Source organism: Rummeliibacillus stabekisii (genome assembly GCF_007988965.1).
Classification (GTDB): Bacteria; Bacillota; Bacilli; order Bacillales_A; family Planococcaceae; genus Rummeliibacillus; species Rummeliibacillus stabekisii.
The window spans coordinates 57,672-288,357 of sequence record NZ_BJVD01000003.1 but is presented as its reverse complement, the minus strand read 5'-3'; the positions used below and the strand labels follow the sequence as shown (position 1 = coordinate 288,357).

General features: G+C 37.8%; 223 protein-coding genes, 1 tRNA gene, 1 pseudogene, 1 riboswitch and 6 other annotated features (2 of these 232 only partly in view). Of the genes and pseudogenes, 185 read left to right on the top strand and 40 right to left on the bottom strand.

What is annotated here, in order from left to right:
* Positions 1-906 carry the 3' portion of a UDP-N-acetylmuramoyl-L-alanyl-D-glutamate--2,6-diaminopimelate ligase gene (locus tag RST01_RS09020; RefSeq protein WP_184117446.1) on the top strand. It extends 519 nt beyond the left edge of the window, so 906 of the gene's 1,425 nt are visible here — the last part of the coding sequence; the start codon falls outside the window, past its left edge; its stop codon occupies positions 904-906.
* Between the two features lie 104 nt (positions 907-1,010).
* Here RST01_RS09020 and RST01_RS09015 read toward each other — a convergent pair whose 3' ends face one another.
* Positions 1,011-1,328, bottom strand: a complete 318-nt coding sequence (locus RST01_RS09015) for a hypothetical protein (protein ID WP_147196090.1) — start codon at positions 1,326-1,328, stop codon at positions 1,011-1,013.
* Between the two features lie 150 nt (positions 1,329-1,478).
* Between RST01_RS09015 and RST01_RS09010 the strand changes: the two genes are divergently transcribed.
* From RST01_RS09010 to RST01_RS08995, 4 genes are read left to right on the top strand one after another with little or no spacing between them, the layout of a single operon-like run.
* Positions 1,479-1,790, top strand: a complete 312-nt coding sequence (locus RST01_RS09010) for a transposase (protein ID WP_066789107.1) — start codon at positions 1,479-1,481, stop codon at positions 1,788-1,790.
* Between the two features lie 51 nt (positions 1,791-1,841).
* Entirely contained in the window at positions 1,842-2,309 is a 468-nt protein-coding gene (ytkD, locus tag RST01_RS09005) for an RNA deprotection pyrophosphohydrolase (protein WP_147196088.1), read from the top strand.
* Entirely contained in the window at positions 2,293-3,072 is a 780-nt protein-coding gene (locus tag RST01_RS09000; protein WP_147196086.1) for an alpha/beta hydrolase family protein, read from the top strand. Before ytkD ends, RST01_RS09000 begins: the two co-directional genes overlap by 17 nt.
* 17 nt (positions 3,073-3,089) lie before the next feature.
* Positions 3,090-3,545: a hypothetical protein gene (locus RST01_RS08995; RefSeq protein WP_147196084.1), complete on the top strand. Its 456-nt coding sequence runs from the start codon at positions 3,090-3,092 to the stop codon at positions 3,543-3,545.
* 93 nt (positions 3,546-3,638) lie between these two features.
* Here RST01_RS08995 and pckA read toward each other — a convergent pair whose 3' ends face one another.
* Positions 3,639-5,225 (bottom strand): phosphoenolpyruvate carboxykinase (ATP), encoded by a 1,587-nt coding sequence (pckA, locus tag RST01_RS08990; protein WP_066789099.1) that lies wholly within the window; start codon positions 5,223-5,225, stop codon positions 3,639-3,641.
* Between the two features lie 278 nt (positions 5,226-5,503).
* A riboswitch (SAM riboswitch) is annotated at positions 5,504-5,621 on the top strand.
* Between the two features lie 247 nt (positions 5,622-5,868).
* On the opposite strand from pckA, the gene metK reads away from it, so the two are divergent.
* Both metK and RST01_RS08980 read left to right on the top strand, forming a co-directional pair.
* Positions 5,869-7,062 (top strand): methionine adenosyltransferase, encoded by a 1,194-nt coding sequence (gene metK, locus RST01_RS08985; protein ID WP_147196082.1) that lies wholly within the window; start codon positions 5,869-5,871, stop codon positions 7,060-7,062.
* A gap of 235 nt (positions 7,063-7,297) precedes the next feature.
* The gene (locus RST01_RS08980; RefSeq protein WP_147196080.1) at positions 7,298-7,717 is read left to right on the top strand and encodes a YiaA/YiaB family inner membrane protein; all 420 of its coding nucleotides are present in this window, start codon (positions 7,298-7,300) and stop codon (positions 7,715-7,717) included.
* A 44-nt stretch (positions 7,718-7,761) separates the two neighbouring features.
* On the opposite strand, the gene RST01_RS08975 is transcribed toward RST01_RS08980, so the two are convergent.
* The gene (locus RST01_RS08975) at positions 7,762-8,286 is read right to left on the bottom strand and encodes a gamma carbonic anhydrase (protein ID WP_147196078.1); all 525 of its coding nucleotides are present in this window, start codon (positions 8,284-8,286) and stop codon (positions 7,762-7,764) included.
* Between the two features lie 239 nt (positions 8,287-8,525).
* On the opposite strand from RST01_RS08975, the gene RST01_RS08970 reads away from it, so the two are divergent.
* Positions 8,526-9,326, top strand: a complete 801-nt coding sequence (locus RST01_RS08970) for an alpha/beta hydrolase (RefSeq protein ID WP_066789083.1) — start codon at positions 8,526-8,528, stop codon at positions 9,324-9,326.
* Between the two features lie 308 nt (positions 9,327-9,634).
* Entirely contained in the window at positions 9,635-11,131 is a 1,497-nt protein-coding gene (locus tag RST01_RS08965) for an alanine/glycine:cation symporter family protein (protein WP_147196076.1), read from the top strand.
* A gap of 18 nt (positions 11,132-11,149) precedes the next feature.
* On the opposite strand, the gene RST01_RS08960 is transcribed toward RST01_RS08965, so the two are convergent.
* Positions 11,150-11,671, bottom strand: a complete 522-nt coding sequence (locus tag RST01_RS08960; RefSeq protein ID WP_147196075.1) for an isoprenylcysteine carboxyl methyltransferase family protein — start codon at positions 11,669-11,671, stop codon at positions 11,150-11,152.
* A 4-nt stretch (positions 11,672-11,675) separates the two neighbouring features.
* Positions 11,676-12,740 carry a type III polyketide synthase gene (locus tag RST01_RS08955; protein ID WP_147196073.1) on the bottom strand — a complete coding sequence of 355 codons (1,065 nt, stop codon included), beginning with the start codon at positions 12,738-12,740 and terminating at the stop codon, positions 11,676-11,678.
* Positions 12,741-12,914: 174 nt separating this feature from the next.
* On the opposite strand from RST01_RS08955, the gene RST01_RS08950 reads away from it, so the two are divergent.
* Positions 12,915-13,583, top strand: coding sequence for a MerR family transcriptional regulator (locus RST01_RS08950; RefSeq protein ID WP_147196071.1), 669 nt, complete (start codon positions 12,915-12,917; stop codon positions 13,581-13,583).
* Between the two features lie 43 nt (positions 13,584-13,626).
* Here the strand turns inward: RST01_RS08950 and mnmM are convergent, their stop codons facing one another.
* Positions 13,627-14,199, bottom strand: coding sequence for a tRNA 5-(aminomethyl)-2-thiouridylate-methyltransferase MnmM (mnmM, locus tag RST01_RS08945; RefSeq protein ID WP_147196069.1), 573 nt, complete (start codon positions 14,197-14,199; stop codon positions 13,627-13,629).
* Positions 14,196-15,167, bottom strand: coding sequence for a tRNA modification radical SAM protein MnmL/YtqA (gene mnmL, locus RST01_RS08940; protein WP_066789067.1), 972 nt, complete (start codon positions 15,165-15,167; stop codon positions 14,196-14,198). Before mnmL ends, mnmM begins: the two co-directional genes overlap by 4 nt.
* Before the next feature lie 444 nt (positions 15,168-15,611).
* Here mnmL and RST01_RS08935 point away from each other — a divergent pair, with 444 nt between their 5' ends.
* From RST01_RS08935 to RST01_RS08910, 6 genes are all read left to right on the top strand, one after another.
* Entirely contained in the window at positions 15,612-16,799 is a 1,188-nt protein-coding gene (locus tag RST01_RS08935) for an MDR family MFS transporter (RefSeq protein WP_147196067.1), read from the top strand.
* Between the two features lie 65 nt (positions 16,800-16,864).
* Positions 16,865-17,078, top strand: a binding site (T-box leader).
* 52 nt (positions 17,079-17,130) lie between these two features.
* Positions 17,131-19,548, top strand: a complete 2,418-nt coding sequence (gene leuS, locus RST01_RS08930) for a leucine--tRNA ligase (RefSeq protein ID WP_147196065.1) — start codon at positions 17,131-17,133, stop codon at positions 19,546-19,548.
* Between the two features lie 131 nt (positions 19,549-19,679).
* On the top strand, positions 19,680-20,309 hold the full coding sequence (locus RST01_RS08925) for a Bax inhibitor-1/YccA family protein (protein WP_147196064.1): 630 nt from the start codon (positions 19,680-19,682) through the stop codon (positions 20,307-20,309).
* Between the two features lie 52 nt (positions 20,310-20,361).
* Positions 20,362-21,063 carry a polysaccharide deacetylase family protein gene (locus tag RST01_RS08920; protein ID WP_147196062.1) on the top strand — a complete coding sequence of 234 codons (702 nt, stop codon included), beginning with the start codon at positions 20,362-20,364 and terminating at the stop codon, positions 21,061-21,063.
* Positions 21,064-21,069: 6 nt separating this feature from the next.
* A complete protein-coding gene (locus tag RST01_RS08915) occupies positions 21,070-21,687 on the top strand; it encodes a DedA family protein (protein WP_147196059.1) in 618 nt (205 codons plus the stop codon).
* Positions 21,688-21,792: 105 nt separating this feature from the next.
* Positions 21,793-22,959 (top strand): MGDG synthase family glycosyltransferase, encoded by a 1,167-nt coding sequence (locus RST01_RS08910; protein WP_184117447.1) that lies wholly within the window; start codon positions 21,793-21,795, stop codon positions 22,957-22,959.
* 36 nt (positions 22,960-22,995) lie between these two features.
* On the opposite strand, the gene RST01_RS08905 is transcribed toward RST01_RS08910, so the two are convergent.
* Entirely contained in the window at positions 22,996-24,249 is a 1,254-nt protein-coding gene (locus RST01_RS08905; RefSeq protein WP_147196055.1) for a GGDEF domain-containing protein, read from the bottom strand.
* A 273-nt stretch (positions 24,250-24,522) separates the two neighbouring features.
* Positions 24,523-25,782, bottom strand: coding sequence for a BaiN/RdsA family NAD(P)/FAD-dependent oxidoreductase (locus tag RST01_RS08900; protein WP_147196053.1), 1,260 nt, complete (start codon positions 25,780-25,782; stop codon positions 24,523-24,525).
* 208 nt (positions 25,783-25,990) lie between these two features.
* On the opposite strand from RST01_RS08900, the gene RST01_RS08895 reads away from it, so the two are divergent.
* On the top strand, positions 25,991-27,601 hold the full coding sequence (locus RST01_RS08895) for a putative polysaccharide biosynthesis protein (protein WP_147196149.1): 1,611 nt from the start codon (positions 25,991-25,993) through the stop codon (positions 27,599-27,601).
* An 11-nt stretch (positions 27,602-27,612) separates the two neighbouring features.
* Entirely contained in the window at positions 27,613-28,326 is a 714-nt protein-coding gene (locus RST01_RS08890; RefSeq protein ID WP_147196051.1) for a pseudouridine synthase, read from the top strand.
* Between the two features lie 184 nt (positions 28,327-28,510).
* Here the strand turns inward: RST01_RS08890 and RST01_RS08885 are convergent, their stop codons facing one another.
* Positions 28,511-28,732, bottom strand: coding sequence for a DeoR family transcriptional regulator (locus tag RST01_RS08885; RefSeq protein ID WP_066789033.1), 222 nt, complete (start codon positions 28,730-28,732; stop codon positions 28,511-28,513).
* 324 nt (positions 28,733-29,056) lie between these two features.
* Between RST01_RS08885 and pepV the strand changes: the two genes are divergently transcribed.
* The 5 genes from pepV (at position 29,057) to RST01_RS08860 (ending at position 35,996) form a co-directional block, all read left to right on the top strand.
* Positions 29,057-30,448: a dipeptidase PepV gene (pepV, locus tag RST01_RS08880; protein WP_147196049.1), complete on the top strand. Its 1,392-nt coding sequence runs from the start codon at positions 29,057-29,059 to the stop codon at positions 30,446-30,448.
* A 182-nt stretch (positions 30,449-30,630) separates the two neighbouring features.
* Positions 30,631-32,940, top strand: a complete 2,310-nt coding sequence (locus RST01_RS08875) for a right-handed parallel beta-helix repeat-containing protein (protein ID WP_147196047.1) — start codon at positions 30,631-30,633, stop codon at positions 32,938-32,940.
* Positions 32,941-33,038: 98 nt separating this feature from the next.
* Positions 33,039-34,046 carry an NERD domain-containing protein gene (locus RST01_RS08870; RefSeq protein ID WP_147196045.1) on the top strand — a complete coding sequence of 336 codons (1,008 nt, stop codon included), beginning with the start codon at positions 33,039-33,041 and terminating at the stop codon, positions 34,044-34,046.
* 133 nt (positions 34,047-34,179) lie between these two features.
* Positions 34,180-34,830 (top strand): tRNA (guanosine(46)-N7)-methyltransferase TrmB, encoded by a 651-nt coding sequence (gene trmB / locus RST01_RS08865; protein ID WP_147196044.1) that lies wholly within the window; start codon positions 34,180-34,182, stop codon positions 34,828-34,830.
* A 302-nt stretch (positions 34,831-35,132) separates the two neighbouring features.
* Positions 35,133-35,996 (top strand): YtnP family quorum-quenching lactonase, encoded by an 864-nt coding sequence (locus tag RST01_RS08860; RefSeq protein ID WP_147196043.1) that lies wholly within the window; start codon positions 35,133-35,135, stop codon positions 35,994-35,996.
* Between the two features lie 48 nt (positions 35,997-36,044).
* Here RST01_RS08860 and RST01_RS08855 read toward each other — a convergent pair whose 3' ends face one another.
* A complete protein-coding gene (locus RST01_RS08855; protein WP_066789000.1) occupies positions 36,045-36,359 on the bottom strand; it encodes a peptidase M4 in 315 nt (104 codons plus the stop codon).
* A 169-nt stretch (positions 36,360-36,528) separates the two neighbouring features.
* Between RST01_RS08855 and RST01_RS08850 the strand changes: the two genes are divergently transcribed.
* From RST01_RS08850 to RST01_RS08805, 10 genes are all read left to right on the top strand, one after another.
* Positions 36,529-37,599, top strand: a complete 1,071-nt coding sequence (locus tag RST01_RS08850; RefSeq protein WP_147196042.1) for a M42 family metallopeptidase — start codon at positions 36,529-36,531, stop codon at positions 37,597-37,599.
* 114 nt (positions 37,600-37,713) lie between these two features.
* Positions 37,714-38,244 (top strand): DUF84 family protein, encoded by a 531-nt coding sequence (locus tag RST01_RS08845; protein ID WP_307723582.1) that lies wholly within the window; start codon positions 37,714-37,716, stop codon positions 38,242-38,244.
* An 80-nt stretch (positions 38,245-38,324) separates the two neighbouring features.
* Positions 38,325-38,846 carry a hypothetical protein gene (locus tag RST01_RS08840; protein ID WP_147196041.1) on the top strand — a complete coding sequence of 174 codons (522 nt, stop codon included), beginning with the start codon at positions 38,325-38,327 and terminating at the stop codon, positions 38,844-38,846.
* A 12-nt stretch (positions 38,847-38,858) separates the two neighbouring features.
* Positions 38,859-39,170, top strand: a complete 312-nt coding sequence (locus RST01_RS08835; RefSeq protein WP_066788983.1) for a thioredoxin family protein — start codon at positions 38,859-38,861, stop codon at positions 39,168-39,170.
* Positions 39,171-39,230: 60 nt separating this feature from the next.
* Positions 39,231-40,055 (top strand): DUF1444 domain-containing protein, encoded by an 825-nt coding sequence (locus RST01_RS08830; RefSeq protein WP_244946689.1) that lies wholly within the window; start codon positions 39,231-39,233, stop codon positions 40,053-40,055.
* Positions 40,052-40,660: a YtpR family tRNA-binding protein gene (gene ytpR, locus RST01_RS08825; protein WP_147196040.1), complete on the top strand. Its 609-nt coding sequence runs from the start codon at positions 40,052-40,054 to the stop codon at positions 40,658-40,660. The genes RST01_RS08830 and ytpR overlap by 4 nt, the downstream gene beginning before the upstream one ends.
* Positions 40,661-40,994: 334 nt before the next feature.
* Complete coding sequence (locus RST01_RS08820) at positions 40,995-44,453, top strand: DNA translocase FtsK (RefSeq protein ID WP_244946684.1); 3,459 nt, start codon at positions 40,995-40,997, stop codon at positions 44,451-44,453.
* Between the two features lie 440 nt (positions 44,454-44,893).
* Positions 44,894-46,198 carry a UDP-N-acetylmuramate--L-alanine ligase gene (gene murC / locus RST01_RS08815; RefSeq protein ID WP_066788974.1) on the top strand — a complete coding sequence of 435 codons (1,305 nt, stop codon included), beginning with the start codon at positions 44,894-44,896 and terminating at the stop codon, positions 46,196-46,198.
* A 213-nt stretch (positions 46,199-46,411) separates the two neighbouring features.
* Entirely contained in the window at positions 46,412-46,873 is a 462-nt protein-coding gene (locus RST01_RS08810; RefSeq protein ID WP_147196039.1) for a DUF948 domain-containing protein, read from the top strand.
* 16 nt (positions 46,874-46,889) lie between these two features.
* Positions 46,890-47,435, top strand: coding sequence for a YtxH domain-containing protein (locus tag RST01_RS08805; RefSeq protein WP_066788967.1), 546 nt, complete (start codon positions 46,890-46,892; stop codon positions 47,433-47,435).
* A 51-nt stretch (positions 47,436-47,486) separates the two neighbouring features.
* On the opposite strand, the gene pilM (RST01_RS08800) is transcribed toward RST01_RS08805, so the two are convergent.
* On the bottom strand, positions 47,487-49,637 hold the full coding sequence (pilM, locus tag RST01_RS08800; protein ID WP_147196037.1) for a pilus assembly protein PilM: 2,151 nt from the start codon (positions 49,635-49,637) through the stop codon (positions 47,487-47,489).
* Between the two features lie 181 nt (positions 49,638-49,818).
* Here pilM (RST01_RS08800) and RST01_RS08795 point away from each other — a divergent pair, with 181 nt between their 5' ends.
* A complete protein-coding gene (locus RST01_RS08795; RefSeq protein ID WP_147196035.1) occupies positions 49,819-50,904 on the top strand; it encodes a bifunctional 3-deoxy-7-phosphoheptulonate synthase/chorismate mutase in 1,086 nt (361 codons plus the stop codon).
* 291 nt (positions 50,905-51,195) lie between these two features.
* Entirely contained in the window at positions 51,196-52,194 is a 999-nt protein-coding gene (gene ccpA / locus RST01_RS08790) for a catabolite control protein A (RefSeq protein ID WP_066788961.1), read from the top strand.
* Positions 52,195-52,246: 52 nt separating this feature from the next.
* On the opposite strand, the gene RST01_RS08785 is transcribed toward ccpA, so the two are convergent.
* The 4 genes from RST01_RS08785 to RST01_RS08770 form a co-directional block, all read right to left on the bottom strand.
* Entirely contained in the window at positions 52,247-53,410 is a 1,164-nt protein-coding gene (locus RST01_RS08785) for an acetoin utilization protein AcuC (RefSeq protein ID WP_147196141.1), read from the bottom strand.
* The gene (locus RST01_RS08780) at positions 53,407-54,057 is read right to left on the bottom strand and encodes an acetoin utilization AcuB family protein (RefSeq protein WP_147196033.1); all 651 of its coding nucleotides are present in this window, start codon (positions 54,055-54,057) and stop codon (positions 53,407-53,409) included. Before RST01_RS08780 ends, RST01_RS08785 begins: the two co-directional genes overlap by 4 nt.
* A gap of 19 nt (positions 54,058-54,076) precedes the next feature.
* Complete coding sequence (locus RST01_RS08775) at positions 54,077-54,709, bottom strand: GNAT family N-acetyltransferase (protein ID WP_147196031.1); 633 nt, start codon at positions 54,707-54,709, stop codon at positions 54,077-54,079.
* 290 nt (positions 54,710-54,999) lie between these two features.
* Positions 55,000-57,684, bottom strand: coding sequence for a transglycosylase domain-containing protein (locus RST01_RS08770; RefSeq protein WP_147196029.1), 2,685 nt, complete (start codon positions 57,682-57,684; stop codon positions 55,000-55,002).
* Between the two features lie 462 nt (positions 57,685-58,146).
* Positions 58,147-58,347: a binding site (T-box leader), on the top strand.
* 45 nt (positions 58,348-58,392) lie between these two features.
* Here RST01_RS08770 and tyrS point away from each other — a divergent pair.
* Complete coding sequence (tyrS, locus tag RST01_RS08765; RefSeq protein WP_147196027.1) at positions 58,393-59,661, top strand: tyrosine--tRNA ligase; 1,269 nt, start codon at positions 58,393-58,395, stop codon at positions 59,659-59,661.
* A gap of 121 nt (positions 59,662-59,782) precedes the next feature.
* Here the strand turns inward: tyrS and RST01_RS08760 are convergent, their stop codons facing one another.
* Positions 59,783-60,034 carry a glutaredoxin family protein gene (locus tag RST01_RS08760; RefSeq protein ID WP_147196026.1) on the bottom strand — a complete coding sequence of 84 codons (252 nt, stop codon included), beginning with the start codon at positions 60,032-60,034 and terminating at the stop codon, positions 59,783-59,785.
* A gap of 153 nt (positions 60,035-60,187) precedes the next feature.
* On the opposite strand from RST01_RS08760, the gene RST01_RS08755 reads away from it, so the two are divergent.
* From RST01_RS08755 to RST01_RS08745, 3 genes are all read left to right on the top strand, one after another.
* On the top strand, positions 60,188-60,451 hold the full coding sequence (locus RST01_RS08755) for a metal-sensitive transcriptional regulator (RefSeq protein ID WP_147196024.1): 264 nt from the start codon (positions 60,188-60,190) through the stop codon (positions 60,449-60,451).
* A gap of 16 nt (positions 60,452-60,467) precedes the next feature.
* Positions 60,468-60,764, top strand: a complete 297-nt coding sequence (locus RST01_RS08750; RefSeq protein ID WP_066788941.1) for a rhodanese-like domain-containing protein — start codon at positions 60,468-60,470, stop codon at positions 60,762-60,764.
* Between the two features lie 81 nt (positions 60,765-60,845).
* Positions 60,846-61,619, top strand: a complete 774-nt coding sequence (locus tag RST01_RS08745; RefSeq protein WP_147196022.1) for a sulfite exporter TauE/SafE family protein — start codon at positions 60,846-60,848, stop codon at positions 61,617-61,619.
* A 61-nt stretch (positions 61,620-61,680) separates the two neighbouring features.
* Here the strand turns inward: RST01_RS08745 and RST01_RS08740 are convergent, their stop codons facing one another.
* The 4 genes from RST01_RS08740 to rpsD all read right to left on the bottom strand — a co-directional run bounded on the left by RST01_RS08740 (position 61,681) and on the right by rpsD (position 63,795).
* Complete coding sequence (locus tag RST01_RS08740) at positions 61,681-61,986, bottom strand: CotD family spore coat protein (RefSeq protein ID WP_244946683.1); 306 nt, start codon at positions 61,984-61,986, stop codon at positions 61,681-61,683.
* 172 nt (positions 61,987-62,158) lie between these two features.
* Positions 62,159-62,416 carry a transporter suffix domain-containing protein gene (locus RST01_RS08735; RefSeq protein ID WP_244946682.1) on the bottom strand — a complete coding sequence of 86 codons (258 nt, stop codon included), beginning with the start codon at positions 62,414-62,416 and terminating at the stop codon, positions 62,159-62,161.
* Between the two features lie 125 nt (positions 62,417-62,541).
* The gene (locus RST01_RS08730) at positions 62,542-63,051 is read right to left on the bottom strand and encodes a DUF3231 family protein (protein ID WP_147196019.1); all 510 of its coding nucleotides are present in this window, start codon (positions 63,049-63,051) and stop codon (positions 62,542-62,544) included.
* A gap of 141 nt (positions 63,052-63,192) precedes the next feature.
* Positions 63,193-63,795 (bottom strand): 30S ribosomal protein S4, encoded by a 603-nt coding sequence (gene rpsD, locus RST01_RS08725; protein ID WP_066788927.1) that lies wholly within the window; start codon positions 63,793-63,795, stop codon positions 63,193-63,195.
* 392 nt (positions 63,796-64,187) lie between these two features.
* Between rpsD and RST01_RS08720 the strand changes: the two genes are divergently transcribed.
* Positions 64,188-66,056 carry a sensor domain-containing diguanylate cyclase gene (locus RST01_RS08720; RefSeq protein WP_184117448.1) on the top strand — a complete coding sequence of 623 codons (1,869 nt, stop codon included), beginning with the start codon at positions 64,188-64,190 and terminating at the stop codon, positions 66,054-66,056.
* 14 nt (positions 66,057-66,070) lie between these two features.
* On the opposite strand, the gene msrC is transcribed toward RST01_RS08720, so the two are convergent.
* Both msrC and hisJ read right to left on the bottom strand, forming a co-directional pair.
* Positions 66,071-66,556, bottom strand: a complete 486-nt coding sequence (gene msrC, locus RST01_RS08715; RefSeq protein ID WP_147196016.1) for a free L-methionine (R)-S-oxide reductase MsrC — start codon at positions 66,554-66,556, stop codon at positions 66,071-66,073.
* Between the two features lie 18 nt (positions 66,557-66,574).
* Positions 66,575-67,369: a histidinol-phosphatase HisJ gene (gene hisJ, locus RST01_RS08710; RefSeq protein WP_147196015.1), complete on the bottom strand. Its 795-nt coding sequence runs from the start codon at positions 67,367-67,369 to the stop codon at positions 66,575-66,577.
* 145 nt (positions 67,370-67,514) lie between these two features.
* Between hisJ and ezrA the strand changes: the two genes are divergently transcribed.
* From ezrA to RST01_RS08655, 11 genes are all read left to right on the top strand, one after another.
* Complete coding sequence (gene ezrA / locus RST01_RS08705; protein WP_147196013.1) at positions 67,515-69,200, top strand: septation ring formation regulator EzrA; 1,686 nt, start codon at positions 67,515-67,517, stop codon at positions 69,198-69,200.
* Positions 69,201-69,284: 84 nt separating this feature from the next.
* Positions 69,285-70,421 carry a cysteine desulfurase family protein gene (locus RST01_RS08700; RefSeq protein WP_147196012.1) on the top strand — a complete coding sequence of 379 codons (1,137 nt, stop codon included), beginning with the start codon at positions 69,285-69,287 and terminating at the stop codon, positions 70,419-70,421.
* Positions 70,422-70,425: 4 nt separating this feature from the next.
* On the top strand, positions 70,426-71,628 hold the full coding sequence (gene thiI / locus RST01_RS08695; protein WP_147196010.1) for a tRNA uracil 4-sulfurtransferase ThiI: 1,203 nt from the start codon (positions 70,426-70,428) through the stop codon (positions 71,626-71,628).
* Positions 71,629-71,707: 79 nt separating this feature from the next.
* On the top strand, positions 71,708-71,914 hold the full coding sequence (locus RST01_RS08690; protein WP_066788894.1) for an alpha/beta-type small acid-soluble spore protein: 207 nt from the start codon (positions 71,708-71,710) through the stop codon (positions 71,912-71,914).
* A 98-nt stretch (positions 71,915-72,012) separates the two neighbouring features.
* Positions 72,013-72,225 (top strand): alpha/beta-type small acid-soluble spore protein, encoded by a 213-nt coding sequence (locus RST01_RS08685; protein WP_066788891.1) that lies wholly within the window; start codon positions 72,013-72,015, stop codon positions 72,223-72,225.
* A 120-nt stretch (positions 72,226-72,345) separates the two neighbouring features.
* Complete coding sequence (mbcS, locus tag RST01_RS08680; protein WP_147196008.1) at positions 72,346-73,926, top strand: acyl-CoA synthetase MbcS; 1,581 nt, start codon at positions 72,346-72,348, stop codon at positions 73,924-73,926.
* A 70-nt stretch (positions 73,927-73,996) separates the two neighbouring features.
* On the top strand, positions 73,997-74,908 hold the full coding sequence (gene rarD / locus RST01_RS08675; RefSeq protein ID WP_147196006.1) for an EamA family transporter RarD: 912 nt from the start codon (positions 73,997-73,999) through the stop codon (positions 74,906-74,908).
* 66 nt (positions 74,909-74,974) lie between these two features.
* Complete coding sequence (sppA, locus tag RST01_RS08670) at positions 74,975-75,985, top strand: signal peptide peptidase SppA (RefSeq protein ID WP_147196004.1); 1,011 nt, start codon at positions 74,975-74,977, stop codon at positions 75,983-75,985.
* Positions 75,986-75,998: 13 nt separating this feature from the next.
* On the top strand, positions 75,999-76,535 hold the full coding sequence (locus tag RST01_RS08665) for an RDD family protein (RefSeq protein ID WP_147196002.1): 537 nt from the start codon (positions 75,999-76,001) through the stop codon (positions 76,533-76,535).
* Between the two features lie 221 nt (positions 76,536-76,756).
* Positions 76,757-77,263, top strand: coding sequence for a thiol peroxidase (gene tpx, locus RST01_RS08660; protein WP_147196000.1), 507 nt, complete (start codon positions 76,757-76,759; stop codon positions 77,261-77,263).
* 63 nt (positions 77,264-77,326) lie between these two features.
* Positions 77,327-78,262: a class I SAM-dependent methyltransferase gene (locus tag RST01_RS08655; RefSeq protein ID WP_147195999.1), complete on the top strand. Its 936-nt coding sequence runs from the start codon at positions 77,327-77,329 to the stop codon at positions 78,260-78,262.
* Positions 78,263-78,312: 50 nt separating this feature from the next.
* On the opposite strand, the gene RST01_RS08650 is transcribed toward RST01_RS08655, so the two are convergent.
* Complete coding sequence (locus RST01_RS08650) at positions 78,313-78,771, bottom strand: universal stress protein (RefSeq protein ID WP_066788870.1); 459 nt, start codon at positions 78,769-78,771, stop codon at positions 78,313-78,315.
* 231 nt (positions 78,772-79,002) lie between these two features.
* Between RST01_RS08650 and ald the strand changes: the two genes are divergently transcribed.
* Positions 79,003-80,115, top strand: coding sequence for an alanine dehydrogenase (gene ald, locus RST01_RS08645; RefSeq protein ID WP_147195997.1), 1,113 nt, complete (start codon positions 79,003-79,005; stop codon positions 80,113-80,115).
* A 110-nt stretch (positions 80,116-80,225) separates the two neighbouring features.
* On the opposite strand, the gene RST01_RS08640 is transcribed toward ald, so the two are convergent.
* Positions 80,226-81,323, bottom strand: coding sequence for a M24 family metallopeptidase (locus RST01_RS08640; RefSeq protein WP_147195995.1), 1,098 nt, complete (start codon positions 81,321-81,323; stop codon positions 80,226-80,228).
* Between the two features lie 148 nt (positions 81,324-81,471).
* Between RST01_RS08640 and RST01_RS08635 the strand changes: the two genes are divergently transcribed.
* Positions 81,472-82,152, top strand: coding sequence for a metal-dependent hydrolase (locus RST01_RS08635; RefSeq protein WP_147195993.1), 681 nt, complete (start codon positions 81,472-81,474; stop codon positions 82,150-82,152).
* Positions 82,153-82,217: 65 nt separating this feature from the next.
* Positions 82,218-83,528 (top strand): DRTGG domain-containing protein, encoded by a 1,311-nt coding sequence (locus tag RST01_RS08630; protein WP_147195991.1) that lies wholly within the window; start codon positions 82,218-82,220, stop codon positions 83,526-83,528.
* A gap of 88 nt (positions 83,529-83,616) precedes the next feature.
* Here RST01_RS08630 and RST01_RS08625 read toward each other — a convergent pair whose 3' ends face one another.
* Complete coding sequence (locus RST01_RS08625; RefSeq protein WP_221297910.1) at positions 83,617-83,934, bottom strand: YtpI family protein; 318 nt, start codon at positions 83,932-83,934, stop codon at positions 83,617-83,619.
* Between the two features lie 179 nt (positions 83,935-84,113).
* On the opposite strand from RST01_RS08625, the gene RST01_RS08620 reads away from it, so the two are divergent.
* The 9 genes from RST01_RS08620 to RST01_RS08580 all read left to right on the top strand — a co-directional run bounded on the left by RST01_RS08620 (position 84,114) and on the right by RST01_RS08580 (position 94,605).
* Positions 84,114-85,049, top strand: a complete 936-nt coding sequence (locus RST01_RS08620; RefSeq protein WP_147195989.1) for a DHH family phosphoesterase — start codon at positions 84,114-84,116, stop codon at positions 85,047-85,049.
* A 27-nt stretch (positions 85,050-85,076) separates the two neighbouring features.
* Complete coding sequence (gene dnaE / locus RST01_RS08615; protein WP_147195987.1) at positions 85,077-88,163, top strand: DNA polymerase III subunit alpha; 3,087 nt, start codon at positions 85,077-85,079, stop codon at positions 88,161-88,163.
* A gap of 69 nt (positions 88,164-88,232) precedes the next feature.
* The gene (locus RST01_RS08610) at positions 88,233-88,595 is read left to right on the top strand and encodes a VOC family protein (RefSeq protein WP_147195985.1); all 363 of its coding nucleotides are present in this window, start codon (positions 88,233-88,235) and stop codon (positions 88,593-88,595) included.
* Between the two features lie 210 nt (positions 88,596-88,805).
* Complete coding sequence (locus RST01_RS08605; RefSeq protein WP_147195983.1) at positions 88,806-89,453, top strand: FadR/GntR family transcriptional regulator; 648 nt, start codon at positions 88,806-88,808, stop codon at positions 89,451-89,453.
* A 1-nt stretch (position 89,454) separates the two neighbouring features.
* Complete coding sequence (gene accD, locus RST01_RS08600) at positions 89,455-90,312, top strand: acetyl-CoA carboxylase, carboxyltransferase subunit beta (RefSeq protein WP_066788844.1); 858 nt, start codon at positions 89,455-89,457, stop codon at positions 90,310-90,312.
* On the top strand, positions 90,312-91,268 hold the full coding sequence (accA, locus tag RST01_RS08595; RefSeq protein ID WP_147195981.1) for an acetyl-CoA carboxylase carboxyl transferase subunit alpha: 957 nt from the start codon (positions 90,312-90,314) through the stop codon (positions 91,266-91,268). The genes accD and accA overlap by 1 nt, the downstream gene beginning before the upstream one ends.
* A gap of 138 nt (positions 91,269-91,406) precedes the next feature.
* The gene (gene pfkA / locus RST01_RS08590) at positions 91,407-92,366 is read left to right on the top strand and encodes a 6-phosphofructokinase (protein WP_066788838.1); all 960 of its coding nucleotides are present in this window, start codon (positions 91,407-91,409) and stop codon (positions 92,364-92,366) included.
* An 18-nt stretch (positions 92,367-92,384) separates the two neighbouring features.
* The gene (pyk, locus tag RST01_RS08585) at positions 92,385-94,145 is read left to right on the top strand and encodes a pyruvate kinase (RefSeq protein WP_147195979.1); all 1,761 of its coding nucleotides are present in this window, start codon (positions 92,385-92,387) and stop codon (positions 94,143-94,145) included.
* Positions 94,146-94,215: 70 nt separating this feature from the next.
* Positions 94,216-94,605 (top strand): FxsA family protein, encoded by a 390-nt coding sequence (locus tag RST01_RS08580; RefSeq protein ID WP_147195977.1) that lies wholly within the window; start codon positions 94,216-94,218, stop codon positions 94,603-94,605.
* Here RST01_RS08580 and RST01_RS08575 read toward each other — a convergent pair.
* Positions 94,586-95,644 carry an AI-2E family transporter gene (locus RST01_RS08575; protein ID WP_184117449.1) on the bottom strand — a complete coding sequence of 353 codons (1,059 nt, stop codon included), beginning with the start codon at positions 95,642-95,644 and terminating at the stop codon, positions 94,586-94,588. The genes RST01_RS08580 and RST01_RS08575 overlap by 20 nt on opposite strands.
* A 154-nt stretch (positions 95,645-95,798) precedes the next feature.
* Here RST01_RS08575 and citZ point away from each other — a divergent pair, with 154 nt between their 5' ends.
* The 22 genes from citZ (at position 95,799) to RST01_RS08460 (ending at position 118,745) form a co-directional block, all read left to right on the top strand.
* Entirely contained in the window at positions 95,799-96,914 is a 1,116-nt protein-coding gene (gene citZ, locus RST01_RS08570; protein WP_147195974.1) for a citrate synthase, read from the top strand.
* A gap of 183 nt (positions 96,915-97,097) precedes the next feature.
* Positions 97,098-98,363: an NADP-dependent isocitrate dehydrogenase gene (gene icd, locus RST01_RS08565; RefSeq protein WP_244946681.1), complete on the top strand. Its 1,266-nt coding sequence runs from the start codon at positions 97,098-97,100 to the stop codon at positions 98,361-98,363.
* Positions 98,364-98,438: 75 nt separating this feature from the next.
* Positions 98,439-99,377 (top strand): malate dehydrogenase, encoded by a 939-nt coding sequence (gene mdh / locus RST01_RS08560; RefSeq protein ID WP_147195971.1) that lies wholly within the window; start codon positions 98,439-98,441, stop codon positions 99,375-99,377.
* A 119-nt stretch (positions 99,378-99,496) separates the two neighbouring features.
* Entirely contained in the window at positions 99,497-99,943 is a 447-nt protein-coding gene (locus tag RST01_RS08555; protein ID WP_147195970.1) for a MaoC/PaaZ C-terminal domain-containing protein, read from the top strand.
* 28 nt (positions 99,944-99,971) lie between these two features.
* Positions 99,972-100,682 carry a response regulator transcription factor gene (locus tag RST01_RS08550; protein ID WP_066788816.1) on the top strand — a complete coding sequence of 237 codons (711 nt, stop codon included), beginning with the start codon at positions 99,972-99,974 and terminating at the stop codon, positions 100,680-100,682.
* Positions 100,682-102,217, top strand: coding sequence for a two-component system histidine kinase PnpS (gene pnpS, locus RST01_RS08545; protein ID WP_147195968.1), 1,536 nt, complete (start codon positions 100,682-100,684; stop codon positions 102,215-102,217). Before RST01_RS08550 ends, pnpS begins: the two co-directional genes overlap by 1 nt.
* Before the next feature lie 314 nt (positions 102,218-102,531).
* Positions 102,532-105,156 (top strand): DNA polymerase I, encoded by a 2,625-nt coding sequence (polA, locus tag RST01_RS08540; RefSeq protein WP_147195967.1) that lies wholly within the window; start codon positions 102,532-102,534, stop codon positions 105,154-105,156.
* A gap of 12 nt (positions 105,157-105,168) precedes the next feature.
* The gene (mutM, locus tag RST01_RS08535; RefSeq protein ID WP_147195966.1) at positions 105,169-106,041 is read left to right on the top strand and encodes a bifunctional DNA-formamidopyrimidine glycosylase/DNA-(apurinic or apyrimidinic site) lyase; all 873 of its coding nucleotides are present in this window, start codon (positions 105,169-105,171) and stop codon (positions 106,039-106,041) included.
* 15 nt (positions 106,042-106,056) lie between these two features.
* Positions 106,057-106,650 carry a dephospho-CoA kinase gene (gene coaE, locus RST01_RS08530; protein ID WP_147196136.1) on the top strand — a complete coding sequence of 198 codons (594 nt, stop codon included), beginning with the start codon at positions 106,057-106,059 and terminating at the stop codon, positions 106,648-106,650.
* 148 nt (positions 106,651-106,798) lie between these two features.
* Positions 106,799-107,821, top strand: coding sequence for a glyceraldehyde-3-phosphate dehydrogenase (locus RST01_RS08525; protein WP_066788803.1), 1,023 nt, complete (start codon positions 106,799-106,801; stop codon positions 107,819-107,821).
* A 201-nt stretch (positions 107,822-108,022) separates the two neighbouring features.
* Positions 108,023-108,502 (top strand): transcriptional regulator NrdR, encoded by a 480-nt coding sequence (gene nrdR / locus RST01_RS08520; protein WP_066788799.1) that lies wholly within the window; start codon positions 108,023-108,025, stop codon positions 108,500-108,502.
* A gap of 21 nt (positions 108,503-108,523) precedes the next feature.
* On the top strand, positions 108,524-110,326 hold the full coding sequence (locus tag RST01_RS08515; RefSeq protein WP_147195964.1) for a DnaD domain protein: 1,803 nt from the start codon (positions 108,524-108,526) through the stop codon (positions 110,324-110,326).
* Between the two features lies 1 nt (position 110,327).
* Positions 110,328-111,272 (top strand): primosomal protein DnaI, encoded by a 945-nt coding sequence (gene dnaI / locus RST01_RS08510; protein ID WP_147195962.1) that lies wholly within the window; start codon positions 110,328-110,330, stop codon positions 111,270-111,272.
* A 58-nt stretch (positions 111,273-111,330) separates the two neighbouring features.
* Positions 111,331-111,565 (top strand) — a binding site (T-box leader).
* Positions 111,566-111,661: 96 nt separating this feature from the next.
* Complete coding sequence (thrS, locus tag RST01_RS08505; protein WP_147195960.1) at positions 111,662-113,584, top strand: threonine--tRNA ligase; 1,923 nt, start codon at positions 111,662-111,664, stop codon at positions 113,582-113,584.
* A 241-nt stretch (positions 113,585-113,825) separates the two neighbouring features.
* Complete coding sequence (locus tag RST01_RS08500) at positions 113,826-114,044, top strand: hypothetical protein (RefSeq protein WP_147195958.1); 219 nt, start codon at positions 113,826-113,828, stop codon at positions 114,042-114,044.
* Positions 114,045-114,141: 97 nt separating this feature from the next.
* Positions 114,142-114,393 (top strand): hypothetical protein, encoded by a 252-nt coding sequence (locus RST01_RS08495; RefSeq protein ID WP_147195956.1) that lies wholly within the window; start codon positions 114,142-114,144, stop codon positions 114,391-114,393.
* A 515-nt stretch (positions 114,394-114,908) separates the two neighbouring features.
* The gene (locus RST01_RS08485; protein WP_147195954.1) at positions 114,909-115,373 is read left to right on the top strand and encodes a hypothetical protein; all 465 of its coding nucleotides are present in this window, start codon (positions 114,909-114,911) and stop codon (positions 115,371-115,373) included.
* A 396-nt stretch (positions 115,374-115,769) separates the two neighbouring features.
* Positions 115,770-116,117 carry a hypothetical protein gene (locus RST01_RS08480; RefSeq protein ID WP_147195951.1) on the top strand — a complete coding sequence of 116 codons (348 nt, stop codon included), beginning with the start codon at positions 115,770-115,772 and terminating at the stop codon, positions 116,115-116,117.
* Positions 116,118-116,184: 67 nt separating this feature from the next.
* Positions 116,185-117,168: a 3-oxoacyl-[acyl-carrier-protein] synthase III C-terminal domain-containing protein gene (locus RST01_RS08475; protein WP_147195949.1), complete on the top strand. Its 984-nt coding sequence runs from the start codon at positions 116,185-116,187 to the stop codon at positions 117,166-117,168.
* A 188-nt stretch (positions 117,169-117,356) separates the two neighbouring features.
* Positions 117,357-117,719: a hypothetical protein gene (locus tag RST01_RS08470; RefSeq protein WP_147195947.1), complete on the top strand. Its 363-nt coding sequence runs from the start codon at positions 117,357-117,359 to the stop codon at positions 117,717-117,719.
* A gap of 120 nt (positions 117,720-117,839) precedes the next feature.
* Complete coding sequence (locus tag RST01_RS08465; protein WP_147195945.1) at positions 117,840-118,337, top strand: barstar family protein; 498 nt, start codon at positions 117,840-117,842, stop codon at positions 118,335-118,337.
* A 24-nt stretch (positions 118,338-118,361) separates the two neighbouring features.
* Positions 118,362-118,745 (top strand): hypothetical protein, encoded by a 384-nt coding sequence (locus tag RST01_RS08460; protein WP_147195943.1) that lies wholly within the window; start codon positions 118,362-118,364, stop codon positions 118,743-118,745.
* A 77-nt stretch (positions 118,746-118,822) separates the two neighbouring features.
* Here the strand turns inward: RST01_RS08460 and RST01_RS08455 are convergent, their stop codons facing one another.
* Both RST01_RS08455 and RST01_RS08450 read right to left on the bottom strand, forming a co-directional pair.
* Positions 118,823-119,545 (bottom strand): HAD-IIB family hydrolase, encoded by a 723-nt coding sequence (locus RST01_RS08455; protein WP_184117450.1) that lies wholly within the window; start codon positions 119,543-119,545, stop codon positions 118,823-118,825.
* Positions 119,526-120,734, bottom strand: a complete 1,209-nt coding sequence (locus tag RST01_RS08450; RefSeq protein WP_244946680.1) for a glycosyltransferase — start codon at positions 120,732-120,734, stop codon at positions 119,526-119,528. Before RST01_RS08450 ends, RST01_RS08455 begins: the two co-directional genes overlap by 20 nt.
* Before the next feature lie 428 nt (positions 120,735-121,162).
* On the opposite strand from RST01_RS08450, the gene infC reads away from it, so the two are divergent.
* From infC to RST01_RS08430, 4 genes are all read left to right on the top strand, one after another.
* Positions 121,163-121,669: a translation initiation factor IF-3 gene (gene infC, locus RST01_RS08445; protein ID WP_066788772.1), complete on the top strand. Its 507-nt coding sequence runs from the start codon at positions 121,163-121,165 to the stop codon at positions 121,667-121,669.
* Positions 121,670-121,701: 32 nt separating this feature from the next.
* Positions 121,702-121,902, top strand: a complete 201-nt coding sequence (rpmI, locus tag RST01_RS08440) for a 50S ribosomal protein L35 (RefSeq protein WP_066788770.1) — start codon at positions 121,702-121,704, stop codon at positions 121,900-121,902.
* A 42-nt stretch (positions 121,903-121,944) separates the two neighbouring features.
* Positions 121,945-122,304 carry a 50S ribosomal protein L20 gene (gene rplT / locus RST01_RS08435; RefSeq protein ID WP_066788767.1) on the top strand — a complete coding sequence of 120 codons (360 nt, stop codon included), beginning with the start codon at positions 121,945-121,947 and terminating at the stop codon, positions 122,302-122,304.
* A gap of 148 nt (positions 122,305-122,452) precedes the next feature.
* Positions 122,453-123,379: a hypothetical protein gene (locus RST01_RS08430; RefSeq protein WP_147195939.1), complete on the top strand. Its 927-nt coding sequence runs from the start codon at positions 122,453-122,455 to the stop codon at positions 123,377-123,379.
* A 160-nt stretch (positions 123,380-123,539) separates the two neighbouring features.
* On the opposite strand, the gene RST01_RS08425 is transcribed toward RST01_RS08430, so the two are convergent.
* Complete coding sequence (locus RST01_RS08425) at positions 123,540-123,977, bottom strand: RrF2 family transcriptional regulator (protein WP_147195937.1); 438 nt, start codon at positions 123,975-123,977, stop codon at positions 123,540-123,542.
* A 169-nt stretch (positions 123,978-124,146) separates the two neighbouring features.
* Here RST01_RS08425 and hmpA point away from each other — a divergent pair, with 169 nt between their 5' ends.
* The 7 genes from hmpA (at position 124,147) to argF (ending at position 130,902) form a co-directional block, all read left to right on the top strand.
* Positions 124,147-125,334 carry an NO-inducible flavohemoprotein gene (hmpA, locus tag RST01_RS08420; RefSeq protein ID WP_147195935.1) on the top strand — a complete coding sequence of 396 codons (1,188 nt, stop codon included), beginning with the start codon at positions 124,147-124,149 and terminating at the stop codon, positions 125,332-125,334.
* A 166-nt stretch (positions 125,335-125,500) separates the two neighbouring features.
* Positions 125,501-125,740: a hypothetical protein gene (locus RST01_RS08415; RefSeq protein WP_147195933.1), complete on the top strand. Its 240-nt coding sequence runs from the start codon at positions 125,501-125,503 to the stop codon at positions 125,738-125,740.
* 413 nt (positions 125,741-126,153) lie between these two features.
* Positions 126,154-127,794: a DUF5776 domain-containing protein gene (locus RST01_RS08410; protein ID WP_147195931.1), complete on the top strand. Its 1,641-nt coding sequence runs from the start codon at positions 126,154-126,156 to the stop codon at positions 127,792-127,794.
* Between the two features lie 80 nt (positions 127,795-127,874).
* Entirely contained in the window at positions 127,875-128,141 is a 267-nt protein-coding gene (locus tag RST01_RS08405) for a DUF1294 domain-containing protein (RefSeq protein ID WP_244946679.1), read from the top strand.
* A 54-nt stretch (positions 128,142-128,195) separates the two neighbouring features.
* On the top strand, positions 128,196-128,639 hold the full coding sequence (dut, locus tag RST01_RS08400) for a dUTP diphosphatase (protein WP_147195929.1): 444 nt from the start codon (positions 128,196-128,198) through the stop codon (positions 128,637-128,639).
* Positions 128,640-128,707: 68 nt separating this feature from the next.
* Positions 128,708-129,796, top strand: a complete 1,089-nt coding sequence (locus tag RST01_RS08395; protein WP_147195927.1) for a M42 family metallopeptidase — start codon at positions 128,708-128,710, stop codon at positions 129,794-129,796.
* A 137-nt stretch (positions 129,797-129,933) separates the two neighbouring features.
* A complete protein-coding gene (gene argF / locus RST01_RS08390; protein ID WP_147195925.1) occupies positions 129,934-130,902 on the top strand; it encodes an ornithine carbamoyltransferase in 969 nt (322 codons plus the stop codon).
* Positions 130,903-130,975: 73 nt separating this feature from the next.
* Here the strand turns inward: argF and sspI are convergent, their stop codons facing one another.
* A complete protein-coding gene (gene sspI, locus RST01_RS08385; protein WP_066788746.1) occupies positions 130,976-131,182 on the bottom strand; it encodes a small acid-soluble spore protein SspI in 207 nt (68 codons plus the stop codon).
* Positions 131,183-131,298: 116 nt separating this feature from the next.
* Between sspI and RST01_RS08380 the strand changes: the two genes are divergently transcribed.
* The 8 genes from RST01_RS08380 to RST01_RS08345 all read left to right on the top strand — a co-directional run bounded on the left by RST01_RS08380 (position 131,299) and on the right by RST01_RS08345 (position 142,103).
* The gene (locus tag RST01_RS08380) at positions 131,299-132,060 is read left to right on the top strand and encodes a TrmH family RNA methyltransferase (protein ID WP_147196129.1); all 762 of its coding nucleotides are present in this window, start codon (positions 131,299-131,301) and stop codon (positions 132,058-132,060) included.
* Between the two features lie 102 nt (positions 132,061-132,162).
* Positions 132,163-132,406, top strand: a binding site (T-box leader).
* Between the two features lie 46 nt (positions 132,407-132,452).
* Positions 132,453-133,490 (top strand): phenylalanine--tRNA ligase subunit alpha, encoded by a 1,038-nt coding sequence (gene pheS / locus RST01_RS08375; RefSeq protein ID WP_147196126.1) that lies wholly within the window; start codon positions 132,453-132,455, stop codon positions 133,488-133,490.
* A 17-nt stretch (positions 133,491-133,507) separates the two neighbouring features.
* Positions 133,508-135,913 carry a phenylalanine--tRNA ligase subunit beta gene (gene pheT, locus RST01_RS08370; protein WP_147195923.1) on the top strand — a complete coding sequence of 802 codons (2,406 nt, stop codon included), beginning with the start codon at positions 133,508-133,510 and terminating at the stop codon, positions 135,911-135,913.
* A 510-nt stretch (positions 135,914-136,423) separates the two neighbouring features.
* Positions 136,424-137,452 carry an ABC transporter ATP-binding protein gene (locus RST01_RS08365; protein WP_147195922.1) on the top strand — a complete coding sequence of 343 codons (1,029 nt, stop codon included), beginning with the start codon at positions 136,424-136,426 and terminating at the stop codon, positions 137,450-137,452.
* Complete coding sequence (locus RST01_RS08360; protein WP_147195920.1) at positions 137,433-138,380, top strand: ATP-binding cassette domain-containing protein; 948 nt, start codon at positions 137,433-137,435, stop codon at positions 138,378-138,380. Before RST01_RS08365 ends, RST01_RS08360 begins: the two co-directional genes overlap by 20 nt.
* A 1-nt stretch (position 138,381) precedes the next feature.
* The gene (gene opp4B / locus RST01_RS08355; RefSeq protein WP_066788732.1) at positions 138,382-139,344 is read left to right on the top strand and encodes an oligopeptide ABC transporter permease; all 963 of its coding nucleotides are present in this window, start codon (positions 138,382-138,384) and stop codon (positions 139,342-139,344) included.
* 28 nt (positions 139,345-139,372) lie between these two features.
* Positions 139,373-140,281: an ABC transporter permease gene (locus tag RST01_RS08350; RefSeq protein ID WP_147195919.1), complete on the top strand. Its 909-nt coding sequence runs from the start codon at positions 139,373-139,375 to the stop codon at positions 140,279-140,281.
* Between the two features lie 13 nt (positions 140,282-140,294).
* Entirely contained in the window at positions 140,295-142,103 is a 1,809-nt protein-coding gene (locus RST01_RS08345) for an oligopeptide ABC transporter substrate-binding protein (protein WP_147195917.1), read from the top strand.
* Between the two features lie 377 nt (positions 142,104-142,480).
* On the opposite strand, the gene rnhC is transcribed toward RST01_RS08345, so the two are convergent.
* Positions 142,481-143,425, bottom strand: coding sequence for a ribonuclease HIII (gene rnhC / locus RST01_RS08340; RefSeq protein ID WP_147195916.1), 945 nt, complete (start codon positions 143,423-143,425; stop codon positions 142,481-142,483).
* Between the two features lie 88 nt (positions 143,426-143,513).
* On the opposite strand from rnhC, the gene zapA reads away from it, so the two are divergent.
* The 12 genes from zapA (at position 143,514) to uvrC (ending at position 156,570) form a co-directional block, all read left to right on the top strand.
* Positions 143,514-143,786, top strand: a complete 273-nt coding sequence (gene zapA, locus RST01_RS08335; RefSeq protein WP_066788715.1) for a cell division protein ZapA — start codon at positions 143,514-143,516, stop codon at positions 143,784-143,786.
* Positions 143,779-144,318: a CvpA family protein gene (locus tag RST01_RS08330; RefSeq protein ID WP_066788709.1), complete on the top strand. Its 540-nt coding sequence runs from the start codon at positions 143,779-143,781 to the stop codon at positions 144,316-144,318. Before zapA ends, RST01_RS08330 begins: the two co-directional genes overlap by 8 nt.
* A gap of 128 nt (positions 144,319-144,446) precedes the next feature.
* The gene (gene polX / locus RST01_RS08325) at positions 144,447-146,150 is read left to right on the top strand and encodes a DNA polymerase/3'-5' exonuclease PolX (protein ID WP_147195914.1); all 1,704 of its coding nucleotides are present in this window, start codon (positions 144,447-144,449) and stop codon (positions 146,148-146,150) included.
* Between the two features lie 14 nt (positions 146,151-146,164).
* Positions 146,165-148,531 (top strand): endonuclease MutS2, encoded by a 2,367-nt coding sequence (locus RST01_RS08320; protein ID WP_147195913.1) that lies wholly within the window; start codon positions 146,165-146,167, stop codon positions 148,529-148,531.
* Positions 148,532-148,547: 16 nt separating this feature from the next.
* Positions 148,548-148,961 carry a DUF350 domain-containing protein gene (locus RST01_RS08315; RefSeq protein WP_066788703.1) on the top strand — a complete coding sequence of 138 codons (414 nt, stop codon included), beginning with the start codon at positions 148,548-148,550 and terminating at the stop codon, positions 148,959-148,961.
* A gap of 271 nt (positions 148,962-149,232) precedes the next feature.
* Complete coding sequence (locus tag RST01_RS08310; RefSeq protein WP_147195911.1) at positions 149,233-150,915, top strand: AMP-binding protein; 1,683 nt, start codon at positions 149,233-149,235, stop codon at positions 150,913-150,915.
* 91 nt (positions 150,916-151,006) lie between these two features.
* Complete coding sequence (fadR, locus tag RST01_RS08305) at positions 151,007-151,591, top strand: fatty acid metabolism transcriptional regulator FadR (RefSeq protein ID WP_066788700.1); 585 nt, start codon at positions 151,007-151,009, stop codon at positions 151,589-151,591.
* A gap of 60 nt (positions 151,592-151,651) precedes the next feature.
* Positions 151,652-152,425: an enoyl-CoA hydratase gene (locus tag RST01_RS08300; RefSeq protein WP_147195909.1), complete on the top strand. Its 774-nt coding sequence runs from the start codon at positions 151,652-151,654 to the stop codon at positions 152,423-152,425.
* A 21-nt stretch (positions 152,426-152,446) separates the two neighbouring features.
* Entirely contained in the window at positions 152,447-153,220 is a 774-nt protein-coding gene (locus RST01_RS08295) for an electron transfer flavoprotein subunit beta/FixA family protein (protein WP_147195907.1), read from the top strand.
* A 30-nt stretch (positions 153,221-153,250) separates the two neighbouring features.
* A complete protein-coding gene (locus tag RST01_RS08290; protein ID WP_147195905.1) occupies positions 153,251-154,228 on the top strand; it encodes an electron transfer flavoprotein subunit alpha/FixB family protein in 978 nt (325 codons plus the stop codon).
* A gap of 160 nt (positions 154,229-154,388) precedes the next feature.
* Positions 154,389-154,703, top strand: coding sequence for a thioredoxin (trxA, locus tag RST01_RS08285; RefSeq protein WP_066788693.1), 315 nt, complete (start codon positions 154,389-154,391; stop codon positions 154,701-154,703).
* A 67-nt stretch (positions 154,704-154,770) separates the two neighbouring features.
* Complete coding sequence (gene uvrC / locus RST01_RS08280) at positions 154,771-156,570, top strand: excinuclease ABC subunit UvrC (RefSeq protein ID WP_147195903.1); 1,800 nt, start codon at positions 154,771-154,773, stop codon at positions 156,568-156,570.
* A gap of 54 nt (positions 156,571-156,624) precedes the next feature.
* On the opposite strand, the gene RST01_RS08275 is transcribed toward uvrC, so the two are convergent.
* Complete coding sequence (locus tag RST01_RS08275; protein ID WP_066788683.1) at positions 156,625-157,047, bottom strand: DUF2507 domain-containing protein; 423 nt, start codon at positions 157,045-157,047, stop codon at positions 156,625-156,627.
* Positions 157,048-157,321: 274 nt separating this feature from the next.
* Between RST01_RS08275 and RST01_RS08270 the strand changes: the two genes are divergently transcribed.
* The 27 genes and pseudogenes from RST01_RS08270 (at position 157,322) to RST01_RS08145 (ending at position 181,415) form a co-directional block, all read left to right on the top strand.
* Positions 157,322-157,930: a succinate dehydrogenase cytochrome b558 subunit gene (locus RST01_RS08270; RefSeq protein ID WP_066788680.1), complete on the top strand. Its 609-nt coding sequence runs from the start codon at positions 157,322-157,324 to the stop codon at positions 157,928-157,930.
* Between the two features lie 61 nt (positions 157,931-157,991).
* Positions 157,992-159,743: a succinate dehydrogenase flavoprotein subunit gene (gene sdhA, locus RST01_RS08265; RefSeq protein WP_066788678.1), complete on the top strand. Its 1,752-nt coding sequence runs from the start codon at positions 157,992-157,994 to the stop codon at positions 159,741-159,743.
* A 2-nt stretch (positions 159,744-159,745) separates the two neighbouring features.
* Entirely contained in the window at positions 159,746-160,519 is a 774-nt protein-coding gene (gene sdhB, locus RST01_RS08260) for a succinate dehydrogenase iron-sulfur subunit (protein ID WP_066788675.1), read from the top strand.
* Between the two features lie 188 nt (positions 160,520-160,707).
* Complete coding sequence (locus RST01_RS08255) at positions 160,708-161,148, top strand: acyl-CoA thioesterase (RefSeq protein WP_147195901.1); 441 nt, start codon at positions 160,708-160,710, stop codon at positions 161,146-161,148.
* A gap of 84 nt (positions 161,149-161,232) precedes the next feature.
* A complete protein-coding gene (locus tag RST01_RS08250) occupies positions 161,233-161,451 on the top strand; it encodes a helix-turn-helix domain-containing protein (RefSeq protein ID WP_147195899.1) in 219 nt (72 codons plus the stop codon).
* A gap of 75 nt (positions 161,452-161,526) precedes the next feature.
* Positions 161,527-161,994 (top strand): MarR family winged helix-turn-helix transcriptional regulator, encoded by a 468-nt coding sequence (locus RST01_RS08245; RefSeq protein WP_066788665.1) that lies wholly within the window; start codon positions 161,527-161,529, stop codon positions 161,992-161,994.
* 1 nt (position 161,995) lies between these two features.
* Positions 161,996-162,790, top strand: coding sequence for a glutamate racemase (racE, locus tag RST01_RS08240; protein ID WP_066788663.1), 795 nt, complete (start codon positions 161,996-161,998; stop codon positions 162,788-162,790).
* 81 nt (positions 162,791-162,871) lie between these two features.
* Positions 162,872-163,465, top strand: coding sequence for an XTP/dITP diphosphatase (locus tag RST01_RS08235; RefSeq protein ID WP_147195897.1), 594 nt, complete (start codon positions 162,872-162,874; stop codon positions 163,463-163,465).
* 15 nt (positions 163,466-163,480) lie between these two features.
* Positions 163,481-163,981, top strand: a complete 501-nt coding sequence (locus RST01_RS08230) for a metallophosphoesterase (protein WP_147195896.1) — start codon at positions 163,481-163,483, stop codon at positions 163,979-163,981.
* Between the two features lie 77 nt (positions 163,982-164,058).
* Positions 164,059-164,132 (top strand) — tRNA-Arg (locus RST01_RS08225).
* Between the two features lie 124 nt (positions 164,133-164,256).
* Positions 164,257-164,415: a hypothetical protein gene (locus RST01_RS15985; protein ID WP_184117451.1), complete on the top strand. Its 159-nt coding sequence runs from the start codon at positions 164,257-164,259 to the stop codon at positions 164,413-164,415.
* Between the two features lie 677 nt (positions 164,416-165,092).
* Entirely contained in the window at positions 165,093-165,539 is a 447-nt protein-coding gene (locus RST01_RS08220; RefSeq protein ID WP_147195894.1) for a YhfM domain-containing protein, read from the top strand.
* Between the two features lie 293 nt (positions 165,540-165,832).
* Positions 165,833-166,336: an RNA polymerase sigma factor gene (locus tag RST01_RS08215; protein ID WP_147195892.1), complete on the top strand. Its 504-nt coding sequence runs from the start codon at positions 165,833-165,835 to the stop codon at positions 166,334-166,336.
* Positions 166,329-167,243 carry an anti sigma factor C-terminal domain-containing protein gene (locus tag RST01_RS08210; protein WP_147195890.1) on the top strand — a complete coding sequence of 305 codons (915 nt, stop codon included), beginning with the start codon at positions 166,329-166,331 and terminating at the stop codon, positions 167,241-167,243. Before RST01_RS08215 ends, RST01_RS08210 begins: the two co-directional genes overlap by 8 nt.
* 136 nt (positions 167,244-167,379) lie before the next feature.
* Positions 167,380-167,871 carry a YjdJ family protein gene (locus RST01_RS08205; protein ID WP_244946678.1) on the top strand — a complete coding sequence of 164 codons (492 nt, stop codon included), beginning with the start codon at positions 167,380-167,382 and terminating at the stop codon, positions 167,869-167,871.
* A gap of 194 nt (positions 167,872-168,065) precedes the next feature.
* Positions 168,066-169,250 (top strand): sensor histidine kinase, encoded by a 1,185-nt coding sequence (locus RST01_RS08200; protein ID WP_184117452.1) that lies wholly within the window; start codon positions 168,066-168,068, stop codon positions 169,248-169,250.
* Positions 169,247-169,921: a response regulator transcription factor gene (locus RST01_RS08195; RefSeq protein WP_221297913.1), complete on the top strand. Its 675-nt coding sequence runs from the start codon at positions 169,247-169,249 to the stop codon at positions 169,919-169,921. Before RST01_RS08200 ends, RST01_RS08195 begins: the two co-directional genes overlap by 4 nt.
* A 457-nt stretch (positions 169,922-170,378) precedes the next feature.
* Positions 170,379-171,410, top strand: a complete 1,032-nt coding sequence (locus RST01_RS08190; RefSeq protein WP_147195886.1) for an alpha/beta hydrolase — start codon at positions 170,379-170,381, stop codon at positions 171,408-171,410.
* 195 nt (positions 171,411-171,605) lie between these two features.
* A complete protein-coding gene (locus tag RST01_RS08185; protein ID WP_147195884.1) occupies positions 171,606-172,370 on the top strand; it encodes a class I SAM-dependent methyltransferase in 765 nt (254 codons plus the stop codon).
* Between the two features lie 665 nt (positions 172,371-173,035).
* Complete coding sequence (locus RST01_RS08180) at positions 173,036-173,281, top strand: hypothetical protein (protein ID WP_147195882.1); 246 nt, start codon at positions 173,036-173,038, stop codon at positions 173,279-173,281.
* Positions 173,282-173,382: 101 nt separating this feature from the next.
* Positions 173,383-174,045 carry an HAD family hydrolase gene (locus RST01_RS08175; RefSeq protein ID WP_147195880.1) on the top strand — a complete coding sequence of 221 codons (663 nt, stop codon included), beginning with the start codon at positions 173,383-173,385 and terminating at the stop codon, positions 174,043-174,045.
* A 492-nt stretch (positions 174,046-174,537) separates the two neighbouring features.
* The gene (locus RST01_RS08170; protein ID WP_244946677.1) at positions 174,538-175,524 is read left to right on the top strand and encodes a LacI family DNA-binding transcriptional regulator; all 987 of its coding nucleotides are present in this window, start codon (positions 174,538-174,540) and stop codon (positions 175,522-175,524) included.
* A gap of 241 nt (positions 175,525-175,765) precedes the next feature.
* On the top strand, positions 175,766-177,049 hold the full coding sequence (gene hisD / locus RST01_RS08165; RefSeq protein WP_147195878.1) for a histidinol dehydrogenase: 1,284 nt from the start codon (positions 175,766-175,768) through the stop codon (positions 177,047-177,049).
* Between the two features lie 62 nt (positions 177,050-177,111).
* Positions 177,112-178,434 carry a GntP family permease gene (locus tag RST01_RS08160; protein WP_147195876.1) on the top strand — a complete coding sequence of 441 codons (1,323 nt, stop codon included), beginning with the start codon at positions 177,112-177,114 and terminating at the stop codon, positions 178,432-178,434.
* A gap of 279 nt (positions 178,435-178,713) precedes the next feature.
* Positions 178,714-178,950: pseudogene (locus RST01_RS16300) on the top strand (class I SAM-dependent methyltransferase); the annotation flags it as partial.
* Between the two features lie 1,026 nt (positions 178,951-179,976).
* Positions 179,977-180,795, top strand: coding sequence for an MBL fold metallo-hydrolase (locus RST01_RS08150; protein WP_147195872.1), 819 nt, complete (start codon positions 179,977-179,979; stop codon positions 180,793-180,795).
* Positions 180,796-180,827: 32 nt separating this feature from the next.
* Entirely contained in the window at positions 180,828-181,415 is a 588-nt protein-coding gene (locus RST01_RS08145; protein ID WP_147195870.1) for a nucleotidyltransferase family protein, read from the top strand.
* Between the two features lie 84 nt (positions 181,416-181,499).
* Here the strand turns inward: RST01_RS08145 and RST01_RS08140 are convergent, their stop codons facing one another.
* On the bottom strand, positions 181,500-182,321 hold the full coding sequence (locus RST01_RS08140) for a purine-nucleoside phosphorylase (RefSeq protein WP_147195868.1): 822 nt from the start codon (positions 182,319-182,321) through the stop codon (positions 181,500-181,502).
* A 345-nt stretch (positions 182,322-182,666) separates the two neighbouring features.
* Between RST01_RS08140 and RST01_RS08135 the strand changes: the two genes are divergently transcribed.
* From RST01_RS08135 to RST01_RS08075, 13 genes are all read left to right on the top strand, one after another.
* On the top strand, positions 182,667-184,028 hold the full coding sequence (locus tag RST01_RS08135; RefSeq protein WP_370454662.1) for an amino acid permease: 1,362 nt from the start codon (positions 182,667-182,669) through the stop codon (positions 184,026-184,028).
* A 252-nt stretch (positions 184,029-184,280) separates the two neighbouring features.
* Positions 184,281-185,276, top strand: coding sequence for a tetratricopeptide repeat protein (locus RST01_RS08130; protein WP_147195864.1), 996 nt, complete (start codon positions 184,281-184,283; stop codon positions 185,274-185,276).
* 105 nt (positions 185,277-185,381) lie between these two features.
* Complete coding sequence (tig, locus tag RST01_RS08125) at positions 185,382-186,674, top strand: trigger factor (protein WP_066788625.1); 1,293 nt, start codon at positions 185,382-185,384, stop codon at positions 186,672-186,674.
* A 322-nt stretch (positions 186,675-186,996) separates the two neighbouring features.
* Positions 186,997-188,262: an ATP-dependent protease ATP-binding subunit ClpX gene (gene clpX, locus RST01_RS08120; protein ID WP_066788621.1), complete on the top strand. Its 1,266-nt coding sequence runs from the start codon at positions 186,997-186,999 to the stop codon at positions 188,260-188,262.
* A 172-nt stretch (positions 188,263-188,434) separates the two neighbouring features.
* Positions 188,435-190,762, top strand: coding sequence for an endopeptidase La (gene lon, locus RST01_RS08115; protein ID WP_147195862.1), 2,328 nt, complete (start codon positions 188,435-188,437; stop codon positions 190,760-190,762).
* Complete coding sequence (yihA, locus tag RST01_RS08110) at positions 190,759-191,340, top strand: ribosome biogenesis GTP-binding protein YihA/YsxC (protein WP_066788617.1); 582 nt, start codon at positions 190,759-190,761, stop codon at positions 191,338-191,340. The genes lon and yihA overlap by 4 nt, the downstream gene beginning before the upstream one ends.
* Before the next feature lie 353 nt (positions 191,341-191,693).
* Positions 191,694-193,058 carry a glutamyl-tRNA reductase gene (hemA, locus tag RST01_RS08105; protein WP_147195860.1) on the top strand — a complete coding sequence of 455 codons (1,365 nt, stop codon included), beginning with the start codon at positions 191,694-191,696 and terminating at the stop codon, positions 193,056-193,058.
* Between the two features lie 91 nt (positions 193,059-193,149).
* Positions 193,150-193,980 carry a cytochrome c biogenesis protein CcsA gene (gene ccsA, locus RST01_RS08100; protein WP_066788609.1) on the top strand — a complete coding sequence of 277 codons (831 nt, stop codon included), beginning with the start codon at positions 193,150-193,152 and terminating at the stop codon, positions 193,978-193,980.
* Positions 193,981-193,998: 18 nt separating this feature from the next.
* The gene (gene hemC, locus RST01_RS08095) at positions 193,999-194,931 is read left to right on the top strand and encodes a hydroxymethylbilane synthase (protein WP_147195858.1); all 933 of its coding nucleotides are present in this window, start codon (positions 193,999-194,001) and stop codon (positions 194,929-194,931) included.
* Positions 194,921-195,685 (top strand): uroporphyrinogen-III synthase, encoded by a 765-nt coding sequence (locus RST01_RS08090; protein WP_147195856.1) that lies wholly within the window; start codon positions 194,921-194,923, stop codon positions 195,683-195,685. The genes hemC and RST01_RS08090 overlap by 11 nt, the downstream gene beginning before the upstream one ends.
* Positions 195,682-196,665: a porphobilinogen synthase gene (gene hemB / locus RST01_RS08085; protein ID WP_147195854.1), complete on the top strand. Its 984-nt coding sequence runs from the start codon at positions 195,682-195,684 to the stop codon at positions 196,663-196,665. The genes RST01_RS08090 and hemB overlap by 4 nt, the downstream gene beginning before the upstream one ends.
* Complete coding sequence (gene hemL / locus RST01_RS08080) at positions 196,665-197,957, top strand: glutamate-1-semialdehyde 2,1-aminomutase (protein ID WP_147195852.1); 1,293 nt, start codon at positions 196,665-196,667, stop codon at positions 197,955-197,957. The genes hemB and hemL overlap by 1 nt, the downstream gene beginning before the upstream one ends.
* Before the next feature lie 135 nt (positions 197,958-198,092).
* On the top strand, positions 198,093-198,740 hold the full coding sequence (locus RST01_RS08075; protein ID WP_147195850.1) for a hypothetical protein: 648 nt from the start codon (positions 198,093-198,095) through the stop codon (positions 198,738-198,740).
* Here RST01_RS08075 and RST01_RS16355 read toward each other — a convergent pair.
* Positions 198,720-198,911 (bottom strand): YszA family small membrane protein, encoded by a 192-nt coding sequence (locus tag RST01_RS16355; protein ID WP_147195848.1) that lies wholly within the window; start codon positions 198,909-198,911, stop codon positions 198,720-198,722. The genes RST01_RS08075 and RST01_RS16355 overlap by 21 nt on opposite strands.
* A gap of 149 nt (positions 198,912-199,060) precedes the next feature.
* Positions 199,061-199,274, top strand: a binding site (T-box leader).
* A 48-nt stretch (positions 199,275-199,322) separates the two neighbouring features.
* Between RST01_RS16355 and RST01_RS08065 the strand changes: the two genes are divergently transcribed.
* Positions 199,323-201,971, top strand: coding sequence for a valine--tRNA ligase (locus RST01_RS08065; protein WP_147195846.1), 2,649 nt, complete (start codon positions 199,323-199,325; stop codon positions 201,969-201,971).
* 70 nt (positions 201,972-202,041) lie between these two features.
* On the opposite strand, the gene RST01_RS08060 is transcribed toward RST01_RS08065, so the two are convergent.
* The gene (locus tag RST01_RS08060; protein ID WP_147195844.1) at positions 202,042-202,836 is read right to left on the bottom strand and encodes an ATP-grasp domain-containing protein; all 795 of its coding nucleotides are present in this window, start codon (positions 202,834-202,836) and stop codon (positions 202,042-202,044) included.
* Positions 202,837-202,840: 4 nt separating this feature from the next.
* On the bottom strand, positions 202,841-203,707 hold the full coding sequence (locus tag RST01_RS08055) for an ATP-grasp domain-containing protein (protein WP_147196118.1): 867 nt from the start codon (positions 203,705-203,707) through the stop codon (positions 202,841-202,843).
* 85 nt (positions 203,708-203,792) lie between these two features.
* Here RST01_RS08055 and RST01_RS08050 point away from each other — a divergent pair, with 85 nt between their 5' ends.
* Both RST01_RS08050 and RST01_RS08045 read left to right on the top strand, forming a co-directional pair.
* Positions 203,793-205,037 (top strand): bifunctional folylpolyglutamate synthase/dihydrofolate synthase, encoded by a 1,245-nt coding sequence (locus RST01_RS08050; protein ID WP_147195842.1) that lies wholly within the window; start codon positions 203,793-203,795, stop codon positions 205,035-205,037.
* An 84-nt stretch (positions 205,038-205,121) separates the two neighbouring features.
* Entirely contained in the window at positions 205,122-206,828 is a 1,707-nt protein-coding gene (locus RST01_RS08045) for a sensor domain-containing diguanylate cyclase (RefSeq protein ID WP_147195840.1), read from the top strand.
* Between the two features lie 47 nt (positions 206,829-206,875).
* On the opposite strand, the gene RST01_RS08040 is transcribed toward RST01_RS08045, so the two are convergent.
* Genes RST01_RS08040 through RST01_RS08030 form a run of 3 tightly spaced genes read right to left on the bottom strand, consistent with a single transcriptional unit; the run spans position 206,876 to position 209,301 of the window.
* Positions 206,876-208,375 carry a DUF7305 domain-containing protein gene (locus RST01_RS08040; protein WP_147195838.1) on the bottom strand — a complete coding sequence of 500 codons (1,500 nt, stop codon included), beginning with the start codon at positions 208,373-208,375 and terminating at the stop codon, positions 206,876-206,878.
* Positions 208,372-208,833, bottom strand: a complete 462-nt coding sequence (locus RST01_RS08035) for a type II secretion system protein (protein WP_147195833.1) — start codon at positions 208,831-208,833, stop codon at positions 208,372-208,374. Before RST01_RS08035 ends, RST01_RS08040 begins: the two co-directional genes overlap by 4 nt.
* Positions 208,834-208,836: 3 nt before the next feature.
* On the bottom strand, positions 208,837-209,301 hold the full coding sequence (locus RST01_RS08030; protein ID WP_147195831.1) for a type IV pilus modification PilV family protein: 465 nt from the start codon (positions 209,299-209,301) through the stop codon (positions 208,837-208,839).
* Positions 209,302-209,725: 424 nt separating this feature from the next.
* Here RST01_RS08030 and RST01_RS08025 point away from each other — a divergent pair, with 424 nt between their 5' ends.
* The 26 genes from RST01_RS08025 to pheA form a co-directional block, all read left to right on the top strand.
* A complete protein-coding gene (locus tag RST01_RS08025) occupies positions 209,726-211,126 on the top strand; it encodes a VanW family protein (protein ID WP_147195829.1) in 1,401 nt (466 codons plus the stop codon).
* An 11-nt stretch (positions 211,127-211,137) separates the two neighbouring features.
* On the top strand, positions 211,138-212,802 hold the full coding sequence (locus RST01_RS08020) for a GspE/PulE family protein (protein ID WP_147195827.1): 1,665 nt from the start codon (positions 211,138-211,140) through the stop codon (positions 212,800-212,802).
* An 11-nt stretch (positions 212,803-212,813) separates the two neighbouring features.
* Positions 212,814-213,857 (top strand): type IV pilus twitching motility protein PilT, encoded by a 1,044-nt coding sequence (locus tag RST01_RS08015; protein ID WP_147195824.1) that lies wholly within the window; start codon positions 212,814-212,816, stop codon positions 213,855-213,857.
* A complete protein-coding gene (locus tag RST01_RS08010; RefSeq protein WP_147195822.1) occupies positions 213,854-215,062 on the top strand; it encodes a type II secretion system F family protein in 1,209 nt (402 codons plus the stop codon). The genes RST01_RS08015 and RST01_RS08010 overlap by 4 nt, the downstream gene beginning before the upstream one ends.
* Before the next feature lie 133 nt (positions 215,063-215,195).
* The gene (locus tag RST01_RS08005; RefSeq protein WP_147196116.1) at positions 215,196-215,618 is read left to right on the top strand and encodes a prepilin-type N-terminal cleavage/methylation domain-containing protein; all 423 of its coding nucleotides are present in this window, start codon (positions 215,196-215,198) and stop codon (positions 215,616-215,618) included.
* Positions 215,619-215,766: 148 nt separating this feature from the next.
* Positions 215,767-216,747, top strand: a complete 981-nt coding sequence (gene pilM / locus RST01_RS08000) for a type IV pilus biogenesis protein PilM (protein ID WP_147195821.1) — start codon at positions 215,767-215,769, stop codon at positions 216,745-216,747.
* Positions 216,744-217,331, top strand: coding sequence for a PilN family protein (locus tag RST01_RS07995; protein ID WP_147195819.1), 588 nt, complete (start codon positions 216,744-216,746; stop codon positions 217,329-217,331). Before pilM (RST01_RS08000) ends, RST01_RS07995 begins: the two co-directional genes overlap by 4 nt.
* The gene (locus RST01_RS07990) at positions 217,328-218,185 is read left to right on the top strand and encodes a hypothetical protein (protein WP_147195817.1); all 858 of its coding nucleotides are present in this window, start codon (positions 217,328-217,330) and stop codon (positions 218,183-218,185) included. The genes RST01_RS07995 and RST01_RS07990 overlap by 4 nt, the downstream gene beginning before the upstream one ends.
* 12 nt (positions 218,186-218,197) lie before the next feature.
* Entirely contained in the window at positions 218,198-218,953 is a 756-nt protein-coding gene (locus RST01_RS07985) for a prepilin peptidase (RefSeq protein WP_147195816.1), read from the top strand.
* Between the two features lie 84 nt (positions 218,954-219,037).
* Positions 219,038-219,667: a hypothetical protein gene (locus tag RST01_RS07980; protein WP_147195815.1), complete on the top strand. Its 630-nt coding sequence runs from the start codon at positions 219,038-219,040 to the stop codon at positions 219,665-219,667.
* Positions 219,668-219,761: 94 nt separating this feature from the next.
* Positions 219,762-220,373, top strand: coding sequence for a Maf family protein (locus RST01_RS07975; RefSeq protein WP_147195813.1), 612 nt, complete (start codon positions 219,762-219,764; stop codon positions 220,371-220,373).
* Positions 220,363-221,061, top strand: coding sequence for a RadC family protein (gene radC / locus RST01_RS07970; protein WP_147195811.1), 699 nt, complete (start codon positions 220,363-220,365; stop codon positions 221,059-221,061). The genes RST01_RS07975 and radC overlap by 11 nt, the downstream gene beginning before the upstream one ends.
* A gap of 95 nt (positions 221,062-221,156) precedes the next feature.
* A complete protein-coding gene (locus RST01_RS07965) occupies positions 221,157-222,173 on the top strand; it encodes a rod shape-determining protein (protein WP_147195809.1) in 1,017 nt (338 codons plus the stop codon).
* A 14-nt stretch (positions 222,174-222,187) separates the two neighbouring features.
* A complete protein-coding gene (gene mreC / locus RST01_RS07960) occupies positions 222,188-223,090 on the top strand; it encodes a rod shape-determining protein MreC (RefSeq protein ID WP_147195807.1) in 903 nt (300 codons plus the stop codon).
* Positions 223,090-223,617, top strand: a complete 528-nt coding sequence (gene mreD / locus RST01_RS07955) for a rod shape-determining protein MreD (protein WP_066788529.1) — start codon at positions 223,090-223,092, stop codon at positions 223,615-223,617. Before mreC ends, mreD begins: the two co-directional genes overlap by 1 nt.
* Positions 223,618-223,640: 23 nt before the next feature.
* Positions 223,641-224,312: a septum site-determining protein MinC gene (gene minC, locus RST01_RS07950; RefSeq protein WP_066788527.1), complete on the top strand. Its 672-nt coding sequence runs from the start codon at positions 223,641-223,643 to the stop codon at positions 224,310-224,312.
* A 1-nt stretch (position 224,313) separates the two neighbouring features.
* Positions 224,314-225,111: a septum site-determining protein MinD gene (gene minD / locus RST01_RS07945; RefSeq protein WP_066788525.1), complete on the top strand. Its 798-nt coding sequence runs from the start codon at positions 224,314-224,316 to the stop codon at positions 225,109-225,111.
* Between the two features lie 187 nt (positions 225,112-225,298).
* Entirely contained in the window at positions 225,299-225,820 is a 522-nt protein-coding gene (locus RST01_RS07940; protein WP_147195805.1) for a peptidoglycan DD-metalloendopeptidase family protein, read from the top strand.
* Entirely contained in the window at positions 225,820-226,440 is a 621-nt protein-coding gene (locus RST01_RS07935; RefSeq protein WP_184117454.1) for a M50 family metallopeptidase, read from the top strand. The genes RST01_RS07940 and RST01_RS07935 overlap by 1 nt, the downstream gene beginning before the upstream one ends.
* A 35-nt stretch (positions 226,441-226,475) precedes the next feature.
* Positions 226,476-226,550: a sequence feature (ribosomal protein L21 leader region), on the top strand.
* A 13-nt stretch (positions 226,551-226,563) separates the two neighbouring features.
* Complete coding sequence (rplU, locus tag RST01_RS07930; RefSeq protein ID WP_066788515.1) at positions 226,564-226,872, top strand: 50S ribosomal protein L21; 309 nt, start codon at positions 226,564-226,566, stop codon at positions 226,870-226,872.
* 15 nt (positions 226,873-226,887) lie between these two features.
* Complete coding sequence (locus tag RST01_RS07925; RefSeq protein WP_066788512.1) at positions 226,888-227,229, top strand: ribosomal-processing cysteine protease Prp; 342 nt, start codon at positions 226,888-226,890, stop codon at positions 227,227-227,229.
* 12 nt (positions 227,230-227,241) lie between these two features.
* Positions 227,242-227,538: a 50S ribosomal protein L27 gene (rpmA, locus tag RST01_RS07920; protein WP_066788509.1), complete on the top strand. Its 297-nt coding sequence runs from the start codon at positions 227,242-227,244 to the stop codon at positions 227,536-227,538.
* A gap of 198 nt (positions 227,539-227,736) precedes the next feature.
* Positions 227,737-228,066, top strand: coding sequence for a Spo0B domain-containing protein (locus RST01_RS07915; RefSeq protein ID WP_184117455.1), 330 nt, complete (start codon positions 227,737-227,739; stop codon positions 228,064-228,066).
* A 204-nt stretch (positions 228,067-228,270) separates the two neighbouring features.
* The gene (gene obgE, locus RST01_RS07910; protein ID WP_147195800.1) at positions 228,271-229,560 is read left to right on the top strand and encodes a GTPase ObgE; all 1,290 of its coding nucleotides are present in this window, start codon (positions 228,271-228,273) and stop codon (positions 229,558-229,560) included.
* A gap of 18 nt (positions 229,561-229,578) precedes the next feature.
* The gene (gene thrR, locus RST01_RS07905) at positions 229,579-230,034 is read left to right on the top strand and encodes a transcriptional regulator ThrR (protein ID WP_147195798.1); all 456 of its coding nucleotides are present in this window, start codon (positions 229,579-229,581) and stop codon (positions 230,032-230,034) included.
* Positions 230,035-230,045: 11 nt separating this feature from the next.
* Positions 230,046-230,686, top strand: the 5' portion of a protein-coding gene (gene pheA, locus RST01_RS07900) for a prephenate dehydratase (protein WP_184117456.1). Its footprint extends 217 nt past the window's final position; only the first 641 of its 858 coding nucleotides appear in the window; its start codon is at positions 230,046-230,048; its stop codon lies beyond the right edge, outside the window.

Genomic DNA, 230,686 nt, shown 5'->3' with positions numbered 1-230,686 from the left:
GTTTCTTCACATGGAATTGCCCAGCATCGTGTTACCGGTGTTGAATTTGATTATTGTTTATTTACAAACTTAGACCATGATCATTTAGATTTCCATAAAACCATTGATGATTATTTTTCTGTAAAAGCACGTTTATTTGACCAAATGAAACCTACTGGCAGAGCAATCATTAATCGGGGAGATCGATATGGCGAGATATTAGCAAACCGTTTATTAAAGAATAATTCCACATTCTATTCAATGGGGGATAAACCCCATCATGACCTTCACCTTACATCCATCCAAACCCGAAAAGGAACCTTCGCATTACAAAAGAATTCTATTCACACACTTCACCTTAAAATTGAGGGCAAACATAATATATTAAATGCTGCGCTAGCGTTTTTAACGGCAAGTGAGATCGGTATTCCTCCCCAAGAAATTATTCAAGCACTGGAGAGCTTTTCAGGAGTTCCAGGACGCTTTGAAAAAATCACCCACCCAAAAGGTACCACTATCGTCGTTGATTATGCACATACAGCAGATGCTTTCAATTATTGTTTAGAGACAGCGAAAGAAGAAGGGGCAAACCGTATATTCCATGTCTTTGGTTTCCGAGGAAATCGAGATACAACAAAACGTAAGGACATGATCCAAAACTCCAAAAGTAATAGCGATGTACAAATTCTTACCTTCGATGATTTAAATGATCTGAGCCAGGAAGAGATGAAAGAAGCATTAGAGCAAGTGAATGATGGATGCCTGATTATTCCTGACCGCACCCTTGCAATACAAAAAGCCATAGATGAAGCAGATGCAAATGATTGGGTATTTATTACTGGAAAGGGAGCTGAGATGTACCAGCAAGACTTTGAATTGCCGACGAGTTCAGATATTGATACTGTAAATTTTCTTGTTGAACAATAAGTGTACTCTCAAAACACATCTCCCCCAATTGTTGGAGATTTCATATAAATGCCCCACAATTGCCGGTTGTGGGGTTTTAAATATTTTTTATTTGGTACCACTTTTTATCTGAATAAAGAAAGAATAAACCAGCAGACGACGAATATGACTATCCCATAATAGGTTCTCATTCTCCATATCCTGCATATACCGAATAAGGCTAATAAAAGGGCTGTCGTATAAATACCAAGGCTTAAAAAGCCAATCATGGTTCCGAGCGTGCTGCTCATAAATAAACTTACAATAAAAAGAAAAATCGATATGATAAATAATACTGTCATTCGCACTGCATGTTTAGAACGAGGAGAGAATATAAGTGTGAGCGCATCAAGAAATAGACCAATAAGAAGACCAGCTAAGAAGACACCAGTGAATAGATGCATAGTCTCACCACTTTCTGAATTTTCCGTTTCCTTATATAATATGCAAGTTGAAAGACAAGAAACGTTTTAAATGCCTAATCCTCGTATAAAAAAATAAAACACAACCATGCTATAAAAAATGTGGCCAATCAAATAAAGGAGGATTACATCATGTCAGAACAAGTAGATGCCTATGTGTCAGTAATGCATAAATATTATAATTTTTCTCCAGACCTAGCACCTTGGGAATTCCAAATAAATACGAATGCTGAAATGTTAAAGGTACTTGATTTACTTTTTAGACAAATGCAAGGATGGGAAGCAAGTGGTATGTGGCGTGCACACCTTCCAGCTGTTCCTTATCATCTTGATGCACAAAACAATGAAGTAGATAAACGGTTGGCTAAAGTTTATGCCATCATTCATGAATACGGCGATGAAGAGACTAAGAAATTTATTGAAGGAATGCCTTATTACAGTTGATGGATTGATTTACCTTCGTTACACTTATAAAAACAAGGAGTGAGCGAAGGTATGTTTACATATACAGATTTAAATGGCTTTGGTTGTGAACTCTCTTTTAAAAAGAATACTTTTTCCATAAAACCTCAACATGTGTTGGTATTAGCGAAATATAAAGGGAAATGGTTGTTGACCGAGCACCCTCTTCGCGGTCTTGAATTTCCGGGCGGTAAGGTAGAGAAGGGGGAAATGTTAGAAGATGCGGCAAGAAGGGAAGTATATGAAGAAACAGGGGCCGTGCTCTCAGATATAGTTTGGTTTGCCACTTATATAGTTCACGCAGAAAGGCCTTTTACGAAGGCGGTATTTATAGCCTCTGTCCAAGCAATCGAACAAAATCACCAGTATAAAGAAACAGCTGGCACATGTCTGTTGGATGATGAAGAATTAGATCACTGTAACAATCTAAGTTTTTATATGAAAGATGCAGGGATGAAAAAAATGTTAGAGAAGGTGAGTGAACGTGAATATCAATGGTGATATCCATTACATGAGGGATTATCCATCGCCCAATCCAAATGTCAAACTTGCCGAGATTACATATTGGTCGGAAGGTTTAAAAGTGAAAGGGCTTCTTGCTACGCCTATACAAAATCCAAAGAGTGAAGGAATCCTATATTTGCGAGGTGGGATTCAAAATGTAGGGATGGTACGTCCTGCTCGCATTACACAGCTTGCGGCAAATGGCTTTGTCGTATTCGCGCCGTATTATAGAGGTGTACGCGGTGGTGAAGGAAAGGATATGTTTGCTGGCGAAGACCGCTTTGATGCAGTAAATGCTGTCGAAGTGCTGAAGCGTTTCTGTGACAGTGAGAGAATTCATTTGTTCGCATTTTCTAGAGGTGGGCTTATGGCTCTTTGGACTGGTATTATTCGAAATGACATCACGTCCATTGTTACATGGGGAGGCGTCTCTAACATTGAGTACACATACGAAGAACGGGTTGATATGCGTCGGATGATGAAACGCGTATTCGGAGGTTCTCCTATGACCAATCCAGCTGCATATGAAGAGCGCACGCCTTTAGACCGAATAAAAGAAATTAATGCTTCGGTCTTAATCATTCATGGGATGAAAGATGACAATGTGAGTTTTAAGCATGCTGAACTACTTGAAGAGCGCTTAAAGGAATTAAATAAAAGAGTTGAAACCTGGTATTATCCCGAATTCACTCATTACTTCCCTGGTGTAGCCAATCGCAATGTCCTCCGAGGGGCATGCCAATGGATGAAACTACAATAAAATAAGTAGGTGAAAAGATGGGTTATCTTAAAGCGACAAATGATGTAAGGCATAAAAGTGATACCTTGCCGTTTAAAAAACGCTATCCTTTCTGGCAGGAATTATGGGAGGCTTATTCTGGACCCTATAATGAGCTGCAGGTGCAAAATTGGAAGGAAGAAAGCAAGGCAATTCAAGAACTGGAACAATTCAGTTTTAGTTCACAGGATGAAGGCTTAGTAAAAATTCAGCGTGTCACCTTAAATGATAAAATAAGAGATTATTTTATTCACCACTCAGCCGATTCAAAAGAACAGTTAAAATGGTTTTCTATTCTGTTCCATGATGATCATGGAATAGAAGGCATAGAAATAAGAAATTATGCAGAAGAGATTTTCTTTAATCAACTAACGAGAGAAGATGCCGAACCTATTCTTGAGATGTTTAAGAAATACGATACAGAAGCAGAATTTTTTCCAGATGACACAGATTAAAAAACCAAAAATCCCCGGCTAGCCTTTTGGCCTGTCGGGGATTTTTTTGCGATTTGGATTTACTTATAGGTTGTAAGCGATAAGTTGTAGCAATTAAACGATTGGCGCGCCTTTTTCAGAAATATCTTTTGAAATGACGCCGAATTTTTTAAAGTTTTCATGGAACATGCCAGCAAGTTCTTTAGCTTTTTGATCATAAGCATCTTTATCCGCCCATGCATTACGCGGATTTAAAACTTCTGTTGGCACGCCTTCGATTTGTGTAGGCATAGATAGACCAAAGAATGGATCTTGCTCTGTGAATACATTGTCTAGCTTGCCGTCGATTGCAGCGCGAACCATTGTACGAGTATAAGAAAGTTTCATACGGCTGCCTTCACCATAGCTGCCGCCAGTCCAGCCTGTATTAACTAAGAATACATTAGCTTCATGAGCATCGATTTTCTCACCCAACATTTCTGCGTATACAGAAGCATGTAGTGGGAAGAATGGAGCGCCAAAGCATGTAGAGAATACTGGTTCTGGTTCTACGACACCGCGTTCTGTTCCAGGAATTTTGGAAGTGAAGCCAGATAAGAAATGATACATCGCTTGCTCTTTCGTTAATTTACTGATTGGAGGCAATACGCCAAACGCATCAGCTGTTAAGAAAATAATTGTTTTAGGGTGACCACCAACAGATGGACTTGCAATATTTTCGATATTTTGGATTGGGTATGCAGCACGTGTATTTTGAGTTAATGTAGTATCATCATAGTCAGGTATGCGTGTTTCTGGATCGATTGTTACATTCTCAAGCACTGTGCCAAATTTGATAGCATTATAGATTTCTGGTTCTTTTTCAGCAGAAAGGTTGACTGTTTTCGCGTAGCAGCCTCCTTCTATATTGAATACTCCATTGTCTGACCAGCCGTGCTCATCATCACCAATTAATTTGCGATTGCTGTCAGCAGATAAAGTCGTTTTACCTGTACCGGATAGGCCGAAGAATAATGCTACATCGCCTGATTCACCAACATTTGCAGAGCAGTGCATAGACAGAATACCTTGTTGTGGTAATAGGTAATTCATAATGCCGAAGATTGATTTTTTCATTTCGCCAGCATATTCTGTGCCGCCGATTAAAATAATGCGTTTTTCTAGAGATACGAGAATGAATGTTTCAGAAGATGTTCCGTCTACTGCTGGATCAGCTTTAAAGGTAGGAGCAGAAACAATAGTGAAATCTGCTTCATGTTCTTCTAATTCTTCAGCTGTAGGGCGGATGAATAATTGATGTGCAAATAAATTATGCCATGCGAATTCGTTCACAACACGAATGCCAAGACGGGATGAAGGGTCAGCACCCGCAAATCCTTTGAAAACAAAAATTTCTTCTTTTTCTTTTAAATAGTCTACTACTTTCGTATATAATGAATCGAAAACTTCTGAAGAAATAGGTTGATTGATTTTACCCCAATCAATTTTGTCTTTAGAGGATTCTTCTTCTACCATAAATTTATCTTTAGGAGAACGTCCTGTATATTTGCCAGTTACTGCGCGAACAGCACCATCTACCGTTAAGATTGCCTCTCCACGTGAAGTTGCTTTTTCCACTAATTGTGGAACTGAAAGCTGTTCTAAAATATTGCGCCCTTGTAATAAATCATTCAGTTCATTCGCAATTTCTACTGAATTCATCTGTGTTCGTACCATCCTTTTTATATTATTACCCTTGCTAAGTGGGTGAGTATTAATCTTTTCGAGAATTAGTATAACACATTAAGCGTATTAGTCTATACTAATAACTCGTTATTTTTTAAAAGTTTTCTATATAAATTAATTCATTAATTTACTTTACGAAAACGCTTAACTACATCACACAACAAAATTCATCAAAAATCAACTTTTTTCTTTATTTTTTATCGAAAATTTGACTTTCTTGTTCAATTCGCTTACTATATGCTATAGAACGGATACTCTTATCCCGAGCTGGTGGAGGGTCAGGCCCTAAGAAACCCGGCAACCTGCATTTTATCAAGTGTTAAATGCGCTGGTGCTAATCTGATGCAAGGAATATTCCTTGAACGATAAGAGTGAAAGGTGCTTACGAAACATATCCTTTCCTCATTGTGCGAATGAGCGAAAGGTTTTTTTGTGTAAAAATTGAGGCAAATTGATTTTGTTTCATATTAATATATAGCATGTATGTAAGGGCACTTTCTATATCCTCGTGTTTAAAAAGCAGCTAAAGCTTGGCGTTTAATCCATTTAAACGGACATGGGTAATGAGTACCGTATCACTTTCGAGAGGATCTCGTTGATTTAGGAGGAAACCAACCAAATGACTAACAGAAGATTATTTACTTCAGAAAGCGTAACAGAAGGACATCCAGATAAAATTTGTGACCAAATTTCGGATGCCATTTTAGATGCCATTATTGCAAAAGACCCGAATGCGCGAGTTGCATGTGAAACAACTGTCACAACAGGCCTTGTCCTTGTTGCAGGAGAAGTGACGACCTCAACATATGTTGACATCAAAGGAATTGTAAGAGATACAGTAGCTGAAATTGGTTACACACGCGGTAAATACGGTTTCGATGCAGAAAACCTAGCAGTACTTGTAGCAATTGGTGAACAATCACCGGATATTGCACAAGGTGTAGACCAAGCACTGGAAGCTCGTGAAGGAAACATGTCAGATGCAGATATCGAAGCAATTGGTGCAGGGGACCAAGGGTTGATGTTCGGCTATGCTTGCAATGAAACACCTGAGTTAATGCCGCTTCCAATCAGCTTAGCTCACAAATTGGCACGCCGTTTAACAGAGGTTCGCAAGACAGGTCAACTTGCATACTTGCGTCCGGATGGAAAAACACAAGTAACAATTGAGTATGATGAAAACAACCATCCAGTACGTGTGGATACAATTGTTATCTCAACTCAACATGATGAAGATGTAACATTAGAACAAATTCAACAAGATCTTAAATCAACAGTAATCAATAATGTAGTGCCAGCTGAATTACTGGATGAAAACACAAAATACTTCATTAACCCAACAGGCCGCTTTGTAATTGGTGGACCAAAAGGGGATGCAGGTCTTACAGGCCGCAAAATCATCGTTGACACATACGGTGGATATGCGCGTCATGGCGGCGGTGCATTCTCAGGGAAAGATGCAACAAAAGTAGACCGATCTGGAGCATATGCAGCTCGTTATGTAGCTAAAAATATTGTAGCTGCAGGCTTAGCAGAGCGCGCAGAAGTTCAGTTAGCTTATGCAATCGGAGTAGCTCAGCCAGTTTCTATTTCTGTAGATACTTTTGGTACAGGAAAGGTCACAGAAAGCAAATTAGTAGAAGCCGTTCGTGAGACATTTGATTTGCGTCCTGCAGGCATTATCAAAATGCTTGATCTTCGCCGTCCAATCTATAAACAAACAGCGGCTTACGGACACTTCGGTCGTGTTGATTTAAATGTACCTTGGGAAAATACAGATAAAGCTGAAGAATTGAAAGCTAAATTTAAATAAATAGAGTTTCTTGCTATGGAGGTTTTTCCTCCTAAGCGATAAGCTGATTCTTATGAGAACCCTGTCACATTTGTGATAGGGTTTTTGGTTTTTATTCTCCATTAATCTTGATAGGTTGTGAACAAACTATTCTTTAAAAATAAAATGAAGGCAAAGTAAAAGCTTGATACATTTTCGGTTCATAACCTTTTCTCTCTTTGAATAAGTTAATAAGAAGTTCAAGGAGGAGAGATGGTTGAAAACAAATGAATTCTTTTTTCTCACATGGGCTGCTTTTTTAACCGGCTTTGGTTTTGTCTTAGTTGCGATTTGGAATACAGATTGGCAACTTGTTGAGCGAGGATTCTATACTATTTTGTTGGGGTGGATTACTTTTTCTGCTTTTTCACTTGTAAAGACAATTCGCGATCGGCATGACGGAATTAAAGTAACAAAAGAATATTTGCTCCTTTGTTATTTATCAACGATTGCTTCATTTGGAATAGGGATGATAAGTGTTTGGAATACAGACTGGGACCTTGTCGAAAAGGGATATTATTGGCTAGGGATTATTTTTGTCTTATACACCTCTTTCGCGCTATCAAAGGAAATACGTGACAGACAATATGGTAAGTCACTCAAAGGCAATGGCAATGGAGAGGAACAAGAAGAATAAAAAGTAAAAAGATGGCCTCCCTTTTGAGAGAAGCCATCTTTTTATTATCTTTCTGAATTTTGTTGGACAGATTTATAGAACTGGCCCTTTTCATGATATTCGTTGATAATGCGGACCATGTCTTTTTTATCTTCATCAGTTAATTCCCGTACTACTTTAGCTGGTCGGCCGAAAGCCATTGTATTCGGAGGTATTACTTTTCCTTGTGTCACAAGGCTCCCTGCCCCGATGAATGCTCCCTCGCCAATTTCTGCGCCGTCTAAAACAATTGATGCCATACCAATAAGCGCACCTTTTTTTACATGGCAGCTATGTAGTGTCACTTGATGACCGATTGTTACCTCATCTTCTAGGACAAGCGGTCTGCCAGGACTTTGGTGTAAACAGCACAAGTCTTGTACGTTCACTTTACTTCCAATAATAGTAGGGGACACATCACCTCTAATCACTGTATTATAAAATACAGATGAGTCTGGTCCAATTGTGACATCCCCAGTGATAACGACATGATCTCCTATGAAAACAGAGGGATCGATATTTGGTTTTTTGTTGTGATAAGGGTAAATCATCGAAAATTCGCCTCATTTCAAGCTATGATGTTATTAATATCGTAACAAATGGTAGATTGGAAGGAAACTGAAATCTGTAAAATACGTTAAAATAGAGTGATACGACAATCAGTGAATTTTATCTTCTCTGATTGTTACCTAAACCTATCAGGTATTGAAGGTCAAAATATAGAAGTATATCATTCTAATTTTTGGTAGCCGTTAATACGAGAAAAGTGAGAATTGAGGAGCGGAATAGAATGTGGAAATGGGAAGCAGAGGGACAAGCGAAAGCTGTTGTTGTTTTTATACATAGTGCATATGAACATCATCGGAGATATCCTTGGCTTATTGAAAAGCTACGTGTATCTGGCATGCATGTTATCACAGGTGATTTGCCTGGTCATGGCGAAGTGAGCCGGAAAAAGAAAGCGCATGATGAAGGGTTTAAAGAGTACCTAAAGTTCATTCGACAAATGATGGAGGTTGCTATAAATTATAATTTACCAATCTTTATAATGGGGCATGGCCTTGGCGCAAGCCTTGCAATGGAATTAATACAAATACGGAAATACGAATGTGCAGGCATGATACTAACATCTCCTTGGCTGCATCTTACACATCAGCCATCAAAATTTTCTAATGCTCTTTCAGGTATTAGCAAACTAACAGGGAATTTAAAGATACAGCATGATATACCAATCAAAAATCTTTCACGCAGTTACGAATTTTATAAAGAACAAAAGGACGATCCCTACTATTTTTCAGGCATTACAGTGGGATGGTATAAAGAACTGCAGCAGTTTATGAAAGCACTGTGGACAAAGAGAGAAACAATTCCGGATATCCCAGTCTTGCTGATGAATGGGGGCAGTGACAAAATTGTATCTCCAGCCTATAGTAAAAAATGGCTTTCTCAACAAGAAACGTCTGAATTCCAATATAAAGAGTGGAAATCTTGCTATCACGATCTTTATCAAGAACCAGAACGGGAAGATATCTATCAATATATGGAATCATTTATGTTTAATGCTTTACGCAATATCGGTTATATTATCTAATTTAAATTAAATGGAAGTGTGTTTTTAAGAGGTAAAATTCTTTTGTGCCGTAGCAAAAGAAATATATATCTGGGCATATGCTTTAATTTTGCATATGTCTTTTTTTCGTCACATATTCAGATTCTAGGCGGCATATCATGAGTAAATCTTACTACTAAAGAGTTGAGGAGGAGTCGAAATGAAATAGCAAAACAAGTTATGTATTTATATGGTAAGAAAATAAAAAAGATTATTTCGAAAATTTTGTTTGCAATCTATCAATATTTAAAATATATTGAATTATAAGAAAACTATAAAGGGGTTTTTTTATGGGGGATTTTGTTGCAGCAATAAATGACATTTTGTGGGGGCCGTGGATGATTTACGGCATATTGGTTGTTGGATTAGTCTTTTCAATCATTATGAAGTTTCCACAGGTAAGATTTATTAAAGACATGGTGTTATTAATGTTTAAAGGGGAAAAATCAGAAAAGGGGATTTCTTCCTTCCAGGCATTATCTATTGCCTTATCAGGACGTGTAGGTACCGGGAATATTGCAGGTACAGCTACTGCCATTGCATTTGGTGGTCCTGGCGCTGTATTTTGGATGTGGATGATTGCTTTTATTGGAGCGGCTACTGCATATGTAGAGTCAACACTAGCACAAATTTATAAAGAAGAACATGATGATCAATATCGTGGCGGTCCTGCTTACTATATTGAAAAGGGAACAGGGAAAAAATGGGCTGGTATTATTTTTGCCATTGCAGCATTGATGGCGATGGCCGTCCTAATGCCTGGTGTTCAGACAAACGCTATTTCAGATGCTATGCATAATGCTTTTGGTGTTAGCCAGTGGATAACTGGATTGATTGTAACTGTTCTATTAGCAGTTATTGTTATCGGTGGAGTTAAAGCAATTGCGACTGTAGCACAATATGTAGTGCCATTCATGGCTATTTTGTATATGATTATGGCTGTTGTTATTATTGGTATGCATATTGGTGAAATTCCACATGTATTAAAGCTTATCTTTGAAAACGCTTTCGGATTTGATTCTGCTTTTGGTGGTATGCTTGGAGCGGCGATTGCATGGGGAGTAAAACGTGGCGTCTTCTCTAATGAGGCTGGCCAAGGTACAGGAGCTCATGCGGCAGCTGCTGCGGAAGTTTCTCATCCGGCTAAACAAGGCCTTGTTCAAGCTGCTTCTGTTTATATCGATACATTATTGGTTTGTTCTGCTACAGCATTTATGGTTCTATTTTCTGGTACCTTTAATGTATTCGATGAAGCTAAAAAGAAATTTATCTTTTTAGGAGACTTCGGCTCAGGCACTATCGCTGATCAAGTATCCGCAGGTTCTGCCTATACGCAATTTGCGGTAGACCAATCATTCCCTGGGTTCGGCTCAGGTTTTGTAGCAATAGCCTTGTTCTTCTTTGCTTTTACTACTACCATGGCCTATTACTATATTGCTGAGACAAATATTGCGTACTTATTTAAAGGGAAAACCCAAGTCATCGCAATGTGGATTACACGTATTGTGTATTTAGCAGCCAACTTCTATGGCTCATACAAAGCGTCAACACTAGCATGGGCTCTTGGAGATGTCGGTCTTGGATTGATGGTTTGGATTAATGTGATTGGTATCCTGATTGTTGCGAAGCCGGCCATTAGGGCATTGAAAGATTATGAAAGACAGAAGAAAGAAGGCAAAGATCCAGTGTTTGATCCTACTCCTTTAGGAATAAAAGATGCAGATTTCTGGGTTGAATATAATAAAGAGAAGAATGCAAAAGACAATAAAAAACGAGAAGCCATTTAGGCTTCTCGTTTTTCTCGTTTAATATTGTTCCTGATTTTTATAAATGCTATTCAGCGCACGCTCTTCTTCAGGAATCCGTATATACATCATCAACATGTTTAAAAGGGTGAAGAAAATAGCCGTTACATATGCTTGGAATATCAATGGAATGACAAGGATTTCTAGTGCAACGATGACATAGTTTGGATGTGGAATCCATTTATAGGGACCTTTTTTTACCAATTGGGCGTTAGGCAATACAATAATTTTCGTGTTCCAAAAATGGCCGAGCGATTTTATTGCCCAGATCCTGCCTAATTGAAGGACGATAAATACTGCAAGTAGCCATGGCCATATGGGACTCAATGTAGATTCCTTTACCAGGTACTCGATGAATAATGAAGCCAAAAAAGCGACATGAAGTATCACGATATACTTATAATGTGCCTGCCCAAAATCAATTGCTCCTTGGCTTTTCATATAACGTTCATTATTTCTGGCAACCCGGAGTTCTACTAGCCGTTGAATGCAAATTAGTGCAAATACGATTATAAATAGCATACATTCACTCCCATTCCAATAAAACAAGTTCACCGCTAAAACCTGGTCCAAGTGATGCCATTAAACCTTTTTCACCTTTGGATGGCTTGTTTTCCATAATATATTTCAAGACATATAAAACAGTTGGAGAAGACATATTGCCGTGATTTTTTAAAATATGAGAGCTCGGTGCTAACAAGTCATTTGGCAGATTGAGAGCTTTTTCATAGGCGGTAAGGACCTTTTTGCCACCAGGGTGCAAAATAAATTGTGTGAGATCTTGTGCCTTGGAATCATGAGTATTTAAAAAGTCATGCACAAAAGGGGCAAACCAGTTTTCAACAATTGGCGGGATACTCTTAGAGAAAATAACATGCAAGCCGCTATCCTCGATTCGCCAACCCATTACATCTTCTGAATGAGGCATAAGACGGGAAGCATTTCCTTTGATTGAAGGCAAAGTTTCTTTTGGAGAAAGTGATGCTTCATCACCTGCAACGAGAGCGCATGCTACACCGTCACCGAATAAAGATGTCCCGATAAAATTGCTCTTATCCAAATCGTCTGGCTGGAATGTAAGGCTGCATAGTTCCAGGCATACGACAAGTACTACCGCATCGGGGTGGGCAAGGCAATAATCATTTGCTCGGCTAATCCCCGCAGCGCCACCTCCGCATCCAAGTCCCCAAATAGGGATTCGGACGATATCAATGGGAAGTGAGAGCTGGTTCATAACGCGTGCTTCAATGCTTGGTGTTGAAATGCCCGTGCTTGATATGAAGATAATGGCATCGACTGCTTCTTTTTCCACTGATGCGCTTTCTAAACAGTCCTCGATTACTTTCGCTGTATACTCTGTAGCAAGTTCTACGTATAATTCATTTCTTTCTGAAAAACTGTGTTCTTCTTTATACCATTCGATTGGCATAGCCAGTTGGCGGTTATGTATTTCGCCATTTTTGAATACTTTCAAATAACGATCAAGTTTGGCTATCTTCCCAGAAAAAAGTTCTTTTATAAATTCCTCTGCCATATTTTGAGGTAATGCATGGGGAGGGCAGTGTGTACTAACTGCATGAATTTTGGCCATTTTAGGATCTCCTTTTTCTTCTCGTATCAAAATAGTGTACGATTTACTATTTGGAAAAATACGTATTCCCTAAAATTAATTCTATAAAACTATGCACACTTCCTAACAGAAACATAACAATATGCTACAATAATGTTAATTGAGAAGGTGTCACAATAGGTTAGGAGGGTTTTTGTGGCTCATACATATACAATGGCAAATTTTGCCCAAATTGTTGGCATTAATAAATCGACGATTCGGCATTACATTTCAATATTAGAAGATTACGGTTACCAAGTAGAACGTGACGGACGAAATTATCGGAAGTTTTCAGATCAAGACGTAGCAATATTGCAAGCATATAGTTCACTGCATAAAAATAAAGGATTAACCCTTAAAGAAGCGGCTGAGGTAGTAGTAGCACCGAATTTTAACATCCAAGAGGTAAGTATTACCGTAGCCAATCCTGTGGTCATTGATCGAAAAGAGGAAATCCAGCGTTATGAAGAATTGAGCCATGCGATGGAGCTATTGGCAGAGCATATCCATGGAGTAGAAGTCCAAAACGCTCAGCTAATTCAATTGATTCAAGAAGAGCGAAAACAAAATGTCTTGTTGGCAGAGCAAAATGATTCCATGAAAAGGGAATTTAGGCAAGTCGTTGAATCGCTCGCGCCATTGACTGAAAAAAGGCAAAATGATAACCGTCAAATGGACCGTATTGAACAGCAAAACAGTGCAATTATGGCTGTGCTCAATAAACTGAATGTGTGGCAGCATACACAGGAGATTGAACAAAATGAGGAAGATAAAAAACAAAGGGTACAAGAGAATGGTATTCTTTCTCGTTTTTTTGGAAAGTAAATGAAAAAAGAGTTGTCCATAGATTTACGGACAACTCTTTTTCTTATGCCATTTCCTTCACTTTTTCTAAAGCAATGATAAATGGCGGATCATTTTTTTGATTAATAAACTCATATCTCAATACATGGATATATTTTTGCGGCAATGTACTCACATATTCTATCAGCGCATCTCGTTCTTCCTTGCCACCGTGATGTCCATGATAAACAACTAGAATAATCATGCCGCCAACATTTAAAAGCTGCAGTAAGTCTTGGATGGCTTTTAAGGTTGTGGAAGGCGTTGTAATAATTTTATGATCACTACCTGGCAAATAGCCGAGATTGAAAATAGCTGCCTGTACCGGTTTTAAGACATGTTTAGCTACATGTTCATGTCCATCTAAAATAGCTGTAACTCGATTTTCAAGGCCTGCTTCCCGTACACGCTCTTCTGTCGAAGAGATAGCTTGTTGCTGGACATCAAATGCATAGACATGGCCCTCATTGCCGGCTAACTGTGCTAGGAAGGCCGTATCATAGCCATTTCCTGCAGTTGCATCCACTACTATGTCACCAGGACGAACGGTCTCTTTCAAAAGAAATTGTGCGTATTGCAGTACACGTTGAAGTTTCATCGTGTTCCCACTTCTTCTTTTTGATAATGCTTTCCTTGATAACTTCCTCTACGTTCTAGTTCAGCATCAATGCCATTTAATACTTCCCATTTGTTCACAGACCACATAGGACCAATCATTAAATCAATCGGTCCATCACCAGTAATTCGCTGTACGACCATTTCTGGCGGAATGACTTCTAATTGATCTGCGACAAGATTGATATAGGCATCCTTGTCCATCAACTCAAGCATACCTTTTTCGTATTGCTTTACAAGCGGTGTTCCCTTTAATAGGTGAAGTAAATGAATTTTGATTGCTTGTACATCTAGCTTCGCCACTGCACGGGCAGTTTCCATCATCATGTCATAATCTTCAAGAGGTAAGCCATTGATAATGTGTGTACATACACGAATGCCATGTTTGCGGAGTTTCTCCACACCTTCCACATATGTCGTATAATCATGTGCACGATTAATTAAATTGGCTGTCTTATCATGCACAGTCTGTAGTCCAAGCTCGACCCATAAGTATGTGCGTTGATTCAATTCTGCCAAGTATTCCACGACATCATCAGGTAAACAATCAGGACGTGTTGCAATACTTAATCCCATAACACCTTCACATGCTAAAGCTGCTTCAAATTTTTCTTTTAGGACAGGAAGCGGTGCGTGTGTGTTCGTATAAGCTTGGAAATAAGCCATAGTTTTGCCGTCTTTCCACTTATGCTGCATTTTCTCTTTAATTTTTTCAAATTGAACAGAGATAGGGTCCACACGATCGCCAGCAAAGTCACCAGAGCCTGCTGCACTGCAAAAAGTACATCCGCCAAATGCAACAGTGCCGTCACGGTTAGGACAATCAAAGCCAGCATCAAGCGCTACTTTGTACACCTTGCAGCCAAATTCATCACGCAAATAGCGATTCCATGTATAATAACGTTTCCCATCAGAGGGAAACGGGAAATCAGTATAATTAATATCAGTCATAGTATAATTTCACTCCTCAACTATCTATTTTAACATGACAACGTCAAAGGGGAAAAATTTCTTTTATCCTGCTTTAACTTGTAGGAAGACTTCTACTTCAAAAATTTAAGCATAGCAAAGAAATTTAAGTAGGGGTTAACTGCTCGTAAAAGACCAGGTGTGATGAGAAAATCCTTATCTCGCGTGAAGTTTCACTTTATGTGAAATGCTATTAGAATAGAAAAAATAATTTTCTTCATCTATTTAGAGGGAGGGGATGGAGTAGAGAAAAATATCGAAAAAAAGTTGTTTGGGAATATCTTGGCAACTATAATTTATTGACCTTCTAGAAGACAATGGAAACGGTCGTTTAATATTTGAGCTTAAATATGAAAAGATGGTTGTAAATAGGATCAAAGATTTGTTACTATTGCTTAGATATTCGAAATAAATGGGGGACTTGGAATGCCTAGAAGTGTTTGGTTATTAATCATCGGTATGCTGATTAATACTGTCGGCAGCTCATTTTTATGGCCGATGAATACGATTTATATGCATGATGAACTCGGACAGTCGCTTACAATAGCGGGGCTCGTACTGATGGCCAATGCTGCAGCTGGTGTAGTAGGCAATCTTTTAGGCGGGTATGTCTTTGACAAATTTGGCGGCTTTAAGTCCATCATGATAGGAACAATCATATCCATTATAGGCCTTACGTGTCTGGTGTTTTGGCATGGCTGGCCGCATTATGTCTGGTTTTTGACATTGATAGGTTTTAGTGGTGGGATTGTATTTCCGAGTATGTTTGCAATGGTCGGAACAGCATGGCCAGAAGGCGGGAGAAAAGGATTTAATGCCATTTATCTCGCTCAAAATTTAGGGGTAGCATTTGGCCCAGCTCTTGCAGGTATTGTTGCAAAGCATAGCTTTGACTATTTATTTATTGCCAATCTAGCTATGTATATCGTCTTCTTCTTTGTGGCATTCACATATAAAGGAATTTCTACAGAATACGCCATTGCGCCTGCATCTGTAATAAGTGAAGGCTCAAAAGTAAAAGATCGTTCATCATTCTACGCATTGAGTATTTTGGGAATTGGTTTCTTACTTAGTTGGCTGGTCTATACCCAATGGACAACAACAATTTCATCTTATACACAAACATTGCATATTTCTCTGAACCAATACAGCTTGCTTTGGACAGCGAATGGTTTGCTAATTGTACTGGGCCAACCATTAATCAATCCGATTATTAAAAAAATGGGCGAACGCTTCAAGGAACAAATTTTTCTTGGTTTAGCTATTTTCGTCATTTCCTTTGTAGTGGTTAGCTTCGCAGGAACATTTAAAATGTTTTTAGTGGCGATTATCATTTTAACATTTGGTGAAATGTTTATTTGGCCGATTGTACCGACAATTGCCAGTACGTTAGCACCTAAGGGTAGAGAAGGGTTTTATCAAGGTATGGTCAATAGTTTCAGTGCTATAGGCAAAATGATTGGTCCATTCTTAGGCGGTGTTCTAGCAGACCAATATGGCATGAAGATTACGTTTTATGTATTAATCGGGATTCTGCTCATTGCTTTTATCCCATACATGCTTTATGATCGACCGTTAAAAAATAAACATAAAGTGGAAAAAGAAACGATATAATTCATTGAATTTGTTAAATCTCTTGTCAATTACAGTATATTGAATTAGAATAGGATTCAATATATGTAATGACAGCGAATGGGAATAGTAGGTTGTACTTGATTTTTTTAGAGAGTTGGCGGTAGGTGAAAGCCAGCAAATCAATCAACTGAACTCGCCCAGGAGTCGCTATGGTGAACCATTGATAGCCATTGCCGTTAATCCGCGTTAAGGAATCAAGTTGAGTGTTTTACACTAATTTGGGTGGTACCGCGGGAGATATAGGCTCTCGTCCCTTTTATAGGGACGAGAGTTTTTTTATTTTCAAGAATATGAGTATGGAGGGTCAAGAATGAATTTTAATCATCAAGAAATTGAAAAGAAATGGCAGAAGTATTGGGCTGACCACAAAACTTTTAAAACAACAAATGAAGAATCGAAGCCGAAGTTTTATGCATTGGATATGTTTCCATATCCCTCAGGTGCAGGCTTGCATGTAGGGCACCCAGAAGGTTACACAGCAACAGATATCCTTTCACGCTTTAAGCGTCTGCAGGGTTATAACGTGTTGCATCCAATGGGATGGGACGCATTTGGTCTTCCAGCAGAGCAATATGCTCTTGACACTGGAAATGACCCAGCTGAGTTCACACAAAAAAATATTGATACATTTAGACGCCAAATCCAAGAATTAGGCTTTAGTTATGACTGGGATCGCGAAATCAATACGACTGATCCAAACTATTATAAATGGACACAATGGATCTTTATTCAGCTATATAAAAAAGGTCTTGCTTATATCGATGAAGTAGCAGTCAACTGGTGTCCAGCACTTGGCACAGTACTTGCGAATGAAGAAGTAATTGATGGCAAGTCTGAGCGCGGCGGACACCCTGTAGAACGACGTCCAATGAAACAATGGATGTTGAAGATCACAGCCTATGCAGATCGTTTAATTGATGATTTGGAAGATGTGGATTGGCCAGAGAATATTAAAGATATGCAACGTCACTGGATCGGTCGTTCTGAGGGTGCTGAAGTAGACTTCTCTATTAAAAATTCAGATAAGCAGTTCCGTGTATTTACTACACGACCTGATACTCTATTTGGTGCAACTTATACAGTTCTTGCACCTGAACATGCACTTGTGGATGAAATTACAACTAAAGAACAGCGCGAGGCTGTAGAAGCATATCTAGAAAAAGTCAAAGTTAAGTCTGATTTAGAACGTACAGATTTAGCGAAAGAAAAAACAGGCGTATTTACAGGTGCCTATGCAATCAACCCAATCAATGGTCGAGAAATACCGATTTGGATTGCAGATTACGTTCTAGCAAGCTATGGTACAGGTGCGATTATGGCAGTACCAGCACATGATGAACGCGACTTTGAATTTGCGAAACAATTCAACCTACCAATCATTCCTGTATTAGAAGGTGGCGATGTTTCTAAAGAAGCCTTTACAGGTGATGGCCAACATATTAACTCTGATTTCTTGAATGGATTAGACAAAGAAGAAGGCATTCAAAAGGCAATTACATGGCTTGAAGAAAATAAAGTAGGCGAGAAAAAAGTTTCGTACCGTTTACGCGACTGGTTATTCTCCCGCCAACGTTATTGGGGAGAGCCGATTCCAATCATTCATTGGGAAGATGGCACCATTACAACAGTAAAAGAAGAAGATTTACCATTGGTGTTGCCGAAAACAAAGGATATCCATCCATCAGGTACCGGTGAATCGCCATTGGCCAATATTGATGAATGGGTAAATGTCGTAGATCCTGAGACAGGTAAAAAAGGCCGACGTGAAACGAATACAATGCCTCAATGGGCAGGTTCAAGCTGGTACTTCCTGCGTTATATCGACCCGCATAATAACGAACAATTGGCAGACCCAGAGTTATTGAAACGCTGGTTGCCTGTCGATATTTATATCGGCGGCCAAGAACATGCAGTGCTACACTTGTTGTATGCACGTTTCTGGCATAAAGTGCTTTACGATTTAGGGGTAGTACCAACAAAAGAACCTTTCCAAAAATTATTCAACCAAGGGATGATTCTTGGTGAAGGTAATGAAAAAATGTCTAAATCTAAAGGTAATGTTGTCAATCCGGATGATATTATTGAAAGCCATGGAGCTGATACACTAAGACTTTATGAAATGTTCATGGGACCACTAGAAGCATCTATTCCTTGGTCTACGAATGGCTTAGATGGAGCACGCCGCTTCCTAGATCGTATATGGAGACTCTTCATCAACGAAGAAACGGGCGAGCTTTCTGAAAAAATTAAAATATCGAATGATACAACTTTAGAAAAAGTGTATCATCAAACAGTTCAAAAAGTGACGGACAATAACGAGCATATTCGTTTTAATACTTCTATTTCTCAAATGATGGTATTCATTAACGAATGTTACAAAGCTGATGTGGTGCCTCGTGAGTATGCAGAAGGATTTGTTAAGATGCTTGCACCAATTGCACCGCATATAGCGGAAGAATTATGGGCAAAATTAGGTCATAGCGAAACCATCACATATGAAGAATGGCCAACATTCGATTCATCTAAATTAGAAGATGATGAGATTGAAGTGGTTGTACAAATCAATGGCAAAGTTCGTGCTAAATTGATGGTTTCTAAAGATGCAGGACGTGAAGAATTAGAGAAAACGGCGCTTGAAAATGATCAAGTCCAAGAACAATTGGCAGGCAAAGATATTAAGAAAGTGATTGCTGTGCCAGGCAAATTAGTCAATATTGTCGCGAAGTAATTGGCGAAATAAAAACCTTCTTCCTAGTTGGAAGAAGGTTTTTTGCTAAAATAATCCAACATAAAAACGAAACCTTCTGTGACTAAATACGTATAATTAAGGACGAAAAAAATTTGAGAAGAGGTCTATAAATGGAATCACAATTTCCAAAGGTCCTTCGTTTCTTCACTCTGTTATGGTTGTTTACAGCGATAGGATTATTTGCAGGGGTTTACGTACCACAACCGATGGTTTTGCCAATCAGCATAGTAACAGTCATCTTATTGATAATTGTTATGGTTAGCCGTGCTGCTCGGAAGGCGAGTAAATTCATATCTGTGCTGTTTGCGTTTCTAACTGGCATTACGCTGTATAGTTTGCTGAATTTCTATATTGGAGCGTTAGGCGGAAAGCTTGTTTTGCTTATATTTGGCTCTACTGCACTTATTTTTATCGTAGCAGGGCTCATCGGCTATAATACAAAACGAGATTTTTCTAACTGGTGGAAATTCTTATTCATCATACTCATCGGAATATTAATTTTTTCAGTGATTAATATCTTTGTAGGATTTAGCGATATGATGATGATCGTTCTTAGTGGAATTGGAGTGTTACTCTTCATCGGCTATACGCTATATGATATGAACCAAATTGCAAAAAGTGTCATATCGGATGAGGAAGTACCGCTAGTGGCATTAAATTTGTATTTGGACTTCATTAATTTATTTACCAATCTACTGCGACTCATCTACCATCTGAAACGAATTTTTGATGATGATTAGTAGATTAGTTTTCGGGTAAGGGATTACTATTGACGGAAAAGGGCTGTGGAATATGAAATTATTGTTAATTATTATACTTTGTCTAGTCATCTTGTTTTTATGTTACGGCCCACTCCCGACCGTTTTTATTCGCATAAGCAAGCTAGGGATTTACAAGACCATTCCTGGAAAACAGATTGCGTTAACATTTGACGATGGACCACACGGAGTTTATACACCGGAATTACTGGACTTATTAAAAAAATATCACGTAAAAGCTACATTCTTTGTAGTTGGAGACCATGTTAGAAGAAACCCTCAAATTGTTAAACGGATGGCAGATGAAGGGCATACTATAGGTATTCATCATAATCAACATGTTTCCAATTGGTTAACTGGTCCATTAGAACTGAAAAAGCAATTAACGTTGGCTAATCAGGCAATCGAAGAAGCGACAGGGGAACCGGTACAATTTTACCGTCCGCCATGGGGACATTTTAATTTGTTTACATTATTCGTCGGAAAAAAATATAAAAAAATCATGTGGTCCCATATTTTTGGCGACTGGAAAGTAGAAAAAGCACGGAATGGTTTGCTAGAAGAACTGAAGCAATATGCAAGTCCTGGTTCTATCTTTGTATTACATGATAATGGCGACACACAAGGCGCTGAAAAGGAGGCACCCTCATATATGCTGCGAAATTTGGAGCTTTTTTTAGAAGATTGTCACGAAAAAAATATAGAATTCATCACACTGAAAGATGTGTGGGAATAAGTTGCTATGAATATTGATCAATTAATGCATTATTTAAGTCTTTATGGATATGTTATTCTTTTCATTTGTTTATTTTTCGGAATTGTCGGTATTCCCGCTCCTGAAGAATCATTGTTATTTTTGACAGGAGTTCTAATAAGTTATGGAAAGCTGTCAATGGCTCATTCGCTCATTTTTATAGAATTAGGTGCCTTCATTGGTATGATAGTAGCTTATCTTTTGGGCAAATACCTAGGGGCTCCTTTCATCAATCGCTTTGGCAAATATATTGGACTCAATTCGGAGCGGTGGGCGAAGATTGAAAACAAATATAATAAGAATGCATATAGAACAATTACTTTCGGCTTTTACCTGCCGGGCATGCGTCAAATCAGCCCGTACTTTGCAGGAATAACCAAGACGCCACTTAAGCCATTTATTCTTTTTTCTCTCATTGGCAGTATTATCTGGACCATGCCTTTTGTTTTGTTGGGTTATTTTACTGCGAATACGATTTATATTAATCCGGATTATGTACCATATTTAGGAATTATATTATTTATACTATTTATTGTTTATTTTATTGTGAAAAAGATAATAGGACGATCTAAGAAAAATAAGTCAAGTAATGATTCTGATCAATGACTGTTTTTTAGTTAGAGAGAGCGGGTAATGACAGATAGTAAAGAAGGACAAATTCCCTTCAACCTTATCTTAAAAATCGTGCTATTTGAAAAGGGGTTCTTCGATATGAAAAAAATATTATTCTTTCCGCTATTGCGGATGCAATCCGGCCATCATCAAGTCGCAGATGCTTTAATGGACATGGTGAGGGGCCGCAATGAAGAATATGAGATAAAGAAGATTGATTTGATTAGTTATTGGCATCCAGGATTAGAGAAAATGCTCTCTCGAAGCTATTTGAATTGGATTCGCCTATTTCCTAACTCTTATAATTTTATTTATAGTAAAAGATACTGTACAGCAAACCAGCCAAAAAAATTCTATGAAAACCATTTTTTAAAGAAGATGGAGCAACTGATTGAACTAGAAAAACCTGATGCTATCGTTTGTACACATGGCTTTCCATCATGTCTGATCAGCCGATTGAAAATGCAAGGGAAATGTGAGGTCCCTGTTATCAATGCCTATACAGATTTTTTTATTAATGGTATTTGGGCAAAAGAAGGCATCGATTTACACTTTGTACCGAGCAAGGAAGTGAAAGAGCATCTAATTCGTGAATTTGGTATCCCTAGAAAACATATTATTGTTACAGGCATACCCGTTCATGAGGAAATTAAAAAAGGGACAAGTAGAAATAAGAGAAATGATAGACCCCATATATTAGTAGCTGGCGGTAATAGCGGTCTTGGCGGGATATCAAGCCTGACTACTGAATTAAAAAAGCATCCTGAATTTCAATTTTATATTCTTTGCGGAAACAACAAAAAACTCTACGATGAAATTCATGGATGGAAAGAAGCACATATTAAGCCGCTGTCATATATTAGCTCAAGAACAGAAATGGACAAGCTATATGATAAAATGGATGCCATTATTACTAAACCTGGAGGTGTGACGATTAGCGAGGCTTTACGTAAAAAGCTACCAATCATCGTTCATTCGCATCTTCCGGGCCAAGAAAAAATTAATTTAGATTATTTAAAGAAACATAATCTTGTCGTAGAATTATCCAAAGAAATGCCTATTGAATCTCAATTAAATGCTATTTTGAATGATAGCCAAATATTGGAATCATGTGCACGTTCAATAGAATGTTATGAGGATGAAATAGAATTAGAGCTAACAAGCCAACTACATGAAGTCTTTAAATGGCTTCTTGGCAATGGCAGGACAATACAACCTGCATACGAATACAGCCCGACTCTTCAATGGGAGATGGTTAGAGGATAACCCAAATGAAAAGGCCTTAGCATGATACTCATTATGCTAGGGCCTTTTATGTTTGATGATCGGCTGAAGATGATAGAGAACTTCTTCGTCTTCCATTAATTTAAAGCCATTACGGCCAGCTTTTTTAATATCATAAAGGAGGGCGTCTGCTTTATGCATAAACTCTTCAATCTCATCGTTCGTCTTAATCTTTCCTCTATAGGCTCCTGCGCTGAATGTAAGTTGGTCTGATACCTTGGATGCTGCATTAGAAAGGTTGAATTGTTGAATATCCCTGAGCACTCGTTTATAAATAATCACGATTTCTTCCGGTCGTTGATCAGGTATCAGCATGATAAATTCCTCGCCTCCCATCCGCGCAGCAAAAGAGTTTGTAGAGAGAGCTATATGATTTAATACTGTTGCCACACGAGATAGCACCATATCCCCATAAGCATGTCCATAGTAATCGTTGTAAACCTTAAAATAATCAATATCGAGCATTAAAACGGTAAGTGTATAAGGATGAACCCGTTCCTCAAGAGCAGCTTTGTATTGATGAAAGCCTCTTCTGTTAGCGATTTTTGTCAGTTCATCAGTTGCAGATAACCGTTGCAATTCTGTATTGGCTGCAGCAAGTTCATTTGCTAATTGTCTTGAGCGAGTAGACTCCCTACATAAATATTTCTCTTGTTGAAAGGAAGTAATAAAGTTTTGATAATTAAAATGGGCAACAACAAGTAAAACAGGAGTAAGAAATATAGCCAGGTGCATCTCGAATGTATATCGAATGTATGGTTCGTCTAAAGTAAAGTAGTTTAATATATATGCGATTACTGCTACGATCAAAGGTGCTATAAAATAACGAAGACGCATGATAAAGAAACTAGCACAAATCACTAATGACATAATATAAGCAACTGTATGATGTTGATAATGAAAGTCTATTAGTGAGATACTTAAACTAAGGATCAAGAGCCAACAAATATAGTAAGCCGTAATTTCTTCGAGCTGTTTATAATAGTCAAGGCTGCCATTTTGATTGAACTTTTTTGGATTTGCTAATAGTAAGACCATGAAATTGGAAAGAAACATTAAGCCATAAGGAATTATATAAACACTATGGTAATGGGGGTAACTCTTGAAAAAGAAATGGCACCAAACTGTAGCAAGCACTAGACCTAAGCTTACCCACAGAAAGAATTTGGCCAGAGCGTACATGCGTTTGAAATTCTGCTGAGCTAATTGTTTATAGAAATTAGGATCATTTTCAAACGGAATAGAAGATGGCTCTTTTGGAGTCGTTTGCATGCAAATTATTCACCCCTTTAAAAATAATAATAATTTTGCATTCTTACTATAAGAATAGGCTTTAATATGAGAGAAATAAAGAGGTAATTAATGTATATTCATATATTTAGTCAAAAAATTGACAAACAAGTGAATTTATTCATTATCTATCGAAAAATCAATAACTAAATAAATCCGAACTAAATGTAAAATTACATTTGTTCGGTTTTATTTTAATTATTTTCTATTGCGAAAAGTATTTTGTAACATTGGTGTCCAAGCCTCATCTTTCATTTAATCGATGGATGAGGCTGCACTCATTCCAGCTATTCGGCCTGTTACAAGTGCAGATGTAATGTTATAGCCGCCTGTATAACCGTGAATATCTAAGACTTCTCCACAGAAGTAAAGCCCTGTTTTCTTTTTAGATGCCATTGTTTTTGGTTCTATCTCTTTCACAGAAACACCCCCACCAGTAACAAAGGCTTTTTCTAAAGGCTGAGTGCCGTTGACCAACATTTCAAAACCAACCAACTCATTTGCTAGATGGCGTGCTGCTTCTGAGGAAAGTTCTGCTCCTGTTAGCGAATCGTCGATATTTGCCTTCTCCATTAAGAAGATCAGCCAGCGCTCAGGCACAATCCCTTTCCATATATTTTTTAATGCCTTTTTAGGCTCTTTTTTCGCCAAGCTTAATAGATACTGAAAAGCAGATTCTGCATTATAGCCAGTTAGCCCAGCAATCCGAATTCGGACAGGCTTGCCGCCATTTTTCTTCATTTCTTTTACAACAAATTGGCTGCAACGCAAAATAGCTGGTCCACTTAAACCAAAATGGGTGAACAACATGTCCATTTTGTGCGTTATAATAGTTTTGCCTTTTTTGTTTAAGACTGAAACTTCAGCGTCGCGAAGAGCTAGTCCTTGCAACTCTTTGCTTTTAATAAACGTCTCATTGGAGATTAAAGGGACTTCCGTCGGATATAGATCTGTTACAGTATGTCCCGCCTGCTCAGCCCAAGGATAGCCGTCACCAGTGGAACCCGTTTGTGGGACGGCTTTGCCGCCGACTGCAACTACAACCGCCTTTGCTTGCAGATCTGTACCATCTTTTAAGCGGACGCCTCTTATTCTTTCGGCATCCATCAATAATTTCGCAACGGTAGTATCTTGGCGGATTTCGACTTGTAAGCGTGCTAATTCCCTAAGCATTGCCTCCACTACATCTTGGGCTCGATTGGAGACAGGGAACATGCGTCCATGGTCTTCCTCTTTCAAAGAAACACCTAGATTTTCAAAGAAAGAAATAATATTTTCATTGTTATAAACAGAGAAAGGACTATATAAAAAACGGCCATTGCCAGGAATATGTTTAATAATTTCATCAATCGGGAGTCGATTTGTGACATTACAGCGTCCACCGCCTGATATTGCAAGCTTTCTCCCTAATTTATGTCCTTTTTCTACTAAAAGAACTTTTTTATTCTCAGTGCCTGCAGCGATGGCAGCCATGAGACCTGAAGGGCCACCGCCAATTACGATTACATCATACATAAAATGGAACTCACTTTCTTTTTTTATATTTATTATACATGATAAAAGAAAACTATTTGAGTAATTGCATGGCGAGTTGTAAACTAACATTTAGGTTTATTATTTTAATGGGCAATAAAAGCCAATACGAAAAGTAGCGGCTCGAGAAATTGTCAATCAAAGCCCGGTTAAATTGGATGATTCCGAATTGGAAGGATTGTTGGGTAATATGTCTTCATTAATGAAAGGAACTGCCATTCTAACGATTGGTATGTTTTTATCGAAAGTCTTGGGCCTCGTTTATATTTTTCCGTTTTATGCGATTATTGGGCAGAAAAACGTGGCTTTATATTCGTATGCCTATGTTCCGTATACAATTATGCTATCTGTAGCCATCTCAGGCGCACCGATTGCAGTATCAAAGTTTGTAGCGAAGTATAATAGCCTTGGTGATTATGATTCAGGGCGTAAGCTTGTCCGCTCGGGCTTGCTTATTATGACCATTACAGGTTTTTTATCTTTTTTAGTTCTATATTTTATGGCTACTCCAATAGCCCATATGGTCATCAAAGATGAAGAACAAATTTTTAATGTAGCTCAAATTGCCGGCGTTATTCGTTGGGTAAGTTTTGCATTGATTGTGGTTCCTTTCATGAGCTTAGTGCGAGGTTTCTTCCAAGGTTACGACCATATGGAACCAACTGCCATATCACAATTAATTGAACAAATTGTTCGTATTATTGTTCTCTTAATCGGATCTTTCTTAGTCATGAGGGTTTTTCATGGTACAGCGCAAACAGCTATTTCATTCGCTGTATTTTCTGCTTTTATAGGAGCTTTGGGTGGTTTGCTCGCCCTTTGGTATTACTGGCGAAAGTTTAAGCCAGAGTTTAATTTGAAGCTACAGAACAGCGTTTCAACAGGTCAGCTTTCTTATAAAAGTATCTATAAAGAAGTTGTGACTTATTCCATTCCATATGTATTTGTAGGAATTGCCAATCCTTTATTCCAGCTAGTGGATATGCTGACGTTTAATACAGCGATGTCTAATATCGGACTAGCAAAGGTATCGGATGATTATCTAGGAATGCTGAATTTTACAACACAAAAGATTGTGATTATACCTGTCATGCTTGCGACAGGGTTTTCTATGGCACTTGTGCCGGCAATCACCAATTACTTTACAAAGAATCAACATAATGCCTTGATCAATACAATGGATAAAACCTATCAAATTCTTTTATTTATCACGTTGCCAGCAGTAGTGGGTATATCGATATTATCTGCAGACATTTATCATCTGCTTTATTCAGAGAGCGCTGTTGCTTCAAGTATTTTAGCTGCTTATGCGCCGGTTGCCATTCTGTTTGCATTTTTCCAAGTGACGGCTGCGCTGTTACAAGGTATCGATTATCAAAAATGGATTGTCTTTAGTTTATTGACAGGTATTCTTGTGAAGCTATCTCTGAATATACCTCTGATTGAGGCGATGGAAACGCAAGGCGCGATTCTTGCCACAGCTATTGGTTATATGGTGTCAATCGTAATTAACATCCTTGTATTGAAAAAAGCGTTACATTATAAGTCAAAAGTGGTTGTAAGAAGGTCAGTGCTTATTATTCTACTGACGCTCATTATGGCTGCCTCTGTCATCGTTACACATAAGCTACTTGTTCTGATGTTTGGTGTAGCGCATTCTAAAATTGCTGCGCTACTGTATCTCATTGTATGTATTACGGTGGGTGGTCTCGTGTATGCCTTTTTATCACTCCGCACAAAGCTTGCACAAAAGTTGTTAGGTGATAAGATTGCAAAAATTGCACGTAAATTTGGAATGTAGGAGAGAGTGTTATGCGTTTAGATAAATTATTGTCAAACATGGGTTATGGTTCACGGAAAGATATAAAGAAATTACTAAAAACAAAGGCAGTCGCTATCGACGGGGAAGAGGCAAAAGATCCTTCATTACATGTGGATCCTGAAAAACAGAGCATAACGGTGCTTGGCGAGCGTGTCATCTATCAGGAGTTCATTTACCTAATGATGAATAAACCTGCAGGCGTCGTCTCTGCGACAGAGGATTTATATGATCAAACGGTTATTGATTTGATTGATCCTTTCTATGCGCATTTCGAACCGTTTCCTGTAGGTCGTTTGGACAAAGATACGGAAGGCTTCCTTCTTTTAACGAATGATGGATCTCTTGCACATCGATTGTTGTCACCAAAAAAACACGTGCCGAAAGTATACTATGCAACAATTGATGGCTGTGTAACTGAAGAAGATGTAGTGGCATTTCGCCAAGGTGTGGTATTGGAGGATGGTTACCAAACAAAACCAGGCGAATTAAAAATTATAAAATCAGGTGCGTCATCAGAAATCGAGTTAACGATATCAGAAGGAAAGTTCCATCAGGTCAAAAGAATGTTCGAAGCGGTGAGCAAAAAAGTAACCTATTTGAAACGACTATCGATGGGGAACTTAGAACTTGATGAGAGTTTAGAAACTGGAGAGTATAGAGAGTTAACACCAGAAGAGATTGAACAGATCGATGGCTGGAACTAGTGAGTAATTTGTTTTTTATAAAAAAATAAGCACCAAAAAGAATGACCAAGCGACGCAGCATGGTCATTCTTTTTTTTACGTAAATTTAATTTCATTCATAACATAAGACGAATGGCCATCAGCATATTGGCTCGGTTCATCGTCTATTCAACGAAAAGCGTGAGATCCAACTCGTCGAATCTTTCTAAGATGTCATTTTCACTTTCTTACGCGTCGTTGTCCATCTGCCTCGACTTGGGCTTTCGACCAAATCATTAAAGGCTAACACATTCAAATCTCTCTGAATGGTGCGAGGAGTGATGCCGAATTCATCGACAAGGTCTTGTGTAGTCACAGTTCCCTTACTGTGTATATACATGTACACGTCCTTAATTCGATTGAGCATCCGATCAGTTGTGTGTTTCAATATTGAACACTCCTTCATCTTAATTCTAAAAGACTAGCGGACGACAATAATTGCGAGGTATTCAGGCTCCTAATTTAGTTTGCCTTAGACATCCCCTTTTCAAATTGGTTTGTCAAAAGTTATTTGACAATTTCATTATAACGAATCTTTTAGTTGATTTCCAACCTTTTGTTTGATTTAAGAAGTTTGGCACATACATAAATAGAGCCATAGACGAACGAAAATATTAGAAAATGGAAAAAGGTTCGATTTTTGGTTTGTCCTATGTGAATACTCTCAAAACAGTGTAAAATATAGTTGGAATGTAAAGGAGGAATAAAAACTATGGAATGGTTACAAAAAGCACAGGAAAGACAAGATGAACTAATTGCAGAGTTGCAAGAATTAGTGAGAATCGAAAGTGTCTTGGATGAGAGTATGGCTACAGAGGAGATGCCGTTCGGCGAAGGGCCGAGAAAAGCGTTGGATTGGATGCTTTCACAAGGTGAGAAGCAAGGATTAAAAACAAAAAATATTGATAATATGGTTGGCTACATAGAAATGGGAGAAGGCGATGAATTAGTCGGTATTCTCTGTCATGTTGATGTAGTGCCAGCAGGAAGTGATTGGGTGCACCCTCCATTTGGTGCTGTAGTAGAAGATGGCAAGTTATTTGGACGAGGCGCCATCGACGATAAAGGACCAACAATGGCTGCATGGCTTGCGATGAAGATGGTGAAAGATGCAGGTATAACATTAAACCGCAGAGTTCGGATGATTGTAGGATCAGACGAAGAGTCAGGCTTCCGTTGCGTTAAAAGATATGTAGAAAAAGAAGAAATGCCTACATTAGGCTTCGCGCCAGATGCAGACTTCCCGATTATTAATGCTGAAAAAGGAATCGCTGAGATTTCTTTCCGTCAACAAGCATCTTCAAAAGAAAACGAACAATTAATTTCATTCCATGCGGGGCATCGAATGAATATGGTGCCGGATTTTGCTGAAGCCATTGTACGCAATATGCCTGAAGAAGCTGAAGTTATTTTTAATGCCTATTTAGCTTCATCACAATTGGAAGGATCCATCGAAAAGACAGAAGAGGGACATAAATTAGCAGTAAAAGGTAAATCAGCACATGCAATGGAGCCGAACGCTGGGATTAACGCTGCGGTAAAACTTGCTCAATATCTAAACACAGTGTTGACAACACCTCAATCTAAAGAATTTACAGGATTCATCGTAACAGCTTTCGCAAATGAAACAAGAGGTCATGCGCTAGACCTTGCATTCACTGATGAAATGTCAGGCGATACAACGTTGAACGCAGGCATTGTGACATTTGAAGAAGGAAAAGGTGGAAGAATAGATGTCAGTATGCGCTATTCAGTAACATATCCTTATGAAGAGAAAATCGCTGCTGGTAAACAAGCGACTGCTAAACTTGGATTTGATCTAGTCGTGGATGATAATTCAGAACCACACTATGTAAAACCAGAAGAAGAATTAATTCAAAAGCTTTCTAAAGTATATGAACGAAATACGGGTGAGAAAGCGGAATTATTATCTATTGGAGGAGGCACATATGCACGTGAATTGCCAACAGGCGTAGCGTTCGGCATGTTGTTCCCAGGCGAACCAGACGTCGCTCACCAAGCAGATGAATTTGTAGTAATTGAAAATCTCGTAAAGGCTGCTGCGATCTATGCAGATGCAATCGTGGAGCTTGGAACGAAATAGTGATAGGAAACCTCCGTCTAATTTAGATGGAGGTTTTTTGGTTGTTGATGAAATAGTTGGTTTGTGAAGAGGAACCAAGACAGCGTTTAAAGGAAAGTAGTTCAGGAAGGATAATTGTATACCAGCAGTACATAATAAAGCCAAGTATGAAAATTAGTGTGTAAAGTAGGAGTGATCTTTCTATGTGTTTTGCTAAACGTTTTTTATACATAATTTTACTATCCTTTATCCTGTCATTGCTTTTCTGCAAATTTGACCTTTTTGATGCCACAGCGAAGCAAAAAGATTACACTATCTCACCAAATACGAAACCCCTCAATAAAAAAATGCAAGGCTATTCCACTTATACAAAAGAAACGAAAAACTACTACACCATTCGATCTTATTTAGAGGAGCTGGAAAAAAAGGGTGGAGGCAAGCTTGTATTGAAAAAAGGCAAATACTCTATAACCAATACATTATTCGTACCTTCAAACGTAACTATTCAACTAAATAACGGAGTGATTTTGAAAAAGAGTATGAATACGGGAAGCGGGAATACATTAAAGCCTTCGTATTCCATGTTCCAATTGGTAGCGCCTAGCATGGTAAAGAAGATAGGCATGCAATATGATTATAACGGTTCTACTAATATCAATATAATAAGTGGTGGAAAGGCCACCATTGATTTGAATCATCAAAAAAATGTAAATGGAATAATCGCAGGACATAATGAGAACCTGCTTATTAAGAATATTCAATTCCTTAACGCGAATGAAGGGTATTTTATACAATTAGCCGCTACAAAACATGCGACCATTCAGAACAACACCTTCCTTCATCAACATTCTTCTTCCAAACCAGTCATCAGTTTGGACACAGCAGAAGAAAAGAATGGTAACTATCAGGTCAGCTGGAGTATGTACGATGGAACGCCGAATGTGCATACGACAATTGAACAAAACTATTTCTACGATATTTACCAAGCGATTAGTTCAAAAAATGCTACAGATGGTAAGCCTCAAAACAAAATCGTAATTCGAAAAAACAAAATAGCTCACGCAAGCTCGAATATGATTGTGATGAACAACTGGCGTCTATCAACAGTTGAAGACAACACTCTAGAAGATGCAAAAGGCTATGGGGTTTATGTTTTGGGATCCTACAAGCCTGTCATCCGTCTGAACCAATTGAAAAAAATGAAGATTCCCGTCAAGCTAGCAGAGTATACTTCTAATGGCACAGTGAGCGAAAACACGGTCACTCTTAGCAATAAAAAAGCACTTGCTTCGAATAAGGGTGAACAGCTTAAAGAATATGCCATCCCCATCGAACACGACCAGTTTTTAGAAAAAATTGAGATTACCAATCTAAAGGATCTTAATAAGGCTGTATATACTGTCACCCCAAAGTCAGTTACCTTAAATAAGGAATACCTCTTACGTAATTCTTATACAGACCAGACAAAGCAGTACTATGCATTGCGCTCTTACATGGAGCAGCTTGAGAAGCAAGGTGGCGGAAAGCTTGTTTTTAAAAAAGGAAAATATACGATTACTAATGTTTTATATGTGCCGTCCAATGTGACACTTGAGTTTGAAGATGGCGTCGAAATAATTAAAGGTGATCATACAGGGAGTACGACCATCAACCCTTCTAATTCCATCTTCCAGCTGATCCGGCCTTCTTTATCAAAGAAAGAGCGTGTTGTAGGTGGCCATAAAGGTGAAAAAAATATTCGCTTTATTGGCAAGGGGAAAGTGATTTTTGATCTGAAGTTCAAATTATTCAGCTTTGCGATTATCATGGGGCACAATAAAAATGTAGAGATACAAAATATACAGTTCAAAAATATGAACGGCGGGCACTTTATTGAAATGGACGCCTCGGAAAATGTAATCATTCGAGATAACGAATTTTTCAATTCCATTCCATCCGCTCGACATGTGAAAGAAGCAATTAACCTAGATACACCGGATAAAACAACTCTTGGGTGGAGTTCTGAATGGAGCAATTTTGATCGAACAGCCAATAAACGGATTCTAATTCTCAACAATCGGTTTAAGAATTTAGATCGAGCTATCGGAACTCATAAATATTCAGAGGGACATCCACATAAACAAATCGTTATTTATGGAAATACAATTGATACGACGAGAAACGATGCTATACGAATAATGAACTGGATAAACCCCACCATTGCAGAAAACGTAATAAAAAATGTGGCCAAAGGCGATCGAGAAAAACGTGGTATTCTATCTAGTGGAGCAATTCACCCCAAAATCCAATACAATACTTTTGAAAAAGTGGGCCGCCCCATCCAATTTATTGCTTGGCAAAATACAGGGCCAGGGGAACAATATAAAGAAATTAAAGACAAGCTTTCAAATGCTGAAAAGGAATTACTTAAGACAAATGATTTGATAGATACAGAAGAAGTATTTGCCCGCATTAACAATGAGTATCTAGAGTACAACAATCCAGAAAAAATCTTGTTATTAAACTGGCGCTAATAATGGGTATATAAAAAACATGGTAAAATAAATTTGCGAGATACCCCCATTTTTATGGGGGGTACATAAAAAGAAAACTTCATATGGGAGGTGTTCATTTGGCACAGCTAGTAAAATTGCAAGATTATGTTTCTAGATATGAAAAAGACTTAAAGAGATACACAACCCAATTTGTCCGCCTTAAAAAGGTACAATGGATCCGTATGAAAAGCGATTGGGAGACAGGTAACATTCATGGTGAGCTTGAGGTAGAAGAAGCAGAAGAAAAACCAAAAAAGAGCTTTTTGCCACGTTTTTTCCGTAGAAAAAGTAAAAAAACACAGGATGATGAATACATCGAAGATGGTACAGAAGCTTTTTTTACAAAGAATGAAAAAGAATTAAATGGAGAGTTGGCTCCAGATATGCACGAAGAAGAAAACGCATATACATTTCAGCCGTCTTTCTATTTCGCACCGCAAACAATGGATGATTTAAAACGTATGTATATTGATCAGTTGTTTCAGTTTCAAATGAAATGGGCGAGCTCAACTTTGCGAGAGGAATCACATCTAAACCCGAGATACACACGAGATACGTTGCTGCGTGCATTTACACAACGTTTGCCAGATAGCTATTTATTATTATATCGACCTGTTTTTCAAATCAAACGGGCTCCTGTAGAAGCGGGTATTATCTTGTTAACTCCTACACAATGTCTTTGTATCGGAGTCCTGGAAGAGGAGGTCCAAGCAGCTTTTATTCCAGATGGTAGCCGCTTTTGGACGAAGAAAATTGGCAAGATTGACAAAAAGATTTTAAGTCCGCTAATTGGATTAAATCGAACAGAAAGTATTGTAAAGCAAATTTTTCGAGAAAATGGCATTGAGATGCCTATCAAAAAAATTGTGCTATCTAGAAATGGTTATATTAATGATACAAATACGAGCTTTGGTATCGAATATATCGATAAAAAAACATATCCAGATTGGTTTAGCTATTTGAAGAAAAATTCATCACCTATGAAGGCAATGCAATTAAAAGCAGCGCAATCACTTTTGCAAAACGTATTAACTACTTCGTACAATAAGATTGACCCAGGTGAAGATGCAGCTTCGCAATATTAGTAGGATTTGCAGAGATTAAAAGAAAAAAATACTGATCTTTGTCATCTTTTTGGCCGTAAAGCCCTTGACTCAACCTATAACTTCTTGAATAATTAAATGTTGATTATATGAATAAAAGAAATGAGGAAATATAATGAGAGTTCGTAATAAACCGTGGGCTGGAGATTTTATCAAAGCACACCCTGAAATCATTATACCAAATCCAGAAGAATATAAAGGAAATTGGCAAAAACTATTTGGTAATGACCATCCGCTTCATATTGAAGTAGGATCCGGCAAAGGTCAGTTTATCACCGGAATGGCACTTCAAAACCCAGACATTAATTATTTGGGAATTGAATTATTTGATAGCGTTATTGTAAAAGCTGCTGAAAAGGTGATCGCTGCGGGTACACCAGAAAATGTGCGTTTATTGCTTATTAATGGCGCTGACTTAGAGAAATACTTTACTAAAAACGATGTAGATCGCCTTTATCTAAACTTTTCGGATCCATGGCCTAAATCAAGACATGCCAAACGCCGTCTAACGCACGAAAGCTTCTTGAAAATATATGAATCCATCTTAGTTGATGAGGGAGAAATCCACTTTAAAACCGATAATAGAGGGTTGTTTGAGTATTCATTAGTCAGCGTGTCTCATTACGGCATGCTGCTAAATAAAGTCTCACTTGACTTACATGTGGAAATGCCTGAAGACAATGTGATGACTGAGTATGAAGAGAAATTTTCTTCGAAGGGACAACCGATCTATCGTCTTGAAGCTCAATATCAGCTTAAAAAATAGCTAATATATTTTAACTTTCGCGAATATGAAATAGAAAAAGCGCATGGTAGATCAAGCCATGCGCTTTTTATTAGGCAGAATTTATTGGAAACCGTTTTCTACTAAAGAATAGAATAATGGCCCCTATCATAAGCAATAGATATACTCTAAGTTTTCTAAATTATGTTACAATTATAACGGTAGCTACTATCGGTGCTGTCTTAAGTTGAGACTACTAGAAGAAAAAATAAGAGATTATTATTGATTTCTTCATGAGCATAACCGATTTTTCAGTGGTCTTATTACACAAAGGGGGATTTTCAATGGATACATTTCAATTTCATGATATGACGTTAACGTGGTTAAATGGGGGAGTAACCTATTTAGATGGCGGCGCGATGTTTGGCGTTGTGCCAAAGCCTTTATGGTCAAGAAAATATCCTAGCAATGAAAAAAATCAAATTGAACTTCGAACAGACCCGATTTTGATTCAGTATAAAGGGAAAAATTTATTGATTGATGCAGGTGTGGGCAATGGAAAATTTACAGAGAAGCAGCTGCGCAATTATGGTGTGGAAGAGCAATCGAAAATCGATGATAGTTTAAAAGAGTTAGGACTTACAACAGAAGATATTGATATTGTGCTCATGACTCATTTGCACTTTGATCATGCATGTGGATTGACCAAGTGGCAAAATGATGAATTGGTGTCTACGTTCCCTCATGCTAAAATTATGGCCTCACAAATTGAGTGGGATGAGATGAGAGAACCGAATATTCGTTCAGCCAATACGTATTGGGAAGAAAATTGGAAGCCAATTATAGGACAAGTTCAAACATTTGAGGAAGAATTGGAAGTAATGCCTGGCATTACAATGTTCCATACAGGTGGTCATAGTGAGGGACATGCTATTATCCGGCTAACACAAGCAGGAGAAACAATCATCCATATGGCGGACATAATGCCGACACATGCGCATCAAAATCCGCTATGGGTACTCGCGTATGATGATTATCCAATGACATCTGTCTTTGCAAAAGAAAAACTGGTAGACGAAATACTAAAGAACGGCTATTGGGTAAGTTTCTATCACGATGCCCATAAACGATTAATCAAATGGAATCAATCTGGAAAAGAGATTATTGCAGAATTGCCGCGTACGAGAGAGACACATACAACAGCATAACAAAAAATCCCTCATCTTATTTGTAAGATGGGGGAATAGATTAATAAATTATACTTTTACTAAATCGACTACTGAACCTGTTCTTGCATCTGCTGAGAATTCAAAGTTCACGGTTTCTCCTTCTTGCACACGAGAAATACCGCCTTTGTATACAGGAATTTCAATGTTTTCTTTGTAAACTGTTTCTGGTTGCATATAAATCCATGAACCATCAATAGGACCTTGTTCTTTAAAAGCTTCTTTTATATTGTTGAGAACATGGTCTGCATTTTCGTACGGACTTACTTTTTCGCCGACCCGTTTTACTACATAAGCAGCTGAAATACCAGTTGCAACGCCTAATAAGAAGTCTCCTAATTTCATTATAAATGCCCCCTTTTCATATATACAGTGTATCACAAATAGATTGAAATGAACATTCAGAGGGTAATAGGATAGGTGGTCATAAAACTTCGCAATTCGAAATATAGAAGTGGAATTTTCCTACTATTTTGTCTACAATAAAAGAGACTGTATAAAGGGAGGCTTCACTGTGAAACAAGATACATTAGAGATGTTTAAGACACTTACTGAATTGCCAGGAGCTCCAGGCAATGAACATGCTGTACGTGCATACATGCGAGCAGAATTATCTAAATACGCGGATGAAATTGTACAAGATAACTTAGGTGGCATATTTGGACTAAAAAAAGGTGACGAAAATGGTCCACGCATTCTTGTAGCTGGACATATGGATGAAGTAGGATTCATGGTGACAGGCATTACGGATAATGGCATGATTCGCTTCCAAACACTTGGCGGCTGGTGGAACCAAGTTATGCTCGCACAACGTGTGGAGCTTTATACGAAAGACAGCAAGATCCCAGGTGTGATTGCTTCAGTACCGCCCCACCTATTAACACCAGAAATGCGAGAGAAACCAATGGAGATTAGCAATATGCTGATAGATATCGGTGCTGACAACAAAGAAGAAGCTGAAAGGGCGGGTGTCCGTCCAGGTCAACCAATTCTTCCAATCTGCCCATTCACACCTATGGTCAATCCGAAAAAGATTATGGCCAAGGCTTGGGACAATCGCTATGGCTGCGGTCTTTCCATTGAATTATTAAAAGAATTAAAAGATGAAGTATTGCCGAATATGCTTTATTCAGGCGCAAATGTAATGGAAGAGGTCGGCCTGCGAGGTGCAAAAGTCGCGGCTAATATGATTAAACCTGATTTATTCTTTGCATTAGATGCAAGCCCTGCAAATGATGCAACAGGTGATAAAACGCAATTTGGCCAACTAGGTAAGGGAACATTGCTTCGCATATTGGACAGAACGATGGTTACGCATAAGGGCATGCGAGAGTATGTTCTTGATACAGCAGAATCCAATAACATTCCTTATCAATATTTCGTTTCACAAGGCGGCACGGATGCAGGTGTAGTCCACACTTCAAATGATGGTATACCTAGTGCAGTAATTGGCGTTTGCTCACGCTACATTCATACGCATGCTTCTATTGTGCATACAGATGATATTGATGCAGCAAAAGAATTGCTCGTTCAATTAGTAAAAAATGCGGACCGTTCTACACTAGAATCAATCCGTCAGCAGTAGTCATAGATATATACCAGTGCTTGGATTGTGGAAACTATTCATGCCTATTTGATATAGTAAGGGGAGATTTCCTAATAAGGGGATCTCCCCTTAACTTATTGCGAGGAAGTGTTTATGATGAAAGTAGGAATTGGTACAACAAATAAAGCAAAAGTATCAGCGGTAATTTCAGTGGTGACAAAGCATTTTCATGATATATTAACGTTCGAACATTTATCGGTTTCTTCTGATGTTTCTCCTCAGCCTATGTCAACTGAAGAGACAAGGAGGGGCGCTATCAACCGTGCGAAAAAAATGTTGGCAGAGTCAAATGCAGATCTAGCCTTCGGTTTAGAAGGCGGCGTTACGATAATAGAAGATATCATGTACCTATGCAATTGGGGAGCCTTAGCTTTGCCGAATGGCAAGGTGTTAACTGCTGCAGGAGCTCAAATTCCTTTACCGCAAGAAATTGCCAGCAAACTGACTGGCACACAAGAGCTTGGCCCAATAATGGACGAATACACAAAACAGCTGGATACTAGGCAAACTGCCGGTGCGATTGGCGTTTTTACAGATGGATTGATTGACCGCAAAGAGATGTTCGAACATATTCTTCAAGAGCTAGTTGGTCAATACTTTTTCTATCAAAAAAACTCGAAATAGCATGAAAAAACATGATAGTTGCATTGACCTATCGGGCATTCTACAATGAAATTAGTAAAAGTACGAATGGAGGAATGGACATGTTCCGTCAATGTACAAGACTAATGATTTGCAGTGCATTTGTATTCACTGTAGCAGCATGTAGCAATAATGTGGATACAAAAATTTCAAAAGGCTTTGAAAGTGCAGACCAAGTTTTTGAGCAAAAACCAAAGACAAGTACTGCCTCAACAGAACATCTGCAATTTTATTTGCCAAAGGACTTTACGATTAAATCATCTTCGGATGAAACAAATATACTTCTTAAAAAAGGTGATGAAACTTTTTCATTATTCATTAACCCGCATGAGCCAAAGCAAAGCAAGCAGTTTTACAAGGCTATACAACAAAAGGAAAAGGATGCCATTGTAAAGGAACAGACTTATGAGAAAGACGGTCAATTTGGCTTTGCAAGTGTATTAGTGGACGATAATCACAATTATCGGGTAGTCGCAGGTACTGGCGGAGTCAAAATTACTGGCGTATCAGGCCAACAAAATATTGACCATACGATTCCTGAGCTAATGGAAATTGCCCATTCTGTACAAATAAAAAATAAGTGAGGTAACGATTAAATGGAAACACTACAATCTGTCGAACAATTTCATGAATTAAAAGGACAAGGGAAGCATGTCTTCTTATTTACTGCTGGCTGGTGTCCGGACTGCCGCTTTATTGACCCATTTATGCCAGAGGTTGAAAAGAAATTTAGCGAATTCACATTTGTTTCAATCAACCGTGATGACTTTATTGATTTATGTGTGGAATTGAATGTATACGGCATCCCAAGTTTTATCGCTTATTCTAATGGGGAAGAAACTGGCCGTTTTGTTTCAAAGGACCGCAAAACTCAAGAGGAAATCGAAAAATTCCTGCAAGCACAATAAAATTCGCAGAGGGACAGTGAGCTATCTGGACTTTTGATAAACAGTAATTTTCCAAAAGGAGTGAGTACGATTAAAGCGAAAGAATTAGTAGCTATTTTAAAAGACCGTCTAGGGGAAACTCACTATGAATGGAAACTAGAAAATAAGAACAACAAATTGCGAATAGACCAACGTTCAACTGGCAAGGGGATGGATCTTTCTCTTGGTGATGTGCTAACTAAATACGATGAGCGCAAAGATAAAGCGATTGATGAAGTTGTCTATACCATTGAACAGACATTCGAGGCATTGAAAGCAGAAAAAGAGCAGGGATTCAAAGATCTCTCGAATGTCTATCCAGTCATTCGTTCTGGTTCTTTTCCTAAGAAGTCTAAAGAAGGACAACCGTTTCTCACCTCAGAACATACAGCTGAAACGGTTATCTACTATGCACTTGATTTAGGCACTACATATAGGCTTATAGATGAGTCAATGCTCAGTCAATTAGGTGTGCCTGCTGAAAGAGTAAAAGAATCTGCACGTTTTCAAGTTCGTAAACTTCCTACTCATGTAAAAAAAGATGAGGTAGGCGGCAATATCTTTTACTTTTTGAATGAAAATGATGGCTATGATGCAAGCCGAATTTTAAATGACGCTTTCTTAAAGGAAATGCAAAGCCAAGTAGAAGGGGATATGACGGTGTCCGTCCCTCATCAAGATGTTCTCATTATAGGAGATATAAGAAATAATACTGGATATGATGTGCTTGCACAAATGACCATGCATTTCTTTACGGTTGGGGCTGTGCCTATTACCTCATTGTCCTTCATATACGAAGATGGCAAACTAGAACCGATATTTATATTGGCTAAAAATAGAGTGAAGAAGGAGCAAGGAGAATCATGATCGTATCATACAACAAAGAATTTGTAGGGGATGTTTTACTCGTTCAGCTTTCAAGTGAACCTATTGTAAAAACAGAAATCGAAAAACATAACGACCTAGTATTTTTAAAAGAAAAGGCAACAGGTGAAGTCAAAGGCTTTAATCTATTCAATGCAAGCAACTATTTGAAAATTGAAGAAGCAGGGAATGTATCCATTACAGAGGAACTGATCTCTGAATTGAAAGATGCCGTCAATAAAAATGATGCTCATTTAGACTTTGATGTTGATCTGTCTCCTAAATTTGTTGTTGGCCATGTGAAAGAAGTATCTGAACATCCAAATGCAGACAAATTACATATTTGCAAGGTAGATGTTGGCGAAGATGAACCCCTACAAATTGTATGCGGAGCACCAAATGTTGCGGAGGGGCAGCGCGTTGTAGTAGCAAAAGTAGGAGCAGTTATGCCTTCAGGAATGCTTATCAAAGCTTCAGCGTTACGAGGAGTAGATTCATACGGCATGCTTTGCTCAGCACGTGAATTAGCTATCCCTAATGCTCCTCAAGTTAAAGGAATTATGGTACTTGAGGAAGATGCAAAAGTGGGAGCAGCATTTGAAGTATAGTTATCCCGCCATTATAGCCTTATTGGTTGTTTAAAGTAGGGTATTTAAATAGAGCTTGAATTAAAATATATACAACCGTCTCCAATTCAATTTGGAGGCGGTTTTTTTCAAAGAGATCATCGTTAAGGAAATCTACTGTCCTAGGCTCTGGGTGTTGGATTGACCTAAAAATGAACAAGTAACCCTAGTAAAATATCCCCGCGATTTTTTTCGAATCACCAAATTCTACGTGAAAAAATAGGGAGTTGTGACAGATTCGTCTCAAACGCGTTGCATGAAGCTATTTGTTACTGCTAAAATGTAGTCAATGATTTAGAAAAGAGTGGTGCATATAATGAGTTGGTTTAAAAAAATCGTAACTCGAATTCTAGGCGACGAAGCAGAAGAAACGCCAGGAAAAAATCAGACCTACAATGAATATGAAGAAGATCAACCTTATCAATCATATGATCAATTTGAAGAAAACAATTCTGAAGATTACTATAATGAAAATGAATATGACTATACTGCTTATAGAGATGAAATGATAGAAACAGAACAATCTCAGGAACCGCATCCGTCATTTAACTTTCCAATGGTTTCAGATGAATATGTGAAAGAAAGTAATGAGGAAGAAGCTGAGGACTATAATATTCCTCCAGCAGAGACGTCTGGACTCTTTGAACAGCCAAGGCAGCAGACGAAAATCCATTCAACTTGGCAAGATAGACAACAATCTACTGTAAGGCCTAAAGACTATTCTCCATTTAGTCGAGAGCCTAGAGGATTAAAAGGTGTAGTGGAAAAGCAAAGTAGGGAAACCTATAACCCTTTTCGATCAAGTAACGCTAAGCCTATAAAACCAGCTCACGAGCCATACAAGCAAGAGATGAAGTATGAAAAGAAGGCATTCAAGCAAGAGACCAAGTATGAAAAAAAGGCAATTTATCCTTCTCAAGAAAAAGAGATAAACAAAGATAGAGAGAAAGAAAAAGCGGATGCGAAGCAAGTAGACTACCCAGTGAAAAAGAAGTTCGTCCCAACAGATGTGCCTTCACCAGTCTATGGTTTTAAGAGACCAAAGCCTCCAAAAGATATTCATAAACTAATAGATGAAAAGGAAAAAAAGGCAAAAGAGCCCCTTCCAAAAACAACAGAAGCTTTGATTGATAGTCATATGAACAAGCAAAAGTCTATTGAAAATGAAACAACAAAAGCAGATTTACCTGCTAGCGGGTCCAAAATAAAGCCTGAGTTGCCAAAAAATCTAGACAAGGGAATAGAAGAACAAGTAGGACAGGTTCCAAATAATACATCTCAACATATAGTTGAAGAAAAGACTAAAATTCAGCAATCGCCCACACTAGAAAAATTGCCTGCCAAATCAGAAAGTGAACACATGGTTGTAGAAACAAATAGGAGTGGGAAAGAAGATCATAAGCATGAAGACGAATGTAATGAAATTGTGCAAGGACCTGTACATGAAGAAAAAGCGCAGGTAATTGAAACCAACGTTGAGATTGCAGCTGATGTAATAGAAGTTCAAGAACTAGAAGAACTAGAAGAACAAGAAGTAATAGAAGAACAAGAAGTAATAGAAGAACAAGAAGTAATAGAAGAACAAGAAGCAATAGAAGAACAGGAAGTAATAGAAGAACAAGAAGCAATAGAAGAACAGGAAGCAACAGCAGAACTAGAAGAACTAGAAGTAACAGAAATACCAGAAGAGATAGTACAAAACAAAAATTCAGGTAGCAAAATTCCATTTAATGTGGTCATGCTAAAAACAGATAAGAAAAAATTAGATCCATTTAGCAACATAGATATATCATGGTCAGGAAAGAAGTTGCCAATTAACCAGCCTGTTCTAGAAGAAATAACTAACCCTGTCAACGATGAGACTGTACAAGAAATAGAGACGTTGAATCGGGAAGAAGCAACAGAGGCAAATAGTGTAACTGTTGAAGAGCATGAATTACTAGAAGTACAGAAAGCTGAATTAGAAACAGTGCAAGCATTTGAAGGAGAAATACCTGAAAATGATGAAGATGAAATACCAAATGCAATAGAGCATTCAGGTAGCAGAGTTCCGTTTAATGTGGTGATGTTAAAGACAGATAAGGAAAAGCTAAACCCTTACAGCAACATTGAGACACCATTGAGGAATAAAACATCTTTCAGTACTCCTTCAAAACAAGAAGCTGTACAGCCTAAAGAAGTGCCAGCAGCTTCAATGCCAAAGCAATCAGAAATAGAGGAAGAAATCCAAGAAGAGATTATCGAAAAGTCACAAGAGGTTTTGCAGGAATCCTTTCCAGCTCAGATAGATACGGAAACAGCTTCTATCGAAGACAAAAAAGAGAAAGTCGAATACAAACCTTCTACAGTCAACGAGCATTTGGACGAAGCAATCGCTTATTTAAAGCCGCCTGAAGAGCAAACTGAGGATTTTGGTTGGATGGATGCACAAGGTGAAAAACTGATTGAAGCATTATCTTACTTCCAAATCGATGGGGAGATTGTTCAAATTGTGCAAGGGCCTGCAGTCACACAGTTTGAAATAACGGTAGGCCACGGTGTGAAGGTAAGTAAAATCCGGAATTTGGCGGATGACTTAAAGCTGGCACTTGCAGCAAGAGATATACGTATTCAAGCTCCAATACCTGGTAAAAGCTCAATAGGTATTGAAATACCAAATCGTGCATCACGTGCTGTCCGACTTACCGAAGTTGTAAAACATTCTTCTTTCATTAACTCAGATTCTCCTCTTGAAGCAGCACTCGGATTGGATTTGACAGGAGAACCGATGACGATTGATTTGCGGAAAATGCCGCACGGAATGATTGCAGGGGCAACAGGGTCTGGTAAATCCGTTTGCATTAATTCACTATTGGTTAGCTTATTATTAAAAGCAAGCCCACAGGATGTTAAATTAATGTTGATTGACCCTAAAATGGTGGAATTAGCGCCATTTAATCATATTCCGCATTTAGTAAGTCCTGTCATCACTGATGTGAAAGCAGCAACTGCTGCACTAAAGTGGGCTGTGGAAGAGATGGAGCGACGATACCAGCTATTTGCACATGCTGGAGCGAGAGATATTACCCGCTACAATAAAATGGTAGAAGCAGAACGTAAGTTTTCTCTAAAGATGCCTTATTTAGTCATTGTAATTGATGAATTGGCTGATTTAATGATGATGTCTCCTCAAGAAGTAGAAGAATCCATTTGCCGAATTGCACAGAAAGCTAGAGCTTGTGGTATTCATCTTGTACTTGCGACCCAAAGGCCGTCTGTTGATGTTATTACAGGGTTGATTAAATCTAATATTCCTACACGAATTGCATTCTCTGTATCATCACATGTGGATTCACGTACGATCTTAGATAGCCAAGGCGCTGAACGATTATTAGGTAGAGGCGATATGCTTTATTTAGGTAACGGAATGTCTGCTCCGGTTCGTGTACAGGGAACATTTGTAACGGATGATGAGATTGAAGAGGTTACATCCTATGTAAGGTCGTTAGGCGAACCAGATTACTTATTCCAACAAGAAGAGCTACTAAAAAAAGTTGACTCTATTGAAGAACAAGATGAACTATTTGAAGAAGCCTGCCGATTCATTTGTAGGGAAGGAACTGTTTCTGTATCCTCATTGCAAAGAAAATATCGCATAGGTTATAACCGTGCAGCAAGATTAGTAGATATGATGGAAGCGCAAGGTTTTATTTCAGAATCCAAAGGCACTAAACCAAGAGATGTCTTTTTGACTGAACAAGATCTTGAAAACATATTCAACGGCTCCCATGTATAATATCACGCGTAATTCCCATACTTTATTTACTTTATAAGCATAATGTATACCGCGATAACAGGCGCTTGGCCCCACAATAGCACTGAGAGTGATATAAAGAGGTATAGAAGTGGGGACAACGACCTGTTAATTTTTAATTTAAATACTTTCCTCAGTTAGAGGATCAAGATTACACCGTTAAGTGAAAGTTTCATTTTATTGAAATATACGGATAGTTTAGAACCGCATAGTTTCATGTTATAATGGTAGTTGTTTTAATAAGGCATCGACATAAAAAGAGTTATATATAGAAGATGGCTGGTTGCTTATTTTAGACTAATCTGCCATCTCTTCATCCTTTATGCTTTTGAAAGGATTGTTGAATGACATGAAATTTATAGCGAGCCGTTACAGAGATTTGATTATTCAAGGGTAAGGAGACTTTCCCGGGAGGTTTCAACATGACAGTTTATCATTTTACAGGTATTAAAGGTTCAGGAATGAGTTCACTTGCACAAATATTATTCGATTCAGGTGAATCTGTGCAAGGGTCTGATATTGAAAAACATTTCTTTACTGAAGAACCGCTAAGAAAACGAAATATTACAATTTTGCCGTTTGACCCTGATAATATTAAGGAAGGGATGACTATTATTGCGGGAAATGCTTTTCCAGATAGCCATCCAGAAATTATACGGGCAAAGGAAATGAACTTGGAAGTAATACGCTACCACACATTTTTGGGCGAATATTTGGAAAAATTTACTTCCATTGCTATTACGGGAGCTCATGGTAAAACATCTACAACCGGTTTAATGGCTCATGTACTTGAAGGAGCTACTCCTACATCTTATCTTATAGGAGACGGTACTGGTGGAGGAATGAAAGATGCTAAGAACTTTGTTATGGAAGCCTGTGAATATAGGCGCCATTTCCTAGCTTATCATCCAGATTATGCAGTAATGACAAATATAGATTTCGATCATCCAGATTATTATAAGGATATTGATGATGTATTTAGTGCGTTCCAATCAATGGCATTGCAAGTGAAAAAGGCGATTGTCGCTTGTGGTGACGATGAGTACTTACAAAAAATTCAAGCCAATGTTCCAGTTGTATATTATGGTTTTGGCTCACAAAATGACTTTGAAGCACGCAATGTAGAAAAAACAACAGAAGGTACATCTTTTGAGGTGTATGTTCGCAATGAATACTATAGTAAATTCTTTATTCCAATGTACGGAGATCATACAATCTTAAATACATTGGCTGTTATTTCGCTTTGCCATTATGAAGGTATTCCAGCAGCCCTTATTCAAGAGAGACTGCATACGTATCATGGAGTAAAACGCCGCTTTACTGAAACAGAACGAGGAAGCCGCATATTAATCGATGACTATGCGCATCATCCAACTGAGATTAGTGCGACCATAGAATCAGCCCGCCAGAAGTACCCTAATAAAGAGCTGATTGCAATTTTCCAACCTCATACGTTTACACGTACGCAAGCTTTCTTAAAGAATTTTGCTGACAGCTTAAGCGGGGCAGATTGTGTTTATTTGTGTGATATTTTTGGCTCAGCTCGTGAAAAGGGAGGCGCCTTATCAATCGAGGATTTGGCGAACTTAATTGAGGAAAGCCATTTGTTAAACAAAGAAAACATCAACGAATTGTTAAGCCATGAAAATGCGGTATTTTTATTTATGGGAGCTGGAGATATACATAAATTCCAGACCGCATTCGAAGAACTTTTACAAGAAGCATAGTAAAGAAAACTGCAGTACAGACTTTTCTGTTTCTGCGGTTTTTTTATGGTTAAAAGCGGTTATATATAAGGCAATTGGCTCTTTTATCAGCTTAGATAGAGTTTTAACTGGCAGGAGTTCAAGAAAGTTTGTAGAATGTAATTAGGTAAGTGATGTTTAAATACACTTATTTTGTGGAAAAATCCAATATATACAGAAATGGAGGGTTTAAAAATGATTGTCATTTTATACATCGCTGCGTTGCTAGTGGGAATAGGAATTCTTATTTTGTGCATTAGTTTAGCTAAGACACTAGGCGCCTTGAAGAAAACAATGGATCATGTTGCTGGTACAATGGCTGGCATCGAAGGACAAATGCAAGGCATTACACGAGAAACTACAAACCTACTAGAAAAAACAAATCTACTTGCTGCTGATATTCAAGTGAAATCACAAGAATTGAATTCTGTTGTAACAGCAGTTAAAGGATTTGGAGATTCAGTGAAAGGATTAAGTGATTCAGTTAAACATGTCACTTCTTCTGTTAACACGAATGTCTCAAGAAATAGTGAGCAAATCGCACAAGTTATTCAATGGGGAAATGCTGTTTTAGGCATTCGTGCACAAATGAAAAAGCAAAAAGCTGCGAATACCATCTATGATGATGCAGCAACAAGTAATAATCGTAATATCTAAAAGGGGGCTACTTTTGATGGAACAAAAACCAAATTATGGCGACGTAAGAAAAATAGGTTATGAGAATCAGGATCAAACATATTTGCCAAAACCCTATGAATCACGTTCGGACGCTTTATACGCGGTAGATGAAGACAGCGTCAATATGAAAGACTTTGTCATCGGTGCTTTTGTCGGCGGTATTGTAGGGGCTGCAGCAGCTTTATTCTTAGCTCCAAAAGCAGGTAAAGAGCTTCGCAACGATGTAGTAGTACAAGCAGGCCAATTAAAAGAAAAAAGTGCTGGCATTACAAACTCTGCAAAAGAAAAAACAGCAGAGATTTCTAAAAAAGTCCAAGTGCAATCTGGCCAATTGGTTGATAAGGTGAAATCATTGAAACCAGCTGCTACTCCGCCGCTTGATGATGGAACTGTTTCTTCAGAAGGTGAAGAGCCGCTTGATATTATGGAAACAATGGAGAAAACAATTGCTGAGTATGAATCAGAAAACAATGAACCTACGGCAGTAAGCAATGCTGTAGAAGAAGCAATGTCAGCAATAGAAGAATCTCAGAAAAAATAAAAAATACGCCAGAGTTAATTACTCTGGCGTATTTTTTATGCTTAAGGTTTTTTAATTCACAGCAGGAACTAACTGAATTGATAATTGATCTCCCCCAAATATCTCTGCTTCTACAGTAGAAGGTTGGTTATTTCGAAGAAGTGTAAATGTGCCCTTGAATTGTTCGGGCATTTTCCAATCAGCATATCGAAACACATCACGGAATTTAAAGGAGTCAAGTTGGATTGCTTTTAACTCTACATGATCGTTTCTATTTAATTGTGTTGTAAAGGGAACGGGTTCACCATTAACGATAGCTTGATAGCATTCTTTTTCTAATCGTACCTCTCTCTGTTGAAAGGATACAGTTATCTGTTTAGCAGACAAAAGATTCATCTGCGCCATTACAGTTTGTACCGAGGGACACTCTCCCTTCTTAATATGAATCACATCGCCGTCTTTCACTTTAGACTGGATGGATGCAGGAAGATTGTTGACTAAAATTGAACCTTCAGCATTTTGGATAGTATAGGATTGTCCATCCAATGAAATAGGGAATGGCTCTAGCCACTGGACGAGATGACTTTGTCCCGTTAGTCGTAAACACTCTTCTATTGTATGGGAATGGTCAAATACCAAAACATCTCCATCTGATAGGCTTGTAGCGACATCTGCGTTTTGTGTATTTAATCTAATGCTTGGCTCGATTTCATGCAAACTATCATTTATAGTTATTTTCGCTGGACCGTTATACTCAATAATATCTGCAATGGTAGCAGTACCGGCTTCTCCATCTTTACCTTCGATTAAATAAATGCTATCACCATTTTTAATTGGTTTTTTGATACTCACTTTTTCGTTATTTACAATGATCTCAGTCGGTTTGCCGTGACCGCCGGGTACAAATATATCCTGCCCATTTACATTGACGCACATGGCTAGTCCAGGCTTTCCGTATAGTCGATTAATATTGATATTGGCAGATAGCAAGGCATCTGCAACGGTCATTTCTTTTAGCTCGAATAAGCGGACTGTTTGCTGATTCACTTCGACAGACATGTACCTGATCGGTGTATTTTTTGCAGCCATCGCAATACCAATAGGTGTCACTAGCTCAGGTGAAGCCGACACATGTTCTTCAAATGTCAATTTTTGAATCGCATCAATTCCACGAACAGCAGCACGATTAGAAGGAATCTGAAGGAATTTGCAGATTTCGGTCGTGATCTCGGGTGTCAGGCTTCCACCCCCTACCAGAATTATTGCTTTTGGGGCAGTATGATTATTTAAATGAAAAATCTCTTGGCCAATAGCTTCCGCAAGCGATGTGACAGTAGGGCGCAAGATATCAACGATTTCTTCTTTCGGATAGCTTTGCTCAAAACCAAGAATATCAGCAATCAGCACTTCTTCCTGTGTTGATAAGGATCTTTTTACTTCTTCTGCAACAGGGAAATCCAGTATATAATGATCGCTTAAGGCTTCTGTAATCTCATCTCCGGCAGTTGGTACCATGCCATATGCTACAACAGTCCCTTTATTTGTGATAGCGATATCAGAAGTGCCTGCTCCTATATCAACCAATGCAATATTTAATCGACGCATTGTAGAGGGGATTAGCGCATTGATTGCTGCAATCGGTTCTAACGTAAGGCCTTCCATTTCTAAATCTGCGCGCTTTAAAGCAGCAATTAACGATTCGACTACGACTCTAGGAAGGAAAGTCGCAATGACTTCTACCTCTGCCTCTTCTCCTTGCTGATCTAGCAGGCTACCAATTTCTTGGCCATCTAACCGATAGTATAAAACAGAGTAACCTACGCAATAATAATGACTGCCTTTCTTTTGTTCTTTATGCTCTAGTAACTGCTGGCTTGCTAATTGTACAGCTGCTAATTCAAGACGATGAATATCATCTTCTGTAAGAGGCTGACGGTTGATTAAATTAAGCTTTGTTGAGGCCTGCTCTGTTTTTAAGGCTCTTCCTGCTGCAGCTACACTTACTTTAAGAAGAGGACCATGTATTTCCTCTAATTCTTCTTTAATTTCTTTTATAACTGATGAGACATGAATCACATTATGTATTTGGCCATCTACCATGGCACGTTCCTTATGCTCCTTTGAAATTAAATCAACAACATGGAACTGTTCTCCCTGTTGTTCAAGAATAATGCCGACAACGGAGCGGGTACCGATATCTAACGCAAAAAATTTACTAAACACATACACACAACCTTTCCAAAAAATGAATATAAGTAAGAATAACTTTATCGCGTTGAAGCGTTAAAGAAAATATGCGTGACATTCATATTAAAAACGATTATAATAATCCTATTATCATAAAATGTATCATAGTTTTCAGACTTCTGAAAGGTCTGGATACACGGGAGAGAGGAGAAACGGCATGAGTCATCAAAATTTAGATCACCTGCGTGACCGCGTTGATGAATTAAACCTTGAGATATTACGTTTAATCAATGAACGTGCTGAAGTAGTTCAAGAGATTGGAAAAATTAAAGAGAAACAAGGTGTCAACCGTTATGATCCCCTTCGTGAACGGCATATGTTAAATCTATTAAAAGAACATCACGATGGTCCGCTGAGCCAAGGGACTGTTGAACATATCTTTAAGGAAATCTTCAAATCTGCATTGAAGCTTCAAGAGACTGATCATAAGAAAGAGCTGTTAGTTTCACGGAAGCAGAAGAAAGAGGATACGATTGTAACGATTAATGGCGAAACGGTCGGCCAGGGCTCACCAACATTCGTATTTGGCCCTTGCGCAGTAGAGTCATATGAACAAACGGCCCTTGTGGCAGAGGCTATCAATCATAAAGGATTAAAATTAATGCGAGGCGGGGCATATAAACCACGTACTTCTCCTTATGATTTCCAGGGGTTAGGCTTAGAAGGGCTAAAAATCCTAAAAGAAGTAGGGACTAAATATGGTCTAGGTGTAGTTTCTGAAATTGTTACGCCAGCACATTTGGATGAGGCGCTTGATTATATAGATGTTATTCAAATTGGTGCGCGTAATATGCAAAACTTTGAATTGTTAAAAGCCGCTGGTGAAACGAAGAAACCTGTGCTATTAAAACGTGGTCTTGCAGCTACGATCGATGAATTTATCAATGCAGCTGAATATATTATTTCTAAAGGGAATGACCAAATCATTCTTTGTGAACGCGGTATCCGCACATATGAAAAAGCAACTCGCAACACATTGGATATCTCAGCTGTTCCTATTCTGAAACAGGAAACACATTTGCCAGTATTAGTAGATGTTACGCATTCCACTGGACGTCGTGATTTGCTATTGCCTTGTGCAAAAGCTGCCATTGCGATTGGAGCAGACGGTGTTATGGCAGAAGTTCATCCAGATCCAGCTGTTGCTTTGTCAGATTCACAGCAGCAAATGAGTATTCCGCAATTTGATGAATTCTACAATGAAATGCAACAGTTCATGAAAAATTATCAAATCGAAAAGTAATAAATAATGGAATGGCAAGCAGTGCCACTACTTAGATTGGATACAATCTTACCTATTTTTAAAGACAAACGGCGATTCGTTAGTTGAGTCGTCGTTTTTAATTTCTTGAAAAACGTTTTCATTCTATCGTATTATAGAGGGTATAACAAAGTGTAGCATTACATAGCGGAAGAATATTCTGCTTTCACTGTGTATTGGAGGACCCAAACGGACAGTGATGTGCAGTTGACTTTTTATCAAAACGAAAGGTTATACTGTCTGTTAACACGATATAAAGAAGGAGGCAAAAAATTGACCGTTACAATATATGATGTAGCACGCGAAGCAAATGTTTCGATGGCTACGGTTTCACGCGTGGTCAATGGCAATCCAAATGTGAAACCCACAACAAGAAAAAAAGTCCTCGATGTAATCGAACGCTTAGAATATAGACCAAACGCAGTAGCGCGTGGATTAGCAAGCAAAAAGACGACAACTGTAGGAGTTATTATCCCTGATATTTCAAATGTTTTCTATGCTGAATTAGCGAGAGGAATAGAAGATATCGCGACTATGTATCGTTATAATATTATCTTATCTAACTCTGACCAAAGGGAAGAGAAGGAGTTGCAGCTGCTAGATAATATGTATGGCAAACAAGTTGATGGGATCGTGATGATGAGCGACCAAGTAAGCGAAGAGCTGCAAAATAAAATGAGCCATTCACCTGTCCCTATCGTACTTGCAGGTACATTAGACGAGATGAAGGAAATAGCATCTGTCAATATTGATTATTTGCAAGCGGCCTATGAAGCGGTGAAACATCTAATTGCCAATGGCCACCGCCGCATCGCCTATATATCTGGTCCTTTCTCTTCAACCATTAATAAAAAATTTAAGTTTGAAGGTTATAAGAAGGCCTTAGAAGAAGAGGGCATTGCGTTAGATGAAGATCTTGTTATTGCAACTGAGGATTCATATGATAGCGGTTTGGAGGATTTTGAAACACTTAGCCAACTAGCCGATCCACCAACTGCCTTTTTCGCTGGAAGCGATGAATTGGCCATTGGCATCATCCATGGAGCACAGGATCTTGGTAAGAGTGTGCCAGAGGATTATGAAGTCATCAGCTTTGAGAATTCAAAGCTTGCACGTATGGTAAGACCACAATTAACTAGCGTTGTTCTTCCTTTGTATGACATCGGAGCTGTATCGATGCGTTTATTAACAAAATACATGAACAAAGAAAATGTAGAAGATGGCCAAGTTATATTGCCATATCGCATGATTGAAAGAAATTCTACTAAATAGTGTGTAAAGAAAAAGACGTCATTCTCTAAATAACGAATGCGTCTTTTTTATATTAATGAGAGTTTTGTTTTGTGCGTATTTGATATAGTGCTTTATCTAATATTTGTTGGTTCTTTTCACTAATCTCAGCTTTGCGTGGAATCGGATCATACATATTTTCCGGATCATCCCAAGTTGGAATAAGGCGTACAGGGGATTCTTTTTGCCACTGGTCGAGCCAAGATTGAGGGATGTTGCCTATTGGTGTACCCTTGTCCGTCATTTCTGTCCAAACCATGGACCAAGCTCTTGGTACTACGCGCCAGATATCATATCCTCCACCGCCAACTGCAATCCATTTACCATCGCAGAATTCATGTGCCAGTTCATGGGCTAGCTTAGGTATTTCTCTATAGATATTCATTGTACCGCATAGATGTGTTAATGGGTCAAAATAATGAGCATCGGCTCCATTTTGAGAAAGAATGACATCAGGTTTAAAATACGCCGTAATTTCCTTTAATGCTGTTTGATAAACATCTAAGAAAGATTCATCCTCAGTGAAGGCGTCTATCGGAAAATTAAAGGATGTCCCATATCCAGATCCATTGCCACGTTCAGTAACAGCCCCGGTACCAGGGAACAGGTAGCGCCCCGTTTCATGGATAGAAACTGTACAAACGTTGGGGTCGTCATAAAAGCTCCATTGCACGCCATCTCCATGGTGGGCATCGGTATCTATATATAAAACACGTGCGTTATACTTTTGCTGCATATATTTAATAGCTACTGTACTATCATTATAAATGCAAAATCCAGAAGCCCGCGCTTTAAAACCATGATGTAGTCCGCCACCGAGATTAAGGGCGTGCTGTGATTTGCCTTGCATGACAAAGTCGCAGGCTGTCAATGTAGCGCCGACAATTTTAGAACTGGCTTCATGCATATTTTGAAAAATCGGCGTATCTTCTGTTCCGATACCAAAAGGCTCTCCAAGCTTTGCTGTTAGATGACCATGCCCTGCCATTTTTACGGCATCAATATAGCGCGAATCATGTCCAAGCAAAAGCTCCTCATCTGTTGCATCGCGAGGAGTTATGATATCCTCATCATCTAACGCATGAAAGCTTTTCAAAAGGTCTACTGTAAGTTCAAGCCTCTTCTGATTGAAAGGATGTGTTTCAGAGAATTTATAATCCAACTGTTCAGGTGAGTATACGAATACCGCTTTTTTCATTGGCGAGATTTGGTTGGAATATTGGGCCATAGCACATCAAATCCTTCCTTGCGTAGCTCATCAATAATTGGAAGCGGATTCATTATTTTTAGCCGAATAGACAATATTTTATTTTCATCGTCTTTCGAATCCGGATAGATTAAAACACTTAATATACTTGCATGATGATTAGCAAAAATTTTGGTAACTTCGTGTAGCGCGCCAATTCTGTCCTGGACTCGTATCTCCATTTGTGAGCTTGGCTTAGTCGCACCCGTAATTTCAATATAAGTGTAAAGTAAATCTGTTCCTGTAATGATGCCAACCAGTTCTCCTTTGCTGACGATTGGCAAGCAGCCGATGCGATGCTCATAAAGAATAAGGGCTACCTCTTCAACAAAGTCTAGAGGATGCCCAATGATAGGGTTTGTTATCATTATTTGATCCAATGTTCGGTGATAAAGTGATGTGTCACCATCTTTTAATAGGGAAGAAGGTAATGCATTTTTTAAGTCTCTTTCTGTTAATAAGCCTAAGAGTTTCCCATTCTCATCTACAACTGGCACATGGCGAATCTTTCTTTCTTTCATAAGCTTTGCAGCATCTGCCATCGTGTGAGTAGGCTGTAATGTCAGTACTTGTTTATTCATAATCTCTTCAATTAACATATGGTCACCCCTTTAGGTATCACTTGTTATAGCGATTGACTATGCGTAAGGAATTAAATCTATCAATCGATGTTTGGTCTACACGTTTGCCGATTCGAACCATCAAACAATTGGCAGGATGTGAGGCAATCTCAGGCTCATCCGTTGCAGCAACCTCTAGCCCACCTGCCTGCATCATCTTAATCATCATGTCTCGGTATTGCCAGATTGTAAGCCCTGTACGCTTTAAATCCCAATGCCAATAATATTCCGTCGTAATGACTATATAATCTTCCATCATATCATCAAGCATCGACACCTGAAGCAGGCTTTTGCCGATCCGATTTCCTCGATATTCTGAGGCGACCTCTATGGCGCCTAATTCTATTAAGTTTTCTAAATTGCCTTCCGACCATCTTTCTAATGGATCTGGATGAAGGAATGTGGCGTATGCGATAATTGTATTATCCAACCGAGCAATCATCATTCGGCCCTCTGGTCGTTTCGCTATTTCTATAATAGCAGCAAATTGTTTTTCAGGTGTCCGAAAAGCCGTCAAATCTTGATGGAATAACAGTTTTTGTAATTCCTCTGGCGGGACAGGGCCTTCAATTATAATCTTGCCATGCGCTGTGTCTAGTTCTCTCGCATGATAACGCCGGATGTGTTCCATTCATTCACCACCTTCAGTGAGTTATTATAAGTATTATACATGACTAAAGCAGAAAAAAACGGAGGAATTAAGAATATTGTATGGATGATTTCAGAAAGGGGAATTTGTGCAATCTACAAAAAAGAATTAATATTCTTGTAAAAATGTACTATAATAAAAGATGGTTGGAGGGAGAAAGTTCAACTAAAGGGGTATTTATAGAGCTGGTCTGCATCCGCTTTCTATGGATTCATGAACAGCAAAAAAGCATTTCACCGTATGGGAGCGGTTGAAATGCTTTTTTTTGCTTTTTAATCATCATCTGGCTCAGTTTTGTGGCCGTCATCTTTTTTGTCGTCTGATGCATTGTTTGAGTTATTTTGACTGTTATTTGACGCATTTTCGTCTTTATCTTTGTCTTTATCTTTATTTGGATTTGTTTGACCCGTTTGATTTGATTGGCTGCTACCTTGGCCTATAGACTTATCCTCTGAATTGCTAGTAGAGGAGTTGTTATTCTGTTGAGTATTTTGTTTGTTTCGTGTCGTAGACTGTGTTGATTGAGAATTGCTATTTGGCTTGTTTGCTGAGCGATTTTGCGTTTGTGATTTCTTTTCTTTCAATGGTTTAGGTCCATAGATTTTTGAAGGATCCCCGCCAAACGGAGCCAACATATTTTGGATAAATGTATCCGATAAGCGACCACCAGAAAAACCAGTTTCAGGTCCGGGTACCATCACATTTGCATTGAATAAATCGGTTCTTGAGTGTCCAGCACATGCAGATGTAAGAGCATTACCTGTATAGCCACAGAATGTTCGGCTGACTACTCCAGTAGGTTGCTTAAATGTTTTTCCTCCTGCAGTTGCAAGACCTGGGTTTGTATCATACAAGGCATTCATTAGGCGAGCCCATAATAAGTTTACACGTGTACTTGGAATGCCATAAACAGCATTGCCTTGATTTAATGTTTGTGGTTGATCATACCCCATCCAAACACCTAAGGAAATGTCAGGATTATAACCTACAAACCAAACATCGTTATAGTTTGTTGAAGTACCTGTTTTTGCTGCAAAGTCTGCTCTGAATTTCAAATTGCTATTGGCGGTTGTTCCGGTGCCTGATTTTAATACATCGCGAAGCATATCAGTTGTAATATAGGATGTTTGATCACTATAAACTCGTTTAGATTTTACTTTGTGTTTATACACTACTTTGCCTTCATTATTAACTATCTTGCTGACCATATATGCGTCAACAAACTTTCCTCCATTAGCAAAAGTAGCATATGCATTTGTGTCTTCCTCGACAGATATACCATTAGCTATACCACCGAGTGCAGCTGCATAAGCCGTATAATCAGATGGTGCTATACTTGTAATCCCGTTTTTCTTTAATAGCTCCATAGGTTTCCGATTCATAATTTTTGCGTACAAACGGACAGCAGGCAAGTTTTGAGAGTCTTTTAATGCTTCCCGGGCAGATATCAAACCGCGTTCATCTGTCTCTGTATAGTTTGTAGGCTTATATGCATTTTCCCCAACACCAATTTGGAATTTCACGTCAGGAACCGGACTTCCAGCTCCAATCAAGCCATATTGAATGGCAGGTGCATAGACAAGCAAAGGTTTCATTGTCGAACCATTTGAACGAGTAGTTCGAGATGCATGGTTGACCTCTTTAATATTATGATCCCGACCACCAACGAAGCTGAGAATCTTACCTGTTTTATTCTCTATCACAATACTACCTACTTGAACAGGATCTGGGGTAGTGCTAACCTTACCTGTTTCTTGGTCAGTTTTTTGGGTGCTAAGTGTTGGACCATAATACGGGAAATTATTTTTAACTTCTTGCATATGATCATACATTTTTTGGTCGATAGTTGAATAAATTTTATAGCCTTTTGACCTCAGTTCACGGTCAGCTAAAATGGTGTATTTCTCTTTTAGTTTGTCTTCATTCTTTAGTCGATTTGTATCGATACCATCTTTTTTAGCTAAAATGCGTGCCATAATTTCTTTGGCTCTATATTCAATTTCATACGTAACATAAGGATACTTTTCTTCAGCTTGTACTTCAGGCTTCCTAAAGTCTTTCACAATATTATATTTTAATGCTTTTTTGTACTGCTTATCAGTTATATAGCCTGTATCGTTCATTCTGTACAATACAGTTTTCATCCGATTAATACCTAGGCGTAGGTTTTCTTTATCTTTTAACACACCTTTTTGTGTGAATGGGGTATACGCGTAAGGTGATTGTGGAATCCCTGCGATATAAGCTGATTGAGCTAGGTTTAGTTTTTTAGCACTTTTATTAAAAATACCTTGTGCTGCTGTTTCAATGCCGGCAATATTCCGTCCACTGGCATTCCGACCATAAGGAATAACATTCAAATAGGCCTGTAATATTTCATCTTTTGACATAAAGTGTTCTAAACGCATAGCTAATAGTAATTCTTTCGCCTTCCGTTCATAGGACACTTCATTTGTAAGTATTTGGTTTTTGATTAATTGCTGTGTTAGAGTTGAACCGCCTGTTTGGGTAGACGAGTTGCTGACATCTTGAAAAACACCTCGTAATACTGCTTTCGGTACAATTCCATTGTGCTGATAGAAGTATTCATCTTCTGTTGCAAGCACTGCATCAATAACATAAGGAGATATTTTGTCTAGTGTTGTTCTTTGACGCTCAAGGTCAGTCCTCATTTTTCCTAAATATTTATTACCAGCAAAATAGAGGGTACTCGTCTCCTCATAATTAAAGATTGCTTGTCGCATTTCGCTTTTTGGCATATTCGGCTCATGCTTTACAAGCGAAGCGAAGTAGCCAGCGCCAATCGAGCCGACAAATACCAGCCCCATCACAACAAACAGAATGAAGATCAAAAATAAATTCCAAATGACACTAGAAGTAATACGGAAATACTTCATCCCTGTTTTCTCGGCTAATTGATCGAGCTTTTGATTTATAGTGGCTATCCATTCTTTCATTTTTTCAATCACACGCGACCAATGCTAAAAAGTCATATCAATTGTTAGATGATTCACTTTTAGCAAGAGGCCTACCTCCTTTTATAGTATGAATTCCAAAAGAAATGCGCACTACTGCTATAATAGTGCCCATCCAAAGGCTACCTCGGTAGCATCTGTTGTACTAAGAAGTCCAGGTTATAGGCACAATTACTTGCTATGATTCTAATGTTTTTGTATAAAAAAGAACATAATAAAGAATACTATTCTTTGTACGTCTGCCTAATGCAGACTGGTGAAGTATCATTTTATATAGTCTATCTCTTTCTTTATGTATTTATACAAATATTTTAGTATACAAGCAATAATCCAAAGTGCTATTTTATAACCTTTTAAAATATTGTCTATTATACCATAAGTCGAATCAACGACAAGATTACTTATTGACAACAACTTAAAATGCAGTAAAATAGTCATTAATATATTCTTGCGATGAAGCATGCTTGAGTAATGGCCATATTTCCTGTTTAGAGAGCTAGCGGTTGGTGCAAGCTAGTCATAGTATGGACGTGAATTACACATGGGGAGCAAGAACGCAGCCGCTGCGATAAAGCGATTTAAGCGGAAGATGAGAATCTTCAAGCTGGGTGGTACCGCGTTAAATTAGTAATTAACGTCCCTGCATTTTTAAATGCAGGGGCGTTTTTATTTTTATTAGGAGGGAAAAAGATGACAAATGCACTACTAGAAGACTTACAATGGCGAGGATTGCTATATCAGCAAACAGATGAGGAAGGCATGGAAAAGTTATTGACTGAAGAGAGTGTTTCTCTATATGTAGGCGTTGATCCGACTGCTGACTCGATGCATATCGGCCATATTGTACCTATGTTAACTCTTCGTCGCTTCCAACAAGCAGGACATAGACCAATATTGGTAGTTGGTGGCGCAACTGGTATGATTGGCGACCCATCCGGAAGACAATCAGAACGTAGTCTTTTGACAGCTGAACAAATTGATAACAACGTAGCAGGGATTAAAAAACAATTAGAACAAATTTTTGACTTCTCTGAGGGTGAAAATGGCGCAAAACTTGTTAATAACTACGATTGGGTTGGAAAATTAAGTACAATTGAATTCTTACGCGACTACGGCAAGTTAATCAACATTAATTACATGCTAAGCAAAGATACTATTGCTTCTCGTTTAGAATCTGGATTGTCATTTACTGAATTTACGTATACCTTGATTCAAGGGTTGGATTTTAACCATTTGTATGATCATTACAATGTTAAAATCCAAGTTGGTGGTTCTGATCAATGGGGCAATATTACAACAGGCCTTGAAGTAATTCGTAAAACGCATGACGAAGAAGCAAAAGCGTTCGGTTTTACAATTCCATTAGTAACCAAATCAGATGGGACGAAATTCGGTAAAACAGCAGGGGGAGCGATATGGCTTGATCCTGAAAAAACGTCTCCTTATGAATTTTATCAATTCTGGTTGAATACTGCGGATGCTGATGTGATTAAGTATTTAAAAATCTTTACGTTCCTAAGCAGGGAAGATATTGAATCGTTGGCTGAGAAAGTGGAATCAGAGCCGCATCTTCGCGAGGCTCAAAAAACATTGGCTGCGGAAATGACAAAGCTTATCCATGGAGAAGCAGGGTTAGACCAAGCACTTCGCATTACTGCTGCATTGTTCTCTGGTGATTTGAAATCACTTTCAGCAGACGAAATGAAAGTTGCTTTTTCAGGCGTACCATCAGTTGAATTGCAAAAAGAAGAAAAAAATATTGTCGATCTATTAGTTGAAGCAAACATTTCTTCTTCTAAACGCCAAGCACGTGAAGATGTTACAAATGGCGCTATTTCAATTAACGGGGAAAAAGTGAAGGATCTTGACTATGTAGTCGATGCAAAAGATCGTATGGAAGATGCGTTTGCTATCATTCGTAGAGGTAAAAAGAAATATCATATGGTAAAATTTAATTAACAAAAAGAAACCGCAATGGGGAAAAGTTCAGTAATTCCCAACATTGCGGTTTTATAATTTTAGAAGTAATGCGTGTAGCTTGATACAATACATTGTTTAAACCTATTTTTTACAAATCTATTTAAGAAAATCTTTTAAATCTGTTAATAATGCGGCTTGCTGTATTCGGATCATATCCTAGCACCCATTCACCATTTATAGAAGTCTGTGGTGCTCCTAGTCGACCGGTTTTTTGCATTAAAAATTGTGCCACGTCTGGATTGTTGCCAATGTGGACTTCTTTATAGGGTAAATTTTGATCCTGCAAAAAACTTTTCATCAATTCGCAATAACCACAATTCGATGTAGAGTATATCGTTATATCAAGTTTCATTATATCTTCCTCCCTGATTATACCCTAATAGGTATATAAACTATACAACATAGGGTATTATAATGCAAGAGGAATAAATCTGTTCTTCTTGATTTGATACCTCTCTGGGTATATTATAAAGCATATGAATAGAAGTTCCTGTGAGGTGAGTATATGGAATATAATGATCAAATTCGCAACCGTTTAAAAAGGATTGAAGGGCAGCTACGAGGTGTTCTGCGAATGATTGAGGAAGATAAGGATTGTAAGGATGTCATTACGCAACTCTCAGCCTCTCGTTCAGCTATAGACCGTACTATTGGTCTGATTGTGAGCACCAACTTAGTACATTGTATGAAAGAAGAAAAAAATTCAAACGGCAAGGATTCAGAAGCGTTGATTAAAGAAGCGGTTGAATTATTAGTAAAAAGTAGATAATAAAGGGGAGATAGTCATGAAAACAATTACACCAAGCGAAGTAGCAAAAAAATTAGCTGAAGGACAAGCACTTTCTCTTATTGATGTACGTGAACCTGAGGAAATAGCTTCTGGGAAAATTAGTACAGCAAAAGAGATTCCGCTAGGCACATTACCAGAAAATCTAAATGAATTAGACAAAAATAAGGAATATATTATGGTTTGCCGTTCAGGCAATCGAAGTGGACAAGCAACTCAATATTTGGAGGAACAGGGATTCCAAGCGGTCAATATGGAAGGTGGAATGTTGGCTTGGGACGGTCCTATTGAATAGCTAGCTATATAGATGGAAATAGGGTATGCAATCCGCGTGCCCTTTTTGGCTTGTAGTTAATATGAAAATAGGAGGGAAAGAATGGGGCTAATCGTTGTATTAATGATACTTGGGATTATCGGTTCCTTTTTTTCAGGGTTAGTAGGTGTCGGTGGGGCCATTGTGATGTACCCTTTATTATTTTTCGTACCACCCTTGCTTGGTTTCGAAAAATTTACTTCGTTAGAGGTATCCGGCTTAACGGCATTTCAAGTATTTTTCTCAACATTGAGCGGTATATTGACACATAAAAATGATGGTTCTCTGCGAGGTAATCTTATATGGCTAATAGGGCTTCCTGCGTTAGTCAGTGGTTTTATGGGCGGATTAGTCTCCAAGGAAGTACCTGATACATATTTAAATATGTTATATGGCATTCTAGCTATTGTTGCAGTATTGATGATGTTTCTTCCTAAGAAGGATGCAGGGGAAAATGGATGGGCGAAAAATGTGACAGGTGTATTAGCTGTTGCTACAGGAAGTATCGTCGGCTTTGTTGCAGGTATGATAGGAGCAGGAGGAGCATTTCTCTTTGTCCCTCTAATGATTCAAGTCATCCGAATTCCAACACGTACAGCTATGGCGACATCTCTTGCCATAACCTTTTTATCTTCTATAGGCACCATCATTGGAAAAATATTATCACATAGCATTGATTATCGATTGGCAATTTGGCTGGCGATTGCTGGTTTAATTGGTGCGCCTATTGGTGTTCGAATTAGTAAAAAATTGTCTGTTCAAAAATTACAGTGGACGTTTGCTGGCCTTCTAATCATAACAGCAGCCAAAATATGGTGGGATGTATTTTGGGGTTAATAGAATAATAAAAGCTAAGACGTTATAAGCAAACGCCTTAGCTTTTTTCATTATTCAGTGACTAACAGCGACCTCTGTGATGCATTTGGTGTCTTGGATGAGGCATTGGCATTGGGCAAACTGTGTTATTTTCAACGCATTCTTCCACAACAGAATGTGTTTCTGGGAAGTAGTGTTGATTGTTGATTACATGCCGATTAACTGTTGTTACATGTGTTGGATGGATATGTGGTACGACAGTAGGAATAATATTAGTTCTTACAATTTGCCGTGTAGGAGATACCCGCGGCGGATCATACTGTGCTGGTAACATGTTTGGTGGGCAGCATATTGGCATATTGCAATGGTGAGGATGTCTTCTATTCATTCAAATGACCTCCTTTGTGTGTTAAGGTGTGTGTCCTTAATAAGATATGACACTTGTAAATAAACACAGCGGTCATTTGCCTATTGATGCTATGGGTTTTTCCGAACTGAAAACTAAATGGATAACTTTACATTGCAAAAAACAACAATATATTTTTTTTGTATGTGATGGATCATTTATTTCTCTTTGCTTTTTTCCACGTGTTAGGATTTAAATAACTTTTGAACTTTGCGGCTGCTTCTTTCCCAACGAGCAAAGCACCAATCCAAAAGATAATTTCCGCAATTATGAGAACGCTAGTTATAATTCCTGCCTTTAACTTTGTTGAGATAGGGAAAAATGGAGTCATAACAGGTATTAGCCATAGAATCATAGAGAAGATTAATAGTCCAATTCCTAGTTTATAAACGAATTTTTTTTCTTTAGGCAATACGAAAATCCTCCTGTTGTTATAGTTTATGTATAAAACTATAGAGGAGTACCGGCGAAATCACAAGGTTTAATAGTGAAGCTATAAATGAAAGAAGGCTACCCAAATGGTAGCCTCAACTCTTTTTATTCATCTGGGTAGTTTAAATGCAATGGCGGCATAATAAGCCATCCTTTTTCTTTTTCCAATTTGAGCACTTTCCCTGCAAATTGTCCTTTTTTCATATGGAACTGAGCGTACATCATGGCGATGTCTTCTCTGATGGACATGCCGAGGGCTTGACTACAAGCCATTAATCCAGTAGCTGTGTCTGCAGCAAGCATTGCACAGATTTCCGGATCGTTAAATTTAGCACCGGCTGGAATATCCTCTAAATTAGCATTTGGTCGTTCAGGAGGTGCTGGTGGAAGGGCAATCCCATTTACTTTCAACAAAGTTTCTAATTGCTCATTTTCTTCTTTGCAGCATTGAATAGCTTCCTCAAGGAGTTTGCCTAATTCTTTATCACCTGTATGATTGTATAATGTTTGGTAAGCCGCAATTAAACCATTATTAGTCGCGAAATTCGTCCAAATAGTGATTGCTTCTCCATAATTTAATGGCTGATCTTTCGGATTTCCGCTTAACATACCCATTCTTAACACTCCACTCGTATTTTAATAATATGACTTAAATAGAATGTGCAAACAAATGGTATTTATACATTGATACTATTTTGGGAACAAAAAAAGCTTGCATCCGCCAATGGGGATACAAGCTTTGATTACAACGAAAGACTATCTTGAGTAGTACTCAACGATAAACGCTTCATTGATTTCAGCAGATAATTCGCTGCGTTCTGGAAGACGTACAAATGTACCTTCTTTTTTGTCAGCATCGAATGAAAGATATTCTGGAACGAAGTTGTTTACTTCGATTGATTCGCTAACGATTGCTAGGTTTTGAGATTTTTCACGAAGAGAAATCACTTGACCTGGTTTAACGCTGTATGAAGGAATATCAACGCGTTTGCCATCAACTAATACGTGACCATGGTTTACTAATTGGCGAGCAGCACGACGAGTGCGAGCTAAACCAAGACGGTAAACAAGGTTGTCTAAGCGAGTTTCAAGAAGGATCATGAAGTTTTCACCATGAACACCATTCATTTTACCAGCTTTAACAAATAGGTTGTGGAATTGACGTTCGTTCATACCGAACATATGACGAAGTTTTTGTTTTTCTTGTAATTGTAAGCCGTACTCAGACAATTTTTTGCGTTGAGTTGGGCCGTGTTGACCTGGAGCGTATGGACGCTTTTCGATTTCTTTACCTGTACCGCTTAAAGAAATACCTAAGCGACGTGATAGTTTCCAAGATGGACCTGTATAACGAGACATTAATAGTCTCCTCCTTTGGTTTTTTATTTAGCATAAAATAAAAACCAATTGTATTTAGCTCCATTGCCATTTTATTTTCATGTATCTTCGCTCATGCAGCCGAAGAGTTACCAATACACCGTCTATTAAATAGAGGAATAAAATGAACAACCAAACCATACAACCGCTGCGTTTATTTTACACAAAGAATATTGTAGTATTTGGACTGTTTTCTGTCAAGCAAATCATTTAAATATAGTTGAGGAATCCAGTGGCAAAAAATTACACAGTGATTTATAATTGAGATTATCGGAATAAATTATTAATTATTAATAGTTTAATATACTTATTTATTTTATTCGGAAATAGTCATAACTACTTAGATAATGGTCAAAGAAAAAGGTGATATAATATTGAGAAATCTCCAAATAATACAAAACATTAAAAGCTACCTATTGGATTTTTGGATTGCTCATGTAGATCAGTCGTTGACAGATACTGAATATTTGCATGAATTTCAAATGATCGCCAAACAAGAATTTAAAATGAAAAAAGTAGAATATTTAAAGCTAGAACACGGCTTATTATGTCCTTTGCCAAATTCAACCTTACAAGCACTTCCGTTTAATTCGATTGCATCTTATGTGGAAGAAACACATCCTTTATCTGAAACAAGTGCAAAGCTGATAAATAAAGTACTTAAAATAGATAGCGACGTCATCATCCTAAATGATGAAAAAGACCATATTTTTGCCTTAATTATTGTTGAAAACACACCTGAGTGGCAATGTTTTGCCTCGACGCCTTACGTAAAAGAATTAGAAACGTTGTTATCTAGTCTAATATTGTCTCTTATAAGTAAAGAGAAAAACTTTTATGAAGCAAAATTAAATGGGGAATTATATGAAATGACGGCTATTTTTCATTCCACTATGAATATTAATACAATTTTAGAGGCGATGATTCAAAGCATTAAAAGGACATTTCCACAATTTAAATCAAAATTGATCTTATCGAATGACCAAGACCGTCTACAAATTGAAGATGTAGAGGTATTTGATTATTTATTAGAAAGACCTTCTACGATTGAAGCTTATGTATCAGGAGAGATTACATCGGAGGAAGCCAAGGATATCAACAATTACTTGCTGAATGTGCCTATTATTGGAAAGCAAGGCATATATGGTGTGCTTCAGATTTTTGCTTCACCTAATTATCATTTTAGCTCAAAAGAAAAGAAATTCTTGTCTCATTTAGCACAGACATCTGGCAATGCTCTAGAAAATGCAAAGCTTTATCACCAGTCGCATCGCCTAGTAGCAGATCTGCAGCTAATCAATGAAACATCGCAAAGGTTAAATATGAAGCTTAATAAGGAAGAAATCATTACTTTTTTGACAATGCAACTAAAGAAATCTTTTTTGCCATCAGAAATTTGCTTTGTCTTTAAATCTCATGATGGTTATCAATATATGGGAGATACGGCTGCTTTCTTTTGCGAGGAAAACGCTTCTGTGTACAAAGAATTTATAGCAACACACTTTGAGAAAAGTATGGAGCCTCTCTTTATAGCTGAGTTTAGCCAAGTGGTGGCAGAAAAGACAAAGTATAATTCAATGATCGTTGTCCCTATTATTATAAATGAGAAGGTACAAGGATATTGTGCAATATTCCATGTGGACTCTTACTATTTCTCATTTGATAGTTATAAACTAATGCAGTCTTTAATTCGACATTCCTCATTAGCAATTTCTAATATTCTACTTAGAGAGCAACTCCAGGAAATGATTGATAGAGACCACTTAACAACACTGTATGCTCGTAAATATTTAGAAAGATATATCGAACGTTCTATGGAAGTAGATGATTTCGGCGCATTTATTTTATGTGATATTGACGATTTTAAGAAGATAAATGATACGTACGGTCACCAGACAGGTGATGTTACTTTGCTTATGATAGCAAAACATCTACAGGGTTTGGTAGAGAACCAAGGTATTTGTGCACGTTGGGGAGGAGAAGAAATGGCCATTTATTTGCCAAACAAAGGACTTGATGAAACAATGGCTTTAGTTGGCAAGATTATTAATAGCATACCACAAGTGACTAGCCCTCCAGTTACTATTTCATCAGGTATCGCATTATGGAGAAGCGATGCACGGTTTACGTACCAACGTGTTTTTAAAAATGCTGATGTGGCTCTTTATGAAGCTAAAAATACAGGGAAAAATAAATATTGCATCTTTCAAGGACCGCCTATAAATGAAAAAGCTGATGCTTAAGCATCAGCTTTTTATTATAGGTGAATATGACGGACTAATACATTAACGAACTGTTCAAGACCAGCTTGATCGTCGTTACTGAATCTATTTTTTATAGGGCTATCAATATCTAACACCCCATAGAGCTCTCCATTAACGATTAGAGGGACAACAATCTCTGATTGTGAAGCACTGTCACAAGCAATATGACCAGGGAAAGCATTGACATCCTCTACAACTAACGTCTCTCGCGACGAGGCTGATGTACCACAAACGCCTTTCCCAAGCGGGATATGCACACATGCAGGGAGTCCTTGGAAAGGTCCTAGCAGCAATTCATTATTTTTCATAAGATAAAATCCGCACCAATTAATATTATCTAAAAATTGGTTAAGTAAAGCTGAAGCATTGCTTAAATTCGAGATGGAATCCATTTCTCCATCTAATAATGCATCCAATTGCTTAGCTAGTAATTGATATTGAGCTGTAATATCGCCGCTGTAATTTACTTTTTGAAACATTCCTATACCTCCCGTTGTTTAGCGATCAAATGGAAAAAGACCTTCCTCATAAGGATGCAAATCATCTGGGTGATGGGCATCTGAACCATGAATAATAGGAATTCCTAATGATTTTGCGTATGATATATATGATACGGTTGGATGTGATCCATTGCAATAAAGTTTTGATAGAGTAGCATAATTTACACCCAATTCATAGTTGTGTTTTGCTATGAGTTTTAAAATATCTATTAATTGTTGTTTAGATAGTAGATTTTCTTGTAGCTCATCAGTAGGGAAAAGCAAAGGATTGCTGATTCTCTTTGGCTTATAATTCCCTAAGTTTGATTGGATAGATTTTGTTATGGTTTTATAATATAGGTTGTAAACGTATTGTAGCGTATCCTTTTTTCTTGCGAGACTTGTCAATTGATCAAAAGGATGGTCGACACATGTATAAGATTGACCACACTTGAGGAATCGGACAGTTAACATTGCATCATCGATATGTGGGCCTATAAGGTTTAGAAAACTTGTCGTTTCTCTTTCATAGTCTTCAAGATAATCTACCTCAAAGCCAATGCGAATATGAATGAGTTCTTTATATTTTTCTTTAAGTCTTTGCATTTCATCCATGTAAACAAGTAAACGTCCAGGGCTCATTGTTCGGCCGTCTTTCGGGCAAAAGTCGACAAAATTTGAAGGCAATGGGGCATGTTCTGTAAAGGTTATATCCTCATAGCCTAATTTAATTGCTTTTTTGATATAATCTTCACAAGGAATTGTAGTGCCATTAGGACAAAAAGGGGTATGAATATGGGCGTCACGTTTCATAAAATCCCTTCATTTTTAAAAAATTAATCGAATTATAGATAAATTAATAAGAAATCATTCATATAGATAAACAAAAAAACAAAAAACATGGTAATATTAAGCTTAATTAGATGCTGAAAAACTGATTAGGGACAGGGGGCTTACGATGAGTTTTTTCATTGCCGCAATCATCGTATTATGTATAATTATAGCAATTGTCTTTATATTTCGTCGAAAACATCGAACTGAAATTCAAAGACTAGAACAAAATAAGCAACAAATTCAAAATAAGCCAGTGCTAGAAGAGTTGATGAAAGTAAAGGCACTCAACATGAATGGTCAAACAGAAGAAATGTTTGAACGTTGGCGAAATAAATGGACAGAGCTCATGGATGTTGAGATGCCGAAAATTGACGAACTGCTCTTTGATGCAGAAGAGCAAGTAGATAAGTTTCGTTTTGGCAAGGCGACAGAAATAGAAAAAGATATCGATTCGCGCATAACTGAGTATGACAATGAAATGGCCATCATTTTGAAAGAGTTGGATGAATTAGTTGGAAGCGAAGAGAAAAATAGAGTTGAGATTGAACAGTTGAAGGAACAATATCGTTCGGCTCGTAAGACTCTCCTTGCCCATCAATATTCATATGGTCCTGCTGCTGTTCCGCTTGAGAAAAGACTAGAAACATTTACTCCACAATTCGAAGAATACGAGGAATTAACGAGCTCAGGAAATTACCTGAAGGCAAGGGAATTAGTTGTGAATTTAAGTAATGAAGGACAAAAAACCTTTAAATTGATTAATGAAATCCCAACGCTCCTTACAGAAATTCAACACAAAATTCCATCAGATATTCATGAAATTAGAAATGGGCATCGAGAGATGGAAGACCAATCCTACTTCCTTGTACATTTGGAGATTTTAGACAAGCTAGAGGAAATGGAAAAAAGTTTAGCTGAATTCAAACAAAAAGTAGCTGATTTGGATATTGATAATGTTCAACAGCAAGTGGAAGTAATAAAAGATGAAATTGAATCCTTTTACGATGCATTAGAAAAAGAAGTCATTGGGAAGAAATATGTTGATCTTCATTTTGTCTCTATCGGCGAGCAACTGGAATCAACTTTAAAAGCGACAGAAGAAATGGCTATAGAAGCGGAAGCAGTCCAAAAAAGCTATCGATTGCCTTCACGGGAAGCAGAAATTCCTAAAAACTGTAAACAACAGCTGCTGGCTCTTCAACAACGCTATGACTTTTTAGCTGTAGAGGTACGAGAAGAACAATCTGCTTATTCAAGCATGGAAGAGGTTCTAAAAGAGCTGAAGGACTCAATAGAAAATCTATTCCAAGAACAAAAACAATTTGCTGAACGCATGAACAACCTTCGCATAGATGAAAATAAAGCAAGAGCTACATTGAACAACTTAAGAAAAATGCTGTCTGATACTGAACGAATGATACATAAAGCAAATCTTCCAGGTATTCCGGAGGAAATGGATGCCAGATTAGAAGAAGCTACTGAAAGAATCTTTATTGTGGTCAACAATCTGCAAGAGATCCCTCTTAATATGGAAACGGTTTATAAGAACTTGGAAATTGCAGAAAAATGTATAGAAGAAGTTCGGCAAACAGCAGTTGAAATGCTTGAGAATGTTCAATTAATTGAATCAATTATTCAGTATGGAAACCGTTACCGCAAGACAAATCCAGCCATGCATCAACAATTATTAGAAGCTGAAGCAGCATTTCGTGATATGAGGTATGCCAAAGCTCTGGAGACGGCTGCAACTGCCGTAGAAGCGGCTGAGCCAGGGGCTATGAAAAAAATTCAAGTACTTGCCAAGGATTAGGTTTGGCGTTCATAATAGAAATGCATTAAGCCACCGCACAGGTTTTTGTGCAGGTGGTTTTCTTTTGGAAGGAAGGTACCAACAATGATTTATTTAGACCATAGTGCAACAACAAAACCGAATAAATCCGTTTTAGAAACATTTGTCCAAGCGAACGAACGTTATTATGCAAATCCAGCTTCTCTACACCAAATGGGTGTTGAAACAAACACGCTTTTGTCGAGAGCAAGAGAACAAATAGCGGCTATTATAAAAACAGAACCTGAACAAATTATTTTTACCTCAGGTGGAACTGAATCGAACAATTTTGCCATCAAAGGATTAGCAAGAGCTAATAAACACCGTGGAACAAAGATACTAATTTCTGCTATCGAACACGCGTCTGTTGAAGAAAGTGCCAAAGCGCTAGAAAAAGAAGGTTATACAGTAGAAAAAGTTCAAGTAAATGAATACGGTGTTATTTCAATAGAAGACTTAAAAAAGAAATTAACAAAAGATACGGTTATAGTCAGTATCATGCATGTAAATAATGAAATAGGAGCGCTTCAACCTATTTCAGAAATTGCTCGTATTGTGCATGAAAACAGCCGTGCCTTTTTCCATATGGATGCTGTGCAGAGTTTCGGGAAAATTCCTGTTCATTTTGCCGGAGAAGAAGGACCAGATGCTCTTACTGTTTCTGGCCACAAAATTAATGGTTTAAAGGGCACTGGTTTCCTAGCTCTTCGCAAACAAGTAAATATCGAAACAATAATTCATGGCGGCGGGCAAGAAATGGGATTGAGAAGCGGTACGGTGGCGGTACCACAGGCTGTCGCTTTAGCAAAAGCTGTAAGAATGGCGCATGAAACACAACCTGCACATGAAGAACAATTTAGCCAATGGCGTGATGATTTGCATGCCTTTTTACAACAGTTTCCGTATGTTCGCACTCTATCCTCTAACAAGGGTGCACCACATATAGTAAGCTGTGCTGTACAAGGGCTTCGAGGCGAAATATTAGTCAATGCTATGCAGCATGAAGGGTTTATTATTTCTACATCAAGTGCATGTTCTTCTAAGGATCATAGCATCAGCCATGTAGTCAAAGCTATAGAAATTGATCCTTCCTATGAAAAAGGAGTAATTCGGATAAGCCTTGGTGAAGGTATTACTGAAAAAGATATACAAGCATTCAAAACTGCGTTTAAAAAAGTAATGATGCAAGTAAAGGAGTTTTAAATAGATGAAATGGCATGAAATATTAATAAGATACGGAGAAATCACAACAAAAGGCAAGAACAGAAAATTATTTATTAATCGTCTTAAAGAAAATTTGCGGTATACCTTTGCAGATATCCCAAACATGCGTATCCGTTCTGAAAGAGATCGTATGTATTTGAGCAGTGAGGTAGACACTGAGATGGAGGAAATTCTGAACCGTCTGCCTTATATCTTTGGGATTCACTCCTTTAGCCCTGTAGCAGAATGTGAACCAACAGTTGAAGCTATGAAGGAATTAGCTGTTGAAATCGTACAAGGGTTGGACTACGAAGGAAAAACATTCAAGGTAAATGCAAAACGTTCATTCAAAAACTTTCCTCTAGATACGTATGAATTGCAACAAACAATAGGTAGTCATGTATTAGGCACATTGCCAGGCATGACCGTTCAAATGAAAAAACCAGATATTGAACTGCGAGTAGAGGTACGTGAAAAAGCTGTTTACATGATGGTAGATGTTATTGCAGGTGCAGGTGGTTTGCCTATTGGCTCGAACGGAAAGGCGCTACTACTTCTTTCTGGTGGAATTGACAGCCCTGTTGCAGCTTATTATATGATGAAACGTGGCGTTCGAATTGAAGCCATCCATTTTTTCAGTCCGCCATTTACAAGTGATCAATCATTAACTAAAGTGAAAGAACTATGCGATAAGATTAGCCGTTTTGGTGGTAATATTCGCCTGCATATTATACCTTTTACTGAAACCCAACAAACTATTCAAAATAGTGTACCTGAAAACGTCACAATGACTTCTACACGCCGAATGATGATGAAAATTTCGGACGAGGTACGAAAAGAAATAGATGCAAAAGCGCTTGTTACAGGCGAAAATTTAGGACAAGTTGCTAGCCAAACGCTAGAAAGTTTAGCTGCCATTAATGATGTAACGACAACACCTATTTTGCGTCCATTAATCACATTTGATAAGTTAGAAATCATCGATGTAGCACAGAAAATCGGTACGTACGATATTTCAATTCGACCTTATGAAGATTGCTGTACAGTATTTACGCCAGCTAATCCAAAAACAAAGCCGAGAGTTGAAAAAATGAACTACTACGAAAGCTTTACTGATTTCGAAGAAATGATTCAACGTGCTGTGAAAAACCGTGAAATTCACTCATTCCCTAAAACAAAAAGTGATGATTTCTCTGAGTTGTTGTAAGAGGTTTTAATTTTTTTTTAAATAACTTGTATGTTTTTTCGCTTCTGAGACATTCTATATGCACAAGGAGGTGAACAACATGTCAAACAACAACTCAGGTTCAAGACAATTAGAAGTACGCGGCGCTCGTCAAGCGATTGACCAAATGAAATATGAAATCGCTCAAGAGTTCGGTGTAAACCTTGGTGCAGAAGCATCTTCTCGTGCAAACGGTTCAGTAGGCGGAGAGATTACTAAACGCTTAGTAGCAATGGCTGAACAACAAATGAACGGTTTACAAAAATAAGTTGGGTCATACCTTAGCATACCCAATTTTCACAAAGGATAGGATTTGAAATAAGCTTTATTAAAGTTTATTCACTTCAAAAAAGGGAGGGTAACAACATGTCAAACAACAATTCAGGTTCAAATCAATTAGAAGTACGCGGTGCTCGCCAAGCGATCGACCAAATGAAATACGAAATCGCACAAGAATTCGGTGTAAATCTTGGGGCAGAAGCATCAGCGCGTGCTAACGGATCCGTTGGCGGAGAAATTACTAAGCGTTTAGTTGCGATGGCTGAACAACAAATGAACGGTTATTCCCAAAACAAATAATTGAATATAGAAAAAAGCTGAGGAAGAAATAATTCTTCCTTGGCTTTTTTAATGGAGTAAAAAGTTGGACAGTATTCTGAAAATTCTATATAATACTTCAACAAAGGGGAGTGATTTTCAATGAAACGAGAGGAATTAATTGCACCTGAAGTATATAATCTGGTCAGAGAAATAGAGAAATATGCAGCGGAACCTACGAAAACGGCTTTACGCTTTGAAAACGAGCATGGAAGTACAGATACCATCACGTATAAGGCATTAATCCAGAAAGCAAATCAAATGGCAAACGTATTTGCGAGCCATGGCTTGCAAAAAGGTGATGTTGTTCTTATTATGGTACCGCGTTTAATTGACGCTTATATTACATATATCGCAGCATTAAAAGCAGGGCTTGTTGTGATACCAAGTTCTGAAATGTTAAGGGCTAAGGAGATTGACTATCGTCTAGCACATAGCGGAGCTAAAGCTGTTATTGCCTATGAACCATTTATAGAACAATTTGAACAGGTAGAGAATCTTCAGGACGTCCAACAGTATGTGATTGGCCAAGCCCCTGCTCCATGGATTGAACTGATTCAAGAAACAGAGCAAGCGTCAGATGTGTATGAAATGGCTGATACGAAAAGCAGCGACATGGCATTTCTTTCTTACACCAGTGGCACAACTGGTAATCCAAAGGGTGTTGTGCACACGCATGGATGGGCGTATGCCCATTTAAAAACAGCAGCTGCACATTGGCTCGGTATTCAAGAAGGTGATTTAGTTTGGGCAACAGCAAGCCCTGGCTGGCAAAAGTGGATTTGGAGTCCCTTCCTATCAGTATTAGGAAGTGGAGCAACTGGTTTTGTTTATAATGGCCGCTTCCAGCCGGAAAAATATTTATCACTTCTTGAAAAATACAAGGTTCAAGTATTGTGCTGTACACCTACTGAATACAGGCTGATGGCAAAGGTAGACAATCTTGATGTATATGATTTAACGACATTGCGAAGCGCAGTTTCCGCCGGCGAACCACTAAATCAAGAAGTGATTAATCTCTTTAAAAAACACTTTGATTTAGATGTAAGGGATGGCTACGGACAAACTGAAAATACATTATTGATTGGCAATTTGAAGGGTGAACCATTTAAACCAGGTTCTATGGGCAAACCTACACCGGGCAATCTTGTAGAAGTGATTGATGATGAAGGTATTCCATGCCCAGCTGGTATAGTGGGCGATATAGCTGTCCATCGATCAACTCCAGCACTTTTTAAAGAATATTTGAATGATCCAGAAAGAACGACAAGACAGTTCAGAGGAGATTACTATGTTACAGGAGACCGTGCTAGAAAAGATGAAGACGGATACTTTTTCTTTGAAGGTAGAAACGATGACATCATTATTAGTTCAGGGTATACCATTGGTCCATTTGAAGTGGAAGATGCTCTCGTAAAGCATCCGTTAGTTCAGGAATGCGCAGTAGTTGCGAGTCCTGACGAGGTACGCGGCAGCATAGTAAAGGCATTTGTTGTATTGAAGGATCACTCAATGGCTTCAGGCGAATTAGTGAAAGAGCTTCAAAATCATACAAAGGAACTGACAGCGCCTTATAAATATCCGCGTGAGATACAATTTGTTGAGGAACTTCCTAAAACGACATCCGGAAAAATAAGACGAATAGAGTTACGAGAACACGAGAATAGAAAACTGCATTCTTAAGTTATTGAAAAGACTACTTATTATTGGTAGTCTTTTAATTATGGCTAGAAGCCAAAAGGAGGCGAGTAGGATGGAAAATGAAAAAAAGGGGATAGTTGCATCAGTCTTTGCGTATATATTGTGGGGGCTATTTCCTCTTTATTGGAAAGTGATTCAGCATGTTACAAGTGGTGAAATATTGGCTAGCCGCGTAATTTGGTCATTTATTCTTACACTTATTTTTGTCCTGCTGATTAAGCAAGGTAAAGTATTAGTTAAAGATTTTCGTGAATTATGGCAAAATCAAAAAGCATTTTGGAGTTTGTGTTTGGCAGCTTATTTAGTATCGGCAAACTGGTTTATTTACATATGGGCAGTAAATCATGATCATATTATCCAGACAAGCTTAGGTTATTATATGAATCCGATCTTTTCTATTTTGCTTGGCATTATTTTCTTGAAAGAACGAATGACTAAAGCACAGGTGCTAGCGCTATTGATGGCGGCTATTGGCGTTATTATTTTAATTGCATCTTATGGGCAGATTCCATGGATATCCATTGGTTTAGCTTTAAGTTTTGGATTTTATGGATTGTTGAAAAAGCAAATCGCTTTGGATGCAACAAGAGGGCTTGTTATTGAAACAATGTTTATCTTCCCAGTAGCGATTATCTATTATTGCTATCTTTATTTCCAGGGAAATATGTCGTTTCTTCATGTCGATATGAAAACAAATGTTTTTTTAATAGGAACAGGTATTGTAACAGCTCTACCGCTTGTTTTATTCGCGGTAGGGGCACAAAATATCCCTTTATATTTAGTGGGCTTTATACAATATATCGCTCCAACCATGACGTTAATTCTAGGCGTATTTCTTTATCATGAGTCATTTGGCCACACAGAATTAATTTCATTCTCATTTATTTGGTTAGCCTTAATTATCTTCTCGATTTCGACCATCTTGGAAATGAGGAAAACATACAGACTTTCGCACAAGTCATGAAAATGATGAAACATTTAACGGTTTGGCTCGTATGTTTATAATGCAGGGTGAAAGGGAGGGTCATAAATGACAGTAAAAAGATGGGTGGCGCTTGGCATAGCAATCGTACTATTTGCCATGTCTGCCTTTGTAAGTATTGCTTTATCATTTGCTAAAATGGACTTCAAAAAAGGGTTAGAATCTATTGCTGATCTAGATAGTACATATGATTATAATGTGTTAAAAAATGGAAATCCATCGAAGCAAATTGCAGTCCTTACTGTGAATGGAACGATACAAGACACTGGTGAGAGCACGTCTATTTTTAGTAGTGAAACATATAATCACCAGTATTTTATGGATCAGCTAGAAGATATCAGAAAGAATAAGAGCGTTAAAGGTGTGTTGCTTAAAGTAAATTCGCCTGGTGGAGGTACGAATGAATCTAAACAAATTTATGACAAAATAAAGGAAATAAAAAAAGAAAGAAACATACCTATTTATGTTTCAATGGGTTCCATGGCCGCTTCAGGCGGTTACTACATCTCTGCACCAGCAGATGTCATTTATGCTGATGAAGAGACATTAACTGGTTCCATTGGTGTCATTATGCAAGGGATGGATTATAGTAAATTAGCGAAAAAATTAGGGATTGAATTTAACACAATTAAGACAGGTCCGTATAAAGATATTATGAACGGTTCGCGTGAAATGACACCTGCAGAAAAGAAATTGCTTCAAAACATGGTGAATGATTCTTATGGACGTTTTGTTAAAGTAGTTGCAGATGGTCGCGGCATGTCTGAAAAAGAAGTTAGATCTATTGCTGATGGACGCATTATGAATGGTTCTCAAGCGGTGAAAGCAGGCTTAGTGGATCGTTTAGGTTATAGTGAGGATGCATTAAAAGCGCTGATGAAAGATAACAAACTTCAAGGAGCAGAGGTATTTGAATATAGCACTGACGAAGGATGGGGTTCCATTTTCTCTGCAAAGTTAAGCAGTAAACTTATGCCTTCTGCTGAAAAAGAAGCAATTAGCAAAATGCTGTCTACTAGCAGCGCACCAAGAATGATGTACTTATACGGTGAAGAATAAAGGGGGCGTTGAAATGTCAGAGACACTAAATGAATCTGCAACAAGTTTAAGCCCGCTCGAAATAAAGAAAGTACCAGAGTATCATTTAAAGGCAGCAGGTTTTTGGACTCGTTTTTGGGCTTATTTAATTGATTTGGTCGTGATTAGTTCGATTACAGCCTTAACTATCGGCCCACTTTTTGATTTGATGGGCTGGGATGATGCACGAATTCTTTATCTATCTCCCTATAAATTTGTTGCAGCCATTCTGTTTTATGGTTATTTTGTTTTAATGACGAAGTGGCGAGCTCAAACACTCGGAAAGATGGTTTTCGGTATTAAGGTAATAAGTGACAAAGGAATCCCATTAACATGGGGTACTATACTATTTAGAGAATGGATAGGGCGCTTTATATCTGTAAAGATTTTAATTTTATATATTGTGGCCGCATTTACGCCGAAGCATAAAGCTGTCCATGATTATATTGCAGATACTGCTGTCGTTCATGAGAAAAGCTATGAAAAGATAGAAAAAACGATTGCAATAGAGCAGAGTGCGCATACAGTTTAATTATCGTGACTGAATTGCGTTAACAGGATTGATTCCCCATGCTCAAAAATTGAGAAGCAAAGAATTTTTGGTTTGGGGATAATATAGTATGTAAATTCGTAAGAGCTCTTAATCTCAGTGGGTGTTACAGAAAACATACTGAGTCAAGTTTCATGATAAGAGTCTTCCTAGTTGCAACAAGCTAAAAGATTCAAGTAATATTAAGTCAAGGAGGCGTTGAAATGGTACAAGTAACATTTAAAAATAATCCCGTAACATTAGTAGGTCCAGAAATTAAAGTTGGTGACAAGGCACCTGAGTTCACTGCATTATCTACTGACATGCAAGAAAAACATTTATCAGACTTCGCAGGCAAGAAAGTTTTAATCAGTGTAGTTCCATCATTAGATACAGGTGTTTGCGATGCTCAAACTAGACGTTTCAATGAAGAGGCAACAGGCTTAGGTGAAGATGTTGTGGTTCTAACAATTTCTTGTGACCTTCCTTTTGCACAAAAACGTTGGTGTGGTGCAAACGGTATAGAAAATATTTATACTTTATCAGATCATCGCGATTTGTCATTTGGTGATGCATATGGCGTACATATGCAAGAGTTGCGTTTGCTAGCACGTTCTATTTTCGTTGTTGACCAAGATGGAAAGGTGGCATATGTAGAATATGTGCCTGAAGGAACAGACCATCCTGATTACGACCATGCAATTGATGCTATCAAATCACTTAGCAAATAAGTAAATTTCTAGCTGGGGACCCACTCTATCGTCGAGTGGGTTTCCGTTTTGAAGGAGAGCATTATGGAAACTATTGAAGTCCTTTTTTCATTTATAGATAAAGAAACAGAAAAACATGCAGAATCAGATCAATCAACCTATCTAGACGGTTTATTAATAACGTTAAACAGATGGCTAGATTCTGAAATAAAGCCTGAAGTTGAACCAACAAAAGAAGAAATTCGTAAAGCTATCCAGTTGGCGATTCTTAAAGGAATGAGACAAAGCTCTCAACCGAATCATCAGATGACGCCTGATTCGCTTGGCCTTTTGGTAGGTTACTTTGTGGAACAGTTTTTCGAGAAAGAAATCAAAGAAGATCAACAAATTACAATGCTTGATCCAGCGATCGGCACAGCGAATTTGCTGATGACGGTTATGAATCTCTTAGGCGACAAGATTGAGGGATTCGGTATTGAAATTGATGAGCTTTTAATTCAAATTGCGGCATCATCTGCAGAGTTAGAGGGACAGCCATTGTCGTTATATCTACAAGATGCTCTTGAAAACTTGATGATTGATCCAGTAGATGCTGTTATTTGTGATTTGCCAGTAGGCTATTATCCAAACGAAGAAATAGCTAAGCAATATGAAGTAAAAGCAGAAGAGGGTATGACATATGCCCATCATTTGTTCATTGAGCAATCGTTGAGATATACAAAAGATGGCGGATATTTATTCTTCTTAGTGCCAGATCATCTATTCGAATCAGAGCAAGCACAGCTTTTAAATAAGATGATTGCTAAAACTGCTTGGATACAGGCAGTTGTCCAACTGCCGGATACTTTGTTCTCAAGTAAAGCACATGCAAAAAGTTTATTTGTTTTGCAAAAGAAAGTGGATGGCGGAAAAGCCGTCAAAGAAGTGTTGCTTGCAAAAGTGCCAAATATGAAAAACATGCAAGCATTAGAGCTGTTCTTCGCTAAAGTGCGCAAATGGAAAAAAGAAAACAAAGCATAAACAAAAAGATAAAAGCCTGCAGAGCAACTAAATGCTCTGCAGGCTTTTTATTATTTGCTTTCTTCTACTGAATCTGTGCGTACCACAAGCACATCACATTTTGCAGATCGTACAATGCTTTCAGATACACTACCGATTAAAAATCGTTCAACTGTATTGAGCCCTGTAGCACCGCAAATAATTAAATCTGCATTTACTTTTTTAGATACATCTCTAGTAATAATTGTTTTAGGTGAACCGTATTCGATTAAGATATTGACATTTTTTATACCAGCAGCTTCTGCTTCTTTCTTGTAGCCAGCTAATAGCTCATCCGCGAATCCTTGCGCGCGTTCTTGAATGGAACGGTCATACGCTTCGATGGCTGCAAATGAACGTGTATCAATAATATTGACTAAATAAAGTGAAGACTCATTACGATTAGCTACTGCAACGGCCTTTTTGAATGCATACTCCGCTTCTTTTGAACCATCTACTGCCACAATAATGTTTTTATAATCTAATGCCATATTCGATTCCTCCTTTTTATAAATCTAGTATACCACCATTTCCCATCAATTTACGTTCACTTTTTTACATATTTAAGAAGATTGTAAAAAGTAGTGAACGAGCCGCTATTATTAATATTCAAAATTATTGACAAAAATAGAAGAATATTTGTTACAATAGACATGTTATTATGTGAACATTCAAATACATAACAAACAATGATCACTTTTTTATATTTAGGAGGATGGGATATGAAAATCGGTGTTCCAAAGGAAATTAAAAACAACGAAAACCGTGTAGCAATGACGCCAGCAGGTGTTGTGAATTTAACAATGCATGGTCACGAAGTTTTTATTGAGACGAATGCAGGTCTAGGCTCTGGCTTTACAGACGAAGACTACAAAGCTGCAGGTGCTCACATTGTAGAGACTGCTGCTGAAGCATGGAAACAAGAAATGGTGATGAAAGTAAAAGAACCGATCTCTTCTGAATTCGGTTATTTCTATGAAGGACAAATTCTCTTTACTTACCTACATTTAGCTCCTGAGCCAGAATTGACTCAAGCATTACTAGATAATAAAGTGGTTGCGATTGCTTATGAAACAGTTCAATTACCAAATCGCAGTTTACCGCTATTATCGCCGATGAGCGAAGTAGCTGGACGTATGGCAACACAAATTGGGGCGCAATATTTAGAAAAACAAGAAGGCGGAAAAGGCATTTTACTTGGCGGTGTACCAGGGGTTACTCGCGGTAAAGTGACAATTATTGGTGGCGGTATGGCTGGAGCAAATGCAGCGAAAATCGCTATCGGCATGGGCGCAGAAGTAACAGTTATTGATCTTAGCCCTGAACGACTTCGCCAGTTAGATGATCAATTTGGCACAGATATACAAACATTAATGTCAAATCCATACAACATTGCAGAGTCTGTAAAAAATTCTGATTTAGTTATTGGTGCTGTGCTAATTCCTGGTGCAAAAGCTCCTAAATTGGTAACAGAAGAGATGATAAAATCAATGTCTCCTGGTTCTGTTGTTGTGGATATTGCAATTGACCAAGGCGGTATTTTTGAAACTTCTGACCGTATCACAACACATGATGAGCCAACTTACATCAAGCATGGCGTTGTACACTACGCAGTAGCGAATATGCCTGGTGCAGTTCCACGTACTTCAACTATGGCCCTAACAAACAACACAGTGCCATTTGCACTTGAAATTGCAAACAAAGGCTATAGCCGCGCATGCCTAACTAATGAAGCGTTGAAAAAAGGGGTTAATACTCTTGATGGAAATGTAACATTTGAGGCAGTTGCAGAAGCATTAAACTATCCATATGTATCTGTTGATTCATTATTATAAGTAAATAGATTAAAGGCAAACCAACTTCGGTTTGCCTTTTTTTGAGTTTCATGAGATTTGCACTAAAAAAAGAAGGATGAGTTGTGTTCATCCTTCTTTCATAGTAAACATTATTTTGGTTGAATGATTTGCAATTCTTTCGGGAAGCTTGTAAGCACTTCTACGCCGTTCTCTGTTACATATACATCATCTTCAATGCGTACGCCAGCCGTGTCATTTTTATAAATTCCTGGTTCAATGGTAAAGACCATACCTTCTTGCATCGCCATTTCATTCGCGCCATGCACAGAAGGGAATTCATGCACTGAAATGCCAAGACCATGTCCTAGACGGTGTGTAAAATACTCGCCGAACCCAGCATCTTCAATTACTTTACGTGATGCATGGTCAAGTTCTTTTGCTAGTACACCTGGTTTAACCAGTTCGATAGCTGCCTCATTTGCTTTTTTCACTGTTTCATAAACTTCTTTTTGAGCATCTGAGATTTCGCCGAATGCAACCGTTCTCGTAATATCTGAACAATAGCCTTCGTAAACAACGCCTAAATCAAAAAGTACAAGATCGCCTTTTTGGATTTTTTGCGTTCCTGGTGTTCCGTGCGGAGAAGCTGCGTTTAATCCTGCCAGAACCATTGTGTCAAATGACATATAAACGCCTTTTGCCTTCATTGCTGCTTCAATGGCAGATAGTATTTCGATTTCAGTTTTGCCTTCGGCTATTTCATTGCAACCAACTTCAATCGCATAATCCGCTAATTTTGCTGCTTCACGCAATTTTTCCAATTCATCCTCAGATTTAATGAGGCGCATTTGGTTTAGTTGCTCATCTAGACCAACATATTTTGTGTCGTTAAAGAAATGTTGAAGAGCTTCTAAGCGTTCTACTGTTAAGTGTGATTTTTCAATTGCAAGTGTGTGTAATGGGACATTTCGGGTATTAGTAGTATGGTGGAAGATTTCCCATGCGTTTTCTGTATCCTCATGGCCTACAGCTTCAAACGCCCACCCAGCAGCTTTTGCATCCGGCACTTCCATCTTAGGGCAAATCATAAATGGTTCTGCTTCTTTAAAAATCATAATACCCAACAAACGTTCATGTGGGTCACTACGGAAACCTGATAGGTAAAAGACATTGTCTGGCGTAGTAATGAATGCCGCGTCAATATTTTTTTCTTGTAAGTATTGTTGGATTAGCTGCACTTTATTCATAAAAAAATCCTCCCTTTAGAGACTAGAGACTTTGAGTGTTATTTATTGAGTATAAATACTCTCCCTATACAGTCTATCATAAAAAGAGGGAAATGAAGTACCAAGCGAGAATACAACTATGAGAAACTTTTGAAAGGAAGATTACTTTATGAAAATTTCATTCCATGGGCATTCGATTGTTAAAATTCAAACCAACAACCATACTATTTTAATTGATCCTTTTATCACTGGAAATAGCCAAACCGATTTAAATGTAGATGATCAAAAACCGGACGTCATTTTACTGACTCACGGACATAATGACCATGTAGGAGATACAGTTGAAATTGCCAAAAAATCCAATGCACTTGTGGTAGCTCCGAATGAATTGGCAGATTATCTTTCATGGCAAGGATTAGAAACACATCCAATGCATATTGGGGGAGCACGTCAATTTGATTTTGGTAAGGTCAAGCTTACTCAAGCATTCCATGGCTCATCTTATGTAACAGAGGACAAACAAATTATTTATACAGGTATGCCTGCGGGGCTCCTTTTATTTATCGAAGGAAAGACAATTTACCATGCAGGTGATACAGCTTTATTCAGTGATATGAAATTAATCGGAGATATGCATCCGATTGATATAGCATTTTTACCGATTGGAGATAATTTCACAATGGGGCCTGAAGATGCTGCAAAAGCTGTTGAATTTTTAAATCCAAAAGAAGTTGTACCTATTCATTACAATACTTTCCCTGTAATTGAACAGGATCCACAGGCTTTTTCTAACATGGTAGGCAATGGTACTGTGCGAATTATGAATGCCGGCGACCAATTTGAATTGTAACTATAACAGTTTGAAGTAAATATGGTACACTTAAGCCAAGAGACCGTTAAGAAATAGGTGATTTTTTGGCTACAAAACATGAAAAAATACTCCAATATATTGAATCATTGCCAGTGGGCGATAAAATTTCAGTCCGCCAAATCGCAAAAGAAATGTCTGTTAGCGAGGGTACTGCCTATCGCGCGATTAAGGAAGCTGAGTCAAGGCGTCTTGTCAGTACGATTGAACGTGTGGGCACCATCAGGATTGAGAAAAAGAAAAAAGAAAATATTGAGCGGCTTACATTTGCCGAGATTGTCAATATTGTGGATGGACAAGTATTAGGCGGCATTAACGGTTTGCATAAAACCCTTACGAAGTTTGTGATTGGCGCCATGAAACTGGAAGATATGATGCGCTATACAGAAGCAGGGAGCTTGCTTATCGTCGGCAACCGGGCGCGTACGCATGAGATGGCTCTTAAAGAAGGAGCTGCTGTCCTCATTACAGGTGGTTTTGATACCACTGAAGAAGTGAAAAAACTGGCAGACCAGCTTGAGCTTCCACTCATTTCAACAAGCTATGACACATTTACAGTTGCAGCGATGATTAACCGAGCCATTTATGACCAGTTAATCAAGAAAGAAATTTTATTAATTGAAGATATCGTGATTCCGTTAAAAAGAACATCCTACTTGAAGACAACAGATACAGTAAGAGAATATAACTTATTGAATGCTGAAACTACTCATGGCGGATTCCCTGTAATTGATAAGCATGGCAAAATTGTAGGTATTGTAACATCACGTGATTTGATTGGTAAACACGAAAGTGATCATATCGATCGATTAATGACCAGAAATCCAATTACAGTATCATTAAAAACGAGTGTGGCAACAGCTGGCCATCAGATGATTTGGGAAGGAATTGATTTGCTTCCTGTAGCAGATGAACATGGCATTTTGCAGGGAGTTGTAAGCAGACAGGATGTCTTGAAAGCACTGCAAATGGCACAAAGGCAACCACAGCACGGAGAGACGATTGATGATTTGGTGAAGAAGGAAATGGAGATGGACGTGTCAAACGACGAGATGTTGATCAAATTTAACGTGACCCCTCAAATGACCAATCAATTTGGCGCGATTTCATACGGAGCTTTTACTACATTAATCGTCGAATCGGGTTCCTTCGCACTCAAAAAAGTTAAACGTGGGGAAAGTGTAATGGAGAATATCTCGATTTACTTTATTAAACCGATCCAAATCGAGTCAACAATTACAGTAAAACCACGAATTTTAGACATGAGCCGCAAATTCGCTAAGATGGACTTTGAGGTTTATAGTGAAGACTTGCTTGTCGGCAAGGCTTTAGCTACTTTCCAATTGCTTGAGCGATAAGGGGGAATCCCCTTGTGGATGAAAATATAGCGAAACGTATAGACGTAATCGGTTAAAAGAAGTGAAAAAAGTGATGCACAGCTGTGCATCACTTTTTGTTCAATTTTTCTTCTTCAGCGATATATTGACCATAATGACGTACTCGTTTACTGAAGCTTATGAAAACAAAGAAGCCAAATACAATCAAAATAGCGCAAATCACATATGTAAGTACTGTATGATAAAGGATGATTTGGTTTATGCCAAACAAGACTAACAATACTCCAAGCGATACACCTGCACGGCCTGCATACCACTTTTTGCGAATCGGTAAGTTTGTTCGGAATTGTTTTGTTTTGAAATATAGGTAAAATACAACCGTTATCACGACTAATAATGCTAAAATAATATTTACTATATTACTCATCGTGTTCCTCCTAAATGCAAAGCTATCTTTATTCTACTGATATTGTGTAGAAAAAGATAGTAGAAAGTAGGAGACGAGAGTTTGTAATTAAATGTACAGACAGATAATTAATTGATTAGAGAAGAAAGCACAATTCAACTATTGGAGCTTCATTTATCGTTTAAAGGAGACAAAAAAATATGAAAAAAGAGATTATCGATACAATTGCTGAGTACGACACGATTATAATTCACCGACATGTTCGTCCAGATGCAGATGCATACGGCTCACAGTTAGGGTTAAAAGCTATTTTACAAGCAACTTATCCAGAGAAAACTATCTACGCGGTAGGAGAGCACGACCATGTTTTTAGCTACTTAGGTTTGCCGGATGAAGTATCGGATGAGGCCTATAACAAAGCTTTAGTCATTTGCACAGATACAGCCAACACGGAACGAGTTGATGATCAACGTTATCATACCGGTGACTTTTTAATAAAGATTGACCACCATCCCAATGATGATCAATATGGCGACCTACTATGGGTGAACACTGCTGCTAGTTCAGCGAGTGAAATGATTTATGAATTGTATAAGGAAGGTAGCGAAACAGCCGGTTGGAAGATGAATCAAAATGGTGCCAGATTATTATTTGCAGGTATCGTGGGGGACACCGGACGTTTTATTTATCCAAGTACAACAGAAACTACCTTCAAAGTAGTGGGTGACCTCATCTCCTATGGTTTTGATCGGACTGAGCTTTTTAATAGTATGTATGAATTGGATCCTAATCTGTTACAACTGCAAGGATATATTTATCAAAATTTTGCAATGGATGAAACAGGCGCGGCATATATAAAATTGTCAAAACAACTACTAGAAGAATATGGCGTGAGCGCAAGCGACACTTCAGCATTAGTAAGCACGCTTGGCGATATTAAAGGAATTAAAGCATGGGCCATGTTTGTAGAGGAAGATAGCCAGATTCGTGTTCGATTACGTTCAAAGGGTCCTATCATCAATGAATTGGCTAAAAAATACCGGGGTGGAGGTCATCCTATGGCATCTGGTGCAACAATCTATCAGTGGTCAGAGGCTGACGAAGTGATTCAACAATTAAAAGCACTTTGCCATTAAGGATTAAAAAGAAAGGTAGAGATGATAATGCAGCCTGTCTATTCACAAATCGTTACAGCGGCTGATATGCTCAAAAGTACCATACGCATTGATGAACTCCTTTCATTTTTAAAAAGGGAAGGGGCCAAGGCAGCAGCGATTACTGATTCTAAATTATATGGTCTATTGCCTTTTTGGCGAGCATTCAAGCAAAGTTCAATACACCCTGTCATTGGCTTAACGGTACAAGTTGAGTTCTCCGCTGGTATATGCAGGCCGCTTGTACTGTATGCCCAAAATTACGAAGGATATCATCACCTATTGAAAATCAGTTCGTCGACATCATTGCGAGAAAACGAAGCATTGCCGCTGCGATGGCTGCATGGGTATCGGACAGGTTGCATTGCTTTGCTTCCTATTAATGATGAGAATTGGCAACAGGAAAAGGTATTTGAGGATATCGAGCAAATTGCGGAAATCTTTGATGCAGAGCACTTTGCTATTGGCATAGACCGACCAGGTGGAATTAAATCGCCTAGGGAAGACCAAATAGTTCACTATTGTACAGAACGTGCTATTACGATTTGCGCCACTCATTTGAGCACTTTTCTACAAGAAGATCATGCTGATGCATTTCAAGTGGCCAGGGCGATCGCATTAGGAACCAAAATGGCAGATCAGCAAAAACTGACATTACGAGAAAGACAGCAATATATACCTACTTCAGTTAATTGGAAAGAGTGGTTCCATGACAAAGAAGAGTGGTTAAAGGCAGCAGAAACTTTGCTTCTTTCTTGTCAGGTAGAACTAGATTACAAGAAAAGCCATATGCCCAAATTTCCTACACCCGATGGAGTAGATGCAACCGATCTTTTGAAGGATAAATGTCTAACTGGATTACGCCAAAGAGTTCCGAATGCAAACGAAAATTATCATAGCCGCCTACAATATGAATTAAGTATTATCACCAAAATGGGATTTGCAGATTACTTTTTGATAGTAGCCGATTATATTGAATACGCAAGGAGCAAAAATATATTGACAGGACCCGGCCGGGGATCTTCAGCCAGTTCATTAGTGGCGTATACAATGCGTATTACAGATGTCGATCCATTGCAATATGGCTTGCTTTTTGAACGATTTCTAAACCCGGAACGTATTACACTTCCTGATATAGATGTCGACTTCGCCGATTATCGTAGAGAAGAAGTCATTCAGTATGTAGCAGAGAAGTATGGGGCAAACTATACATCGCAAATTATTACATTTGGAACATTATCTGCTAAGGCAGTCGCAAGGGATGTAGCGAGAGTATTCGGCTTTAATACTGAAGAACTATCTTATATATCCTCACTCTTGCCAAATAGGCCTGGGCTGTCATTGCAAGAAGCTTGGCAGCAATCAGATGTCCTCAGAAACCATGTCAATTCTAGCGATCTGCATAAGAAATGGTTTCAAATAGCTCTTCAATTGGAAGGTTTACCGCGAAATGCATCAACACATGCGGCGGGCGTTGTGTTATCGCCAGAGCCGCTTGTCAACATTGTCCCAATAGAAAAAGGCAATGAAGGGCTCTATTTAACTCAATGGCCGATGGGAGATGTAGAATCTGTCGGATTATTAAAGATGGATTTTTTAGGACTTCGCAATTTAACAATCTTAGAGAGAATACGCTCTATGATTTTATATAATGAAGAACGCTTTTTACAGTTTGAGAAAATTCCATTACATGATTCGAAAACCTTTGAATTACTGAAAAATGGCGATACCAATGGCATTTTTCAATTAGAATCAGAAGGCATGAAGCAAGCCCTTAAAGAGATTAAGCCAACTTCCTTCAATGATATCGTTGCCGTGAATGCTTTATACCGACCAGGCCCTATGGAATTTATTCCTGTCTATAGTAAAAGGAAGCATGGGCTAGAAAAAGTCGAAATGCTGCACCCTGTGCTAGAGCCTATCTTAGGTGAAACGTATGGTGTCATCGTCTATCAAGAGCAAATATTGCAAATTGCCTCCCGTATGGCCGGATTCTCGATGGGAGAAGCTGATCTCTTACGCCGAGCTGTAAGTAAAAAAAAGAAGGAATTGCTCGATTCAGAACAAGAACACTTTGTCACAAGTAGTATTGAACAAGGGTTTGACAGAAAAGTAGCAGAGGAAGTTTATCAGCTCATTGTCAAATTTGCTAATTATGGATTTCCAAAGAGCCATGCAGTGGCGTATAGTATGATTTCATATCAAATGGCTTATTTGAAAGCTCATTTTCCGGCCTATTTTTATGCAGCCATGCTCACATCTGCTATGGGTAATCAAGAAAGATTCAATAAAATTCTGCAAGAGGCGAAGCAAAAAGGCATCGCTATTCTATCGCCATCCATCAATCGTAGTGGACGTTCATTTTACGTACAGAATGGATCCATTCGCTATGCTCTCTCAGCTATTAAAGGCGTGCCACATCCATTTTTAAACAAGCTAATAGAGCTGAGAAGGAATGGTCATGGAAATTGGCAGGATATTTTTGATTTAGCTTTAGACTTAACAGCTGTCCATTTTAATCGTAAAACCATAGAGCCACTTATTAAAGCTGGAGCGCTAGATGAATTCGGCAAGGATCGTGCTGTACTGTTGGCTACGATTGATGCGGCTGTCAAGCATGCGGAATTGTATCGACCAGATCAAGAAACAACATTATTAGATGATGACTCCTTCTTCTTTGGAAAGCCAAAGCACGCTAATGCAAGCCCAATCCCAGAAAAATTAAAGCTCCAGTACGAGAAAGAAGTGCTCGGTACATATATATCGATGCACCCGATTCAAAAGGTGAAGCAGGCTCAACATTTGGTAACACCAGCTTTTGATAACCTAAAAGGACTAAGAAGAAGACATTTTGTGAAAGTGGTTGGTTTAGTAACAGAGATAAAGCAAATTCGGACGAAAAAAGGCGAATTGATGGCTTTTGTACAACTAGAAGACGAAACGGGTATCCTTTCGCTTACCGTATTCCCTAAAGAATATCTTCACGCAATCGAATGGCTAAAGGAAGAACAGATTATAATGGCAGAGGGCAACTTGGAGCAAAGAAAAGGGCAAGTTCAGGTAATCTATAAAAAAGGGGCTGTCCTTTCATCGTAAAAAAAGGATATTGAGTTGATTAAAAAGAATACCCCCTAGAGAAGGAAAAAATTTGCTGGAGGGATTTTTATGATACTCGGATTGCATCACGCTCAAATTACGATACCTAAAGGAACTGAAGATCAAGGGAGAGAATTTTATTGTGGCATTCTCGGATTGTCAGAAAGGGAAAAGCCTGAATCACTAAAGGGAAGAGGTGGTTTTTGGTTGGAAGTCGGAGATCGAGAAGTTCATGTTGGAACAGAAGAAGGCTTTGACCGATTAACAACAAAAGCACATTTGGCCTATCAAGTGAAGAATCTATCAAACTGGAAAGAAAAATTAGAGAAGAATGGAATTCAGATTATTGAGGGCGTGCCAATCCCTGGTTTCAACCGTTTTGAGTTTAGAGATCCATTCGGAAATAGAGTTGAAATGATTGAGGCGCTATAGTATGTCTGCCTATCTTTTTAACTCTTTTACAAACTTTGCTGTAAAACCAAAAATCACTATGAAATCATAAAGAATTTGTCTAAACTGTGTGACTATCGCACAGTTTTTTTCTATAGCACTTTACTAAAATATATATTTTTTGCTATCATTATAAACAAAAGTGGTCTGACCACATTTTTCGACAATTTATTTATAGTAGGGAGATATAGCATGAGCGCTGAAAAGCCTGCTACAAAAATGTTTATCCAAATTGTGCGGGAATTGCGGGGGATTATTCAAGATGAAGAAATTCCACCCGGGGGCAAAATCCCATCAGAACGAGTGCTGGCTGAACGATTAAATGTTGGGCGTTCATCCATAAGAGAAGCGCTCCGTAGTCTAGAATTGCTGGGTTTAATTGAGACGCGCAGAGGTGGAGGTACCTTTGTAGCTGATTTTAATAACCATCAATTAGTCGAAGTATTGGCTATGTTTATTCTGCAAGAAGAAAAAGATATTAGAAACGTGCAAGCGGCACGGATGATTATTGAGCGTGATGCCATTCGAATAGTGGCTGAGGATGAGGCGCTCAGAAGTCTGCCGGTTTGGGAAAGTCTGTTAACGAATGTGATTATGAATGGAAAGATAGAGCGTGAAGACGTCATGAGAGAAATTATGATTGCATCACAGAATAGGCTTGTCTTAAAAATTTGGATTCTCTTAAAACAATACAGTAATGAACCCTATAAAAATCAATCAACGGCCGAAGAACAGCCGATAATTAAAATGTTTTTGAGTGAACTGATGCTAGGCCATACACAAAAAGCGATTGTGGCTTTTGAAGAATGGGCAGCGCTACTACATAAAGGGAGAGAATGACATGAGTATTCGCGATATATTTAAGAAAAATAAACCTAATCGAAAAACGATGACAAGCAAGGGACAGCATGATGTACCTGAAGGAATTGTGACAAAATGTCCTGAATGCAATCATGTTATGCTGACAAAAGATTTGCAAAAAAATCAAAAAGTATGTCCGAATTGCCAATATCATCACAAATTAACTTCCCAAGAACGTATAGAGGATTTCTTGGACGAAGGCACTTTCGAATCATTTGATGATCATTTGCAAACAGTCAATCCGTTAAATTTCCCCGGGTATGTTGAAAAAGTGAAATCTGATATGAAAAAGACAGGCTTAAATGAAGCTGTTTTAACGGGCACAGGCATGTTAGAAGGAAATAAAGTGGTTGTCGCTGTGATGGACTCTTTCTTCCGCATGGGTTCTATGGGATCTGTAGTCGGTGAAAAAATCACAAGAGCGATTGAAAAAGCGACAGAGCTTGGTGTACCATTTATTATCTTCACTGCTAGCGGCGGTGCGAGAATGCAAGAAGGTGTAATATCGCTCATGCAAATGGCTAAAACTAGCGTTGCATTAGAACGTCACGGAGCAAAAGGAAATTTGTTTATTTCCATCATGACTCACCCTACAACAGGGGGAGTATCTGCTAGCTTTGCATCCCTTGGTGATATTAACTTGGCGGAACCACAAGCGCTAATTGGTTTTGCAGGGCGCCGAGTAATCGAACAAACTGTAAGGGAAAAATTGCCGAATGATTTCCAAACAGCGGAATTCTTACTGGCACATGGTCAACTAGATGCTGTTGTCCCTCGCTCTGATATGCGTAAAACGGTTGGCACTTTAGTGAAATTGCACGTGAAGGAGGCAGTCTAATGGTAAAAACATTACCTTTTGAAGAACCACTTGTTCAATTGAAAACAAAAATTACTGAGTTGAAGGAATATACTTCTGACGCAGAAGTAGATTTAACAAAAGAAATTACACAATTAGAAGAACGATTCACCAATCTTGAAAAAGATATATATCATAATTTAAAACCGTGGGATCGTGTGCAAATCGCGCGTCATCCTGAACGTCCGACAACACTTGATTATGTGAAGGTTTTATTTGACGATTTTATCGAACTTCACGGTGACCGTAATTTCGGTGATGACGAAGCAATCGTAGGGGGAGTCGCCTCATTTGAAGAAACACCAATCACGATTATTGGCCATCAACGCGGGAAAGATACAAAAGAAAACATTCGTCGCAATTTTGGTATGCCTCATCCAGAAGGTTACCGAAAAGCGTTGCGCTTAATGAAGCAAGCTGAGAAATTTAAACGACCTATCATTTGCTTCATTGATACAAAAGGAGCTTATCCCGGAAAAGCAGCAGAAGAACGCGGGCAAAGTGAAGCGATTGCTCGGAATTTATTAGAAATGGCAGGATTGAAGGTGCCGATTATTAGTGTTGTTATCGGTGAAGGAGGAAGCGGCGGTGCACTTGCTTTAGGTGTTGCAAACCATGTGCATATGCTGGAAAACTCCACTTACTCTGTTATTTCGCCTGAAGGTGCCGCTTCTATACTGTGGAAAGATGCAACGCTAGCTCAAAAAGCGGCAGAAGCGATGCGTATTACGGCTCCAAATTTAAAAGAAGAAGAAATAATTGAAGAAATTGTTCCAGAAGTTTTAGGAGGCGCACATAAGGATATAGATACACAAGCATCTTATTTGAAAGAAGTTCTTTCTAAATCATTGAGTGAGTTGAAAACACTAGATGAAGAACAATTAATCGACCAACGCTACAACAAATTTAGGAAAATTGGTGTTTTTTCCGAAGAATAGTACAAAAAGACGTCTGACAAGTGCAATTAATGGTATATTATAAAGTAAAAGGCTGTTTTAAACGAAGAAAAGTCGTTTGAATCAGCCTATTTCTTTCATTCTATAGGATCAATCCTATCAGCAGGAGGATTTATACAAATGAAAAAAATTGGTGTGTTAACAAGCGGTGGAGATGCGCCTGGTATGAATGCAGCTGTTCGGGCAGTTGTCAGAAAAGCAATTTTTCACGGCATGGAAGTCGCGGGCATTTATCACGGCTATCAAGGATTAATCAATGGTAATATTGAAAATCTAGACGTAGGTGATGTAGGTGATATCATCCAGCGGGGTGGCACGATGCTACATTCCGCCAGATGTCTAGAATTTAAAACAGAAGAAGGGCAAAGAAAAGCAATCAGCCAGCTTAAAGAGCATGGCATCGAGGGCTTAGTCGTTATCGGCGGAGATGGTTCTTATCGAGGAGCCTTAGCTTTGAGCAAATTAGGTTTCCCTAGCGTAGGTGTACCAGGAACGATTGATAATGATATTCCTGGCACTGATTACACCATCGGTTTTGATACAGCTTTAAATACCATTATTGAAAGCATAGACAAAATCAGGGATACAGCAACTTCCCATGAGCGCTCGTTCATTATAGAAGTAATGGGACGCGATGCAGGTGACTTAGCATTATGGGCTGGCCTTGCTGGCGGTGCTGAAACTATCCTTATTCCAGAAGTTCCATCAGATATTGATGGACTTGTCAGACGCTTAGAGCAAGGATATGAACGTGGCAAAAAACATAGTATTATTATCGTCGCAGAAGGTGTCATGTCTGCAGGCGAGTTAGCTACACTATTAAAAGAAAAAGCGGATATAGAAACAAGAGTATCAGTATTAGGGCATATTCAACGCGGCGGGTCGCCGACGGGTCGTGATCGTGTATTAGCCAGTCAGCTAGGTGCAAAGGCAGTGGAAGTTTTAATGGAAGACCGAGGCGGAGTGGCAATTGGCATTCGTAACCATCAGGTGGTAGACTATGAATTGAGTGAAGCGTTTAATAAAGCACATAAAGCGGAATTATCTATGTATACCCTTTCGCAAGAACTATCGATCTAAAATTGGAGTGGTACTATAATGAGAAAAACTAAAATTGTTTGTACGATTGGACCAGCTAGTGAATCTAAAGAAACACTGATTGCCTTAATTGAAGCTGGAATGAATGTGGCTCGATTAAACTTTTCACACGGAAGTCATGAAGAACATGGAGCGCGAATTAAAACGATTCGTGAAGCAGCTCAAGCAACGGGAAAAGTAGTAGCAATCTTGCTTGATACTAAAGGACCTGAAATACGTACACATAATATGGAGAATGGCGCTATTGAGCTTACTGCAGGCCAAACGATTGATATCTCTATGTCTGAAGTGCTTGGCAATGAAAAAATGTTCTCAATTACGTACGAAAAATTAATTGAAGATGTGAGAGAAGGTTCTGTCATTCTACTTGATGATGGATTAATTGAACTTCAAGTGACAGGCATAGATAATGAGGCAGGCATTATCCATATGCTTGTCGTGAACGCAGGAGTACTTAAAAATAAAAAAGGCGTGAATGTTCCAGGCGTTTCTGTTCAATTGCCAGGAATTACTGAAAAAGATGCAGAAGATATCTTATTTGGTATTCAGCAAAATGTAGACTTTATCGCAGCTTCTTTTGTACGTCGACCATCAGATGTAATGGAAATTCGTCATTTGCTAGAGGAAAACGAAGGCAGCCATATCCATATCATCCCTAAAATCGAAAACCAAGAAGGCGTTGATAACATTGATGAGATTATCCAAGTCTCTGACGGTTTAATGGTGGCACGCGGTGACTTAGGTGTAGAAATACCAGCAGAAGAAGTACCTGTTGTCCAAAAAAGTTTGATTTCTAAATGTAATTGTGCTGGCAAACCGGTTATCACAGCTACTCAAATGTTGGATTCTATGCAACGCAACCCACGTCCAACACGTGCAGAAGCAAGTGACGTAGCCAACGCTATACTTGATGGTACAGATGCTATCATGCTTTCAGGAGAAACAGCAGCAGGCCTATATCCTGTAGAAGCTGTTAAAACGATGGACAAAATTGCCCACCGAATTGAGGAAACATTAGACCACCAACGTTTCGTTAATGAGCGCAGCAAAGAAAAAGGAACAAATCTGACAGAGTCGATTAGCCAAGCAGTAGCAGATACTTCATTGAACTTGCAAGTTGCGGCCATCTTAGCACCGACTGTAAGTGGAAACACAGCTAAAATGATTGCGAAATACCGTCCAGGTGTTCCAATTATCGCTATGACGTCTTCACAAGAAGTTTGCCGCAACCTGGCTTTAGTATGGGGCGTCGTACCAGTAGTAGGACCAAAAGTTACATCAACAGATGAAGTATTGGAACAAGCAGTCCATTCTAGTCTAGAAAAAGGTTACGTAAAACATGGGGACCTAGTTGTCATTACAGCAGGTGTACCAGTAGGTGAAGCTGGTACAACCAACTTAATGAAACTGCATGTAATTGGAGATATGATTACAAAAGGGCAGGGCATCGGCAAGACTACAGCAATCGGTAAAGCAGTAGTAGCACGCAATGCTGAGGAAGCATTAGCACAAGATCCGACAGATCGCATTATAGTAACAATTGGTTCTGATCGGGATATGATGCCTGCCTTAAGTAAATGTGCTGGTTTGATTACAGAAGAAGGCGGTTTAACAAGCCATGCCGCAGTAGTTGGCCTGAACTTAGGCATACCAGTTATCGTAGGAGTTAAAGACGCCACAAAAATTATTTCAGAAGGGCAAGAAGTATCAATGGATGCCGTTTCTGGGGTAATCTATTACGGTTCTTCGCGTATACTGTAGTTTGACAGTTGCTAATTAGCCATGACTATATTCAGTAATGGTGCTTCTCCAACAAAAAGAGGTGAAGGACATGAAAAAGTTTCTCCTACTATTAATCGCAATTCCGTTCATTGAACTGATTTTTGTGATGCTTTGTGGAAAGATGATTGGGGTTTTACCCACACTATTGTTGATCCTTTTCACAGGGATATTAGGTGTATATATGGCGAAAACAAAAGGATTAAAAGCCTTTGAACAGCTACAGAAGTCGATCAAAAACGGACAAGCTCCTGGTGATGCCATTATTGATGGAGTATTAACGTTGATAGGTGCTATTTTATTAGTCTTGCCTGGCTTTGTTTCGGATATTTTAGGTTTATTGCTTATGCTTCCATTCGTAAGGAAAATGGCGAAACCCGGAATTTATTACTGGCTACGTAAAAAAATGAAGAGTAAGCAAACTATCTTGATGCAAAGATAGGATGTTGCTTGAATTTAACGGCTATTAAAAGAACAAATGGACTGATGATAATGCCTGCTACTCCAAAAAGTAGTAAGCAAATGGCACTGATGATAAATGCATGGACTGAACGGATTTGCATGGTAGAAGCCCACATCATGGATTCTGCAAATTGCCTGATTAGTTGGATAGCCACATAAATTACGAGAAGTTGGATACCTAGAGCAACTTTTCCTATAATGATAAATACGGCGCCTAAAGGAATTAGAAATAAACCTATTCCTAAAAAAGGTAGAAAGTCACAAACAGAAACTAAGAAAGCTTTACCGACAGGTTGTTCGAAACCCAATGCATAAAATGATATCGACAGTAATGCAAATGTTAATATAGCAAGCCGAATTTCGACACCAATGAAATAGCTGAATAATAAAGCAGCTTCTTCAAATATCCTTTGAATAGATTCTCTAAAACGAGCAGGAATATAGACAAAAAACCATTGTCTATTCCTGCTTGTTTCATATAGAGCAAAGTAGAAAGCAATGATAAATATCGTTACTTCCACTAGATTTTGCATAATATCTTGGATGGATTGAAAAATCTTCGATAACATAACATCGATTAGAGAAAGTAATTGATCTTGAATTTGAGCGATAATTCCTGAAGGAATATGAATCAATGCAGACATTTCGGATAAGCGGCTTTTAAGCACAGGCAACGTATCGATTAGAACAGTTGCTATAAATAAAAAGACAGCAGCAATGCTCGCAATAATGAAGATTTCAGCCAGTAATGCTGCTAAAAAAGAGGGGACTTTCAAACGTTTATGTAAAAAATGAAGAATAGGCGATAGAAAGTATGCGAACACAATGGCGAGCGTAATTGGCAATATGGCCCAAGAAAATAGAGCTAAAAGCAGTACAAAGCCCCAAAATTTGAGCTTTGATTGCAATTTTTTATCAGAAATTTTTATAATTATTCCTCCAACTTCCACTAATTCCTTTAAGTTACATTTAATCGAAAATTCTATTAATTGCTTAATAAATGCATAGATAATCTCCAAAAATCCAATTTTTTAATGAATGAGTGTTTTTCATTCACAAATACGACAAAGTTTATTATAATATCATTGTAAGCGATTTACTTATAGGTTCATATGGATCACGTTCAATGTTGATATTATCAACATAATTTGGTACAAAAAGGAGCGAGATAAAATGGCAACAACTAAAGGTTTAGAAGGCGTTGTAGCAGCTGAAACAAAAATTAGCTCAATCATTGATGATACTCTTACATATGTAGGCTATAACATTGATGATTTAGCTGAAAACGCATCTTTTGAAGAGGTAGTGTACTTACTATGGCACACACGCTTGCCTAAAGCGGACGAACTAGCAGAAATGAAACAACAGCTAGCTGAGCAAATGGAAGTGCCACAAGCAGTGCTAGACCACTTCAAAACTTACGACATCAAAGCAGTACATCCTATGGCTGCCTTGCGTACAGTAGTTTCTTTACTAGCTTTATATGATGAAGATGCTGAAGTTATGTCAGACGAAGCGAACTATCGCAAAGCAATCAAATTGCAAGCTCGCATGGCAACAGTTGTAACAGCATTTGCTCGTATTCGTGCAGGCAAAGAACCGATTGCACCGAAAAAAGATTTATCTTATGCGGCGAACTTCTTGTACATGCTTTCTGGTAATATTCCAGAACCAATCGAAGAAGAAGCATTCAATAAAGCTTTAGTGCTTCATGCAGACCATGAACTAAATGCTTCTACATTCACTGCTCGTGTATGTGTAGCTACATTATCTGATATGTATTCAGGTGTTACTGCAGCGATTGGCGCTCTTAAGGGCCCTCTTCATGGTGGTGCCAATGAACAAGTGATGAAAATGTTATCAGAAATTGGTTCTATTGATAATGTTGAATCTTATATCCAAAATAAATTAGACAACAAAGAAAAAATCATGGGCTTCGGACACCGCGTATACCGCCAAGGCGATCCTCGCGCGAAGCACTTACGTGATATGTCTGAAAAATTAACAAAACTTAACGGCAATCCTGAACTTTACGAAATGTCAGTGAAAATTCACGATATGATCGTAGAGCAAAAACACCTTCCAGCAAATGTTGATTTCTTCTCTGCATCTGTTTATGACGCGTTAGGTATTGAACACGATCTATTTACACCAGTATTTGCGGTTTCACGCGTATCTGGTTGGGTAGCTCATATTCTTGAACAATATGCGAACAACCGTCTAATCCGTCCACGTGCAGAATACGTTGGACCAGGCATGCAAACTTATGTGCCAGTAGAAGAAAGATAGTTTGCAAGATTTGGTAAGTAAACGGCAAACATTGGAATATTCCTAATGTTTGAGCGTTGAACCCAGCATTACAGGCAGCGGCTGCCAAGAAGGTGTCGTGCATGTAAATGTAGGGTAAAATAAATAGGGCGACGCTTCTATAGCGCTTGCCCTATGTGTATGAATATAGGAGGCAAGGAACAAATGGCTAATGACAAAATCGTAGTAGAAAATGGTGTACTAAACGTACCAAACAATCCTGTAATTCCATTTATCGAAGGTGACGGTATCGGTCCTGATATCTGGGCAGCTGCTTCACGCGTTATCGATGCTGCAGTAGAAAAAGCGTACAATGGTGAAAAGAAAATTGAATGGCTTGAAGTTTTAGCTGGCCAAAAAGCATTCGACAAAACAGGTGAATGGCTGCCACAAGAAACTTTAGACAAAATCAATGAATATTTAATCGCTATTAAAGGTCCTCTTACAACACCAATCGGTGGAGGTATCCGCTCTCTAAACGTGGCGCTTCGCCAACAACTTGACCTTTATGTTTGCTTGCGTCCTGTACGTCATTTTGAAGGTGTTCCTTCTCCAGTTAAACGTCCAGAAGATGTTGACATGGTAATCTTCCGTGAAAACACTGAAGATATCTATGCTGGTATTGAATACAAAGAAGGTTCAGATGAAGTGAAAAAAGTCATCAACTTCCTTAAAACAGAAATGGGCGTAAACAAAATCCGCTTCCCAGAAACTTCTGGTATCGGTATTAAACCTGTTTCAAAAGAAGGTACAGAACGCTTAGTACGTGCTGCAATCAACTATGCAATCAAAGAAGGCCGCAAATCGGTTACTTTAGTTCATAAAGGTAACATCATGAAATTCACTGAAGGTGCTTTCAAAACATGGGGCTATGCAGTAGCTGAAAATGAATTTGCAGACAAGACTTTCACTTGGAACCAATATGATGCTATTAAAGAAGAAAAAGGCCAAGAAGCTGCTGATAAAGCTCAAGAAGAAGCATTATCTGCTGGTAAAATCCTAATTAAAGATTCTATCGCTGATATCTTCTTACAACAAATCTTGACTCGTCCAAAAGAATTTGATGTTGTTGCAACAATGAACTTAAACGGCGACTATATTTCTGATGCATTGGCTGCACAAGTTGGTGGTATCGGTATTGCTCCAGGAGCAAATATCAACTATGTATCTGGACACGCTATTTTCGAAGCTACACATGGTACAGCTCCTAAATATGCTGGTTTAGATAAAGTAAACCCATCATCAGTACTACTTTCAGGCGTATTAATGCTTGAACACTTAGGCTGGAAAGAAGCTGCTGATTTAATCACTGCTTCTGTGGAAAATACAATTGCTTCTAAAGTTGTAACTTATGACTTTGCGCGTCTAATGGACGGTGCGAAAGAAGTAAAAACATCTGAATTCGCAGATGAACTAATCAAAAATATGTAATTTAACAAAAAGGAAAAGGGAACAGTTTTGCTCCCTTTTCCTTTTTTTACACTATACGAAAAGGAGCAGGTAAGAATGGCAACTAATCGAAAAAAAATTTCCGTTATTGGAGCAGGTTTTACTGGTGCAACAGCTGCATTTTTATTAGCGCAAAAAGAATTGGGTGATGTTGTTTTAGTTGATATTCCTCAAGCAGAAAATTCTACGAAGGGTAAGGCTTTAGATATGGCAGAAGCTGCACCTGTACTAGGATTTGACGCGAAAGTCATCGGCACAGCAAACTACGAAGATACCAAAGATTCGGATATCGTCATTATTACCGCAGGTGTTGCTAGAAAGCCCGGTATGAGCCGAGATGATTTGGTGCAAATCAATCAATCTGTCATGAAATCTGTTACTGCAGAGATTGTAAAGCATGCGCCTAATTCTACTATTATCGTGTTGACCAATCCAGTCGATGCGATGACATACACCGTATATGAAGAGTCAGGCTTCCCGAAAAATCGCGTTATTGGCCAATCAGGAGTTCTAGACACTGCACGCTTCCGCACGTTTGTCGCTGAGGAATTAAATCTTTCTATTAAAGATATTACTGGCTTCGTGCTTGGTGGTCATGGCGATTCAATGGTGCCACTTACCCGCTATTCGTATGCTGGGGGAATACCGCTTGAAACATTAATTCCAAAGGAACGCCTAGATGAAATTGTGGCTCGCACACGGACAGGCGGAGGAGAAATCGTCAACTTGCTTGGTACTGGCTCTGCATACTATGCGCCGGCTGCTGCTCTTGTAGAAATGGCTGAGGCCATCTTACGTGACCAACATCGGATTTTACCTTCCATTGCCTACTTGGAAGGTGAATACGGCTACAATGGGATATATCTTGGAGTACCAACAATTCTCGGAGGCGACGGCATCGAGAAGATTATTGAGTTGGACTTAACCACAGATGAAAAAGCCTCTTTGGACAATTCGGCTGAAGCTGTAAAAAATGTGATGAATGTACTTTCCTAGCATCTAAAGCAGGGGGATAGGCAATAGTTGCCTATCCCTTTTAATTTTGGATAATAACTCGATTTTTCAGTCAATTGCTGATACTATGGAAATATAGAAAGCTCTAAAGGGGGGTTCTTGTGTTACTCGATAAAAAAAGAAAACTCGGAAAAAGTTTAGAAGAACTAGCCGTAGGCGATTCAATCTTGCTGACTGAGAAAATTGAAGATAAAGATCTCTTGTTGTATTTAGGTCTTACCAATGACAATAACCCATTATACATTCAACATGACTATGCTGCGGAAACATCTTTTGAAAAACCCGTAGTGCCTGCAATCATGCTTGCAGGTGTTGTTAGTTCTGCCGTTTCTAAGCATCTGCCAGGACCAGGCGCTTATATAAGAGAGCAACACTTCCAATACCCAAAACCCTTGTATCATTACGATACGATAAGTATTGAGTTAATATTGAAAGAAATCAAACGTGAGCAATCTGAAGTTATTATTTCAGTCGAAGGAAAAGACAGTAAAGAAGAGATTGTATTAAAAGGAACTATTGTCGCAGTTCCGCCTACACATCCATTATAAAGTTTTCTACTACTGCGGAGGCAAAAACATGAACCCAAAGGTTTTAATTATTGAAGATGAAATTTCGATATCAACATTATTAGAATACAATTTAAAACAAGCAGAATATGATGTAATCACAGCTTTAGATGGCCAAGAAGGCTTAAAGCGTGCTATAGAAGAACAACCAGATTTGATTTTGCTAGATCTGATGTTACCAAAATTAGACGGTATGGAAGTTTGTAAAGAACTTCGTGTACAGAAGATCAACACACCCATTATTATGCTGACAGCAAAAGACGATGAATTTGACAAAGTGCTAGGGCTCGAATTAGGCGCAGACGATTATATGACAAAGCCTTTTAGTCCCCGTGAGGTCATTGCCCGCGTTAAGGCAGTTTTAAGACGATCAAAAGTAGGCGAACGGCAAGCGAAAGAAGAAACAAGTGAGCTAGTTTATCATATGGGACATCTTAAGGTGCTTCCAACACGCTTTGAAGCCTATTTAGACGGAAAACCACTTGAATTTACACCAAAGGAATTTGAACTATTAATCTATCTATTACAAAATAAGAATAGAGTGCTTACCCGCGATCAATTATTAAGCTCTGTTTGGCATTATGATTTTGCTGGCGATACGCGGATTGTAGATGTCCATATCAGCCATTTGCGTGAACAGATTGAAGAAAATAGCCGAAAACCTAAGTACATAAAAACAATTCGTGGTTTAGGCTATAAATTTGAGGAGCCTAAAGTTTAATGCACTCATTGCGATTCCGTTTACTGTCTATATTTGGTACATTATTTCTTGTTACATTGGCTGGTCTGGGCTTTACACTAGGGCAGCTTTTTCCGCTTTTAGTAAAAGATTCGATGGCCACCAATACATTGGAGTCTAAAGAAAATGTGTCACAAGCCATTGAAAAGCTGCCTTATCCTATTACTCAAACAGAAAAAAATCAGGTTATAGATTCAATTGCCCACAATACAAAAGCGCAAGACTTAACAGATATCCGCTTACAGCTTTGGTTGTTAATAGGCATTATTTTTGTAGTGGCATTTATTTTGTTGTTATTTGTGACCGACCGTTTAATTAAAAATCTAGCAAGGCCTATTGATCATGCAAGAAAGACAGCCCTTCAATTAGCTGAGGGTAATTACCGTGCAAGAACATACGAAATAACAGGCTCACCTACGCTCCGATTAAGCAAGGCGATGAATGTCCTAGCAAGAAGTTTGCAGGAAATCATGACCACAAGAGAGATTGAACAAGAACGGTTAAAAACCTTAATTGAAAATATGGGAAGCGCACTAGTGATGATTGGTAGAAAAGGTGAAATTACCATCACCAACCGTATTTTTACGGAATTATTCCATCAGGAGTACGCAGAAATACAGCAACAGCAATTCCGCCATTTGGGTTTGCCGGAAGAGTTGGTCGATTTTGTAGACCATGTATTCATGACAGAAGTGCCATATAGAAAGCAGCTGCATTTAAAAATACAGCAAGAATTCCGCGATATAGAAGTATATGGAGCGCCGGTAGTTGGTGAACATGGCCTTTGGCTTGGCGTTGTAATCGTTATTCACGATATTACGGAAGTGGTCATGCTTGAACAGATACGCAAAGATTTTGTAGTGAATGTTTCGCATGAACTAAGGACCCCTGTTACGTCGATTAAAGGTTTTTCAGAAACACTCTTGGATGGTGCTTACAATGATCAAAGTACTTTACTGTATTTCTTAGATATTATCAACAAGGAGAGCAATCGGCTGCAAATTCTTGTCAATGATCTTCTAGACTTATCGAAGATTGAGCGACTAGGATTTACGGTCAATATGGAAAAAACAAGCTTGCGTGATATTATTGTTCAAACAGTTGATATGATTCACTCAAAGTTAGAAGCGAAAGAGATGGAGTTTGAAGCAGAAATAGACCAAGATGTCATCATTAATGGAGACCCCCATCGGTTGGTCCAAATACTCTTGAACCTTATGGACAATGCCATCAATTATTCAGAAGAAAATTCAAAAATTACATTAAGGCTTTATAAAAAAGGACATGAGGGAATTATTGAAATTGAAGATGAAGGGGTAGGTATCCAAGAAGAGGAGATTCCTCGGGTATTCGAACGTTTTTATCGTGTGGACCGTGACCGTAGCCGTAAATCAGGTGGTACCGGTTTAGGCCTAGCAATCGTCAAGCATTTAGTAGAAGCACACCATGGCAAAATACAAGTTGACAGTGTTGAGGGAAAAGGAACAACCATGCGACTGTTTTTCAATCTAGCGTAAAACGAGGAATTAGTTTCCTCGTTTTTTTATTTGGTTAAAATGCATTTTGCTCTTTTTAAATGAAATATAAGGGTAAAGATTACTACCTATAAATGCGTGTGTGCCGCTTACTCTCGATTAGATTAAGTAATTTCCACTGAGTTATAAATAGGGTCTGCGTCTTTTTTTCTTTCCAGAAGCATGCATGGTAAAATATGAAGAAGAGCAAAGTGTATCTATCAAAGTGGGCTATCGACAGAATGAAGAAAAGCCTCAATATATAATTTGTTGAATGATAACTATAAGAAGAAAAACATATCTAGGAGAGTGCCAAAATGACAAAGGAAAAATTGCTGTTATTGGATGGAAATAGTCTGGCATACCGAGCATTTTTTGCGCTGCCGTTGTTAACGAACGACCAAGGTATCCATACCAATGCGGTGTATGGCTTTACCACCATGCTACAAAAGATTTTAGAAGAAGAAAAGCCAACAAAGATGCTAGTAGCATTTGATGCAGGGAAAACCACATTCCGCCACAGCACCTATTCAGAGTATAAAGGCGGGAGACAAAAAACGCCGCCGGAACTATCGGAGCAATTCCCTTATTTAAGGAAATTACTAGATGCGTATCGTATTAAACAATATGAATTAGATCTCTATGAAGCAGATGATATCATCGGGACACTAAGTAAAGAAGCAGATGAGCAAAAACTCGAAGTGATTATTGTATCAGGTGACAAGGATTTAACGCAGCTCGCATCTGATAACACAACCGTGTATATTACACGCAAAGGAATTACAGATATCGAACATTACACACCAAGCCATATTGAAGAAAAGTATGGGCTAACACCTCATCAAATTATTGATATGAAAGGCTTAATGGGCGATTCATCCGATAATATTCCAGGAGTGCCAGGTGTCGGGGAAAAAACAGCCATCAAATTGCTTAAACAATACCCGACCATTGAAGAACTCTATCAGCATATCGATGAAGTTAGTGGTGCCAAGCTGAAGGAAAAACTGGCAGCAAATGAAGAACAAGCAAAAATGAGTAAGGAGCTTGCAACCATCAATCGCCAAGCACCGATAGATATTAAGATTGAAGAGTTAAATTATGAAGGACCTGATGTCGATACGCTGTTCTCTTTATGGCAAGATCTATCCTTTAAGTCTCTGATTCAAAAGAGCGAATTTGAAACCGAGGAAAAGGAAATTGAAGCCATCGAACTGGATATCGTCGAAACAATAACAAAAGATCAATTGGCAAGTCCAATGGCGATTCATTTGGAACTTGAAAATGAGAGCTATCATACATGCAAACGTTTTGGTCTGGCCTTATCAAACGGAAACAAGACGTATTATATCCCATTTGAACAATTGCAAAATTCACTCGAGTTAATTGATTGGCTTCAGGATGAAAATCAGAAAAAATATGTTTTTGATTCCAAAGCGATACAATCAGCTCTTTATCGAAGCGATATCCATTTAAAAGGAGTAGAATTCGATTTAATACTGGCGGCTTATATCGTGAATCCAGCAATGTCTACAGATGATTTGGCAGCTGTAGCAAAAGAATTTGGTTATCGCGATGTCCAAACCAATGACATTATTTATGGTAAAGGTGCGAAGAAAGCGATCCCGAGCCAAGAAGTCATTGCAGAACATGCCAGCAGAAAAGCGAATGCTGTTTTCCACTTGCAGACAAAGCTTGAAGAACAATTAAAAGAGAATGAACAATTTGATTTATACCGAAATTTGGAATTGCCGCTCGCTTCGATTCTTAGTGAAATGGAAAGTGAAGGAATTACAGTAGATCGGGAACGACTTGTTGAGATGGGCCGAGAGCTTGCTGAAAAATTAAAGAGTATTGAAGAAGAAATATACCAAGCAGCTGGCGAAAAATTCAATATCAATTCACCTAAACAGTTGGGTGTTATTCTATTTGAAAAATTAGGCCTGCCGATAATTAAAAAGACCAAAACCGGCTATTCTACAGCTGCTGATGTGCTCGAAAAATTGGCACCGGAGCATGAGATTATCCAGCATATTTTAGAATACCGTCAACTAGGAAAGCTGCAATCCACTTATATTGAGGGCTTGTTAAAAGTGATTCTAGAAGATGGGAAAATCCATACACGCTATCAGCAAGCATTAACCTCTACTGGACGATTAAGCTCTATTGATCCTAATCTGCAAAATATCCCAGTGCGTTTGGAAGAGGGACGAAAAATCCGCCAAGCATTTGTGCCTTCTCATCCCGAATGGAAGCTATTTGCTGCCGATTATTCGCAAATTGAATTGAGAGTTCTCGCACATATGGCGAATGATGAAAATCTGAAAAGCGCTTTTGTGCATGATCAAGACATTCATACAAAAACGGCTATGACGGTATTCCATGTTGAGGCAGATGAAGTGACTTCCGATATGAGACGTGCCGCAAAAGCAGTAAACTTTGGGATTGTTTATGGTATTAGTGATTATGGGTTATCTCAAAACTTAAATATTACGCGAAAAGAAGCTGCAGACTTTATCGAACGCTATCTATCCAGTTTCCCAGGCGTTAAAAAATATATGGCAGAAAGTATTCAAGAAGCTAAAGAAAAAGGATTTGCAGCAACCATCTTAAATCGTCGCCGCTATCTACCTGATCTGCATAGTTCTAATTTTAATCTACGAAGCTTTGCAGAACGGACAGCAATGAATACACCAATCCAAGGCAGTGCGGCAGATATTATCAAAAAAGCGATGATAGATATGGCAAAAGCTTTAAAAGAGCATAACCTAAAAGCAAAAATGTTGTTACAGGTGCACGATGAATTGATTTTTGAAGCACCGAATGAAGAAATCGCCATACTAGAAAAATTAGTACCTGAAGTGATGGCGAATGCCATTAAACTCCAGGTGCCACTAAAAGCAGAATTCGCTTCAGGCGATACGTGGTATGAAACAAAGTAAGGAAGTGATAACATGCCTGAATTACCAGAAGTAGAAGGTGTTGTACGTTCGCTTCAACCTGTCGTGGCGGGAAAAACTATCCGTCACGTCGAGGTTTCAAATACGATCTGTACATCGATCAACAAAGGGAAGGCGTGTATTATAAAAGGAATGGACCCTGAGACCTTTTCTAATAGGTTGAAAGGGTCAAAGATAATAGATGTTGAACGAAGATCCAAATATATATATTTCTATTTGGAGAATGGGGCAGATGAAGCGATTCTCGTGAACCATTTAGGCATGACAGGCGCATGGTTTCATGTCCATTCGCTCAACGAAATTAAAGAAGAAAAGTTTCGTAAGCATATCCATGTCATATTGGCTTTTGAAGAAGATGAATTTCTTGTTTATGCGGATATTAGGCGGTTTGGAGAGTTAAGGCTCCTTGATTCGATTGCGGATCATCCACCTTTGCTTGAGATTGCTCCTGAACCATTTTCACCGGGGGCACTGGAATATTTCCTAATGAAATCTGTCTTGCCTAAATATGCGAATAAACCTGTGAAGGAAGTAATCATGGACAGTCATGTCGTTGCTGGATGTGGCAATATTTATGCAACAGAAGCGCTTTTTCGCATGAAAATTCATCCGAACAGGAAAATTGCGCGCATTAGTGAAAAGCGGAAAAAAGACTTATTCGCACACATTGTCGCTATCTTACAAGAAAGTATAGAAGCAGGTGGTTCTAGTATATCAGACTATCGGAATATAAATGGAGAAGCAGGGAGCATGCAAAATCGTCTTCAAATGTACGGTAGGAAAGCGTGTCCAATATGTCATACTAATACAAAACAAATGGTAATCGCGGGCAGGAATTCGGTCTATTGTCCGCATTGCCAACATTAAAGGTGAGTGAGTAATTTGATTATCGGCTTGACTGGGAGCATTGCCAGCGGAAAAAGTACAGTAGCGAAAATGCTGGAGGAAGTAGGACTGCCGATTGTAGATGCAGATCTTGTAGCGCGCATCGTTGTGGAACCAGGTACCCCCACATTGGAGAAAATAAGCGAAGTGTTTGGCAAAGAAGTATTACTAGAAAACGGTGAGTTAAACCGTGAAAAATTGGGGGAAATCATCTTCCATAATCCCGCTAAACGGGTAGAGTTAAATTCGATTATGCATCCAGCTATACGGCAAGAAATGCTGAGACAACGCGATGAACTAACTGAAGCAGGGGAGCCACATATCGTAATGGATATTCCTTTGTTGTTTGAAAGCCATCTGCAGCATTTTGTTGAAAAAATCCTTGTTGTCTCTGTGACAGAAGAGAACCAATTAACTCGCCTGATGGAGAGAAATCATTTGTCAAAGGAAGAAGCGTTAGCACGAATTGCTACGCAGCTGCCTCTCTCTGAAAAAGAAAAAGGTGCAGATGCAGTCATTTATAACAATCGTGACTTAGAGAATACACGTACACAATTGTTAGCTATTCTAAAAGAGTGGGACATTATTTAATCAAAGTATACAATTGTCTGAAAATATACTGAAAATATAAACTTTAAGCTATAAGCACTATAATAGGTTTTCCTTTCTGTTTAATGTGTTATACTATTTGTGAGATAAGTAATTAAGTATAACGCGCTAAACAGGGAGGATTTTTTTCATGACAGTTTCTATCGCTATTAATGGTTTTGGTCGTATCGGCCGTATGGTTTTCCGCCAAGCGATTTTGCAAGATGATCTTAATATTGTGGCAATTAATGCTAGCTATCCTGCTGAGACATTGGCTCATTTGGTGAAATATGATACAACACACGGTAAATTTGAAGGTGAAATCGAAGCCACTGAGAATGCTTTGATTGTTAACGGCAAACACGTACAACTTGTAAGCGACCGTAATCCAGCAAATTTACCTTGGAAAGAGTTGGGTGTTGATCTTGTCATTGAAGCAACAGGTAAATTCAATGAGCGTAGCAAAGCAGCTTTGCACCTTGAAGCAGGCGCAAAAAAAGTTATTTTAACAGCGCCGGGTAAAAATGAAGACATTACAGTAGTAATGGGTGTAAACGATGATAAACTTGATCTTGCAAAACATGATGTCATTTCTAATGCTAGCTGTACAACAAACTGTCTAGCGCCTGTCGCGAAAGTACTAAACGACACATTCGGAATTGAGAACGGATTAATGACGACTGTCCATTCTTATACGAATGACCAAAAAAATATAGACAATCCACATAAAGATTTGCGTCGTGCAAGAGCATGTGCTGAATCTATTATTCCTACCTCTACAGGTGCCGCGAAAGCGCTAACACTTGTATTGCCGGAATTACAAGGGAAATTGCACGGTATGGCATTACGTGTTCCAACACCAAACGTATCACTTGTTGACCTTGTTGTAGATTTGAAACGTGATGTTACAGCTGAGGAAGTGAATGAAGCATTCCAACAAGCAACTGAAGGTTCGCTAAAAGGAATCCTTGAATTTACAATGGAGCCTCTTGTATCAAGCGACTTCAACAGCAATCCATCTTCTGCAATTATTGACGGTCTGTCTACGATGACAATTGGTGACAATAAAGTTAAGGTGCTTGCTTGGTATGATAATGAATGGGGTTATTCTGCGAGAGTAGTAGACTTAACGAAAAAAGTAGTCGCAGGTTTAAAAGAAACTGTAAATGTATAGAATTTAATTTCAGATAGCCTTCTAATCTACTACTAGGTTAGAAGGTTTTTTATTTAGCTATGACCTATAAGTACTCAAAAAGAGGCACATGCATTCTATTTATCCACTTGTTCCGTTTTTGGTACACTTTTTTCGGCTATTTCGCACATTTTTTGATATAATAGATAAACTAATATGTTGCGTAATCAGGAGAGAAAAATTATGAAATGTCCAGCTTGTCAATATAATGGAACAAAAGTGATCGATAGCCGGCCTGTTGATGATAATAAAGCGATACGCCGCCGAAGAGAATGTGAATCTTGCAGTTATCGCTTTACTACATTTGAAAAAGTAGAAGAAATGCCGCTGATTGTCATCAAAAAAGACGGCTCACGCGAAGAATTTAGCCGTGAGAAAGTATTGCGGGGGCTCATCCGTGCATGTGAAAAACGACCAGTCGCTTTAAATGTGTTGGAGGAACTGGTTTTTAATATTGAACAATGTCTCCGTAGGATCGGCAATGCAGAAGTTCGTTCTGAGGATATTGGCGAGATGGTCATGGAGCGTCTCTCTAAAATAGATGAAGTTTCGTATGTCCGCTTTGCATCTGTTTACCGCCAATTTAAAGATATTAATGTGTTTATTGATGAATTAAGAGAGCTGATTGAAAGACAGTCAAAGGAAACCGAAAGTGGACACTAATCAAGGTGGAGATGTTGGCTAATGAACTTATTTAAAGAACTGCAACCAGTTGATCGCTTAACTATTCGTGTGCCTTTTCCCTTGTCCAGCTATGATCGAAAATTAATTACATTACTATATCAACCGTTGATCGGTGCAGAGCCGATCAGCCTTTATTTTTTATTATGGGCAGAAGGAGAGAATATAGAGGATTACTCCATGTCCCATTATCATTTAATGAATTCATTAGATTTGCCTATTGCGCGTATCTTTGAATCAAGGATTGCACTAGAAGCAATTGGTCTTTTACGCACATGGCGTAAAGACGAGCAAGAAACACGTTCTTTTATATATGATGTCATGCCGCCGCTTGATGCCGCTGCTTTCTTTGATGACCCGCTTCTTTCCATGTTTTTGTTTAGCAAGATTGGCGAAACGGCTTACCGTAATTTGCGCCAGCGTTTTGTGACAAAAGGGTTATCGAACTTTGGATATCAAGAGGTGTCACGTTCATTCACGGATGTGTATCGTCCCGTTTCGCATAATATCCCATCAGATGGTATCCAATTGACAGGATTACAGGAAAAGCCGAAAGAGCTTCCGTTCCACTATGAAGAATTCGATTTTCAATTGCTGCGGACGAGTCTGTCTGAACAGCTTGTCCCTTCTTCTATTCTGACTGCAGAAATTAAAGCTACGATTGCAAAGTTGGCCTTTTTATATCATTTGACTCCATTTGATATGCAAAAAGTGATTCTTCTAGCATTAGATGACGGGATGAATTTAAGTGATCTACGATTGAAGAAAGAAGCAGCTGATTATTATAAACTCACCGTTTCAAAAGAGCCACCGTCCATGCAGCCGATTGCCCAAAAACAAGAAGTATTTGAGCATACGCCAATTATAGAAGAAGACTTAAATCCGATGGAAATGGAATTAATCCGATGGTTTGAATCTTCTTCACCCATCGATGTCCTAAAAGATGTAGCGGGCGGTAGAGAACCGTTCCCAAATGATATTCAATTAGTGGAAGACTTGGTAATGCAATATGAGATGTCAACGCCTGTTGTTAATGTACTCATACATTATGTTTTTCTGCGTAACCACGGAAAGTTGAACCGCAAATACATTGAGACCATTGCCTCTCATTGGCGACATACAGGTGTAAAAACAGCGCGGGAAGCAATGAAATTAGCGAGGGAATTTGAAGAACAAAAAAGCAATGACCCAAAACAACAGCTTCCTAGCGAAAAGAAAGATTATACAAAAGAATATAAAGTTCTCAAAGCAAGCGCAGGTGCATTTTATCATTTAGCTCATTTTGTAGACAAGGATTTTCAAAATCCTGCTGCTTTAAAAAAAGAGGCTATTACAATACTGGAGCAAGCCTCACCGAAGGAATTGCTAAGCATGCTTGTAAAAGGGAAAACGCCGTTTGAAAAGGATGTTAAGGTGGTTGAAGATTTTACTGCGAAATATGACGACATTAATAAATCAGTTATGAATACATTAATTCATTATGCTTACTATGTAAGCAACGCTAATCTAAACAGTTCTTTTATTCAGTCTATCGCAACAAATTGGCGAAAGAATAATGTTCAAAGTGCTGAAGGGGCGTTCAAATTTGCGGAGGATTATCAGCTCCAAAAGAATCGGAAGCAATATACCCCGAAAAATCAAACATACAACCAAAAGCAAAATGTACCTGACTGGTACTATGAAAATAAAATGAAACAACAGCAGAAAAAAGAGGAAAACAAAGAAACAACTCATACCGATTATGATAAGAAACGGCAAGAAGTAATGAAAAAATTAGGATTGAAAGAAGGAGAGGTGGATTCATAACATGCAGCCGATTAACAGAGAACTGAAAAAAATGATGGATTCACAATTTCAATCACGCTATAACGAAATGCAAAAAGAAATCTTAGAAAATCAAAATGTTCAAAAGTTTCTCGCTGAAAATGATCAAGTTGCCAATAGGGAAATGGTCGAAAGAGGTTTAGGCAAGCTTTATGAATATGTCAATCAGCATCATGACTGCAGTGCTTGCGAATCTGTCGCTCTCTGTAAAAATGCGATCAATGGCTTCATTCCAAAGCTCACAGTCATTAGAGGGCAAATCGATCTTGAATACATTCCATGCCAAACTAAGAGGATGGAAGATAACCGTCGTAGGGCAGCTTCGATGATTTCTAGTATGCATATGCCTAAGGATGTATTGAAAGCTCGTATTGATGACTTGGATAAAAGCAATCCTTCTAAGGAGACAATCAGTGATGTAGCAGAACTGTTTATTCAAAAAGTACGCAAAACAGGTGAATTACCGAAGACTGGCTATTATATTTATGGCAACTTTGGTGTTGGTAAATCATATGTACTTGGCGCCATTGCCAATGAACTGGCAACCATGGAAATTAAAACAGTTATGGTATATGTCCCAGATTTTCTAAGTGAATTAAAGAGTGCTATTGGTGATCAAACGCTGTCAGAAAAAGTGGATTTCGTCAAAAAAGCACCCGTCTTAATGCTGGATGATATAGGGGCAGAGAACTTGTCTGCTTGGACGAGAGATGAAATCATTGGTACCATTCTTCAATATCGGATGAATGAAGGTTTGCCAGTTTTCATTACCTCCAATTATGACTATGATCAATTGGAGAAACATTTCGCGACAACACAAAAAGGGGAAGTAGATGTCATGAAAGCAGCTCGTATCATGGAGCGCGTCAAGGCACTTACTACAGACTTCGAGATGATTGGTGAAAACAGAAGGCTTTATCAAGATTAAATGATTTCACTTGATTTTCAAAAAGATTCAGTTTATAATTTCAAACATAATCTAAATATTAAATGCTTAGAAAAGGACAACAATTGTCTGTACGGCTTAAAGAGAGAGAAGCAACTGGTGAGAGCTTCTTAGTAACGGCATTCAATTTACCCCCTTGGAGCAGCGTCAGTGAAAGAGAACAGTAATTGTCGCCGGAAGCGGTCCGTTAACCGATCTTGAGCTTCGTCTATACAAGGATTTTCTTGTTTAGAAGGAAGAAGGGTGGAACCACGAGCACAAACCTCGTCCCTTTGCGGATGAGGTTTTTTTGTGTATTTAAAAACAAATAGACAAAAAATCTCCTAGCTTGTGGCCTAGAGCTCTTGAAAAAATAAAAAGGAGAGATAAAAATGATTAAATTAACATTCCCAGATGGCTCAGTAAAAGAGTTTGAAAAAGGCATTACTACAGATGAAGTCGCTTTATCTATCAGTCCAGGACTACGTAAAAAAGCAATTGCCGGCAAATTCAATGGTGCTTTAGTAGACACAAAAACACCACTTGAAAGTGATGGTACTATTGCTATATTAACACCTAATGATGAAGAATCATTAGAAGTTATGCGTCATTCAACTGCACATTTACTTGCACAAGCTGTAAAACGTTTATTCGATGGCGTGAAGCTTGGCGTAGGGCCGGTCATTGAAGGCGGCTTCTACTATGATATCGATTCACCGGAACCAATTACTTCTGATGATTTCCCGCGTATTGAAAAAGAAATGAAAAAAATCATCTCAGAGAATCTTGAAATCGTTCGTCACGACGTATCTCGTGCAGAAGCGCAAAAACGCTTTGCAGATGATGAATACAAAGTGGAACTTCTTGAAGCTATTCCTGAAAATGAACAAGTATCAATCTACGAACAAGGCGAATTCTTCGACCTTTGCCGTGGTGTCCATGTACCTTCAACAGGAAAAATTAAAGAATTCAAGCTGCTTTCTATCGCTGGTGCTTATTGGAGAGGAAACTCCGACAACAAAATGCTTCAACGTATTTACGGTACTGCTTTCTTTAACAAGGAAGATTTAAAAGCACACCTACAAATGTTAGAAGAAGCAAAGGAACGTGACCACCGTAGAATTGGGAAAGAGCTTGAATTATTCACTAACAACAAATTAGTAGGCATGGGCCTTCCATTATGGTTGCCAAATGGTGCGACAATCCGTCGTACAATCGAACGCTATATCGTTGATAAAGAAGTCTCTCTTGGCTACAAACATGTTTACACACCAGTTCTTGGCTCAAAAGACTTGTATGTAACTTCAGGCCACTGGGATCATTACCAAGAAGATATGTTCCCGCCAATGGAGATGGATAACGAAACACTAGTGCTACGTCCAATGAACTGTCCGCACCATATGATGGTGTACAAATCATCTATGCATTCATACCGAGACCTTCCGCTACGTATTGCAGAGCTTGGTACTATGCACCGTTACGAAATGAGTGGCGCTGTATCTGGCCTTCAACGTGTCCGCGGCATGACTCTAAACGATGCACACTTATTCGTTCGTCCAGATCAAATCAAAGAAGAATTCAAAAAAGTAGTGGAACTAATCTTAGCTGTATATAAAGATTTCAACTTGGATGACTACGAATTCCGTCTGTCTTATAGAGACCCACAAGATACTGAAAAGTACTTTGATGATGATGAAATGTGGAATAAAGCGCAAAGCATGTTGAAAGAAGCAATGGATGAATTAGGATTGGATTACTATGAAGCTGAAGGGGAAGCGGCATTCTATGGCCCCAAACTAGATGTTCAAGTAAAAACTGCTATCGGCAAACAAGAAACATTGTCCACTGTACAGCTTGACTTCTTATTGCCAGAACGCTTCGACCTGAACTATGTAGGAGAAGACGGCAAACAACATCGTCCTGTTGTTATTCACCGCGGTGTCGTATCAACAATGGAACGCTTTGTTGCATTCTTGATCGAAGAATATAAAGGTGCATTCCCAACTTGGTTAGCACCAGTGCAAGTTCAAGTGATCCCTGTTTCCAACGATGTTCACTTCGATTATGCGAAGAGCGTACAAGAAAAACTTCAAGCAAAAGGCTTGCGTGTGGAAATGGATTACCGAGACGAAAAACTGGGTTACAAAATCCGTGAATCACAAATGAAAAAGATTCCGTACATGCTTGTACTAGGCGACAAAGAAATGGCTGATGGCAGCGTCAATGTCCGCAAGTATGGCTCTAAGGATTCTGAAACTGTTCCATTTGATGAATTCCTAAACAAAATTTTAGAAGACGTACAACATTTGGGCTAGATGTATCAATAGCGGCTTTTCGTTTATTAGACGAAAAGCCGCTTTTTGATTTTAAATAAATTTAGATAATTATTCTTAAGTAGTTTATTTTTATTTAAAAGTAAGTTACTATTTTTTTAGGCTATTTTATTAAAATTTTACTTTTAGAATTCAATCTCAAGAAGGTATCTTGCTGCTCTTCTTATGTCATCTATAAAGTATGGAGAATATTTATAGTTGATGGCAAAAGGAGGGATATAAAGTGCACATATTAATTGGTATTTTATTAGAATTGATAGTAGCAGTAAGTTTAATTTGGCTAATCAATTTGTTAATAAAAGATTATAAAGAGAGTAAATCGAGTTTACCTAAAACCATTATTTCGATAATACTTGAGGTTACTTTAGGGGTTCCTGGTTTTTATGTTACATTTGTGATCGCTTGTTTTCTATTTGGAATTATTCTTTTGTTTTATTATTAAACTCTAAGATTTATATGTGAATTTTAAATTATTCATTATGAGACAAATAAATTTAGGAATTTAGGGGACAACAAAGGTAAAAAAGGGGACTTATATATTGAATTACTTTAAACTTTTTATCTTTATTTTTATATTTATATTTTCTGCTTTTTATTTGCAAGCTATTTGGGATATGCAAAAGGATTTAAGTATTAGTACGATCATTTTATCAATCGTATGTATTTATTACTCGATAGTAATGGCATCTAGATTAATGGAAACAACAAAAATTTTCGTATTACCTATCTTCGTAATCATTAGTCACTTTATTACAAATGGGATTTTAAAGATGGATCATCTTATTAAATAATATATAAAAAACGTAAAATTCAAAGGACTACTAACAAAAATCCTTTGAATTTTTTATTTAAGATAATCTTTTAAATTTCCTTCATCCCATTCGCTAAGTAATATTTCCGTACTAAAACCAAACAGCTCAGGTTTCCTCGCTAAAGGTTTTAATACCTCTTTTGCTTTTTCCTCATTTACTGATAGAAAGTGAATAGCAGACTTGAACTTTACATAATCATTTGGATGATCAAGTAACTTCTCTAACTCATTAGTGTCTATTCTTTTTAGTTCTTTAAAGTTTTTGAAACATATATCATATAATCTATTTGTTTTCTAGGTTTTTCAACAATTTCAAATGCAGAATTTCCATAATCAATAGCAGATTTAATACACTTTTCTATCAAGAGATTTATATCCATAGAACACTCCATTGATTAGGAATAAATTTTACTTTTAATATTAAATATAATACTGGTTGAATTCAAGTTTATCTATAGGGGTTATTAAACTTTTAGCAAAAAGGAGAGATAAGGAATGATTTATCAGAGAAGAGATTTGGAATTGTTAGAGGACCGGTATGAAAATGAATTTGTACTTTCTGTCCTAACAAATGAAGAACCAAGAGAACTAAATCATATGTTAGAAGCAAAACCAGAAAGTGTTTTTAAAGATTATTGGGAGAAACAATATAGTTTTGTAATTTTAGTTTCTAATTTCATGTTAGCAAAATTAGGCCTAGAATATCTACTTCTTAAAAAGAACAACTCATTTTCTTTAATAAGTATCTCAAGAAAAAATAACTTTAATAAAAGCCTAAGCATTCTTAGAGAATATGAATATGTGAATGGATTTTGTTTTTTTATGATTAAATCATTAGACAGTTTAAATTTTGACTTACCAATAAATAGTCAGGAAAGAGTAAAAGTAACTCAGTTATCAAATAATGAAATAGTTATTTTTCAGTTTGATGTAGAAGAAGTAATTTTAATTAAGTATTGAATTCTTTGTGGTCCTAAAGTTATATAATTACTTATTCAGATGAAACATAACTATGGAAAGCTATAATAATAAACAGAAGAAAAGAAGCAAAGTAAGATATATAGTATGTAAAGTTGAGTTAAAGCCCTTAATTCCAACTACATGTAAGTCAACGCTCCGGTTAAATGCTAGTAGAAAATTATTATGTTAGATATCTTTGTAGGTATAAAGTATAATTAATTTAAAAATATACAGAGACAATTTTATGTGAAAAATATGTGAAAAACACGTCTTTATATCCTCTTTTATCAAAAATGATTTTGCAACTTTATTATTAGTTTGTTAAAATGTTCTAGGGAAAAGGTAAAAACACCATATTTTCTTAAATATTTATATTAAAAGGGGAAAAGTAAGTCTATGTCAGTATCCACTTATAAAATCACAAAAAATATTTCAGCTAAAAAAGTAGAAGTAACGGTGGGAGAACAAATGTCAATCCCAGAAGCACAACGGTTTGCTACAGAATTCCAACAAACAGTTGCTTCTGTTGATGCAAGTAATTTTGAGCTGGATGTAGATTGCACAGGCATGAAAGTACTGAATCAAGAAATGGCTGAATCATTAGAAGGCGCTATGGGACTCTATCTTCAAGCAGGATTCAAAAAAGTTATCTTTGTAGTGCAAAATAACACAATATTAAAAATGCAATTATCACGTATTGCCCGTAAAGCGGGATTAACAAATGCTGATGTTATCAACAAATAAATAAAAACTGAAAAGGTTATAGTAATTTACTATAGCCTTTTTGAACATCAAAGGAGAATTTTGCAGCATGAATAATATTAAAATTAAAGATGTGGCTATTTTTCATCCTCAAAACAGTGTAGATAATGATTATTATACTGAGCATTTTGATAAACAAGGAAAAGATGTTCGGGGTCTTTTAAAAGCAATGGGAAGAGAACGTCGATATATAAACGATGATCCAAATGAAACGTCCTTAACAATGGGAATTAAAGCGGTGAATGCTGTTTTAGAAAAAACAAAGCTTACTGCAAAAGATTTGGATATGATTATTTTTACCTCACAAACGCCAGAAACTACTTTACCTTCAAATGCTATTCGATTATTTGATGCTATTAAACCGAAAGCAGAAACAATTGTATACGATTTGAATGCGAATTGTGCAGGTATGACGGTAGCACTAGAACAAGTCAGTCATTATATGAAGTCTAATACGTCGTTACAGTATGCATTAATTGTCGGAGCGGATTATTGGTCCTTAATTAGTGACCCTGAAGATCCACTATGTTATACATGCTTTGCCGATGGTGCTGCGGCAATGATTATAGAAAGAACAACAGAGGATGTTGGTTTTATTGATTCTACATATCATGTAAATACAGTTTTTGCTGAGAAAATGATGTATCCAGCAGAAGGATTAACAAAGGGGATTCGGGAAACAGGTGACTTAAAGTATGCTAGAACTATTCCTTTTGATGGTGGCATAGTTTTAGATGCGACCTATGGCATGCTTGAGACTCTATTTAAAAGAAATAACGTAAATCCTAGTGAAGTTAAATACTGTTTTTCACAATTTGCATTAAGTAACATTAAGAAAATTAAAGAGCATTTTAGCTTAACTGATGAACAAGTGGTATACATAGGGGATGAGTTTGGCTATACAGGTACAAGTAGTCCCTTTATAGCTTTACACGAAGGAGTAAAGTCTGGCCAAATAAAGCGAAATGATTATGTGATCTTCTGGACAATTGGTGCAGGGTTTGAACTCGTGGCAACACTTATAAAATATTAAACGTGTATATCTTACATTTATGTTAAGAATGTAAACGACAAAAGTAGACCTTAAACTCTTATAGAGTTTAAGGTCTTTTATAGTATTATTAATAATAATGTGTATGTATGTAAATAAGAGTAAAAAAGATTTAGATATATCGAAAACGCCAATTTGTAGTATTTAAAAATATATTAAAGAGGTGACGTATGAAAATTTTGGAAAATATTATAATTCCTTTGTTTCTTAGTATTTTGCTAGTATACGATTTCTTTCCTAGTTTGCAAAACATCTTCTATATACCAAGATCACTTTTAATTGCCTTGATGTTAATTGCTATAGTTTTATTCGCTATTATAAATTATACCAACAAAAATAAAGAGAAGACCTCTGTGAAATTTAAGGTATTCATTACTGTTTATTTACTAGCGCTTACAGCTTTATTAACTGCACTAGGAGGCCATTCTTTATCAGGGATTTCTATAAAAAACCCTCTTATTTGGATGATAGCAATTGTTACAGTTCTAGAAGGCTTTAAAACTAAAAAACAGCAAAATAATATTTTGGATTAGTTAATACAATAAGACACTGGAGTACTTCATCTTATCTTCCATTAACATGGAACTAATTATTTCTTATTTATTGTCAAGGCAATAAAAAACTAGAGTGATACAAATTATTAGGAGAAAAACATGAATACAATTGATTTTGAAAATATGGAAGTACTTTTTCATATGACATATGAAAAGAAATTATTTAAAAATTTATATGAACATACAATAGAATCTTACAAAAACAGTGGGAATTTTACTGCTTTAATAGAGGGAGAGAAATGTAAAAGTTTGAGGCGCTTTTATAAAGAATTTGCGAAAAAACTTGAATTCCCCCCTTACTTCAACAATAATTGGGATTCTCTTGATGAATGTCTTAATGATTTAAAATGGCTAAATAGCAAACAATACGTGTTGTTTTTCCAAGATTTCCACTTATTATTAAGTAAAAATGATAAAATACAAAAAAGAATTTTTATGGGTTTATTAGGTTCATCGGTTAAAGAGTGGAGAGAAGGAAGGAATTATGATTCGTTTCCTACTTTTCCTAGCTCTTTCCATATTGTTATTCATGGGAATGATGCTGTATTGAATGAACTAAAATCCAATAAGGAAATAAATGAAATTCATTTATTCTAATTACAAATATAAAAGAGGTTAAGTATGGGGTATAAAAAAACTGTTTATCTTGCATTTTTCTTTTCAGAAATAAAATGTCATAGTAAAGCCATTTCAACTCTGAAAAACGGTTTGGATACATTGACTGATAAAAGAGAGAGATCAAGCGTTATGATTAATATAGGAATGGAGTTAACAAAAATTAAGAAGTATAAAGAGGCAGTTAAATACTTTCATAAAGGATTATCAATGGTAGAAAATGAAGTTTTAGAATACCATCCAACCTTTATATATATCCTTAAAGTTATCCATGATTATGGAGAAAATGGACTTTATCAAAAATGGTACTATAATTTTATTAATCGTGTATCCTATGATAAAAAATTTAAACGAATTATAAAAAAATGTGATGAACCAGTACCTAGATAAACTAATTCTAAATTAACTCGGTATCATTAGAAGACAATATAAAACGGCTTTCGTGTATTCGAACGAAAGCCGCTTTCTTATTTCTTCACAAGTGAATAAAAATGTTCCCAACCTTCTAATATACCTGCAGCAAATTCATGTTCTGCAAAGTGAATGTTTGGATAACCGCGTAGTTTTTCGAGTTCAGGCTGATGGTTAGCAACGACGACAGCTGGAAATCCTTGAGTTAGCATATCTTCGTCATTTCCTGAATCACCTGCTGCAAGTACTCTTGCTGTTCCGGATGCATATTGTTCTATTACATATTGCAGAGCAGAGCCTTTATTAGCTCCTTCTGGCAATATATCAAAGTCTTTCCCTGAACTATATATGCAATGGCAAGGGGTCTCTGCATTTTTTAATTGCAGTTTAGCTGCTTCTACTATATTTTCATCTTGAATGGTGTAGGATAGGCGATTTTCATTAGGTACAGGATGTTTTGCAATTGAAGGAAGGAAGGTCATGATGAATTTGATATGTTCCGGCTGCCAGTGTGCCTGTGTTTTCTGTTTCCAGCCAATATCTTGTTGGAAATCAGGCCCTGTGTAGATGGTAGCCCCAGCATCGCAAACCAAAATATCCGGCAGGGGAATCCCATGTGCTTCTAACAATTGTAGTGTAGATTGTTTGTGCCTACCTGTAATAAAAATAGTAGAGAATGATCCTTCTATTGTACGAAGCAGTGTACGAAGAGCTTCTTCGTCACCAACTAATGTGTTATCTAAATCAGTTGCAATAATGTTATTTTTGAATGCATTCATGTTGTAACTCCTTATAGATAGTGCTGATTTGGCCAGCAATTTCGCACCAGTCAAATTGCTTTTCAGCATTTGTTTTAGCATTATACCCAAGCACTTTATTTAATGCTTCATTGTTTAAGAGGATATTCATCGCCTCAGCGAATTTTTCAGCATCGCCTCTCGCTACATGAAGACCAGTGCGTCTAGGGAGAACGACATCTTGCAATCCGCCAACTTTAGAAGCAATAACTGGGCAACCGCATGCTTGTGCTTCAGCTGCCACCATGCCGAATGATTCGTAGAAGGATGGAACAATAGTTGCGATAGCATTGCGATAATAATCGGCAAGTTCTTTTTCTGTTTTTGGCCCTAAGAATAGGATACGATTTTCAAATCCTTTAATTGCCTCGCGTAAATCTTTGTTTTTAGGATCGTTTGTCATGTGATCGATGGCATTTTTACTGCCACCTATGACAAATAATTTAATGTCATCTGGCACTTGATGGTTCTGTAATAATAATTTGAAGGCTTCAAGTAAGACATAAATGCCCTTTGGTTTTTCCAAACGGCCAACATATAAGTAGTATGGATCCTGATGTAGATTAAGCGGGGTCTCAATATACCTTGCAGATACGCCAATGGAAACCACTTTGATAGGAGCAGGGGATGGAACTGTGCTCTCAATCAACTCTTTTTCATTTTGAGTGGTAGCAATAATTTCATCAGCTTCTGTAAGCACCTTGTTCTCCATTTGAAGACGAATTTGACTTGCTTCGCCAATACCATTTTTCTTGGCTATGCCGAGTGAATGATTAGTGTGCACCCATGGAATGCTAAATTCGTTCTTGAGCATGCTGCCTAAAATACCTGACATCCAGTAATGCGTGTGTACGAGTGAGTATTCTTCTATATTAATAAGCTGTAGCATCTCTTTATAAAAAGCAGGCAGTAAGTCAAAGATCTTTTCTTTTTCAATGACTCCTATATGACCTGCAGCAATGCGTATTACGCGATTATTCTTTCCGAAGTGTTCTATTTGAGGCGACTGTGCATTTGACCAATGTGTAATCACATCTACTTCATAATCTTTTTCTTCTAAAGCCAGCGCCAGTTGTTTTACATAGTTGTTTTGCCCGCCTGCTTGTTTACTACCAAGTGGAACAAGCGGATCACCATGTTCTGAAATAAATAATATTTTTTGTTTCAACATTTTTCTCTCCCCCACTAAAGTAATTAATAAAATTTCTGAAAACCTAGCATATGTTGTTCTATAGCCTTTTAGACTGGAATTGAAACATTGCGAAGTAAGATAGCGAGAGTTTGTGTCGAGTAAAAGAAGATTTGTATTATTCATTGACAGTGTTTTGCGAGCATGTTATTATAGTTAAGGTTATGAATACAAGTTTGTGGTTGAAGTAGAGGCTGCCCGCTTCTCACCTGTTCGATTTTTGATGTTGACAGGTACTATGATAGAACGGATCACGCATTTTCGCGTGTACATATATCTCGCGGGCGGACATTTCGACTAATGTCCGCCTTTTTTTGTGGACATCGAAAGTACCGTACCGATCATCGGGCAACTAGCCCAAACCATGTATTCGCGACACTACTTGGAGGTGGATTGTTATTAGCAAAGACATGTATGTAAACGAAGGCATTCGCGCACGTGAACTTCGTGTAATCGACCATAATGGTGATCAGCTTGGAGTAAAAACACGCAATGAAGCCTTGACAATTGCAGAACGTGCAAATTTGGATCTTGTCCTTGTGGCTCCTCAAGCCAAGCCACCAGTAGCTCGTATCATGGATTATGGTAAATTCAAATTCGAGCAACAAAAGAAAGATCGCGAAGTACGCAAAAACCAAAAAGTCATCGTGATGAAAGAAGTAAGATTAAGTCCTACAATCGATGAACACGATTTCCAAACAAAATTGCGTAACGGAATTAAGTTCCTTGAAAAAGGGGACAAAGTAAAAGCTTCTATCCGCTTTAAAGGCCGTGCAATTACGCACAAAGAAATTGGCCAAAAAGTATTAGATCGCTTTGCAGAAGCTTGTGCCGACGTTGCAACGGTTGAACAAAAACCGAAAATGGAAGGCAGAAGTATGTTCTTAGTGCTTCAACCTAAGAACGAGAAAAAATAAGTTTTAGTCGAACAGTTTAGGAGGAATTCGAAATGCCAAAAATGAAAACTCACCGTGGCGCAGCTAAACGTTTCAAAAAAACGGGTACTGGTAAATTAAAATATGACCGTGCTTACGGCAGCCACTTATTCGCAAACAAATCTACAAAAGCTAAACGTCACCTACGTAAAGCTAACATCGTGTCACCTGGTGACTACAAACGCATTAAATCTTTACTTACAAACATTAAATAATAATATAATATATTCAGTAATGAATAGCAGGAGGTAATTTGTATGCCACGCGTAAAAGGCGGTACTGTAACACGCGCTCGTCGTAAAAAAGTTTTAAAATTAGCTAAAGGTTACTTTGGCTCTAAACATACATTATATAAAGTTGCTAACCAAGCAGTAATGAAATCTGGTCAATATGCTTATCGTGACCGTCGTCAAAAGAAACGTGATTTCCGTAAACTATGGATCACACGTATCAATGCTGCTGCTCGCATCAACGGTCTTTCTTACAGCCGTTTAATGCACGGTTTAAAAGTAGCTGAAATTGAAGTTAACCGCAAAATGTTAGCTGATCTAGCTGTAAACGATGCAGCTGCATTCGCTCAATTAGCAGACGCTGCTAAAAAAGCTGTTGCGAAATAATTGATTAAAGAGCCTATGATTAAATTCATAGGCTTTTTTGTGCCATTTTATAATAATACATATGATAATAAACCTTACCTTAATGTAAAGGGAATGAAATATATATATGGTAAAATAGAGAAAAGTACTATTATATGGAGGGTGTTATATGAAGAAATGGGCGATAGCAACGCTGACAGCTAGTGTGATATTTAGTGGAATTGGTACGCAACAAGCATCTGCAAGTATTGAAAAAGTGGACTTCGAAACAGCTAAACAACAGTTAGAAGGAAAATATACTGTGGAACGCGTTCGCCGTGGGAATTATACCAAGCCGTATTCTAGTGGTTCTCAAGATTTTGGCCATACCATTCATGATATAAGAACAGATTATGTAAAGGAGCCGCAAGTAAAAACCGACTTAGTCTTTCTAGAAGACGGCCTTCTTTATGAGGATAGACGTATTTTTGAACAAGAGAATAATTTTGGCGAGGTAGTAAAATTTAACGGAAAGCTCGATGAAATTACTAATGGTATTTTTACGGTGAAAGAAGGACGCATTATCCGCCGGGCAGCTGGTGTAACGAGCCCTTATACTGGGAGGGTGATATTAGATACAGAACGCGCACGCCAATTATATGAAAACGATTCATATCGACAAATCCAACTAAAAGTAAAAGATGGTTATATCGAATGGATGCGGGAAGCAGAATATTATGCATTTATGAAAGATGCAGATCAATTAATCCGCACGTCAACAAGCATGAAAAAACCCGTTATTTTGATTACAAATAGTTTAGGGAAAGGAAAGTATACGACGAATCTTGTAGTTAAAAATGGGAAGCTTAACACAAAGAACAAGAAACGTATTTTTGCAAAAAAAGATTCTAGTGTGAAATATGCTTTGAAAAAGGGTTATGTTGTAGCGGATGCCAAACGTTTTACGGGTAAACTTACGTTACGCCCGTATAATAATTCGTCTGAATTCTATGAATTGCAAACATTAAAAGTTAAAAAAGGTTTAGTAAAAGGCCTAATCACTAAAGAATTCGATAAAGAAAAATACGGAGAAGCTTTAGCAAAGTTAAGCAAGTAATGTTGCAAAAAAGAACAATGAATATATAATGAAAAATTTGCTCCTTCTATTTAGATAGAAAGAGCAAATTGAAATGCCACACGCTATTTATTAAAAATTTGGTAAAATAAAAAACCTTTCGTTTCTTATTAGACGAAAGGTTTTTTTACTATATATTGAGCTAATCATTAAACAATATAGCAGCAATTTCCTCTTTTGAATGAAGAAAATCGGCTAATGTATATTCATCCAAGACCGACATATATGCATGGAGGGCTTTATTTAGCGCGCCCTTTAAGCTGCATACAGGTGAAATGATACACCCAACGGATTCCGGGTTGAAGCAATCGACTAAATAGAGATCTTCTTCTGTTTCCCGAATCACTTTGCCTAGTACAATTTCTTCTGGTTTTAATGCAAGATGAATACCGCCACCGCGGCCTCTTATTGTTTCTATATAACCAAGTTTGCCCAGCTCATGTGTCACTTTCATTAAGTGATTTTTTGATATGCCATAGGCTTCTGATATTTCTTTAATTGTGGCTAATTTTTCTGCATCCATCGCACCGAGGTAGAGGAGGACACGTAAAGAGTAATCAGTATACAAAGTTAATCGCATGAGGATCACCACCATTTCTATATATCCATTATACCATGTTAGACTGAATTCATCTTTTTTAAAAGATATATTTGAAATATGTCTTTTTTGTTAAAGATGTATTTATAATATTGCTTTAAGAATTAGATAGGTGTATCTTTGAGTTGTTAAAAGAAAAGGAGTGTTTGATATGTTATCACAACAAACTATGGATATTGTAAAATCAACTGCACCAGTATTAGAAGTACACGGAAATAATATTACAAAAACCTTCTATAAAAATATGTTCGCAGCACATCCTGAATTATTAAATATTTTCAACCATGCAAACCAAGCAAAAGGACGTCAACAAGCAGCGCTAGCAAACACAGTGTATGCAGCTGCTGTACACATTGAAAATCTTGGTGCTATTATGCCGGTTGTTAAACAAATTGCACATAAACACAGAAGTTTAGGTATTAAACCAGAACATTATCCAATTGTTGGCGAACATTTACTAGGTGCAATTAAAGAAGTGTTAGGTGATGCAGCAACAGATGATATCATTAATGCGTGGGCAGAGGCATACGGCGTTATCGCAGATGCATTTATCTCTGTAGAAGAAGAAATGTACCAAGAAGCTGAAAAACAACAAGGTGGTTGGAGATTCTTTAAAGAATTCGAAATCGCTGATAAAGTAGTAGAGAATGAAGAAATTACATCATTCTACCTAAAACCAGTAGATGGTAAAGTATTGCCAGAATATCAACCAGGTCAATATATCACAGTCCAAGTAACAATTCCTGGTGATGAATTTACTCACAATCGTCAATATAGCTTATCTAGAGCTGCAAATAACGAAGCATTCCGTATCTCAGTAAAACGTGAAGACATTAATGACCCAGAAGGTAAAGTGTCTCTATACTTGCACAACCAAGCTAAAGTAGGAGACCGCATTCAAGTAAGCGCACCAGCTGGCGACTTCCAATTAGATTTAGCTTCTAAAGCGCCAGTAACATTTATCGCAGGCGGCGTGGGTATTACACCGCTAATGGCAATGTTCGACACATTAGCAGCACTTGACGCAAACAGAACAACAACATTGATTCATAGCGCTCGTACTTCTAAGTTGCATGTATTTGATAACGAGATCCAAGAAAATATTGCGAAAATGTCAAATGCAAGTTATATCGCATTAAATACAGATGAAGTAGGCTATATCACAAAAGAATTCTTACAAGAAAATGTGAGTCTTGAAAATGATGTATATGTGTGTGGTCCAGCTGTATTTATGGAAGCTATTATCAACCAGTTGTATGCATTAGGCTTCAAGGAATCACAAATTCACTTTGAATTCTTCGGACCTGCACAACAATTGAACGTTGCTGTTAACGCATAATTAAATGCTATTCAATCAAGGGCTGATGCTTCGGTCCTTGATTTTTTAGATTGAACAGTAAAGCTACTAACTGTTAAACAAACAAGTATTCCCCTGTTGGGTTTGATGATATAATGGAAGAAGATCATTTAAGGTCTGAAAATTAGCTTTATTAAGGAGAGTTAAGATGGATAAACAAGGTCAAGAAATGTTTTTGCGCTTTATTTTACAACGAGTTCAAGAGGGTAAAGAAGAGGAAGCAAGAGAAATTCTTTTAGAAAATTTCAAAAAGCAAGATGAGGGAACGTTTTCACAAGAAGATATTCAAGAATTCATTCCGAAAATGATTGCTCTATTAAAACCTGAAAAACTAGAAGAAGTTAAAGCTGCGGTAAAACAATTTTCAGGGAGCTTTGGCGAAAAATAAACTATAGCTATCTTAATAACGCCATGTAAAAGGCAAGATTTCGTTCTACGATATCTCGCTTTTTTATATTAAGAAATCATTCCTAATTTAAAATGAACGAAATATCGAACGATAGCATCATACATATGTAACACAACAACTACTAGATGAGATGTCCTATAATTGCAAAGTACTATTGTAAAAAAATATTGTAAACAAACATCCAGGTTAAATTTATCTAAAAAAAATACTATTACTAGTTCAAATTGTATTCTTATTTTACAAGATAAGCATAATTTTTATATTTAAATGAGACGTAATTGTAAGTTTTGTAACAATATTGATAAAAATATTACCTGTTAATTCTACTAAAATTTTGCTATCCTTAGTAAGGTCAATATTTAGTAATATTACTAATACTAGGAGGAATAGGAATGAGGATTCTTAAAAATATAGTTATGCTAATGGCAGTAGCTATATTTTGTTTAGTAGGTACAAATGTCGCATTAGCTAAAGAACCTGTCATCGCAGATATATCGAAATGGCAAGGAAATATTAATTGGAGTCAAGCAAGTAAGGATTTGGATTTTGTCATTATCCGTACTCAAGACGGTAGTTTAGAAGATTCATATCATAAGAGCTATGAAAAATCAGCACAAGAACACGGAATTCCATTCGGCGTATATGGTTATGCGCGTTACACAAATAAAGCGCAAGCTGAAGAAGAAGCCGTTAATTTTTATACAAGAGCTAGCAAGCAAACAAAATTCTATGTAGTTGATGTAGAAGCTACTGATAGTGGTTTCACAAGAAGCGATATTGTCGCAAATACAACAGCTTTCATAAACAAACTAAAAGCTATTAGCAATAAACCTGTAGGTCTTTATACAGGTGACGCTTACTATAAACAATATGGATTGCAAAACGTAAAAAACAGAGATTTCCTATGGATTGCACGCTACGGTAACAATGATGATGTAGCTGAGAATTGGGAAAAGCCAACAGTGGAAGATTATGATCTTTGGCAGTATACTAGCCAAGGGAATGTTTTAGGTATTGCTGGAAATGTAGATTTGAATAAGCTAAAAGATGGTAAGACGCTAGAAACTTTCTTCAAACCTGATATCACTTTAGCAGGAACTTCAAGCTATTATCGTACAAACCCTAAAAAAATTGTAGTGAAAAAAAGCTCTGCAACCCTTTATAACAGTGTGAACTTTTCTTCATCTACAAAAGTTAAAACAGTAAAAGCAAACACAATATTATCTACTAAAGCTGTAAAATATACGAAGGGTGGAACACCTCGCCTTCAAACAACAGATGGCAAGTATATTACTGCAAATCGAAAATATGTGTCAAAAGTAGTTTCAAATATTAGTGATTTTTATACAACTCCACCGGCAAAAATTGTTGTTTCTAAAGCTAGTGGCGCTAGTACTTATAGTACCACAAACTTTACTTCTTTAAACAAGTTGAGAACATTACCTAAAAATACATTGCTTGATATTACAGGTGTTGAATATACAGCAGGCGGCACACCAAGATTAAGAACAGCTAATGATACGTATATTACAGCGAACAAACAGTATGTTAAAAAGGTTATATCTTCAATTGACAATTACTATACAGAAGCACCAGAAAAAGTAGTTATCCAAAAAGATAATGTAACAAACTATAATAGCACGACATTTAACAGTGACACAAAAACAGGTAGCTATGATAAAGGTGATGTTGTAAACATTACAGATGTTGAATATACAGCAGGCGGCACACCTAGATTAAAAACTAGCAAAGGCACATATATCACTGCAAATAAAGTATATGTGATAAAAACAATCTCAACAGTTGACAATTATTTAACTAAAGCACCTGAGAAAGTGATTGTAACAAAAGCCTCTGCAACTTTATACAACAGTACAGTTTTCTCATCAGCTACAACTGTTAAAACTATCAAAAAAGGCACGGTCCTTGATATTGCAATAATCGCATTTGATAAAAATGGTACACCACGATTGAAAACTACTTCAGGCCAATACTTAACAGCCAATAAATCGTATGTACAGGAAACAAAATAATTGATTCCAAAACACGCCATTCAGCAAAAGATTGAATGGCGTTTTTATTTTTATAAATATCACATAAGGAGAACTCTATTTTGAAATCTACCTATTATATAATCTATTTTATTATTATCTCATTCATTGGTTTTGTCACAATGGGGGTGGATAAAAGAAAGGCAATTTATAAACGATGGCGTATCCCTGAAAAAAGGTTATGGTTTATTGCCTTGATAGGTGGTGCTGTTGGAACATGGCTAGGCATGATGGTGTTTCATCACAAATCTAGAAGAATTCATTTTGTTATCGGTTTTACAGTGTTAGCAATTATCGATATTAGTATAATGTTATTTCTTTTCAATTGATTTCTTTTTCGATACGATGGAGAAGAAATATTTATAAAAGGCAGGTTAAAAAAGATGGATTATTCATTAACATTAAAAATACAACGCATACATAAAGATGCCAAAATACCATATCGCGCTAATCCGGGGGACGCAGGTTTAGATTTATTTGCTGTGGAAGATACCGTGATCAAAGCGGGTGAATCTGCGTTAATCCCAACTGGTATTATCATTGAATTGCCTATGGGGACAGAAGCACAAATCCGCCCTAGAAGCGGCTTAGCATTAAAGCATTCCGTAACGGTGCTAAATAGCCCTGGTACAATCGATGAAGGATATAGAGGGGAAATCAAAATTATATTAATTAATCATGGACAAGAAGATTTCTTGGTAGAAAAACATATGCGAATCGCTCAAATGGTAATTGCACCAGTATTAGCCGTGAATCTTGAAGAGGTAAACGAAGTTTCTCAGTCAGACCGTTCTCAAAAAGGGTTTGGTTCTTCAGGCAAGTTTTAATTTTATTTTGAAAATTACCATTGTTAGCATTATAATGAATAAGTATTGATACTTAGGGGGGCGAAATAGTGGTTATATTAGATGAAACTTTAACGATGTTTAAAGAATTAACAGATGCACGCGGTATTGCGGGTAACGAAAAAGAAGCACGAGATGTTATGACAAAGTACTTGAAGCCATATGCAGATAAAGTGGAGAATGACAATCTTGGCAGCGTGATTGCAGAAAAAGTCGGGAATCCAGATGGACCGAAAATTATGCTTGCAGGGCATTTAGATGAAATCGGCTTTATGATCACGCAAATTGATGACAAGGGATTTTTGAAATTCCAAACGGTTGGTGGCTGGTGGTCGCAAGTAATGCTTGCTCAGCGTGTCCAAATCGTAACGCGTAAAGGTGAAACAATTGTGGGTGTTATCGGTTCAAAACCTCCGCATATCTTGCCGGCATCAGCACGTAAGCAACCTTATGAAATTAAAGATATGTTTATTGATATTGGAGCAACTTCTAAGGATGAAGCGGAATCATGGGGAGTACGTCCAGGTGATATGGTAACGCCATACTTTGAATTTACTGTCATGAAAAATGAAAAGCACTTACTTGCCAAAGCGTGGGATAACCGCATTGGCTGTGCGATTGCCATTGAGGTATTAAAAGGATTAAAAGACGAACAACATCCAAACATAGTCTACAGCTGTGGGGTAGTGCAAGAAGAAGTAGGACTACGTGGTGCAAAAACAGCTACACATAAAATTAACCCGGATATCGGTTTTGCAGTTGATGTTGGCATTGCAGGAGATACACCAGGAGTAACGCCAAAAGAATCAAACAGCAAAATGGGTGACGGACCACAAATCATTATTTATGATGCATCTATGGTTGCTCATAGAGGTTTAAGAGACTTGGTTGTAGATACAGCGGAAGAAAATAATATTCCTTATCAATATGAAGCAATTCCTGGTGGAGGTACAGATGCAGGTTCTATACATTTAACAGCAAATGGTGTGCCTGCTTTATCTATTGGAATTGCTACACGCTATATCCACTCGCATGCAGGAATCTTACACCGTGATGATTTTGACAACACAGTTAAATTAATGATTGAAGTTATTAAAAAACTAGATCGTGAGACTGTGAATAACATTATTTTTGAATAGTAATTCTGAAAAGGGAAGTCAAAACTTATTGGCTTCCCTTTTTTTGTATGTTTAAAGTATTATAAAAATACACTTGAATTTATAATTATACATATATACAATAGACAATAACCAATTAGTCGGAAGGGGATGTACAGATGAAATTGTTGGATAAGATGCAATTGAGAATAGTCACATCGTTGAAAGGTAAAGATTTATTGGAGTTAAGGGAATGCACAAGTTTAGAAGTAAGCCAGCTTATAGATCTGGCCATTAAGCTGAAAAAGATAACAAAAGAAGAAGTTTGTCCGCCGTTATTAGAAGGCAAAACACTAGGGATGATTTTCGAAAAAAGCTCCACGCGTACCCGTATTTCCTTTGAAGTAGCAATGAATCAGCTTGGCGGAAAAAGTATGTATATGAATGCAAACGATCTTCAACTAGGTCGTGGTGAGTCGATTTTAGATACTGGTCATGTTCTCTCAGGATATTTAGAAGGTATCATGATTCGGGCAAATTCTCATGAGAAAGTAGTTGAACTTGCAAAACATGCATCCATTCCTGTTATTAATGGACTTACAGACCTAGCTCATCCTTGCCAAGCATTAGCTGATTTGGAGACAATTTATGAAGTGAAAGGGACATTCAAAGGACTTAAACTTGCCTACATAGGCGATGGCAATAATGTTGTCCACTCATTAATGAATGCCTGCGCACATGTTGGGATGGATTTAGCTATTGCTACACCAAAAGGATATGAACCTAACCAAGATATCATGAACGAGGCCAAAAACATTGCATCAGCAAATGATAGTACCATTCTGCATACGTTTGATCCGGTTGAAGCGGCATCAAATGCTGATATCATCTATACCGATGTTTGGACTTCGATGGGGCAAGAAGATGAATGCGAAAAACGCCTGCAAGATTTTAAGGAATTCCAAATAAATGATGCACTTGTCGCACATGCTAAATCCGATTATATATTTATGCATTGTTTGCCTGCACATCGCGAAGAAGAAGTGACTTCGTCTATTATTGATAGCAGCCATTCTGTTATCTACCAGCAAGCAGAAAATCGTCTTCATGCTCAAAAAGCACTGCTTGTCTCTATATTAGCCGATTAAGCAATAATAGAAAATCTTTCTCGTATGATAGAAAAAGTAGCAGCTTCTTATGGAAGAAGTGCTACTTTTTGGTTTAAGCGAAAGCTCTTGAAAGTTCGTTCATGAAAGAATCTTGTTCTTTTTTATCAGCTTGCTGCCACCATGTTTCAAAGAATACGCCAAGACCTGGAAGTAAATGTTCTTCACCGCGTTTAATCGCATCTTCCACAATATTTTTTAATTCGTCTGGGCTGTTTCCTGTCACATTATGCTTAATGGCATCGCGTATTTGAAAATTCATTCGGCATCCCTCCTGACAATATTTTTGCCATTTACTCGATTGTTATACATACTTTTGTTAAACTGAAAGAGAGTAATGATTACGAAGTATTAACAGAGGTAAAGGCGGAAAGAATGATGAAAAGAATAGAATCTCCCCAAAATTCACTTGTGAAGTATTGGAAGAAGCTAACGACAACACGTAAAGAGCGTGATCGTTCAGGTGAATTTATAATAGAAGGTTTCCATTTGATTGAAGAAGCTTTGAAAAGTAATGTAGATATATTAAACCTAATCATCCGAGAAGATGTTGAAATTCCTTCCCATTGGAATCTGGATCAGCTTTTTATTGTGGAAGTAACTCCGCAGGTAGCAGCAGAATTTTCGGAAACGGAACATTCCCAAGGTATCTTCGCTCATGTGAAAAAACCGAGTACGCAAGATTCAGAAAAAGCTAGCTGGACCAAATTGTTGCTAATTGATGCCGTGCAAGATCCAGGCAATGTGGGCACTATGATCCGTACTGCGGACGCTGCTGGCATTGATGCTGTAATTTTAGGCAAGGGTACAGCAGATCCTTATAATCCAAAGACTGTCCGCTCTACACAAGGCTCCATTTTTCATATCCCTGTTATCACTGGTGATTTAACAGAATGGATTGATACCTCGAAGGAGAAAGGAATTCCGGTTTATGGAACTGCATTACAAAATGCTGTTTTATATCATGAGGTAAAAAAAGAAGGCAAATTTGCTTTAATTATGGGCAATGAAGGTGCAGGCATACATGAAGATTTGTTGGCTAAAACAGATAAAAATGTCATAATCCCTATACTGGGTCAAGCTGAATCTTTAAATGTAGCTGTTGCGACGGGTATCGTCCTGTATTATTTCGCTACCTAAACGAATGGAAAATCCATAAATATGTGTGTGATTGTTCGCATAAAAAGAATTTCTTGATGTCATGTAGATGATTGATTATAATGAATTTGTATAAGGATTATAAAAAATGCAAAGATCGGGAAGAGTACATTTTACAAGCATTTTAGGGAGTGCATGCCTGTGACTGGAAGCATGTGCAATGCAAGTTAAATGGAAGTTCACCCCGTTAGCAGCCGCCAGGACCAGCAATATGCTGTAAAGGTGAGCCGGTGAATAACCGTTAAATCAATGAAGTGGTTGTATGGTGTCCCAACTGGCACATCTGCAATAACTAGGGTGGTATCGCGAAGTATTCCTCGTCCCTTTTTAGGGGCGGGGTTTTTTTATTTTTGGAAGGAGGAATTAATTTGGCAATGCTAGAACAATTAACTCAGCTAAAAGAAGAAGCATTAAGCAAGGTTTCGGCTGCTGAGGACATGAAACAATTAAATGAAGTGCGTGTAGCATTTCTAGGGAAAAAAGGTCCCATCACAGAGTTATCAAAAGGGATGGGGAAACTACCTGCAGATGAACGTCCAAAAATGGGCGCTTTAGTCAATGAGGTGCGTGCAGAAGTGCAGCAAGCGCTAGATGCTCGTAAAGTGGAACTAGAAGAAGTGGCGATCAATGAGCAGTTAGCGAAGGAAGCAATTGATATTACATTGCCAGGACGCCCAGTTAAAGTTGGTGGAGCTCATCCTTTAACACGTGTGATTGAAGAAATTGAAGATTTATTTATCTCTATGGGATATGAAGTGGCAGAAGGGCCAGAAGTAGAGAAAGACTACTATAACTTTGAAGCGCTAAACTTGCCAAAAGGACATCCAGCAAGAGATATGCAAGATACTTTCTATATATCTGAAGAAATCCTTCTTCGTACACATACATCACCTGTGCAAGCTCGTACAATGGAAGCGAAAAAAGGTGAATCAATTAAAATCATTTGCCCAGGGAAGGTTTTCCGACGCGATAATGATGATGCAACACATTCACACCAGTTTACTCAGATCGAAGGCCTAGTGGTTGGCGAAAATATCCGGATGAGCGATTTAAAAGGTACATTAGATCTTTTCGCGAAGAAAATGTTTGGTGACGACCGTGAGATTCGTTTGCGTCCAAGTTTCTTCCCGTTCACAGAGCCGTCAGTTGAGATGGATATCTCTTGCTTCAAATGCGGAGGAGAAGGCTGTAATGTCTGCAAACATACAGGTTGGATTGAAATCCTTGGAGCTGGTATGGTACATCCAAATGTATTATCCATGGCAGGGTATGATCCGAAAAAAGTATCAGGATTTGCATTTGGGATGGGACCGGAGCGTATTGCTATGCTGAAATACGGTGTAGATGATATACGCCATTTCTATACAAATGATGTACGCTTTTTATCACAATTCCATCGCGTGGAAGAGTAAGGAGGAAGACGAGAGAGATGTATGTATCACTAAAATGGCTATCACAATATGTGAATCTTCAAGAGTTAAGTCCAGAAGAAATAGCAGAGAAAATTACCCGTTCAGGGATTGAAGTAGAAGGTGTCCACCATTTATCAGAGGGCTTAAAGAAACTGATGGTGGGAGAAATTAAAGAGAAAGTAAAACACCCAGATTCTGACCATTTGAATATTTGCCAAGTAGACTTCGGTGAGATTGAATTATCACAGATTGTCTGCGGGGCACCTAATGTAGAAGAAGGACAAAAAATTGTAGCAGTTCGTCCAAATGGCTATGTCGGCGGCAAGAAAATCAAAAAAGGTAAGCTTCGTGGTGAAGTGTCCAACGGCATGATTTGCTCATTGCAAGAGTTAGGGATGGACAGCAAAGTAGTACCGAAAAAATACGCAGATGGAATATTTGTATTGCCTGAAGACACGCCAGTTGGAATGGATGCAATCGAAGCGTTAAGCCTGGATGATGTCGTACTAGAATTAGGTCTTACACCAAACCGTTCTGATGCCATGAGCATGCTTGGGGTTGCTTATGAAGTGGCTGCTATCCTATCAGAAGAAATCAATCTGCCGGAGCCGACATACACAGCTTCTAATGAAAAAGCTTCTGATGTTTTAAAGGTAAGCGTTGAAGCGAAAGAACAAAATCCTATGTATACTGCAAAAGTAGTGAAGAACGTCAAAGTTGGTGAATCGCCATTATGGCTTCAAGAACGTTTAATGGCAGCAGGCGTACGTCCGTTAAATAATGTAGTGGATATTACAAATTATGTGTTAATGGAATATGGCCAACCACTTCACGCATTCGACTATGACGCACTTGGTACAGGTGAAATACTTGTTCGCTTAGCAAACGATGGTGAAAAAATTACAACACTTGATGGCCAAGAACGCGAATTAACAAAAGAGAACTTAGTCATTACAAATGGTAAAGAAGCTGTAACAGTTGCAGGTGTTATGGGCGGTTTAGATTCTGAAGTAACCGATACTACAACAACTGTTGTTATTGAATCTGCATATTTTGAAGGTCAATCAATCCGTCAAACAGCAAAATCACTTGGATTAAGAAGTGAAGCAAGTGCTCGATATGAAAAAGGCATTGATCCAAATCGTGTCATCCCAGCAGCTGAACGTGCGGCACAATTGTTAGCAGAGCTAGCAGGTGGCGAGGTATTGGAAGGGACTGTAATGGTAGATGAATTAGAAAAAGAACCAACACGTGTCGTGGTGTCTCCTGACTTTGTGAATGCACGCTTAGGAATGAAAATTTCACTAAACGAAATGGTTTCTATTTTAAAACGTTTAAAATTCACTGTTGAAACAGCAAATGGACTTCTATTTATTGATGTGCCGACACGCCGTCAAGACGTTAAAATTGAAGAAGATGTTGTGGAAGAAATCGCTCGGTTATATGGGTACGATGAAATTCCAGCTACTCTTCCAGTTGATGAAGGAAAATCTGGCGGATTAACGCATTATCAAGCGAAAAGACGAATTGTCCACCATCTAATGCAAGGTATTGGCCTTGAGCAAGCATTAACTTATTCGTTAACATCTGATGATCTTTCACAAAAATATGCAATAGAAACGGCGCAAACTACACGTTTATTAATGCCAATGAGTGAGGAAAGAAGCACGCTGCGACAAAGTATCTTACCACATCTTATTGAGGCTGTGACGTATAATGTGTCGCGTCAACAAGATACCGTGGCATTGTATGAAATTGGTTCCGTCTTTTTAGGGCAAACGGAAGAAGGCCTGCCACATGAAGAGGAACATATCGCCATTGCTTTAACAGGCGATTGGCTTAACCATAAATGGCAAGGCGAAAACAAAAAAGTAGATTTCTTTGTACTAAAAGGAATTTTAGAAGCGATGTTTGCGAAATTGGATATTGAAGGAAGAATTTCTTTAGAAACTGCTGTTATCGATGGAATGCATCCTGGACGTACAGCAAAAGTTCTTTTAGATAACAAGTCTATCGGTTTCCTTGGTCAAATTCATCCATCTGAGCAAAAAGCACAAGGCATTAAAGAAACTTATGTAGCTGAATTGAATATAGAGGCTCTTCTTAATACAATCATTGAGCCGTTAAAATATGTACCAGTTCCACGTTTCCCATCCGTTTCACGCGACATTGCACTAGTTGTTAATTCAGCTGTAAAAGCGGGAGATTTGGAAGAGATTATTCGACGTGCAGGAGGAGATCTGTTAAAAGATATCCATGTGTTTGACTTGTACGAAGGAGATAAAATGGAGGCGGGTAAAAAATCACTTGCCTTTACATTGACGTACCAAACGCCTGAGCGTACATTAACAGACGAAGAAGTGGTAGGCGCACATGACCAAGTATTGAAAGAGCTAACTGAAGCGGGTGCAGAAATCCGCTAATTATCTAAACACAAGCAAAGTATTTCTTTGCTTGTGTTTTTTTAAAAAAGAAAATTTATCACTTTAAAGTAGAAGAGAGTATGGAAGAATTTTTAAAAAGTAGTTTTTAAAATAAAATCCCTATGCTATAATATTAAAAAAGTTATCTGACTAAATAAAAATTTTGGACTATTCAATTATAAAGAATATATGATTCTTGAATACAATTTGAATTTCTGATTTTAGTTAGTTGTATTAAATAATATAGTTATATAAATCGGAGTGATGTTTGGACGAACTGAATTGAAAAGAAGTTGTTAGCATATGAATGTAATACGGGATAAATTTAACTTAAATTTAAAAAGTGTAAACGAATTGTAAAAATATATAGACAAATTAGAAATATATGATATATTAGTAAAAATAAGAAATTTAGAGTGTCGAAATATCTGAGTAGAAACCTAACGTTTTTTTAAATTAAATTATTAGAATTTTCATTCCTTACTTACTATTTAGAAAGGAGTATATATTATGAAATCGAAGAATGATATTTTAAATATAAAAAATTTACATACTAGTTTTAGAATCAAAGATCATTATTATCATGCGGTAGAAGATATATCGCTTACACTAAAGGAGAATGAAGTGTTAGCCATTGTAGGAGAATCAGGTTGCGGAAAAAGTACACTCGCTACTTCAATCGTTGGTCTTCACCCGCCAGGCAATACCAAAGTGACTGGTGAGATTCTCTATAAAGGAAAAAACTTAGTAGAGTTTAAGGAAGATGAGCTTAATAAAATTCGAGGAAATGATATCGGTTTTATCTTCCAAGATCCTTTAGCAGCTTTAAACCCTTTAATGAAAATTGGTGAACAAATTGCTGAAACATTAAAATATCATACGAAGCTTGATGAAAATAAACGCAAAGAGCGTGTATTAGAATTGTTAGATCAGGTTGGTATTGTCAATCCAGCACGTGTAGCGAATCAATTTCCTCATCAGCTTTCAGGAGGTATGAGACAGCGTGTGGTAATTGCCATTGCAATTGCTTGTAAACCGAAGATTATGGTTGCGGATGAACCGACAACTGCGTTAGATGTAACGATTCAAGCTCAGATTCTAGATTTGCTGAATGATTTACAGGAAGAGACAGATGCAGGGATTGTCCTAATCACTCATGACTTAGGGGTAGTCGCAGAGGTGGCAGATCGAGTAGCTGTTATGTATGCTGGCCAGATTGTTGAATTAGCAACAGTAACCGAGTTATTTAGAAACCCACTGCATCCTTATACAAGGTCATTATTAAACTCGATACCACAAGCTGACAGCAACAACGAGCGATTAGAAGTAATCCAAGGTATGGTGCCAACATTAACGAAAATGCCGCGTAAGGGTTGCCGATTTGCACCCCGTGTGCCATGGATTGATGAAACCAAGCATGAAGAGAACCCAGCATTGCACGAAATTTCTAAGGATCACTTTGTAAGGTGCACTTGCTGGAAGGACTTCCATTTTGAACATCAAGAAGGAGGACTGCAACATGAGCTTCATGCAAATTAAAGATTTAAATGTACATTATCCAATTCGCGGAGGTTTTTTCAATACAGTGGTTGACCATGTATACGCGGTGGACGGTGTATCAATGGAATTTGAAAAGGGTAAAACATACGGCCTTGTTGGCGAATCTGGTTCTGGGAAATCGACAACAGGAAAGGCAATCATTGGTCTTGAAAAAATTACATCTGGTCAAATTATTTACGAGGGCCAAAATGTGACCAATCAACGTCGCAAAAGGAACAGCGCGTATAATCGCGATATCCAAATGATTTTCCAAGATTCTACTTCTGCTATGAACCCTAGAAAAAGAATTCAAGAGATTTTAGCAGAGCCGATCCGGAATTTTATGAAAGTATCTCCGCAAGAAGAAAAACGCAGAATTATTGAATTGCTTGAAATTGTCGGCATGTCTGAAGAGGCCTTGCTTAAATACCCACATGAATTCTCAGGTGGTCAAAAACAACGTCTAGGCATTGCACGAGCTGTCGCTTGCAATCCCAAAATGATAATTGCTGATGAACCGGTATCAGCACTGGACTTATCTGTACAAGCCCAAGTACTCAACTTTATGAAAGACATTCAAAATGAATTCGGGCTTAGCTATTTATTTATCTCGCATGATTTAGGGGTTGTTCGTCACATGTGTGACCATATCTCAATTATGTATAAAGGTAGATTTGTAGAAAGTGGCACGCGAGAGGAAATTTACGCTAACCCTCAACATGTCTATACAAATCGTCTACTATCTGCCATTCCAAATATAGAACCAGAAACAAGAGATGAACGAAAAATTAAACGTCGGGCAGTCGAAGCTGCTTATAAAGCTGACTCCCATAAATATTTTGATGAAAAAGGTAAAGTGTATCCATTAAAAGACCTCTCGCAAACGCATAAGGTTGCCATGATGGGTGCAGAGAGAGGAGGAATGTAGTATGTGGAAAACAATTGTACGTCGCGTACTTGTCATGATTCCTCAACTATTTGTATTAAGTCTACTTATTTTTGGATTAGCAAAATTAATGCCGGGTGATCCGTTCACTGGTATGATTACTCCGCAAACCGACCCTAATGTTATAGAAGAATTAAGAGAAAAGGCGGGGTTGAACGATCCCTGGTATGTTCAATATTATCATTGGATTGTCAATGCTTTCCACGGTGATTTTGGTGATAGTTACGCATTCAAAGATAGTGTATCAAGCTTAATTGGCGAACGTGCACTAAATACATTTTGGCTTTCATTATTTACTGTTCTCTTGGTGTATTTGATTGCAATTCCACTTGGTATTTATGCAGGACGCTTTCAAAATTCGCTTTTTGATAAAGGAACAGTCTTATACAGCTTTGTAACGTATGCGATTCCAACATTTGTGCTTGGATTGCTCATTCTTTTCTTCTTCGGGTACAAACTGGATTGGTTCCCAACAAGTGGATCAGTTGATGTGAAATATGACGCTGGCACATGGGGTTATTTCATGAGCAAGCTGTATCATCTCATCTTACCGGGCTTTACCGGAGCTATTTTAGGAACGACAAGTGTTATTCAATATCTCCGTTCAGAGGTCATTGATGCGAAAACACAAGATTATGTAAAAACAGCCCGTAGTAAAGGTGTGCCAATGAAGAAAATTTATTCAAAACATATTTTCCGAAACTCACTTTTACCGATTGCAGCATTTCTTGGCTTTACAATAACTGGTTTATTGGGTGGCTCTATCTTTATTGAAACAATTTTTGGTTATCCAGGTATGGGACAGCTCTTTATAGAATCGTTGGGACAACGTGATTACTCTGTAATTACAGCATTGGTTATGTTATTTGGTTTCCTTTCATTGTTAGGGAGTCTTTTATCGGACATTATTATGAGTATTGTTGATCCTCGAATTCGTATTGAGTAAAAAATTGTTGGAAGATAGGTGAAAAGATATGGTAAATGTACAAGACCACACAATAACTGAGGCTAAAGAAAGTATGCCTGCAACAGGTTTTCAAGTCGTATTTCGTGAGTTTTTAAAAGATAAACTAGCTACGATGTCTTTAGTATTTTTACTTATTATTATTTTCGGTGCATTTTTTTGGGCACCATTTGTTGATAAAGAAGCATTAATGCAAATTAATTTAAGAACGATCTTTATGGAACCGGGCGAGGGAGGCTTCTTTCTTGGTACCGACCAAGGTGGAAGTGATGTTCTGGGACAATTGGTAATTGGGACTCGAAACTCATTATTTATCGCGTTTTCCATTACAGCTATTACAATGGTAATCGGTGTATTACTAGGACTGATAGCAGGATATTATGGTGGTTTAATCGATAATATTATCATGCGTGTTACAGACTTCGTTATCACATTGCCAATGCTAATGTTGATTATTGTTTTCGTTACAATTGTGCCAAAATACAATCAATTTACATTTGTACTTATACTGAGTGCCTTCTATTGGGTAGGTACTGCAAGGTTAATTCGTAGTAAGGTGCTTTCTGAAGCACGAAGAGACTATGTCAACGCATCAAAAACAATGGGTACGAGAGATTTTTCAATCATGCTCAAAGGGATACTGCCTAATATAAGCTCCCTTTTAATCGTTGAACTAGTCTTAAACTTAGCTGGAAATGTAGGGATTGAAACAGGTTTATCTTATTTAGGCTTTGGTTTGCCTCCAAATGTGCCGAGTTTAGGTACGCTAGTGGGGTATGCAAGTAATCCTGATGTCATTTCCAATAGATGGTGGGTATGGTTACCCGCATCATTATTAATTTTAATACTGATGCTGGCAATAAATTATGTTGGACAGGCATTCCGCCGTGCAGCAGATTCAAAACAAAGATTAGGTTAAGGGAGGAAATTAGATGAAGAAGAGAAGTAGATTGTTACTCACTGTTCTTGCAGCATTAATGCTTGTTTTAGCAGCATGTAGCGGCAACGGTGACACGAGCAAGGACACAGGAAAAGATTCAGGTGGGAAAGCCCCAGAAAAAGTGGATACAAGCAAGTTCCCACTTACTCAAGAAAATAATGATGAAGCAATAAAGGGTGGTACATTGAAAGTTGGGTTACAATCTGATGGTCCATTCAAAGGTATGTTCTTATACGAATTATATGAAGATGCATATGATGCAGAAATACTAGCATACACTTCAAATTCATTATTCCCGACAAAAGAAGATTTCTTGCTTGATGATACCGGTCTAGGTAAATTATCAGTAGATGAAGGTGCAAAAAAAGCGACAATTACAATCCAAAAAGATGTGAAATGGTCTGACGGTAAGCCATTTACTGCGGATGATGTTATCTATCCATATCTAATCATCGGAAACAAAGATTATACAGGCGTTCGATACGATGCTAACTTCCAAAATATAGTAGGTGCAAAAGAATACCATGCTGGCAAAGCAAAAGATATCTCTGGTATCAAAAAAGTTGATGATCACACTGTTGAGATTTCATTCCATAAAATTTCTCCAGCCATTTACTCTGGTGGGGACGGACTTTGGGGTTATGCAGCACCTAAGCACCAATTAAAAGATATTGCTATTAAAGATTTGCAAAAATCTGATGCTGTTCGTAAAAATCCAGTTACTTTAGGTGCATTTGTTATCAACAAAATCGTCAAAGGCGAATCTGTTGAAATGGTTGCAAATAAGAACTATTGGAAAGGTCAACCGAAAATTGACAAAGTGGTAATTTCCACAGTTTCTTCAGCAACAGCTGCTGAAGCTATGAAAACAGGTAAATTTGACGTGTTAGCGCCAAACTACCCTGCAAATGACTACAGTGCTATTAAAGATTTAAACAATATTACTGTGTTAGGTCGTCCTGAGCTTGCGTACTCTTATATCGGGTTCAAACAAGGTAAATGGGATTCTAAGAAAGGCGAAGTCGTTGTAGATGAAAACGCTAAACTGTCTGATCCAAACTTGCGTAAAGCAATAGCTTATGGCATGGATGTTGAGACAGTAGCAGAACAATACTATGAAGGCTTGCGCTCTCGAGGCAACTCTTTAATTCCTCCAGTATTCTCAGCATACTATGATGATACATTAGAAGGATATAAATACGATCCTGAAAAAGCGAAAAAATTATTAGACGATGCAGGCTACAAAGATAAAGACAATGATGGCTACCGTGAAGATAAAGACGGTAAACCATTAACAATCAATTTAGCAGGTATGGCTGGTTCTGATAAAGATAACAAAATCGTTCAGTACTATATCCAGAACTGGAAAGAAGTCGGCCTGAAAGTAGAATTAACAACTGGTCGTCTAATCGAATTTAACGCATTCTACGATAAAGTTAAAGCGGATGATAAAGATATCGATATGTATATGGCTGCATGGGGCACAGGTACAGACCCTTCACCAATCGGTCTTTACTCTAAAAAAGCTTCATTTAACTATGCTCGCTGGACTACACCTGAGCTAGAAAAACAATTAGAAGCAATCGATTCAAAAGAAGCATTGGATAATGATTATCGTGCAGAGGCATTCCGCAAATGGCAAGAAACAATGTATGAAGACGCTGTAACAGTGCCAACATACTTCCGTACTGAACTTATTCCTGTGAACAAACGGGTGAAAAACTGGTCTATAGATTACTTATCAAAAATTACTCTAGAGCAAGTAGAGTTAACTGCTGACGAACCAATTAAAAATCAATAATACAAAAGAATGACCAGTCATTTAATGACTGGTCATTCTTTTGTTTAAGACAGAGATTTATTTACATTTTATATGGTTCATCCTTTAAATTTTCAATACTCGCAAAGTAGGTTGTAACTCCTGTTTTGAGAGCATTTCCTTACTATAGCCTTTTATAAATGGTTCTTCAGATATCATTTCAAAATGTTGAATTCAATATTGTTCTATTTGTTGGTGAAACGTTCCATATCTATACGAAAGGTGTTTAAGAAGAATGAGATGAAGAAAGGTAAGAAAAGAAAGTGGACCAAAGATAAACCCAACGAATGATTATGTTTGGTCGACTTAATCATTCGCGGAGATTTATGTATGGTTTTTATTTGACTTTTGACCTTAATTTAAAGAGGACGCGATTTCGATGCAATTCGAGAAGCCTTTCCAGTATTAGCAAAATGCCATTTTGTTATATTATTAAGTGCTTCCTCACCTTGCGCGAGCAAAATTTGTGCGGCTACTTCATCAACCTTAGGTCCAGCACCTTTTGGTAAAGTGGTGCCTACAAGTTTGCTCAATTTGTCCATTTCATTTAAAAAGGCACATCTAGCGAGGATAGAGGCGGCTGCTACTGCTACGTGTAGCTGTTCCGCTTTTGTGGCAAATAAAACCTGGTCTCTAACAACTTCTTTATCGCCTTTTAAGTAATTATAGTAAGTATTTCTCTCAGCGAATTGGTCTATTAAAATATGATCTGGTTTATCAGGTGCTATTTTTTGAAGTAGTTTCATTAATGCCTGATTATGAAGTTTAGCCTTCATCTTTCCTTGTGACATGCCTGAAGCTTGCATGGCATTGTATTTTGGATTTCGAAGAATTAGGACATGATGGTGCAGGCTTGCTTTTAAATCCGGCGCGATTTTTCGCATGTAGTCATCCGTCAGCATTTTGGAGTCTTTTACACCAAGTTCTTTGACAAGTTGGATGCGTTCTTTTGGTACATACACAGCAGCCACAGTTATAGGTCCAAAATAGTCCCCTGTACCTGTTTCATCTGATCCTACTACAGATAAATCGGCAAAATTTGGAGGCAACAAATCACCTTTTGATGTCGTCTTCTTTACAGATGAGGCTGGAGTTATGCCACCCTGGCTCCATTTTTCTGCTTCACGATCTCCGCCGTTGCCCTGAAACATCACTTTACCTGAGCGATAGACAGTAATCGCACAATCTGGCATCTTGGCTGCGAAAATAACGCCAGGGGCCTTTCGTTCGACCATATGGCGAGAGTAAGTGCTCATGACTTCTTTCTGTACTGTAGCGTTGAGGTTTAATACAATAGTAGACATTTTATCAAATTCCCTTCTTCTCTATGAATTCACAACATAGACACTTCATGGTATTATAAGAAATAGGACTAAAAAGGAGGTTTCGGCTTTGTCAGAGCAAAGTAAAAATCGAGTTTCAGTTGAAATATATGGCCATATCTATCACATGGCTGGAACAGAAACAAAAGAACATATGCGCTCTGTAGCGGATACTGTTGACCAAAAAATGCGCGAAATAAAGCAGGCAAACATCAGCCTCGACAGTGCCAAATTAGCCGTCCTCACTGCTTGCAATGCAGTCAATGATTATTTAAAATTAAAAAATCAAGTGGAATTGCTTGAAACAGAATTGAAAAAATTAAAGGATGACGTGAATGGTTGATTTAATCATAATTATATTATTGCTTGCTGGATTAATAAATGGAGCTAGAAAAGGCTTTGTGCTTCAGCTAATCCAAATGGCCGGCTTTTTGGTTGCTGTACTCGTTGCATACTTTTATTATAAACCGCTTGCGGAGAAATTGGTGCTATGGATTCCATATCCTTCCGTTAGTGAAAATAGTACATTAAAGTTTGCGGTAGAGCAATTAAACATAAGCCAAACTTTCTATCAGTTGTTAGCATTCGCCTTGATTTTCTTCGTGGTGAAATTTGCTATACAAATCATTGCATCACTGTTTGATTTCTTGCGATACATACCAGTACTTGGCGGATTGAATCGGTTATTAGGTGGTGTATTAGGCTTTATAGAAGCGTATTTGCTAATCTTTATCGTGCTATATGTATTTGCATTGCTGCCACTCGACCGTATACAGAACTACATCGAAAAATCTATCTTAACAAAGTTAATCCTTGAGTACACACCGATCATATCGAAGGCATTTCAGCATATGTGGTTCGTTTATATGAAATAAAGGGTAGGAACTTTCCATGGGGAGCGCTCTTTATCCAACTGAATCTGAGTGTATCCATCGGGATAAATCAAATAAGGCTTCTCTCTGCAGCAAGGGAGAGGTCTTTTGTATATATCAGGAGGGATTATATGAATAAAAAAAATATTATCCATACATTAGAACAAATTGCGCTTTATCTTGAATTAAAAGGTGAAAATCCATTTAAAATTGCAGCATTTCGTAAAGCTGCACAAGCATTAGAGACCGATACAAGAAGTATGAGTGAGATCGATGACATAACTGCTATCAAGGGAATCGGCAAAGGAACTGCGGCTGTCATTACAGATTTGCTTGAAAATGGACGTTCCGAAGTACTGCTAGAATTGCAAAATGAAATTCCTAAAGGGTTGCCACCATTATTAAAGCTACCTGGGCTTGGTGGGAAAAAGATAGCGAAGTTATACAAAGAGCTTGGTGTTGATTCTGCGGAAAGTTTGCGGGTAGCATGTGAAGAAGGAAAAGTAGCTGCTCTTTCTGGCTTTGGTAAAAAAACGCAAGATAAAATAATGAAAGAACTAGAAAGTTTTGGCGAAAAAGCAGAAACGCATCCTATTTGGCTTTTGGATGAGCTAGTTACACAACTCAATGTATTGCTGGAGGAAATACAAGAAATTGATGAATTTTCTGTGGCAGGCAGTTTTCGTCGTGTGAAGGAACAAAGTAAAGATATTGATTTCATTATCGCTACTGAGAATCCGGTCGCTGTGAAAGAAGCGTTGCTTTCAAAGTTAAGCTATCAAGAAATCATAGCTTCTGGAGACACAAAAATCTCGGTAGAGCTACAAACTGAAGGAATACAAGTGGATTTCCGCCTTGTTTCCAATGAAGAATATGCAACAGCTCTTCATCATTTTACAGGATCCAAAGACCATAATGTTCGCATGCGCCAAATCGCCAAAGAGCATGGGGAGAAAATCAGTGAATACGGAATTGAACAGCAAGACGGGAGAGTCTTGACATTTGATTCCGAAACGGCGTTTTTCGCTCATTATAATCTTCCTTTTATTCCGCCAACAGTGCGTATGGGCGGCAAGGAATTTGACCGATTAGATCAAATACCTGATTTAATAAAGCTTAGTGATATACAAGCAGATTTGCATATGCATACAACTTGGTCAGACGGCGCTTATGCAGTTCATGAAATGGGACAAGCGTTGATTGATAAAGGCTACCAATATGGTGTGATAACAGACCATTCTCAATATTTAAAAGTGGCGAATGGCCTGACGCCAGAACGACTAAAATTGCAACGTAAAGAAATTCAACAATTCAATAGAGAACACCCTGAATTTACCCTATTAGCTGGGACGGAGATGGACATTTTGCCTGACGGGTCACTTGATTTTGATGACGAAGTAATGTCAGATCTTGATTTTGTGATAGCTTCCATCCACTCAAGCTTCAGCCAACCACAGGAAAAAATTATGGAGCGTCTTCATGAAGCGTTAAAAAATCCGCACGTCGATATGATTGCTCATCCTACAGGGCGAATCATCGGCAAAAGAGACGGTTATAACCCAGATGTACCCCAATTGATTGCGTGGGCGAAAGAATATGGTAAAATTTTAGAGTTAAATGCTAATCCGTATCGCTTGGATTTATGCATGGAGCATTTAGAAATGGCAGCTCGTGCTGGTGTACCGATTGCCATTAATACAGATGCTCATGCAATTGACCAATTACGCTTTATGGAAGTTGGCACAAAATACGCCCAAAAAGCTTGGCTGAAAAAAGAAAACATTGTTAATACATGGTCACTGAAAGACTTTATGACTTATTTACAGAAAAAATAGGAGGTGTACTTTTAGTGATAGGAACACGAGCACTAAAAACACTAGAGTTTGATAAAGTGCGGGCTCAAGTTGCGACTTACTGCACGTCATCTCTTGGAAATCATGCTATTAGCGAGCTGGCTCCAGAAACAGAGTTTGATCGTGTTAAAGCACTTTTAGATGAAATGGATGAGGGACTTTCCATTTTGCGTATCAAAGCGAACGTACCGCTTGGCGGCATTTTTGATATCCGACCTCATGCTAAACGCGCTCAAATAGGCGGCATGCTGAGCCCTCAAGAATTAATGGAAATCTCAAGTACTATTCGTGCGAGCCGCATTTTCCGAGAATTTATTGAAGATATAGAGGAAGAGGGGGATATTCAAATCCCCCATTTTAGCCAAAAGAAAAGTGAAATTCCAATTTTGACTGGACTTCAACATGAAATCAATTCATGTATTGATGACAATGCGGCAGTCATGGATTCTGCAAGTTCTGAGCTTCGCAGCATTCGTCAACAGCTTCGTGCCCAAGAAGGCAGAGTTAGAGAAAAATTGGCAAGCTTGACGCGCGGGAGCAATGCATCAAAAATGCTGTCTGACTCGATCGTGACAATTCGAAACGATAGATTCGTTCTTCCTGTTAAGCAAGAATATCGCTCACATTATGGCGGCATTGTCCATGACCAATCTGCATCAGGGCAAACATTATATATCGAGCCAGAAGCAGTTGTTCAAGCCAATAATGAGATCCATCGCTTAAAAGCAAAAGAAAAAGTGGAAATTCAAAAAATCTTAATCCATCTTTCTGCTCTTGTACAAGAGGTAGCACATGAACTTTTCGGATTGGTTCGCCTTCTCGGCGAGATTGATGCTATCTTAGCTAAGGCAAAGTATGGACAAGCGAACAAATGTACCATGCCAGTGATGAATAATGATGGTTATATCAAATTAACAAAAGCTCGGCATCCTCTATTGCCAATCGAAAGTGCTGTTGCCAATGATATCGAATTTGGCAGTGATATAACAGCTATTGTTATAACAGGTCCAAATACAGGTGGTAAAACGGTTACATTAAAAACTGTGGGCTTATGCACATTAATGGCTCAAGCGGGTATTCCGGTCCCTGCTCTTGATGGTTCAGAGCTCGCTGTGTTTACACAATTATTTGCAGACATTGGCGATGAGCAATCAATTGAACAAAGTTTATCTACTTTTTCGAGTCATATGGTCAATATAGTTGAAATCTTAAAAGAGTTTGACGATCAGTCGCTTGTACTATTTGACGAATTAGGAGCAGGAACAGATCCTCAAGAAGGAGCTGCCCTGGCTATTTCCATTTTAGATGAAGTTCATGGAAGAGGTGCTCGCGTTATGGCCACCACTCACTATCCTGAATTAAAGGCGTATGGTTACAATCGTCCTGGGGTTGTGAATGCTAGCGTCGAATTTAATGTAGAAACGCTTAGCCCAACATATAAATTGTTGATTGGTGTGCCTGGTCGTAGTAATGCCTTCGAAATTTCTACTAGGCTTGGTTTGCCTGAAAACATTATAGAGAACGCAAAAGCATATACAGGCACAGACCGCCATGAAGTGGATGCCATGATTGCCTCGTTGGAAGAAAGCCGTCGCAAAGCAGAGGCTGACGCTGAACGCTCTCACCACTTGATGGTAGAAGCGGAAGCATTGCAAAAAGATCTCGACGAAAAGCTAAGAGAGTATGAAGAAACAAAAGAAGAGCTAGTTAAAAAGGCGAAAGAAAAAGCACGCAAATTAGTAGAAGAGGCTAAAAGGGAAGCTGAAGAAGTCATCGGTGAGCTTCACAAAATGCAAATTAACGCGAATAAAGCGATTAAAGAGCATGAAATCATTGATGCCAGAAAACGCCTTGAAGAAGCAGCTCCTAAGGAAAACCGTGTCTTAAAGAAACAGCGTCAAGTAAATGCGCGCGCAGTTAATTTGCAAAAAGGTGATGAAGTAAAAGTAATTAGCTATGGCCAAAAAGGGACATTAATTGAACAGGTGTCAGACCATCAATGGATTGTCCAATTGGGTATTCTGAAGATGAAGATTGACACATCCGATTTAGAATATGTAAAACCTGAAAAAACGAAGGAATCCGTAAACGTATCTGCAGTCCGTAATCGAGATTCCAATGTCAAATTAGAACTTGACTTGCGTGGTGAGCGCTATGAAGACGCAATGATGCGCACTGAAAAATATTTAGATGATGCCATGTTGTCAAACTATCCTAGGGTATCTATCATTCATGGCAAGGGAACTGGGGCTTTACGTCAAGGGATCCAAGCTCTTTTAAAACGTCATAGAGGCGTCAAAAGCTACCGTTTTGGTGAAGCTGGCGAGGGTGGTTATGGCGTCACGGTTGTCGAATTAAAATAGCAAATGAGGGGAATTCATGCTACTGAATAGTTTTTGGCACCACCCAATGGTCCAAACTGCGGGTTACTTTAGTCTTGTTGTACTGTGCCTTGTCATCGCAATGGCCATTTTTGAACTTGTGACAAAATATAAGAATTGGCAAGAAATCAAAAACGGCAATATGGCGGTGGCATTAGCTACAGGAGGGAAAATATTGGGAGTTTGCAATATTTTCCGCTATTCCATCGAGCGGCACACATCGCTCCTTGCCATGATTGGCTGGGGAATGTTTGGTTTTGTTTTATTGATTTTCGCATATATTCTTTATGAATTTCTTACGCCTACGTTTAAAATCGACCATGAGATCGAACAGGACAATCGCTCAGTTGGCTTTATATCCTTTACCATCTCAGTAGGTTTATCATTCGTTATAGGCGCAAGCATTTCATAGTAGTTTAGGAGTCTGGAATGGAAAAATTAGCAAAAGTCTTAATGGTAGTCTGCCTATTATTTATTCTTACAGGGATTATTTATCTTTTCTTGCATTAAACGAAGTAGAACCAAGCATACAGAGCTTGGTTCTTTTTTATAAACTATGTTCGATTTATATAATAATCTTCTATTCTCTAAAGAAAAAATGAATAATAATTGAAAGCGCTCTCGCATTAAATTATAATTAAAGTTAGAAATATTCTAATTAATAAGAATAGGGGGCATTTCGTGTGACGGAAAAGATTTGGCTAAAGAATTATCCTCCTGACATACCTGCAAGATTAGCGTATGAAGAAATTCCTTTACAAGAATATTTAACAAGAGCAGCTGAGAAATCGCCAACGAAGATTGCCATACATTTCTTAGGAAAAGAATTAACGTATCAAGAACTGTACGAATCATCCTTAAAATTTGCGAATTATTTACGAAAGATTGGCATTGAAAAAGGGGATAGGGTAGCAGTAATGCTCCCAAATTGCCCGCAAAACGTCATTTCTTATTTTGGTATTTTGTATGCAGGGGGTATTGTGGTACAGACGAATCCGCTCTATACAGAAAGAGAAATAGAATATCAATTAAAAGATTCAGGTGCCAAGGCTATTGTTTCACTGGATATCCTTTATCCACGCATTATGAAAGTGTGGAAAGAAACGGATTTAGAAAATATGATTATTACCGCTGTAAAAGACTATTTGCCGTTTCCTAAAAACATGATCTATCCATTTATTCAAAAAAGGGATACTGGCTTTACCGTGTCAGTACAGCATAGCGGCTCCAACCATCTTTTCGCTGAAATCATAAAAATCGGTGAATTGAATCCCGTTAAGTTGGATTTTGACTTTACAGAAGATGTAGCATTATTGCAATATACTGGGGGGACTACAGGATTTCCGAAAGGCGTGATGTTAACGCATCAGAATCTTGCATCAAATGTCCAAATGTGTAGGGCATGGATGACGAAAACTGTTCCGGGAGAAGAAATCATTATGGGTGTTTTGCCATTCTTCCATGTTTACGGTATGACAACTGTCTTGCTTTTAACAGTCATGAATGGCGATCGAATGGTCTTAATGCCAAAGTTTAATGCGAAAGATACATTGAAAACAATACAAAAACAAAAACCAACGCTCTTCCCAGGTGCGCCTACTCTCTATATTGGTTTGCTCAATCATCCTGAGCTAACCAAATTTGATTTATCATCCATTAAAGCTTGTATTAGCGGCTCTGCACCGCTGCCTGTAGAAGTTCAAGAAAAGTTTGAACATATAACAGGCGGCAAATTAGTGGAAGGCTATGGTTTAACCGAATCCTCACCAGTTACTCATGCTAATTTTATTTGGGGTGGCAAACGTGTAAAAGGATCGATCGGTGTACCTTGGCCAGATACAGATGCCATGATCTTTAAAATGGGAACGACAGAAGCTGCAGAAATAAGAGAAGTGGGTGAAATTGCAGTTAAAGGTCCTCAAGTAATGAAGGGCTATTGGAATCGGCCGGAAGATACTGATATGACGCTCATTGATGGATGGCTTCTTACGGGAGATATAGGCTATATGGATGAAGAAGGCTATTTCTATGTAGTAGACCGCAAGAAAGACATCATTATTGCTGGCGGCTTTAATATCTATCCTCGGGAAGTTGAGGAAGTACTATATGAGCATGAAGCTGTGCAAGAATGTGTGGTTCTTGGAGTACCGGATCCTTATCGTGGAGAGACGGTAAAGGCTTTTATTGTATTAAAGGATGGCTACAAAGCAACAGAAGAAGAGCTTAATAAGTATTGTCGAGCGAAGTTAGCTTCATTTAAGGTTCCAAGAATATATGAATTCCGTTCAGAATTGCCTAAAACAGCTGTAGGGAAAATTTTAAGAAGAACACTTTTGGATGAAGAAAAAACACAAGTTACGCAATGACTCTTTCTTGACAATCCACGCGATTGAATATAATATGAAAATATGAATGAATAGTCATTCATATTTTCATAATTACGCGGTGGTGATTGATTTGAAGAAAGACAAACCAAAATACAGACAAATTATTGATGCTGCTGTCATAGTGATTGCGGAAAACGGTTATCACCAAGCGCAAGTTTCCAAGATTGCTAAGCAGGCAGGCGTTGCAGATGGAACAATTTATTTATACTTTAAGAACAAAGAAGATATCCTCATTTCTGTTTTCAGTGAAAAGATGTCTGTCTTTGTGGAAAATTTAAAAGTAATTATTCAAGAAAGCATAACAGCCCAGGAAATGTTGGCAAGGATGATAGAAGGGCATTTTAAGGTTTTATCGGAAGATCATCATTTAGCAGTAGTTACGCAATTAGAGCTACGCCAATCGAACAAAGACTTACGCCTCAAAATTAACCACATATTAAAAGAGTATCTAGACTTGCTGGATGATATATTGCAAAGGGGTATCCAAGCAGGTGAATTTATAGAAGATATGGATTTGCGGTTAGTTAGGCAAGTAATTTTCGGTACAGTTGATGAGGTGTCCACAACATGGGTCATGAAAGATCAAAAATATGACCTTGTTGAAATGGCGCCACGGGTGCATGAAATACTGTTAAAGGGCATTCAGACGCAATAAACAGAGGCAAAATACACTATTTTGCCACATACATAGGGAAAACAAAGGAGGATTTGGAGAATGCAATATCTAAGTTATAAGGTGGAAGAAGGCGTTGCGGTTACCGCAATTAATCGACCGCCAGCAAACGCGCTCTCCCGGGGGTTAATTGAAGAGGTAGACGAGCTTCTCAATGCAGTTGAAAATGATGCAAGTGTACGTGTCATCTTGCTGCATGGAGAAGGTAGATTCTTTTCGGCTGGAGCTGATATTAAGGAATTTACAGAAGTATCTTCCGGCGAAGAATTTCAAACGATGTCAGCGAGAGGGCAAGAAGTCTTTGAAAGACTTGAAAATTTCTCGAAGCCTGTGATTGCAGCAATACATGGTGCAGCACTAGGCGGTGGTTTAGAGCTTGCGATGAGCTGTCATTTCCGCTATGTGAGCGATACGGCTAAGCTAGGATTGCCAGAGCTACAACTTGGGTTAATTCCTGGTTTTGGTGGTACGCAACGCTTGCCTAGATATGTAGGGGCAGCAAAAGCAGCTGAAATGATGTTCACTAGCAATCCAATTACTGGAGAAGAAGCAGTGAAATGGGGCTTAGCGAATCTGGCATTTTCAGAAGAGCAATTACTAGAAGAGTCGCTTAAAACTGCAAAGAAAATAGCGAAGAAGAGCCCAATTGCTTTAAAAGTGGCCATTGAAATGTTGCAATTTTCTAAAACCACTCAATTTTATGAAGGCGTCCAAAAAGAGGCGGAAGGGTTTGCGCATATCTTCACCACACAAGACGCTAAAGAGGGAATCGCTGCATTCATTGAAAAAAGGGAACCTGTTTTTAAGGGACAATAAAAGTATTAGGGGGTAAGTACTATGAATATTTATGTATTAGTAAAAAGAACTTTTGACACAGAGGAAAAGATTGTTTTAAATGGTGGAGCAATTCAAGAAGATGGGGCAGAATTCATCATCAATCCGTATGATGAATATGCAATTGAAGAAGCAATCCAAGTACGCGATGCACAAGGCGGAGAAGTTACAGTCGTAACAATTGGTGGAGAAGATGCTGAAAAACAACTTCGTACCGCTCTTGCAATGGGAGCAGATAAAGCTGTGTTAATTAATACAGAGGATGACGTAGAAGATTTAGATCAATATTCTGTCGCACATATTTTATCTGAATACTTAAAAGACAAAGACGCTGACCTTATTTTAGGTGGTAATGTAGCAATTGATGGTGGATCAGGACAAGTAGGGCCACGTCTAGCTGAACTCCTTGGCATTAACTATGTAACTACTATTACAAACCTTGAGATTGATAGCGACACAGTCAAAATAGTACGTGATGTTGAAGGAGATTCAGAAGTCATCGAAACATCATTGCCATTATTAGTTACAGCGCAACAAGGTTTGAACGAACCACGCTATCCTTCTTTGCCTGGAATTATGAAGGCAAAGAAAAAACCTCTAGAAGAATTAGAATTAGATGATTTAGATATTGATGAAGATGATGTAGAAGCAAAAACAGAAACAGTCGAAATCTTCTTACCTGCTGAAAAAGAAGCGGGTCGTGTCTTGCAAGGTGAATTAAAAGACCAAGTAAAAGAACTAGTTCAACTACTTCATACAGAAGCAAAAGTAATCTAAGCTACGATTTATTGCGGAGGAGGAAAACATATGTCAAAAAAAGTATTAGTATTAGGCGAAGTACGTGAAGGATCTTTAAGAAATGTTTCATTTGAAGCGATTGCAGCAGGGAAAACAATTGCGGATGGTGGAGAAGTTGTAGGCGTTTTAATCGGCGACTCAGTAGAAAACGTGAGTTCTGAAATGATTCAGTATGGCGCTGATCGTGTTATTACTGTGGAACACCCTCATCTAAAACAATATACTTCAGATGGTTTCAGCCAAGCATTTATGGCTTGTGTAGATGCTGAACAACCGGAAGCGATTGTTTTTGGTCATACGGCACTAGGTAAGGATTTATCGCCAAAAATTGCAAGTAAATTACAAAGCGGCTTAATCTCTGATGTAACTAAAATCGAAGGAGAAGGCGAAGACGCTGTATTTATCCGCCCGATCTACTCTGGTAAAGCATTTGAGAAAGTAAAAGTTAAAGAAGGCGTCCTATTTATAACAATTCGTCCAAACAATATTGCTCCATTAGAAAAAGATGAATCTCGCACTGGGGAAGTTTCAAGCCAAGCAGTAGATATCACAAATTTGCGTACAGTAATCAAAGAAGTGGTACGCAAAGCATCTGAGGGCGTAGACTTATCGGAAGCGAAAGTCATTATTGCAGGCGGACGCGGTGTAAAGAGTGAAGAAGGCTTTAAGCCATTGCAGGATCTTGCTACACTATTAGGCGGAGCAGTTGGTGCTTCACGTGGTGCTTGTGATGCTGATTACTGTGATTATTCATTGCAAATAGGCCAAACAGGTAAGGTTGTAACACCGGATTTATATATTGCATGCGGTATCTCAGGTGCAATTCAACATCTTGCAGGGATGTCAAACTCTAAAATTATCGTAGCAATCAATAAAGATCCAGAAGCAAATATCTTCAAAGTAGCAGATTACGGTATTATAGGCGACTTGTTCGAAGTGGTGCCAATGCTAATTGAAGAATTTAAAACGATTTTAGTGAATGCATAATAAGTTGAAAGCTCTGCCACGAAGCAGAGCTTTTCTTTTAAAATGGAAGTGTAACAGAAATTAAATAAAGACCAAGTGAAATAAATGAGCAGAATTTTCGCTTTGTCTAGTTTCTTTATGCTACACTACCGATACATACCATTTAAGGAGGAAATGTAACATGGCAATTGTACATTCAACAGACGCAACATTCTCAAATGATATTTCAAAAGGTTTAGTTTTAGTAGACTTCTGGGCAACATGGTGCGGACCTTGTAAAATGATCGCTCCTGTTTTAGAAGAATTGGACCAAGAATTAAATGACAAAGCAACAATTGTAAAAGTGGATGTTGACCAAAACCAAGAAACTGCTAGCCAATTTGGTATTATGTCAATCCCAACACTTGTTTTATTTAAAGACGGTCAACCGGTTGATAAAACTGTTGGGTTCCAACCAAAAGAAGCATTAGCAGAATTAATCAACAAACACGCTTAATTCTTCTGTTCTATAAACAAACCCGGGTCCTACTCTTAGGCACCCGGTTTTTTTTAGAGGTGATACAATGAATGATTTAATTAAACAAAAACTAGCTATTTTACCTGACCAGCCAGGCTGTTATTTAATGAAGGACAGGCAAGGGACCATAATCTATGTAGGTAAGGCGAAAGTATTGAAAAATCGAGTTCGTTCGTACTTTACAGGTTCTCATAATGGTAAAACGCAACGACTTGTAAGTGAGATTGATGACTTTGAGTATATTGTTACTTCCTCCAATAAAGAAGCTTTTATTTTAGAGTTAAATCTAATTAAATTGCACGATCCTAAATATAACATTATGTTAAAGGACGATAAAACCTATCCATATATTAAAATAACCAATGAAAAAAATCCGCGCTTGCTAATCGTAAGAAAGGTCAAAAAGGACAAGGGTAAGTATTTTGGCCCCTATCCTAATGCTTATGCAGCTACTGAGACAAAGAAGCTGCTGGATCGTCTTTATCCCTATCGAAAGTGCCAAAATATGCCTAACCGTGTTTGTCTGTACTATCACTTAGGACAATGCCTAGCACCTTGTGTAAAGGATATCGAAAAAGAGACATATCGGCAGATGACTGCTGAAATCACTAATTTTTTGAACGGTGGGCATAATGCAGTAAAAAAAGACCTAAAGCAAAAAATGATTGCTGCTTCTGAGAAATTGGATTTTGAGCGTGCGAAAGAATATCGAGATCAAATCGCCCATATTGAAGCGGTAATGGAAAAACAAAAAATCACAACTAATGATTTTACAAACCGTGATGTTTTTGGCTTTGCTGTTGATAAAGGCTGGATCTGTGTTCAAGTCTTCTTTGTAAGACAGGGCAAGCTGATAGAAAGAGATGTTTCTCTTTTTCCGACATATGGGGAGCCTGAGGAAGAATTCTTAACATTTGTAGGTCAATTCTATGAAAAGAATGAGCATATTCAACCGAAAGAAGTCTTACTACCAAAGGGTGTGGATGGTGATATACTTCAAGAAGTGCTAGAGGCAAAAGTACTGATTCCTCAAAAAGGAAAGAAAAAAGAGTTGGTTGATTTGGCATCTAAGAATGCGCAAATTGCTATCAGTGAAAAATTCCAGCTGATTGAAAGGCAGGAACAACGGACAATTGGTGCATGTGAGGAACTTGGCAATGCAATGAATATCACAACCCCATTACGCATTGAAGCATTTGATAACTCTCATATTTTTGGAGCCGATACTGTATCCGCCATGGTTGTGTTTATTGATGGTAAGCCGAATAAAAAAGAATACCGCAAATTCAAGATTCAAAGTGCAAACGCCCATGATGATTATGGTGCAATGAAAGAAGTAATCCGTAGACGATACTCACGTGTTTTGAAAGAGGGTTTGCCGCTGCCGGATTTGCTTGTTACAGACGGAGGCAAAGGGCAAATGGAGATAGCCAGAAGCATATTAGAGGATGAGCTAGGTTTAGATATTCCAATTGCAGGTCTTGCAAAGGATGATAAACACCAAACTTCCCAATTGCTTTACGGCAATCCGCCTGAAATCATTCCGCTAAAGCGTACAAGCGAGGCTTTCTATCTATTGCAGCGTATCCAAGATGAAGTACACCGATTCGCTATTACCTTCCATCGGTCATTGCATGAGAAAAATGCCATTACTTCTATCTTAGATGAAATTCCTGGTGTCGGGCCCAAAAGGAAACAACAATTATTGAAACACTTTGGCTCGATTAAAAAGATTAAAGAAGCTGATATTGAAGCTTTTCGGGAAGCAAAGGTACCTGAGAAACTAGCACAGGTGATCGTAGACTTTTTTGCTGAGAAAGAGAAATCCTTAAATAACAAAAAGTAGATAAGCGAGCTTATCTACTTTTTAATAGTACTTATAAATGTTAGAGGACTGTAATCATCCCTCAATAGGATCCTTCAAATCCCATTTAATATGAAATTTAACATGGCTTTGTTTGGGTTTTATTTCTTCCGCACATTCTGTAAGAAAGCCACATGCTTGTTGTTGGCTTTGGGCTAAGAATCCCGCTTCAAGGCGGAAACAACGTTGGTTGAACTTTAAGTGTTCATCTGTTCCTGCCAATGTACAAAATGCTTCATCTTTTGACAGCTTGTCGATTGTCAAGTCACCCCAGCCTGCTTCTTTAAAAAAGACCGGGACTTGGTCTAAATCGGTCGCTGGGAACTTACGGGCCAACTCTTTTCCGCACCAGTAAAGGATATCTTCTTCATTTTTTCCCAAAATAGAGGAAAGTACATGGTCACGGATGAGTTCATAGCCAAACTGAGTGACTTCTTCTTTATTTGTTTCGGTAGGCATGGCAATTCCTTCTTTCTTATATTTTTTAACGGTTTTTTGATTAAAAAGAAGCCTTGGTTATAGAAGAGAAATTATGTATCTTTTCTAGAATAATATGTCTTATCGCAACATTTGAAAATAGCTTTGTTACCTTGACGCTTATGAGGGATGAGAGTACAATAAACTTGTCATAATATTGTACCATTATGAAACAAGCAGTCAATAGAATGTCCGTTACAATCTAGTGGCGAAAAATTGACAGTCTTCGTTTCCAGTACTGAGGGGGGTAACAGTCTTGTCGAAAGATCGAGAGTTTTATTGGCGTCGTCTGCATTCTCTTCTTGGAATCATTCCAGTAGGGATTTTTGTGACGCAACACTTGTTAGTAAACTTCCAAGCTACAAACGGTGAAGAATCATTCAACAAAGCTAGTGATTTCATGGGGAATCTTCCATTCTTATGGTTCCTAGAGTGGTTCATAATTTACATTCCATTAATGTTCCATGCATTTTATGGTGTGTACATTGCGTTCACTGCTAAACCAAATAACCAACGTTTTGGCACATTCCGTAACTGGATGTTCATGTTACAACGTATTACAGGGGTTATCCTAGTAATCTTTATTGCATGGCATATCTTCCAAACACGTATTCAAAAGGCGCTTGGCACAGAAGTAGACTATGATATGATGGTAAAAGTACTATCTAACCCATTCATGGTAGCATTCTATGCATTAGGTATTATTTCAGCTACATTCCACTTAGCGAATGGTATTTGGTCATTCTTAGTAAGCTGGGGAATTACACAATCTCCAAGATCTCAACGAATTGCAACTTATATCACAATGATTTTCTTTGTAGTGTTATCTGTAATCGGCATTTCAGCTCTATTTGCATTTGCATAAGATGATAGACTGATAGACGTGAAAGCGCTTGATTACTATTTGAACGAGGAGTGAGAAAAACATGGCTAAAAGCAAATTGATCGTCGTTGGTGGCGGTTTGGCCGGCTTAATGGCTACTATGAAAGCTGCCGAAATGGGCACTGAAGTTGAATTATTCTCGTTAGTTCCGGTAAAACGCTCACACTCTGTTTGTGCGCAAGGCGGAATTAATGGTGCCGTTAATACAAAAGGTGAAGGTGACTCACCTTGGATTCACTTTGATGATACAGTGTATGGTGGGGACTTCTTAGCAAACCAACCACCTGTAAAAGCAATGTGTGACGCTGCACCTGGCATTATCCACTTATTTGACCGTATGGGCGTTATGTTTAACCGTACCCCAGAAGGTTTACTAGATTTCCGACGTTTCGGCGGTACACAACATCACCGTACAGCATTTGCTGGTGCGACTACTGGTCAACAACTTCTTTACGCACTTGATGAACAAGTTCGTCGTTGGGAAGTAGAAGGACTAGTGACTAAGTATGAAGGCTGGGAATTCCTTGGCTTAGTTCTTGATGATGAAGGCGTTTGTAAAGGTATTAAAGCACAAGACCTTACTACACACGAAATCAGAGCATTCCGTTCTGACGCTGTAATCATGGCTAGTGGTGGTCCTGGTATCATCTTCGGTAAATCAACAAACTCAATGATCAACACAGGTTCTGCTGCATCTATCGTTTACCAACAAGGCGCAAAATACGCTAACGGTGAAATGATTCAAATTCACCCAACAGCAATCCCAGGCGATGACAAATTACGTCTAATGTCTGAATCTGCTCGTGGTGAAGGCGGTCGTATCTGGACTTATAAAGACGGTAAACCTTGGTACTTCTTAGAAGAAAAATATCCTGCATACGGAAACTTAGTACCACGTGATATTGCAACACGTGAAATCTTTGACGTATGTATTAATCAAAAATTAGGTGTTAACGGAGAAAATGTTGTATACCTTGACCTTTCTCACAAAGACCCTCATGAATTAGATGTTAAACTTGGCGGCATCATCGAAATTTATCAAAAATTCGTTGGTGATGACCCACATAAAGTACCGATGAAAATTTTCCCTGCTGTTCACTATTCAATGGGCGGATTATGGGTAGATTACGATCAACATACAACTATTCCTGGCGTATTTGCAGCTGGTGAATGTGATTACTCTCAACACGGTGCAAACCGTCTTGGCGCGAACTCACTATTATCTGCTATTTATGGCGGTAGCGTAGCTGGTCCAAATGCAGTTGAGTACATCCGTGGACTTGACAAACATGTTGAAGACCTACCATCTTCTCTATTTGATAGCGCAGTAAAAGAAGAACAAGAGAAATGGGATGAAGTACTTCGTCTAGATGGTACTGAAAATGCTTACTTACTTCACAAAGAACTTGGAGAAGTAATGACAGAAAACGTAACAGTTGTTCGTTACAACGACAAGCTTGAAAAAACTCTTGTGAAATTGCAAGAACTAAAAGAACGTTATAACAACATTAATATTAACGATACATCTAAATGGTCAAACCAAGGTGTTCAATTCACTCGCCAATTGAAAAACATGCTTGCACTTGCAAATGTTATTACAAAAGGTGCTTTGCTTCGTGACGAATCACGTGGGGCTCACTATAAACCTGATTTCCCTACTCGTGATGATGCAAACTTCCTTAAAACAACAATTGCTGAATTCACGCCTTCATTTGATCCAAAAATTAGCTACGAAGAAGTTGATGTTTCACTAATCAAACCTCGCGAACGTAACTATGCGAAAGGAAGTCACTAATAATGGGTAACGAAGCGCAAAAATTTGTTGAAGTTGAAGTTCAACGACAAGACAATGCGGACTCTAACCCTTACTGGGAAAAATTCCGTGTTCCTTATCGTCCAAACATGAATGTAATCTCTGTATTGATGGCAATTCGGGAAAATCCTGTAACGACTGACGGCAAACAAACAACACCTGTTTCTTGGGACATGAACTGTCTTGAAGAAGTATGTGGCGCTTGTTCAATGGTAATTAATGGACGTCCACGTCAATCATGTTCATCATTGGTTGATCAATTGACACAACCAATTAAATTACAACCAATGAGTACTTTCCCTATCATCCGCGACTTGCAAATTGACCGTAGCCGCATGTTTGATTCATTGAAAAAAGTCAAAGCATGGGTTCCAATTGATGGTTCTTATGATTTAGGCGAAGGTCCTCGTATGCCAGAACGTAAACGTGAATGGGCATATGAATTGTCTAAATGTATGACTTGCGGTGTCTGCTTAGAGTCTTGTCCGAATGTAAATAGCCATTCAGACTTTATCGGCCCTGCACCACTATCTCAAGTTCGTTTATTCAACTCACACCCAACTGGTGCGATGAATAAAGACGAACGCCTAAACGCAATCATGGGCGATGGTGGACTTGCTAGCTGTGGTAATGCTCAAAACTGTGTAGTTGCATGTCCAAAAGGTATTCCTTTGACTACATCAATTGCAGCACTTAACCGTGACACTACAGTTCAAATGTTCAGAAACTTCTTTGGTTCTGACCACATGGTGGACTAGTTTTTAAGAATGATAGAAGCTCCGTACAATATTCATTGTGCGGAGTTTTTTATCTTTATTTTGAGATTCATAATGCTACGCTATTTACTAAAAAGTTTACAACTATGGATAGTAATAGATTTTGAGTTACATGTTCTGTATAATTAATGAATAGCTATTCATTTTTTCTTTACAGAGGGGGAATTGCCATGTTAAAAAGCTACATAAACAATATCGAAAATTGGAAAGAAGATTTTACTTTTTATGTACCGATTGAGGTACGTTTTTCAGAGACAGATTTATATGGCCATATGAATAACACTGTCCCGTTCGTTTATTTCGAGCAAGCGAGGATTGATTACCTAAAATCGTTAGGATTAATGCAAGAATGGTTAAATAATGGTGAAACGATACCTGTGGTAGCAGATTTGCAATGCGATTTTGTAAAGCAAGTTTATTTCGGAGAACAGTTGAAAGTCTATGCCAAAATTGCAGACATGGGCGCGTCTTCAATGGATATCCACTATTTAGCGGTAAATGAAAAAGACGAGATTTGTTTTGGGGGCCGCGGGGCAATGGTACAAATAAGTGCTAAAACAGGTAAATCTGTCCGTTGGCAGGAAGAACAATTGGCAAAGCTAACACGATAAAGTCAAATAGCCCCTGAAATGCCGTCACAGCTAACCATGTCCCTACATAAGTTACAATGTGAGGGGATTGGAGGGGCGCCCGGAATGAGTCGTTTTAATCATTCAATATTAACGAAAAGAGAACACGAAATTTTTCTTCTATTAATGAAGGACTATGCTACAAAGGAAATTGCCAAAGAGCTGGGCATCAGCGAGAAAACAGTACGAAACCATATTTCCAATACAATCCAAAAATTGGGTGTATCTAGTCGTGCTCAAGCAATGCTTGAACTCATAAGATTAGGAGAGTTTTCGCTAGACTAAAAAGGATACTTGCCATTTTCCTAAAAAAACTTCACAATAGGAATAAGTAATCCTTTTGAGGAGTGGATAAACTACATGTCGAACCAAGAGCCACAACAATTTCAAACAAACGAACAGATTGCATTATTAGAAAAGAATCTGCGCCACATTGCTGCTCTAATTAAGCAAAGAGGCAGAGAAATATTAAGTAATTATACAATTACCCCACCACAGTTTATCGCTCTACAATGGCTTCATGAGTTAGGTGACATGACAATCGGAGATCTTTCGAATAAAATGTATTTAGCGTTCAGTACAACGACCGATTTAGTAGATCGTATGGAAAAAAATGCGCTTGTGCAGCGTATTCGAGATACTCAAGATCGTCGTGTCGTTTGTATCCATTTGCTTGAAGAAGGAGAGCGCATTATTGAAGAAGTAATTGAACAACGCCAAAATTATTTGGCAGACCTAGTAAAAGACTTTTCTAGTGACCAGGTTCAATCTCTATCAATATTGTTAAGTAAATTATACGAAGAAATGAACCAGGATAGAGGCGGTTAAAGTGAATGCTCCCATCGGAGTTATTGATTCAGGAGTAGGTGGGCTAACCGTTGTCAAAGAAATGCTGCGCTATTTGCCAAATGAGTCGATTATTTATTTAGGCGACACTGCGCGCTGTCCTTATGGAACAAGATCTAAAGAGCAAGTCATCGAATTTACAAACCAAATTGTCGAGAAGCTTTCGAAAATGGATATCAAAATGCTTGTCATTGCTTGTAATACGATTACAGCTGTTGCTTTAGAAGGCTTACAAAAGCGTTGTCCCTTCCCTGTCATTGGTGTCATCAATGCAGGAGCTAAGGCGGCGATTAAAGCGACAAAGACACGCAGTATCGCGGTTATTGCTACACCTGGCACAGTAAAAAGTGGAGCATACGAAAATGCAATATATTCGTTGAATTCTTCTAGCTCTATCACAGCGCTTGCTTGTCCAAGGCTTGTGCCGCTTGTGGAAAGCGGCCAATATCAGGGTGAGTTTGCACGGAATCTAGTAGAAGAAACACTAGCTCCATTGAAAAATAGTAGGTTTGATACAATGATTTTAGGCTGTACACATTATCCAATTATTCAAGAATTGATTGAAGATGTAGTTGGAGAAGAAGTGCATGTGGTATCTTCTGCAGAAGAAACTGCAAAGCATGTGAAAGAAACACTTGAGTTTCTGCATATTGAAAGAATGGATGAACACCCACCTAAGCATCTTTTCTATACAACAGGTTCGGTACCTATTTTTCAGTCCATCGCAAGCAGTTGGTTACCCTTAAAAGATTTGCAAGTCAAACGAATACAACTATAGTGCGAAGCCCGAGACATCATGTTTCGGGCTTTTCAATTGGAAACATGCTAAAATAACCTAGAGAAGAAAGGGGCGTACATAATGAAACAAATTATTATTGCAACAAAAAACAAAGGAAAAGCAAAAGACTTTGAAGCTATTTTTGAGCCATTAGGATTTGAAGTACTAACATTATTCGATGTGGCACCTGATATGGAAATCGAAGAAACAGGAAGTACATTCGAAGAAAACGCCGTATTAAAAGCTGAGACAGTCGCTAATCGATTACATACCTATGTTATAGCAGATGATAGCGGCCTTGAAATAGACGCTCTACACGGTGAACCAGGCGTATATTCAGCGCGTTATGCAGGAGACCATGATGACGAAGCAAATATGGATAAGGCCCTTCGGAATTTAGAAGGCGTTTCTACAGAAGATCGCACAGCCCGTTTTACATGCTGCCTAGCTATCGCAGGTCCAGATGTGCCGACAGAAACAGTGAAAGGTACGTGTGAAGGCGTGATTTTGACTGAAAGACGAGGCGACCAAGGCTTTGGATATGACCCTATTTTTTATGTGCCAGAAAAAGAAAAGACAATGGCAGAAATGACGCCAGCAGAAAAAGGTAGTTTATCACATCGCGGCAATGCAATCCGCAAGCTTGCAAGTGATTTGCCTACTTGGCTCCAATAGGGGAGGGAAGCACCTATGAAAATATTGGTTATGAGCGATACACATGGCGATGCAGCTATAATACAAGAAGTGAAGAAACAAAACTTAGATGTTGATGCCATCTTTCATTGCGGTGACAGTGAGCTTCCGTTTGATGCGCCAGAGCTGGAAGATGTGTATAAAGTCAGAGGCAACTGTGATTATGATATGAACTTTCCTACTGAAGTCATCAAGGAAATAAACGGTGAGACCATTTTTATAACACATGGCCATTTGTTTGGCGTCAAATCGAATTTAAACGCCTTATCATTCCGAGCGAGAGAAGTTGGAGCAGATGTAGTGCTGTTCGGTCATTCCCATTTCCTAGGTGTAGAACTGGTTGATGAGATCCTTTATGTCAATCCAGGAAGCCTTTTACTGCCAAGAGGCCGTAAAGAAAAAAGCTATGCGATAATCGAAAAGACTGGCAATAGTTGGTCTGTTTCCTTTTATACAGAAGAAAAACAAATTATTGCAGAAAAAAATTTAGTAATTTAGCAAATTAGCGTTGACTTATTCTCTAAACCTGCTATAATAAATATTGTCCTCATGATAATACTTCATGAAGACAACTTGTCCCAGTAGCTCAGCTGGATAGAGCATACGCCTTCTAAGCGTACGGTCGGGAGTTCGAATCTCTCCTGGGACGTAATTTAAACGGTGATAAACCGCGTTATATCAACGCCTCTTGGCGATTAAGCAATCGGTCAAAGTGACGGTCAAATAACCGTAAACACTCGACTTCCGGTCTTAATCGACAGGAGGTTTTTTTGTTGTCTAAAAAGCGGACTGGCTTACGAGTAGCTACCGATTTAAACGGTATTTTCGCTGATGGACAGAAACAGCCGAATCATCGCGAAGATTTTACGATTGAAAAGCGCTTAAGTCGTCAACCAAATGCAAGTCGCCGGATTAAGACCACGCACTATTAGCGATTATGAAATGTATGTGAATGGCTTTAAAAAAAGACCGACATAGTTACATGAAGGATATAAATGCTGACTCTATATACGATTGACTTGTGTCACTGAATATAAAGCCACAGACAAAATTAATTCGCTTAAAGTGTTTGAGGGCGTTCCTAGAGCGTTGCTTTGATAATGGTTTGTTACAGATCTTAGACTTAAAATCCGTAAAAGACATTAACGGAGACAAATAACACTATGACAATAACTAACGCACGTTATCAACAGTAGCAGATACGCCAAAAGTTAGACCTCGCCCGAGAAATTACAGCAGAAGATATGGAATTGGCACGTGAATTAACAAAGGGGTTAGGTTCTCATGATATGCGCGTACTTTTCCAAAAACTCAAGCAACATTACACGCAAAATCCGATTAAGGAAACCATGAGGTAAATAAACTCGACCAGCTTGCCAATAAGTCTCGAATATCGGGTCGGCTAGAGGATAGAATACCGTACAGTCACGCTAAACGTGAGCTAGAAGCAATGCAAGAAGCGAATATTGAAGAGGAGTCCTAATAATTCGGGGCTTTTTAATTTAGGCTGTATTCTAAAAGATTGTTGCTTTCGATAGATATGCTATAATCATAAGGGAAAAATTGGGGCTTTTCCAAAAAATAAACTTCTAATTATATAAAAGGGGATATTGCCTTGAAAAATTTTAAGTTTTTAATTGTTTTTATAGGAATCCTTTTAATTTTCATATCGGGTTGTACAAATCCAATAAAAAATGAAGAACAAAATCTCGTGGTTCAAAAGCGTATTGGTGATGAAAATAATTATGAAGAATTTAAAAAAATCAGCAACAGTGAGCAAGTAACAAAAGTGAGAGAGATATTAAATAACATTGATTGGGAAAATGTAAAAGTAGATATGCAACCTGCTCAACCTGCTGATTATAAATTTGCCTTTCAATATAAAAATCCTAACATAGAAGCAAAAGCTGTATTGTATGAACTTTGGATAAGGCCAAATAAAGATAAGGTAGAACTTGTCATTGACGCTGAAAGTAAATACGCTCACTTAGACAAGAATGAGTCAGCAGAACTCTTCGAAATTCTCTCTGGCGAAAAAACATCTGAACTAAAATAATTATTTGATCCCAGCTTGAGGTCTTTTATTAACCGTTTAGTTTTCCTACCTGGATTATTGACTACACCCTCCAATACAGATAATCGGTCATATATACTTTCTACTTAAGTATTGAATCAGATTCATCTTTCTTTATGCTATTTGCTGACTAGGGGTTATTAGATGAATGATATAGAGTTTTTAATATGGCAAGTTATCGGATAGTCTTAAAAGAAGGCTATCTTTTTTATGAATTGTTTTATGTATTGTTTACTTTTTAGAAACTCATTCGTTAATTATTTAGGAGGGTGGTTATGGATGAACAATTAGGAATGTACATAAATAAAAAATTGAAAGCTGTATATTTTCTTTTAATAAAAATGGGGGCTATCAAAGAGGATGCGGAAGATATCATTCAGGAAACTGCTATTCAGTTTGTCCAATATTTAGATACAATCCAGGAAGATTATATTGATGCGTGGCTTTTCAGAGTTGCAATCAATAAATATTACGATAGCTTAAGGAAGCGTAAGTATAAAGATAAATATGTGAATTCCGTTAAGATAGAAGATTTATTAGATTGGACAACACCAGAGGACATAATGATAAAAAATGAATTACATACAATGCTGTCAGAGTGTCTAGGTAAAATACCACAAAAAGATGCGGAACTTTTGCTCCTCAAATATTGTGGAGAATTGACCTTAAAGGATATAGCTATTATTTATGGTACTACAGATAAATCAATTAAAACAATGTTAGTCAGAGCAAAAAAGAAAGTTAGAAAAGTGATTGAGGAGGTTCAACGTTTTGGATAAAGATTCTATTTTCAATAAGAATGATGGGTTCCAACCACTTATAAAAAAAGCTAAAAGGAAATCATTAAAGAAGACAATTATTATATCCACAATAGTTACGATAGGTGTCTTATTAGTTATAGGGTTTATTTTTATTATTGCGCATTATCAAATGCAGCGTTCGATGTCGGAATATCTTTCAGTGAAAAGGGACCAAAGCGAAGTTTATGGTGCGAATATACGTTATGATAAATCTACAACTAGTTATAATTTAGAATCTTCTATTAATCAAGATCAATATGTAAAAGATGTTGCGGGAATTCCGTACACATGGTATAACGAACAAACTTGGTTTAAAATCTACGATTCTCCAACAACTATTTATAATAATGAGATAACAGCTTCTTCAAATAATGAGCAACAATATTATCGAAATGGACAAAGAGTGGTTAATTTTTATGTCCCCGGTGGAAAAAAGATAGAGGATGACAGGGAATTTCTAAGGTCTTTACCATTATTCAACATTGTGGAATTAGCTATTTCATTTAAGGAAGAAATGAGTACCCATCAAATGCTAAATCAATTTCCAACTGCCCAATGGGCGTGGGTTCAAAACCCGGATGCAGATATATCAATAATGCCTAGGTATGTAATAGGTGACTACGCATATGGTTTTACAATTACAGCTCCTAAAAAAGGGATAGAAGGGATAGAAAAAGACGTAGAAAACTTCAGGGTGAGATTATCAAATCTGTCTAAAGAAGATGAAAAAGATACTCATGTAAAACCACTTTTAAAATCAATCCGACAAAAAGGCGCTGTATTGGTTAGTGGCGTCATTGTAACAGGAAAGGTCCAAGATTTGTTGCCGTTAATTAAAAAAGATTCGGTAAATCATGTGAGTGTAGGTGTCATCATACCTTATTAATAGTAAGTGCTAGATTAAAAGTTAATATAACTTAAGTTCAATTCTTTTTTTCTCTAACGAAATAGTTAGAGGATGAAGTAAAGAAAATCAAATGTGACGAAAACTATATAAAAAGGATATTGAAGGGTGATTTTATTTGCTAAGATTTTTCATTCAGTTTGGTATGACCATTATCTTATTATTTTTGTCTACTATTGTTGCATGGTATGAGGGTAGCGCAATTATTGAAAATCCATGGGAATGGAAGTATTCAACCCCATTCTCTCAATTATTACATGGAGAAGTACATAGAGGTAGCGATATATCACAATTAGACTATTTTATTTATGCGATAAAATACCAACCCACTTATCCAGTTATTATGACAATAAGCAGTTTATATTTGCTAATTCTAATTGGATATTATTTCTTAAAAGAAAGGCATAAATGGTTTTCATCTTATTTATTCATTTTAAGTGGAGGATTATTTTTCCTTAGTTATTTAATTTGTAATTCTCCAACCATAGGTGGAAAAATTCTTTTGTTTGTTTTATTAGTGAGTGGTTTTTTGTGTATAGGATGTTCAGCAATAATTTACTTCCAAGTTATTAATCGTAATTCTCCTAATTCGAAAGATATTACAAACTAAACACAATTAGATAGTAAGGTAACCAATATGAAATTTTTATTCAACAATTGGGTTTGAATAAAGCCTTATAATAAATTAATGAATTTGTGTTAAAATTTAGGTAAAATTGTAAACTGAAGTACAATTATATGAATGAAATGGCAAGGGATTTTAGGCATAATGGTATAGATGCGGAAGTTGGGGGATATAAAAGTATGAATGCAATTAAGGAGCAGAGAAAATGGTGTTGGTTGGACTATGTTCTATTTCTTATTCGTACAATATGGATTACGAATATTGGCTACTTGATAGTCATAGGTACGACAGGCTTGAACAAGTGGATTTTACTTTTTTGGGCTATTAGTTTATACATAATACCCCACCTCTTTTATAGGCCTGGGTTTATAAAATTTCCTAAGTATGTATTTGCTGAGGTATTGCTAACGGGTTCAGCTTTTATTTACCTATCGATCCAATATGAAATATCAGAGACTTACAGTTTTCTATTCTGGCCTATGCTTACTGTAGCTTATGCTTGTCAAGTGAAGCCGTTAATTTGGTTAGGGCCTCTCTTATATACTTCTCTTTTTTTTGCTGGCACATTGGCTGGTGATCTCTTCGCTGATGAGGGTTTCTTTGCTCGCGTCATTGATACAACTATTTTTTATGGTATCGGGTTATGTTTAGGAAGGATGACACTTGTCAATAACGCAAATAAAACGTTAATTGCTTCCATTGAGGTAAAAAACGAGGAGTTGGTATATTACTCAAAAAAGATTGAGGAACTGACGATTAAGGAAGAACGAAATCGAGTTTCACAAGATTTGCACGATACAGTAGGCCATATTTTCACCTCAGTCATAACGTGTTTAGATGCTCTTCCTTTTCTATATCGGGCAGATAAATTAGAAGCAGAAAAAAGTATAAAAGAGATTTCGGATTTAGTACGAGGTGGATTGCAAGATGTGAGAAAGACAATTCACCAGATGTCGCCCGTGTCTCATCAAACACTTATTGAATCTGTGCAAGAATTGATTGTTGATTTTATGAAACATACATCAACGGATATAAAACTGATAGTCGAAGGAGAAGCGACCAAAGTCGGCGAAAGGGTAAAGTTTGCCATTATTCGTTGTATACAAGAAGGTCTTACAAATGCAAAAAAACATGGGCAGGCTACCATTATTAATGTAACTATTTCTTTTAATCAAGAAGAATTGATTGTTCTCATTGAAGATAATGGAATAGGTTTTAGTGAATTACATTTAGGGTTTGGCTTACGTTCAATGAAAGATCGAATATCGGCATTGGCAGGTACAGTGGAATTTTATTCGAAATTGAATGCTGGTATGAGGATAACGTGTCATATACCTACGGCAAAGGAAGTGGCATTATCATGATAAAAGCGGTAATCGTCGAAGATCAAGAGATTTTAAGAAAGAGCTTAAAAATTGTGATAGAAAGCATTTCTGACATTGAGATTATTGGAACTGCGGAAAATGGAGAGAAGGCCATTGCTTTATGTGAAATGGAAAATATTGATATTCTTCTAATGGATATACAAATGCCGGTGATGGATGGTGTAAAAGCGACAGAAGAAATTAAAAAACGATGGCCCAATATAAAAATTATTATACTTACTACATTTCAAGATGTTTCACACGTTTTGAATGCCTTACATGCTGGTGCAGAGGGCTACATATTAAAGGCTGTTGATCCTGAATTTTTAGTTCAGGGAATTAAAATGGTGTATGATGGAGGTTCTCTCATTCCTCAACAATTAGCAAAAGAAGTGTTTGGCCAGATACAATTAACTAAAAACGAACACTCGGAACAACTCGACCATAATTCTATGAAAAACCCATATGATTTAAATAATCAAGAATTAAAAGTATTAAAATGTTTAACTCAAAGATTATCTAATAAAGAAATTTCTGAAAAGATGTTTCTTACAGTAGGAACTGTGAAAAATTATATCTCTAACATTTATTCGAAATTAAATGTTAAAAACAGATCTTCAGCTATTATGAAAGCAATGGAAGAGAGTCTTATAGAAGATTATAAACATTGAAGTAAGAGAGTGTGGACAAAGTGAAATTAACTTTGTCTTCACTCTTTTTTTATTGCAACTAACTTGAACTTCATGGGAAATTCATAAGGAGGTCCACCATTTACATGGATCGCCTAATAGATTATAGCCAATCGTCGTAATTGGTCGTTTTTTCAAAATAGTGATGACTTATTAATGACTTATTGACACTACAGTATATGACCTTGTATCTGTAGAGTAGAAATATGAAATGAAACAAGCATGTTTATAAGGGGAATCATCTTCCTACTTTTTTGGAAATGGTAAAAATCAGTTAATCAACACGTCTGGAAATGAAATTAATAATAGAGGTCAAAAAACATGCTCAAATCAATACAGTATGTATTTAATACAGTATGTATTTTTGATGAAGTTAGAGCAGACGTAAATAAAGATTCGATAATTCAACTTACGAAAAATGTAAGAAAGGGAAGAACAGATGAAAATCATAAAGAAGCTAATAAAATATATTGGAGTCATTATTTTAATAGGGCTAATCATAGCACTTTTTTGCCCTACTTGGACTTCGCATATAAAAGGTGATAACAGTATAAGTGCATTAGAACAAGTAGAGATAAATGGAAGTAATCATGAAATAATGATACGTGGCACTGATAAGGATAATCCTGTTATTATTTTTGTACATGGAGGACCTGGATGCTCGGAAATACCATATGCAGAAAACTACCAAGACTTACTGGAAACTAAATTTACGGTTGTTAATTATGATCAGCGAGCAAGTGGAAAATCCTATCATTTTTTTGAGGACTATTCTAATCTTTCGTCAGACATACTAGTGGATGACTTAATGGCTTTGACGGATTATATATCAGAACGGCTCGACAAAGAAAAAGTAATACTAATTGGTCATTCTTATGGTACATATATTGGCACGCAGGCTGCTCATAAAGCACCTGAGAAGTATGAAGCATATGTTGGTATTGGACAAATGAGTAATCAAGTAGAAAGCGAGATTGAAAGCTTAAACTACGTTATCAAGCAGGCTGAAACAGCTGGTAATACGGATGATGTAATATATTTACAAGGGTTAACTGAAAAAATTAAAAATGGCGAGATGTTTACCCCGCGGAATTATGTTATTAAATATGGCGGAAGTGTCAGACTCATTGAAAACCCCGATGGAGATAACTTAGGTATATTACTCAGTAGTGAGTATAACTTATTAGACCTAATCCGTTATAATCGTGGGTTGGCCTATTCTCAGAAGTCTTTGTTAGAGGACATATTAAAAAATTCATTACCTACTAACGTAACGAAACTTGAATTGCCGGTTTATTTTATTATGGGCAAATATGATTATATGACTACAACAAATGAGGCGAAAAAATATTTTAATATGATTGAAGCCAACAAGAAAGAATTTATTACTTTTGAGCAATCAGCGCATTATCCACAATATGAAGAGAAGGGAAAATTTTATAAATGGATGTGCGATACATTTTTAAAATAAATAGGGTAGTTTTTTCTTACATTGAAAGAGAAAGTGTGAAGAATTGCGATTTTAATGTTATATAAAAAGTTATAGGCTATGCATTTGATAAACTTTTTAAGACAAATAATACTTTATATTTTTGTTGTAGCAGGAATATTCGAAAAAATAAAGAACAATTAAAGGTTATCAAAACATTTTTGTGGAGGTAATAAAATGAATGAGCAGAGTTCCCAAAATAAAAAAGCTTGGGAGTACAGAGCATATGAATTTTGGAATAAAAGAGATGGAACACCTGAAACTAAAGCAAAGATAATTTTAGAAAATCCTGAATTACAACTTAAAAAACATATAGAGTTCTTTCGAAACATCAAAGGAAAAAAGATAGCCAATTTGTGTGGATCAAATGGCAGGAAAGCAGTTCCGTTAGCGATAATAGGTGCTGTAGTCACTGTGTTTGATATATCAGAAGAAAATAAAAGATATGCTCTTGAACTAGCAGAAAATGCAAATACCTATATTGAATATATTGTTACGGATATTTATGACATTGATTTAGTTAAGTATGAAAATTCTTTTGACATGCTTTATTTAGAGGGAGGAATTTTGCATTACTTTAATGATATTGATAAGTTTATGTCTATTCTCTTTACTTTGCTAAAGCAGGGTGGAGAAATATTATTAAGTGACTTCCACCCATTAAGAAGGTGCATAGTTAAAAACCCTTTAAATGATAGTGAATATCAAATTCAACTGAATTACTTTAATAAGGAATTGCATAATGGAGATATAGCTTATAAAAATCATTTTGATGAGAATGAACAAAATGAGTTTCCTAATGTTTCAATTAGATTATTTACACTGAGTGAAATAATAAATTCTGTCATTAAAACAGGTTTTAAGTTAAGGAAGTTTGATGAACATAGAGGTTGGGAAAATGAGAATATACCTTGGGAGTTCACTATTTCAGCTTTTAAATAAATAGCAAAAGTTTGAACTAATATTGATATGCTTCAAGCCTTGATATAATAAGGTTTGAAGCAATTTTAGTTTTTAAAAAAATGGAAAGAATCCGAAAGGGAAAGGAGCTACTTTTACACTGATTTATTCATCGAGTAGTTCCTCAAAGATTGAGATGAATTTTGAAGAATCACCCTCACGAAGTTCCTTTAAAGTCGAAGTGGTGATATCAATTGAAGCCCAAGCAGCGGGAGAGAAATGTACGCCTACATTAGAAAATTCAAGGGAGAAATTAAATTGGAAAAGACACATGTTATAACAAAGCCTCTTGGCGATTAAGTAATCGGTCAAAGTGACGGTCAAATAACCGTAAATACTCGACTTCTCGTCTTAATCGACAGAAGTTTTTTTATTGTCTAAAAAGCGAAATGGCATGAGTCTGTTGGTTTAAACGGTATTTTTGCAGATAAACAGAAACAGCCGAATCCTCGCTAGTGGAAAAGATTGAATTGGAAAGTAAGACGGGTGCAAGATTAATAGACATCGAGGTTATTCGAGAGAGATTAAATCCATAGTTATAAAGACAATTGTAGTCAATACCTTGGCAGTTATCCGCCTTTTTTGATGACATACTTAATTTTGCTATAATCAATTAAAAGAATGAATAAATGGTGGGGGCAGTATAAGTGACTGATGTTTTAGCTGGTACTTTTCTTTTAATTGTTGGCTTTTTACTTATATGGATTGGTTTATTTCGCTTTGATTGGATTTATAAAGGTTTCAAAGAATTGGATAAGGGCAAAATTGGTTTACTTCCAACATGTATAGAAAAATACGTGGATTATTGGTTTTATAAGATAGTTATTATTAGTATGGGCTTACTTCTTATTTTTCTAGTTGGGTTTGGTGTAATTGAATGGTTACGTAGCTAAGTGGCAATTATAACTTAAGGAATACATAATTGAAATTATAAAATCTAAGCAATTATTAAAATGACAAAGAAATATATGAACTGTAGTAGGAGCTGAATAATATGAAAGCAATTATTTTTGATTTTGATGGTACATTAGCGGATTCGGGTGAATGTGGATTGCTAGCTACACAGAAGGCGTTTAAAGAATGTGATTTGCCCATTCCGACCAAAAAAGAAATCGATTATTATATGGGTATTCCCATTGAACAGTCGTTTCATGAAATGACCAATCATACATTAAACGATGAGCAATTTGCAAAGCTATTACAACTTTTTCGCCTATCTTATAAAACCTTAGAGGAACAAACTATTTCAGCCTTTCCACATTTAAATGAGGTATTGAGCACATTCCATAAGAAAGGCTTATTATTATTTGTTGTATCAAGTAAAAAGACAGATGTGTTACATCGAAACTTACAAAAGCTAGAGATGGATCGTTTTTTTACAGATTGGATTGGGTCCGATCAAGTAGAGCATTATAAACCACATCCAGATGGTATCTTAAAGATTGTAGAACGATATTCGTTAAAAGTTACAGAATGTGTAATGGTTGGTGATGCAATTTTTGATATACAAATGGGAAAAGCTGCAGGTTGTGAAACAGTAGCAGTGAATTGGGGAAGTCATTCTAAGGAACAATTGCTAAAAGAAAAGCCGAGCTTTTTTGCTCTTGAAGTAAGGGATTTATACAATTTAACGAAGTTAATGTCAATTGATAGCTAATTTTATACACGGTGAACCCAAAAACAATTGTAGAATCAATATCCTAGTAGTATTTAATGAATACTCCAGAGACGTAATAAATTTATGAAACATAAAATGCTTCAAATCTTTTCTTATAAAAGATTTAAGCATTTTTATTTTTGAAGAATCAATTAGAAAACATACAAATATATCAATATCCCTTACCACCGATAACCCATCCTGCTGCTAGAATGATTTGTTTTTTAAGCTTTTATCTGCTGAGAAGGATAGCTAGTAAGATATGATAGTGCCAGAGCTACCCAACACTATTAAAACCTGTCCGACATATGAGGGAAAATACTGCTTCCCTAAAAACTGTATGTAAATAGATTATTTAGGTCTTGCTTTCCACCCAACTTCTAAGGTAGTTTGTTTATGAGAATAATTTATCTATGGGTCAGTGCAATAGATATATTCAGCTTACGCTAATTTGATGAGATGAAATTTGGATTGAAAGAGGTTATGTACATCATGAAACAAGGAGTTACTGCCAAGGATGTAGCAAAGTTGGCTGGTGTTTCACAATCTTCAGTATCAAGAGTTTATTTTGAAGGTGCGTCAGTATCTGCAAAAACTAAAGAAAAGGTTTTAGCAGCAGCAGAAGAACTTGGCTATAGACCAAATGAATTTGCACGAAGTTTGATTACAAACCAATCCAAAATAATTGGATTAGTGATGAAAGGCGTTCAAAATCCTTTCTATCCGCAAGTGTTGAAATTATTTACAACTTCCCTAAAAAAACATGGCTACAGTGTACTATTTGTTTATACCAATAATGATGAAATTCAAAAAGAAGATATTGAAATATTATTTAATTATAACGTGGCGGGTGTAGTTATTACCGATGCCTCTCTTTCTTTGTCGGTTACAGAAGATTTCATCAAGTATCAAATACCTTTAGTACTATTTAATCGAAAAATAGATAATAATAAATTTTATTCAGTATGCTGCAACAACTATGAGGCAAGTAAAAGGATTGCTGAATATCTTTTAAGTATAGGTTGTACAAAAATGATTTATATTTCAGGGAATGAAAATACATCTACAAGTAGAGAACGTGAAAGAGGATTTAGTGCTATGTTACAGGGAAGTAAAGTACACTATCAGAAGTACAGTTCTGATTATACGTATGAAGGCGGGTATAACATAGCCTGTGAAATTATTGAAGAAAAGCAATTACCAGATGCGTTTTTTGTGGCTAATGACATTATGGCATTAGGAGTAGTAGATGCATTAAAGGATCATCAAATTGCTATTCCAAATGAAACGAAAGTGATTGGCTTTGATAATATTGAGATGGCAGCTTGGCCTACATACAATCTAACGACATGGGAGCAACCAATTACAGAAATGGTAGAAGAGACTGTAAAATACTTGCTTAATGAACTAGAAGAATATTCAGGTGAAGCTAAAAATCTCGAAATTGACGGATCTCTTATTTTGCGAAAAACAACTTAACACTAGAAAATTGTAAAAAGGATTTTTTACTTAAGCATCTTGCTATTTGAAAGGCTTCATACCACGTTTTGTATGAGGATCTTATTAGAATAGAAGGATGCTTTTATAATTGCTTAAAGTGTGAAGCTAAACTAGTAAAAATAAATACTTGTTGACAACCATTTGTTTTTAGAATAATCTTACTTATATATTTTCTGCATACGTATGCAGAAATGAATTTTAAACAAAAGGGGATATAAAAATGGTTAAAGTACTGAAAAAAGGAAAATCAAAAGAAGAAGTAAGTATAAATGACACGAAGGTATCTCAAATTGTATCGGAAGCTATTCAAGATATAGAAAAACGAGGAGATCAAGCAGTTTTTGAACTATCGGAAAAATTCGATAAGTGGACTCCTGAATCGTTTCGTTTAACTGATGAACAAATAAATGAAATCGTTTCCAAAGTTCCTAGTGATGTAATTGAGGATATTAAATTTGCTCAAAAAAATATCCGTGAATTTGCAGAAGCACAATTAGCTTCTTTACATGATGTGGAAGTAGAAAATATCCCGGGTGTAATTTTGGGTCACAAAAATATTCCAGTTAACAGCGTTGGATGTTACATACCTGGTGGTCGCTACCCAATGGTTGCATCAGCCCATATGAGTGTTTTAACAGCTAAAGTAGCAGGTGTAAAACGTGTAATTGCATGTACGCCACCTATTAACGGGGAAATTCCGTATGCTACAATTGCAGCGATGTCTTTAGCAGGTGCTGATGAAATCTACCTTCTAGGAGGTATTCAAGCAATGGCAGCAATGGCAATTGGTACAGAAACGATCCAATCAGTAGACATGATTGTTGGACCGGGGAATGCTTTCGTTGCTGAAGCAAAAAGACAGTTGTATGGTCGTGTAGGGATTGACTTATTTGCGGGTCCAACTGAAACATTAGTGGTTGCTGACCATACTGCTGATGCAGAAATGATAGCAACGGACCTTTTAGGACAAGGTGAGCATGGGCCTACTTCTCCTGGAGCGCTTATTACAACTTCTGAAGTATTAGCTGAAGAAACTGTTAAAGAAATTGAACGTCAGTTGAAAACATTGCCTACTGCTGATGTTGCGCGTGTATCTTGGGAAGATTACGGTCAAATTCTTCTAGTAGATTCTATTGAGGAAGCTAGAATTGAAGCAGATCGTCTTGCTTTTGAGCATGTAGAGATATTAACTGAAGATCCAAATTACTTCCTTGAAAATATGACGAACTATGGTTGCTTGTTCTTAGGACCAGAGACAAACGTTGCTTATGGTGACAAAGTAATCGGAACAAATCATACTTTACCGACTAAGGGTGCTGCTCGTTATACAGGTGGTTTATGGGTAGGGAAATTCATTAAGACTGTTACGTATCAAAGAGTAACACAAGAGGCAAGTGCTTATATTGGAGAGTATGCAGCGCGTCTTTGTCAGTTAGAGAACTTTGCAGGACATGCTGAGCAAGCTCTTCTACGTGTGAGAAGATACGGAAAAAAGAATGATTAACACTAAGCCTAACGGAAAGTGAGTGAAAACAAAAAAGCACAAAGGGGAATTGAGGGGAAAATATGTTAGGGATGATTGGATTATTTGGCGGATTGGCACTATTAATATTTTTAACAATGAAGGGTATGAATTTACTCATTGTTGCACCTATAACTGCATTGATTGTAGGACTATTAAATGGGCTTCCGCTATTCCCACAGCTTACAGAGAATGAGGGGGCAAACTTTTTAACAAATTATATGTCAGGTTTTACAGGCTTTATTGCATCTTGGTATTTAATGTTCTTAACCGGTGCTATATTTGGTAAAGTCATGGAAGATAGTGGAGCAGCGGATAGTGTTTCGCAGTGGATTGTCAATAAAATAGGTATGAAACAAGCAGCATTGGCCATTGTCGTTGCTTGTGCGGTTTTAACCTACGGTGGCGTGAGCTTGTTTGTTGTAGCCTTTTCCGTTTACCCTATGGCACTTAGCCTATTTAAACAGGCAGATTTGCCAAGGCGTTTTATTCCAGCGGCTCTAGGTTTTGGTTCCACAACATTTACTATGACATCTGCAGGTTCACCAGAGATTCAAAATTGGATTCCAATTCAATTTTTAGGAACCACCCCATATGCAGGATGGGAAGTCAGTTTTATCGTGGCTGTGTTTATGATGGTATTCGGTTATTGGTGGCTTAAAAAGATGATCAACAAGGCTTTGGCGAATGGTGAACGGTTCGTTAGTAGAGAGACAGATATACTTACAGAAACTCGGACAGATTTACCAAATCCTATTTTAAGTATTGTCCCACTACTTGTTGTATTGATTATTTCTTTTGCTTTCCATAAATCATTAGGAACGTCAGCTTTGATTATCGCATTAACTGGCGGTATATTAGCAAGTTATCTTATCAATAGAAAGTTTTTCCGGAATTTTGGTGGGGCAGTAGGAGAAGGGGCAATGGGAGCTATTATTGCTATTGCAAATACAGCTGCAGTTGTCGGTTTCGGTGGTGTCGTAAAAGCAACTCCTGCTTTCGAATCAGCCGTAAAGGTTATGACAGATATACCTGGAAGCCCACTAGTAGGTGGTGCTCTAGCAGTAGCTGTTATTGCAGGCTTAACGGGTTCTTCATCGGGTGGACAAGCTATTGCACTACCGTTATTAGCACCACATTATTTAGATTTAGGAGTCAATCCAGAGGCGTTACATCGAACAGTAGCCATTTCTTCGGGTTCACTTGATTCGCTTCCGCAAGGTGGTTATGTTGTAACGACCATTCGTTCAATCTGTGGAGAAACTCACAAAGATGCTTATCCCGCATTTGGCGCACTAACTGTTATATTACCGATATTAGGAGTTATATTAGCCGTAATCTTATTCTCTTTCGGTATTGGCATTTAGAAATATATTAGAATGGATACCCAACAAATGATTGAAAAATTGTTTGTAGGGTATCTTTTTTTCTTGCCCCAAATAGAGGACTACTTTATATAAAACGAGAATTTATCTAATAGAGGAAACTATTGTTTTGAGAGGAGAATGCATATTGAGTGAATGGAGAGAGCTTAATGAGGACTCAAAGACCATATGGGAACAGAACGCAAAACACTGAGATGAGTACATGGGAAATGAAAGCAACAGATTTCACCAAGAACTTATTAACCCTATACTGAAAAATTATTAAAAGTGAAAGACAAACAAACTATATTAGATATTGGTTGTGGAAATGGAAATTTTTCAAGGAGACTCGCCGAATTAGGAGCTCATGTGGTTGCTTTTGATTATAGTGAGCAAATGGTAGAAAGTGCGAAAAACAGGTCTGAAAACTATTTGAATCAAATAGACTATAGGGTGGTTGATGCTACTAATTATGATGAATTATTTCGCTTGGTAATAAAAAGTATGATAGTGCAGTAGCAAATATGGCCTTAATGGACATAGCTGATATAACCCCATTAGTAAATTCTCTACATAAGTTGTTAAAGACAAATGGAACTTTTGTTTTCTCTATTACGCATCCATGCTTTCAAACACCTGGTCTAAGAAAGATCAATGAAACAGAAGATATTGAAGGGAAGATAATGATTAAAAATAGTATCCAAATATCTAAGCCCTGAATCATATAAAGCTATTGGGATTAAGGGGCAAGCCATCCCACACTTCATGTTCCATAGACCATTATCATATTATATGAATTTATTTTTTGAAGCCAGTTTTGTATTAGATGGTTTAGAAGAACCTAGTTTCCAAACACAAAGAGATGAAAACAAATTTGATTGGAATGAGTTTCCCCCGTTCTCATATTAAGGTTTAGAAAGATTTAATCGCTTCCCTAAAAATGAAGGAGGTCTCTCATTTGATCGGTTTAAAAATCCCTGTGAAGTAGTGGCCTATAAAGAAATTAAAAACGTATTATTTTGTTAAAATAATACGTTTTTGAGTGGTCATGCATTATTATTAGTCACTTTTGTTCTCTCTGCTACCAGTCTTGAGTTTATTCTGATGATCGTGTTGTTTCGCTTTTAGTTGATGTTTTTTAGTCAAGTGGGATTTGTTTTTCTGAGTACTATTTCGTTTTCCGCCGCCACAGCCGCAACCCATAGATATTTACCTCCTTGTTTGAAGTTTCTCAAATGCCTTTGCTTATAGTTGGAATCTTATTCTGTCAAGGTGAAATAGCTATATTAAAAGATAAGTCTATACCAATAAAAATCAAGGTATAGATTGATATGTTCATTTCAATATATACAAAAAGAAAAATTGTGCTTGGACAAATGTACCTGATTATTTTTAGATATTGTTCGAAGAAAACATAAATCAAAAAATTACTAACGACAATTATCTTTCAGTCATAAGAACGGTGGTCATTAGAAGCTTTAAATCATACAATAATTGTCTATTACCTTGGTTTCTAAAATGTATCCAAAATGGAGGGTGTTTAATGTGAGTTATTATATTTGTAATACATGTGGCGTTCAGCATGATCAATCTACACAGGAACCGAACGAATGCAAGATTTGTACTGAAGCTAGACAATATGTAAGTGTGAATGGACAATCTTGGACTACTTTAGAACAACTTGTCCAATCTAATCGATATATAAATGAATTTACTCCTGAAGAAGAAAGATTACATAGCATTAAGACAGTACCTTCTTTTGGAATTGGCCAAAATACATACCTGATTCAACATGGGAAATTTAATGTACTTTGGGATTGCATTACTTATATTGATAAGGAAACAATTATGAAAATTAATGAACTAGGTGGAATCCAAGCAATAGCCTTATCACATCCCCATTATTATTCTAGTCAAGTAGAATGGGCAGAAGCTTTTAATGCGCCCATTTATATTCATGAAGATGATAAAGAATGGATAACGAGACCAAGTAAACAAATAGTCTTTTGGACAGGTGATCAATTAAAGCTGCATGAAGGTATTGTGTTACATCGTTTAGGTGGCCATTTTAAAGGAGCTACCATTCTTGAATGGCAAAATAAAAAAGAAGGCGTTTTATTTGTCGGAGATATTGTCCGTGTAGTGGCAGATCGTCAATGGGTTACTTTCATGTATAGCTATCCAAATTTTATTCCGTTACCAGCAAACACTGTTGACCGTATGGCAAACCGTTTGAATTCTATTCAATTTAATAAGTTGTATGATGCATTCCGTCGAGTTATTTTGGACGATGCACAAAATCGAGTTCAACTATCAGCAAAAAGATATATTGTAGCACTGGAAGGAAAGCTATTCAACACTTAATAATAAAACATTATTTTTAGGCAGGTGGAATAATGGTACTAGCAGAGGAAAAAGATATTATAGAAGTTATTAAAAAGGATAGCTGGATGATGGATGTATTAAAGACTGCAAAAATATTAGATTTGCCTGATTGGTGGATATGTGCAGGTTTTGTGAGATCAAAAGTATGGGATGTCCTACATGATTTTAATGCAAGAACCCCTTTACCTGATATAGATGTTATTTACTTTGATTCATCAAATATAAAAGAATTAGAAGAAAAGAATCTGGAAAGAAGACTTAAATCCCTTATGCCCAATATCCCTTGGTCAGTAAAAAATCAGGCACGAATGCATCTTTTAAATAATATGGCTCCTTATACGTCATCTATTGATGGGATATCCAAATTCCCTGAAACGGCAACTGCATTAGGGGTTAAATTAGATGAAAAAGATAATGTACTTTTAGCGGCTCCATGGGGAGTTAAGGATGTAATCAATTTGAAGGTAAAACCTACTCCTTATTATTTAGAGAAAGATACGAGAAGTAGCATTTATGCAAACAGGGTTACCAAGAAAGACTGGAAATCCATCTGGGGAAAAATAGAGGTTTCTGAAATTGGTTATGATACTCTAAAATAAAGAAAATACTCATTAACAGAGAAAACACACGCCATCTTTAGAGAAGTTGGCGTGTGTTTTTTATTCCCACGTTAACGGGAGTGATTATTCAATTTCTTCAAGTAAACCTTTAATCAAGCCAACGAATTTTGTGTTGACTTGGCTAGCTACTTCAATTACTTCCTCGTGGTTTAATGGTTGGTCAAGAATGCCACATGCCATATTTGTTAGACAAGAGATCCCAAGTACTTTCATGCCAGCGTGTTTTGCAACAATCGCTTCTGGAACAGTAGACATGCCGACTGCATCAGCGCCAAGAGTTCGAATCATGCGGATTTCAGCAGGTGTTTCATAAGTTGGACCGCTCCACCAAGCATAGACACCTTGTTTAATTTTAACATCTTGTTTCTTAGACACGATGATTGCAAGTTTACGTAAATCTTTATCATACGCCTCGGATAGATCGGGGAAGCGCGTGCCTAGCGTATCGTTGTTTGGGCCGATTAACGGGTTAGTACCTGTCAAATTAATATGATCTGTTATTAGCATCAAATCACCAGGTGTGAAGCTCGTGTTAACAGCGCCACAAGCATTTGTCACAATGATGCTTTCAATTCCAAGCGACTTCATTACGCGTACAGGGAAAGTGACTTCGTCTAATGTAAATCCCTCATAATAATGGAATCGTCCTTTCATTGCTGCTACTATTTTGCCGCTTAGCTCTCCGACAACTAGCTCATTAGCATGGCCAATGGCTTCTGACTTCGCAAAATGTGGAATTTCACTGTATGGGATATGAACTGGATTTTCTATTTCATCAGCAAGATTTCCTAAGCCTGAGCCTAGAATCAAGCCGACTGTTGGTGTGCTGTTAATTTTATTTAAAATATAGTCTCTAGCTTCATTAATTGCGTCTAATTGATGCATTATATAGTCCTCCTTCAAATGAGCAACAGGCTCATTTGCACGTTATACTTTTAGCTTAAAGCAATAAAGGCTCAATGTACACTGAATCATTTCGCAAATTATCTCTTGAAATTTAAACTCAAAAGAGATCATAACGGAAAAGATAAAAAACAAAAGAGTTTTACGGAAAAATTCTCTTTTCCGCAAAGTTACTTGATGACCGTCCTTGTTTTTTTGGGAAATACAATTGTATTTATAAGTGAAATTGAGTACACTTAGAGGGTGAAAATTATTTTAAGAAAGTTTGTTTTCTATGCTGAAATGCAGAGATAACTAGACATCTAGATGAACAGAGGGGGTAAAATTATGGCGAATGAAGAATTGAAAAGGGGACTTAAATCTCGGCACATACAAATGATTGCACTTGGTGGAACTATTGGTGTGGGGCTGTTTATGGGTTCATCAAGCACCATCGGTTGGACAGGTCCTTCTGTTATGCTTGCCTATGCGATTGCTGGTATATTCGTATTTTTTATTATGAGAGCTATGGGTGAAATGCTATATCTAGAGCCAATTACAGGTTCCTTTGCGACTTTCGCTCATCAATACATACATCCGCTTGCAGGCTATCTGACTGCATGGAGCAACTGGTTTCAATGGGTGATTGTAGGGATGTCAGAAGTAATTGCGGTCGGCTCATATATGCAGTATTGGTTTCCTAACTTGCCGCCGTGGATACCTGGCTTAATTGTCATTGTTATTTTAGGTTTGGCAAATTTAGTTTCAGTAAAGTCATTTGGCGAATTTGAATTTTGGTTTGCTCTAATTAAAATAGTAACGATCATATTAATGATAATAGCTGGATTTGGATTAATCTTCTTCGGTCTTGGCAATGGTGGACATGCAGTTGGGTTCTCAAATCTATGGTCAAATGGCGGGTTCTTTACAGGTGGATGGAAAGGTTTCTTCTTTGCCTTATCACTTGTGGTTGGTTCATACCAAGGTGTGGAATTAATCGGAATTACAGCTGGGGAAGCAGAAAATCCAAAGAAATCACTGACTAAAGCGATCAACTCTATAATATGGCGAATTCTAATTTTCTATATTGGTGCTATCTTTGTGATTGTAACAGTTTATCCATGGGATCAATTAAAAGAAGTGGGTAGCCCATTCGTTGTTACCTTTGCAAAAGTTGGTATTACAATGGCGGCTGGTTTCATTAACTTTGTGGTGATTACAGCAGCTATGTCAGGCTGTAATAGCGGGATTTTCAGTTCTGGCCGAATGATCTATACACTTGCAGAAAATGGTCAAGCACCAAAAATATTTGCTAAGGTTTCTAAAAATGGTGTGCCATACTGGAGTACAATCGCAGTATTAATCGGCTTAACAGTAGGGGTTGTGCTCAACTTTGTATCACAATCAAAAATATTCGTTTATGTATACAGTGCTAGTGTTCTACCTGGGATGATGCCGTGGTTTGCCTTATTGATTGCTCAAATTAGATTTAGAAAAGTGCATAGCGATCAAATGCCATCGCACCCATTCAAAATGCCGTTTGCACCAGTTTCTAACTACGTAACAATTTTATTCTTACTTACTGTATTGGTAGGTATGTGGTTCAATAAGGATACACAAATCTCCCTCATTGTCGGTATTATCTTCTTATGTATAATGACAGCATTATTCTTCTTATTAGGAATGAATAAAAAGCGTGTTAAAGAGTAATTTTCTAAACAAATTAGACTGTAGACTAACTCATATGAATGGGGGTCTACAGTTTTTTTATTTTTTAAATCTTCCTCTCTACTATTTAGAGTGGGATTTATCTTTTATAACTCAAATTTGTTTATTTTATATCAAAATAACATATAGCTATAGAAATCTACATGAGCGAAATATAGACCAAATTGTCGAAGGAAATTATTTTGGGTCAAAATGTTTTTATGCTATGATGAATTTTAAGGGGAGTGAACACAATTGCGCAGAAAAAAAGGAAAACTTCAGAAGCATGAAAATGTTATTGTGTTCCCAGGAACGGTGGAGAGACTCGTAGCTGAGGGCCAACAGTTCGCTGAAAAGTACCAATATGACCAGGCTGTTGAATGCTTAAAAGAAGCATTGCAATACACCGAGGGAGATGAGGCATTACTCAGTGTTTATGCATTCTCTTTGTATGAAATAAGGAACTTTAAAGAAGCGAAAGCCGTTTGTGAAAAACTCCTCGCGATTGGGCCGCAATTATACATAGAAACGATGGAACTTTATTTAACTGTGCTAATGGAGTTGAAAGAATACAAACAAGTAGAAACCCTTATTGAGTCTTTACTTGAAGAAGATGTCATTCCGCCCGAATCGCAAGACCAGTTTATCCGTATTAAAAACCTCAATGCTGCAATTGCAAAAGCAAAAATAGAAGACAGTCTAGATGATGTAGAGATAGAGCATGCCAGCGATGAGTTTGAAGTAGATACATTCTTTTCTAAAACAACAATTGAGCAGATGCAAAAGCTGCAAGCAGCTAAAGAAATGAATATACGTCCAATTAAAGATTTATTGGTGGCGATTATTGAGGATGAAAGGTCTCATCCTTTGATCCAAAGCTTTATTCTCTACCTTCTTGTCGCACAAGAAATTCCTGCGATAGTAGAGGTAAAAAAATTGGGGCATTCAAAAGTAGTGAACACAGAGGAATTGCTGTTACCGGATGAATTACCAGTAGCAAAGAAAGTGTTTGAATTGGTAAGCGATGCGCTCGACCAAGAACCTTCTACTTTACAGATGGTCCAATATCTATTGGCCAGGCATATCTTTGCAGCCTATCCTTTTGAATGGTTTAATTATGGAGCAGAAGAGATTGCAGAAGGGTATATTGACTTCGTACATGGAATGTTCGGCGTTGTCAAAGAGACAGATTATGACTTGATGGAGTTATTAAATACCCTTGAAGAGCAATCTGAATTGTTCGATACATGAAATCAGTTGAAAGTATAGCTATCTATGATATACTAAAAAAGTTGAGAAAGTCGTATTAACGAATAAATTGTCCAACATGTGAATTTAATTTTGGAGGTATTATACATGTCAGCAAAATGGGAAAAACAAGAAGGCAACACTGGAGTATTAACAGTAGAATTGCCTGCTGAAAAAGTAAATGCAGCTTTAGATAAAGCATTCAAAAAAGTTGTGAAACAAATTAACGTACCAGGCTTCCGTAAAGGTAAAATGCCTCGTCAAATGTTCGAAAAAAGATTCGGTGTAGAATCATTATACCAAGATGCACTAGAACTTTTAGTGAACGAAAACTATCCATTAGCAATCGATGAAACTGGTATTTCTCCAGTGGATCAACCAGAAATCGATTTCGAAATGGAAGACCTAGGCAAAAACAAAGACTTCAAATTTACTGCAACAGTTATTGTAAAACCAGAAGTTGAACTAGGTGATTACAAAGGCTTAGAAGTGAAAAAACAAGAAACAACTGTTACAGACGAAGAAATTGAACAACAATTGAAAGATCAACAAACTCGTCTTGCAGAACTTGTTGTTAAAGAAGATAGCGCTATCGAAAATGGCGATACAGCTGTAATCGACTTTGAAGGTTTCCAAGATGGCGAAGCTTTCGAAGGCGGCAAAGGCGACAACTACTCACTTGAAATCGGTTCAGGATCTTTCATTCCAGGATTCGAAGAACAATTAATTGGCGCAAAAGCTGGCGAAGAAAAAGAAGTAGTTGTAACTTTCCCAGAAGAGTACCACGCAGCAGAATTAGCTGGTAAAGAAGCTACTTTCAAAGTAAATGTTAAAGAAGTAAAAGGTAAAGAACTTCCTGAATTGGATGATGACTTTGCACAAGAAGTAGATTCAGAAGTGAAAACACTAGATGAACTACGCACAAAATTAAAAGAAAAAACAGCTACTGAAAAAGCTGCAGCAGCTGATACAGCACTACGTGATGAACTAGTAGAAAAAGCTGCTAATAACGCAAAAATCGATATTCCAAATGCTATGATCGAAACTGAAATCGATCGTATGATGCAAGAATATGATCAAAACTTGCAAATGCAAGGTTTAAACCTTGATCTTTTCTACCAATTCTCTGGTCAAGATGAAGCTGCATTGCGCGCTCAAATGAAAGAAGATGCAGAATCTCGCGTACGCGTAGCATTAGTTCTTGAAGCGATTGGCGAAGCAGAAAAAATCGAAGCAACAGAAGAAGACATCAATGCAGAATTAGAAAAAATGACTGAGCAATTCAAAATGGATGCGGATCAAATCAAATCAATCCTAGGCGGCACTTCCGTACTAGAACATGATGTGAAAATCCGCAAAACTGTAGAATTCTTAGTTGATAACGCAAAAGTAACTGAATAATACAGTTTCTAAGTAAACTTGAACAAGGTACGGGTTCTGTATCCGTACCTTGTTTCTTCACATATATGAAATGTAACTTCAACCAGAACGGTACCCCACACTGATTGGTCATGTTCCAACTGGGCTTTTAGGGGTAAATACCCCCACATAAACTTCTCGCTTTTTCATTTCAAAAGTAGGGTTTTTACAACCCATCAAAGCGGAATAAATTTTATAAATCATAACGATACATACTATAAGTAATTTTTGTAGCAAGAATTCATTATATTTGATAATATAAATGGAATCTTGTAACATTGTTGCTTGAATAGGGGTGAAATAATTGTTCAAATTTAATGATGAAAAAGGCAATTTAAAATGCTCATTCTGTGGTAAACCACAAGAACAAGTTCGTAAACTTGTGGCAGGGCCAGGCGTCTATATTTGTGATGAATGTATTGACTTATGTTCTGAAATCGTTGTAGAGGAACTAGGCACTGAAGAAGAAGTAGAGCTTAAAGATATTCCAAAACCAAAAGAAATTCTTGAAACATTGGATGATTATGTCATCGGACAAGAACGTGCGAAAAAAGCATTATCTGTAGCTGTATATAATCATTACAAACGTATAAATACTCAAAGCAAAGTAGACGATGTTGAATTATCTAAATCAAATATCGTTTTAATCGGACCAACTGGTAGCGGTAAAACATTGCTTGCCCAAACGTTAGCACGTATTATTAATGTACCTTTCGCTATTGCTGATGCGACTTCATTAACTGAAGCAGGATATGTTGGGGAAGATGTAGAGAATATTCTTCTTAAATTAATCCAAGCTGCAGATTATGATGTAGAACGCGCTGAAAAAGGAATTATTTATATAGATGAGATTGATAAGGTAGCCCGCAAGTCGGAAAACCCATCAATCACTCGAGACGTATCTGGTGAAGGTGTTCAACAAGCATTGTTGAAAATCTTAGAAGGAACTACAGCTAGCGTACCACCACAAGGCGGCCGTAAACATCCGCACCAAGAGTTTATCCAAATCGATACAACTAATATCTTATTCATCGTAGGCGGAGCATTTGATGGAATTGAATCCATTATTAAACGCCGTATGGGTGAAAAGGTTATCGGTTTTGGCTCTAATCTTAAAAAAGATGCAGACGACAAAAATCTAATGAAACATTTAATTCCAGAGGATTTATTGAAATTTGGCTTGATCCCAGAATTTATTGGCCGTTTGCCTGTACTTGCGAGCCTGGAACTTTTAGATGAAGATGCACTTGTTCAAATTTTAACTGAGCCAAAGAACGCGTTAACAAAACAATATCAAAAAATGATGGAGTTAGATGACGTAGAACTTGAGTTTGAAAAAGATGCATTGTACGAAATCGCTAAAGAAGCAATCGAACGTAAAACAGGTGCACGTGGTTTGCGTTCCATTATTGAAAACATCATGCTAGATGTTATGTTTGAACTGCCATCACGTGATGATATAGCGAAATGTATTGTAACGAAAGAAACAATTACAGAAAAAGCAAGACCGAGACTTGTATTAAAAGACGGTACAGAGTTAGACCCAAATAACAAAAAAACGTCTGCGTAAGAACTGATCCAATAGCTGGTTCGATCAAGTGCCAATCAGCACTTGACCGGCCAGTTTTTTGAGTTTTAGGCGAATTGACTAACTTGTAACGATATGAATGAAATACTTTGAATGAACCATACTTATAACGTGCTTTTATAGTTAGAATTTAAAGTCGGAGGTGATCGCTCGTATGGCAGAAGTAACTAGAACAAAAGACTTACCACTTTTACCGCTTAGAGGGTTGCTCGTGTATCCAACAATATTGTTACATATTGACGTAGGTCGCGTACGCTCAATTGAAGCATTGGAAAAAGCAATGGCGGATGATCATTTGATCTTCCTTGCTACCCAAAAAGCAATGGATATCGAAACACCAGAAGAAGAAGATTTATATAAAACAGGTACTGTAGCATATGTAAAGCAAATGCTTAAACTTCCTAATGGAACTTTACGTGTGTTGGTTGAAGGTCTTCATCGAGCAAAGATTGAAACAATAACTGACCATAAAAAATATATGACAGCGAATATTGAAAACTTTATTGATTCAAAGGAAGCAGATTTGGAAACTCAAGCACTAATGCGTACGCTACTTTCTTATTTTGAAAAGTATACGAAAGCATCAAGCAAGATTTCCCATGAGTCGTTTGCTACAGTTGCAGATATTGAAGAACCAGGTCGATTTGCTGATACTGTGGCATCTTATTTGCCGCTCAAAATGCACGGCAAACAAGAAATCCTCGATACAATTGATGTCAAGGAACGTTTAAGTATTTTGATTAATCGTTTGCATGATGAACAAGAAGTATTAAATTTAGAGCATAAGATTAACTCAAAAGTTAAGCGTGCCATGGAAAAAACTCAAAAAGAATTCTACTTGCGTGAGCAAATGAAAGCAATTCAAGAGGAACTTGGCGACCGTGAAGGGAAACAAGCAGAGGTAGCGGAGTTGCGTACAAAAATTGATGCAGCGAAAATGCCTGAAGAAATAAAATTGGTAGCTCTTAAAGAATTAAGCCGTTACGATAAGATCCCTGTAGCATCTGCTGAGAGTGGTGTAATTCGCAACTATTTAGATTGGCTTGTGGCCCTTCCTTGGAGTAAGGCTACAAAAGATAGAAGGGATATTCATGTCGCTGAAAAAATCCTTAATCGTGACCATGAAGGTCTAGAAGATGTTAAGGAAAGAATACTTGAGTATCTTTCAGTTCAACAGCTTACAAATTCATTGCGCGGACCGATCTTATGTTTAGCAGGTCCTCCGGGAGTCGGTAAAACGTCCTTGGCAAAATCAATTGCAGAGTCGTTAAATCGAAAATTTGTACGAATTTCGCTTGGTGGAGTAAGGGATGAATCAGAAATCCGCGGTCATAGAAGAACCTATGTCGGTGCTATGCCTGGACGTATAATTCAAGGTATGAAAAAAGCAGAAACAATCAATCCCGTATTTTTATTAGATGAGATCGATAAAATGTCTAATGATTTCCGTGGGGATCCATCAGCTGCATTGTTAGAAGTACTTGACCCAAATCAAAACAACACATTTAGTGACCACTATTTAGAAGAACCGTACGATTTATCGAATGTCATGTTCATTGCGACAGCTAATGACTTAAGTTCAATACCTGGCCCGCTTCGGGATCGTATGGAAATAATCTCAATTGCAGGGTATACAGAGTTTGAGAAAGAGCAAATTGCTATTAACCACTTAATACCAAAGCAAATGAAAGAAAACGGCCTCTCTAAATCACAGCTACAAATCCGTGATGATGCCATTCTTGACCTGATACGGTATTATACACGAGAAGCAGGTGTTCGAAGTCTTGAACGGGAAATTGCTTCTTTATGTAGGAAAGCTGCGAAACAAATCGTTTCAACAGAAAAGAAACGAGTTGTGATTACAGCGAAAAATTTAGAGGATATGCTTGGCAAACACCGCTTCCATCATGGTCAAGCGGAACAAGAGAACCAAGTCGGCGTTGCAACTGGGTTAGCATATACAGTAGTAGGCGGCGATACGCTTCAAATTGAGGTTTCGCTTACTCCAGGTAAAGGCAAAATTCAGCTTACTGGTAAACTTGGTGATGTAATGAAGGAATCAGCACAGACTGCATTGTCTTACGTGCGATCAAAAGCTGATCAACTCGGCATAGACCAAGATTTCTTCGATACACATGACCTTCATATTCATGTGCCAGAAGGAGCTGTTCCTAAGGATGGTCCTTCAGCTGGAGTAACAATGGTGACTGCAATTACATCTGCTATCACCAAAAAGCCGATTCGAAAAGAAGTAGGAATGACTGGGGAAGTCACTCTACGAGGAAGAGTATTGCCAATTGGGGGCTTAAAAGAAAAATCTCTTGGCGCCCACAGAGCAGGTTTAACAACCATCATTTTACCGAAAGATAATGAACGTGATATAGATGATATACCAGAAAGTGTGCGAAAAGGGCTTACGTTTAAGCTCGTGTCAAACGCGGATGAAGTATTAAACATCGCGCTCGACGGAGGGATTTCATGAAAGTCAATAATGTAGAAATGGTCATTAGTGCTGTAGGGCCAAAACAATATCCAGAGGATGGTCTGCCAGAGTTTGCTCTGGCAGGTCGTTCAAATGTTGGTAAATCTTCATTTATCAACAGAATGATTGGGCGCAAAAGTATGGCGCGCATATCATCTAAACCAGGTAAAACACAAACACTCAACTTTTATAAAATTGAAGAACAATTATTCTTTGTCGATGTTCCTGGCTATGGCTATGCCAAAGTTTCTAAAACAGAACGCGAAGCATGGGGCAAAATGATCGAGCAATATTTAACTGGACGAAGCATTCTGAAAGCAGTTGTCCAAATTATCGATATCCGCCATGAACCAACTGATGATGATTGTATGATGTACGACTTTTTAAAACACTACAACATTCCAACCATTGTTATTGCTACGAAAGCAGATAAGATTAAAAAGGGAAACTATGAAAAACATAAAAAAATTATAAAAGAAGTCCTAGACATGGATCCAAACGACCCGCTTATTTTATTCTCATCAGAAAAAGGAATGGGTATGGAACAAGCCTGGGCTGAAATTGAAAAAAGAATGTAATGATACATAATACGCTGCAATATGACAGTGTTGTCTATGTAATCGAAATTTGCTCTTGTAGAATCTACAGGAGCAAATTTTTTGTTTAGTTCTGTTTGTTTGAATTAATGAATTATGGGGATTATAAGTAATAGCAGGTTTTACACAGTGCAAAGGTATTAAAAAACTGAAAATTACGTTATAAAACAGGTTAATTGTACTTCGAAGTATAATTTGCTAAAATATAAATTATAATAATTCTAAACAACAAGATGTCAATACGTCATAGGGTGTTCACAATTTATAAACAAGAATGATGACGATTTATGATATAATAGACATCGTGAAAATGAACGTGTGAGGTGTAGAGATTCATGCATACCATCGTAGTAGGCTTGAATTATAAAACAGCGCCCGTCGAAATTCGGGAAAAATTTTCTTTTACTGAAAATGAAATACCAGAAGCGATGAGAGCATTACAAAGCCAAAAAAGCATATTAGAAAACGTGATTGTTTCTACATGTAACCGTACAGAGATTTATGCAGTAGTAGACCAGCTGCATACTGGCCGTTATTACGTCAAACAATTTCTTTCAACATGGTTTAAAGTTCCTGTTGAGTCGTTCGAAAGTCATTTATATATACGTGAAGAAGATGAAGCAATGATGCACTTATTCAAAGTTACTTCAGGTATAGACTCAATGGTTTTAGGTGAGACACAAATACTTGGACAGGTAAAGACAAGCTTTTTACAAGCGCAAGAACTTGGTGTAACAGGCACTGTTTATAATAAATTATTTAAACAAGCGGTTACATTTGCGAAACGTGCGCATGGCGAAACAGCCATCGGTGAAAATGCTGTGTCTGTATCGTATGCTGCAGTAGAACTGGCGAAAAAAATATTTGGTTCTCTTGAAAATAAACATGTAGCTATACTTGGTGCCGGCAAAATGGGTGAGCTTGCAGTCGAAAACCTTTATGGTAGCGGCGTAGGGAAAGTAACTGTTATAAATCGTACGTTCTCTAAAGCAGAAACTCTTGCAGAAAAATTCCATGGTACAGCTAAATCCATGCAAGAACTACAATGTGTATTGCTAGAGGCAGATATTCTAATTAGCTCGACTGGTGCAACAGAATATGTTATTGATCATGAATTAATGCAATTTGTTGAAAAACTTCGAAAAGGCAAACCTTTATTCATGGTTGATATTGCTGTGCCTCGTGATTTAGATCCGCGCATTGGTGATATTCCAAATGTATTCTTGTATGATATTGATGATTTGCATGGCATTGTTGAGGCAAACCTCGCAGAAAGAGAACGCGCAGCAAGCCAAATTGTTTCCATGATTGATACAGAAGTGAATGATTTTAAAGATTGGATGACAACTCTAGGCGTTGTGCCTGTTATTGCAGCCCTTCGTCAAAAAGCTGCTCGCATTCAATCTGAAACAATGCAAAGCATCGAAAATAAAATGCCAGATTTAACAGACCGTGAGAAAAAAGTATTAAATAAACATACAAAATCTATTATTAATCAATTGCTCAAAGATCCGATTCTACAAGCGAAAGAAATGGCCGGTTCACAAAAATCAAAAGAACAGTTAGCGCTGTTCCAACGTATTTTTGGTATTGAAGAGGATGTACAAGATGAAGTGAAAAAACAACAGCTTCAACAAAAAGAGCGAATGAATAAAACAGTATTAGAAGCACAAGCATCTGATGCAAAATGGTCATATTAAGAAACTTTAAGAAGAGCGTTTTCGTGTCTATGTGGTAAACTATAGGTGCGGAAACGCTTTTTTTAAGATTTATGTCGCAAAGGAGCATATTATGGCTGATTTGACGATGACAAGGCTGCATGAAGCAATGGTCGTCTTATATGCGATCAGTCTTGTCTTTTATTTTATCGATTATTTAAATAAAGACCCGAAAGCCCATCGCATTGCGTTTTGGTTAATTTCTGTAGTATGGGTACTTCAATCAGCATTTTTAGGACTTTATATTATACAGACGCATCGATTCCCAATACTTTCGCTATTTGAAGGAATTTACTTTTACGCGTGGCTTTTAATTACTATTTCGATTTTTTTACATTGTTTATACCGAGTAGATTTGCCTGTCTTCTTTTTAAATGTGATTGGTTTTATATTTATGACTATCCACACATTTGCACCAAATCAGTTGGCACTTTCGCCAGTCGGCAAGTCACTTATTTCTGAATTGCTCTTTTTCCATGTCACATTTGCCATCTTGTCCTATGTAGCCTTTTCGCTGTCCTTTGTATTTTCAACATTGTATCTCATTCTTTACAATGTATTGAAGAAGAAAAAGTGGACAAAACAATGGACGCGTTTACCATCATTAGATCAAGCACAAAAAGGCATGACATGGGCTATATTGGTGGGTATTCCTATTTTGTTGATTAGTTTAATACTTGGACTTCAATGGGGTTATTCATCGTTAGAGCATTTCACTGTTTTAGATACAAAGATTATAGGGTCTTTTCTCTCTCTATTAATCTATTGTTTTATATTATATGGCTATCGAAAAGGAAAGCTTCATACGACGATGTATGCTTGGACAAATGTGTATGCCTTCCTTGTTATCATTGTAAATTTCTTTTTGGGAAGCCGTTTGTCAAGTTTTCATTTTTGGTATTAATAGAAAGGTTGGATGTACGTGCGTAAAATTACTGTTGGATCAAGACGAAGCAAACTAGCATTAACTCAAACAAATTGGTTTATTGACCAATTGAAGAAAGCTGGGGCGCCGTTTGAATTTGAAGTGAAAGAAATTGTGACAAAAGGCGATAAAATTGTTGATGTTCAATTGTCTAAAGTAGGCGGCAAAGGCTTATTTGTAAAAGAAATTGAGCAAGCTTTATTTGACAAAGAAATCGACTTTGCTGTCCACAGCATGAAAGATATGCCTGCAGTACTTCCAGAGGGGCTAGTTATTGGCTGCATTCCGAAACGTGAGGATCCACGCGATGCCTTCATTAGCAAAAATCATGTGAAATTTGCAGATTTACCAAAAGGAGCAGTTGTAGGTACGAGCAGTTTGCGCAGAAGCGCACAATTGTTGCTTGCACGTCCAGATTTGGAGATCAAATGGATTCGCGGTAATGTAGATACTCGTTTAGCAAAACTAGAAAACGATGAGTACGATGCGATTATCCTAGCAGCTGCAGGGTTGAAACGTTTAGGCTGGAGTGATGAGGTTGTTACAGAATACCTATCAACTGAAGTATGTCTGCCAGCAGTAGGGCAAGGTTCGCTTGGAATTGAGTGTCGAGCTGATGACGAAGAGCTACTATCTGAGCTGGCGAAATTAACAGACAAAGCAACGTGGGAAGAAGCTCATGCAGAGCGCGCGTTCCTTGCTGCAATGGATGGCGGCTGCCAAGTGCCAATTGCTGGCTTTGCACGTTTTGAAAATGATGGCGTGAATTTCAAAGGCCTAGTAGCTGCTCCTGATGCCTCTGTTTTTTATAAAGAATCAGTTGCTTCAAAAGATGCAAAAGCTGCAGGAGAAGAAGTGGCAGAAAAACTAACAAGCCAAGGCGCATATGAGTTAATTCAAAAAGTAAAGGCTGAGCAAAATGCCAACTAATCTGCCATTGAGTGGACAAAATATTGTCCTGACTGGCACGAAGATGACGCATTCAGTATCTTCACATATTTTAGAAAGGGGCGGCAATGTATATCATTTGCCGCTCATTGCTGTACAAGAAGCCACTTCTTCAAATGATGGTGAAAAATTAGCGAAAGCCTTAAACAGCGAATGGCTAATCTTTACTAGTCAAAATGCTGTAGAAGCATTTTCACAAAAGCTTGCCCGCGCTTCATTAAGCATAGAAAAAAGCAGAGCCAAGATTGCTGCAGTGGGTGAGAAAACTGCAAGTGCATTAGGAAAAATAGGTTTTCAGATTGATTTTATGCCGTCTACATACAGTGCGGATAAATTTGTTGTCGAATTTCCTAAAGTGGCTGGGAAGGTTGAAAGTTGTCTATTCTTGAAAGGTAGTTTAGCAAAGGCTACTATAAAGGAAGGGCTGCCGTTTCCAGTCGATGAATGGACGGTTTATGAAACCATTCAAAGTACAGAGCATATCAGTGAATTAACGACATTAATCCAAAAATCAAAGGACGCAACAATTATATTTGCGAGTCCTTCTGCTGTGGATGTATTTAATAAATATGTCGTACCGCAAACAAGCTGGAGAGGTTATCAAATCGCAGCTATTGGACATGTTACTGAGCAGGCTCTCTTAAATGCCGGAGCAATGGTAGATGTTAAACCAGAAAAATATACGATGTTGGCCATTATAGAAGAATTGGCTAAAAAGAAAGGACGATCATCATGACAGATTTACATTTCAAAAGACATAGACGTTTACGCCAATCTAGTGCGATGCGTGCGATGGTAAAAGAAACTTACTTACACAAAGAAGACTTTATTTATCCAATCTTTGTTATCGATGGCGAAAATATTAAAAATGAAGTGTCATCAATGCCAGGTGTATTTCAATTCTCACTTGATCGTTTAGGAGAAGAAATGGATGAAGTTGTTTCTCTTGGTATTCCATCTGTTATTCTTTTTGGACTTCCAGCAGAAAAAGATGAAGTAGGGTCACAAGCTTATCATGATCATGGCATCGTCCAAGAAGCTACTCGTTTTATTAAGAAAAATTACCCTGAAGTTGTGGTAGTTGCTGATACTTGTCTATGTGAATTTACTTCTCACGGCCATTGTGGCGTTGTATCAGAAGATGAAAAAATCTTAAATGATCCATCATTAGATTTATTGGCTAAAACAGCGGTTTCACAAGCAGAAGCAGGAGCAGATATTATCGCACCTTCTAATATGATGGACGGGTTTGTAGCTGCTATTCGTAAAGGATTAGATGAAGCGGGTTATGAAGATGTTCCGATTATGTCTTACGCAGTAAAATATGCATCTGCTTATTACGGTCCATTCCGTGACGCAGCAGATGGTGCACCACAATTCGGCGACCGCAAAACGTATCAAATGGATCCATCAAACCGTATGGAAGCAATGCGTGAAGCTGAATCTGATGTAGAAGAGGGAGCGGACTTCTTAATTGTAAAACCAGCGTTGTCTTATTTGGATATTATGCGAGATGTTCGCAATAACTTTGATTTACCTGTTGTTGCCTACAATGTAAGTGGTGAATATGCGATGGTCAAAGCAGCAGCAATTAATGGCTGGATCGATGAAAAACAAGTCGTATTAGAAACATTACTTGGCATGAAACGTGCAGGCGCTGATTTAATCATTACTTATCATGCAAAAGATGCAGTTCGTTGGATGGAGGAGAAATAATGACACGTTCACATGAAAAATCAAAAGCAGCTTTTCAGGAAGCAATTCACTTAATGCCGGGTGGCGTCAATAGCCCTGTTCGTGCATTTAATGCGGTAAATATGGATCCGATCGTAATGGAAAAAGGGAAAGGTGCAATCATTACAGACGTAGATGGCAATGATTATATCGACTACGTATTGTCATGGGGTCCTCTTATCTTAGGTCATACACATCCTGATGTGGTAGCTGCGATTCAACGTGTGGCTGAATCAGGTACAAGCTTTGGCGCTTCTACTGTGATTGAAAATGAATTGGCTAAAGAAGTAATCAAACGTGTACCATCTATTGAAATGATTCGTATGGTTTCTTCGGGTACAGAGGCGACAATGAGTGCTATACGTGTAGCGCGTGGTTATACAGGTCGCGACAAGATCTTGAAATTTGAAGGCTCTTATCATGGCCATGGCGACTCATTACTTATTAAAGCAGGCTCAGGTGTGGCAACACTTGGTTTGCCGGATAGCCCTGGGGTGCCGTTAAGTATTGCTCAAAATACGATAACAGTTCCTTACAATGATTTAGAGTCTGTAAAACAGGTCTTTGAGATGTATGGAGAAGATATCGCAGCGATTATTGTTGAACCTGTAGCGGGAAATATGGGCTGTGTGCCACCGCTTCCAGGCTTTTTAGAAGGATTGCGAGATATCTCTACAAAAGCAGGTTCACTATTAATTTTTGATGAAGTTATGACAGGTTTCCGTGTTGGATTCAACAGTGCTCAAGGATATCTTGGGGTTACACCAGATTTGACTTGTCTTGGGAAAGTAATTGGTGGTGGTCTGCCGGTTGGAGCTTTCGGTGGTTCTCGTGAAATCATGGAACACATTGCACCAGCAGGACCAATTTATCAAGCAGGAACATTATCAGGCAATCCGCTTGCTATGACAGCTGGCCTTGAAACGTTGAATCATTTAACGCCAGAGTCGTATGACTACTTCAAAAAGTTGGGTGACCAATTAGAAGCAGGCTTCCGTGAGGCAGCTGAAACATACAATATCCCGCACACAGTAAATCGTGCAGGATCTATGATTGGTTACTTCCTAACAAATGAAAATGTTATTGATTTTGAAACTGCTAAAACATCTGATCTGCAATTATTTGCAGAGTACTATACGCTAATGACAGAAGAAGGGATTTTCTTACCGCCATCCCAATTTGAGGGTGTTTTCCTTTCAACGGCGCATACGGAAGAACATATTGCACAAACAGTGAAAGCCTTCCAAAAAGTATTTAAACAATTAGCACGTTAAGACATTCAGCAGAGCGTATATGCTCTGCTGTTTTTTTATTTCTTAATTCTATTTTAATATATTAATTAGATAACTAGCTGGTTCTATAAACTCAAAAGTATACATATAGATAAAGATAGAGGAGGGAATGTAAATATGAAAAAGATTACCTGGGAAATAAATGAATCATTCGTTTTTCCTGAAATATATGGTAAACCAACTAGCTTAAACAAAGTGAAAATTACACCCCGTTGGGAACAGCAAGAGGATGAATTATCCGTATCACTTACTGGTATTTATCACATTGCCGCTAATGTGGAATTCGATGACACTCAAGAGGTAATACAGCAATTAGAAAACGAGAGTACGCTTGTAGATGAAGTGGATGTTGAAGGTAATGAAGGCTATTTTGAGTATGCTATTCCTCTAAATGTAAGCTTGCCAAATGATAAGATTGACCAATCAACCGTTGTCCTAAACACAAAAAATCTTCAAACAAAAGTGTCCGATAATGGAATTTGCGTGATTAGTTGTCAGGTAGATTGCGAATATAAAAATGTTGAAGAAAAAGAAGTGGTTGAAACCCCAAGAGTGGAAGCACAGTCAGAAGTAGTTCAAAATGAAGAGGTCCAATTAGCGGAGACGGAAAAAGTTGTACAACTTACAACGAATGAATCGCCAATGGACCTTCTAGAAAAGCCAATTGTAGTAGATCAAGATGAATCTATCTTAAGTCAAATACTGTGGGATTTAGAGGAACATTATTCGGTTGAGGAAATACCATTAAATAATGTCAGAATGTAGTAAGTACCAAAGACCTATAAAGAGCAGTAGGATGATAATATCCCAGGTTGTCGGAAAAATAATGATTCGTACGAATTGAAAGCATGTGAATGGGATAATAATCCCTTTACAATAGAAACGTGTTTTCCGCAACCAAGGCGGCAGCAAGTATGGATTATATCGTCTTCTCATGAAGAAGCTCCTTTCTATTTTAATGAAAAACCCATTCCTAGTATTTTATGTAGCTAGGGATGGGTTTTTGTAGGTCATTTAGAGAAAAGTAGCTTTGCGAAAAAACTTGAAAAATTAGGGACTATTCGCTACAATGTATACAGCTATATATATATGCTTTGAAGGGGAGGAGTAGAACGCTCCTACTTGTTAGAGAGGGAACGGTTGGTGAAAGTTCCTCAAGTAGACGTTTGAATGTAGCCCTGGAGCAGTTTTTGTGAACATTGAAGTAGCAAAAACCGGTGAAGAGCCGTTATACAATGAAGAGTCAGTTTTTTTATGCTGAAATTAAGGTGGTACCGCGAATATTCCTTCGCCCTTTTATAGGGTGAAGGATTTTTTTGTATAACGAGCATTTAAGGAGGAGATCTAATGGAAGAACAAAACACATCCATGTCGACTAAATATGAACCACAGACGATTGAAAAAGGCCGCTATGAATGGTGGTTGAAAGGCGATTATTTTAAAGCGCAACCTGACAGCGAGAAAAAACCTTACTCAATTGTTATTCCGCCCCCAAACGTAACAGGGAAATTGCATCTAGGCCATGCATGGGATACAACATTGCAAGATATTTTAATTCGTATGAAACGTATGCAAGGGCATGATGCGCTTTGGCTACCTGGAATGGACCATGCAGGTATCGCTACACAAGCAAAGGTGGAAGCGAAGCTAAGAGAACAAAATATCTCTCGCTATGATTTAGGACGTGAAAAATTCCTTGAAAAAACATGGGAATGGAAAGAAGAATATGCTGGCACCATTCGTGAACAATGGTCAAAACTAGGTTTATCTCTAGACTATTCACGCGAACGTTTTACATTGGATGAAGGTCTTTCAGATGCAGTAAAAGAAGTATTCGTTAAATTATATGAAAAAGATTTAATCTACCGTGGTGAACGAATCATAAACTGGGATCCACAAGCAAAAACAGCATTGTCAGATATCGAAGTAATTTATAAGGATGTTCAAGGTGCTTTCTATCATATGGAATACCCACTAGCAGATGGCTCAGGTAAACTTGAGATTGCGACAACACGTCCTGAAACTATGCTAGGTGACTCTGGTATTGCTGTTAACCCGAACGATGAACGTTATGCACACTTAGTTGGCAAAACAGCTATTCTTCCGATTGTCGGCCGTGAACTTCCAATTGTAGCAGATGATTATGTTGATATGGAATTCGGTACAGGCGTTGTTAAAATGACGCCAGCACATGATCCGAATGATTTCGAAGTCGGCAACCGTCACAATTTAGAACGCATTAAAGTAATGAATGAAGATGGTACGATGAATGAATTGGCTGGCAAATACCAAGGTATGGACCGCTTCCAATGCCGCAAGCAGCTCGTGAAAGACTTACAAGAGCAAGGCGTCCTTATTAAGATTGTTGACCATATGCATTCTGTTGGCCATTCTGAACGTACAGGAGTAGTAGTAGAGCCTTATCTTTCAAAACAATGGTTTGTAAAAATGGCACCACTTGCAAAAGAAGCGCTAGAATTACAAGAAAAAGAAAACGAAAAAGTAAACTTTGTACCAAATCGTTTTGAAAACACCTACACACGCTGGATGGAAAATGTCCACGATTGGTGTATTTCACGCCAACTATGGTGGGGCCATCAAATTCCGGCTTGGTACCACAAAGAAACAGGCGAAGTGTACGTAGGTAAAACTGCTCCTGCGGATGAAGAAAATTGGACGCGTGATGAGGATGTCCTTGATACATGGTTCTCATCTGCTTTATGGCCTTTCTCCACAATGGGCTGGCCAGATGTAAATAGTGAAGATTTTAAACGCTATTATCCAACAAGCGCATTAGTTACAGGCTATGACATCATCTTCTTCTGGGTATCACGCATGATCTTCCAAGGGCTTGAGTTTACTGGTGAGCGTCCATTCAAAGACGTTTTAATCCATGGTTTAGTACGCGATGGGGAAGGACGTAAAATGTCCAAATCACTTGGTAACGGGGTTGATCCAATGGATGTAATCAGTCAATATGGTGCTGACTCACTTCGTTATTTCCTAGCAACAGGATCATCACCTGGCCAAGATCTTCGTTATACAACTGAAAAAGTTGAAGCTGTTTGGAACTTCTCCAATAAAATTTGGAATGCCTCACGTTTTGCTTTGATGAACATGGATGGCATGACATATGAAGAGATCGACCTGACTGGTGAAAAATCAGTTGCGGATAAATGGATTTTGACACGATTAAATGAAACCATCGAAGAAGTAACAAGACTTGCTGATAAATACGAATTCGGTGAAGTTGGCCGCCATTTACACAGCTTTATCTGGGATGATTTCTGTGACTGGTATATTGAAATGGCTAAATTACCGCTTTATGGTGAAGATGAAGCCGCGAAGAAAATGACACGTTCAGTTCTAGCTTATGTTCTCGACAATACAATGCGTTTGCTTCATCCTTTCATGCCTTTCATCACTGAAGAAATTTGGCAAAATCTACCGCATGAAGGCGAGTCTATTACTGTTGCTTCTTGGCCTACAGTAAAGGATGATCTTCACTTTGCTAAACAATCTCAGGATATGAAATTGTTGATGGACATTATTCGTGCTGTTCGTAACATCAGAGCAGAAGTTAATACACCAATTAGCAAAAAAGTACCGATGTATATTTCTGCAAAAGATGCCCAAACACTGGCTGTCCTAGAAGAAAACAAAGCATATATTGAAAAGTTCTGTAATCCAGAAACACTTTCACTAGGTGAAAATCTACAAGTCGACATGAAAACCATGTCAGCTGTCGTGTCAGGCGCTGAAATTTTCTTACCGCTTGAAGGTCTAATCGATGTGAAAGCAGAAATCGAACGACTTACAAACGAGTTGAAAAAATGGGAACAAGAAGTCAAACGTGTTCAAGGTAAACTAAACAATGAACGCTTTGTATCCAAAGCCCCTGAAGATGTAGTTGCTGCAGAGCGTGAAAAAGAAGCAGACTACCTAGAGAAATTTACTACAGTAGAAAAACGTATTGCTGAATTAAAGAATATGTAAAGAAAAAGCCGCCCTTTTGGATAGGGGCGGTTTTTAGTATGAAGAGAATGTATTGTAGCCACAAAGATTTTTATATACTGTCAACCAAATGATTCATCAAAATCTCTGCCAAATCATCGTTAAACAATTCATAAAAAGATCTTGCACCGACAGGATCCTCAATTTCATTTAACATCCAATCACAATTCGGAAGAAGTAAGAAGTCGATGCCGATATAGTCACTTTGCAGAACTTTTTGCAAATGTAAAATTTGTTGCGTTTGAGTCTCTGATAGCGTGTATTTTTCAATTGATCCGCCACGTGTATAATTCGAACGAAAATCATCATTGCCAACGCGCTTGACGCAGCCAATGATTTGGTCACCAACAACCCATGCTCGAAGGTCTGTGGCATATGTTTCGATATAAGGTTGTAATAGTGTTACTCTATCATGCCATTTCTTTTCATAATGCGAAAGTTGTTCAGCGTTCTGGCATAGTGCGACTTCATCGCCGCCATGCCCATCTACTGTTTTGATGACAACAGGGAAGTCACGCGCTTCGTCTAATATTGGAACAGTCGGAATACCGAGGGAATTAGCAAACTCTATTGTTTTTCTTTTATTATTTGCCAGGTCATTCACAAATGGTTTATTTACTATTCTAATTCCTGCTGATTGTATTTTTGATGCAATAGAGGCTGAGCGTGTGCGGTTCCATACAAATAGAGGATTATCCAAGCGAGCTAGAAAACTGTCGATATCTAAATCATCCACAAAGACTAACTCCAATTCCACATCTTTCCTCTTAGCAGCTTCTATCATTTCTTCAATAAAAAATCTATTATTGAAGGCATCCTGCTCCTCATATAAGATATATGCTTTCATATGATCACCCAATTTTCTTCAAAATATATTGAATAAATGGCACACCGACATTGATGCCAGTCACTTCATATAAGTTGCGAATATGCGCTGCTGCGTTCACTTCACATACGAGTGGTTCTTCGTTAGGTCCGAATAGAAGATCTACACCTGCAAATTCGGCACCAACTGCTTTTGCTGCACGGAGCGCAATATCTTTTTGCTCCTCTGTTAATGCAATTTTTTCTGCAACGCCACCGTTTGTGATATTCGCCCTGAAATCTGTTTCCGAATGGCGATACATAGCAGCTGCTACCTCATCACCGATTATATTTACGCGAATATCTCTGCCACGGCTAGAGGAAATAAACTCTTGAAAGACAAAATCAACGCCTCTCAATTCGTCTACTTTTTTATAGAAGTCCTTTTCGGTTGAAATAAGATACACTTTCATGCCGAATGAGCCGTGTCCTTCTTTTATAATCATAGGTAAGCCCAACGTTTTAAGTACATTTTCAAAATAACCGCTATCTCTTATGGTGAATTTAGGATATACCTTTGGTGCAATGATAGTTGTTGGCATTGGTATTCCTTTACTAGCAAGCTGTATGTATTGTTTTGCTTTGTTATCGCATGTTTCAATTACTTCTGGGTCATTGAAAATAGGTATTCCTTTATTTTTTAGGTAAGTGGCTAATAAAATATCTTTATCTAAGAAAATCACAAAGTCAGGCTTTTTCTCTAGTTCCTCGCCAAGCTTCATCATAATCTCATAGTTTTTAAAAATCATGGGTCTCACATCAAGAGCTTCCGCCGCTTCTGCCATCAACCTTGCTTGATCTAAAAACTTATCATTTATTAAGCTACCATTATATATAATCCAGCATGTTTTCATCATCAAAACCCTCTCACACAAGTGCTATAATATATTTTAAAGTGTAGCATGAAAAATGTAGAATACATAGAATGGAGTTTTTACTTTGATACCTAGATTAGATTATTATAAGGAACGTTTCCATATATCGAGCGATTCAGCAATCAAACCGGGATTAACGGCAATTCAAGAAGCACTAGAGTTAGTAGGGCACCCGGAAAAAAACTTGCCGGTTATCCATTTAGCAGGCACTAACGGCAAGGGGTCTACGCTTACAATGATTGAGCGAATAGCTCAAAGCCATGAATTAAAAACAGCCTCTTTCATGTCACCATGTATGAAGGACGTACATGACCAAATCAAATTAAACGGGGAGCCAATTGCGCCTGATGAATTAGCTGCCATTTTTAGTATTATGAGAGATGCAGATTTAAACGGAAAATGTACTGATTTTGAATTACTAACAGTTGCAGCCTTTCTAGCATTCCAGCGTTTTCAAGCGGATATTGTGTTAATTGAATGCGGAATGGGTGGACGTTATGACAGCACAAATGTTGTGATGCCCATCGTTTCAGTTGTGCCTAGCATTGCGTTAGAGCATACAAACTTTTTAGGTGATACACTAGCCAGTATCGCGGGCCATAAGGCAGGCATTATAAAACAAGGTAGACCGATAATTACAGGCGATCTGCCAGAAGATGCAATGGCAGTTTTTATAGAAGAAGCCAAGCAATGTGAAGCACCGCTTTTTGTATATGGAAAAGATTTCTCTGTTGAGGGAGAAGAGAAATCAGAAACCTATATCGCACCAAATTTTCGAATTAATAATCTAGACCGTAGCATGCCGGGAATGCACCAGCGTAGCAATATGGCGCTAGCAATCACAGCATTTCTCCAATTTGCACAGCATCTACATATACAAGTTCACCCAGAGGCTATTCAAAATGGGATTAGCTATGCGCAACTTGCAGGCCGCTTTGAGAAAATTTTCAGCAAATTATATATTGATGGAGCTCATAATCCCGCAAGTGCAAGAACACTAGTAGATACCGTTAAAGAACAGTTCAGAGGTCAAAAGATACACTTTATTGTAGGTATGTTGAGAGACAAGGATGTAAAAGGTGTTTTGCGTATTTTAGAAGAAGTAGGGACTGGTTTTACATTTGTTGATGTAGATAATGAGCGTGCGATGCCTGCTGAAAATTTATATAACTTATCTAGTAGTCATGTTAAAGAGGTCTCAAAGAAAAATATTCGTCATATAATAGAGGAAAAAAATGATGAAATAGTCATTATAACCGGCTCTTTATATTTGCTTGCAAGTTGGCGAGAGGAACTATTAAATGGGTAAAAATGTCTATTTTTGATAATTGAAACTATTTTAACTTGTGGTATAATTTACATTATCTATTTGCTGAATGGGAGGAAAGCAGGAGTGAAAAAGTCGTTTGCATTTCAACTTGTGGTCTTCATGATATGGATCGTTTGCATACCTCTCAGCATCTATATGGTATATCTATATTATCCGCCGAATGAAGCTACTAATTGGCCATTGTTAGCAGGTTTTACGGCATTAAGCCTTTTAACCTCGGCGTTTCCAGCATTCATTAATGGAACTCCCTTTTTCTTAACACAATGGGTAAGTCTCGCTTTGTTTTTGCGTTTTGGATTATTTATTGAAATAGTAGTTTTTCAGATTTCATTAGTTCCTTTACTATATAATTTGAAATTAAATCGCAATATGTTATATCGGATTCCATGGAATTCTTTTATGTTTTTCCTTGTATCACTTCTCAGCGGATTAGCCTTTTTGTGGCTTGGTGGAGATATACATTCCATGAACACAGTGGACATTGTAGGATATGGTTTGCTCTATATTGTTGTAAACATTACAGCAAATCATGCTCTTATCAAAATCAGTGGGATTTTATTAGGTCAACGGATAAGATTCTTTACAATTGATGATACTTGGGATTATCTTATTTGTGCGTTTGCACTTCCGATGGGTCTTAGTCTTTATCTGCTTGGTCAGTATGTAGGTGTACTTTCAATAATCCTTCTTGGTATTCCATTTTATATGGCCACGCGACTATTGCAGCTTTATACCACTACGAGTAAAGTTAATAAAGAACTTTCAGAAGCGGCCCATTTTGGCCACCAATTAGCAGATCAACTGGATTCGGAAGAAACGCTAGACTTATTTATTGAACGCGTACCGAAAATGGTTTCTATAGATGGACTTTATTTGATTGATCGCCGACAGCAGACGGGTACATTATCTGTACTACGAGCTTATGAAAATGGAAAACAAATCTTAAAGAATGCAACACATAAAGAATTAAGCCATAGTTTGTTATCTGAAACGATAGAAAGTGCAGATAAAACTGTATTTTGTAAACGTGAAGAATGGTTGCCATATAGTGGTTCCTTTTTACTTCCGAATACGCAAAGCGCTCTTGTTTTGCCGTTTTGTCGAAATCATCAATTGGAAGGTGTACTACTGCTAACATCACGTAAGAAGAATAATTTCCAAGACTATCAGGTGAAAATGCTTGAATTAATTAGCTCCTACTTTATTGTTTCATTAGAAAAGGCTCGGTATGTAGAAAAAGCAAAACATAGCAGTGAAAGATGTGGTTTGACAGGGTTATATAATTATCGTTATTTTGAAGATTATCTAAATTCCAAGATGAATGAATTAAAGGAACACACCATTTCAAATCTGTCTCTTATTATGCTCGATATCGACTATTTCAAAGGTATAAACGATCGATATGGTCATGAGAGCGGTAACGAAATACTTCGTGGTTTAGCCGCAGTCTTGAAACGAGAAGTCGGGGAAAAGGGTACACTTGCACGCTATGGCGGCGAGGAATTCGTCATCCTCTTGCCAAACTATACAAAACAACAAGCATTGCTACTAGCTGAAAAGCTACGTGAGCGAATTGAAATGCAACCGTTTGAAATCGTGCCGGATCTACTTGAAAACGTCAAGCACCTTATTGTCCACATCACCGCAAGCATCGGCGTATCTTCAGCTTATGAAGATACCGACAATGCTACAAACCTTCTCCGCAACGCTGACCATGCGATGTATAAGGGAGCGAAGGAGCAGGGGCGGAATAAGGTGGCGGGGTTTTAAAAAAATAGATAGAAAAACAGCTACCTTTTTGTTGGTAGCTGTTTTTATTATTTTTCTTTTAAAGTGCCGTCAAGCGAAGTTAATTTATTTGGATTTTCTTCATAATTCTTATAAGAATTGGATTCACTTTCAATTGAATTATTAGGGTCAAAAATTATTGTTGGGCCACCACTAGCCTTGAAAGTCTTTGCAATAATAGCCCCTTTAAATTGTCCTCCTTCATAAATGCTAAAGTCAGCATTAGGTGCTAAAAACATTTGGGTGTTAACCCTAGTGCCCCCACTTATTGAAACTTTAGTGCCTCCAGTATAAATATTCCCTTGAAACCCTGATCCTGCAGCAATATTTATATCAGCTTTTTCTGCATACAATGATCCATAAATTTTTTGATCTCCACTTGTAGTAATGGGTTCAGACCCTTTATAAAAAATTTTTAAATTTGAAATGTCTTTAACATTGTTTGTTTCGTTCAAAGTACTTCCGCTTCCGGTAATAATTTTATTTTTCACATATAAGGTTAATTTTCCAGTCCCTAATATTTTAATATGCCCATTGGTTAAGTCTAAATTGTTGACAAGAATGCTTTTATCGCTATTACCAGTGTCAATGAAAAGCACGTTATTTTCATTTAATTTAATATCATTAAATTTCATGTTAGTTGACATTGTTAGTTTATATTTATTTGAAATATTATTAGTTATTAATAAATCATGATTGTTAATTACTTTTGTAGTATTCCATTGGTCTTTTTGTATTTCTTGATCAGGTGGATATGGCAATTTCTCTAATTCAGTAAATTTTTCGGAAGGGAATTCTGGTAGATGAATGTTAATTGGTATTGAATATTTAATTACTGGGGGTTTATACCCCGCATGAGTTGGTAGTGAAACAATACTCTCGCTTTTGTTTTTTTCTAACGCTACTTCTCCACCATTGATTTTTATACCATCATTTTCTAGGGAAAATTTATTTAAAACATGAACGGCATATTTACTACTTAAATTTTGGGATACATCACCTGTTTCTGCATTATCTGCATTAAATATAATTTTATAGTTTTGCGAGACGGTTCGCTTTTCGCTTCCAATAATACCATCAGAAGATAGTTTATATACCAATGGTCCACTATTATTTGTATTTGTTACAGTAACCTTCGCTTCTGGTGTTGTGCCGAAGTTCTTTTCAAACGCACCGATTGTATTACTTGTTTGCGAAATATTATTCAATACTAATTTATAAAATTCACCTTCGAAATTATATTTTGCTTTATTCTCTGGAGAAAGTTTTTCATATATATTTTTTATTGAATTATAGGCAGCATAAACTTTCTTATCTAAGTCCTCTTTCGTCTGAGTTATACCTGACTCAGCAATATAATAAGCTGCTTGGTCAATTCTTTCATGATCTGCTTGTTTCATAGTAGTAGCAGTGGTACTCATTAAGCTTAATGCTAAAATAGAGATAACAGCGATTACAAAGACTGATAAGATTAGAGTATAGCCTTTGTTGTTTTTTAGGGGTTTTAGGTACTTGGATATTTTTCTCATTGGTCAGCACTCCTAATATACACAGTAGTTGTAACTTGGTTACCCTTTATATTATTAATATATATTGTATATCGTTTTCCCGTGTTGCTTATAAAGAATTCCATTATATTATTTGCATAGATAGAACCGTTCAGTTTTATTGATTTTGATTGTTCATCGAATTCGTATTTTTTATTATTAACATTTACTCCTGTGTATAGTACTTCCTTTTGTTCATTTTTTAAGTTTGTTTGGTTAGTTAGAGTAACGCTATTTGTCTTTCTTATATCTTTAGTAATTGATTTTAGAACATATGATATTTCTTTTAGCTGTTGATTTGTTGTGAATTGCTTATTATACTGCTCTGTACTTTTCGATTGTATATTTAAAATAAGAATTGCTAAAAAACCAATGATTACTATTGCTGCAAGTATTTCCACTAGTGTAATTCCCTTCTGATTTGTTAATCGTCTTTTCATAGCCTAATTTCCCTTCCAAACGATTAATTTTTCCATTAAAGCTTTTTGTTTATTATCCGAATTTGAGTTAACTTGGATAACAACACTTTTCAATGAGACGTCACGGTTTTTAAGTGTCAAAGTCACTTTGAAATTGCTCTTAGCAGTTTTAGTGAAAATAGTTGTCGAATTTGGCTCAGCTGTATAACCTAAACCGGAATCTTCAGGATTAGTGGGATCAGTAGGTTTAGTTAAAGTTGCTACATTTAGAACCCCATTTGTACTTGCATTATAGACTTTCTCCATCTCCGTTTGTGCAACATAGGTAGCATCAACAATCCTCTCCGAACTCTTAGTAGTCTTAGCTGTATTCACGAACAGTGTAAAGAAAGAAAAAAGAACAATAACTAAGATTACGAAAGATGCAATCACTTCTGTAAGTGTGACCCCTTTTTCATTCACTATTATTTTTTTAATTTGATAAGCCATATTTTCTTTCCTTTCTACTGACCCCTAATAGTCTTGAGAGGGAGTATCTATTTAGCCACTGTATACCAGTTTAGCTAATTGTTTATTTTTATTGTCTTAAAGGAATGTAACAATATATAGGTAGGTTTTTGAATAATTTAAATAAAAAGAATTTAATAGAAGCGGTTGATAAAAATGGAAAAACCCCTTAAACAAATATGTATTTTATTTGTAAAATCAAGGAATTAATTTATGATTAATTCTAACTCTTTAGTATATTTTACAGTTTATTTGAAAGGATTGCTATGAGTTTTATCATAATAACTAATGCGAATTTCAATAAAATATAATGATTAAGTGTAAAAAGTCATATCTTTTATTCGGATTACCATTTATAATAACAGTATCCTAGAAATATAAATTAAGCAACGAGATAGGTGATGAGATGAAAGTCACTCCAATATATAAAATTATTACAGGTTTGTTCTTACTCTCTATAATACTAGCATCTGCGAGTTATGTGAATTTGCATGTTTTTGCTGCTTCTAGTGGTTCGACAATCGGATCTGTCGCTGTAGAGGACTTATCAGATGGCGAAGTTAAAAAGCAATTAAACCGTGTAATAAATAAATGGAAGAATACAGAGCTCTCAGTCCTAGTGGGTGAAGAAAAAGTCCTATTGAAAGCAGAAGATTTCCAATTTGATATTGATGAATCTATCAGTACATATAAAAAACGCACTGCAAAACCTTGGTATGCTTTTTGGGAAAAGAAGCCGATTGTTCATGAACCATTACAGGTTAGTGCTACTGATTCCTTAGTGGGAAAAATAAGTGAACATACAAAACAAAATAGCGATGAGATTGTATCACAAGTACTTGAAGCGGCTTCTTATTTAAAGAAATTCCCTCTTAAGATAAAGGATGCTAATTTTTCAATCGAAGATGGTGAACGAATTTCTTTCCAAGCTGTTCCAGTCAAGGATGCTGATTTAAGTAACATCGTTGTATTAGCGAAGCAATTAGATGGTTTTATTATTGAAGCTAATAAACCTTTTTCTTTCAATACATTCGTAGAGCAAGTAGAAATTAATAACGATGACTCATTAAGCCTCATGGCATCTGCTTTATACAGTACTGTTTTACAAAGTTCATTTGAAATTACAGAACGACATCAAGATGAAGAAATACCGACACACGTCAAGCCAGGTTATGAAGCGATAGTAAACCCATTTTTAGACAAGGATTTGAAATTTATTTCTCATGGAACAGTTCCTGCCAAGATAGCTGCCACGGTCAGCGGAAATGAATTAAAGGTATCACTTTATTCACTGTCTGGAAGCCCTGAAGTCTTAGTTTACGAGAAAGAAAGAAGATCTATTGAAGCACGTACTATATACCGCTATATGTCCAATTTAGCGGAAGGGGATAGTAAGACTGTAGAGAAAGCGAAACCAGGTTTACAAGTTTACATTTATCGAACGATAACAGACGAGAATGGTAAAACAGAAAATCAATTAATGAGTCAAAATTATTATCCTCCAATAAATCAAATCATTGAAACATCTGCAAAACAAACCGCTCCAATAGATAATAATTCTGAGCCCACTACAGATGGATATGTGGAGAATCAGCAGGGGACGGATCAGGGATTAGGTGAACCACAGCAAGAGGAGTCAACAAGCCAACAACCTATGCCTAGTAAGGACAAGAATTCAAAAGATGATTCAGAGTTGAATTCTTCAAAAGAGCCTCAAGCAACCACAAGTAAAAATGGAGGTAGTGTTCCAAAAGGAAGCCATTACAATAAAACAGGTGATATTGTTACTCCGAATGATTCCAAATAAGGGGGATTCTCATGGTACTTTCAAAAAGAAAAAGGCTTGGTGATTTATTAGTTGAAGCAGGCGCCATAACCTCACAGCAACTTGACTACGCCCTTCAAAATAAATCGAAAGATGAGAAACTGGGCGACTTTTTGATTCGGGAAAATTTGCTTACAGAGCAACAGCTGATTGAGGTGCTGGAGATTCAACTAGGTATACCTCAGATTAGTATTAGTCAATTTGTGATTGATCCTGAGCTTGTGCACTTGTTGCCTAAAGAAATTGCAAAACGTTCGCTCATTATGCCTTTAACTCGTGAAAAAAATAAGCTGTTGATTGCAATGGCCGATCCAATGGATTATTTCTCGATTGAAGAAGTCCGTATGGCAACAGGCTGTCAAATTGAGACAGCAATCGCATCAAAAGATGAGTTAAATAAAGCCATTAGTAAGTACTATGATTTGCAGGAGACTATGGATGCAGCTCTTAATGATTTAGTTCCAACTGAAACATTTGAAGAGCCGGAAATGTTTGACGATGATTCACCGATAGTCAAATTAGTCAATCAAATCATCTCTAATGCAGTAGTACAAAGAGCAAGTGATATACATTTTGACCCACAAGAAACTGAGCTGCGAATCCGCTACCGAATTGACGGAGTTTTGAGAACAGAGCGTTCTTTGCCGCGTAACATGCAAAATATGATTATCGCGCGGATTAAGATTATGGGCAATTTGAATATTACAGAAAACCGTTTACCTCAAGACGGACGTATTAAAGCAAATATTAATCTTCATCCTGTCGATATTCGACTTTCTACCTTGCCGACAGTATATGGCGAAAAAGTAGTTATGCGGGTGTTAGACTTGACCAATTCTCATGGAGATTTGCAAAAGCTCGGTTTTTCACCAATGAATTTGATGCATTTCAAAGAAGTAATTAGTAAGCCAAATGGTATTGTCTTAATTACAGGTCCTACTGGTTCAGGGAAATCTTCTACACTATCTACTACTCTTAATTATTTAAATAGCGAAGAAGTGAACATTATTACAGTTGAAGACCCGGTTGAATACCAGATTGAGGGGGTAAACCAGATACAAGTTCGTGAAGAAATTGGCTTGACCTTTGCTGCAGGTTTACGTTCCATTCTTAGACAAGACCCCGATATCATCATGATAGGAGAAATTAGAGATACAGAAACGGCTCAAATTGCTACACGAGCGTCTTTAACTGGCCATCTAGTGCTAAGTACGTTACATACCAATAGTGCAGCTGAATCAATTTCTCGCTTATTCGATATGGGGATTGAACCATTCTTACTATCATCTTCTATAGTTGGGGTTGTGGCGCAGCGTCTTGTACGCCGAGTATGCAGAGATTGCGGAAAGTACGAAGACGTTTCAACTGAAGAAAAAGATATTTTTTCAATTCATGGCATAAACATTTCACATGTTAAACGTGGAAGCGGCTGTCCATCTTGCAATAACACAGGGTATAGAGGGCGCTTTGCAATCCATGAATTATTAATCGTAGACGAAAAAGTGAAAGAATTAATTTTGAACAGAGCCAGTCTAGCGGAAATCAAAAAACATATGGCAACACATGGTTATTGTACATTGCTTGAAGACGGGCTTTTAAAAGTGGCGGATGGCCTAACGACAACCGAAGAGATTCTTCGAGTAGCAACTGATGAATAAGGTGTGATGAAATGACAAAATCAATCGTTGAATTACTAACATATGCAGATGAAGCCAACGCATCCGACCTGCATGCCACGGTCGGTGTGCCCCCATATTACAGAATCAATGGAGCATTACAGCCATATGGAGAAGAAATACTAACGCCGGATGATTTAAATAAGATGATTTTAGAAGTTTTGCCACCTCATCGAATGGAAGAATTCGAGACAAAAGGTGAAGTAGACTTTAACTATTCACTTCCAGGGCGATGCCGTTTTCGAATGAATGCCTATCATCAGCGGAATAGCTCCACATTGGCAGCTAGGAAAATCACAGCAGAAATTCCTACAATCGATGATTTAGGCATGCCTGCTGTACTAAAAGAATTGTGTCAAAAACCTCAGGGACTCATTCTTGTGACAGGGCCAACAGGATCAGGTAAATCAACGACACTAGCAGCAATGATTGATTATATTAACAAGCATCAAGCGAAACACATCATTACATTAGAGGACCCTATTGAATATTTGCATAAGCATGGACAATCGATTGTTAATCAGCGAGAAGTAGGATCTGATACTAGAAGCTTTGCCAATGGACTGCGAGCAGCTCTTCGCCAAGATCCAGATATTATTCTAGTAGGCGAAATGAGAGATTTAGAGACGATTTCAACAGCTATTACAGCTGCTGAGACAGGGCATCTCGTTATGGCGACATTGCATACAAGCAGTGCGCCGACAACAATTGACCGTATTATTGACGTCTTCCCGCCGCATCAACAAGGCCAAATTCGTATACAGCTTGCCAATGTGTTGCAAGGCATTATTTCTCAACGCCTGTTTAAACGGATTGACAAACCAGGGCGCGTTGCTGCTACCGAAATCTTAATTCAAACACCTTCTGTCGCCAATCTAATTCGCAATGACAAAGTGCATCAGCTGACTAACATTATGCAGACAAACCGAGCGCTAGGTATGCATACAATTGATAGTTCGATCCAACAGTTGCTCGCAAAGCGCTTAATCGACTTCGAAACAGCGAAGGTATATATGAATGCGGGTGATTTTGCATGACGGTCTACCGCTTTACAGGACGGAATATACAAGGTGTCATGGAAAAAGGCACTATAGAAGCTGATTCAAAGCAGATAGCGATAAAAAAATTACGTGACCGTGGCATTAACCCTCGGCAAATAGATGAATCGAAAAGTATTCTGCATAGGGATTTATCACTTGGTAAAGCGATGAAAAATGAAGATTTCGTAATTTATTGCCGCCAATTCGCAACATTAATTCGTGCCGGAATTTCCATTGTAGAGGCAACCCATATTTTAGCGGACCAAACGTCAAGTAAGGGCTTGAAGAAAGCGTTGAAGGGTGTTGAAGAAGACATACGTTCAGGGATTGCCTTCTCAGCCGCTGCTGCCAAGTATCCAAAAATCTTCCCAGTTCTTTTCGTAAATATGATGAAAGCAGGGGAAGCAACGGGTAATCTTGATGAAACGCTGGACCGTATGGCGTTTAGTTATGAGAAGTCATTTAAATTGAAGAAGAAAATCCAATCAGCAATGAGTTATCCGATTGTACTTGTTATTTTGATTATTCTGGTATCTGCGTTTATGCTTTTGTGGCTTGTGCCACAATTTACAGCAAATTTCGCGAGCTTTGGAGCAGAATTACCCGCTATTACATTAATGGTTCTAGGGTTTAGTAATGCGTTAAAGGCCTATTGGTGGATTTTCTTTCTCGTAGGGAGCGCTATTATTGGAGCCTTTCTATACCTCTTTCAAAAGAATCCAAAGTTTAACTTTTATGTTCATTATATTTTGTTGAAAATGCCGATTTTCGGGAAAGTGCTGCAAAAGTCAGCCATAGCTCGGATGACGCGGACGCTCGCTTCACTTTTCAGCAGCTCAGTGCCAATTTTAAATGCATTAAGTATTGTCGAGAAAATTATCGGCGATCCAGTGATTGAAGAGGTTGTTCATAAATCACGTACCTCACTTGAAAAAGGAAGCTCGTTAGCAGAACCATTAAAGGAAAGCTGGGTCTTCCCACCCCTCGTTACGCAGATGGTCTCTATCGGTGAACAGACTGGCTCCCTCGACTACATGCTTGAAAAAATAGCTGAGTTTTACGAAGACGATGTGGACCGTACTGTCGATTCATTAAAAGCGTTAATCGAACCAATTATGATTATCCTCTTAGCAAGTATCGTTGGTTTTATCATGGCAGCCGTACTGTTGCCGATGTATAGCTTGTACGAACAAGTCGGTTAAATATTCTATATTGAGAGGAGGTGAAAGGAAATTGATGAACGAAAAGAAAGCAGATTTCCTAGGTGACGAACCTACATACAAAAAAGGAGGAATTATTATGTTTAATAAAATGAAATTGAAAATGAAAAAAGTAATGAAAAATCAAAAAGGTATGACTTTGATTGAGTTATTAGCAGTGTTAGTAATTATTGCGATTGTGGCTTTAATTGCAGTGCCTGCTATTGGGAATATTATACAAAATTCAAAAGACAGAGCTATTTTATCAGATGCTTCTCAAATTATATCAGGGGCAAAAATTGCAATAACTGATGGAGCATGTGATGGAGGTACGACGGCGGCTACTGCATGCAATAAGGATAACCTTACTAAATATGTAGAATTAGATAAAAGCTATGATTCTTATTTAGTGAAGAAAGATGCTTCTACTGGTGCGTACTCTATTCAATTCAGCGGTTTTGCTAATGTAAAGAATACGACAAAATATACAAATACTGCAGGAAAAACTGCAACTACGGATGTTACAGCATCTAATTTGGCAGCAGATCTAGCGAAATAAACTATCTTAGAACAGCAGCCCCTGCTGCTGTTCTCCACTATTTAATCTTTCGCTGAAGAAAGCAAGGTAAGCAAACCGCCAACCATTGCTTTCTCCACCGAAGCATTAAAGCTATAAAGCTTTTTCTTTTCTCCTAGGGGGTACTGACATGTTGTTTAAAAAGAAAAGACGCCATGTGGCGCTCGTATATAATGATTTTATGTTAAAGGCACTGGCATCAAACAGTGATGATTTGTCTCAAGCTAGATACTTTTCCGTTGCACTTGAGGAAGGAATGGTCGTAGAAGGCATCATTGAGGATGAATTTGCCTTTTTTGAGTTGTTAAAAGTACAGGTGAAGAGTTGGGGCATTAAAGGATATGATGCCCGTTTTTATGTACCTGAGAGCACGGTCATGATGAAGAGCATTGACCATCCTTCTGACTTGAAGGACAAAATCGAAATTAGAGCATTTGTTGAAATGGAAATAGGGCGCTCCATTCATTTGCCCTTTGAAAACCCATTGATTGATTTATATGATGCAGATGAAAATGATGGTAAGGCTACTATTTTCGCCACGAATGCGGATGAAGTAAGGAAAATTACAGGACTCTTGGATGATGCAGGCCTTCATCCGTCTGTTGCTGATATTAAGGTGATTTCACTGCTTCGCCTTGTAAATGAAGGGATTGATGGTTTGATTGAATCGACGACACTTCTTATAGATTGGAGCATCAATGAACTGTCACTCGCTATTTATTCTGGAGGAGAAGTGGAATTTTTGCGTTTCCAAACAGTCGAGACAGAGCGTGCGAAATGGAGAACACGCATGACGGAAGAAGGCTTTGATTATGTTTATGAAGATGATGTCATGAACTACCATGCTGCGCTTATGGAGCCTTTAGCTGAAATCGAACGGATTATTAATTTTTATAGATACTCGTTAAATAAAGGGGAAAAGGGTGTGGATCGACTGTTATTGACAGGAGATAACCCTGAAATAGCATATATAGCCGACATGCTTGAAAGCCAATTAAATTTACCTGTTGATGTGTTTGATGATGAATTAATGGCAAAGGTCGCGCCTGACTTTCATGCTCAGCAAGCAGGTTTAGTTAGCCTTGCAATGAAGGAGGCTCCAACAGCATGATTCCAAATATTAACCTCCTTCCAAAAGTTGAACGTAGGACGTCCAATAGATCGTTATTATGGCTCTCGGGCACGATTTTGTTTTTGATCTTCCTTGGCGTAGTATTTTATTATTACTCATTGCAAAGTGATGTTAATTCACTCACTCAGCAGCATCAAAACCTAGCAAGCCAGATAGAAGCTTCGCAAAAAGAAATGGCCACTCTGCAGACAGCGGGACAAGGCTCATTTGACCAATCTGTACAGTATGTCGAATCGGTATCCTATCCGGTAACGCCTATTATTGACAGCGTGAAAGGCTATTTGGCCTCTTATGAGAAGCTGACTTCACTTACATACGGTGAAACAGGTGTGACCGTCATTATTGATTTTGAAACGCTCCATGGCATCTCTACATATGTCCAAAATGTTATAACAGACCCATTAGTTAGCGATGTACAAGTAACTAGTGTCGAGTCCTTCGACCCAGCAAAAAAAGAGTATGATGAAGCTGTAGAAAGCGATCATTTAATCCCACGTTACAAGGCGACGATGGTGCTTTCTATTAACAGAGCAAAATTACTGGCAGAAGGTGATACTCAATGAACTCACTCGGACAAAATAAAAAAGTGACAACCATTCTAGTTATTGCGCTCGTCTTCTTAATAGCATTTGCGATATACTACTATCTTCTTATGCCGAAAATGGAAGAGAGAGATGCACTGAATGCGCAGATAAAAGATGCACGAGTAGAAGAAGTTACTCTAAATAATCAAATTAAAACAATGAAAGAAAATCAGCAAGCAACGAAAAAAAGTCCGACAGAGTTGATGGCTAAGGTACCGACATCAATTGAATTGAGTGATTTAATTAAATCGATAGAACAAGTCGAATTGGCCAGTGATACGCAGATAGTGGATATGGCGTTTAACAACTATGATGCGTCAGTAAAGGAAACTCTACAAACTACTATTGAAGATAATAATTTGGATAACGGCCAATCAACTAATGCTAACAATGCATCAAATGGCCAAGCCCAAGCAACAGGCGATATAAATACAGATGAAAATACAAATGCTCAGACGACAACTGATGCTAAAACGATTAATAATACAAATACTGAAAATGCAAACGAAGTGGTAACAAACGAACAAAATAATGATGAGACATTGCCTGTTTCTCCGATTTCGCTTGATAGTCTACCAGATTCATTAAAGCTGGTTACGATGAATGTGACGGTCGCAGCGAAAGGTGAAAAAGAAATTAAAGAGTTTTTAAAGGAAATTGAGATATTGCCGCGAATTATGCGTATAGATGCAGTGACGTATGAATCCCCGAATAAAGACGTTGAAGCATCAACAGATTCAGAAGAAAATACAAAGGACGAGTTATTGCAAGCGACCATTCAACTTACAACTTTCTATTATGTCGGTCAAGTGGATGATCAAAACGTGAAATAGGAAGTGACTAATTTGGATATTGTGTATGCGATGGTATGTATGATTTTTGGCTTTGTTTTTGGTTCTTTTTATAATGTTGTGGGATTAAGGGTGCCACGGCATGAGTCTATCGTGTCACCACCTTCTCATTGTGAAGGATGCGGGCGGCGTTTGTCAGCGTTGGATTTAGTGCCTGTCTTGTCCTATCTATTCCTAAGAGGGAAATGCCGAACTTGTGATGCGAAAATTGGTTTTTTCCATCCTTTTATGGAATTGTTGACAGGCCTTTTTTTCGGGCTTGCTTATTTGCATTTCGGGCCTTCTCGAGAGCTAATTGTCGCTCTTCTCTTTATATCATTATTGGTAATTATCACCGTTTCTGATATCGTCTATATGTTAATCCCTGATAAAGTTTTATTGCCTTTTGGGCTTATATTGATCATTTTACGAGTGGTATCGCCGCTTGAACCCTGGTGGGACGCATTTGCTGGAGCGGTGATCGGCTTTAGTATTTTATTTTTGATTGCACTTGTTTCAAAAGGAGGAATGGGTGGCGGAGATATTAAGTTATTCTTTGTCATTGGCCTTGTACTTGGTATCCAGCATACAATGCTGGCACTCTTTCTATCAGCACTCATTGGGCTTGTAGCAGGCCTTATCGGTATACTATGGCAGAAAAAAGGACGCAAACAGCCAATCCCTTTTGGTCCTTGGATTGCGTTAGCAAGTTTAATCGTCTATTTTTACGGCGAGAACTTGCTCGAATGGTACAGTAATTTGTTTTTTTAAAGAGAAAAGTTTTTAGGACAAGGCGACAGCAGTCTTGTCTTTTTTTATGCCATTTCTGATAGGGTAATAGGGAGGAGTGATGACATGAAATTTAATCGTGGCAAGAAACGAGAAAAGACACATTTTATGATGGCTGCAGTAGTACATGGCATTTTGATTGGAGTAGCAGGGGTATTGCTCTTCTTTTTCATCCTAAATGCTGCTGAAAAACGGACAATCGCTGAGGAAAAGGAATTACCGAAAAGCAGCGCATTGCAAAAAGTAAAAAATACGAGTAGCGAATCAAAGTTCTATGCCATGCAATACGGCGTGTATTCATCTGAACAAGCTGCAAATGATTTTCTAGCAGGTCATCCTGAATTAGTGAACGTCGCAATTGTGCCAGCAGGAAAACAATATTACTTATGGGGCGGGATTGACCATAGAGAAAAGAATATCAAAAAAATTGTCAATAAAGATTCCTTCATCAAACCTTTCGCATTGTCAGGAGCTAGTTGTGATGAACAAGGATTAAAAATGTTACCACAGATGCTTAGAGCCGACAACTTGTCGAAATTAAATTTTAATAATTCTAAAAAATCAACAGTATTACCAATGAATTGGAATACGAATGTGAAGGCAGTTACTAAAGGATCCAAAGAATTAGAAAGTGTAAAATTGCAGTTATTGGCTCATTATGCAGCCCAAAACGACTGCCTTAATATTAAATTTTAAACTGTTAAAGCATACAAAAAATAAATTTCACCTATTTTCCGTAATTTCCCTTATTTGTACTGGTCGATTATGATAGCAAAAAGGGGGAGAGCACATGTCTATCGTTTTAAAGAAAAATATCATTCTATTGAATCCTGAGGGAAATTGTGAAGAACTTTTTGAAGAGCTTCAACTGCCTTTTTCAACCACACATCAACACATCCCGGTGGGTGATCATTTGCCGGAAAATCCTTTCGAATATGCTAATACAACCGTTGTCATCAAATTGCTTCGTATGAAAGCACCTCATGAGTCGCTTTGTTATTTGCATGTGAAGCGCGTTATTAGCATAGAGGGCACTCTTTTGCCATTGCCCCAATCCAAAAATGAAGCAAGAAACTTTCTAAAACGCTTATCTAATAGGCAACACCGCGTGACGACAGCTGTAGGGATCCGATATGATCAACAGCTCTCGTCTTTTGTTGTTGCATCAGATGTGACGATGAAATGCTTGTCAGAGAAAATAATCCAACAATACATTGAAACAGGGGAACCTTTCGAACAAGATATTGGTTATAATATTATGGGAGTCGGACAGAACTTAGTCAGTAGGATAGATGGCTGCAAATATAATGTTGCAGGGCTTCCTACCAAAATATTAAAAGACTTTTTGAGCGAAAAAGGGATTATGTCGGCATCAGAGGAGGCGGAAGTGCATGGCCACTAATATGGACCTTCCCATGATGATCCGCGATGTGCATGTTGATGATAGACCAAGAGAACGTCTTAAAAGGCAAGGAGCCGAAAGTTTATCGAATCAAGAACTCATCGCTATATTGCTGCGGACAGGCACAAAAAAAGAATCGGTGCTTCATCTTTCTAATCGTATATTGACGCACTTTGAAAAGCTGCATGAGCTGAAAAATGCAACAATTGAAGAAATCACCGCAATTAAGGGGATTGGTGAGGCAAAGGCGATTCAACTTTTAGCTTCCATAGAACTTGGCAAAAGACTACATAAGCAGAGGACAGACGAACGCTATACGATTCGTTCTCCAAAGGACGCAGCGAATTATTTAATGCCGGATATGACATCGCTTTTGCAAGAAAACTTTGTGACGCTCTTTTTAAATGTCAAAAATCAAATTATTCATCAGCAAACGATTTTTATCGGTAGTTTAAATGCAAGCATTGTGCACCCACGGGAAGTATTTCGTGAAGCGGTAAAACGTTCGGCTGCTTCTATCATTTGCGCACACAACCACCCAAGTGGTAACCCTGCTCCAAGTCCGGAAGATATAGACGTGACGAAGCGTTTGCAAGAAGCTGGTTTAATTATGGGGATTGAGCTTCTTGACCACGTAATTATAGGAGATCATCAATTTATAAGTTTAAAAGAGAAAGGTTATATGTAGTACTGTAATTTTTCCTACTTATCCGTTATAATGAAACGTATGATTTTCAAGACTTCTTAAAGTTTATGGCTAAAAATAGAAAGGAAGAACAAAACGTGTTTGGATTAGGTGGAAAAGATGTCGGGATTGACCTCGGCACAGCAAATACATTGGTATTTTTAAAAGGAAAAGGCATTGTGCTTCGTGAACCATCAGTAGTAGCGAAGAATACAAAAACAGGTGAAATTGTAGCAGTTGGTAATGATGCGAAAAATATGATCGGTCGTACACCAGGATCTATTGTAGCTATTCGTCCGATGAAAGACGGAGTTATTGCAGATTTCGACATTACTACAACAATGATTGAGTATTATATGAAAGAAGCAATGAAAGCTTCAGGCGGCAACTGGAAAAAACCAAATGTGATGATTTGTGTACCATATGGTATTACTTCAGTAGAACAGCGTGCCGTTATTGATGCCTCTCGCCAAGCTGGCGCAAAAGAAGCATACACAATTGAAGAACCGTTTGCAGCTGCGATTGGCGCAAATCTACCAGTCTGGGAACCTACAGGTAGTATGGTAGTTGATATCGGTGGCGGTACATCAGAAGTAGCGGTAATTTCATTAGGTGGTATTGTAACAAGTGAATCTGTCCGTGTTGGCGGTGATGCGATGGATGCTGCTATTACAGCTTATATCCGTAAAACATACAACCTGACAATCGGTGAACGTACAGCTGAAACTATCAAAATGGAAATCGGTTCTGCTAGCCCAGAAGGTGAAGTAGAGACAATGGAAATTCGTGGTCGCGATCTTGTGACAGGACTTCCTAAAACTATTGAAATCACATCTATTGAAATTGTAGATGCTTTAAAAGAGTCGATTGCGGCTATTATTGACGGCGTAAAGAAAACACTAGAACAAACGCCACCAGAATTATCTGCTGATGTAATGGAACGAGGAATTGTACTTACTGGCGGTGGCGCGCTGCTTAAAAACTTGGACAAAGTGATCAGCGACGAAACAAATATGCCTGTATTTATTGCAGAAAACCCATTAGACTGTGTAGCGATCGGAACTGGTATGGCACTTGACAATATCGATTTAATGCGTCGCCACCAATCAAAATAAGGGGGAAATAGGCAATGCCACAGTTTTTTTCGAATAAGCGATTAATATTGCTGCTTGTCGGCGTAATCCTCTTAGTGGCATTGATTAGCTTTACCTTACGTGATCGACAAGCCTCGCTTCCCGAGCAGATTATTAAAGATACGGTTGGTTTTGGACAATCGATTGTTGCTAAGCCTGCAAGCTATATTACAGGATTAGTCAATAATGTAGACGATTTAATGAATACGTATGAAGAGAATAAACGTTTAAAATCGCGCTTGGAGGAATTCGGCACATTACAAGCTAAAGTCAATGAATTAAAAGTAGAAAATGACAAGTTAAAAGATTTAGTTGATAAAAAAGATGATTTGCGCAACTTCAATCCGATTCAGGCTAATGTAATTGCACGAAACCCTGACCAATGGGAAGAAAAGCTGATTTTAAATGAAGGTTCAATGAACGGCGTAAAAGTAAATATGGCAGTGCTTACATCTAAGGGATTGATTGGTAAGATAGTACAAACTACACCTTATACATCCCAAGTAGAACTTCTATCGACAAATAATACAAATTATCGTGTATCTGCTGTGATTGCGAATAAAAAAACAGAGGCATTTGGTTTAATAGAAGGGTTTGATCCAAAGCGCAGCGAATTAGTCTTAAAACGGATTGATTCAAGCCTTGCTGTTAAAAAAGGTGATAAAGTAACGACATCCGGCCTTGGCGGTATATTTCCTAAAGGTATCTTAATTGGAGAGGTTACAAAGGTTTCTACAGATGACTATGGGTTGACAAAACTTGCTTATGTTAAACCGGCAGCTGATTTTTCTATGCTTGATCATGTGGTAATTGCCAAACGCCAGTCAATTGCTATTGACGGTTCAGATGGAGCTAATACAGACAAATCAACTAAAACAGACGGAGGAGATCAAAAGTAATGGCGCGATTTCTAATTCCGTTTGTTGCTGTTGTGCTCTTCTTTTTGGAACCTGGTTTTTCATTGTATTCACCCATCGAATGGCATGGCCATCTCTATTATTTAGTGCCGCGGTTTTTAATTCTGTATTTAATCTTTTTGTCAATTTATTATGATCGTAAGCGGGCAATGATGTATGGATTAATATTTGGGGTATTGTATGATATTTTCTATATTGATATTATTGGATTATATACATTCTTGTATCCGTTCATTTGTTTTGTGGCGGGTTCTACAGTGAAATATATACATCAACATCTTGCTATTACTACCATTCTTTCCTTAGTGCTTGTAGCGCTTTTGGAAATTGTCTTGAACCAATTTTTCTTACTCATTTCTTTTACGTCTGTACCCTTTACAGAATTTTTAAATCAACGGTTGATTCCAACCATGATTGCCAATTCTATTTATCTCATCATGCTCGGATGGACGTTTAAGTATTTAATCGAAGCTCGTGTGTTATTAAAGGCAAATCAATCAACGTTATAGCAGAGAAGCGTGAGGTGAAGCATTTGACAACTAAGCAGCTAGTCTTAATTAAAGGAACGAAAGAAGGGCTCGTGCTTCAGCTAGATGATCAGTGCGCTTACTCTGATTTATTAGATGAATTAAAGCGCAAAGTCACAGAGGAAGGGCTCGAAGGACAAGCAGAAGTTACTATCCATGTAGGAAATCGATATTGCAACCAAGAGCAGCTGAAAGAAATTCTCCATATTGTTCAAGAATCAAAGTCATTAAAAGTGACAAAGATTAAGAGCGACGTAATTACGATGGAAGAATGCAATGAAAAGCTTTTGAGAAACCAATCATCTACTTACATAGGTATTGTACGATCTGGACAAGAAATAAAGGCTGACGGTGACCTTGTTGTCATTGGGGATGTAAATCCGAATGGCAAAGTGGTTGCTGGCGGCAGTATTTATGTAATGGGCCGATTAAAGGGAATGGCGCATGCGGGGTTTAACGGCAATCGCGATAGTGTAATCGCAGCCTCATGGCTTGAAGCGACACACCTAATGATTGCCGATTTAATGGAATTAATGACCAATGAAATTACCATTCTCGCAAACAAACCTGAAATGGAATGTGCGTATATTCATACAAACGGCCGCATTGCGATTGATCGGTTGCAGGATTTACGAAATCTGAGACCAAATTTATCGACATTTAAGGGAGGAAGCTAATGTGGGTGAAGCTATTGTAATTACTTCGGGTAAAGGTGGAGTAGGTAAAACAACTACTACAGCTAATTTAGGTACTGCATTGGCACTTCAAAATAAAAAAGTTTGCTTGGTCGATACAGACATCGGTTTACGAAATCTAGATGTTATTCTAGGGTTAGAAAATCGGATTATTTACGACTTAGTAGATACGATTGAAGGACGTTGTAAGGTCCATCAAGCATTAGTGAAAGATAAGCGCTTTGATGAATTGCTTTATCTTTTGCCTGCAGCTCAAACGTCTGATAAAAACGCTGTGACACCACAACAGATGAAAACTCTGATAGACGAATTAAAGCTTGAGTTCGACTATGTTTTAATAGACTGTCCAGCAGGGATTGAGCAAGGCTATAAAAACGCAATAGCAGGAGCTGATCGTGCAATTGTTGTGACAACTCCTGAAATTTCTGCTGTTCGTGATGCTGACCGCATTATTGGATTGCTTGAAAAAGAAGAGATTGAACCGCCGAAATTGATTATCAACCGAATTCGGCCGCAACTGATGAAAAGTGGAGATGCACTAGATGTAAATGAAATCACAACACATCTTTCCATTGATTTACTCGGTATCATCCCAGATGATGAACATGTTATTCGTTCTTCTAACAAAGGTGAACCAATCGTTATGGAACCATCTACACAAGCAGCTATTGCTTACCGAAATATTGTTCGCCGTATTTTAGGTGAATCTGTGCCGCTTATGACATTAGAAAATGAACATAAAGGTGTCTTTGCCAAAATCAAAGCCTTGTTCTCAAGATAATTGTCTATAGCTACATAATGTAAAAGTCTTTTGGAAAAGAATTTCCGAAAGGCTTTTTATTTTATTGTCTTGTTTCCTAGCCTAGTACAAGAAAATTAGTAATAGGTTTGGATTGATTATAATTCTGTACTGTTTATCCACACTGCCTCATAAACTATTAGAAAAAGTCTTTTGGGGGTGTGGAGTTTTGAAGAAATGGAAGATTGCTGTATGGATTGCGATTATGTTATTTACCGTTCTTTTTTTGGAGAAAAAGCAAATAATAAAGAGCGATGTAACAGATTACGTTCTTTCAAATGATGACCTATTTATATTAACAAAGTGGACAAAGAGCGTATTCCATGAGGAGGAAAAGGTGCCTGTTATGGCTCCGGTGACAGATGCGTATATCAGTAACTATGATACAATGCAAACTTTTTCAAAGGGCGTTTTGCTCTCTTATGATAAACCAATGACTATTTACGCGAAGCATGACGGCTTTGTCACATTTACAGGCAACACAAAGTCTCTAGGCAAAACGATGACTGTTACATATGATACGGGAGAGAGGGTCACGTATGGCTTATTGAAGACATTAGATTATTTGCCGTATACCTCGCTTAGAGAAGGCGAAGCCCTATCATCAATGGAGCCGGGCACGTTTTACTTGCAGGTGGAACGCAAGGGTGCCGTTTTAGATCCTGGTTCATTAAAAGAATGGCTACAATAATGCTGAAAGTGAAGCTTCACCCAACACTTTTGCCTATCATCGTTTGGCTAGTTCTGACAGGACAGTTTGCAAACTATGCACTGTTATTTTTATCATTGTGCATTCATGAGTTAGGGCACCTGATAGTTGCATATCTTGTGGGGGCCAATATAAAATCCTGTGTGATCATGCCTTATGGAGGCGAAATACAATTCAGCAAGAGCTGGCAAATGACCAAACAACAACAGTTGCTCATTACCATGGCAGGTCCGTTTGCCACTCTTCTCTTATTCCTCCTAGCACTCTTTTTTTTGCCACAAAATTTGAGCGTGCCCTTGCAAACAATTCAGCTTTTATTACTCTTATTGAATTTATTGCCGATTTGGCCGTTAGATGGAGGACGGATCGTTGAAATCCTGTGGAGTGAAAAAAAATCAATTATCCAAACAAAAACGTCTTTTTTAGCTTTTTCTATGTCCTGTTGTTTCCTGTGCATGCTAATGGCATTATTATATATACCGGAATCTTTCTTTTTTATTTTGATACTTATTCTCTTATTCATTCAAAATATACAGGCATTTCGATACCGTCGATATGAACAAGCTTTCGAAAACATCGTATTAAATAGGTTGACGCCATAGTTTTGGTATGATAAAATTTCTAATGTTATGTAGCACCCGTGCTACAACCGCGCTGAAAAGGTTTAAGCATCAATTATGATCACCTATTGAAGGCGAGTCTGAGTTATCTAAGGAGGTGCAGTTATGTACGCAATTATTGAAACTGGTGGTAAACAAGTTAAAGTAGAAGCTGGCCAAGCAATCTACGTTGAAAAAATCAACGCACAAGCTGGTGAAACAGTTACTTTTGACAAAGTTCTTTTTGTTGGTGGCGATGACGTTAAAGTTGGTGCTCCATTCGTTGAAGGAGCAACAGTTACAGCTAAAGTTGAAAAACAAGGCCGTGCGAAAAAAATCGTTGTTTTCAAATTGAAAGCTAAAAAGAACTACCGTCGTAAACAAGGTCACCGTCAACCATACACAAAATTAGTTGTTGAAACAATCAACGCTTAATGATGGGGTGATATTGTGATCACTATTACAGTTCATAGCGATGAAAATCGAAAGTCATATGGCTTTGAAGTCTCAGGTCATGCCTATTCAGGCGATCCTGGTCATGATTTAGTATGCGCCGGCGTATCTGCCATTGCTTTTGGCAGTGTCAATGCGATTGGACAAATACTTCAATTACAACCGGGGATTGAGCAAGGCGAAAACGGGGGATATTTATCCTGTGTTATCGACCAAACGACTCTTGATGCTGAGCTTGATGCAAAACTGCAAATTATTCTCCAAACAATGGTAACGCAATTCTATACGATGGTTGCCAGTTACGGAGATTTTATCGAATTAAAATATAAGATGATCTAGGAGGTGGAACATATGTTACTAGTATCTTTAGATTTGCAATTCTTCGCTTCTAAAAAAGGTGTAGGTTCTACTAAGAACGGTCGTGACTCTGAGTCTAAACGTTTAGGCGCTAAACGTGCTGATGGTCAATTTGCTACTGCTGGTTCTATTTTATACCGTCAACGCGGTACTAAAATTTACCCAGGTGAAAACGTAGGTCGCGGTGGTGACGATACTTTATTCGCTAAAATCGATGGTGTTGTAAAATTCGAACGCCTAGGTCGCGATAAACGTAAAGTCAGCGTATACCCAGTTGCTCAAGAAGCTTAATAGCAGGGTATGAAGACTAGACGGCTGTCTCAAGAGTGTATCTGCACCTTGAGACAGCCTCTTTCTTTATAATAATCATACCTTATCAAAATCGGCTTTCGCTCTATTTTGCGAAAGTCGTTTTTTCAAATAGAAGAAAAATATTTCTGGAATTGGTATACTAATATTGCAATTGTTCAAGCAAAGGAGCGTGTAGTCTTGTCGAAGCATCAATCACTCAACGTAAATGAAGTGCTGCGCTTTGCGAACCATGATTTTATGAATCAACTTCAATTAATCAAAATGAACCTTGATTTGGGTCGCCTAGAAGAAGCGAAAAAAGCTGTTGAACAAACAGCAGAGCAATGCAAAACCTTCTTTTCAATCAATAAAATGGGTTTGCCAAAGACAATCGACTGGATTCATACACTAGAATGGCGCTATCCAAGTATTCATGTGAACGTAGAAACTAACATTGATGAAAAGATTAACCAAGAAGCAGACAATGTGGTATGCGATTATTTAGAAGGCGCTTTCACATATCTATGAAGTGCTTGATCCATTCGTAGACCAACAGCTATCGTTGCAAATATATGCTAGTAACCAACAATTTGAAATAGAATTTCATTTAATTGGCCATTGGAGCCAAAAAGAGCATTATCATATTCTAAAGCACCCATTCATCATGAATGAAGAAATTTCTTTTACACAAAATGAATGGCATATGATTATTACGAAAAAGGAGGGAATTTAATGTTTGTCGATCACGTAAAAGTTTATGTTAAAGGTGGAGATGGCGGCGATGGAATGGTAGCCTTCCGCCGTGAAAAATTTATTCCAAACGGTGGCCCGGCAGGCGGTGACGGAGGGAATGGCGGAGATGTTGTATTTATCGTAGATGAAGGTCTACGTACATTAATGGATTTCCGTTTTAAACGTCATTTTAAAGCAGACCGCGGCGAACATGGTATGAGCAAAAATATGCATGGCAAAAGGGCTGGAGCTATGTATGTATCTGTTCCTCCAGGAACTGTTGTGACGGACGAAGAGACAGGTCGCGTTATTGCAGATTTAGTAGAACATGGACAAAAAGCAGTCATTGCTAAAGGTGGCCGCGGTGGTCGCGGAAACTCTCGTTTTGCTACACCTGCAAATCCGGCTCCGGAACTTTCAGAAAAAGGTGAGCCTGGCCAAGAGCTAAATGTAGTTTTAGAACTAAAAGTATTAGCCGATGTTGGATTAGTTGGATTCCCAAGTGTGGGCAAGTCAACCTTATTATCTGTCGTGACCTCTGCTAAGCCTAAAATCGGCGCTTATCATTTTACTACAATAGTGCCTAACTTAGGAATGGTACGTGTAGAGGATGGACGAAGCTTCGCTATGGCAGATTTGCCAGGTTTAATTGAAGGCGCATCAGAAGGAGTTGGACTTGGACACCAATTTTTACGTCACATTGAGCGTACTCGTGTAATCGTCCATGTAATTGATATGTCTGGTATGGAAGGTCGAGATCCATATGAAGATTATTTGACAATCAACAAAGAGTTAGAACAATACAATATGCGATTGACTGAACGACCGCAAATTATTGTTGCCAATAAAATGGACATGCCGGAAGCGGAAGAAAACCTAGAAGAATTCCGTACTAAAGTAGGAAGCGATGCTAGAATATTCCCGATTTCTGCTGTTTCACGCCAAGGCTTGAAAGAAATGCTATTTGCTGTAGCAGATCTATTGGATGAAACGCCAGAATTCTCATTGAATGAAATCGAAGAGGAAGAAACAGAAGCAACGGTTCTTTACAAACATGAGGCAAAAGGCAAGGACTTTGTTATTACACGTGATGATGACGGAGCATTTGTGTTATCTGGGGATTCAATTGAACGCCTATTCAAGATGACAGACTTTAGCCGCGAAGAATCTGTTCGCCGCTTCTCACGCCAAATGCGAGGTATGGGTGTGGATGATGCTCTACGTGAACGTGGCGCGCAAAACGGCGATACGGTTCGTTTGTTGAAATTTGAATTTGATTTTGTTGAGTAGGATTCAGGGGGGAAAAGGATGAAAAATATAGCAGATCAACGCTATTATTTAGTACGCGAAGATGTGTTAACAGATGCCATGCAAAAAACATTGGAAGCCAAGCATTTATTGCAAACAGGTGTTGTTTCTTCCATATGGGATGCTGTGAAACAAGTCGATTTATCAAGAAGTGCGTTTTATAAGTATCGAGATGCTGTTTTCCCTTTTCACTCCATTGTACAAGAACGCATTTTAACTGTTTTTTTGCAGCTTGAAGACCGTAAAGGAACGTTAGCAAGGCTTTTAAACACTGTAACCGACGCGCATTGTAATATCTTAACAATCCATCAAACAATCCCTATCCAAGGCCGTGCAAATGTGACACTTTCACTTGATGTAACGGTAATGGAAGGGGAATTGGATGAGTTAATCCAACGTCTCAAAAAATTAGACTTTGTCGAATCGGCGGAGGTAATTAGCTCAGGCGCTTTATAGGAGGGAGTTTATTGTCACAGGATCAACGTGTAGCTTATTTAGGACCAGAAGGAACTTTTACACATTTAGCAGCACAGCAACTCTTTTTAGATGATCAGCTTTCTTCATTTCAAAGTATTCCTGCTTGTATCGAAGCAGTTGCGAGTAAGCGCGTGAGTTATGCAATCGTGCCGCTTGAAAATGCGCTAGAGGGTACTGTACCTCTAACAATAGATTACTTGTTTCATGAAGCGGAATTATATGTCGTAGGGGAAGTATTGACGCCGATTGAACAGCATCTTTTAGTGCATCCGCAGCAAGCTAAGAATTGGGAAACATTAACGGATATTTATTCGCACCCGCATGCACTAGCTCAGTGCCATAAATATTTGTACAACCATTTTCATGGAGTTCCGTTGCATGAGACAGCTTCTACTGCTGCTGCAGCCAAGTATATTGCTGAGCATCCGAATGAGTGCATCGGAGCGATTGGCAACAAAGCGGCTGCTGAAACGTATAAGTTGAAAATTGTAGAACGTTATATTCATGATTTTCACTTTAACCATACACGATTTTTCATATTAGCGAATGAAAATCAACGCTTGTTGCAACAGGGCCATGAGGAACAGATAAAGACCACGTTAATGATTGAACTGCCTAGCGACCGTTCAGG

Coding starts and splice junctions, on each gene's coding strand:
- leuS (WP_147196065.1), top strand. CDS start 17,131: ATGAATTTTAATCATCAAGAAATTGAAAAGAAATGGCAGAAGTATTGG.
- mreD (WP_066788529.1), top strand. CDS start 223,090: ATGGCGCGATTTCTAATTCCGTTTGTTGCTGTTGTGCTCTTCTTTTTG.
- RST01_RS08145 (WP_147195870.1), top strand. CDS start 180,828: ATGGTACTAGCAGAGGAAAAAGATATTATAGAAGTTATTAAAAAGGAT.
- sdhA (WP_066788678.1), top strand. CDS start 157,992: ATGGCTAAAAGCAAATTGATCGTCGTTGGTGGCGGTTTGGCCGGCTTA.
- RST01_RS08915 (WP_147196059.1), top strand. CDS start 21,070: ATGAATATTGATCAATTAATGCATTATTTAAGTCTTTATGGATATGTT.
- pckA (WP_066789099.1), bottom strand. CDS start 5,225: ATGAATTCAGTAGAAATTGCGAATGAACTGAATGATTTATTACAAGGG.
- RST01_RS08485 (WP_147195954.1), top strand. CDS start 114,909: ATGATTTATCAGAGAAGAGATTTGGAATTGTTAGAGGACCGGTATGAA.
- sspI (WP_066788746.1), bottom strand. CDS start 131,182: ATGAATTTTCAAATACGCGATGCCATTAAGCATAATGTGACAGGAAAC.
- RST01_RS08755 (WP_147196024.1), top strand. CDS start 60,188: ATGGAATATAATGATCAAATTCGCAACCGTTTAAAAAGGATTGAAGGG.
- RST01_RS08760 (WP_147196026.1), bottom strand. CDS start 60,034: ATGAAACTTGATATAACGATATACTCTACATCGAATTGTGGTTATTGC.
- RST01_RS08200 (WP_184117452.1), top strand. CDS start 168,066: ATGAATGCAATTAAGGAGCAGAGAAAATGGTGTTGGTTGGACTATGTT.
- RST01_RS08345 (WP_147195917.1), top strand. CDS start 140,295: ATGAAGAAGAGAAGTAGATTGTTACTCACTGTTCTTGCAGCATTAATG.
- ezrA (WP_147196013.1), top strand. CDS start 67,515: ATGAGTTTTTTCATTGCCGCAATCATCGTATTATGTATAATTATAGCA.
- RST01_RS08895 (WP_147196149.1), top strand. CDS start 25,991: ATGTCTTCATTAATGAAAGGAACTGCCATTCTAACGATTGGTATGTTT.
- yihA (WP_066788617.1), top strand. CDS start 190,759: ATGAAAGTCAATAATGTAGAAATGGTCATTAGTGCTGTAGGGCCAAAA.
- rpsD (WP_066788927.1), bottom strand. CDS start 63,795: ATGTCTCGTTATACAGGTCCATCTTGGAAACTATCACGTCGCTTAGGT.
- sppA (WP_147196004.1), top strand. CDS start 74,975: ATGACAGTAAAAAGATGGGTGGCGCTTGGCATAGCAATCGTACTATTT.
- RST01_RS16355 (WP_147195848.1), bottom strand. CDS start 198,911: ATGAGAAGACGATATAATCCATACTTGCTGCCGCCTTGGTTGCGGAAA.
- mbcS (WP_147196008.1), top strand. CDS start 72,346: ATGAAACGAGAGGAATTAATTGCACCTGAAGTATATAATCTGGTCAGA.
- RST01_RS08845 (WP_307723582.1), top strand. CDS start 37,714: ATGATGAAAGTAGGAATTGGTACAACAAATAAAGCAAAAGTATCAGCG.
- RST01_RS08635 (WP_147195993.1), top strand. CDS start 81,472: ATGAAAATTTCATTCCATGGGCATTCGATTGTTAAAATTCAAACCAAC.
- RST01_RS08275 (WP_066788683.1), bottom strand. CDS start 157,047: ATGCCTACCGAAACAAATAAAGAAGAAGTCACTCAGTTTGGCTATGAA.
- trxA (WP_066788693.1), top strand. CDS start 154,389: ATGGCAATTGTACATTCAACAGACGCAACATTCTCAAATGATATTTCA.
- RST01_RS08035 (WP_147195833.1), bottom strand. CDS start 208,833: ATGAAAAGACGATTAACAAATCAGAAGGGAATTACACTAGTGGAAATA.
- RST01_RS08745 (WP_147196022.1), top strand. CDS start 60,846: ATGGGGCTAATCGTTGTATTAATGATACTTGGGATTATCGGTTCCTTT.
- RST01_RS08015 (WP_147195824.1), top strand. CDS start 212,814: ATGACAAAATCAATCGTTGAATTACTAACATATGCAGATGAAGCCAAC.
- RST01_RS08730 (WP_147196019.1), bottom strand. CDS start 63,051: ATGGGTATGTTAAGCGGAAATCCGAAAGATCAGCCATTAAATTATGGA.
- dnaI (WP_147195962.1), top strand. CDS start 110,328: ATGCAGCCGATTAACAGAGAACTGAAAAAAATGATGGATTCACAATTT.
- ald (WP_147195997.1), top strand. CDS start 79,003: ATGAAAATCGGTGTTCCAAAGGAAATTAAAAACAACGAAAACCGTGTA.
- rnhC (WP_147195916.1), bottom strand. CDS start 143,425: ATGTCTACTATTGTATTAAACCTCAACGCTACAGTACAGAAAGAAGTC.
- RST01_RS08610 (WP_147195985.1), top strand. CDS start 88,233: ATGATACTCGGATTGCATCACGCTCAAATTACGATACCTAAAGGAACT.
- RST01_RS08410 (WP_147195931.1), top strand. CDS start 126,154: ATGAGGATTCTTAAAAATATAGTTATGCTAATGGCAGTAGCTATATTT.
- RST01_RS08365 (WP_147195922.1), top strand. CDS start 136,424: ATGAAATCGAAGAATGATATTTTAAATATAAAAAATTTACATACTAGT.
- RST01_RS08235 (WP_147195897.1), top strand. CDS start 162,872: ATGAAACAAATTATTATTGCAACAAAAAACAAAGGAAAAGCAAAAGAC.
- RST01_RS08360 (WP_147195920.1), top strand. CDS start 137,433: ATGAGCTTCATGCAAATTAAAGATTTAAATGTACATTATCCAATTCGC.
- RST01_RS08840 (WP_147196041.1), top strand. CDS start 38,325: ATGTTCCGTCAATGTACAAGACTAATGATTTGCAGTGCATTTGTATTC.
- RST01_RS08190 (WP_147195886.1), top strand. CDS start 170,379: ATGAAAATCATAAAGAAGCTAATAAAATATATTGGAGTCATTATTTTA.
- RST01_RS08450 (WP_244946680.1), bottom strand. CDS start 120,734: ATGTTGAAACAAAAAATATTATTTATTTCAGAACATGGTGATCCGCTT.
- RST01_RS08860 (WP_147196043.1), top strand. CDS start 35,133: ATGGATACATTTCAATTTCATGATATGACGTTAACGTGGTTAAATGGG.
- RST01_RS08550 (WP_066788816.1), top strand. CDS start 99,972: ATGAACCCAAAGGTTTTAATTATTGAAGATGAAATTTCGATATCAACA.
- RST01_RS08960 (WP_147196075.1), bottom strand. CDS start 11,671: ATGCTATTTATAATCGTATTTGCACTAATTTGCATTCAACGGCTAGTA.
- trmB (WP_147196044.1), top strand. CDS start 34,180: ATGAGAGTTCGTAATAAACCGTGGGCTGGAGATTTTATCAAAGCACAC.
- RST01_RS08515 (WP_147195964.1), top strand. CDS start 108,524: ATGAACTTATTTAAAGAACTGCAACCAGTTGATCGCTTAACTATTCGT.
- argF (WP_147195925.1), top strand. CDS start 129,934: ATGAAATTGTTGGATAAGATGCAATTGAGAATAGTCACATCGTTGAAA.
- sdhB (WP_066788675.1), top strand. CDS start 159,746: ATGGGTAACGAAGCGCAAAAATTTGTTGAAGTTGAAGTTCAACGACAA.
- RST01_RS08380 (WP_147196129.1), top strand. CDS start 131,299: ATGAAAAGAATAGAATCTCCCCAAAATTCACTTGTGAAGTATTGGAAG.
- RST01_RS08685 (WP_066788891.1), top strand. CDS start 72,013: ATGTCAAACAACAATTCAGGTTCAAATCAATTAGAAGTACGCGGTGCT.
- icd (WP_244946681.1), top strand. CDS start 97,098: ATGGCTAATGACAAAATCGTAGTAGAAAATGGTGTACTAAACGTACCA.
- mutM (WP_147195966.1), top strand. CDS start 105,169: ATGCCTGAATTACCAGAAGTAGAAGGTGTTGTACGTTCGCTTCAACCT.
- nrdR (WP_066788799.1), top strand. CDS start 108,023: ATGAAATGTCCAGCTTGTCAATATAATGGAACAAAAGTGATCGATAGC.
- thrS (WP_147195960.1), top strand. CDS start 111,662: ATGATTAAATTAACATTCCCAGATGGCTCAGTAAAAGAGTTTGAAAAA.
- RST01_RS08935 (WP_147196067.1), top strand. CDS start 15,612: ATGCCTAGAAGTGTTTGGTTATTAATCATCGGTATGCTGATTAATACT.
- RST01_RS08025 (WP_147195829.1), top strand. CDS start 209,726: ATGAAAGTCACTCCAATATATAAAATTATTACAGGTTTGTTCTTACTC.
- radC (WP_147195811.1), top strand. CDS start 220,363: ATGGCCACTAATATGGACCTTCCCATGATGATCCGCGATGTGCATGTT.
- RST01_RS08160 (WP_147195876.1), top strand. CDS start 177,112: ATGTTAGGGATGATTGGATTATTTGGCGGATTGGCACTATTAATATTT.
- thiI (WP_147196010.1), top strand. CDS start 70,426: ATGAAATGGCATGAAATATTAATAAGATACGGAGAAATCACAACAAAA.
- RST01_RS08005 (WP_147196116.1), top strand. CDS start 215,196: ATGAAAAATCAAAAAGGTATGACTTTGATTGAGTTATTAGCAGTGTTA.
- RST01_RS08750 (WP_066788941.1), top strand. CDS start 60,468: ATGAAAACAATTACACCAAGCGAAGTAGCAAAAAAATTAGCTGAAGGA.
- RST01_RS08875 (WP_147196047.1), top strand. CDS start 30,631: ATGTGTTTTGCTAAACGTTTTTTATACATAATTTTACTATCCTTTATC.
- RST01_RS08900 (WP_147196053.1), bottom strand. CDS start 25,782: ATGTATGATGTAATCGTAATTGGCGGTGGCCCTTCAGGTCTCATGGCT.
- RST01_RS08920 (WP_147196062.1), top strand. CDS start 20,362: ATGAAATTATTGTTAATTATTATACTTTGTCTAGTCATCTTGTTTTTA.
- RST01_RS08820 (WP_244946684.1), top strand. CDS start 40,995: ATGAGTTGGTTTAAAAAAATCGTAACTCGAATTCTAGGCGACGAAGCA.
- RST01_RS08195 (WP_221297913.1), top strand. CDS start 169,247: ATGATAAAAGCGGTAATCGTCGAAGATCAAGAGATTTTAAGAAAGAGC.
- RST01_RS08525 (WP_066788803.1), top strand. CDS start 106,799: ATGACAGTTTCTATCGCTATTAATGGTTTTGGTCGTATCGGCCGTATG.
- metK (WP_147196082.1), top strand. CDS start 5,869: ATGACTAACAGAAGATTATTTACTTCAGAAAGCGTAACAGAAGGACAT.
- RST01_RS08425 (WP_147195937.1), bottom strand. CDS start 123,977: ATGCGATTAACTTTGTATACTGATTACTCTTTACGTGTCCTCCTCTAC.
- RST01_RS08300 (WP_147195909.1), top strand. CDS start 151,652: ATGCAATATCTAAGTTATAAGGTGGAAGAAGGCGTTGCGGTTACCGCA.
- RST01_RS08655 (WP_147195999.1), top strand. CDS start 77,327: ATGGAAACTATTGAAGTCCTTTTTTCATTTATAGATAAAGAAACAGAA.
- RST01_RS08290 (WP_147195905.1), top strand. CDS start 153,251: ATGTCAAAAAAAGTATTAGTATTAGGCGAAGTACGTGAAGGATCTTTA.
- RST01_RS08065 (WP_147195846.1), top strand. CDS start 199,323: ATGGAAGAACAAAACACATCCATGTCGACTAAATATGAACCACAGACG.
- hisD (WP_147195878.1), top strand. CDS start 175,766: ATGGTTAAAGTACTGAAAAAAGGAAAATCAAAAGAAGAAGTAAGTATA.
- RST01_RS08965 (WP_147196076.1), top strand. CDS start 9,635: ATGGGGGATTTTGTTGCAGCAATAAATGACATTTTGTGGGGGCCGTGG.
- RST01_RS08230 (WP_147195896.1), top strand. CDS start 163,481: ATGAAAATATTGGTTATGAGCGATACACATGGCGATGCAGCTATAATA.
- RST01_RS08040 (WP_147195838.1), bottom strand. CDS start 208,375: ATGAGAAAAATATCCAAGTACCTAAAACCCCTAAAAAACAACAAAGGC.
- accA (WP_147195981.1), top strand. CDS start 90,312: ATGGTAAAAACATTACCTTTTGAAGAACCACTTGTTCAATTGAAAACA.
- RST01_RS08890 (WP_147196051.1), top strand. CDS start 27,613: ATGCGTTTAGATAAATTATTGTCAAACATGGGTTATGGTTCACGGAAA.
- RST01_RS08090 (WP_147195856.1), top strand. CDS start 194,921: ATGCCAACTAATCTGCCATTGAGTGGACAAAATATTGTCCTGACTGGC.
- polX (WP_147195914.1), top strand. CDS start 144,447: ATGAATAAAAAAAATATTATCCATACATTAGAACAAATTGCGCTTTAT.
- RST01_RS08480 (WP_147195951.1), top strand. CDS start 115,770: ATGTCAGTATCCACTTATAAAATCACAAAAAATATTTCAGCTAAAAAA.
- rplT (WP_066788767.1), top strand. CDS start 121,945: ATGCCACGCGTAAAAGGCGGTACTGTAACACGCGCTCGTCGTAAAAAA.
- RST01_RS08430 (WP_147195939.1), top strand. CDS start 122,453: ATGAAGAAATGGGCGATAGCAACGCTGACAGCTAGTGTGATATTTAGT.
- RST01_RS09010 (WP_066789107.1), top strand. CDS start 1,479: ATGTCAGAACAAGTAGATGCCTATGTGTCAGTAATGCATAAATATTAT.
- RST01_RS08135 (WP_370454662.1), top strand. CDS start 182,667: ATGGCGAATGAAGAATTGAAAAGGGGACTTAAATCTCGGCACATACAA.
- thrR (WP_147195798.1), top strand. CDS start 229,579: ATGAAAAATATAGCAGATCAACGCTATTATTTAGTACGCGAAGATGTG.
- RST01_RS08955 (WP_147196073.1), bottom strand. CDS start 12,740: ATGGCCAAAATTCATGCAGTTAGTACACACTGCCCTCCCCATGCATTA.
- RST01_RS08175 (WP_147195880.1), top strand. CDS start 173,383: ATGAAAGCAATTATTTTTGATTTTGATGGTACATTAGCGGATTCGGGT.
- RST01_RS08995 (WP_147196084.1), top strand. CDS start 3,090: ATGGGTTATCTTAAAGCGACAAATGATGTAAGGCATAAAAGTGATACC.
- tyrS (WP_147196027.1), top strand. CDS start 58,393: ATGACAAATGCACTACTAGAAGACTTACAATGGCGAGGATTGCTATAT.
- RST01_RS08460 (WP_147195943.1), top strand. CDS start 118,362: ATGGGGTATAAAAAAACTGTTTATCTTGCATTTTTCTTTTCAGAAATA.
- mreC (WP_147195807.1), top strand. CDS start 222,188: ATGCCACAGTTTTTTTCGAATAAGCGATTAATATTGCTGCTTGTCGGC.
- pheS (WP_147196126.1), top strand. CDS start 132,453: ATGCTAGAACAATTAACTCAGCTAAAAGAAGAAGCATTAAGCAAGGTT.
- RST01_RS08835 (WP_066788983.1), top strand. CDS start 38,859: ATGGAAACACTACAATCTGTCGAACAATTTCATGAATTAAAAGGACAA.
- RST01_RS08770 (WP_147196029.1), bottom strand. CDS start 57,684: ATGAAAGAATGGATAGCCACTATAAATCAAAAGCTCGATCAATTAGCC.
- RST01_RS08780 (WP_147196033.1), bottom strand. CDS start 54,057: ATGTTAATTGAAGAGATTATGAATAAACAAGTACTGACATTACAGCCT.
- RST01_RS08700 (WP_147196012.1), top strand. CDS start 69,285: ATGATTTATTTAGACCATAGTGCAACAACAAAACCGAATAAATCCGTT.
- RST01_RS08925 (WP_147196064.1), top strand. CDS start 19,680: ATGGAATCACAATTTCCAAAGGTCCTTCGTTTCTTCACTCTGTTATGG.
- RST01_RS08255 (WP_147195901.1), top strand. CDS start 160,708: ATGTTAAAAAGCTACATAAACAATATCGAAAATTGGAAAGAAGATTTT.
- RST01_RS08075 (WP_147195850.1), top strand. CDS start 198,093: ATGAAAAAGATTACCTGGGAAATAAATGAATCATTCGTTTTTCCTGAA.
- rarD (WP_147196006.1), top strand. CDS start 73,997: ATGGAAAATGAAAAAAAGGGGATAGTTGCATCAGTCTTTGCGTATATA.
- rpmA (WP_066788509.1), top strand. CDS start 227,242: ATGTTACTAGTATCTTTAGATTTGCAATTCTTCGCTTCTAAAAAAGGT.
- RST01_RS08910 (WP_184117447.1), top strand. CDS start 21,793: ATGAAAAAAATATTATTCTTTCCGCTATTGCGGATGCAATCCGGCCAT.
- hemA (WP_147195860.1), top strand. CDS start 191,694: ATGCATACCATCGTAGTAGGCTTGAATTATAAAACAGCGCCCGTCGAA.
- RST01_RS08640 (WP_147195995.1), bottom strand. CDS start 81,323: ATGAATAAAGTGCAGCTAATCCAACAATACTTACAAGAAAAAAATATT.
- RST01_RS08620 (WP_147195989.1), top strand. CDS start 84,114: ATGAAAAAAGAGATTATCGATACAATTGCTGAGTACGACACGATTATA.
- mnmL (WP_066789067.1), bottom strand. CDS start 15,167: ATGACTGATATTAATTATACTGATTTCCCGTTTCCCTCTGATGGGAAA.
- RST01_RS08455 (WP_184117450.1), bottom strand. CDS start 119,545: ATGAATGCATTCAAAAATAACATTATTGCAACTGATTTAGATAACACA.
- RST01_RS08475 (WP_147195949.1), top strand. CDS start 116,185: ATGAATAATATTAAAATTAAAGATGTGGCTATTTTTCATCCTCAAAAC.
- infC (WP_066788772.1), top strand. CDS start 121,163: ATGTATGTAAACGAAGGCATTCGCGCACGTGAACTTCGTGTAATCGAC.
- RST01_RS08415 (WP_147195933.1), top strand. CDS start 125,501: ATGGATAAACAAGGTCAAGAAATGTTTTTGCGCTTTATTTTACAACGA.
- RST01_RS08775 (WP_147196031.1), bottom strand. CDS start 54,709: ATGGAACACATCCGGCGTTATCATGCGAGAGAACTAGACACAGCGCAT.
- msrC (WP_147196016.1), bottom strand. CDS start 66,556: ATGTTTCAAAAAGTAAATTACAGCGGCGATATTACAGCTCAATATCAA.
- RST01_RS08350 (WP_147195919.1), top strand. CDS start 139,373: ATGGTAAATGTACAAGACCACACAATAACTGAGGCTAAAGAAAGTATG.
- RST01_RS08690 (WP_066788894.1), top strand. CDS start 71,708: ATGTCAAACAACAACTCAGGTTCAAGACAATTAGAAGTACGCGGCGCT.
- RST01_RS08060 (WP_147195844.1), bottom strand. CDS start 202,836: ATGAAAGCATATATCTTATATGAGGAGCAGGATGCCTTCAATAATAGA.
- obgE (WP_147195800.1), top strand. CDS start 228,271: ATGTTTGTCGATCACGTAAAAGTTTATGTTAAAGGTGGAGATGGCGGC.
- rplU (WP_066788515.1), top strand. CDS start 226,564: ATGTACGCAATTATTGAAACTGGTGGTAAACAAGTTAAAGTAGAAGCT.
- RST01_RS08330 (WP_066788709.1), top strand. CDS start 143,779: ATGGTTGATTTAATCATAATTATATTATTGCTTGCTGGATTAATAAAT.
- hisJ (WP_147196015.1), bottom strand. CDS start 67,369: ATGAAACGTGACGCCCATATTCATACCCCTTTTTGTCCTAATGGCACT.
- RST01_RS08625 (WP_221297910.1), bottom strand. CDS start 83,934: ATGAGTAATATAGTAAATATTATTTTAGCATTATTAGTCGTGATAACG.
- RST01_RS08605 (WP_147195983.1), top strand. CDS start 88,806: ATGAGCGCTGAAAAGCCTGCTACAAAAATGTTTATCCAAATTGTGCGG.
- RST01_RS07980 (WP_147195815.1), top strand. CDS start 219,038: ATGAAATTTAATCGTGGCAAGAAACGAGAAAAGACACATTTTATGATG.
- dnaE (WP_147195987.1), top strand. CDS start 85,077: ATGCAGCCTGTCTATTCACAAATCGTTACAGCGGCTGATATGCTCAAA.
- RST01_RS08170 (WP_244946677.1), top strand. CDS start 174,538: ATGAAACAAGGAGTTACTGCCAAGGATGTAGCAAAGTTGGCTGGTGTT.
- pilM (WP_147195821.1), top strand. CDS start 215,767: ATGTTGTTTAAAAAGAAAAGACGCCATGTGGCGCTCGTATATAATGAT.
- RST01_RS07995 (WP_147195819.1), top strand. CDS start 216,744: ATGATTCCAAATATTAACCTCCTTCCAAAAGTTGAACGTAGGACGTCC.
- pfkA (WP_066788838.1), top strand. CDS start 91,407: ATGAAAAAAATTGGTGTGTTAACAAGCGGTGGAGATGCGCCTGGTATG.
- RST01_RS08020 (WP_147195827.1), top strand. CDS start 211,138: ATGGTACTTTCAAAAAGAAAAAGGCTTGGTGATTTATTAGTTGAAGCA.
- RST01_RS08215 (WP_147195892.1), top strand. CDS start 165,833: ATGGATGAACAATTAGGAATGTACATAAATAAAAAATTGAAAGCTGTA.
- tig (WP_066788625.1), top strand. CDS start 185,382: ATGTCAGCAAAATGGGAAAAACAAGAAGGCAACACTGGAGTATTAACA.
- RST01_RS08740 (WP_244946683.1), bottom strand. CDS start 61,986: ATGAATAGAAGACATCCTCACCATTGCAATATGCCAATATGCTGCCCA.
- hemB (WP_147195854.1), top strand. CDS start 195,682: ATGACAGATTTACATTTCAAAAGACATAGACGTTTACGCCAATCTAGT.
- mdh (WP_147195971.1), top strand. CDS start 98,439: ATGGCAACTAATCGAAAAAAAATTTCCGTTATTGGAGCAGGTTTTACT.
- RST01_RS08580 (WP_147195977.1), top strand. CDS start 94,216: ATGAAAAAGTTTCTCCTACTATTAATCGCAATTCCGTTCATTGAACTG.
- pepV (WP_147196049.1), top strand. CDS start 29,057: ATGGAATGGTTACAAAAAGCACAGGAAAGACAAGATGAACTAATTGCA.
- RST01_RS08055 (WP_147196118.1), bottom strand. CDS start 203,707: ATGAAAACATGCTGGATTATATATAATGGTAGCTTAATAAATGATAAG.
- pyk (WP_147195979.1), top strand. CDS start 92,385: ATGAGAAAAACTAAAATTGTTTGTACGATTGGACCAGCTAGTGAATCT.
- ccsA (WP_066788609.1), top strand. CDS start 193,150: ATGGCTGATTTGACGATGACAAGGCTGCATGAAGCAATGGTCGTCTTA.
- RST01_RS08975 (WP_147196078.1), bottom strand. CDS start 8,286: ATGATTTACCCTTATCACAACAAAAAACCAAATATCGATCCCTCTGTT.
- uvrC (WP_147195903.1), top strand. CDS start 154,771: ATGAATGATTTAATTAAACAAAAACTAGCTATTTTACCTGACCAGCCA.
- RST01_RS08810 (WP_147196039.1), top strand. CDS start 46,412: ATGATTGTCATTTTATACATCGCTGCGTTGCTAGTGGGAATAGGAATT.
- citZ (WP_147195974.1), top strand. CDS start 95,799: ATGGCAACAACTAAAGGTTTAGAAGGCGTTGTAGCAGCTGAAACAAAA.
- pheT (WP_147195923.1), top strand. CDS start 133,508: ATGTATGTATCACTAAAATGGCTATCACAATATGTGAATCTTCAAGAG.
- rpmI (WP_066788770.1), top strand. CDS start 121,702: ATGCCAAAAATGAAAACTCACCGTGGCGCAGCTAAACGTTTCAAAAAA.
- RST01_RS08785 (WP_147196141.1), bottom strand. CDS start 53,410: ATGAAAAAAGCGGTATTCGTATACTCACCTGAACAGTTGGATTATAAA.
- RST01_RS08470 (WP_147195947.1), top strand. CDS start 117,357: ATGAAAATTTTGGAAAATATTATAATTCCTTTGTTTCTTAGTATTTTG.
- polA (WP_147195967.1), top strand. CDS start 102,532: ATGACAAAGGAAAAATTGCTGTTATTGGATGGAAATAGTCTGGCATAC.
- RST01_RS08250 (WP_147195899.1), top strand. CDS start 161,233: ATGAGTCGTTTTAATCATTCAATATTAACGAAAAGAGAACACGAAATT.
- ytkD (WP_147196088.1), top strand. CDS start 1,842: ATGTTTACATATACAGATTTAAATGGCTTTGGTTGTGAACTCTCTTTT.
- dut (WP_147195929.1), top strand. CDS start 128,196: ATGGATTATTCATTAACATTAAAAATACAACGCATACATAAAGATGCC.
- RST01_RS08010 (WP_147195822.1), top strand. CDS start 213,854: ATGACGGTCTACCGCTTTACAGGACGGAATATACAAGGTGTCATGGAA.
- ytpR (WP_147196040.1), top strand. CDS start 40,052: ATGATCGTATCATACAACAAAGAATTTGTAGGGGATGTTTTACTCGTT.
- RST01_RS08315 (WP_066788703.1), top strand. CDS start 148,548: ATGCTACTGAATAGTTTTTGGCACCACCCAATGGTCCAAACTGCGGGT.
- RST01_RS08795 (WP_147196035.1), top strand. CDS start 49,819: ATGAGTCATCAAAATTTAGATCACCTGCGTGACCGCGTTGATGAATTA.
- pnpS (WP_147195968.1), top strand. CDS start 100,682: ATGCACTCATTGCGATTCCGTTTACTGTCTATATTTGGTACATTATTT.
- RST01_RS07990 (WP_147195817.1), top strand. CDS start 217,328: ATGAACTCACTCGGACAAAATAAAAAAGTGACAACCATTCTAGTTATT.
- RST01_RS08665 (WP_147196002.1), top strand. CDS start 75,999: ATGTCAGAGACACTAAATGAATCTGCAACAAGTTTAAGCCCGCTCGAA.
- RST01_RS08185 (WP_147195884.1), top strand. CDS start 171,606: ATGAATGAGCAGAGTTCCCAAAATAAAAAAGCTTGGGAGTACAGAGCA.
- RST01_RS08295 (WP_147195907.1), top strand. CDS start 152,447: ATGAATATTTATGTATTAGTAAAAAGAACTTTTGACACAGAGGAAAAG.
- tpx (WP_147196000.1), top strand. CDS start 76,757: ATGGTACAAGTAACATTTAAAAATAATCCCGTAACATTAGTAGGTCCA.
- RST01_RS08855 (WP_066789000.1), bottom strand. CDS start 36,359: ATGAAATTAGGAGACTTCTTATTAGGCGTTGCAACTGGTATTTCAGCT.
- RST01_RS08905 (WP_147196055.1), bottom strand. CDS start 24,249: ATGCAAACGACTCCAAAAGAGCCATCTTCTATTCCGTTTGAAAATGAT.
- lon (WP_147195862.1), top strand. CDS start 188,435: ATGGCAGAAGTAACTAGAACAAAAGACTTACCACTTTTACCGCTTAGA.
- RST01_RS07935 (WP_184117454.1), top strand. CDS start 225,820: ATGCTGAAAGTGAAGCTTCACCCAACACTTTTGCCTATCATCGTTTGG.
- hemL (WP_147195852.1), top strand. CDS start 196,665: ATGACACGTTCACATGAAAAATCAAAAGCAGCTTTTCAGGAAGCAATT.
- RST01_RS08465 (WP_147195945.1), top strand. CDS start 117,840: ATGAATACAATTGATTTTGAAAATATGGAAGTACTTTTTCATATGACA.
- accD (WP_066788844.1), top strand. CDS start 89,455: ATGAGTATTCGCGATATATTTAAGAAAAATAAACCTAATCGAAAAACG.
- hmpA (WP_147195935.1), top strand. CDS start 124,147: ATGTTATCACAACAAACTATGGATATTGTAAAATCAACTGCACCAGTA.
- RST01_RS08805 (WP_066788967.1), top strand. CDS start 46,890: ATGGAACAAAAACCAAATTATGGCGACGTAAGAAAAATAGGTTATGAG.
- RST01_RS08245 (WP_066788665.1), top strand. CDS start 161,527: ATGTCGAACCAAGAGCCACAACAATTTCAAACAAACGAACAGATTGCA.
- RST01_RS07975 (WP_147195813.1), top strand. CDS start 219,762: ATGTCTATCGTTTTAAAGAAAAATATCATTCTATTGAATCCTGAGGGA.
- opp4B (WP_066788732.1), top strand. CDS start 138,382: ATGTGGAAAACAATTGTACGTCGCGTACTTGTCATGATTCCTCAACTA.
- RST01_RS08650 (WP_066788870.1), bottom strand. CDS start 78,771: ATGGCATTAGATTATAAAAACATTATTGTGGCAGTAGATGGTTCAAAA.
- RST01_RS09015 (WP_147196090.1), bottom strand. CDS start 1,328: ATGCATCTATTCACTGGTGTCTTCTTAGCTGGTCTTCTTATTGGTCTA.
- RST01_RS08140 (WP_147195868.1), bottom strand. CDS start 182,321: ATGCATCAATTAGACGCAATTAATGAAGCTAGAGACTATATTTTAAAT.
- murC (WP_066788974.1), top strand. CDS start 44,894: ATGACAGTTTATCATTTTACAGGTATTAAAGGTTCAGGAATGAGTTCA.
- mnmM (WP_147196069.1), bottom strand. CDS start 14,199: ATGAAACTTCAACGTGTACTGCAATACGCACAATTTCTTTTGAAAGAG.
- RST01_RS08970 (WP_066789083.1), top strand. CDS start 8,526: ATGTGGAAATGGGAAGCAGAGGGACAAGCGAAAGCTGTTGTTGTTTTT.
- RST01_RS08030 (WP_147195831.1), bottom strand. CDS start 209,301: ATGGCTTATCAAATTAAAAAAATAATAGTGAATGAAAAAGGGGTCACA.